Source organism: Herminiimonas arsenitoxidans, from assembly GCF_900130075.1.
Classification (GTDB): Bacteria; Pseudomonadota; Gammaproteobacteria; order Burkholderiales; family Burkholderiaceae_D; genus Oxalicibacterium; species Oxalicibacterium arsenitoxidans.
On the sequence record NZ_LT671418.1, the window covers coordinates 3,396,459 to 3,627,144 of the forward strand.

Consider the following 230,686-nt stretch of genomic DNA (forward strand, 5'->3'; position numbering starts at 1 on the left):
AAGTCGCGACCTTTCTGGCCGACATCATTTTGATGCACTATCCGAAATTGCTGACTGCACGTTACGGCTTTCCTACCGAAGGCATCGATGGTGTCAGCGTGATCGAAGGCGTGGCTCTGCGTCGTGGTTTCCGCATCAAAGGTGGCGAGCTTGATCTGGAAAAAGCAGCACATACCTTTTTGCAGGATTACCGTACTGGCGCTATTGGTCGCATCAGTCTGGAAACACCGGAAAGCCGCATCGCCTTGCTGGCCAGCTTCCAACCGCCGCCATCCTTGAGTGATGTAGAAGACGATAGTGAAGAAGATGCGCCAGAAGAAAATCGTGATGATACGTTTTCACGCCGTCGTTAAATAAGTCTCGGCAAGAAATATAAAAAACCCGCAAGGTTTAAAACTTGCGGGTTTTTTTATGGCTGTTGACTCAAGTTGATAATGCCGCCGACAGCATTGTCTCCTTACGTTGAAGGAGTATTGCGACGTCTGCGTCTCATGAATAGCAAGAGCACAGCGAGGATCACTATGGCGATAGCTGCGATTCCCACTTGTGCCAGAAGCGCCAGATTAGATGCGCCACCACCGGCACGTAAAGTTTTGACCTGGTCGACAGTGACGGTGCTGGCCGGGTTGCCGTATTGCTTGATCAGATATATTCCCAGCGTTGCTATCTGCTGATCCGATAGGGCATTTTTAAAACCCGGCATCAGTATTTCTTCGGTCTCCGTTTGTCGCTGTATGCCGTCGAGCATCACCATCACCAGATTGTTGGAGTTGCTCCTGCCAAGTGCAGTGTTGTGAAACAGCGGCGGCAAGCCGCCATCAAAACTACCCTGTGCGCTGGCTTGGTGGCAGGTCGCGCAATGTGCATCGTAGAGTTGCGGTCCCGTCATCTGATTCAAGTCTTTAGGCAAGGGCATGCCGCGAATAGTATTGAGTTCGTTTTTCGCAGATCCCCACGCATAGACAGGACGACTGTCGGCTGCGTCATGTACGGCAGGCACGCTCTGTATGTAGACGGCAATTGCGCGCAAGTCTTCCGGCGTTAAATGACGCAAGCTGTGATCAACAGCTTCTGCCATTGGTCCCGATGCCTGACCTTTGTCGGTGGCTCGACCAGTTTGCATGTAGTTGACCAACTCTTGTTCGCTCCAGCCGCCTATGCCGCTGTTGGCATCTGATGTGATATTCGGCGCGTGCCATACGCCTACATCACCACCGGCCAATTCCTTCGAGAGATTTTCCGCCATCATCATGTTGCGTGGCGTATGACAAGTGCTGCAATGAGCGAGTCCACGTGACAGATAAGCACCGCGATTCCATTCGACGCTTTTGCTGCTATCGACGACGAAGGGTTTGCTATCGAGGAACAATATATTCCACGCCGCCATTGATAGACGGATGTTGAAGGGGAAGGGCAGTGAAGTGCTTTGCGTCGGTGCAGCATCGACCGCTTGTACACCGTTCATGAAGTAGGCGTACATCGCCTTGGTATCGTCATCCGATACCAGTGCGTAAGAGGTGTAAGGCATCGCCGGATACAGGCGCTGGCCATCTGCACGCACACCTTTGCGTAGTGCATTACTGAATTGCTCCAGTGTGTAGTTGCCTATGCCATGCGTCTTGGATGGCGTAATGTTGGTTGCAATGATGTCGCCGATAGGTGTCGGTAGCGCCAGACCGCCAGCCATGGGTTTGCCATGCGGTGTGCTGTGGCAGGCAATACAGTCACCTGCTGTTGCCAGATATTGACCGCGCTTGACCATATCGGCATCTGCGCCCACTGCAGCGACGTTTTCAGTTGCAGCGTAGACATTCAAGCTGAGTAGCGCCAGTACGCTAGCGCCAAGAAGACCATGCAAACATAGTGGCGATCTCATGTTGGCTGCCTTTCTGACGTTGAGTTGGTAGCGGCAGATGGCGCAGGTGCCTTGTTTTGTTCTGCAAGTATGTGATGCACGGTACGCAAGGCTACTGCCAGCCCGGTTTCGGTTGAATTGCAGGTGGCAGCGGTTGGTAACAGACCGGTGCCAGCGCAGTACAGATTCTCGTGATCATGCGTACGTCCCCATTGATCACACACCGACACATTGAGATCCGTGCCCATGCTGAGAGTGCCGCAGATGTGCTGATTGTTAGCGAACACGCCTTCTTTGCTGAAGCGAAGATTGCTGCCGCCCATCAGTTCTGCAATGCGCTTGAAATCTTCTTGTGAGCGCTCATGTCCCTTGCGGGTGTAGTCGTGGATCGCATAGTGCGCCTGCGGTTTGGGGATGCCCATCGAATCTTTTTCATTGCCGAGCGTGACGCGATTTTCAGGATCGGGTAGCACTTCCAGCACGTTCTTGACGTTGAGCTCGTGCGCAGCGCTGTAGCGCAATCGTTTTTCAAATTCAACACCGTAGACGCCAGCAGCGATCAATGATTGAGTCGTGCTATCGACGCGCGAGATATTGGTGAAGTCGAGGCGATATGCGGCATGTTCGGAACGGAAAGAACCATCGCGCATCGTGTTGATGGAGCTGGGACTTTGCGGGCCGCGACCGAGCCAGAGATCTTCTTCTGCATCGAAGGTCAGTGATGTGCTGGGATGATCCATCAGATGACGTCCCACCATTTCGTGGTTGTTGGCTAAACCTTTTGGAAATTTGTCGCTGGCAGATAGCAACAACAAGCGCGGACTCTCTATGCCGTTGGCGGCGACGATAAAAGTTTTTCCGGTGACGCGATGCGAATTTTTATCAGGGTCGTAATACAAGGCTGCGGTCACACGACCTTTTTCATCGTGCTCCAGTTTGTAGACATTGGCATTCGCTATCAGTTTGGCACCTGCGGCTTCGGCCGAGGCTGCGGCAATACCGCCGTGATATTGCGCATCGATAGGGCAAATTGGTTGGCAGCTGTTGTTGCCGCAGCAAGCAGGTCGGCCATCATAGCTGCGGCTGTTGCGTGCGGTGGTGTTGCTGACGACTGCATAGACTGGGTCCAGACGTTCACGCAGGCGTTGCATCGCATACGGTTCTGTGACTGGTTCCATCGGAAATGGTTTGTTGCGTGGCGAGCCTGTATTCGGCGCGCCGGATACGCCCATGATTTCTTCAGCTTCCTGATAGTAGGGTTCCAGATCGTCGTAGCTAAACGGCCAGTCAACGCCAACGCCATACAGACTATGTATCTTGAAGTCGCTAGGCACGTTGCGCCATGCTTGTGCTGCCCAATGCCAGGTGGTACCACCAACTTGGCGTATGTACTCTGCCTCATACGGATACGGACCGGCTTGCATGAAGTAATTGTTTTTGGTCGGCTGATAAATCGGATGCGGTGCAGAGGGCACGGATGGATAGGGCGACATCCAGTCGCTGCGGCGCGGAGAATTTCTGAAGCGCGCGACAAGCTCACCGCGTGTGACGCGTGGTCCGGCTTCCAGAATAATGACCGATGCACCAGCTTGTGCAAATTTCTGCGCCATCAAGGAGCCGATGATCCCGGAGCCAATAATGACAAAGTCTGCGGATAAATCGTTAGGCATCTGATGCTCCTTATGTTGGTTTTTTTGTCCAGCTACCGTAGGTGCCATAGCAGTAGGTAGGTGGCTTCAAGATGTCCGACACGATTTCTGCATTGAGCGCAGTTTCATAGGCGTAGACACGCGCCTTCTCGCCGCTACCCACTATGCCCAGGAGCCAGGCGCTGGCGATTTTTCTTGGAGTGTCTGCCAGATCAGAGTTTTCTGTATCCAGGGTTTGCTGTAACTGGAGTGGGTCTATCTTTCGTTGTTCGATCAAGGCAAGTAGTGCTTGCGCCTTTTTCGGGAAGTCCGCATCGTTGGCGGTGAGTGCATCATATAAACGCGTGGCCTGTATCGCATCCAGCGTAGTACGGCCGACAAGAATGGCAGATACGGCGACAAATGCGCCTTGCTTGTCATCCGCTACCGGTTGCGCTAATGCCCAAGGGATCAGCGACGCGGTGTAGGCAGATAGCATGCCGACTAATAGACGGCGTCGCGTCGGTGTGAATGAGGAAGTGGTCTCGACGTCTTTACCTAAGGTATCCATGGCAGATGTGATCCTCTTTTAGTAGTACTGCTGAATGCAAGAGTGTTTGCTATATACGTTTGTATGCGCGTTGTTGAATTGCGTTTGTCAGAACGAATGACGTATGCCGACCATGAAGACGGCTTGATTGGCGCCATCCGACGGCGTTCCGTTTTGTGAATCGCCAACAACGGCAACGGCTCTGACAGGCATGCCGATTCCACCCAGGCCCAAGGTTTGACCTTTGGCGATCTGGTAAGCCTCTAGAAAATAAATCGCAGTGCGTGGAGAGAATGAGTAGGTCTGTTCCAGTGATATTTGGTGGTATTTGGCTGGATCGGTGATGCCGTTGGCTGCTTTCTCTTTCGTATAGCTGTAACCGGCGCTGACGAACACGGCAGGTGTCAGTTGATACGTCGAGAGCACGCCCAGAGTATTGAAGGTCGCTTTGTTTATGAATAATGAGCCGCTGTTAGGTCGGTATTCGACGTTCGATGCATTCACACCCAATACCAGTTTGCCTATCGTATAGCGTGCGGCGGCGGCAAGAAATTGTGCTGAATCGGCAGACAGGTAACCATTATTAATAGCAGACGTAGCGAAGCTGGCGGATGCGCTGGAGTTCCAGTTGCCGGGTGTCGTGCCATTGTTCAGACGTTGATAACCCAGTGCAAAATTCCAGGCGTTGTAGTCATACTTGACGGCTGCGCTGAGTGTTCTGCCGGCAGACATATTGCCTGCTGTTTCACCGAAACCTACCAAGCCGCTGAACTGCAAGCCGTTGAAGACCGGTGATGTATAAGTCACAGAATTATTGCTGCGTATGGTTGTATCCAAGCCGTCGATATCACCTGGATGTGCGCCGGTCGCGCCAGTCAATGCAGTAGTAGGGCCGATCGGTGCGACGAACAGATAGTACGGCGTGTATTGGCGACCAGCCGTGAGCGTGCCGTAGTGTTTATTGGATAAACCGACATAGGCTTGTCGATTAAAGAAGGAACTGGTGGAGCTTAATTCGCCGGTATCAACGTTAAAACCGTTTTCAAGAAGAAAGATGGCGCTCGTCCCGCCGCCCAGATCTTCCACTCCCTTGAAACCGATACGACTACCGGCAAGATTGCCGCTACGCATATAAGTATTGGATGCACCACCCTGATTACTGCTATAGACCGTGGCGACGTCGACTATGCCGTAGATGGTGACACTATTTTGTGCGTTGGCATTGTGTAATGCGCCACTGCACAGAGTGATTGCTGCTGCAAACAACAGTCTGTTTCTTGCCGTCATGATGCCCTCGCCTTGGTCGTATTTCTTGGGAAATAACGCTAGTGCTACGGTGCTATCGATCAGTAATTACAATGATTCTTATTAGGGACGCGCGCATGGAGAAACGGACTGCATCAGCAGAATGCTGTGAGCTGATTGTGACTTGATGATTTGTAGACTACACCCGCCGATGCAAACATTGTGCGAAATTTTTCTTAATTTCTTGTTAAATTTTTGTTTGTCGGTTTTGGAGCAAGTTTGCTTGTTCTTAGTTCCCGCAAGAGTCAGGGATGTTCGAAGAATAGATAGGGCTGTGTTTTAAAGAGCATATTGAAGCAGGCTCTTGCGTTACATGCATTTGTTTGTGCCAAACAAAAAGCCTGCAAGGCGCGAACCTTGCAGGCTTTTTGATGTGCGGATAAAGCACATGGGAGCTTCGACACCACTTGCGTGATGTCGAAAGCGGAACAGCAATTACATCATGCCGCCCATACCACCCATGCCGCCCATACCGCCCATGTCGCCCATACCGCCAGCTGGTTTGTCTTCAGTAACTTCAGCAACCATGCAATCGGTAGTCAACAACAGAGCAGCGATCGATGCAGCATTTTGCAATGCCGAACGTGTCACTTTAGCTGGATCCAGCACGCCCATTTCAACCATGTCGCCGTAGGTACCGTTAGCAGCGTTGTAACCGAAGTTACCTTTGCCTTCCAATACTTTAGCTACAACAACCGATGCTTCTTCGCCGGCGTTTTGTACGATCATGCGCAGTGGTTCTTCCATTGCGCGCAGAACGATACGGATACCTGCGTCTTGATCGGAGTTGTCGCCTTTGACATTGATGCTGGCACGTGCGCGCAACAGAGCAACGCCGCCGCCTGGAACGATACCTTCTTCAACAGCTGCGCGGGTTGCGTGCAGTGCATCTTCAACGCGTGCTTTTTTCTCTTTCATTTCAACTTCGGTAGCTGCACCGACTTTGATGACTGCAACGCCGCCTGCCAATTTGGCAACGCGTTCTTGCAGTTTTTCACGGTCGTAGTCCGAAGTTGCTTCTTCGATTTGAGCGCGGATTTGTTTAACACGTGCTTCGATGGTGACAGCTTGGCCGTTACCGTCGATCAGCGTGGTGTTTTCTTTGCCGATTTCGATACGTTTAGCTTGGCCCAATTCTTCCAGCGTGATTTTTTCCAGTGTCAGGCCAACTTCTTCAGCAACGACTTGGCCGCCGCTCAAGATAGCGATGTCTTCCAACATTGCTTTACGACGATCACCGAAGCCTGGCGCTTTAACTGCGCAGGTTTTCAGAATGCCGCGGATGTTGTTCACAACCAGAGTTGCCAGTGCTTCGCCTTCGATGTCTTCTGCGATGATCAACAGTGGACGGCCAGCTTTAGCGACTTGTTCCAATACCGGGAGCAGGTCACGGATGTTGGAGATTTTTTTGTCGCACAACAGGATGAATGGATTTTCCAGAATAGCGGTTTGCTTTTCTGGGTTGTTGATGAAGTATGGCGACAAGTAGCCGCGGTCAAACTGCATACCTTCAACGATGTCGAGTTCGTCGTTCAGGGATTTGCCGTCTTCAACAGTGATGACGCCTTCCTTGCCGACTTTTTCCATCGCTTCAGCGATACGCTCGCCGATCGAGTAGTCCGAGTTCGCCGAGATCGCGCCAACTTGAGCGATTTCTTTGGTTGTTGTGCATGGCTTTGCGATCAGCGCGAGTTGTTCAACAGTCGCTGCAACAGCTTTGTCGATACCGCGTTTCAGATCCATAGGGTTCATGCCGGCCGCAACGTATTTCATGCCTTCGCGAACGATCGCTTGTGCCAATACGGTTGCAGTAGTGGTGCCGTCGCCTGCGTTGTCGCTGGTGCGGGAAGCCACTTCTTTCACGAGCTGCGCGCCCATGTTTTGCAATTTGTCTTTGAGTTCGATTTCTTTAGCAACCGAAACACCATCCTTGGTGACGGTTGGTGCGCCGAACGAGCGTTCCAGAACCACGTTACGGCCTTTAGGGCCCAGGGTTACTTTAACTGCGTTGGCCAGAATGTTGACGCCTTCGACCATCTTGGCACGGGCTGCGTCGCCGAAAATTACTTCTTTAGCTGCCATGTTGATTGCTCCTGATTATTCGTTGAGTGACTGAATCACTGAATCCCGACTAGGGATGACACCATTTCGATCGCTGCGGCGTGGCCGTCGCGCTCGAAAAACGGCATCACTTTTGTACGATTGCCATGATGTCTTCTTCGCGCATCACGAGAACTTCGTTGCCATCAACTTTGACGGTTTGGCCAGCATATTTGCCGAACAGAACGCGGTCGCCGACTTTAACGTCGAGTGGGCGAACTTTGCCGTCTTCGAGGATCTTGCCGTTGCCGATAGCCAGAATTTCACCTTGATCAGGCTTTTCAGCAGCTGCTTCAGGAATGATGAGGCCGGACGCAGTTTTTGTTTCCTGGTCGAGGCGCTTGACGATGACGCGATCGTGCAAAGGACGAAGGTTCATACAAACTCCTTAGTTTTCAATAGGTTATGGTGATTTGCGGCATGGGCTGCAAAGCGTGCTTTACAGTGCATACATGCCGCACTAGAAAGTTGGTCAGTCGGGGAAAGTTGTTAGCACTCTCTTCCGGTGAGTGCTAAGTATAGGGACGGTTGTTTAATAATTCAAGCGGGTGATGGGAAATATAAAAGTCTGTTGTCAAAATTGATTTAAGTCTGAATTCACGTCAGTTATCTCAGAACTCACCTCGATAGGGAAGTTTGCGATTTTGTATAAGTGATGTTTTTGTGACTACAAGGTGGGGCATAGCGCACATTTCAGCGTAACTCTCTATCGCTGTGAGACGCTCTTAGGCTCGGATAACTGCTTCGGCGAAAAAGCTGTAGCCGGCATTGCGGGCAGTATTGACGGGTAAGGCTATGCCAATCGACTCTTCGGCTTTGCGGCGCAGGCGGCGCATTTGCGTGTCGAGCCGACGCTGATCGTAATGCAGGAAGTCTTCCCCTAATGCTTGCACGATAGTTTGACGGCTCACGATTTCACCTTGCGCTGCCATCAATGTATGTAAAACGGTGACATCCTGCTGCGAGAGAGGAATCGCAGATTGCCCAGGCGGCAATAGACGGCGACGGCCGACTTCCAGTACCCAGCAGTCGCTGGCTTCAGGTTGTGCCAGACGGCGCTTGAGTGCTGCCAGCGTAGCGGCCAGTTCATCCAGGTCTGCAGTTTTAGCAAGATAGTAGTCGGCACCTTCATCCAGTCCGGCGATCTTGTCCGGCATGGCACCGCGTGCGGTGAGTACGACGATGCCGATGCGATGGCCTTGCTGGCGCAATTGGCGTATCAACGTCATGCCATCGCCATCAGGTAGCGTCAGATCGAGTACGGCCATTTGATGGTTGGCGGGTGTGTAGATTTTTTGAAACTCGGCGAGCGTGCTTACCGCATCGACTGCATAGCCGAGATCCGTTAAGAACTCGGCCAATTCCTGTCGTAATACGTTTTCGTCTTCGAGCAAAATGAGTTTGTACATCGCGTAAGGATAGCCGATTCCTTGAGCGCTATATCTGAGTGTTTCTGAGCGTTTGCAAAAATCCGGAATTTATCGTGCGCATGTTATTCTCGCCGCCGATGAAACGTCTATTCTCATTCCTTTTTCTGTTCGCGATTCTGCTGCCTTTGTCCGGCCTGGCACAATCTACGCTCGACTTACAAGCCAGCACACGTAAAGTGCTGGGGAGCGGCCATCTATCTATATTGCGTGATCCCGGTGCCCAGCTGACGCCTGATGCCGCACTGGCATCGGATCGCTGGCAAGCGATACCAGCCGCCCTCAGCGCCGGTTACACGAAAGACACTATCTGGTTGCGTGTGACGGTAGAACGACAGGCCGATGCGCCGGAAGATTGGTTTGTGCGCTTCTCGAATGCCTTGCTCGATGATGTGCGTCTGTACCGGCCGAATGGTGCACATGGTTGGGATGAACAGCATGCCGGTGAAGATGTCGGGCGTGCATCGTGGCCGCTGGATACGCGTAATGTGGTGCTGCCGATCAATATGGAGTCGACAGGGCCAGAAGTGTGGCTGATGCGCTTGCAGAGCAAGAATGCGATGTCGACCAATGTGGAAGTCTGGTCGCGCGTGGCCTTCGGTGATTCTTCGCGCCGCGAATATCTTTTCTATGGCTTGTACTTTGGCTGCTTTGCTTTGCTGATAGTGTTGCATGTGTTCTTCTGGCGCATGACACATGAAAAGCAGAGCGGTTTGTATCTGCTGTATGTGATGATGAATATCATGACCGAGCTGATGACGGTCGCACTGCCGCAGCAACTATTTGATCTGCCTGTCACCATCTCGGATCCTTTGCTTGGCTTATCGATGTGTGCCAGCTTGGCGGTGGGCGTGCAGTTCTCCTTGCAGCAGTTGGAGCTGCCTCCGATTTGGCCGCGCTTCAGTCGTTTCGTACTGTATGGCGCACGTGCGGTTGCCTTGGTGAGTGCCTTGCTGATTTTGAGTGGCCGCTTCTCTAGTGGTGTCATCCTGATGCAGCAGGTAGCGATGTCGCTGATTGTTGTATTTGTCAGCATCGCATTGTGGCTGATGGTGCATGGGCATAAGCCGGCGCGTTTCTTCCTGCTGGTTTTTGGAATATTTTATGCCGGTGCCATCGTCAGCTATCTGCGCAATATGGCTGTAGTGCCGACGAATTTTGGGACTGATCATGCGATTGCGATTGGCGCCTTGCTGCATATGATCTTGATGAGCTTGCGTTTGAACTTGCGTTACGACGGATTGCGTCGCGACAAGGAGAACGCACAGGCAGAAACCGTCAGGGTAGTGCGGCAGTTGAATGAAAGTCTTGAAGATCAGGTCGCCAAGCGCACAGCAGCACTGCAGCAGGAAATCGCACAGCGGGTGCAACTGGAGCAGGAATTACGGCAGGCGCTGGAAGTGGAGCGACGCATCAAGAGCGAGCAACAGGACTTTGTCGCGATGGTGTCACATGAGTTCCGCACACCACTGGCCATCATCAATACAACTGCGCAGCAAATCGCGAAGAACCTCGACGCGGCACGTGAGAGAACCCTGACGCGCTGCCAGAACTTGCGTGACGCCGCACGTCGCATGGCAGCACTGGTCGATGAATACTTAACTACTGACCGAATGAACGCGAGTGCGACGGCATTCCGGCCGACTGTCTGCGACTCGCAGCAGTTGCTGGAAGCGACGCTGGCAGAGTGGCCGGAAGAGCGAATCAAGCTTACGGCGCAAGCGCTGCCATCCTCCTTTTTCTGTGATCGCGGTTTGTTGCAAGTGGCGCTACGTAATTTGCTGGCAAATGCAGATAGGCACTCCACGATGGGACGTGCGATTCATGTCAGCGCTGTCGGTGATGAAGGCGGCGCGCTACATATTGCGGTCAGCAACCATGGAGAACCGATACCAGAAGAAGAGGTGGCTCGCCTGTTCCAGAAATACTTCCGCGGACATGCGGCGCAACATCAGCCGGGTGCAGGGCTCGGTTTGTATCTGGTGAAGCGTATCACCGAGATGCATGGCGGCAGTGTGCATCTGGAAAACAACATCGCTGCAAAAATAGTCACCTTCTCTTTACGCTTGCCGAATACCGGCACAGCCTGAACGGACGGGTGTTGCACGGCAATCCCGACTGTTCTTGTCGGGTACTGCTCAGGTTTGCTCGATTCTGTACGGCAATTTTTCGATAACTTCCTAGCTTGGTTTTTTACAAGACAAAGTGCGCGTCAGCTGCACACAGGAAGGAAGCTATCGTGAACAAGGCATATCGCATCGTCTGGAGCAAAGCGCGCTCCGCATTTATCGTCACTCATGAGAAATCAGCTAGTCGTGGCAAATCTTCCACGACATGTGCGGCAGCCACACTGGGAGTCGCTGCGCTCTTGCTGAGTGCGGGGCCAAGCTTGGCAGCCAATGTGTGCACTGCGGTCACTAATTCCATCAGCGGCATTCAAGCGACGGATAGCAATTGCGTGCTGAACAACAACGGCAGCAGCGTGACGATCGAAGAGGGTGCTGTGATTTCCGCCATCGACACTACGATCAAGCCGATTTCTGTGTCCGGTGCGGTTGGCAGTATCACTAACAATGGCACAGTGAGCGCGGCTGGCATCGTCGCTATCGACATTGCGTCAGGTAGCACCTTATCTGGCAATATTACGAATACCGGTACCTTGTCGGCCAGCAACACTGGAGCCGTTATCCGGATGAAAAATACCAGCATCGCTGGCGCGATTATCAATGATGGCAGCAGTGCCCAGATGACCGGTTCTGTGTACTTGGATGGCTCCAGCGTGAAGACTATCCAGAACATCAATGGCGCTCAAATCAACGCGCTTGATGCCAACGCCAATGGCATAGACCTCCGTAACTCTTCCAAGGTCACGAATGGCATCTTGAACGGTGCTAGCAGCAGTATTGTCGCTCACTCAGCTGCGATCAATGTGGATAATTCGACCATCGGCACTGGCGGCATCGTCAACCATGGGACCCTCACTGGCGGTCTGCAGGGCGTGCAGTTGGTCCAATTCACCGTCAATGACAACGTTGTCAACACAGGCAAGATAAATGCGACCGGTCCCGTTAGCAGCTGGGGGTTTTACTCGGTTCTAGGGACAGTGAATGGTAGCCTGCGCAATGAGGGCGTTAATAGTGAGATCAGCGCGAATACTGGCATAACCTTAGCTATGAACAGTAACATTACCGGCGGTCTCTTCAATGAAGGGAAGATACAAGGGAATGACGCTTACGCTATTTACCTGCGTAATAGCAGCAAGCTGGGCGGCATCGTTAATAGTGGGTCAATTATCAGTACCGGCATTGGATCAGGCATCGAAGTGACTACTACTTCTGCGATTACCAACGGTATTCACAATACTGGCACCATCTCGTCAAAATATGCGGCCTTAGCGCTGGGAGGCGGCGCCACCCTGACGGCGGGTACTAATGGTACGGCGCTTTATAACAACAATAAGATACTCACTAACTACGGAAGTGCCATCCTGGTTACGGGGGCGGGTTCAAAAATCACCGGCAATATTGTCAATGATACTAGCGGTATTATCGGCATTGCTGTGAATGGCAATTCTGGAACTGCTATCACTGTTGATAGTCAGGGGCAGATTGATGGTGGCATCTATAACAGCGGTACCATTATCGGCTACAAATATGCTGTACAAGTCAGCGCGAATGCATCCCTGGCTGCCATCTATGCCCAAGGCAGTAACGCTCGTTTTATTGGCGACGTTGATGCGAGCAACACTGATTTTACGGTGTCGGCAGGCGCTAATTTCTCGAACACCAATGCTTACAAGGTCAAGGGTTTCTCAGTTGCCAATGGCGCTCAGTTCACCATGACGGCTGGGAATAGTTTGTCGGGTGGTGCTCTGTCCAACGGCATCACCGTCGGCAGCAATGGTTTCAACAATGCCGGCGCGATGAATCTGGCTGCCGGCACGACGGCGGTGATTAATGGCACATATACACAGGCCGGTACGGGTGTGTTGCAAGTCGGCAGTAATGGTAGCCCTAAGGCAAAGTTGACGATCCAGGGTGTAGCCACCAATACCGGTAGTATCGGTTTGGCGACTAACGCCGAGTTTGTGACTACCAGTCTTAGCAGCAGCGGCACAGTTACCCTGGCCAACGGTGCGCTTCTTAGCACGACGAATGGTTTCAGGAATGATGGCACGCTCAGCCTGAGCGGTGCGAATGCAACGGTACAAGGCAATTACACACAAACCAATACCGGCGTGTTGCGTGTTGGTGTTAGTGGCGATACGACTTATACCAAGCTGAACATCAACGGTGTCGCTGACCTAGGCAGCAATGCGAAGATCGATGTTGATGTTAGCCCACGTGATTACAAGTTCAGCGTGGATCGTCTGCAGAATGTCCTGACTGCGTCGACCTTGAATAGTGATGGCACGTTTGCTGTCACTGACAATTCAATTTTGTTCGATTTCGGCGCAATCAAAGTCGGTAATGCTATCCATCTGACACTGGCCAAGGCACCGGTCACGGTGCTGGGCAGCGTAAAGGAAACCAATAACACGCCAGCCGTCGGTGCTGCGACAGTATTGGATCAAGTCATTACAGCCAATCCTGGTGGTGCAATAGGTAGTCATTTCGTTGGGCTGACCAGCAAGCAGGCTGTATCGGATGCAGTCTCGCAAACGTTGCCATTGCTGAATGGCGGTTCGATGGCAGCAGCCACCGGTTCCATCACCAGCATCAATCGCGTGGTTCAGGCGCGCATTGAAAACAATCGCGGCCTGTCATCTGGCGACGACATGCTGGGTGATAAATATGTCTGGTTCAAACCTTTCGGTTCATGGGCGCGGCAGGATGACCGTGATGGCCAATCCGGCTTCAAGGCAAACAGCACCGGCTTCGTCGCAGGTGCCGATATGGCAGCCAATGAACGCAGCCGCCTCGGTGTCGGTTTTGCGTATGCCAAATCTAAGGTGGACGGTAACTCTGCCATTGCGCCACAGCACATGGATGTCGATGTTTTCCAATTGCTGGGATACGGCAGTTATAGCCTGGATGAAAATACAGAAATCAATTTCCAGGCTGACGTTGGCCAAAACAGTAATAAAGGCAGCCGTCGCATTGCCTTCACTGGTAGTACTGCCAGCGCTAGCTACAAGAGCTTGACTGCACACGTCGGCGTCGGCGTCGGACGCATCTTGCCGTTGAATGCAAATACCAGCTTTACACCATCGGTACGCGCTGACTATACGTGGATCAAGGATCAGTCTTATCAGGAAAACGGCGCTGGTGCGCTGAACCTGAATGTGGCGGGACGCAGTGCGAATGAATTACTGCTCGCAGTCGATGGCAAGTTGGCGCATAAGTTGAATGAGAAAACAACTTTCGTTGCCAATTTGGGTACGGCTTATACCGCGGTGAAAGGCAATACTTCCATCATCGCGGCCTTTGCCGGCGCGCCGCAAGCGGCGTTCGCTACCTATGGTATGGAACAGCGTCCGTGGACTGTTCGCGGCGGTTTGGGTCTGGTACGCAAGACGGGTAACGGTAGCGAGATTGCCTTGCGTTACGATGCTGAAGGTCGCAATGGCTTTGTGAATCAGACTGCTTCAGTGAAGGCACGTTGGATGTTTTAAGTAGCAAAGCAAAAAGTAGAGCTTCAGGAAAAGCGCCTGCAGGTAACAATACCTGCCGGCGTTTTGACGTATGTTTCATCTGCTAGCGATCTCTGCGCTACGGTAGCGTCATCCCAGTATCTTCAGCGAATCCGACCAAGTCTCGATTTTTTCCGAACATCACCATTCTGGTATGAAGATCTTCGCGGATCTGGCCACTGATTTCGTTTCCTAAGTAGCTCAGAGTTTTATCGCGCAGATCAACATAAATCAAATCGTAATGTTTGTTCAGTGAATGCCATAAGGCATGCGCACCAACGGACTGACGTGCGCCACTAATCAAACAATTGCCTGCATCTAGCCACCATCGATAGATCACGCTTGCGATGCCGCGACGTTGATAGGCTGGCGCGTATTTGGAATGTGTTGCGCGCAGATGTTTGTCTTGGCGACGATTCAGTTCGATCAAACGATTAAAGACGGTGTAACCCGCCAGGCAGCGACGCTTCAAATCTTCAACATAAATATAGTGTTCTCCATCTGCTTCGCGATAGCGAAAGGCCAGGTCGGGAAAATTGATGTCTATGCAGGGAAGATCGTAAAGAATATCGCCAGGCTGGTTTAAGCGTCGATTGAGCGCATCAAGTTCTCTTTCCAGTTCTGATAACGGAAGCTGTACGTCGATGCGCAATTCCATGATGCGCGCCAGCCAGAGAAGGGAAGGGAAGGGTAGGGCTACAGGATTCAAAATAATCTCCAAATCAAGATGATGTAAGTTGATTTTTTCAGGGACGACAACATGGCATCAAGCCAAGCAAGCGCCACCCCACCAACCACTCATCAAGCGTTCGGGTTTTGACTTAGCGCGTACCTGAGCACTCGCTTCCCACGCATCAAACTGAACGACCAATCCTGCATAGATGCCGTACCCTGCACCTGCTTGTATTTCCTCCATTGCCTGCAAGCTTTCGCCTGCCTTGATCGTGCCGTGAGCAATGATGGCTTCTTGGGCCTTAATGCCCCAATTTGCCTCTAGATGTTTTTCGCAAATAATGGCTGCGCCGGATTCGATACCATTACCGGCCCAGATGCAGTCCAATCCCGTTATCGCGCCACCGGTCCTGATACTTTTATCGCAGCGGAATACGCCTTTGACCATGAGGTCTTGTCCCACGAATGTGTTACCCGTAACAGACAGGCCACCACCGCACAATAATTCCCACTCGGCACGCAAGTCGCCTCCGCAGCGCAGGGTCTCTTGAACTTCAATTCCCCAGCCCACCTTGATATCTCCGCCAGCATCCAGCGTTCCTTCGCTGCGTATATTGCCGGCAGCACGTATGTCTTCGCCCGCGATTATGGAATGACCTGCACGAATCCCGCCGCCAGCGCGTATCGCACGTCCAGCTCGCACAATCGAAGCGACTTCAATGTTGCCTTGTACCTCTAGCGTCCCGGCAAATACGATTGCTTCAGCATCGATGGCATCGACTCTTAATACCGCATCAGTGGGACCAAATTGCGTGAGCAGCCAGCATGCGTCATCGACTCTGCCGGCGTTGACCAGTGCATCCAGTAACGGTTGGTAATCGCTCCCTTCTTGGTGGTTGCGCAGAAACCAGCGAAAGCCATCGGCACAAGGGCTCTTATGTTTAACGAAGTTTTTGGTCAGCTCCATGGCGACCTCGATATAAGAGAAAAGTACAGCGAGCGATAGGCTGTAGAAACCAGATATGGACGGAGAGAGAACGCGCTGTGCATGTGCACTAGGCGAACGAACGGAAGCTCGGCGAGAGTTAACTCGCCGTAAATAATTGAAGGCATGAAATAAATCCCAATGCGCAGCCCAAACTCAAGAAAGAGTTGGCCGCTATCGCGCTTGGCTTAAGCCCGGCGATAGATGAATTGCGCTAATGAGAAAAAGGAAGTATCGCCGGGCTTAGGAATCTGCTGCCGGCTGGAGGGCGTGTTCTGCGCCCAGAAATCTGAGCACGTGCGAAAACAGAACCGTCATCAAGGACTGTTCTGTTGCCAATGTGCCAAAGGAGTGTACGAGGATTGCCATGGGCGTGAGTATAGGCGATCTCGTGATGTGGGGCAAACCATGGCCATTTTGTAAAGTGCCGTCCTTGCCATGAGATAGGCCGTTGATTAGGTATATGCGACATGTATTGCATGCTCCAATCGGCAGTGACATATATACAAGAAAAATATCATTTGTTAATGAGAATCATTATCTATTACAATAGGCGCGATTCTTATACATTCCGCATCAGCCAGCCTTAGTCAGCCAGTGCATATTCCAAAAGGGGACGCGCTGTGCTGTGCCGTAAAACCATTACTCTCGCCGTTAGTCTGGCGTGGGCTGTTCCATTCTCTGCTGCCTTGGCGCAGCAGGGTGATTCATCAAGCAGAGATGTTGATTTGAATACATCCACCACAACCTTGCCGGCGGTACATGTGACGACGGTGTCTGATGGCAGCAGTGAACATACCGGTTCCTATGCTGCACAAGCCATCACGATAGGTTCGAAAATTCCGCAGACAGTGAGGGAAACACCTTTCTCCATCAGCGTGATTACGCGTCAGCGTCTGGATGATCAGAACATTACAAAGATCGAAGATGTTTTGAAACAAACGACAGGGATGATCGTTACGCGATTTGATGGTGGTGGTAATGCCAATAGCATTACGGCGCGAGGTTTTAGTATCGGGTCGATTCAACTGGATGGATTGCCCATCGGTCAGGCTACCAACTATACGACTGCACTGGATACATCGTTATACGACCGTATTGAGGTGTTACGTGGACCTGCTGGTTTGCTGCAAGGCGCGGGTGAGCCGGGAGGCACTATTAATCTCGTACGTAAACGTGCAAGGGCGGATTTTGCTGGCAACGCTGCCGTCATGCTGGGTTCCTGGGATGCGCGGCGCGCCGAATTTGATGTCACCAGCAAGCTGGTTGAGTCAGGTGCGATACGGGCGCGCGTAGTGGGCGTGGTAGACAATCGTGATTCATATGTGGATATCGTCAAGAACGATAAAACCGTAGGTTACGGCACGATTGAAATGGATTTGAGCCCACAGACCACACTGTCCCTAGGTGCTTCGCAACAGAAACTGGATACCGTGCGTGACCTTGGATTGCCGACCTATGCAAACGGCACTTTGATCAATCTGCCACGTTCAACTTTCGTTGGCCGGAGTGGTAATACACAGAAGCAGGAAACCAGCGAGATGTTTGCCGAGTTGGAGCATAGGCTTAGTGGTGGCGGTTTGATGAAATTCTCTGCTCGTGAGGTAGAGCGTTATACCTATGATTATGGTGTGCGTGGTAATAGTTTCCCCAATCCGCTTACCGGATTGATGAATTTGCAAGGTGCTGCATCTGAGCGTGAAACGACAAGCCGCAATCTTGACGCATACATCACTACGCCGTTTGAGTTGGGTGGACGTACGCATCGTGCTTTGGTTGGTATGAGTTACAGCACAGAGAATGATAAGACTGCATCGACGACGACTGGCCCCGCTGGTGGTGGTACTTTGAATATCTTCCAGCCGAATTACAACGTGGCTTTACCAGTCATGAACATCGGACCTTACACCACAGGGGCTAATCAAACTCAGACTGGCATATACGGTCAAGTGCAACTCAAGCCATTTGATCGCTGGACTTTTCTGCTCGGTGGACGTGTCAGTCGGTGGAATACGGAAGCTGTTGATTTGATTAGTGGTGTAGTCACGTCACCGCAAAAACTCAAGCCGAAGTTTACGCCGCTTACCGCAGCGATATTCGAGTTGAATCAGCAGTCATCTTTATATGCCAGCTATGCAGAAACCTTCGTTGCGCAGACTGCGCTCGATATCAATAACAAACTCTTGGCGCCACGTACTGGTTCGCAGATTGAGTTTGGTATCAAGAGCGAGTTTTACAACAAGCGCTTGAATACGCATTTAGCGCTGTTCCGCATCTTCGACAAGGATAGGGCCATTGCCGATCCAAACAACACTACCAAATCGGTTGCTGGCGGCGAGATACAAAGCCAGGGACTGGAAGCGGAAGTCAGTGGACAGATACGTCCTGGTTGGGAGATGACGGCGGGTTATGCCTATACCGATTTTAAATATCTCAAGGTGCCGGTGAATGCAGTGACGACAGGAACACCCAAACATAATGTCAATGTGTGGTCCAAACATACCTGGCGTGATGGCGCATTCAAGCGTTGGAGCGTGGCAGGCGGTTTGAGGAGCATGAGTAAAACGTATGCAACAAGTGGCACGGCAGCAAATCCTATCCGAATAGATGCAAAAGGCTACACCATCTTCAATGCACAAATCGGCTATCAAATCAGTCCGACGACGACTGCGAGTCTGACCGTCAACAATCTGTTTGATAAAACTTATTACGAGAAGGTCAGCATGCCTAGCCGGCAGAATTTTTATGGCGAACCGCGCAGTGTGATGTTGGCGCTCAGGACGGCTTGGTAGGGAAGAATATTTAGTAAGAAAGAAAAATGTCCACGTGTGCCAGATGTTTTTCTGCAAGCAAGTATGTGCAGCACGAGTAGTCATTATTGTATTCATTTAAAAGGAACGACCTTCATGAAACGACGCCTTGCATTACTTCCATTGATGACGGCATTGATGTTTGCCGGAGCTGCACATGCACATCAAATTTGGCTGGAGCAGACACCAAAAGCAGCGAGCTTGTACTTCGGTGAATTTGATCGCAATCTGCGCGAAACTTCGCCCGGCTTGCTCGATAAAATCACTCAAGCAAGTGCAACCTTATCTAGTGACAAGGGTGAGAAAGTTTTAGCTTTCACCAGAAAAGACAGTGCACTTGTGCTTCCGGGGCATGCAGGTAAAAACGAATCGATCTTTACTGAGGATGTCGATTTCCCTGTATCGGAATACAAGAATGGCGATGTGACGGTTCGTTCCGCCAGAATACTGGGTGCACGTTTAGTCACATCGAATGCTGTGCAAGCACCCAAGCTCACACTTGATCTGGTTACGACCGGCAAGCAAGGTGAGTTCAAGGTGTATTACAAAGGGCAGCCGCAAGCCAAGGTCAAAGTCGGTTTGATCGCGCAATCGGGTTGGACGAGAGAAGCATCAACGAATGAGCAAGGTGTAGTGAAGTTCGATCTGCCTTGGCAAGGTACGTATGTACTGGAAGTGCGTTACGTAGACAAGACGCCGGGCGAACGTGCTGGCAAGCCGTACGACTTCACCAACTTCATGACGACTTTATCACTGTCGCAAACAACGGGCATCAAGGCATTGCCGACAACGCCAGCCGAGACGCCGAATAAATAAGTAATCAAGAAAATGAAATTTAACGAAGGATTGCAGTATCGCCTTGGTGTTGCCTCACGCGCCATAGCCGCCATTCTTGGCGGTTATGCGGTGACGGCGCTTACTACCGCTGTGCTGTCTTTAGTGTTGCCGATGGCGCGCGTCGATGCTGTCATGACGGCGACTTTGCTGTCGTTTACCGTCTATACCTGCGCGGTGCTGTGGGTGTTCGCAGCGCGGAGTGCATTCCATGCCTGGATGGGCATAGGCTTACCTGCCGTAGTCCTGGGTTTGGGATTGCTGGCATATCGGAGCATCGCATGAGAGAGGGATTCCGCCAGTCGATGGCGTGGTTGCATACCTGGTCGGGTTTGCTGGTGTGCTGGATATTGTTTCTGGTTTTTTCTGCAGGTACGGCTTCGTATTTCCGCGATGAGATCAGCTTGTGGATGAAGCCTGAATTGCATGCGGCGGCGGCAACGCCGGTACCAGCCAATCAGGTGGTACAGAACGCGTTACGCATGCTGGAAAAAGAAGCACCTGGTGCGGCGCGCTGGTCCATCGATTTGCCGGATGAGCGCAATCAGGCAGTGGGCGTGCTCTGGATAGGACAGCCGGAGAAAGGCAAAAAAGGACGAGGTAAGCTCGAAAGAGCGCAACTGAATCCTGCTACCGGCGAACGTCTGGAGGAAGTCAGGGAAACACGCGGTGGCGATTTTCTATATCGACTGCACTTTGATCTACATTACATGCCGGCAATTTGGGCGCGCTGGATCGTCGGTTTTTGCGCAATGTTCATGCTGATCGCAATCGTCAGTGGTGTCATTACACACAAGCGCATCTTCAAGGATTTCTTTACCTTCCGACCGAAGAAAGGTCAGCGTTCATGGCTGGATGCGCACAACGCGGTTGCCGTGCTTGCCTTGCCATATCACTTGATGATTACGTATACAGGTTTGGTTACCTTGATGTTCATGTACATGCCTTTCGGTGCACAGGTGGCGTACAAGGGCGATGAAAAGACCTTCCTAGCAGAAGCATTGCCGCAAGGAGAAAACCGAAAATTTGTAGGTCAGCCAGCGTCATTGACCGCACTTGCACCTTTGATGGCGCAAGCAGAGAAACACTGGAACGGCGGGGAGGTTGGCCGCGTCACGATCACTAATCCAGGCGATGCGAGCGCCACCATTCAAATCAGACGCGAACCGGAAAAGAAACTTTCTATTGCGCGTCAGACCATGCAGTTCGATGGTGTAAGCGGCGCGCTTATCACCACGACTGGTGATGAGGTCAGCGGCGCTGCCGAATCCAGAAATGTGTTGTTCGGTTTGCACATGGCGAATTTTGCGAATCCATTATTGCGCGCGCTATTTTTTCTGTGTGGTTTGGCTGGATGCGCGATGGTTGCTACCGGCGCTTTGTTGTGGGGAGTCAAGAAGCGACAGAGTTATGCAAAGGTATTGGCAAAAGGCGGACGTGTGGGATTCGGTTTACGCCTGGTTGATGGCTTGAACATAGGCGCGATTGCTGGTTTGCCGATAGCGTTTGCGAGTTATTTCTGGGCTAACCGTTTATTGCCGGTTGGTTTGGATGGACGTGCAGATGCAGAAATAAATTGGTTCTTTATCGCATGGGGCATCGCGGCAGTACTGGCACACATTCGCCCTGATCGTTGCATGTGGCAATGGCAATTGAGTGTCGGTGGCTTGTTGTTTGCCTTGCTGCCGGTACTGAATATATTTACTACGCACTCGCATCTGGGGGTGACGCTGTTACAGGGCAAAGGGCCGTGGGCGGTTGCAGGCTTCGATTTGTTTGTGCTGGTATTTGGACTTGCTTTACTTTATGCCGCCAAGCGCTTGAAGCGGAAGGCGGGCATTGTCAAAGTAAAGTCGCAGGAAAAGGTAATTGGCGACAGTGATCGCTCCTCGATGCAGGAGGCTGCATGAGTGAGTTTGGTTTTGCGACGGGCTTGGCGCTGGCTTATAGCGGCTGGACTGCACTGAGTCTTGCGATGGATAGACACTATGCCGATATCTATGGTCGCGGCAAAGAGTTGGATCAAGCAACGCGTAAGCGATATCGATGGACAGGAACGCTGGCGCTGATTGCGACCTTTGCTGTGTGTGTCAAGTTGGCTGGATGGACGATAGGTGCCGTCTTGTGTCTTGGCACTATGACGATGGGTGCTTTGCTGTTGGTTTTATTGCTGACCTACGCACCGAAGCGCGCGGTTCCATTCGGTAAATTGGCTGGATTGTTTTCTGCCTTGCTTGCTCTGATGTGGTTGCTGGCTTGAATCATGCCTGCACTGCATCAGGATATATATCTGTTTGCCTAAGTAATTGTCGTTTAGCGTTACTTAGACAGAAGATAGAGCATTTTTCATCGCACAGTTTTTCGATGTTTAATGTCGCTCTAAAGCGAGTTGCCAAGAGATGAATATCTCGATTGGCATACTCCTTGCCTTCTCCTGCCAGACTATTTCTTGGATAACGATATGGAATTTATTTCGTTGTACATGATCTGATTACATATCTAGGGCACCCAAACCGCATCATTTTTAACGTGGGCTACCCAAAGTTCAGCTGCTGCAAATTTATGTATCCTTTTATAGGTGATAAAAATGGCAAATGCATATGTGGGTGCTCTTGATTCGGAAAAAGTGACAGGCTACAAAAACCGTTGGATGCAGTTGGTCATCGGCATTGTGTGCATGGGTTTGGTTGCCAATCTACAGTACGGTTGGACCCTGTTCGTAGAGCCAATGGAGAATAAGCACCATTGGGGAACAGCAGCCATTCAGCTCGCATTTTCCATTTTTATCGTGATCGAAACATGGCTGGTACCGATTGAGGGCTGGCTGGGCGATAAGTTCGGTCCGCGTCCGGTCGTAGCCGGCGGCGCAATCTTTGCCGGTCTTGGCTGGATCATGAATAGTTATGCGACTTCGCTGCCTATGTTGTACGCGGCAGCGGTCGTATCCGGTATCGGCGCTGGTTGCGTCTACGGTACTTGCGTCGGTAATGCACTCAAGTGGTTCCCTGATCGTCGCGGTTTGGCGGCGGGTCTGACTGCTGCCGGTTTTGGTGCAGGCGCTGCTGTTACTGTGATCCCGATCGCCAATATGATAGGGAGTGCAGGCTACGAAAAAACCTTTCTCACATTCGGCATTATTCAGGGTGTAGCCATCTTTGTGCTGGCGCTGCTTTTGGTCAGACCCAAAGCACCGGCGCATGCGATTGCCAGAGTGGGCACCGTGACTAAGGTTGATTACACGACCAAGCAAATGCTCAAAACGCCGGTGTTTTGGCTGATCTATGTGATCTATGTTTTGGTCGCTGCCGGTGGTGTGATGGCGACGGCGCAACTGGGTCCGATTGCACATGACTTTGGTATCAGTTCTACACCTATCTCCATGTTTGGTGCGACCTTGCCCTTGTTGACCTTGGCGCTGTCTATCGACAATGTGGCGAATGGTTTGACGCGTCCTTTGTGTGGTTTTATCTCCGACAAAATCGGCCGTGAGAATACGATGTTCATTGTATTTATCGGCGAGGGTTTGGCTTTGCTCGGCTTGATGAAGTATGGGCACAACCCGTATATGTTCATCACGTTTGCTGCGCTGATCTTCATGTTCTGGGGTGAAATTTTCTCGATCTTTCCAGCAATCTGTGGCGATACCTTTGGCAGCAAATTCGCTACCGCGAATGCCGGTACTTTGTACACAGCCAAAGGTGTAGCCGCACTGATGGTGCCGCTGGCTTCGGTCGTGGCTGCGGGAGGTAACTGGAACCGCGTGTTTATTCTTGCTGCGGTTGTCACGATAGGTGCGGGTATAGCTGCCAAGTTCGTGCTTTTGCCTATGCGGAAGCGCTTCTTGTCTGCTTCGGAAGTAAAGGCGGGAAGCTGAAGGTGATGATTCAGACAGAAGGTTTAATGCATCTGTTTGATGTGAAGATAAATGGCATGAACGTGGCCAAATAAAGAATGGGCTGGCGATAAAAAAGGACAGACATATTTACTATGTCTGCCCTTTTTATTTGTGGCGTGTTTAGCCCCACATTACATACTAGTTCTTGATTTCCAAGGCACGGTTGAGGCTCAATGCAGCGAGTGAACCGACAGCACCAGACAGCAAATATAGGCTGACGTAACCCAGACCGAAATGCGCGGACAGTCCCAGCGCGACCAGCGGTGCGAAACCTGCGCCTACCAACCACGCCAGATCGGACGTGAGTGCTGCGCCGGTATAGCGGTACTTGGCAGGGAAGTTGGCAGAAACCGCACCAGCTGCCTGACCATACGATAAGCCGAGCAAGCCGAAGCCGACGATGATGAAGATATCTTGGCCGAGTTCGCTACCACCCATCAAGAAGGGAACAAAGCCGCTGAATACCGCAATCAGAGCCGCCAAGGCGCCGAGCGTGGTGCGACGGCCAAAGCGATCTGCAATCAAACCGGAAGCAATCACGCCAATCGCTGCCAAACCGGCCCCCCACATTTGCACGTGCAAGAAAGCACTGATAGAACGTTCCGAATACAAGGTAATCCAGGACAGAGGAAATACCGTGACCAGATGGAACAGTGCATAGCTGGCCAGAGCCGCGAGTGCGCCGATGATCAGATTACGTCCTTGCGAGCGGGTGATTTCAACGGCACTGGTCGGTTCCAGTTCCTGTTCATCCAGCAGGCGGCTATATTCAGGTGTCGAGACCAGACGCAAGCGTGCGAACAGCGCGACCACGTTGATGGCGAACGCTACGTAGAACGGATAGCGCCAACCCCAGTCAAGGAAGTCCGCTCTGGAAATTGAAGACAGCAAATAAGCGAACAAGCCGGCCGCAATTACGAAACCTGTCGGTGCACCTAATTGTCCAAGCATCGCATACCAGCCGCGTCGATTTTGCGGTGCGTTGAGCGCCAGCAAGGAAGGCAAGCCATCCCAGGAGCCACCCAATGCAATACCTTGGCCGATACGCAACACTGACAGCAGCACAATCGCGGTCACACCCAAATGCGTATAAGTTGGCAGGAAAGCAATGCCAGCCGTGGATGCGCCGAGCAGGAAGAGGGCGAGCGTGAGCTTGGCTTCTCGGCTAAACCGTCGTTGAATTGCCATAAAGGCAACTGTGCCGAGCGGTCGGGCAATAAATGCGAACGAAAAGACCGTAAAGGCGTAGAGTGTGCCTGTTAGCGGGTCTGCAAACGGAAAGAAAACGGACGGGAATACCAGCACTGAAGCAATGGCATAGACAAAGAAGTCGAAATATTCGGAAGTGCGGCCAATAACCACTCCGATAGCGATTTCCCCCGGGGCAATGTGTCCGCCGCGGGTGTTGATGATTCTAGGGCCATCGCCTGGTGAGGCAAGTTTGGAGTCAGCTGGGAGTCCTGTGTCATACGTGGTGGCCATAATCTTTGTCTCCAATCATGTTAATCAACGCGCTGACGCTGCCCCACACCACAAGTCCCTTACCCGTAGGGTGGGACAAAACGTCCAATCGGCAACGCGCGCTGTTTGCGTTACATTAGCACGATCTCCCAACCTCCGTAATGCATTGAATGACTTCTTTGATAACTCGTCGCGGATTACTTCTATTACCACTCGCATTGCTGGCTGGATGTGACCTGGTTGTACTGAATCCATCTGGTGACATAGCCGCTCAGCAGGGACAACTTATCGTTGTTTCCACGCTACTCATGTTGTTGATCATTGTCCCTGTGATCGCTCTGACGATTTTTTTCGCATGGCGCTATCGTAAGAGCAATACAGCAGCTAAATACGACCCAGACTGGGATCATTCCACCCAATTGGAACTTGTGATCTGGGGCGCACCGCTACTTATCATTATCGCCTTGGGTTTGATCACATGGATCAGTACACACAAGCTGGACCCGTATCGTCCGCTTGATCGTCTGGATGCCAACCGTCCGATTTCGGCTGCTGCCGAACCGTTGACGATTGAAGTCGTGGCGCTCGATTGGAAGTGGTTGTTCATCTATCCTGAACAAGGTATCGCGACCGTCAATGAATTGGCGACGCCGATAGACGTGCCGGTCCGCTTCAAGATCACTGCATCTACTGTGATGAATTCCTTCTATATTCCTGCACTGGCTGGTCAGATCTATGCAATGCCGGGTATGGAAACACAACTCAATGCGGTCATCAACGAGCCTGGCGTATTTGATGGTTTCTCATCGAACTTCAGTGGTGCGGGCTTCTCGCACATGCGCTTCAAGTATCACGGCATGGATGTGGCTGACTTCGACAAGTGGGTGAAGGACGCCAAGCAAAAAGGTCAGACGCTGGATCGCGCGGTCTACACCGAGCTGGAAAAACCAAGCGAACGTGAACCGGTGCGTTACTACGGCAAGGTCGCTCCTGATTTGTATCAAGCGATTTTGAATCGTTGTGTGGTTGAAGGCACTCCTTGCATGAACAAGACTATGCATGACGATGCAAATCGCATGAAGGTTCAGGCCGCAGCCAAGAATTTCCTCAGAGACGAAAAGACTGCCCTTGCTGAAATCGATGCAGCGGTATGTACTCCGTCCACCAATTTATTGAAGAGTAACTAATGCAAGACCATACTGATCTGACGAAGCTTATCTTCGGCCGTCTGAGCTGGGACGCGATTCCGTTCCACGAGCCTATTCTGCTGGTAACGTTTGCAATGGTTGTCCTTGGCGGCATCGCGGTTCTCGGCGGTATCACTTACTTCCGCTTGTGGGGCACTTTGTGGCGCGACTGGATTACCAGTATCGATCACAAGAAAATCGGCATCATGTACATGATCCTCGGTTTGGTCATGTTGATGCGCGGCTTTGCCGATGCATTGATGATGCGTGCGCAACAAGCGATCGCTTTTGGCGATAATCCTGGCTTCCTGCCACCACATCACTACGATCAAGTTTTCACCGCGCATGGCGTGATCATGATTTTCTTCGTGGCGATGCCGTTGATTACAGGTTTGATGAACTATGTAGTGCCGCTGCAAATCGGTGCGCGCGACGTGGCTTTCCCATTCCTGAATAACTTCAGCTTCTGGATGACGACCTTTGGTGCCATGCTGGTTATGGCCTCCTTGTTCGTTGGTGAATTCGCCAAGACCGGCTGGCTGGCTTATCCGCCGTTGTCGGGGATATTGGCGAGTCCGGATGTCGGGGTGGATTACTACATCTGGTCATTACAGATTGCCGGGGTTGGGACACTGCTATCCGGCGTCAACCTGATCGCGACCATCGTCAAGATGCGCGCGCCAGGCATGGACATGATGAAAATGCCAGTATTCACCTGGACGGCTCTGTGTGCCAACGTTTTGATCGTTGCTGCTTTCCCGATCTTGACCGCAGTGCTCGCCATGCTGTCGCTGGATCGCGTGCTCGATACCAACTTCTTCACGAATGATCTTGGCGGCAATCCGATGATGTACGTCAATCTGATCTGGATCTGGGGTCATCCTGAAGTTTATATTCTGATCTTGCCGTTGTTTGGCGTGTTCTCGGAAGTGGTATCGACTTTCTCGGCCAAGCGTTTGTTCGGTTACACCTCGATGGTGTACGCGACGGTCGTTATTACCATCCTGTCGTATCTGGTTTGGCTGCATCACTTCTTCACCATGGGTTCCGGCGCGAGCGTTAACTCGTTCTTCGGTATTACCACGATGATTATCTCGATCCCAACCGGCGCGAAGATTTTCAACTGGTTATTCACGATGTATCGCGGCCGTATTCGTTTCGAACTGCCTATGATGTGGACCATCGGCTTCATGATCACTTTCGTGATCGGCGGTATGACCGGCGTCTTGCTGGCAGTACCACCAGCCGACTTCGTATTACATAACAGCCTGTTCCTGATCGCTCACTTCCATAACGTGATTATTGGTGGCGTAGTGTTCGGTGTGTTCGCGGCGATCAATTACTGGTTCCCGAAAGCATTTGGCTACAAGCTCGACGTGTTCTGGGGTAAATGCTCGTTCTGGTTCTGGATCATCGGTTTCTGGATGGCGTTTATGCCGTTGTACATCCTCGGCTTGATGGGCGTGACCCGTCGTATGAGTCAGTTCCAGGATCCATCGCTGCAAATCTGGTTCCAGATCGCTGCGGTCGGCGCTGTGTTGATTGCACTCGGTATCGGTTCGATGCTGATCCAGTTCTATGTCAGCTACAAACGTCGTGATGAATTGCGTGATGTGACCGGCGATCCTTGGGGTGGCCGTACGCTGGAGTGGTCGACATCGTCGCCACCACCAGACTATAACTTCGCATTCACACCTAAGGTCTACGATAACGATACCTGGGCTGACATGAAGAAGAATGGTTACAAGCGTCCATTGACAGGTTTCACTGCGATCCATATGCCGAAGAACACGGCAGCTGGTTTCATCATCTCGGCTATCAGTGCAGCGGTTGGCTTCTGCCTGATCTGGCAAATGTGGCTGATGGCGGGCGTTACCTTTGTGGTGCTGATCGCAGCCATCATCATCCATACCTTTAATTACAAACGCGATTTTTATATTTCGGAAGAAGAAGTTACTCGTACCGAAAATCTTCGCACTCGCTTGTTGGAAAGCCATGTCTGAAATCACTGCAAATTCTGCCAGCGCGATGAGCGCTGACCCGAGCGCACGTTTTTACGTGCAAGAGCACCATCCGGAAAACGGCACCTTGCTCGGTTTCTGGCTGTATCTGATGAGCGATTGCCTGGTTTTTGCGAGTCTGTTCGCGACTTATGCAGTATTGGGTCGTAACTACGCAGGCGGTCCTACCGGTGCTGAATTGTTTGACTTGCCACTGGTGGCGATGAATACAGCTTTCCTGCTGTTGTCGTCGATTACCTACGGCTTTGCGATGCTGGAAGCACAACGCAAACGTCTGAAGGCCACCATGATTTGGTTGGTTGTGACTGGTTTGCTCGGCGCAGCCTTCCTCGCATTGGAACTGTATGAATTCAGTCATCTGATCCATGAAGGTGCAGGACCACAACGTAGCGCGTTCCTGACATCATTCTTTGCTCTGGTTGCTACCCATGGTTTGCACGTGACTTTCGGTATCGTCTGGTTGGTAACCTTGTTGTTCCAACTTAAACGTCACGGTTTGATTCCTGAAAACAAGCGTCGTCTGATGTGCCTGTCGATGTTCTGGCATTTCCTGGACGTGATCTGGATCGGTGTATTTACCTTTGTTTATCTGATGGGAGTGTTGCCATGAGCGAACATCACGCACACGCGGCACACGGTGCCGACCACGGTCATCACGACCACGACGATCATGCCCATGGCAGCTTGAAGAGCTACACGATAGGCTTCATTCTGTCGGTCATCCTGACGGCAATTCCATTTTGGCTGGTGATGGGCAATGTGTTCGAAAAATCGAGCACGACATCATTTGTCATCCTCGGCTTTGCTGCAGTACAGATCGTTGTGCACATGATTTACTTCCTGCACATGAATACCAAATCCGAAGGCGGTTGGTCGGTTCTGGCTCTGGTCTTTACGATCATGGTGGTGGTAATCATGTTGGCCGGTTCGATCTGGGTCATGTATCACATGAATCACAATATGATGCCGAGCATGATGTCTGATCCTACGGGTGAAATGCATATGCCATCCAGCGAGATGCCTGCAACACATCAGATGAACCATAAGTAATGTCAGATAAGTCTGTACAAACAAGCGGCTCGGTTTCGAAAGAAGCCGAGCCGCTTTTACGTTCGCGCACCACCTTGCTGGTGCTGGCTGTGATCGCGGCCGTCTTGTTCACGGGGCTGGTTGCGTTGGGGACCTGGCAGGTATATCGCCTGCAATGGAAACTTGCGCTGATCGAACGAGTAGATCAACGTGTGCATGCAGCACCTGTACCCGCTCCGGGACCGGATCGCTGGTCGCAAGTCAGTGCAGCTAACGACGAGTATCGTCATGTGAGTGTGACGGGTACCTTCCTTCATTCACTTTCCACCAAGGTTCAGGCCGTGACTGAACTTGGCAGCGGTTATTGGCTGCTGACACCTTTGCGCAGAGCGGATGGCAGCGTAGTGTTGATTAATCGGGGTTATATCCCCGAGCGTGCCAATATCGGGTCTGTTGGTCCGGACGAAGTCGTTACCGTGACTGGCTTGTTGCGCATCAGTGAACCGGGCGGCGGCTTTCTTCGCCATAACGATCCTGTCGGCAATCGCTGGTATTCACGCGATGTGCAGGCAATTGCAGCGATGCATAAGTTGTCGAATGTTGCGCCGTACTTTATTGACGCGGATGCAAGCAAGTATTCCGTTGCCAATCCTGCAGCAGAAGCTACGTCTGCCCAGCCGGTTGGCGGTTTGACGGTCATCTCGTTTCACAATAACCATCTGGTCTATGCACTTACTTGGTATGCTCTTGCCTTGATGGTGGCAGGCGCGGCTTTTTGGCTGATGCGTGAAGAGCGTAGGGCGCGTGCCAACAGTCGACGTGCTGATTGTATAGACCGAGAAACTGAAGATGCTGGGAAAAACCGAGATTCCTGCGAGTAAAGAAAACACACGCTGGACTGCCGTGCGCGGTGAGAACGCCGCCGGTCACAAGAATATGCAGCAGTTGATACAACTGCGCTGGATCGCCGTCGTTGGGCAACTTACAACTATCGCTGTCGTCACGCTTGGTTTTGGCATCGAACTTCCAGTGCGCCACATGCTGGAAGTGCTGGTCTGTCTGGTCGCCTTCAATATCGCTAGTCATCTGCGCTGGCACGAACGGCCTAGCGTCTCAAACAAGGAATTGTTTCTCGCACTGCTGGTCGATGTCGCCATCTTGACGGCGCAGCTATATCTCAGTGGCGGCACTTCCAACCCTTTCGTATTCCTTTATCTGTTACAGATCATACTCAGCGCAGTGCTGCTGGAGGCCTGGACGACCTGGACTATCGTCGCGATCACCAGCGCATGCTTGGTTGCGCTTTCTGTACTATCCACTCCGCTGATCTTGCCCTACGATCATGAGCTGCGTTTTTTCAGCTTGTATGTGCAAGGTACGTTGATTTGCTTTGCATTGAATGCGATCTTGCTGGCCTTCTTTGTGACGCGCATCAACCGTAATCTGCGCGCTGGCGATGCGCAACTCGCCGACTTGCGCAAACGTGCGGCCGAGGAAGAGCACATCGTGCGTATGGGTTTGCTGGCCTCGGGTGCTGCGCATGAACTGGGTACGCCGCTGGCGACGTTATCAGTGATTCTTGGCGACTGGCGACGGATGCCTGAGTTCAGCAAGAATCAGGAATTGCAGGATGAAATTGCCGAGATGGAAACGCAGCTAAAGCGCTGCAAATCCATCGTCAGCAGCATCCTCTTATCAGCCGGTGAAGCGCGTGGTGAATCATCGGTCAAAACGACACTCAATACTTTCTTGAATGATCTGGCGGAAGAGTGGCGCAGCAGTCGGCCTATCGTTTCCTTTGAATATAAAAACCGGATACAGCCGGATATTCCCGTGGTCTTTGACTCAGTCCTCAAGCAAATGATTTGCAATGTGCTCGATAATGCACTTGAAGCTTCACCACTATGGGTACGTCTCGAAGCATCGCGTGAAGAAGATCAGCTGATTCTATTGATTACAGATTCCGGTCCTGGCTTTGTGCCTGCAATGTTGTCGCAGTTAGGCAAACCGTATCAGTCAACCAAAGGGCGGGCGGGTAGTGGTTTGGGATTATTTCTGGTTGTGAATGTGGCGCGTAAATTGGGCGGTACTGTAGCAGCACGCAATCGTGCAGAAGGTGGGGCAGTGGTTGAGCTCACCTTGCCGCTTGCCGCAATTAGTTTAGACGAGGATGAAGAAAATGGCGGGTGATCGTCTATTGTTGATTATTGAAGACGATGCCGCTTTTGCTCGCACGCTAGGTCGCTCATTCGAGCGTCGCGGCTACACGGTGTTGTTGGCGGCGAATCTGGATGCTGCTGCAGTTTTGTTGCGCGAACATTCTCCGCGTTATGCAGTAGTCGATCTGAAACTGGAAGGAAATACTTCCGGCCTCGCTTGCGTACAAATGCTGCACAAGCATGACCCTGAAATGTTGATCGTGGTATTGACCGGCTTCGCCAGTTTGAACACAGCAGTCGAAGCGATCAAGCTGGGCGCGTGCCAATATCTTGCCAAGCCATCCAACACTGACGATATCGAAGCCGCTTTCGGTCATGTTGCCGGTGTGGTCGACATTGAGTTGAGCAATCGTTCGACTTCGATCAAGACGCTGGAGTGGGAGCGCATACATGAAGTGTTGGTGGAAACAGACTTTAATATCTCTGAAGCTGCTCGTCGTCTTGGCATGCATAGACGTACACTGGCGCGTAAGCTGGAAAAGCAGCGCATCAAATAAGCTTGATCGCAGTCTTTGCTGCAAAGGCATAAGACTCGGTTTCTCGCATTGAGTAAGCTTTTTTTCTGGCAGACAAGCTTTACTGATTTCATTTAAGCTTCTGCCATGTCATCCAAAGATTACCCTTCTTCTGAAGCTATGCCTTCAGATAAATATATCCACACCTCCGCATTGTTATTGATGGCGCTGGCGTCGGGTTTGTGCGCGGGTGGTAATTATTTCAATCAACCTTTGTTGCATTCGATAGCGCTCAGCCTCAATGTCAGCGAGACGACTGCTGCGCTGACTGTGACGATGGCACAGGTGTCTTATGCGTTTGGCTTGGTGTTGCTGGTGCCTTTGGGTGACAAGCTTGAGCGTCGCGGTCTGGCAGTGACCTTGATGCTATTGGCTGCGATGGGTCAGTTCATTAGCGGTTTCTCTTCCAATATCAATATGTTGTTTGTTGGCATCATCATGGCCGGATTGTTTTCTGTCGCTGCGCAGATACTGGTTCCGATGGCAGCAATTTTGTCTGATCCAAAACGTAGCGGACAAGCGGTTGGTTTGGTGATGAGTGGTTTGTTGATCGGCATTCTGACAGCACGTAGTGTGGCGGGCTTGTTGTCGGAGTTGGGTGGTTGGACCACGGTGTATCGCGTCGCGGGTGTAACGATGCTGCTGGTGGCGATGTCCTTGTGGTTTTTGCTGCCGCCATCACGTAATCCTGAGCAGGTGAGTTATGCGCAAGTGCTGCGTTCCATGACTGCATTGATCGCTCGTTATCCTCGTTTGCGGAGTCGTTCATTGATGGGGGCGTTGTCGTTCGCTTCAGTCAGCGTATTGTTTTCGACGATGGCTTTGTTATTGTCCGGCCCGGGGCATGGTTTGACTGATGGCAGTATCGGATTGGTTGGCCTGGTTGGTATTGCAGGTGCCTTGATGGCGAACGTTGCTGGTCGTCTGGCCGATCGCGGTTGGGGGCAAGTGACCAGCGTGACATGTGTTTTCTTGTTATTGCTGAGTTGGGCATGCTTTTGGTTCAGTACCAGCAGTTTGATGTGGTTCCTGATCGGGATGCTGATTATTGATCTTGCCTTGCAAGGGCTGCATATCACTAATCAAAACGTAGTCTTGCATTTGGAACCCGAAGCGCGCTCACGGCTGAATGCGGTGTACATGACCAGTTATTTTATTGGCGCGGCATCTGGTTCAGCGCTGGGTTCTCTTGCGTGGGAACTAGGCGGTTGGCATGCGATTTGTGGTGTCGGCGTTGTGTTGACTGTGTTGGCGGGCGTGGTGTTGATGTACGATCAGCGCCTTGCTAAAGAAAATCCATCATTTACATGATGACTACGTATCACTAAATTCTTGACCTACTGACAGGCGCAAGGCCGCTTCTTCAGCGTTGTTAAAGCCTCACTACTCTTTTCAATCATTTCTCATCAGTAATACATTTCTCCTAGTGAGCGAGATTGTTCTACTTCAAGTTTCTGTGTTTACGGCAAAGCTGTACAGACATGGGAATCATGCTCTGCATCCATTTTCTTCTCTCATGCGTATACATCTTCATAAGGCGTTATTGACCGATTGAGTCAGTTTTCGTTGCGATGCAAGCTTCTATGAAGGTTGTGACTTTAAGAATTGTTAATATATAGACAATCATTTTGCATAAGTCATGTGATATATATGTATACATGTTTTTGAAATTCGCCCCGAAAAGTGTCTTGAGGTAACAAAAGTAACGCTTCCTAAAACATGAATGCCGCGGATGGTATGTGGCAATAAATAAGTTGTTGGTCTTGTAAAAGATCGACAATTTTTAGAGAGGATAGTGTTGCGTGTGAAAATACTTTCTATTTTCGGCACACGTCCAGAAGCCATCAAGATGGCGCCTTTGGTGCGCGCACTCGAACAGGCTCCAGGCATCGAATCGGTGGTCTGTATCACCGGCCAGCATCGCACGATGCTGGAACAGGTGATGACACTATTCGAGATCAAGGCAGATCACGATTTAGATGTGATGGTGCCGAATCAATCGCTCAATTCTTTATGCTCCCGTATTTTTTCCAAACTCGATCCTATTCTGGAAAGCGAACAGCCTGACAGAGTACTGGTGCACGGCGACACGACAACCGCAATGGTTGCAGCGACCGCAGCATTTCATCGTCGAATTCCGGTTGGGCATGTGGAGGCTGGTTTGCGTACTGGCGATTTGACGCAGCCGTGGCCGGAAGAAATGAATCGGCGTGTCATTGACGTCATGAGTGATTTTCTTTTCGCGCCAACGGTCAGCTCTCGCGACAATCTTTTGCGTGAAAATTTAGGCGGACGCATCGTCGTTACCGGCAATACCGTGATTGATGCCTTGCAGTTGACGGCACAACGCCTTGAAAAAAATGCAGCCTTGCGTAGCCAACTGGATGCGAAATTCCCCTTCATCTCGCCGCAACGGCGGATCTTGCTGGTCACAGGTCATAGACGCGAAAATTTTGGCGATGGCTTCGCACATATTTGTGAGGCGTTGGCTGAATTGGCAGAGCGTCCCGACATCGATATTGTCTATCCGGTGCATCTCAATCCCAATGTCCGTGGTCCGGTATTGCAAGTGCTATCGAATCTGCCGCGTGTGCATTTGATTGAACCACTGGATTATCTGGAGTTTGTGCGCTTGATGCAGTTGTCGTATGTGGTGCTGACAGACTCAGGTGGCGTGCAGGAAGAAGCGCCATCGCTAGGCAAGCCGGTCTTGGTCATGCGCGATGTGACTGAACGCCCGGAAGCAGTGGCAGCCGGTACTGTCGAGCTGATAGGAACCGGCAAGCAGCGCATCGTCGATGCGGTCACGCTCTTGTTTGATGATCGCCAAAAATATGCCCGGTTTTCCAATGTCACTAATCCCTATGGCGATGGCCATGCCTCGTCACGCATCGTGCGTGCCTTGTTGGGCAAGGCTTATGAAGAATTTAATGCTGATGCATCCCTGAGCGAATTTCTACCTAGAGGAAATTATGCGCGTACTTAATCGCATTCATAACAATACAAAAACTCCCACTTCCATGCTGCTGTCGTTAATGGGTTTGCTGACCCTGTGCATGCTTACACATAACGCATGGTCAGCGGATGGCGTAGGGCGTTATTTTCAGCAAATGGCGGCGGATCAGTCGGTGACGCGCGAGGTGACATTGAAAGAGTTGGGTATGTCTGTGCCACTTATTTTTAACGGTGCCAACAGTCAACGCGACATATTTCTGCCAGTGCCGGCTGGCGTACCGGTTATGAACGCTGCATTGCAATTCGATGCCAGCTATCTGCGCGCCGATGGTGGGCGTACTTCTATGACTTTGTCTGTAGATGGCTATCCGGTAGTGGCACGCAAGCTGGCAGAAGATCAGGGCGACCTTAGTCAAGGTGTTGCGATTTCGGGCCAACCGCGTAGCGATGGCTTTATACATTTTGGCATCCAGTGGTCTTCAGTCATGTCGGAGACGGTGTGTAGCGACCAGCGTGCCCCTGGAAATGCTTTAAGAGTGGAGCCTAGTTCCCGTTTTACTTATAGCTATGATCGTAGCGCGATCAAATCAATAGCGACGGCATGGAGTGCTTTGCCACCGAATCCGGTCGTGCTAGTGTCCAGTCGCACATTGACGGCAGATGCTTACGATACTGCCTGGCGCATGGGTTTGACTTTGAAGCGGGCCGCTAAAAAGCCGCGCTGGATGTCGGTGCCTGCCGTTGGCGATACGGTTAATCTTTCTTCCATCAGCGTACCGCCTGAGCTGCGCGGCATTCCGTCTTTTGCTGCGTTAATGAATGGCGATACGCAGTACAAGATCAAGAACAATGCGGAAATCGCCGCCTTGTTTATTCTCGGTAATCAGGGGCCTTTTCGCGCTGATCTAGTGATTGCCGATGCGGCGTTGAATAAAATTTTGCGTGATGCGATGAATGCATTGGGTGCAGAAATCCAGGCGAGCTCGGCTGATACGGGCACGATTTACCAGACTTGGCTGAAGACTGATGTGGCGATACTGGATCAACCGAATGCTGTTGATCAGGTTCGTCTTACTTCCTTCGTGGGTAGTCCTGTGATCATGGTGTCGGCCAAAGGTGGCGCGAAGGCTGCGGCTCTATTTGATACCTTGTGGCGTCCGATCGCGGCTTCCAAGGATGTGACGGTAGAGACCGCCGAAGCCCTGAGAGGAAAGGCTGCGACTGTATTGCTCAGCCAGTTCGGTGCCATCAACGGCACGATCGAAGTGTCGGAAAAAAGTGAACGTTCCGTCACGTTTGAGATCGGCGAATTAGTCGGTAGCGGTCGCTTGCCCAGCCAGATCGTGTTTGACGTGTCGGCTGCACCCGGCACCAGTGGTGAGGCACCGGTAGTTTCCATTTTCCTTAATGACTATTTGCTGGGTGCCCGCGTGATGACGGTCGATGGACAGCCGCATCGCATTGCAGTGGATATTCCGTATTACACGCTGGCGGCACACAACACCATACGCATTGCCTTTTTACGTCAACCTTCCAAGCTCCATTGCCATGATGTTGCGACTTCATTCCCGGTCGCTATTTTCCCCGGCAGTCATTTGAAATTAAAACAGATGGCGGTTGGTAATAACTTTGTCGGTATCGCGGCACGCTATGCGAAAGAAAGTACGCTCATTGTCAAGGATGAGTGGCTCAAAGATGCGCTGGCTATGCTGCCGATGACGGTACGTATGGCCGATGCCGCCGGCCTGTCATCAATACATACGGATTTTTTAGTATTGAAACAAGGTGAGGTATTCAAGCCGACAACGCCTTTTCTGGCGATGGACGTGCCGCTGGAAAGCAAAGCTTCTGCTGAAGCGCATGACGGTATGCTGGTACTGAATGGTGCCGAGAAGACACCCATCCTGCAATTGAAAGGGTTGGATGGTGTGGGTGTAGCGGAAGTCATGGAGATTAACGGTCATAGTGGTATTCGTTACTACACCGTAGGTAAACACATGCCGCTGCTGAACAATAGCTTCCGTCTGGCGCATGGCAACCTCGCAGTGCTGACTGATGCCGGTCCGGTACTGCAGATAGACAAGGACGATCCGACCGACAGCCGTTTTGCGCTGGAAGATAATCCTCAGTCGCTATGGCAACGCTATATGTGGGTGTGGTTGATTGTAATTGCGGTCATCATCTTCATTTTGATTTCTGCGCGTGTCGCACAGGTACGCCGTAACAGACGCAAGGCTGCCGAATCGATGGGTTTATGACTTGAGCTCTTCATCTATATTCTGGCCAGTATTTTTTGCACAGTATTACAGTGCGCTGGAAAGTATCGCCGTCGTGGTGGCGATCATTATTCTGATTTCCAGTCTGGATGATTTGTTCATTGATACATGGTATTGGGCGCGCGAAATTTATCGCAAATTCACTATCAAGAAGAATAAAAACTATCGTCCCTTAACACCAGAGCAAATCAAGGAGCGTGACGAACAGCATTTGGCAATCATGGTGCCAGCCTGGCTGGAATATGACGTGATCGCACAGATGATAGAAAGCATGGTGGCGACGCTCGACTATCGCAACTACACGGTGTTTGTCGGTACCTACGTCAATGACAGTGCAACGATAGAAGAAGTGGAGCGCATGCGGCGTCGCTACAAGCAATTGCGCCGTGTTGAGGTTCCACATGACGGGCCGACGTGCAAGGCGGATTGTCTGAACTGGGTGATACAGGCGATTTTCCTGCATGAACAACAAGCCGGGATCGAGTTCGCCGGTGTCATCCTGCACGACAGCGAAGACGTGCTGCATCCATTGGAGCTGAAGTTCTTCAATTACCTGTTACCGCGCAAGGACATGATCCAGTTGCCGGTCGCTTCGCTGGAACGCGAGTGGTACGAACTGGTGGCAGGCGTGTATATGGATGAATTCGCTGAGTGGCATGCGAAGGATCTGGTGGTGCGCGAAAGCGTCACCGGTACTGTGCCATCAGCCGGCGTTGGTACTTGTTTTTCACGGCGTGCATTGCTGGCGCTGGCAGCAGCAACCAATAATCAGCCTTTCAATACCGAAAGCCTGACCGAAGATTATGACGTCGGTAATCGTCTGGCGGCGATGGGCATGAAGTCTATCTTTGCGCTGTTCCCGGTGGATTTCGTGACGCGCGGGCGCCGCTGGTTTGGTTTGGGGGTGGACAAGGAACGCATTATCAGGATGCCTTTATGTGTACGCGAATTTTTCCCTGATACCTTCCGTACCTCTTATCGACAAAAGGCGCGCTGGGTACTCGGCATCAGCATGCAAAATTGGGAGCAGATGGGTTGGCGCGGTTCTATCGCACATAGGTATTTATTGTTCCGTGACCGCAAAGGAATATTGACGTCTATCGTCAGTGTTGTGGCGTATATCTTGTTCCTTCAATTCATATTGTTTTACCTGGCACATCTGGCTGGTATCTGGACCATGGAGTTTCCCAGCCTCTTTCTGCAATACAGCTGGTTACAGTGGGTTGCGCAGTTCATTTTATTTGCCCTGGCCTTGCGTATCATTCAGCGCTTTTATTTTGTGACGCGTCTGTATGGCTGGGAGCATGGCTTGATGTCTATCCCGCGCATGGTGGTTGGGAATGTCATCAACTTCATGGCGGTATGTCGGGCGTGGAAATTGTTTTCCGGTTATATGCTGATGGGAAAAAATATGGTGTGGGATAAGACCATGCACGATTTCCCATCGACTTCGCAATTGGTACAGAAACGCCAGCTGTTGGGCGAAGTTTTGACTGCATGGCAAGCCGTTGATGCTAACAAGATGAGTGATGCCTTGGATGAGCGTGAAAGAACGCAGAAGCCTTTGGGGCGTATCCTGATTTCAAATGGCTGGCTGGATGAGGAAACATTGGCTGAGGCAATTGCCTTCCAGGCCGATCTGCCGCGCGCGCATATCGATGCCGAGTTGATTGAAAAGTACGCAGGTTATGTGCCGCAAGAACTATGTGTACGCATGCGCGCGCTGTATATCGGTAATGACGTGCGACAGCGGCCTATTGTTGCAGTATCTGCTCCGCTTTCTAAAGATGCGATGCAGGAGTTGTCGATAGTCTTCGGGCAGGATCCCGCACAGCGTATTGCACGCGATAGCGAGATTGCCGCAGGTTTGCGTGTACTGCGTGGTGAAAGTGATGCTTTCAAAATACTTGAGGACGGTGCGGCAGGCGTACCTCTGTTGGGTGATTTGTTGATAGATCGCGGACTGGTACGGCGCGATGCTTTTGATAAAGCGATGGATGCATATCGTCCTGATGAACACGGACGTATCGGCGATCATCTGGTTGCCAGTGGAGTGATTGAACGTCATGTCATAGAACAAGTGGTGGAAGAGCAACGTCGTCTACAAGCAGCACAAGAGAGCCATTAATGAAAAAAACAAAACTTCTTTTTTTGCTGTTAATGCATGCAGGTATGATTGCGAACGTTAATGCGCAAGAGTCGGAGCTGCCGCTGAGCGGACCTGCTTATGACATTGCAGATGCTGCTTACAAGGCGTATGCCCGTGGCGATTATGCACAGGCAGTGCAACAGGCGCGCGAAGCAGTACGTCTGCGTCCGGATGTACTCAGGTTGAAGCAATTGTTGACGCAAGCGGAAGAGGCGCAAAAAAATCAAGGGAAGGCAACATCTACACCAAAAGCCGCGACAGGAAAACCAGCTAGCGCGGCTAATCCGGCATACACGGCGGCCAACAAGGCTTACAAGGCATACGCAAAGCAAGACTATGAGGCGGCCGTCGGTGATGCGCAAAATGCGGTGCGACTGGACCCTGCGAACGCATCGTACTGGACTCTGCTAATTAATTCTCAGATTGCAGCGCAACGATATGCGGAAGCGGAAAAAACCGTAATTGAGGCAATGCAGCGCTTCGGTGCCACCGCATCCTTGGTGAGTCAACGTGAAGTGGTAAATCAGAATATCGCCGCGCAAGCAGGTAGCGCAATTTATCAAGCCTTGGAGCAGCAGAATTTTTCAAAAGCGGTGTCCTCAGCGCATCGTGCCGTGGCGTATGCACCAGAGAAAAGGATATATCGTTTGTTGCTGGTGCACTCTCTGCTGAGTGCGAATCGGCTGGAAGAAGCCGAGCAAGCTTTGGAACCATTACTGAAAAAAGCTGATGACCCTGTGCCATTAATATGGCGCGGTTATATCAAGCAGCGTTTGGGGCAACGTGCTGCGGCGATTGCCGATTTCGAGAAAGCGCTATCCATGCGCAGTGAATTGACGACGGAAGAACGAGTGAATCTACGTCTGATCGTTGCCGATGCTGGTTTGAGCGCAGGCGAGTCGGATGCAACATTGGAAGTCTTGCAGACGCTGGATGGAAATGCAGCTGTGGCGACACGCAAGCGCAGTGCCGCCGAAATGCGTTTACGTCTGGCACGACCAGGCAGTGTCGCGACAAACAAAATCATGCAGCCACCTGCCTTGCGTTGCCGCAGCGCGACTAACGGTGAAGTCTGCAGTCTGGTGCCTGGCGCTGCGCCTGCCGACCCGGCTTATGCCAGCGCCGATGCTGCTTACAAGGCCTTGGCCAAGCGCGACTATTCATTGGCACTGAGTAAGGTGCGTGAGGCATTGCAATTGTCACCTGATAACCCTGCATATCAATTACTGCTGGTAGATATACTGAGTCGCGATGGTCAATTGGCTGAGGCCGAGCGTGAGGCGACGCTGGCACTGGATAAAGGCAATCGTGATCCGGAATTGCGTGCGCAAAGAGGGCGTGTGCGGCTAGCCTTATATAAAACGCAATTGGCTGATGAAGATTTCAATCAAGTGCTGCTGTCAAACGATGCATCGCTACCCTTGCAAATCGAAATGCTCTCCAAATTAGGTAGGCGCAACGAGGCGCGCCAGCGTTTCAATGCGGCATCGGAGGCAGGTGCTTTCGATGGCATGTCCAAGGTCGAGTTGGCTTATCTGGCAGCATCCGCCGGTGATAGCCTGGGTGCATTCACTTTGTTTGACCTAGCCTATCGGGATGGCAGTCTGCCACCCAATGCAATACCAGATGCCGGCTATGCAGCGTTGAATGCACGTCGTGATCCAGAGGCCACGACTTACTTCCGACGGACCGTGGATGCGGTGGATAAGGGTGATATTGCGATGGCGCCGCAACAGTTGTTTGAAACGCGGCGTGGAATTGCCGACCTTGAACGTAGCTGGGGCGCAGTGGCATCGCTGAATTATCGCGGCTCCAGTCTGCAGCCTGGTTCGGGGATCGCGCCTAGTGGTACGAATAATACGGCGCAGATAGGTGGTGAAGTGTACTGGCGGCCATTCGGTTATCGCAGTGGGCGACCGATAGAAGTGTATGCCAGCGTGTTTGAGACGGTGTACAGCAAGGACAAAGCGCTTACCGGTGCACCTACCGCACAGGGTGGTGTGGGTGTGCGCTGGAAGCCATTCAGCGAGACGAATGTGATTGTGGCCTTGCAACGCCAGATCAAGATAGGATCGGCTTCCGGCGACGGCGACTGGTTGGCACGCCTGGCATATTCGAATTCTTTCGGTACCGATCTGCGTGTCGATAAACCCAGCTGGTGGACCGGACAGATATTTGGTGAGGTCGGGCGCTATATAGACCAGAAGCAAACCTATTCAATCTTTGAAGGCCAGCTCGGACGTAGCTATCGCTTGGACGACATTAACCCGAATCTGACCATCACCCCGCATTTTGTCATCGGTTCGGATTTCAATTCGACATTAAGAGTGCCGGCTGAAAAAACTGCAGTGGGAGCCGGTCCTGGTGTGAACGTTCGTTATTGGTATCGTCAGGATCACTACAAGGCACCACAGTCTTATGTTGATTTCTCGCTCCAGTATCGTTTCAAAATATCGGGTGACGAGCGTGCCCAAGGTGTGGTTTTACGCACGACGTTTTATTACTGATGAGCATGTTGTTTGAAGCATATGAGTATGCGATTTTCTCTGCATATTTCGCCCATCGCACAAAGAGCGCACAATGACCTTCTTTGTTCGGTGGGGAATGAATATGCAATTTGCAGATGCTTCCATACCCGCACGGCGTGGTTCTCGCGCATTCTTGCGCGGCAGCCTGCTGATGTTGTTCATGAGTATTTGCATCGGTCATAGTTCGGCAGCCTCCATTACAGGCATTGTTTGGCAGCCTGAAAACGCGACGATAGCGCCACAAGGCAAGTGGGATCAAATCGGCGCACATCAATTACTGATTCAGTGGACTGCTGTTGATAATCTAGCTTTCGTTGCCGATGCCGGGATTCCTGTCGCGCCACAATTACCGGACTGGAAGCGCATTGCCGGTGAACCATGGGCGCGTGAAGTCATACTCGGTTTAGCTGGATATTTTGATGAAAACAAAGCACGCGCCAATCTGGATGAGCTGGGTGCATTGTCTGCACGACTGGCAAAATTACCGACGCCCTTGAATGTGGTTGGCTGGTATTTCCCGGTAGAGATAGACCCAACCTGGAACAATGCCGCCAAGCTGGCGCCCTTGTTGGCAAGCTTGCCGCGTCCTTTGTGGATCAGCGTATATGACAGTGCGAACGTCGGGCCGGATGATGTGGCGAAATGGCTGGCGTCCTGGTTGCCCAAAGACGTAGGTGTGTTTTTTCAAGACGGCGTCGGTGTACATGCGCGTGAAGCACATATTGCAGTCGACTACCTGAATGCGCTGGAAAAACGTTTGGGGAAACAGCGTGTGCGCGTGATTGCCGAAGCGTTCAGACCGCAGATTGGCGGTGGTTTTCGCTCTGCGACAATTGACGAACTGATGCCGCAACTTAATGCGTATGGCACGCGTAAAGTTTATTTATTCGACGGTCCGCATTATGTGTCGGATACGCTGGTAGATGAAATCAAGAGCAGATTGAAACAAGAGAAGACTAAGCGCTGAAGTGATACTTACGCATCATCAATGATGATCCTCAGTCCAGATGCCGGTACGTTCGGTCGTTGGTGCTATTTCTCTCAGTGTCCAACGCAACGGGATAGTCTTGAATGCCATCCAAGCTTTGCTAATGTGAAAGCGCCACAGACGCTCTGCACCCGCCAGATGTGAAGTTTCATCCGATTGCCACAAAATTTCCGTTGTACCTTGCAGATGCAAGAGATCCCCAGTAGTGAAGTCGATGAACAAGAGCGCAGCGCGCGGCTCGACCAGCATATTTCCCAATGTATTGAAATAACGATTCCCCATAAAATCTGGAACCGTCAGCGTATTGCCGTCGATGCGAATAAAGCCGGGCATGCCACCGCGATGCGAGATATCGATTCCACCTGCATTGACCTCATTCTGCGCTGACGTTGTGGCAACAAAGAAGGTATCTGCCTTGTTGATGATGCTGCGTGCATCATCATTCAGCTCCGTAAAATCTTGCCCGATCAAAGCTGGCTGGACGTTAGCTGCATCACGCACATCACGCGACTGTATGTATTTTGGGCAGTTGCCAAACGATTGATCGACTGCAATGGACAAGCCTGCATGATCGATTGCTTTGATGATACCGTTGGCACGATTGCGACGGCGTGTGCTGAAATCGATACCCAGCATGCCGATTTTCTTATCGGGTACAAATAATGATTGGCTTGCCTTTTGCCAATGCGCGCTCGCAGCTATTTGCAAATGATATTGATCTGGCGTGGACAAGAATCCCTGTTGACCAGTTACGACGGTGGCGATAGGCCAGCCGTCGGCATCGGTTGTGGCGAGAAACATGAAGCGTAGCATTGCAAAAAATTGCCTATGTTGTTCCGGCATGTAGTCGCGTATGGCCGCACCCGGCGTGCCAGTACCGGCCAGTGCGTGCGCTTGCAGCTCTCCCGTATGAAAGAGTACAGAATCGGTATTCATGCTGCGGCAGGTATGACGGAGCGTGGCATTGCTACAAAGCCAGGCAGATTTTCTATGCGCGCCAGCCACGTGCGCACAGCAGGGCAATCGTCCAGCGAGATGCCGCCTTCCGGTGCGTGCGCTATATACGAATAGCAAGCCAGATCGGCGATGGTTGGATGATCTGTCGCAAGGTAGTTGCGATCTGTCAAATGCGTCTCCATAAAGCGCAACAAGTCGTGGCCGATTTCTGTCGCGCGGATCGGATCGTCCTTGCCGATTTTCCACAGGCTATAGATGCGCGCATTAGCTGGTCCGTAGCGCAACTCTCCAGCAGCAATCGACAGCCAGCGTTGTACCTGTGCGGCGCCAACGGCGTCGTCAGGCAACCATGGGCTAGCTGCGGCGTAGCGTTTGACCAGATAGACCAGAATCGCATTGCTGTCGCACAGCACCAGATCACCATCCGTCAGCACAGGGATCTGTCCGAGTGGATTGAGTTTGCGAAAATCGGCTGAGGCGCGCAGTGATGCCGGTGCTTCTACATACTCGTAAGTGATCCCTAGTATGTTCAGCAACAGTGAGACGCGATGACAATGACCGGATAGTGGTGTTCCATAAAGTTTGATAGTGGCTTGATTCATGATGTTGTCCTTTTGCTTGATCGAGACTAGATGTTAGGCATTCCTTGAATTGATGTAAATTAGGTGAAATTGAAATTTACTATTTCATAAAAAGGAATAATCAATATGGATCGTCTGGATGAACTGGAAGTTTTTATTGCCATTTTGGATAGCGGTAGCCTGATCGGTGCCAGTCGCAAGCTGCGCCGTTCGCCGCCAGCGATTACGCGTCTGCTGGGTTCGCTGGAAGAACGTATAGGCACGCGCCTTATCGAACGAACCACGCGGCATCTGGCGGCAACTGAGGCAGGCTTGCGTCTGGCGCAGCATGCGCGGCAGGTATTGCTGGAATATGAGCAGGCGGTGCAGGAAGATCCGTCGGCACCTTTGCGCGGCACCTTGCGTGTGACGGCGCCGGTCGTGTTCGGACGGCGTCATGTCGCGCCTATCGTCAATAGTTATCTCGACATGTATCCGGAGATGCGGGTCGAACTCATCATGAATGATCGCAATCTCGACATGATTGAAGAAGGTATCGATATCGGGCTGCGCATAGGTGCGCTTGCCGATACCAGTCTGGTCGCACGTCGTGTCGGGCAGGTACAGAGTTTGTTGGTAGCGAGTCCCGACTATATTGCGCGTCGTGGCGAGCTGAAGTCATTGGCGGATATTGCAAAGCACGATGTGATTTTTACGTCGGTACGCAGCAGAACACCTGAATGGCGTTTCCGTCATAACGGGCGTGAGCAGATCGTTAGCTTGACGCCGCGCCTGATCGTGAATGAAATCGATGCAGTGTTGTTGGCGGCGAAAGCAGGGCGCGGCTTGGCGCGCGTGTTGTCATATCAAGTTGCTGACGATTTGCTGAGCGGTGCGCTGGTACGCGTGTTGCCGAAAATGGAGCCGGCCAGTCTGTCAGTCCAGTTGATCGTACCCAGCGCGCGTTTGATGGCGCCCAAGTCGCGCGCTTTTCTGGATCATGCATTCAGCCAACTGAGCGAGTTACATGTGCTGCAGTCGGCTTGATATGACTCAGGAATAAATCGACGGGACAGGTACTTCACCGGTTAATACCCATTGACCGACATCCTTCAATTTGTAATCCAGCGAATCGTGTAGCGTGTGTACGCGTACATTGCGCCAGTAACGGTCAAAGCCGTACTTGGCAGCAGTCGCACGTGCGCCCATGACTTCAAAAATCTTGGCTGTGATATCGAGCGCAGCACGCGCAGCGACTATCTTGGTTTCATAAATGTTCACTGCCAGTACGCCGCGTTCTTCCGCCGTCAAGGCATCGCCGCGATCCCATGCGCGCTGCAATTGCGCAGCGGCATCTTCTGCCAATGCAATCGCGCCGCGCAATGCAATCCGCAAATCACCATAATGCTGCTGCGTAAATGGATCGTCGATGGCACGCTCCACGCCCGAGGTAAACCACGGACGGCCTTGTTCATGCGTGTACTTCCATGCGTTCAACAATGCACCTTGTGCATTGCCGATATAGATTTCGATCAGGATCAATTGCGATACCAGCGTGCGCAAGGTGGCACGTGGAGTACCTGAGGTGCCCGGCGGCCCGAGTACTTCATCACGTTCTACACGCACTTTGTCGAAAGTGACGGAACCGCTATCGGTTTGGCGCTGACCTAGATTATCCCAATCATCCAGCACCGTGACGCCGGTGCGATTGGTAGGAATCGACAGGAAGACGCGATCTGATGGATCTGCCGAGCGTGGTGCCGTGATGTTGAGCATGTCGGAACCGGTAGCGCCTGAGCAAAATGATTTGATGCCATTCAGTTCGTAGTAACCATCATCGGCCTTGTCACCTTCACGCCAAACCAAGGTGGCACGCGTATCCAGACCATTGGTAGCATTGCCCCAGAACCAGTTTTCGCTGACGGTTTGTCCCAGATACAAAGCTTTCTGTTCTGGATTACCGAACAGCGCAACGCTGGCAACCTGCAAATGCTGGAAGCCGAATAGATGTGCGAGCGAGCTATCGACTTCGGCAAAGCGTCGGATGATTTGGTAAATAGTCGGCCATGGGGTTTCGGGTCCGCCGAAAGCTGCTGGCACGGCCAGTTTCAGCAAGCCGCTGTCGCGCAAGACTTGCCGTTCTACCCATGCCGTGCCGCCGCTGCGGTCACGTTCGGTGGCGGTGAGCGCCAGCGCCGCTGCTGTTTTTTCAACCACATCTGTTAATGCGCCGAAATCGCGTTGCACCAGATGCGCCGGCGTATAAGTCGGTGCAGCTTGTGTTTGTGGCAGTTCGCCGAGTTTCAGTAATTGACCCATGATCTGAAATTCCAATATATGTGTAGCGTGAAGTAATGCCGTGAATCAGAAAACTGGTACGGCAGTCGCATTGACTTTCTTAGGCAACAAACCTTCGGCTAAAAATGCATCAGCAATTTTTTGTTGTTCGCCCAGACGTTCTGTGAGGACGGAGCGGACTTCATAGCTGCGGCGTGCATTCGCTTGTTCAACCGTGGCGACATCCAGACCCCATACTGGTGCCAGCAGATTGGCTGCTTCGCGCGGCGATTGCTTGACCCATTTGCCGGTTTCCTGCAGCGAGTCGACGATGACTTTGACAACTTCAGGACGCGCTTTGGCGAACGGTGTCGATGCCAGGTAGTAGCGTTGATAATCGGCCAGACCGCGACCATCGGTCAGCACACGGACTTGTGATTGACGTTCCACTGCGGCCAGGAATGGATCCCAGATTACCCATGCATCAATGGCTTCACGCTCAAAAGCAGCGCGGCCATCGGCAGGAGCGAGGTAGGCGAGTTGGATGTCCTTCAAGGACAAACCGGCTTTTTCCAATGCGGCGATCAGCAGATAATGTGCACCTGCTGCCTTGGCAAAGCCGACGCGTTTACCACGCAGATCGGCCAGTGTTTTGATAGGTGAATTCGCCTTGACGACGATCGCTTGTGCGCTTGGTGATGGTGATTCCTGCGCGATGTAAGTCAGTTGTGCACCGGCAGCTTGTGCGAACACTGGCACGGTATCGGCCACATCAGCGGAAACGTCGATTGCACCTACGTTCAGCGCTTCCAGCAAAGGCAGGCCGCTGGCAAATTCATGCCATGTGACCTTGACGCCCAATACACCCAGACGTTGTTCCAGCGTGCCACGTGTTTTGAGGACAGTGATCAAAGTGGATGATTTTTGATAACCGATGCGTACGGTGTCCCCAGCTTTTTGTGCAAGCGCAGGAATGGCGAGCAGTGGTGTCAGTGCGAGCAAGGCGACTAGTTTGCGGCGAAGGTTGAATGTGTTTTTCATTTTATTTTCCCTGTGTGAATGTTGTTGCCGATTAGATGGCGTGTATTTCTTCCAGTACTTTCAAAATGTCGTCGCGCGCTCTGGCCAATGCTTCCGAATGACGATTGCGCGGACGTGCCAGTGCGATGGTGGTGTCGTCGATGATGTCGCCTTGACCCATCGTCAACACGCGATCGCTGAGATACGCCGCTTCATCGATATCGTGCGTGACCAGCAGAACGGCGAAGTTGTGTTCAGCGGCCAGCGTCAGCAAAAGATCTTGCAGACGCATGCGAGTGAAGGCATCGACTGCGGAGAATGGCTCGTCCAGCAGCAACAGGCGCGGTTGGTTGAACAGGCCGCGTGCAATTGCTGCGCGTTGCGCCATGCCGCCGGACAATTGCTTGGGCAGATAATCGATGGCCTCGCTCAGTCCAACTTCACGCAGCAAAGCTTGCACATGCGGATGGGCGTTGGCTTGCGTACGATTCTGATCTGGACGATTGAAACCTACGTTTTCTGCCACGCTGAGCCACGGCAATAGCCGCGGTTCCTGAAAAATGAGGCCGATGTCTTGCGTGACACCATCCAGCTTTTTTCCATCGAGATGGATCTGGCCGTTGTAATGTTTATCCAATCCGGCGATCAGGCGCAGCAAGGTACTTTTGCCGCAACCGGATTTTCCGACCAGACTGACGATTTCACCGGCGCGCAAGCTCAGCGAAACATTCTGCAAAATGGAACGGCCATCGAAGCTTTTGTCACGTACATGGAGGTCGAGTAAAACGCTCATTGCATGAACCTCAAACCGTACGCGTAGCGAGTGAATCGGACCAGGCCAGCTTGCGTGTTTCCAGCCACTTCAACAAACCGTCGGTCAGTTTTCCGAAAACAGCGAGCAGGAAAATCGCAGCCAGCACGACATCGGGACGACTGGTTTCTCTACCATCTGTCAGCAGATAACCTATGCCTTTGGTAGCAGCGATCAGTTCTGCTGCAACCAGGAACATCCACGCCAGCGACAATCCATTGCGCAAGCCGGTGAACAAGCTAGGCAATGCAGCCGGCAATACGATGCGGCGTGCCAGCGATGGTGCAGACAAACCGTAAATTTCACCCAGTTCGATCAACTTGCGATCGACATTGCGTATGCCGGATACTAGACCAAGATAGATAGGAAAGAAGGCGCCGATGGCGATCAATGTGATCTTGGGTGTTTCATCTATACCGAACCACAACAGCAAGAGCGGTACCCAAGCCAGACTGGGAATCGCACGCAAGGCCTGAAAGGTCGGTTCGAAGAATGCTTCTGCATGCTTGCTTAAGCCGACGAACAAGCCAAACAGTATCGCCAGCGCTGCGCCTATTGCATAACCGGAGAACACGCGTGCCACGCTCGCACCTATATGTACGAACAAACCTTGCTCGACCAAAGCGGACAAGGTTTGAGCTATCTCGGACGGTGGCGGCAACAGTCTTGCCTGTATCCAGCCCAGATGCGCAGCCAGTTCGATAAAGCTCAGCACCGCAATCGGCAAGATCCAGCCCAACCAGGCCAAGCTAGGCGATTTCGATGTGGGTTTGGACACAACCGCAGCCTGATGCACTTCCGTTGACGTGACGGCTTTATTCGCCAGCACCTGCGATCTCAAGGTGTGACCACCGTTGATCGTGGCAGGAATGAATGAGGCGCTGCGACTGTTATCCATGACGAGAAATTTCCTTTACGCGATCAGGCTGCTGTTTTCTTCGTGGCGATGGCTTGCACAAAGCTGGGATCGATCAAATCGTTGATGACCTTGTTCAAGTCAGTTCCTTTTTTAACCAGATCTTCCTGCAGCAGAATCGGTGCTGCTGCTTGCAATGCTTCGCGATGCTCACGGCCGATGTATGGGTTGGAGAAGTCAGTACGGTTCAATTGCACCTTGGCGACGGCCAGAGAAATTTTTGCTTCATCAGCCTGGATTTGCGATGCCTCACGTGGGTTGGCCAATATCCACTGGCGTGCGCGTTCATAAGCGATCAGCACTTGCTTCACTTGCTCGGGATATTTCTTCGCAAAGTCTTCCGTCACGTTCAGGAAACCGTAGGTATTGAAGGCCACATTGCGATACAAGAGACGTGAGCCGGCTTGCAATTCGCTGGACGCCATGTGTGGGTCGAGTCCGGCCCATGCATCGATGCGACCGCTTTCCAATGCAGCACGACCATCGGCGTGTTGCAGGTGGACGATTTCCACATCGGATTTTTTAAGGCCGTTTGCTTTCAGTGTGCGCAACAGGAAGAGGTAAGGATCGGTGCCTTTGGTGGCCGCGATTCTCTTGCCTTTGAGGTCAGCTACGGTTTTGATAGGCGAATCTTTAGGCACCAAGAGCGCAGTCCATTCAGGACGCGAATATACATAAATGCTCTTGATCGGATTGCCGTTGGCGCGAGACAAGACTGCAGCCAGACCGGCGGTGCTGCCGAAATCGATACTGTTGGCGCTCAGGTATTCCAGCGCACGGTTACTGCCTTGCGACAGCGTCCATTTGACTTTGATGCCGCTAGCTTTGACTTGTTCTTCCAGCCAGCCGAAGTGCTTCAAGACCAGACTGGTCGGCGAGTAGTACGCATAGTCGAGACGAATTTCTTCAGGTGCGTTTGCTGCATGAGCCGAGAGGGAAACGCCCGATGCCAGACCAGCGAGGGAAAGCAATGCAGTGCTTTTGATAAAAATTCTACGATCCATGTTCTACCTTGAATAGTTAAGCCAGACACTGAATACGGTGTGCCAAGCGGTGGAAAATTCGTGTCGGATTTGAGATTGCGGGAGACGGTTGCTGGATCGTGATGTGCGCTTGTGCGTACATCGATCGCACAAGCCGCGTTGATTCAATCGCTCAAGCCTTATCGTTGTCAGGAATAAGATTAACGACTCACTAGACTTAACGGAACGAATCTCTTCGTCGATGGATCATCGGTTTTCGCATAAGCCGATTTTGGTATAAGCACATGCGAAAAATGTGCTGCGAAGAGGATGGGGGAACTGTTAGTGCACGAGCGCAGCAGTGCGCTCCATGCGTTCATTGAAGAGCAGAGATTCGATTTGATCTGAAGGGAGCGGCTTGCAGAAGTAATAACCCTGCATTTCATTGCAACCTTGTTCGCGCAAGATATCCATCTGACTTTCCGTCTCTACGCCTTCTGCAATCACGTTCAATTTCAGATTGTGTGCAAGGGAGATGATGGAGGAAACGATGGATGCGTCATCTTGATTGATGGCGATGTCACGCACGAAGGAGCGGTCTATCTTCAAGGTATCAATAGGGAAGCGCTTCAGATAAGCAAGGCTGGAATGTCCGGTGCCGAAATCATCTACCGATAATTGTATGCCTAGAGACTTGAGATCGTGCAAGGTCAGGATATTGCGTTCGATATCGGCCATCACTGAACTCTCGGTCAATTCTATTTCCAGGAAGTGCGGCGCCAACCCCGTTTCTTGCAACGTGGTCGTGATCGATTCCAGCAAAATGGCTTGTGTGAATTGTCGGGCCGATAGATTGACTGCGATGCGCAGATTGGTAAATCCCATCTCATGCCATGCCTTGGCTTGTTTGCACGCGGTTTGCAACACCCATGCGCCGATAGGAATGATGAGGCCGGTTTCTTCCGCCAGACTGATGAAGCTGCCGGGTTGCACCATGCCGAGGATAGGATGATTCCAGCGCACCAATGCTTCCAGCCCGACGATAGCACCGCTGTGCAGATCGACTTGTGGTTGGTAGTGCAGAACCAGTTCATTCAGTTCTATCGCGTGGCGCAACTCTCTTTCTATACGCAGGCGTTCCAGCGCCTGATCGTTCATTGCTGGCGTGTAGAACTGGGAGTTGTTGCGTCCCAATTCCTTGGATCTATACATGGCGACATCAGCGTGTGCGATTAGCGTGGTCGGATCGGCGCCATCGTTGGGATACACGGCTATTCCCATGCTGCAACTCAGGAAAAATTCACTGCCTTGTATGGTCAGTGGTTTGACGACTGCTTCCATGATGCGCTGTATGACATCGGACGAGTAACCAGATGGGCCGTCGCCACATTCCGGCAGTACCAATACGAATTCATCGCCACCCAGTCGGGCGACGGTATCGGATTCGCGCACGGATGCTTGCAGACGATCTGAGATGATCTTCAGTAAAACATCACCAGCCTGATGACCCATGGTGTCGTTGACGAACTTGAAGCGATCCAGATCGACCAGCACTACCCAGACGCCATGTCCGTTTCTGGAAGAATAAGCGATGGCATTTTCCAATCTGTCTTGCAGCAGCGCGCGATTCGGCAAGCCAGTCAATACATCGTGGCTGGCCAAACGATGCAGCGTTGTTTCGTACTGCTTCATCGGCGTGATATCGCTCATGGCCGCGACGAAGTGCGTGGTTTTGCCATCGTCATCGGTGACGGGAGCGATGTAGAGATCGTTCCAGAACAGGGAGCCATCTTTGCGGTAGTTGCGTAAGACAGCCTTGCCTTCACGCTTCTCTGTGAGTGCCACGCGTATTGCATGCAGACCGGGTTGTTCGTGGTCGTTGCCCAGCAAAAAATTACTGCTGCGACCTATGGCTTCTTCTGCGGTATAGCCGGTGATGCGTTCGAATGCAGGATTCACATATTCAATGGCGAAGTCAGGCGCACGCGCGCTGGAAATGATGACGGCATTGGCGCTGCATTCAATCGCGCGTTCACGTAGGCGCAAGGCTGCTTCTGCTACTTGCCGACCATTGCGATCGCGATGCGCGCGTATCTCTACTGTGACGCGTTGTGCCAGATTGACCAGCAAAGCGACTTCCTGTGCATCGAAGGCATCAGGTTCGGATGCATAAACGTTGAATACGCCGATGATGGCATCGCCATCACCCATGGGCAGTACAAGTTTGGAATAGAAGCCGCGTTTCATTGCTTCTTCGCGCCAAGGTGTAGGGCTGGTGTCGTTGGCAAAATAATTGGCGACGGCAGGGCGCTTGGTTTGCAGAGCCTTGTTGATGGCGATGGTGCCTTTGCCGCCGGCTTGCAATGGCACTTTCAAAGCATCGAGATAACCTTGATGTTCCTGCGTCAAACCGATAGGAACAATAGCGCCATCCTTGGCCAGGATGCCGGCCCATGCCATGCGATAACCGGTGGCGGTGACTACATCGCAAATCCCTTGCAGCAGTGCGTTTTCATCCGCTGCTTCTGAAATGATGCCTTCGCAATCGTGTATGGCACGTAATGCGCGATTGCTGCGGGCGAGGGCGATTTCCAGATGATGGCGGGTGGTGATGTCTGTACCGATCAACTTGACATGGCCGTTGCGACCATCGGTGTCGGGGATGAAATGTGCGTGGTATTCGATCCAGCGTGGGCTGCCATCTGCGCGGTTGATGCGCAAGCGCAAGGTCTGATGTTGCTCTTGCGCGATTGTTGTCAGGATGGCGCGGGCCTGTTCTCTATCTGACGGTGCCGTATTCTCCAGCCACAAATTTTCGTGAGCATAGAAGCGTTCTGGTGAGTTGCCATAGAGCGGTTCTACGGTTTTGCTGGCGTACACTACTTGACCATCGGGGATGCGCAATACCCAGACTATCTTGTCAGCCGACAGTAGGCTATCCGCAGTCGAATCGCTTAAATAGGCGTTTTTCTTGCCAGCGAGATGCTTGCGTACGCTGTTGGCAATAGGCGCAACGAGCGCATTGATGCCAGCCTGTAGCAGACTGAAGTTGATGCCATGCACTTTGCGGATGATACGTTCCATACGGAGATCGCTTCGATTAATGCGTTAGGTGCAAACAGAGGTGATGCACGGGCTATTGCCGGATGTGTGTGGATACAGCGCAAGCGAGATAGGAAAAAGTTGATGTATTGCAATAAGATTCTAAGATAATTAAAAACGGATTCAGTCTAATTTTTTTGAATATCAATATGCGTTTGTTGCTGTCTGATATCGTATGTACGAGGTAGCCAAGCATGCTTAGTCGGACGCCATGCGCTTCAGGATATTTTGCAGTAGCCTTATTGCAGTAGTTTTACTCCTTCACTCGATAAATCAGGATCACCTCATGACGACACGTATAGAACGCGACACATTCGGCCCTATAGAAGTGGAAAGCCAACGCTTGTGGGGTGCGCAAACACAGCGTTCGCTCGAACATTTCAAAATATCTACTGAAAAGATGCCGCAGGAATTGATCGTGGCGCTGGCTGAAGTTAAACGTGCTGCAGCCGTGGTGAATCTGGCCTTGGGTAAATTGAGCAAAGAGAAAGCGCAGGCGATAGCGAATGCGGCGGAAGAAGTCATCGCCGGCAAGTATCCACATGAATTTCCGCTGGCAGTGTGGCAAACCGGCTCCGGCACGCAGAGCAATATGAATATGAATGAAGTGCTGGCGAATCGCGCATCTGAACTGCTGGGCGGCGAACGTGGCGAGAAGCGCTTGGTTCATCCGAATGATGACGTCAATCTTGGTCAATCATCCAACGATATCTTCCCTACCGCGATGTATGTGGCGTCCAGCCTTGCGGTAGTCAACAAGCTGTTGCCGGCGACGCAAAGTCTGCATCGCACGCTCAATAGCAAGGCCAGCGAGTTTGCCGATGTCGTCAAGATCGGGCGCACACACTTGCAGGATGCGACGCCGCTTACGCTGGGACAGGAGTTCTCCGGTTACGCCGCGCAGCTGGAACATTCTGCATGCAGCATCGCCGTCTTGCTGTCGCCTTTGCAGGAATTGGCTGTAGGTGGCACTGCAGTCGGCACTGGTTTGAATACGCATCCAGAGTTTGGCGAACGGGTAGCGGCTGAATTGACCAAGCGCACCGGTTTGAGTTTCAAAAGCGCAGCGAACAAATTCGCGTCATTAGCGGCACACGATGCCATGGTCAGCGTGCATGGCGGCTTGAAGACACTGGCGGCAACGATGATGAAGATCGCCAACGATGTGCGCTGGCTGGCATCTGGTCCACGTTCCGGTCTGGGTGAATTGAGTATTCCTGAGAATGAACCGGGCAGTTCCATCATGCCGGGCAAGGTCAACCCGACGCAGAGCGAAGCAGTAACGATGTTGTGCTGTCAGGTCTTTGGTAACGATGTGGCGATCAACTTTGGCGGTGCATCCGGCAATTTTGAATTGAATGTCTTCAAGCCTTTAATGGTGCACAATTTTTTACAGAGCGTGCGCCTGTTGACGGATGGCATACACAGCTTCGATGAACATTGCGCGCAAGGCATAGTCGCCAATCGTGATCGCATTGCCGATCTGATGGAGCGCTCCCTGATGCTGGTGACCGCATTGGCACCACATATCGGTTACGACAAGGCCGCGAAGATTGCCAAGCAGGCGCATCACGATGGGACTAATTTGAAGGAAACGGCGATTGCACTTGGATTTGTCACGAGCGAAGAATTCGATCTCTGGGTGAAACCGCAAGACATGATTCACCCTGGCTGATTCAGTTACGCAATAAAAATGCGGCCTCGGCAAGAGTTTTTGCCAAGGCCGCGCGACAATTTTTAGATTAATTGGACATCTTGTGAAGATGTTGCCTGTGTAGGCGTCAGATTATTTGGCAGCTTTTGCTGCTTTCGCATCAGCCACTTCAGCTGTCTGAGCTGCTTTGGCTTCTTTCACGCAAACATCTTTCTTGTTGCCGGCAAGGTCATCGCATTTTTCTTTAGCAACCTTGTAGTTGGCATCAGCGATATCGATACGTGCTTGTTGATGGGCTTGAGGCGTGCCTTTATACGTGGCCTCAGCCTCGGCCGTAGTTTTCACTTGCGTAGCCTTGGCTTCTTCTAGGCATACATCTTTGGCGTTACCTTTCATGCTGTCGCAAGCGGCACGCGCTGCCTTGTAATCGGCTTCTGCACTCGTCTTGGTCGCATCGTAGCTTGCCTTTGCTTCGCTTGAAGCCGCATGCGCAGCGGCAATGAAACCAAAACTGGCGGTGGTCATGACGATCATTGAGATGATTTTTTTCATCGTGTGTCCTTTTTGTTGTGAATAAAAGTATTGATGCTGTCGATGAAGTACGTCATGCAACTGCATGGTGTCCTTCCTGGTCATCGACCTTACATAAAGCGTTTGTCATTGCGATTGCGCTCTTCGAATGACTTGATTTGCTTTTCGGCCTCATCTTTGCTGACGCCATAAGCTTCTTGAATTTTTCCTGCGAGCTGGTCGCGCTTTCCGGCAATCGTATCGAGGTGATCGTCAGTGAGTTTGCCCCACTGTTCTTTCACATTGCCTTTGAGTTGCTTCCAGTTACCTGCGATAACGTCCCAATTCATAGCATTCTCCTTTTGCGAAATTTTCGATTAACGGCGAAAGTGCCTGCCTTACTCTATGCAAGCCAGAGGCCAGGTTTTATTTACTAAAAATCAATGACTTACGAGTGTTTTACAGTTATTTTGTAAATGCTCTAGGGTAGGTTGCAAACGCTACATGTGGGAAAAGAAGAGTTTTATTGCGCAATGGAAATGGAGTTGGGTAATACAAATCTGATGATTTCAGCGATGTGTTGAAAAGCGTAGAGATGTTTTCAACTGGGAGAGATGTCGAGTGGCAATGTGTTCCTTGTCTGGAACCATTTCATTCCATGGGTATCTGACCAGACTATCTTTTTCTGCTGCAGTGCATGCAGTGCGGATACTGCCGAAGGTATGCCTTGGTTTGCAGTCGTGATGGATGCTGCTATGCTGGTTCAAAGCAATAATAAAATATTCGGGCAGGAAAGCGCGACGTGTCCTTATGATAGATGCGTCAGCGAAAAATATTCAGTTTCGCCGGAACGCCCATCAGAACAAAAGCGGAAAAGATAGCTGAGTAGTATGTTCGCAATTCGGTGGAAAGCACCAAGCGGGAACATGCATCGATTTCGATAGCCATCATCTCATTTGCAATGGAGTACTTCATGTTCCGATCTTTGGGATGTCGCACCTTGTCTGCACCTTTCCTGTCTTCATTGCTGATGATGGCAGTAGGGGCACTTGCCATGACGAATGTGCAGCAGGATCTTTGGGTGCTGAATTATCGTCTCTCCGATATTGTGCCGATTCAGGCGAATACAGCCGTCGCTTTTGTGCTGGCAGGATTGGCGCTGTTATTACGTTCATTCCATATATTGGATGGTCGGGCAAAGACAGTTGTTGCAGTGCTGGCATCCGTATTGGCGCTTTGTGTAGCCTTGTTGGGTTTGTCGACGCTGGCACAGTATTCATTCGGTCTGCAGGTCGGTATTGATCATCTGTTCCCTCGTTTGGCAGAGGGCGGATATAAATCTTATTTTGTGAAGATGGCACCGCTGCCAGCACTAGGCTTTACGCTGGCCGGGTTGAGTCTGCTGTTGCTGGACTATCGTACTGCACGCGATCACTATCCATCCGAGTATGGTGCCTTCATCCTGGCCGGTGTGATGGGGATACCCCTGATCGGGCATCTCTATAACGTGATGTCGGTTGATGAGCTGAATGCGGCGCATACGGTCACACCATTCATCTCGATTATTTTCTTTATTCTTGCGCTAGGCATATTGTCGGCGCGTCCTCATCATCGTTTGATGAGTTTGTGGAACAGTACTTCGCCAGGCGGGCCGTTGCTGCGACGCTTGCTACCGAACAGCTTGCTCTTGTTAGTCTTCCTCGATTTCGCAATTAAATGGGGTGTACAGAATCGCTTGTACGATGCGGACAAAGCTTCGCCTTTATTGATCTTGCTGAGTAGTTCGCTCTTGTTCATCATGTTCTGCCGTACAGCAGCCTTGTTGAATCGCGAATATGAGGGCCGGCAACAGGGCGAAGCGGCGCTGGCAGAGAGTAATGCATTGCTGCGCGCGGTGAGCGACAACACGCCGGATGCGATTTTCGTCAAGGATAGTGCTGGACGCATGGTGTTTGCGAATCCGGCCAAATTACGTTTGCTTGCGAAGGACCATGATCAGGTGATTGGTTTTCGTAGCGTCGATCTTTATCCGAAGAAAGCCGATGCCGAATTGATCAATCAGGAAGATCAAAGCGTGATGGAGAGTGGTCAGCCTCGGGTATTTGAAAGCACGATTCGTTTCCCGTACGGGATACGTACGCTGCATTCAACCAAGGCGCCATGGCTGAATGCCAACGGTGAAATCATGGGCTTGGTCGGTATTAGCACGGATATCACCGAACGCAAGCGCATGGAAGATTCCTTGAAGGCGCATGAGACGCAATTGGAAGCACTGGTTGCAGCGCGCACCTTTGAGGTCAGCGAACTGATAGGCCATCTGGAAACAACGCGGGAAGAAGAGAAGCACGCGATTGCACGTGAGTTGCATGATGACCTTGGTTCGGCATTAACTGCACTCAATATGCATTTGTCCATGGTGTTTCAGCAGATGCCACCGGAGCCAAAATTTACTGAGCGTTCGCTCAAGATCAAGGCTTTGCTGAGTTCGATTACCGATGCGACGCGCCGGATTCAGAATGGTTTGCGCCCCGACAAGCTGGATGTGTTCGGCGTCAAGATTGCGATTGCCGAGCAGGCGGCTGAGTTTGAAAAATACTCAGGCGTAATTTGTAATGCGAGCTTGCCTGACGACCAATTGGTGTATGCCCCGCGCGTGGATATTGCCTTGTTCCGCATGGTGCAGGAGGCATTGAATAATATTGCCAAGCACGCGCAGGCGACGCATGTCGATGTGATACTGGATGACACAGACGATGAAATCGTACTCACGGTACGTGATAACGGTATCGGCATTCCGCAAGGACAGCCGACAGATGTGGTCACGCACGGCTTGCGTGGCATGCGTGAGCGGGCAGGTTATCTGGGTGGTTCAGTACGGGTTGGAGGCGGAGCGCAAGGCAGGGGGACGACGATAGTGATCACTATCCCGAAAACAGCTGCGAATATGAAGACGGCTGAAGATATTGCGAGTGAATCGAACGAAGAGTCTGAAAATGCCAAGCAGGCAGATCAGCTGACGCAGAAGGCGGATTGAAGCTCAGGCGCGCGCGTTGTATTCCAGATTGGCGCAGCTCAGGTTTTTCAGCAATTCAAACAATTGGGGAAATTCGGACGTCTTGTCGAAGAAATGATTGACGCCGTATTGCCGCCCGACGCGACGGAAAACTTCGGTGGCATTGTTGCTGCAGATGATCTTCAAGGTATTCGGTACCTTGGTTCTTTCCGATATCTGGCGCAATAGATTGATGCCATTGCCTTTTTTCAGTTGAATATCAACGATCAGTACATCGTAGGGAAGCGCATTCAATTGATTGAGTGCATCGCCTTCTGATTCCGACACGCCAGCTACAACGACACCTGGAATCATCGCCAGATTCTCTATCATCAGTTCGCGCACATCCAGTGAGTCTTCCACTAAAAATACCCGCAGTGGATGACTACCTGTATCTGTCAAAATATTCGTCGCTTGGCTCATTTTTCAACCGCTATTAAAAATTTCTGACTGCTGTCTCGGAAAATCATTGCACGCTTTTTATAAAATTCAGTAGCGATGTCTAGTCGATCAGGTTTTGTTTGATTGCGTAATAAATAATGCCGGCGTTATTTTCCATATTCATCTTTTGCAAAACACGGGCGCGATAAGTACTGACGGTTTTCACACTCAGACAAAGTTCGTCGGCAATCTTGGTTACGCCATGACCCTGGCACAACTTGTAGAAAATTTCGTATTCACGTTTCGATAAAGTTTCATGCAAAGGTTTTTCTGCATTGGTATCGAGTTCTGTCGTCAGTAATTCTGCAACGGTATGGCTGATGTACTTATGACCGCGCAAGATCGTTTGTATCGCATTCACCAATTCTTCCGCCAGCGCTTCTTTCTGTACGTATCCGCTGGCACCGCTGCGCAGTATCTGCACGGCGTAGCGACTTTCCGGATGCATGCTCAAAATCAGTACAGGTAACTCCGGCTTCTCGCGCTTGATCTGCTTCAGTACTTCCACACCGCTTTTGTCCGGCATATTGATATCGAGCAAAACGATATCCCAATCTTGCGCGCGAACCAAACGTATGGCTTCCTGTGCCGTAGCAGCTTCACCCTCGATCGTCATGTCAGGAACCTGGGCAATGAAATATTGCACTCCGGCTCGTACTACTGCATGGTCATCGACTACCAAAATTTTTATCATTGTGAGTACACGCCTAACCGATCACTGATTGCGACTTTGTATGCCATAGGGTCGCGCATGTGGAATGACATCACCCAAGAACAGCTTTGCTTGGTATTCATTCAGTCGATTGTAAAGGGTTTTCAGGCTCACACCTAACACCTCGGCGGTCAAAGTCTTATTGCCGCCACAGTGCCCCAGCGTGGCGTAAATCAGGCGTTGTTCTGCGTCTGCCAGCTTGCTGCCAAGTTGGACCGTGACGCAGTCGCCGACTTGGTCACTGACCATGGTTTTGACAGGGTTAACCGCTGGCAAGATATCGAGTTCTTGCTCGGCCATGATATAGGCGCGATGCACGACATTCTTCAATTCACGCACATTGCCTGGCCATGTGTATTCATTCAACAAACGCCATGAGGCTTTGGAGAAGACCTTGCTGTTGCCATCTTCTTCATTGAGTTGCCCGAGGAAGAGGGTGGCGAGCAAGCCGATGTCTTCGTCGCGTTCACGTAGAGGTGGGAGATTGAGTGGAAAGACTGCCAGGCGATAGAAAAGATCGCTGCGCAAGATGCCGCTATTCATTGCTTCTATCGGATCGCGATTGGTAGCGGCGACTACGCGTACTTTGACTTCGGTTTCTTCTTCGGCACCGATACGGCAAAAGCGATTGCTTTCCAGCACGCGTAAGAGTTTGACTTGCATGTCCAGCGACATTTCCGTCACTTCATCCAGAAACAGTGTGCCGCCATTAGCACGTTCAAAGCAGCCTTTTTGCATGCGCACCGCACCGGTAAAGCTGCCGCGTTCATGACCGAATAATTCTGCTTCTATCAGTTGCGGCGACACGGCACTGCAATTCAAGGCGACAAATGGTTTGTCTGCTTCCTTGCTGAGTTGATGGATGGCTTGTGCGACCAATTCCTTGCCGGTACCGCTTTCACCCGCGATCAAGACATTGGCACTGGTTGGTGCAACCTTGCCTATCATTTGAAATAAATTCTGCATCGGTTCCGATGCAGCATACAGATCGCCACAGCGTGCGAGTTTGCTGAGTGGAATATTCTGTGCGTCACCTTGCGCTTGCAACACGGTCATTCTGTGTGTGTTCGGGGTCGGCAAGCCGACGACGTTGTCACATACATTCAATCCGTCCGTCATTCACTTCTCCTCTGTTAAAACAGTGTGCGGCTTTATACAGAGTCGATTGTGGAGTAATTACTAACATTGCAGAATCGGTGGTTTTCCGATTCTGCTGTGGGAATGCGCTTACAAGGGTGAGAGGAATGTAGAGGGAAATTGAGGCGAGTAGAACAGGTGAATGTTTATTGCGCCATCCACACAGCGCTTTGCTGGCGGACAACATCGCTCAGCGAACCACTTTTCTCATAGCAGGCACGAAGCCAGTCGGCATCGGATGGGGCTGACAATATGCGGTTGCGCAATAATTCGATCGCTTCAGTTGTGCCCAATTCTTCCGCTACGTCCTTGAGCATGTCAAACGTTTGCAGGATGTCTTCCTTGATGGATAACTGCGTACCGCAGATAGGTTTGATCACGGTACCGTTCAAGCCGAAGCGACAAGCCTGGAAACGATTGTACGAATAAGTCAGGTAGGTGTCTTGCGCCGGTTGCAGTTCTTGCTGCGCGAAGAAATATTTGCTCAAGGTTTGTGCGTAACCGGCCAGTGCGACGGCTGTTTCTATTGCCAACGGCGTATCGCAGACGCGAATTTCGACTGTGCCGTATTCTGGTTTAGGACGAATGTCCCAATAGAAATCCTTCATGCTGGCAACAATACCCAGCTTCGACATCTTGTCGAAATAGGCATTGAAGCTATCCCAGTCAGTAACGAAGGGCATGTAACCACTCAATGGAAATGCATTGATGCTGGTCAGGCGTGATGATTGGAATGAGGTATCCACACCTTGATAAAACGGTGACGATGCAGACATCGTGATGAAGTGTGGAATGTAGCGCGCCAGCATGTGCGCCAAACGTATTGCTGAATCGCCACTAGGGCAACCGATATGTATGTGTTGACCATACACGGTGAACTGCTTGGCCAGATAACCGTATAACTCGGAGACGAGCTGATAGCGATCGGAAGGATAAATGCGCTGATCTTCCCAATGCTGGAATGGATGGGCACCGCCACCGGCCAGACCAAGATTGAGTTTTTCTGCAGCGCTGACCAGCAAGGTGCGCATGGCGGTCAGCTCGGTCAACATTTCCTTGTGATCGGTATGCACAGAGGTCGCGATCTCGATCATGCTCTCGGTGATTTCCGGCTTGATGTCGTAACCGTGGTCAATCTTGTTAATGATGACCAGCAGATCGCTGGAACCACGCGTCAAATTGTAATCACGTCGGTTGACGATTTGCAGTTCCAGTTCTACACCCATGGTCAGCGGTGTCGAGTTATTGAATTCCAGCATGTAGATTTCCTTGTTTATTGCTTTGCTTCACCCGATGCAACCAGCGCATAGCGCGTGCAGATGGGGCCTATGAGTTCCAGGATGACGAGTATCGATACCACCAGCGCGGCTAATTGCGAGCCGAACTGCGGATAAAAACCGACTGCATGTTGCACCATGATGATGTTGAAGCCGGAGAGTGGCACCAGACCCAAACCGAGCAAGGCACCTTTGCGTAAAGTGACGCCGTTGATACGCGCCATGGCCGTTGTCATCGTCATCGCGATGAACAGGCGCAAGGCGATGAACGCGAGAACGGCCGGCCATAGCGTCAGCAAGTACGACAGTTCCAATTTGGCACCGGCAAACACGAACAGTGCGACATAAAACAAGCCGCTGAATTGGCTCAAATCAGGTTCGACGATGGCATGCCGCGCATCGTAGCTGCGGCTGGCAATGCCGAATACCAGCAAGGCAATCAAGGCGGACAGATTGAGCATGACGCCGATGCCGACGGTGCCGGCAATCAGTGCCAGAACGAGGATTAACTGTGCCTGACTATCGCGGCCCAGCCATTGACCTATCCAGACCAGCAGGCGACTCATGATCCAGCCGAGCGCGGCTGAACCTAGCAGCAGATACAAGGGATGCAGAATATAACTTTCCCAGCCGGCTTCATATTCCACATGCACGGCCGCCAGGCCCATCGAGAAGATGATGAAGGCGAGCGCGTTGCCGATGACGACAATATTCAACATGCGTTCGGTCAGTTGGCCTTCTGCTTTTACTTCGCGTACTACATTCAGAATCACGGCAGGCGAGGTCGCCATGCCCAGTGCGGCGACCATGCTGGCCACCAGTTTGCTGATACCGAATTGCGTCAACAACAGGAACAGAGCGAAGAAGGTAACCAGACTCAGCAACACGCCGGTGATGAGCAAACCTCTTTCACGCAGCAACCATTTGTAATCAACGCGGCGACCTAGTTCAAATAAAACCAGACCAAGCGCGAGATCAACCAGCACACTGATTTCACTCAGTACCGAGACGTCGATCAGATTCAATGCAGATGGTCCGATTAGCAGACCAGTCAGGACGTAACAGGTAATCGCCGGTATTTGCGGAAATATGCGACGCAGAAAATGTGCACCCAATATACCGGCGATCAGGATCAAACCAGTGGCAGTGAGTACATTCAGTGCATGCGGCATGGACGGAAAAAAACTATGTGATGTCATGTAGTTCCCGACAATTTAAAAAGAGGGCGTTTCAGAAAGATGAAACGACACACATTGTTGAAGCAGGATGCCTTGTTAATACTGGTGACAGTACAGCATGGCGACCGAATGCTTGATCGATCAGTGTTATTCACAGATTGTGCTGGATGCGGTGGCTTGCACAGTGGCAAGCGTCATCCGATTTGCTGTGTCGCGATGTTTGCAAAGCAGCACCCGGCGCAGCAGCGAATAAGACAGTTGTTCTTAACGGAGATACCGTTTTATAAATTTGACTGCCGAAAGTGTAGCAGCAGTTTCAGAAAAAAGTCGCGACCATTTTGCTCTAAGTAATTGCCGCTGCCTAATGTTGGAAGGCAGCGGCGATTATAAAGCATTTCGTTTTTTTGCTACAAGCTTGAGAATTGTGATGTGTTTAGTGCAATTTCACACGAGGTGATGTTTTGCGTCGTAACCAATGAGCTACCGTATCGGCGCAAGTACGTATCACACCGTGTAGCGCGACCAAATGCATGCGGTAGAGCGAGATATAAAGCAAGCGTGCCAGCACACCTTCAATAAACATCGCGCGACCGATCAACGGTCCCATCAGATTGCCGACTGCATCGAAACGTCCCAGCGATACGAGCGAACCCAGATCGCGATATTCAAACAGCGGCAGCTCTTGATTATCCAAACGTTTCTTCAGCGCATTGAACAGGAAGCTGGCTTGCTGATGCGCTGATTGCGCGCGCGGCGGGATCGTACTGTTTTTCTCCGGCCATGGACAGGCAGCACAATCGCCGAAGGCAAAAATGTTCGGATCGATTTCAGTCTGCAAGGTGCGAGATACTACGATCTGACCAAGACGATTAACCGGCAATCCCAATTCGCTGAGTATCTGTGGTGCCCGTATGCCGGCCGCCCATACAGTCAGATCGGCTGGTATTTGTGTACCGTTCGCCAGCAACACCGCATGTTCCTGCACTTCCGATACCTTGGCATCGGTGAGCACATCGACATCCAGTCTGTTCAGCAATTCCGTCGTTTTGACCGATACGCGTTCCGGCAATGCCGACAGTATGCGTGGTGCCGCTTCGATGACAGTGATGCGGATATCGCGATGCGGATCAAGGTTGTGCAAACCGTATGCGCCTAATACTTCGGCGGTATTGCGCAACTCTGCCGAGAGTTCTACGCCGGTTGCACCGCCACCGATGATGGCGATGTTGAGTTGCGATTGCGCCTGATCTGCACGTACGCACAGTCCGATCATGCGGCGGCGGAAATGTTCTGCCTGATGCATGCTATCGATAGAGATCGCATTCTTTTCTGCGCCGGGCACATTAAAGAAATTGGTGATGCTGCCTATCGACAGGATCAATGTGTCGTACTTGATTTCACGTTGCGGCAATAACTCGATGCCATCGTCATCGACCAGATTGCCGACAGTAATTGTTTTTCGCTCGCGATCCAGGCCTTTCAGTTCACCTGGTTGAAAGACGAAGCGATGCCAGCGCGCCTGTGCGGCATATTCGAGTTGATGCGAGTTGGCGTCCATGCTGCCTGCGGCAACTTCATGCAGTAAGGGTTTCCAGATATGGGTCGAGGAACGATCGACCAGCACGACGCTGACGCGTCCACTTTTAACGAGTTTGTTGCCCAGCGTGGTTGCCAGTTCCAAACCGCCAGCGCCGCCACCTACTATGACGATGCGATGCGGAGCTGCCTCGTTGATGATAAAAGGCTCGGGTGTGGTCTCATGCGAACTGTCATCTGCGTTAGCGTTGCTTGACATACGATTTCTCCAGATTATTGGTAAGCGTGAGCGGCAGGATGAAATACTTCCCTGCGTGCATGTCTTTCGGTTTCAACACGAAAACATGCGCAATAGCATTGTTATATCAGTTTCAATGCAGTTCTGCCATGTCTTAGCCGACTTGCCGGATTTACATCAATCGCATCAGTCGAACGCAAAGTTGTAGAACATGGAGAGTGCACTGCGCGTTCCCGCTTCACCTTCAACCGTGATGCGTGGCGTCAAGGTGTAGCGCAACAGCAAGACGCTGCTGGCACTTTGCAGCCCTTGTTGATAGCTGACGTAAAGACGCGCTGATATTTTCTTGCCGAGTGTGATGATGCGTTCTTGCAGGCTGCTATCGCTGGTACCGATGCTGAAATCGTCCAGCCCGAATGCAGTGGCGATTTGTGATTGCAAACCGCTGGCGGCACCTTGCGTAAGGAGCGAGCTGGCTGCCGTTTGCAGCGCGCTGATATCGCTATCGCCAGCGCTGGATAATGCACGGCCCAATACCAGCCACGATAATTTTTCTGCATCCGCTACAGTTGGTTCAGATACCAGCGTAATGCGCGGTGCGAGTACGGTACCGCGTACCGAGACGCCAGCTTCCACTTCCAGCCCACGACGCATGGCGAGAATATCAAGCGCAGGATTGTTCAGCGGGCCGCTGAAGCGCAACAAACCTTGTTCTATTTTCAGCTCACGTCCGTACGCTTTGAACGTGCCGGATGCAATGCGTAAAGTACCTTGTGCACGCAATGTTTCACCGGCATTGGCGAGCAAATTGATTTGTCCGACCAGCAAGCCATCGATGCCGCGACCGCGCAAGCGTATGCCTTCCCCCAGACTGATGCTCAGATCGAGCGCAACTGCAGTCTTGGCTCCTTGCTTGGCATTTTGGCCAACGATGACGACATCGTCCGATAGTTCGGGAACATCGACTGAGCCGACATCGAAGAGGCCGGAGTTGATTTCAAACTTGCCGTTCGCTTTTGCTTTTCCTTCATGCCAGCCGAGCACGCTGTCGCCGCTGATGACGATTTGGCGATCTGATCGGTCTATCAGTTTGTATTTGGATGCCTTGACGGTGAGTTCGAGATTCAGTTGCTCACGGATCAAGCTGAGTGGACCGGCAATCGTCAGGCTGCCACCGTTTTGAAAACTGAGGCTGTGGATGAGAAGTTGATTACCTTGAAATTCGCTACGCAATACGCCTTGCTTCAGATCGACGCCGGTATCGGTAAAGAGCAGGCGCAATCCATCGGCATCGATTTTTCCACCTAGGCGTGGATTACCGAAAGTGCCTTCCAGTGCAATGTCGCCTTTTATGCTGCCTTCTGTAATCAAGGATGGCGAGATCAATGAGCCTAACCATCCCAGTGTCGGCGCATTGATGCGTGCGTTACCGGCGAGCGGCGCATTCGGTGCGATGGAGAAGCGCGTACTGCCGCTACCCATCGTGGTGTTGAGGTTGACAGCGATGTTGCCCGTTTGCTTGCCTTCCGTAAGCAGCGCGACGCTAATGCGGCCGTTATCTGCAGTGGCGTTTGCGTTCAATGTGGTCAGGCCGAGTGCAGCAGAACGGCTGCCACGCATCACGACATCGCCGCTTTCACGACGCATATTGAATTTACCGTTGAGGCGATCAGCTATCTTGAAATCCCAGTCACCACCTAACGTGAGGTCGGCGGTGAGAGGAAGTTCTGGATTGAGATAGCGCAGCAATTCACTGACTTGCACGTGCTCGAATTTGCCGCGGGTAACAATGTTGCGATCATTGCGCATGAATTGTTCGATCGCGATGACGGCATTGTTGACGTTCAGTTTGAACTGATCCAGTTGCACCTGCTTCTGCGAAATGAGCAAGGCAGCAGGTGCGGCCAACTTGGCAGTGAGGTGACCTGTGGCATCGAGACTATTGATGCTGCCTTGCCAGCTTGGATTACGCGCCAAATCTTTCACGCCGCCGCTGGCATTGAATTTCCAATTCTGTTCGCGTTCGACCAGAGCTGCAGTCAAACCATGTTGCGCCGTCGTGCCGCTGACATTGAGGGTGAAATTTTCTGCGCGCAGTTGTGTACCGTCGATACCATCGGCACGCACATTGATAGCAACAGGCGCATTGGCTTGCATGGCGAATTGCGCCTGCATGCTCAGTTTGGCGATTTTTTGCGCAGCCAGATTCAAGCCCTGTGCCGTTGCATTGACAGTGGCGTTGCTGATCAATCCCGTAGTGCGATTGATGCTGATATCAGCCTTGCCTTGCGTCTCGGCGAGACTGACATTGCCCGGCATGCGTAGTTTGCTGCCTTTCCATTCCGCATTGAGGCGCGGTTGTTGCACCTTGCCGCGTACTTCTCCATTGACTTGCATCGCGCCGGAAAAGCCGGAACCGAGTTGTTCCAGTGCTGGCGCATCGACGGCGAAGGTAATACGTGCATCATTACCGGCTAGCTTGCCTTGCGCACTAACCCGGTTACTACCGGCGTTCAATAATAATTTCGGCAGTATTAGCGTCTCAGCACGTAGTTGCGCCTGGCCTTCGCCGCTTAATGGTTGGCCTGCGAGTTGGCTGTCGTGGATGCGGAAAGCGACATCGGCTTCGAGTGTAGGTTGACGCAAGCCTTTGGCGGAGAAATCACCATTCAGACTCAGTGCCGGTAATTGCGGGAAGTTGCCCAGATCACTGAGATTGAATTTACGTATCGTGCCTTTGGCATCGAATTGCTGTTTTCCACTCAATGCAATATGGGCAGAGGCATCGATGGCGCTGGCACCGGCGCGCAATTCGATCCTATCGATATTGGCTTCCTCATCGGCCACGATGGCGTGCATGTTGAGGGTCAGTTTGTTTTTCTTGAGCGGTTCGCTCAATGCAAGGGCGATGGTTTGTTTACCCTCAACGTGTTGCACTTCAAGATTGCCGGTGAGCTTGGTGGCACGTACGCGTTGGTCGATTTTTTGTAGATCAAGTGCATCGGTAGTCAGCGTGAGTGCCAGCGCGCCGTTAGCGTAACGGCCTTTGCCACTGAGGCTGCCAGCCGGTTTGCGCACACTGCCGAGATTGGCAGCGAGATGATCGATATTGAACTGACTATCTTTTTGTGTGAACTCGGCTACCAGATTACTTAAGGGAATGCGGTTTTCGTTATACAAACCAGCGGAGGCATTGTTGATCGTCAGTTTGCCATCGCCGTTTTCTGCTGCATGCAACTGGATGGAGAGATCAGTTTCCGGCAATTCTGTCGCCAGATCGGAGAGGTCCAGCGATTGTGCCGACAAATCCGTAGCACCCAGCATCTGATCAGCGAAAGGGCGCAGCATGGCGTTGCCTTTGATCGATGCCTGATTGATGTGGAAGTTGATGGAGGCTGCGATTTCAGCCAGTGAACCGCGCAAGTCAATACGGCCGTTTGCACTGACGTTGTTGTGGTCGTCGATCATGGCTTCGCTATCGCTGACGATGGAAGCTTGTAGCGCATACGGTTTGATGGCTGAGAGCGTTGCCTCGCCTTTAAATTCACCGCTGAAAGCTGCTGCACCGGCATCGGAGCTTGCAGTGAGTTGGTCCAGACTCAGACTATAGCGCGTGCCATCGAAGCTTAAATTGAAGGCGAATGCACCGAGTTTGATGACATCGACAGGTCCCCAGGCAATGTCACCACCTTGCACTCTGACTCGGTCTATTTTCAAATGTATGGGTAAAGCGATTTTCTCCGGCAGCGTGGAAGGCTCTGGAGTTTGGTCAATTTTGCTGACGATGCCGAGCTTGCCGATTTGCAGCGAGGTGATGTGCAATTTGCCAAACAGCAGTTCCATCAACTTGCTATTGAGTTGAATGTCGTCGAGAACTATCTTTTGATTCTCAAGATGTATGCTGAACTGATCGACGTGCAATGCGCCATTCAACTGCCCGCTGACCCCTTTAGCTTGCAAGGTACCGTTAGACAGATCGCTGGCAGTAGCGAGCGCGAATTGTGCACCGCGTTCGCTATTGAGCATCCATATCAGACCGGCGAATACGATCAGGCAGACACTGAGGACAAGCGGCAGCAATACGCGTAGCAAGCGTTTGCGTTTGAGGCCCTTGGGCGCTTGTTGATCGTTAGAAGCCATAACCGATAGAGAAGTGAAGACGCGGTTCTTTGGTTTCGTGACCGTATGCCAAATCCAGATTGACCGGGCCTATCGGACTGCGCCAGCGTGCACCTATGCCGCTGCCTTGTTTTAAACGGAAGTCGTGCCATGTGTCGGCAGCGTTACCTGCATCGGTAAAGACGGCAGCACCCCATTCTTGCGTAACGCGATAAACCAGTTCTGCGCTGACGACAGCGGTGACAGTACCACCGACTATCGCACCATCCTGCGAGACGCCTAATGTGTTGTAGGCATAGCCGCGTACGGTTTGATCGCCGCCGGTGCGGAACAATAAATCGGATGGCGCAGTGTCGCGGTCAGCGCCGAATACCTGGCCGACCTGGCCACGCAATATGGCTTGAAAACGCCCGTAGTAAGGTGAGAGCCAGGTGGCGCGACCGACCACGCGAGCCAGACTTTTTTTGTTGATGAGGCCGCTGGGGCCGACGCCCAGATCTATCGATGCAAAATAACCGCGCCTCGGCGCAATCATGTTGTCGACGCGCCGCATCGTGTAAGTGAAGGAGCCGATCAATGCTTGACGATTGCTGGTAAATTCATCGCCTATACGCTGTCTATCGGTCAGGACTGAGATGGCCCAGATTTTTTCATCTCTCTTGTTCGGGCTGGTCAGACGCGCGCTGGTCAGGGTTTTGTCATTGATGACACCGGCGCTATCTTCATATTCGTAATGGGTGCCAACACTAGGACGCCAACCGTTCTGGATTTCCGGAAAATAGAGATCGGCACCGAGTACGCGCGTATTACGATCAGCGCGTATTTGTGATTCAAAGCGCCAATCGCGACCAAGAAAATTGCGATCCAGCCATTTCACTTGCACGCGCGGGCCGGAATCGGTCGAGAATCCTAAGCCGAGCGATAAGCGCTTGCGCTCGTTTTCATGTAGATCGAGTCGGATTGGTACATTGTGCGGTTGCTCTGGATTGATATCGACGATGGCAAAGGCAGAGCGGAAGTAGCCGGTATCTTGCACACGCGCCTGCAACTCGTTCAATTTTTCCTGCGAATAGGGATCGCCTGGCTTGATCGGATTGAGTTTCTCTACCATCTCGCGGGAGTAGCGTTGCAAGCCTTCGATCGTCAATTCACCGAATGTGAAGGCAGGGCCGGAATCGATTGCCACGCTGAGCGCAGCGCTATTGGTCGATGGTTCTATGCGCGCTTCGCTTTCTGTAATGGTGGCGGCTGGGTAATCTCTGATTAATAAAGCCTTGAGCAAGCCGTTCTTCGCGTCATTCCACTCGCTTTGTTTAAAGACATCGCCAATCTTCAAGCTCCATTGTCGACGCAGTCTATCCATTCTTTGCTGATTTTTTTGCAGGATGTCGCCGGTAAAAACTATGTTCACCGATTCAATTACAGTCGGTGCGCCAAGGGTGATATTGAAACGCGCGACCCATGGCGTCGATTGTTGATCCAGTTCTTGCGTGATGGTCGGCGAGAAGTAGCCTGCAGTTGCCAGTAATGAACGTATTTGGCTCGGTGCGATATCGACCAGACGCTGTACTTCTTCCAGGCTTAACTCATCGCTTGCCTGACGGCGGCTGAGTTCCAAATTGTCGGTAATCAGCGCGCTCAGCTCACCCGCACCGTTAATCGAAACGGTGTAGCTGGGAGCGGCTTGTGCCTGCATCGGTAGCCAACAGGCCAGCAGCAGAGCGCACAGTGTGAATTGCCATACTTGGCTTGGATAGAATCTGTTCAGCACAATATAGGCAAAGACGGTAATGAATGGAAAAGACGGCATGACAAGACGGGCATGTCGGTTTCTCGCGGTCGGGGCAGCATGATAGAGATAATCTGTCCGGTGTTGCAAGCTTAGCAGCATTTGATATGGCATTTAGACAAACCATCCTTTTATCTGCCTCCAAGCTGTGAATATCGTACTTGTCCGAGGGGCAAGCTATTGCTGGCATGGGCACAGCGCTTGCCGGTTATCGGCAAAATCCCTATAGTGACGACACTGAAGATCACGGAAGTTTGCAAGATGAGCAACACACATGAAATACGGCCCGGCCAATCCATCGAGTTGCTGAAGGAGTTGCATATCCTCACACGCGACGGAAAATTGAATCAGGATAGCCGTCGCAAGCTCAAGCAGGTGTATCACCTCTATCAATTCATTGAGCCGCTATTGCAGGAAATCCAGAACGATCACCCGGACATCACACTGGCCGATCATGGTGCAGGCAAATCGTATCTGGGCTTTATTCTGTACGACTTGTTCTTCAAGGAACGCAAGGATCAATCGCGCATCTACGGCATAGAAACGCGTGACGAGCTGGTACAGAAGTCGGAAGCATTGGCGAAGAAGCTGGATTTCCCCGGTATGTCTTTCCTGAATCTGTCGGTTGCAGAATCAATCACGTCGGATTTGCTGCCGGAGAAAATCGATGTCGTCACCGCACTGCACGCATGTAATACCGCAACTGACGACGCGATTCATTTCGCATTGAAGAAGCAGGCCAAGTTCATCGTGCTGGTGCCATGTTGCCAGGCTGAAGTGGCTTCTGTTCTGAAGAAGAACAAAGGCAAGACGCTGGCGAAAAGTGCCCTGACGGAAATCTGGCGTCATCCGCTGCATACGCGCGAGTTCGGCAGCCAGGTCACCAATGTATTACGCTGCCTGCAACTGGAAGCGCACGGTTATCAAGTCAATGTGACCGAGCTCGTCGGTTGGGAGCATTCGATGAAAAACGAATTAATCATCGCCAGCTACAAGGACTTGCCACGTAAACGTCCAACTGAACGCTTGCAGGAAGTGTTGCAGACTCTGGGCTTGGAAGAGATGCAGCCGCGTTTCTTTACCGATGAACAGGCTACATCCGCCAACTAACTTCTTCCTTCGCAGCAGATTATTTCTGCCGCGCCATCTGGCGTAAATACGCCATCAAGTCATCCAACTGCGTATCAGTCATGACGGTGTCGGAAAATCCCGGCATCGTCAGCTGCGGCCATGTTCGGACTGCTGCTGGATCGCGTATGTATAGACGTAAAAACGCAGACTGAAAATATTCGGTTGGATTGAAGGGTTTATTCAAATCCGGCCCGATAGCCGCATCGCCGCCGCCATTGATTTGATGGCAGCTTGCGCAATGTACGGTGTAGATGTGCATGCCACGGTATTCAGCACTGTCGGTGGATGAGTTCGGCAGGATTTGCGGATAACGGGTTTGTAGTGGTGTGACTTCGCTGATCTGCGCAATTTGATACGGCCATTGCTCTTGCGTGATGCCGCTTTTCTCCGGCTTTAACCAGACCAGATAAAAAGGACCGGCGCTGCGGCCACCCGACTTCAATGTCGGCCACGGTGCGTTGACCGGTTCAATCGCCAGCCATGGTTCTGCTGCACCTGTTAATAGTTGAGTTGGGATGTTGGCGACAAAGCCATCCTCCGCCTTGAATTGCACCGTCTCTACCTTGCTCACATCTCGCAATATCGATAGCAAGGGCAGTGCACGATATTCCATAGGCCGTTTGTAGGAGACATCAGCGGGAATCGTGATGGTGCGTAAAGCGGGATGTTTGAGTAAGTCGGCACGCGCCAGCTTTTGATGTTGATTGCTGAATACCAGTTCCAATACAGGTTCTGCGGCGTGTGCATAACTGCCTGCCATGCAGATCAGCAAAGCTGTCACATATAAGCGCAGTGTATGGCTGATGGTTTTCATATAGCGTACATGGGCAGGATAGTGTCGTTGCAGTATAACGAAACTTTCGCAATGGTTAGATGAAGAGCCCGAGGCGAAAGCTCTTTATACTATCGACCCATGACATGGTTTCTTTATCTACTCGAATGCAAGAACGGCAGCATCTATACCGGTATTGCGGTCGATGTCGCTGCGCGTTATGGCGCACATGCAAAGGGCAAGGGAGCGCGCTACACGCGCTCACATCCACCGCGACGTTTGCTGGCCATCGTTGAGTATCCGGATCGTTCCACTGCATCAAAAGCAGAATATGCAATGAAGCGTTTGAGTGCTGCCGAGAAACGTAGCTTCTGTTTGCAACGCGCAGGCCTGTGGAGCGTATCCTTATCTGTATCGTGACTTCATCGGCATACGATACAGCCTGTCACCCATCTAAGAATTATTCATCATGACTAAGCAATTTTCCAGCGCCAGCGAACGTAATCGCGATCCCATCCTTGTTGTCTTGCAAGAGGAGTTGAGTGATTGCACGCGCGTACTTGAAATCGGTAGCGGCACCGGGCAACACGCGGTTTTTTTCGCTGCGCATCTGCCGCATTTGATATGGCAAACCAGCGATCTGGCGCAGAACCATCCGAGTATCAATGCGTGGATGCAGGAAGCGCAGTTGCCGAATGTGCTGTCGCCTTTGGTCTTGGATATGGAGAAGCCGGAATGGCCGACAGAATTATTTGATGCTGTCTTCACGGCGAATACCTGTCACATCATGGCCTGGCATCAGGTTGAAGCGATGTTCGTCGGTGCGGCGCAGAGATTGAAGTCAGGCGGCAAAATGTGCGTCTACGGTCCGTTCAATTACAACGGGCAATTCACCAGTCAGGGTAATGCGCAATTCGATGCCACGTTGCGTGCGCAGACACCGCACATGGGTATCCGGGATAGCGAAGCGATCATCTCGTTGGCGAAAGAGCAGGGCTTGGAACTACATGCTGATCATGTGATGCCAGCCAATAATCGACTCTTGGTCTGGCAGCGCGTTTGATCGGATAGTTTGCTTACTTGCCTGGAGCGGGTTGTTGCAGTGGATCGGTTTTGCAACCTTTGTAGCTGATGCCGTTCATTTCAAACAAAGCTTCATTACCTTTACCCCAGAACGTAGTGGAACCATCGGAGTAGCGCGCACCGGAGCCGGAGATCACGTGTGGCAGCGCCAGTGTGCGTCCTGCCAGCAGGATTTCTACCTTGTCCGTATTCGGGAATTTGGCAATAAATTCAAGGTCATCACATTTGAATGCGGCAACGGCATTGCTCTTTGGTGTCACCGTCTCAGCTACGCGTTGCAGCATGATGGTGAGTGGTTTTTCCGGTTCATTGAACAAGACGGGATAGGATTCTGTCGATGTCCACATGAGTGCATCCTGATTATCCAGGATGACAGCGCGCACGACATAGCGATGACGTAGGTCGATGGCCGACGGAATATAGCGCAAATCAAAAGGGATAGGCACTTGTCCCGTTGGACGCAGGGTTTGTTGCGCAATAAATGTGCTGCTCTTATCGGCAAAGCTGACATCTTCCAGCGTCACAACGATTTTGGCATCCGGTGGCAAGGCAATACGCTCTTTATAAATAACGCTGCCACTGACGCGGCCGGAAAGCGGCACGGTCTTCTCCGATTTGAATTGTGCGCAGGCAGTTACGAGCATGGATAGCGCGAGCAGGGTGAGCACTGAGCGGAATGATTTCATTTTATTGTCCTGAAAAAAGCATGGGATGAATCGGCTGAAGGTGCGTAGCTACAATATTCAATTACTTTGCTAGACGTTGCGTGTCTTGACGCCGACGATAGCGGCAAGTAGTCTTTGTTTAACTGTTTAGCCGGTACAGATTGACAATACTATTCGATTTGCGTTCCCGCCAGTACGCGGTAAACATTTCTACCTCACTTAATTAATGCATATAGATCGCTTGTCCCGAACCTGTTTTCTTCATCTGGCCGCTATGGCCTTGCTCACCATCTCATCTGGCGCTGCCTTTGCTGATAATGATGTCGACGAAGTGTGTACATCCAAGCCGGGTGTCCGGGCTTTGAAAAAATATCCTGACGTATATAACTTTTATTACGAAAACGATTTGTTCGCAGGGACGGACAACAATTACACCAGCGGCGCGAAATTCTCCTGGGTATCGGCCAATCTGGAAGATTACATCCACGATCCCTGTCTGCCGAAATGGGTGCGGCAGCTGAATCGTATTTCAGAAATGGTGCAGCCGGGTGTATTCGATACGCGCAATATGGTGGTCAGTTTCGGGCAGGAAATTTATACGCCTACCGACAAGTATCGTAGCGATTTGATCGTCAATGACAGGCCGTATGCCGGCTGGCTTTACCTTGGACTTGCCTACAACGCGCGCAATGACAAGGATATGGAAGTTACCGAAATCGATATCGGTATGGTGGGGCCGGCATCACTGGCAAAACAGTCACAGGACTTTATCCATCGCATACGCGGCATCGATCGCTTTCAGGGCTGGAGTAATCAACTCAACAATGAGTTAGGCATTCAGTTCGTGAAGGAAAGAAAAACCAAGATATTCAATTACTCAAGGCCAAATGGGCCGAAGATCGACGCGATTACGCATTACGGCTATAGCCTGGGTAATGTGAAGACATATCTGAATACCGGGATGGAAGTGCGTATAGGTACTTATTTGCCTAACGATTTTGGTACTTCGCCGATACGTCCAGCCAGCGATAGCAATGCGCCATTGCCGATGAATGTGTCGCATCGATTAGCGGATGGCGGCATACATGCTTTTGTCTCAGTGGATGCACGTGCCGTGGCGCGCAATATTTTTCTGGACGGGAATACCTTCTCCGATAGTCATAGCGTGTCGAAGCGCTATTTCGTCGGGGATGTCGCAGCGGGTATTGCGTGGCAGTGGGTAGGTGGAAAAATCACTTACGCACAATATTTGCGCAGCAAGGAATTCCGTGGCCAGGTCAAGCCGCAAAGCTATGGCTCGATCACGCTCAGTCTGGAATATTGATAGACAGCTCGCAGGATGGCATCAGCGATCCTGCGCGTATTGAAGTGTAGCGAACGTCAGAAGCCGGCAGGGATGCCGTCGAAGAATTCCACTTCACCGGTTTCCAGTGAATACTCGGCACCGACCACTAGCAAACCTTCGTTTTGAATCAGGTTTTCCAGCAATTCCGAACCGTGGCGCAAGTGGTTGACCGAAGCGCGGATATTCGCGCGTACCGATTGATGGACCAGCGCATCATGATCGTGTTTCAGGTCGGTTTCCATCAGGGTTTCGACGGAAGGACGGATGCGGTCAACGATGGATTTCAGGTTGCGTGACTGGTTTTCACTTGGACGCTTGAGTTCTTCCAGTGTTGCGAGGATGGCGCCACATTGCGAATGGCCGAGTACGACCACCAGCTTGGTGCGATATCGTTCGGCAGCGAATTCCACACTACCTACCTGCGATGGCGCCACGATGTTGCCGGCGACGCGGATCACGAATAAATCACCCAGCCCCTGATCGAACACCAGTTCTGCCGGTACGCGAGAATCCGAGCAGCCGAGAATGATGGCGAACGGTTCCTGGCCATCGACGACTTCGCTGCGGCGTGCGAGAGACGAGGCATTTTTACGGATATCTGCGACGAAACGGCTGTTGCCATCGCGCAGACGCTTCAGTGCGGCTTTTGCTGTATCCATGAATTTCTTTCTTTCGTTTGCTGTTCTGGTGCCTGCGTGAGGAGTGCATTTGCTTGGGGAGGCACGAAGGCGCGCAGGCGCAGGATCGTGTGCAAAGGCAGGCGTTCGCTACTTTAAAGCATTCCTTGGCAGCTTGCTGCGGAAATTTTTCAAATTTAAGGCGTGTGAGCGGTCATTGCATCCTGATGAGAGCTATGCAAAATAACGATTTTTAGATGTATTTAAGCGGAGTAGTGCTGCGATATGAAGAGGATATTGCGAGGATAAAGAAAGATCGATGGCGAAGTTGCCATCGATCCATACAGACTATTCAGAAATCGAATAATTCGCCGATCAGGTCTTTTTTATTCTTTTGCCCGTAGCCTTCTTTGTTGTAGCCGTGTTGTGTTGTGCGCACTGGAGTGCTGCGTTCGCCACGATAACGCGGCAGCGGCGGTGGTGCTTCTGGCGGCATGGCATTGGCGGATCTATCGATCAGCTTGTCGAGTTCGCCGCGATCCAGCCATACACCGCGGCAGTTCGGGCAGTAATCAATTTCAATTCCGTGGCGATCAGATGTGATCAGGTGCATTTCATTGCAAGCCGGACATTTCATGTTGATATCCTCGTGGTTAGCTCGCTATTTCTAGCGATACCGTGCACTCTAGCCGCTCTTTAACTGCTTGAGAATTCGAATATAATCAACTTTTCATTCGAAAAAACAGAAGAGGGATGTTTCATGAGTGGAATAAATTACAAGCATTTGCATTACTTCTGGGTGGTCGCAAAATCCGGTGGCATAGGCAAGGCCAGTGAGCGTCTGCATTTGACGCCGCAAACCATCAGCGGCCAGATCAGTCTGTTTGAAGACGTGCTGGGTTATAAATTATTCAATCGCATTGGGCGGCGACTGGAGTTGAACGATGCCGGGCGCGTCGTACTGGGTTACGCGGATGAGATTTTTACCCTGGGCGAAGAGTTGCAGGAAGTGCTGCGCTTCCGTCCAGGCGGTTGGCCTTTGCAATTCCGGGTTGGTGTTGCTGACGCCGTGCCGAAGGCGATTGCCTATCTGTTGCTGGAGCCGGCGATGGAGTTGCCGGAATCGCTACGTATCGTGTGCCGCGAAGGCAAGCTGACGAATCTGCTGGCCGATTTGGCCGTACATCGCCTGGATATTGTGATTGCCGATAGTCCTATGCCGGCAAATATCGATGTGCGCGGTTATAACCATTTGCTGGGCGAATCCGGCATGACTTTTTTTGCAACCGATGAGCTGGCAAAAAAATACAAGAAGGATTTCCCGAAAAGTCTGGATGGCGCACCTTTCCTCATGCCGGGCGAGGATGCCGCAGTGCGTCCGCGTTTGATACGCTGGTTTGAAAAAGAAAAAGTACGTCCGCGCATCATTGGCGAATTTGATGACGGTGCTTTATTGCAGGCATTTGGTGAAGCTGGCAAAGGTATTTTTGCCGCGCCATCCGCCGTGGCCGATCAAATTAAAAAACAATATGGCGTGACAGAGATTGGACGCACCAATGCAGTTTCCGAACAGTTCTATGCGATTTCAGTGGAAAGACAATTGACGCATCCTGCCGTCGTGGCCATCAGTTCTGCTGCGCGTGAAAGTTTGATTCGATGATGAAATGCGATGCCATTGGATAAACGGCATCGCAACTTTTACGTGAGCTGAATGCTCTCTATTTAGCTAGAGGAATCGCTGGTGTATGTACATGTTCTGGACGTACGCCAATACCGACTATGTATGCCGGTATGCTGCGTAGTAAAGACCAGCGATTCAGCATACGCAAGGGGAATGGAATGGTCAGTGGTCGATCTGCTGCGCGATTGACTACTGGTACCAGTATGCGGTTTTGTATCGCGACTTGCAGTGCTTGCGTGACACGTGTCGGGAACAGGCGGCGTGCTTCTACTTGTGCCAGCAACGGTGTTAGGGACTGCGCACGGATGCTTTTATCTGCCAAAGAACGTGCCAGAATATTCGCCGTTGCAACCGCATCTTGAATCGCCAGATTGATGCCTATGCCACCTATCGGCGACATCGCGTGTGCAGCATCGCCTATGCACAATAATCCTGGCTTCCACCAGCGTTCCAGCCTATCAACGGTGACACTCAACAACTTGATATCGTCCCAACTTTGCAGCGTATCTACCCGATTGCTAAACATGGGGGCGATCTTGCTCAACTCTGTGCGGAAGGCATCCAGTCCACGTGCATGTACTACCTCAATCCCGCCTTTGGGAATCACATACGCGCATTGCCAGTAAGTCCCGCGATGCAGCATGACGAAGAATTGTCCTATATCCAATCGTCCACCCATGCCGGGCGGATCGCCTGCTTCCATCGGCATGCGTAACCACAAGACATCGATAGGCGCGCCTAGATTGCGCACGGTCAGCTTGGCGATATCGCGTACGACAGAATGTCGACCATCGGCACCGATGATCAGATCTGCATGCACGATCAACGGACCTTCAGATGTGTCGACACGTACGCCCGTTACGCGATCTGCATCTTCCAGCAAGTCGATGACTTCAGCGTTTTGCATCAGATGAAAATTGGGATAGAGCACTGCATGATCACGCAGGAAATCGAGGAATTCCCATTGCGGCATCAAGGCGATGAATTTGCACTGCGTACGCAGTCGTGAAAAATCAGCTATCGCCAATGACTGCCCAGAAACGTTAATACTGAGCTCGCGTGCTTCATCGTGTGGACGTTGCAAGAAGGCTTGCAACAAGCCTAGTTCATGCATGACTTCCAGTGTGGATGGATGCACCGTGTCACCGCGAAAATCACGTAGAAAATCGCCATGCTTTTCCAGCACGATGACATCGATACCTGCACGTGCCAGCAACAAGCCCAACATCATGCCAGCTGGACCGCCTCCGGCTATACAACAACGCGTATGGATCTCGTTCGACATGCTGTCCTCCTTGTAGGTGGATGTGCATCATGCAACGGCCGACGGAACGACAATGTTCTTAGAGGCTTGGTAGATATTAATTCTTAATACTTGGAATGATTATGGTCATTGTTGCTTATGCAAGCAAAGACATTCATGACGTATATGCAATTACGCCTTGCCGATGCGTTGATCGCAGGCAAGGCGTAAAGCGTGAGGGACGGGAGTAATCGGACAATCAGCAAGTTTGAAGAATGGCTGACTTACCGATGATCAGCCCGCGCTAGGCGCAAGGAGCTGATCGAGAGTGGCTTATTGAAACGAGCCGGTTTGCGTTTTGCTGAAAGGAACCACGGTGATGGTGCTGGACGATTCGGATTTATCTTTCAGATCCGAGCATGGTTCGTCTTTGCTGTCTTGTTCGTTGCCAATCTGAGCATGATCCATATCAGGGATGTGTTTGCTGGTTTTGATTGAGAACGTTGGATTGTTGATTGCATCGTGGTGGTTATACATGGTCGATATCCTTATTGATCACAGCAATCAAATTTCGAAAGCTGCTGATGGTTGTGATGACATATCGCACGGCTTGCGCCAGTTAATTCCTTGGGCGCGACCTGAGTTGCGAGAATAAAGGAGCCATCGTTTGATGGCGATCAGCGATCATCCTAAAACTTTGTAGGAAGGCGCTGACTTGATTGTGCAAATGGCATGCTTACTTGCCAAGTTGCCGACTATGGTTGGAAATGAAGGCACACAGATGTGCCGGCGAACGATGCTTGATTGAACATTTTCGCAAAACGAAAATGTTTGCTGCGTATTGGTTTAACTGCAGCGGTGCGTAATGATAGTTGATTTTGAAGCGGGATGGGGATTCACACTGATAGTTGCCTTGTTGCTATTCCTCTGTGTGATCCCGCTTCGTGAGCATTAACCCATGTGGATGTTGTCTGGTTCTGCTTCGCGTCTTTCTTGACGCCATTCCATTGCGGTTTTCAAAATCAATGTGAGCAAGGCCATGCAAGCCAGTAATGCTGCAGCGGTGAATGCGGCTGCTGTCTTGTAATCATTGTTGAGTTGCTCGACCAGTAAAGGCAGCGTCAAGGTTTGATTCATGATCGTGCCGGATACGACGGCGACGGCACCGAACTCACCGACGGCACGTGCATTGGTAATGACTGCGCCGTAGAGCAATGCCCATTTAATATTTGGCAAAGTCACGCGCCAGAAAATCTGCCAGCCGGTCGCACCTAATGACAGTGCTGCAATTTCTTCTTCCGTACCTTGCTTTTGCATCAGCGGCATCAGGATGCGTGCAATGTAAGGTGCGGTAACAAATACCGTGACCATGATGATGCCTGGCCATGCAAACATCAATTGCACATCGTTGGCGTACAACCATTTACCGATGGTGCCTTCCAATCCATATACCACCAGATAACAGAAGCCGGCAACGACAGGCGATGTTGCGTATGGAATTTCGACCAGTGTGATCAACAGGCGGCGACCGAAGAAGTCGTAGTGCGTAACGCACCACGCCAGCAAGATGCCGAACACCAGATTGATCGGTACAGTCAGCACGGCAGCCGTTAAGGTCAGGCCGAGCGCGTGCTTCATGAAGTCTTCATTTAGGTTGGCCCACAAGAGTTCGAGGCCGCCGCTGAAGGCTTGCGTGAAAATCAGGACCAATGGCAGAACCAGCAACAGTATCGTCATGACGATACCGAGGCCGATCAAAATCCATTGATGTGTTTCGTTAGGGTGCTTGATTGCTTTCGCCATGTTTATCCCCTTAAGCTTTCTTGAAGAATCGTCCCTGCACAACTTGCAGCAGGAACAAGAGGATGAGCGAGGCCAGCAGCACGACCGAAGCGATGGCGGCAGCGGCAGGGTAGTTGTACTCCTGCAGGCGCACGAACAGCATCAGCGAAGTCACTTCAGTTTCGAACGGAATATTGCCGGCGATCATGATGACGGCACCGAATTCACCCAAGCTGCGGATGAAGGCTTGTGACGAGCCAGTGATCAACGCAGGGATCAGCGTCGGCAAAATCACACGCCAGAAAATCTGCCACTTGTTCGCACCCAGCATCAGCGCAGCTTCTTCCAGCTCCTTCTCCATATCTTCCAGCACCGGTTGTACCGAGCGGACGATAAAAGGCAGACTGGTAAAAATCATCGCGACAACAATGCCGGGGAATGCGTATGAAATCTTGATACCGAATATTTCAAACCATTGCCCGAGCCAGCCGGTCGGTATGAACAGCGCGGAAAGCGTGATGCCGGCGACAGAAGTCGGCAAGGCAAACGGCAAATCAACCAGCGAGTCGATCAAGCGACGGCCGGGAAAATCGTAACGGGTAATGATCCACGCCAGCAGAAAACCGATAAAGGTCACGACGACGGTGGAATAAAACGCACCTTGTATCGTGATCTTGTAGCTTTGCAGCACGCGTGCATCGGTAATCGCGAACCAGTATTGATCCCAGCTCATGCTGCTGACGTACAGCAACAGCGCCGAAATCGGCAACAGGATCACCAGGCTGATATACAGCGTCGAAAAGCCGAAGCTCATCGAAAAGCCCGGCAGGATAGGCGTACTACGGAAGAAGCGAAGAGACAGGTTCACGGTATGTGCGGGTCAGGGCAGTGCGGCGTCACTGCAAAACGGTACAGGTAAAAACAAACGACCATCCAGTAACGGATGGTCGCGTGGATGGCGGCATTGTAAACCACCATCATCCTGTATGACAAAAGTGATGCTGACGAAGCGGTTTATTCACGTCGTCAGCCCACTATCAACGACGTTGCGACAGCAACTGGTCGAGTACGGCACCACCGGCAAAATGCTTGGCTTGAATGTCATCCCATGAGCCCAGCACTTTGGTTGGATCGATCAAGCGTACTTTTGCGTAACGGTCAGCAACTACTTTAGCGATATCTGGATGATGGACGCGGTAGTTGAAGGTGGTCAGCAACAATTGGATTTCACGCGAGTATTCATAGTTCAGGTAAGCCGTAGCGACTTTACGTGTACCTTTTTCATCGACAACTTTGTCAACGATAGCAACCGGGAATTCAGCCAATACGGAGACTGGTGGTACGACGATTTCGTAAGCACCGGACTTGAATTCATCGCTCTTGGCGATATTGATCACTTCCGATTCAAAGGTCAGCAATGCATCGCCTTGATTGTTCTGTGCAAATGCTACGGTTGCACCACGGCCACCGGTAGGGAAGTTCACAACGTTGTGCAGCAGTTTGCCGACGAATTGCTTGGTTTTAGCTTCGTCACCCTTGAACTTCTCGTTCGCGTACAGCCATGCGCCGAGGTAGGTGTAGCGTGCATTACCGGAAGTTTTCGGGTTAGGGAAAACGACTTTCACGTCATCACGTACCAGGTCATCCCAGGTCTTGATGTTTTTAGGATTGCCCTTGCGCACCAGGAAAGCGATGGTGCTGTAGTAAGGCGAGCTATTGTTAGGGAAGGCTTTTTGCCAATCCTTACGCACCAGGCCGCGTTGCGCCAGGATGTCGATGTCGGTGACTTGGTTAAAGGTCACGGTATCCACTTTTTTGCCCTGGATGATGTCTTGCGCCTGACGCGAGGTGCCGGCAAACGATTGATCGATCTTCAGATCCTGGCCGGTTTCGGCTTTCCATTTAGCCTGGAATTTAGGGTTGATGGCAGCGAACACTTCACGCGCCACGTCATAGGATGCATTCAGCAAAGGCTTTTCTTGCGCGTGGGCTGTACCAGACAGCACGACTGCCGCTGTGGAGAGCAAGATAATTTTTTTAAACATGGATAACTCCGTCTTGATAAGAATTCAGGGCTGCCAACGATCATTTCGATCTACACCAGGCAGTAACAATATGGCTGGTACAACTGACAAGAAATGCCGGGAAGTAAGAAATATAACAAATTTGCTTATGCAGCCAAACGATCCTTTTTGCATGTAGCTATGCGGAAATAGTATATAGAACGCTTTTTCTCACTATAGCTGCGAATTTGAATACTGCTATTTATATAAGCAAAACAGTTCCCCGCATCATCAGCACAGTGGTGAACCGTAGTAGGGACATGCGTGAAGCGTTTGTTTGTAAACGCACTATTTCTGCGCGCGCTCATCTTGATTTTTGCGTCATCGCAATGCAAGCCACGGCTTTTATGACTGCTTTTATACCGTAATAACCCTGGCACCAATGTTGCTATAGAAGGGATAACGAGAGGCGAGTCTAGACGAAAGTCGAAGCGCTTCTTGAGCATGGAAGCTAGGGTTCCGGTCGCGCAAGCGATGACTGGTCCGAGAGCATCCGGTTTCGAACAGGCAGCCCATCGTTCGGAGCTACACGGAGGGATAAAAACCCGGGAGGCCATCACAAGGATGTGATCGCTCGCCTCTCATTTTATCCACTCCGGGGAAGCTGTCATGCGTTCATTATTTGCTTCGCGCGTCCTGCGCACATTGTCTGCAAGTCTACTTCGTCTATTGCCTGCCTGGTTTGTATCGGGAAGAGCAGATGGCGATATCCATATAGATCATTTCACGTTGGAAGAAGAGTCGGCATTTCTGCCGGAAACGCGCTTCTTCATTATCACCGCTGCCTTGAAAAGCTGAGGCGCGCCATGACCAAACTTCCTCCCTTGGAACGCGCCGTGGTGTTACGCAACACGCCGCGCAATCGTCGCTCACCGTGGGCAGTGCGCGGCGCGATACCGCGCAGTGTGATGCTGACGCTCGCAGTGTCCGGTTTTTTGCTGCCCTTCATCGGCTGGCTCATTTTGTCGGCCTCGGCCTGGGTCGATCCCGTCTTCTTGCCGACACCGATGAAAGTCTTGCAGCGCATGACTGACTGGTTGATCAATGACGATTTGATGAGCGACGTCGGCATCAGTATCGGTCGCGTGTTTGGCGGCTTCATCGCGGCGACCGTACTCGCGCTACCAGTCGGCATCATGATCGGCACCTATGCACCAGCCAAAGCCTTGCTGGAGCCGCTGACTGACTTTAGTCGCTATCTACCGGCGGTCGCGTTTATTCCACTCATTCTGTTGTGGGTCGGCATTGACGAGAGCGCTAAGGTAACCGTCATTTTTATCGGCACCTTTTTCCAAATGGTGTTGATGATAGCCGCCGATATCGTACGTGTACCCAACACGGCAGTGGAAGCTGCCAAGACCATGGGTGCCACTGATGGCGAAGTGCTGCAGTACGTACTGATCCCGGCAGCACGTCCGGCCATGCTGGACACCATGCGCTGCAATATGGGTTTGGCCTGGACTTATCTGGTGGTGGCGGAATTGGTGGCGGCCAATTCGGGATTGGGATTCTCGATACTGAAGGCGCAGCGCTTTCTGCAAACCGACAAGATCTTCGCCGGCATTCTGCTGATAGGTTTGGTCGGTCTGTTGACCGATCTGGCCTTCCGCTGGCTGCATCGCCACTGCTTCCGTTGGCACCATCTGCGAGGCTGATCATGGCAAATATCAAAATCAGTATCCGCAGTCTGGATAAATATTACGGCCAGGGCGCACGTCGCACGCATGCATTAAATAACGTCAATCTGGAAGTGCAAAGCGGCGAGTTCATCACGCTGGTAGGCGCATCCGGTTGCGGCAAGTCGACGCTGCTGCGCACGCTGGGTGGGCTGGAAGAATATGCCGACGGCGATATCTTCTGCAACGGAAAAATGGTCGACGGTCCCGGCTCGGATCGCGCGATGGTGTTCCAGAGTTACAGCCTGTATCCGTGGCTGACCGTGACGGAGAACATCAAGTTTTGTCGTCGCCTCAAACACCATAGAGAGAACACGACATCCAGCGATGTGGAATTCGCTGCTGGTCGTGCCGATGCCTTGATCGAACTGATGGGTTTGTCGCATGTCGCCGATTCCTACCCGGCGGAATTGTCCGGTGGTATGCAACAGCGCGTGGCGATTGCGCGAGCCTTCATGGTGCAGCCTGACGTGCTGCTGATGGATGAACCCTTCGGCGCACTCGATGCACAAACGCGCGAAGTGATGCACGACCTGATCCGCTACGTCTACAAACTGGAAAAAACCACCATCGTGTTCGTCACGCATGACGTGGAAGAAGCGATCTATCTCGGTCAGCGCGTCGTCGTGATGGCACCGCGTCCCGGCCGTATCGACAGCATCGTCGAGGTGCCGTTCGGCGCCGAGCGTCATCTGGACATGAAGCTGACGCCAGAATTTGCCGCACTCAAGAAGCAGATCCTGGACCGCATACGCGAAACCTCAGGCATGAAGACCGACCTTGCGCAATTGAGCAAGCTGGTGCGCACTGCCGATCCCGCACTGAATAACTCATCGAACCATGGAGACCTCTGATGACAACTACCATCAATCAGGCAACGTTTGACCTGCCAGAACATGCGCAGGAATTCGCATCCGATCTTCCGCGCGAAAAAATATTGTGGACTGAACTCTTTCCCGGCGGTGGCCACTGGTCGTATCGCGTGCGTCGCGGCACGACTTTGCGCTTTGTCGATCTGGAAGGTGGTGCCAATGTCGCCGTCTTGCTGTACCGCGCCGACGAGCGTCAGGACCGCTTGAATGTGCCCGACACGCTGAAGGCGCAACACACAGCGCATCTGACGACCGGCAATGTGCTGTATTCCGATATGGGTCGCATCCTGGCATCCATCAGCGCCGACACCGTTGGTTGGCACGACCCTTTGTGTGGCTTGTCCGATGCCGCATTGGTACAGAAGAAATACGGCGAGCACCGTTATCAGGAACACCGCAATGCGATGTATCGCAACGGCAAGGACAGCATGCTGGTGGAACTGGGTAAATGGGGATTGGGACTGCGCGATCTGATACCCAACATCAATCTGTTTTCCAAAGTCGCGGTCGATAGCGACGGTCGCTTTCAGTTCGTTCCAGATCACTCGAAAAAAGGTGGTTTCGTCGAATTGCGTTTCGAGATGGATACCTTGATCGCGCTATCGACGGCACCGCATCCGCTCGATCCTCATCCCGAATACGCACCGAAAAAAGTCGCCGTCATCGCATGGGAAAGCGGCACCGCCGGCGCGGACGACATCTGTCGTTTGTCCTGCCCGGAAAACGGTCGCGGCTATAACAACACCGAATTGGTTTATCGCTAGGAGGCTAGAAAAGCATGAACACATTACGCACAAGCACATTGCAAGCATCCACCGCCGTTCTTGATCATTACCAGCCAGCCGGTGAACCATGGCTGCATACAGTCAAGCGCGGACAGATTTTTCGCATCGTTGATCTGGAAGGCAATCAGGCAGTCGATACGATTTTCTACAACGCTGACGATACCGCTGAAAGCTACAGCGTCACCGACACCTTGCAACATCAGGGCGGCATTTATCTGAGTACTGGTTCGGTGCTGATGTCCAATCGCGGCCGGCCGTTGTTGACCATCACTGCCGACACTTGCGGTCGCCACGACACTCTGGGTGGTGCGTGCGCAGCTGAGAGCAACACGGTGCGCTATTCGCCGCAAAAGAAATTCATGCATAGCTGTCGCGACAACTATCTGCTCGCATTGGCGCATGCAGATAACGGCATGGGCAAGCGCGATCTGGTGCCGAACGTGAACTTTTTCATGAACGTGCCGGTGACGGCAGCAGGCGGCCTGACCTTTGAAGACGGTTTGTCTGCACCCGGCAAGTATGTGGAAATGCGCGCCGAGATGGACGTGCTGGTGCTCGTATCGAACTGCCCGCAACTCAACAATCCCTGCAACGCATACAACCCGACGCCAGTGCGCTTTCTCGTCTGGGATCAAACATAAATTCAGGTAGCAATCACATACCAGCCAAAAAACTCAAATCGGCCAAAAACATGTTCACAAAAATTCTAATCGCCAATCGTGGGGAAATCGCCTGCCGTGTCATTCGTACCGCACGCAGCATGGGTATCAAGAGCGTTGCCATCTATTCGGAAGCAGACGTCGAATCATTGCATGTGCGTCTGGCAGATGAAGCCGTGTGCGTCGGCCCGGCCGCCGCCAGTGAAAGTTATCTCTCCGCCGAAAATGTATTGAACGCAGCCAAGCAAACGGGCGCGCAAGCGATCCATCCAGGTTACGGCTTCATGAGCGAGAACGCGGCATTTGCTGAAAGCTGTGCCGCTGCCGGTATCGTCTTTATCGGACCGACACCGCAGCAGATGCGTGCCTTCGGACTTAAACATACCGCGCGTGAATTGGCGCAACTGGCCAAAGTGCCTTTGCTTAGCGGTACCGGTTTGTTGAACGATGCAGATGAAGCATTGCGGGAAGCGCAGCGCATCGGTTACCCAGTCATGTTGAAGAGCACGGCGGGTGGCGGCGGCATCGGCATGCGTCTGTGCAAGGATGCGGAGGAATTACTGAGTGCATACGCATCGGTCAAGCATCTGTCGGAAAACAACTTCAAGAACAGCGGCATCTATCTGGAAAAATTCGTCCAGCATGCGCGTCACGTTGAAGTGCAAATTTTTGGCGATGGACGCGGCAATGTGGTGTCGCTGGGCGAGCGTGATTGCTCGGTGCAGCGTCGCAATCAAAAAGTGATAGAAGAAACACCCGCGCCGGGTTTGCTGGAAACCACACGCCAGGCTCTGGCAGAAACTGCAGTGCGCCTCGCGGAATCGATTTCATATTTATCCGCCGGCACGGTGGAGTATGTGCTCGATGCTGACACCGGCGAGTTTTACTTCCTCGAAGTCAATACACGCTTGCAGGTTGAGCATGGCGTGACGGAAGAAGTGTTCGGTGTCGATCTGGTTGAGTGGATGATACGTGCGGCCGATGGCAACTTCATCTTGCCCAAGCAAACCGATCTGCGCTCGCAAGGGCATGCGATGCAACTGCGTGTGTATGCGGAAGATCCGGCGAAAAATTTCCAGCCATCGTCCGGTGTCTTGACTGCGGTTGAGTTTGCCGCCGGTTTGCGCGTTGATACCTGGGTAGAACGTGGTGTTACCGTCAGCCCTTACTACGATCCGCTGCTGGTCAAATTGATCGTCAAGACTGATGACCGTGCGGCCTCGATCAAGGCGCTGAGCACGGCTTTACAGACCACACGCATAGACGGCATAGAAACCAATCTCGCCTACCTCGCGACGATACTTGGCTACCGCACATTTGTCGAAGGCAAACAGATCACGCAGATGCTGGCCGGCATGCCGTATCAGCCGCGCACTGTTGATGTGATCGATGGCGGCATACAAACCACAGTGCAGGATTATCCCGGTCGTCTGGGTTTGTGGGCAGTTGGTATTCCGCCTTCCGGTCCGATGGATGCTTATGCGCATCGCTACGCCAATCATTTGCTAGGTAACGATCTCAAGGCAGCAACGCTGGAGCTGACCTTGCAAGGCGCGACCTTGAGTTTTAACTGTGCGTGCACGATTGCACTGACTGGTGCCGATCTGGGTGCCAGCGTGAGCGGGCCGGATGGCAAGCGTGCGCTGAAAAATTGGCAGGCACATCAGATCAAGGCTGGCGAGACTTTACGCTGCGGCAATGTCAGCGGCGCTGGTGTACGTGCTTATCTTGCTTTCGCTGGTGGTTTGGATACGCCGGAATATCTGGATAGTCGTGCCACCTTCACGCTCGGTAATTTCGGCGGACATGGTGGACGCGCATTGCGCGCTGGCGATGTCTTGAAACTGAATGCCGTCGATGTAACTCCGCGTGCAGCCGAACCGCAAGCCGTGCCTGAATACACACACGCATGGGAAGTTGCCGTCCATTACGGCCCGCACGGTGCGCCTGATTTCTTCACCGATGAAGATATCGCGATGTTCTTTGGTACGGATTGGCAGGTGCATTTCAACTCCAGTCGCACTGGCGTGCGTCTGATCGGACCCAAGCCGCGCTGGGCGCGTAGCGATGGTGGCGAAGCTGGCTTGCATCCATCGAATATTCACGACAACGCGTATGCGATCGGCTCGATAGATTTTACTGGCGACATGCCGGTGATACTCGGCCCCGACGGTCCGAGTCTGGGCGGCTTTGTGTGTCCAGCGGTGATCGTCTCGGCAGACTTGTGGAAGATAGGCCAGTTGAAACCGGGCGATACCGTGCGCTTCATCCGCGTGTCGGTAGAGCAGGCTGCTGCGATGCGCGAGTTGCAGGAAAGCGTGTTTGAAAATGGTGTATCTGCTGCGCCGACATTTGTGCCGACAGTCAGTGACGCCGGCACGCAATCGACCGCCATCATTAGAGAAACGACACTGGACGATGGCACGCGCATCATCTACCGCCGTGCCGGCGACGATTACCTGCTGGTTGAATTTGGCGAGCTGGTGCTGGATATCAATCTGCGCTTCCGCGTGCATGCCTTGATGCAGGCGATAGCAGATGCGAAGTTGCGCGGCGTGATCGATCTGACGCCGGGCATACGTTCGCTGCAAGTGCATTTTGATCACAGGCAATTGCCAGGTAATCAGTTGATCAGCTTGATCGATGATCGGATCAAGCAATTGCCGGCTGTCGATGACATGGTGGTGCCGTCGCGCATCGTGCATCTGCCGCTGGCGTGGAACGATACGCAAACACGTCTGGCGATACAAAAATATCAAACCACAGTGCGGCCGGATGCGCCCTGGTGCCCAAGCAATATCGAATTCATTCAGCGCATCAACGGACTGGATTCGATCAAGGAAGTCTACGACGTTGTCTTCAACGCCAGTTACATGGTGCTGGGTCTGGGCGACGTTTATCTGGGTGCGCCGGTCGCCACGCCTATCGATCCGCGTCATCGTCTGGTCACCACCAAGTACAACCCGGCACGTACCTGGACGCCGGAAAACGCCGTCGGCATCGGTGGTGCCTATCTGTGCGTGTACGGCATGGAAGGGCCGGGCGGTTATCAATTCGTCGGTCGCACCGTGCAGATGTGGAATCGCTACAGACAGACCGACAGCTTCCGCGACAACAAACCGTGGCTGTTGCGCTTCTTCGATCAAATCCGTTTTTACGAAGTCAGTGAAGAACAGTTGCTGGAACACCGACGCGATTTTCCGCTCGGGCGCTTTGATGTGCGGATAGAAGAGACGACCTTCTCACTAGCCGACTACAACAAGTTCCTGGCACAGGAACAGGTATCCATTTCTTCCTTCAAGGATAAGCAGCAAGCCGCATTCGAGGCCGAGCGCGATCGCTGGCGTCATTCCGGTCAGGCCGAATGGGTCAGCGAAGAAGCCGTTGCCAGCACCGGTACCGAAGTGGAATTGCCGGAAGGCAGTCGCTACCTGTCCGCCATCGTACCGGGCAGCGTGTGGAAGATCGTGGCGCAAGTCGGCGACACGCTGGCCGAGGGCGACACGATCGCCATTCTTGAATCAATGAAGATGGAAATTCAGTTGACCGCTACCGATACCGGCGTACTCGCCGAATGGCTGGTAGGCGAAGGCACGCCGGTTGCCGCTGGTCAGCACATCGCTGTTTTTAATGTAGTACCCCCTGTCGTTGCTGTTCAATAGTCGAGGCGCCTTGCCTTTGTTTACATACTTTTAAAGGAATTGTTATGTCTTTCTATCGCACTCTTGGATTAACGCTGGCGGGCGCCAGTATTTTTGTCACTGGTGGTGCAATGGCGCAGGAAGCGGCTACTGCGCCCATCGCTGATGCATCGTCGTGGACCGGGCACATTGATGTAGTCAATCGCTACATCCTGCGCGGTATCACAGACACTTATGGCCCGAGCAAACCGGGACTCGGCAATGCAGGTGCTGATGCACCTGAATCCGATAAAGCGGCCTTACAATGGGGCGCAGACTGGACGCATCCATCCGGCTTCTATGCAGGTTACTGGGCATCGACAGTCAACTATTCCTACAAGCGTTTGGGACAGTCTTATTACGATCGCAGCATCACTGATTTTCAATCGGACAAATCAATTGAAAATGATTTCTACGGCGGTTACACCGGCAAGATCGGCGACTTTGGCTACACGGTAGGCATGACAGGTTATGTGTACATCAATGGCAAGGATGCGAATGCGCTGGAAACCAAACTCGGTGTCAGCTATGGCGACTTCGCATTGAATGCGCAAACCTTGTTGAATGATGTGGTCTGGGGTAACAAGGGTGATACCTACTGGACGCTGAACTACACCAAGCCATTGCCGTATGACATCACGCTCAATGCATCTCTCGGTTATTACACGTACAAGAAGGAAGGCAAGTTCCTCGGTACCGTTGATACCGCCAGTGGCACAGCTTGCGCGGCTGGAGAAAGCTTCAACGTCAGTGCCTGCGTGGCTGGTAATGCACCTAGCGGCAGTGGCTTCCGTCATCTGATCGTTGGCATCACCCAGCCTATCGGCAAAACCGGTTTGACCTGGGGTCTGCAAGGTTTGATCGGTGGTGAAAACCGTTTTGCAGTTCATCAAAGTAGCAAGGTCACCGCTTCCCTCAGCTACGGTTTTTAATTGATCAGTGCTTAATCAGAGCGGTCGCGTATAGATGTACGTGACCGCTTTTTTATTGCTGATGCTGCAGGCAATGCAGCGTCATTAACACGATGCAAAAACAGCGATGCACTTTGATAGCGCAAGTGTGACGAAGTAGTGCACAAGGAAGTATACAAATCACGAAATGGGTGCCGTTTGCGAGCCAAATCGAGGATAAAAGCCGGTTTTTGATTGGCACCGTTTTTGCTATTAAAAGCATGCAGGAAGAGCGAGTTGCAATTGTGCTTAATTGCAAGTCGTCTAGAACCCGTTTGCGATCTTACTGCGAGGCCATGATCCGGCGTCGGGCGGTGCTCGAAATCCTCACGTACTTATGTACGTTCCGGTTTCTGCGCTCCGGCCGCCACCAGCTGATGACCTCTCGCTACAGATCGTAAACAGGTTCTTACTTAGAAGTACTAGGGTTCCGATCATGTGCCTGCGTGCAGATGATGCCTGGTCCGAGAGTACTTCGGCCTCGATGGTGAGGCTCCACGGAGGGATAAAAGCCCGGGAGAACAATTGCAGCACCGTTCTCCTTGCGCCCACTTATTCGACCAGGAGTTTTGCCATGCCTTTTTCTACCAGTACGCAAGCCCCCATCACATTCAAGAACGATGTCTATCGTGCGCTGTGCCGTGTTGCCGTCGGTGCTGTGCTGCTCATTGCTGCCAGTGCATCTTTCGCCGCGAGCAAGATCAATGTCGGCACAGTGGTATGGATAGGCTACGGCCCTTTCTATGTCGCAGAGTCGCTCAATCTGTACAAAAAATACGGCCTCGACGTCAAGCTGAACGTCTTCAGTGATCCGGCATTGATTCCTGCCGCGCTGGCCAGCGGTTCGGTGCAAGGTGCGATGCTGACGTATGACCAGGTGATCGGCCAGGTCGCGCTGGGCATGCAGCAGCGTGTGGTGATGCCTATCGATTATTCAAACGGCGGCGATGCAATTGTTGCGGCCAACAGCATTACTAAAGTTAGTGATTTCAAAGGCAAGAAAATCGGCTTCAATCCATTGTCACCATCTGATTTTTTGCTGTCGTATGCGTTGAAAAAAAATGGCATGACCGACAAGGACATCACCTCAGTTGCCATGACACCGGAATCGGTGCCGGCAGCCATGGCCTCGGGACAGATGCCGGTCGGCGTCACTTATGAACCTAGCCTGTCGCAGATCGTCAGCCAGGGCGGTGGCAAGAAATTCCACGTCGTGTATTCGTCGAAAGATGCACCTGGCCTGATCGCCGACGTGCTGGTGTTCAACGACAAGTACATCAAGTCCAATCCGAAAGAAATCAAAGGCATTATCCAGTCCTATCTCGATGGGCTCGCTTACATGAAAGCCAAGCCAGATGAAGCTGCCAAGATCATTGGCAAGTTCATGGGTATCTCGGCCAAGGAAGTGAAGGAACAACTGTCCGGCGTCTACAACATTCCATTGGCTGAAATGCCGAAGGCTTATGTGAAGTCAAGCGAGACCACGTCCTACTACGCCAGCGGCGACATCATCAGCAGCATTCTGAAAGCGAAGGGTCAGATCAAGACCATTCCGCCGACCGAATCGACCATCGATGCACAGTTCGTCACCGAATTGCAGAAGAAGTAATGAGAGCGGCCGGGTCGGCCTATGCGTGACATTCCATCGCTTTGCAGATGGATGTCAGACGCGGACCGATCTCGGCCTGTCTTGATATAGAGAGGTAACAATGATTGCGCAATACTATCGATATCCAGATGGCACCTTGCCGAACACGGCAGCGATGGCATTTACATTGCTGGGTTATCCATTGGGTATAGCTTTGCTGGTACAGCCGTTCTGGCTGGCCAAGGCGGCCGGCTTTTTGCTGGTGACGCTGACGCTGATCTGGTCTGCCTACTTCATCCATGAATACGCGCATCAGGCGATTTTCAAGACGCCTGAAGCAAACGCGCGTTGGGGCACGGTCATGACGTGGATCAATGGCAGCTGCTATGCGAAGTTTGCCGATTTGCGCCGCAAGCACATGCGACATCACGTCGAACGCGCCGATGTTATTACCTTCCATGTGCAGGGTTTTCTGAACAACGGACCGGCCTGGCTGCGCAAGTTGGTGCTGGTGCTGGAATGGGCGTATATCCCTGCGGTTGAATTCATCATGCACGCCTATGTGATGGCGCTGCCCTTCATCAAGCCGAGTGCAGATAAATCGCGCACCCGCATCATCGCCATTTTTATCGTACGCACTGTTGCGTTTGCGGCACTGGCCTGGTATTCGTTGTCGGCGCTGGTGCTGTATGCGATTGCGTATGTCGTGTTCATTACCGTGCTGCGTTTTGCCGATTGCTTTCAGCATACATACGATGCGTATCCGATACTCGACGAGTCGCCGATACCGAACGACAAGGTGCGCGATCGTGCTTACGAGCAAGCCAATACCTACAGCAATGTGGTTGGCATCGACAGCAAATGGCTGAACATGCTGTGGCTCAATTTTGGCTTTCACAACGCGCATCACGCACGGCCCACGATCCCGTGGTACCGACTGCCTGCCTTCCATCGCGAACTGTACGATGCAGCTAACAGCCAGGTGATCCCGGTACGCATACTGCTGAAAAGTTTCCACATCAATCGCGTCAAGCGCGTGCTGTCCGCAGATTACGGACAGGTGTTGCCACCGGACGTCAATGGTCGCGCCGATGGTTTTCTTGGTGCAGTTGGCGTGTCGTTTCTAACTGCCATTTGAGCAAGCGCAGCACATGACGATCAACTACGGATTGACCGGCCGCTCAGTGTTGATTACCGGCGCTGCCAGCGGCATTGGTTTGGCGATTGCGCAGGCATTTGCGGCACAAGGTTGCCGCACGCTGCTGCTCGACCGTAATGCTGAAGGTCTGGCGACTGCGTTGCAGACGATGCCGAATGCCGACGTGAGCGTTTTTGCATGCGATCTTTCTTCCGATGAGGAAGTCGCTGCGCTGGCCGAACAAATTCCAAACATCGATGTGCTGGTCAACAATGCCGGCGTTGAATATCCGACGCCGCTGACTGCGGCCGTCGATGTGGCAGCCAGCTTCGCCCGACTGCTGGATAACAATGTGACCAGCATGGCGCGCCTGACCAACGCGCTGCTGCCGCACATTCCCGATGGCGGATGTGTGATCAATCAGGCGTCGATCTGGGGACGCATAGGCGTCGCGGAGTTCTCCGCTTACGTTGCCAGCAAACATGCGGTGATCGGTCTGACGCGCTCGCTCGCGTGGGAACTCGGCGCACGCAACATACGCGTCAACGCAGTGTGTCCGGGCTGGGTATTTACCGATGCGGCAGAGCGTTCGCTGACGGCGATGGCGGCACGCGATGGCTGCGATATTGCAACAGCACGACGTACGGTACTCGCGCAACAGGCGATCCAGCGCGAAATTCTGCCGGCCGAGATCGCGCGCAGTTTTCTTTTCCTTGCATCCGATGATGCAGCTGCCATTACCGGTCAGTCACTGGTCGTGAGTCGGGGCGAGGTGATGGCATGATCAAGCTCGATTTGTCAGGGCAGATTGCCTGTGTCACCGGTAGCGCTACTGGTATCGGACGTGCGTGTGCAATGGCATTGGCGGCAGCGGGAGCCAAAGTGGCATTGAATCATTTCGGCCAGCCTGCATTGTCGCTGCAGTTGGAACAGGCGATACGCGAGCAGGGTGGGTCTGCGTTTTCGTTCGATGCCGATGTCACCGATGCCGCCGCTGTAGAACAGATGTTCGAGCAGATAGAAACCACGATGGGACCATTGAATATCTTGGTCAACAACGCCGGCATCCTGTTGCAAAAACCGTTTCTGCAAACCACCGAAGAAGAATGGGATCGTGTCATCGCTACCGATCTCAAATCGGTATTTCTTTGCAGTCGCGCCGCGCTGTCGCGTATGGTGCCGCGCGCTGCCGGCTGTGTGATCAATGTCGCATCCGAACTGGCCTATCTGGGCCGCGATGAATTCGGCGTGTACTGCGCAGCGAAAGCCGGTGTGATCGGATTGACCAAGTCGCTGGCGCGCGAGTTCGCACCGGCCATCCGCATCAATGCCGTTGCGCCCGGCCCGACCGATACCGCGATGTTGTCACTCGACCAGATCAGTGCGGAATGGCAAGAGAAAGAGTTGGCGATTCCGGCCGCGCGCGCGGCGCATCCGAACGAAATTGCATCAACGGTGGTTTTCCTCGCCAGTGATCACGCACGCTTTTTCTATGGACAGACATTAAGTCCGAATGGTGGCGCGTTGATGCTGTGAACACTGCATGGTCGCAAACGCTGCTTACGTTGCAATAGCTTCTAATGGAGAGATGTATGGATAATTCGAGAATGGATCATTTGACCTGGGTGACGTACGAGCAGCGCATACAGGACCCCAACGTCATCGTGTTGCTACCGGTCGGTGCACTGGAGCAGCACGGTCCGCATTTGCCGCTGGGCACCGATGCTTTGCTGGCGAATGCCGTATCGCAGTCGGTCGCCGCGCAGATAGGTGCTATCGTCGCGCCGCCGATCAACTTCGGCTACAAGTCACAACCTAAATGCGGTGGTGGTCAGCATTTCCCCGGCACCACCAGCCTTGACGGTAGCACGCTGGCCAGCCTGACCTGCGACATCATCGCGGAATTGGCACGGCACGGTGTACGCAATGTGGCAGTGGTATCCGCTCATTATGAAAATCAGTGGTTTCTGACGGAAGGCATAGACCTCGCGCGACGTCGTGTCGGACCGAATTCACCACTGCGCGTAATGCGTCTGGAATACTGGGATTTCATCACCGAAACAACGCTGGAAAAAATTTTCCCTGAAGGCTTCCCCGGCTTTGCACTGGAACATGCGGCCGTGATCGAGACCTCGATGATGTTGCATTACTTCCCTGATCTGGTACGACTTGATCAACTGCCGGAACATCCGGCTGCCGTGTTCCCACCGTACGACATGTATCCGACCTGCACGCACTGGGTGCCGTCGTCCGGTGCCTTGTCGTCAGCCAAGGGAGCGACGGCAGAAAAAGGCGTGCTGATGATAGATGAAGTGACTACGCGCATAGCCGCAGCCTTGCGCAAGGAGTTCATCGATGGCTGAAAGAACGGCACTGATCGTGATCGACATGCAGCGCGATTTTTGCGCAGCGGGTGGTTATGCGGCGCAAGCCGGGCTGGATGTGACGCGTCTGACTTCGGTAGTGAGCAACATCAGCTTGCTGCTGGATGCGGCAAGACAGGCACAGCTTCTGGTCCTGCATACGCGCGAAGGTCATGTGCCTGATCTGTCGGATTGCCCGCCGCAAAAAATGGCCCGCAGCATACATGCAGGTGCCGCTATCGGTAGCGTCGGACCGATGGGACGTTTGCTGGTGCGCGGCGAATACGGCCACGACATCATCGATGAACTGTCGCCCTTGCCGGAAGAAACCGTGATCGATAAACCCGGTTACGGCGCTTTTTACCAAACGGCGCTGCAGGAGATATTGCAAGATCATGAAATCGATACCTTGATTTTGTGCGGCGTCACAACCGAGGTCTGCGTGCATTCGACGCTGCGTGAAGCGGTCGATCGCGGCTACAACTGCATCGTGGTTGGTGATGCCTGTGCGGCCAGCAATCCGGCACTGCAACAGCCTGCGCTGGACATGATAGCGGTGGAGGGTGGCATCTTTGGATCGGTAGCCACGGCGGCTGCGATTGCCGCAACCATCTATCCAGTGACGAACACAACTGAGAAAACGGCATACGCAAATTAAAAAAGATTGCGCACCCAGTAGGCGTTCAAATTTAGTTGAATCACGACTTCGTGTTTTATCGCGGTTTGCATACTTTTCGAAATGGCATGAACGATGAATATGATGAGCAAGATGGAAGCTATGGATGCAGTACAGGATGTAGTACCAGCGCGTTATCGAGGCGTCTGGCGTCGCAGCTTGCTGGAAGCGCCCGGCGTTCACGATACGACGACGACAGTTTTCTGGCTGCAATGCGGACGCTGGCATGCTGATATTCGGATACCGGCAGCGCGCCCCGATTTTTCGCAGACGCGTAGTTTGGATGAGTGCAATGCGGAACAGCTGGCATGGCTGGCGCGGCAGCAGGGATTTGCCGGCATCACGGAAGTTGTCGCTACGCCGCAAGCTGAGATATGTAGCTGGCATAGACTGGTCGATTATCAACCGCCGGCCGCAACGCCGGATGCTGGCGTGATGCGATTCGAGCCTGAGAAATTGGTTGAAACCGGCGTGCATGGCGTGTATCTGGAAGACTGGCATCACTTGCCGGATTCTGCCGCAGCCTTTGCCGTATTGCAAAAAATGGATGCAGCATCGAATTGCACAACGCCCAAAGAATTTGTGATGATCGCCGGTGTATATGTGATGCACGTGCGCGAACGCAGCGTGGCATGGCCTGAAGGAATAGTGATGGCAGACATCGCGCAAATCGATGATGCCCAGCGCCTGCTGGATTTTGAAATCTCATTCGGCAGACGCAACGCCAGCGGCTGGCGCATAGAACATTCGACCTTGCCGTGGTTGGAGAATAAGCAGATGGAAGTCAGTCTGCTTGCTGTAGCGGAAGACGAACTGGAAATGTCATGGAATGGTGTGTCCTCGCAGTGGAAGATACTGGAATGGGAAGCGCCGCGCTAAGAGTGTGTTCGTATAGCTCTTACCAGCGACTGCGTATTCCCACCAACAGCGCCACATTGCTCTGTCTGCTGTTGTACTCGCCCTGAACATCAGCGAAGAGGGACAGGTTGCTGTTGCTGCCTTTGCTGATATTACTGCTGAGTCCCAAACCTGCAATCACACTATTGCGTGGCAACTTCACGCCAGAGACCAGGAAAGACGGTGCGGCCGATCCTGCAAATTGCATCGTCATCGGCGCATTCGCATCGCCAAACTCATGTCCCCATGCCAGACGTGGTTCCAGTTTCACTTGTCCGACTTCAAACTGTGCTTTCGCACCGAACAAGGTTTTAACCGAATTGGTCGTCTGTCCTGCTACCTGCAGATTCAAGGCACCGGCACCTTGTTCAGTAAAGCCATCCGTCTTGCTACGACTTAAAGACAAAGCTGCCAACGGTTGCAACATCCAATCCTGCATCTGAATATCGTAGGTCGCTTCGCCATAGGCAGAAGCGGTATGACCATCAAAGGCAGATGTCGCTGTACGCGTCAACGCACCGACTACGATCTGTCTTGCCATATTGCTGCTGTTAAAAGCAAAGTTCGCCGAACCATTGAAGTTCCACGGTCCCGTCTTGTAACTCGCATAAGCAGCAATCGCCCGATCACGCGAACGACCGGTATCGTTGCTATCGAAACGCAAGCTGGATTTGCCGAAGGTACCTGCCACACCGACGATCAAACCTTCACTGACTTCCGTATCAAAACCCAGACTCAAGCCATTGCTGCGCACCGTACTAGCGACACCATTGCCATCGCTGCTGGTCGATTGATAGTTGCCGTAACCACGTAACCAGAAACCACGACCATAACTATTCAAGGAAGTGTCGGCTGAAGCGCCCAGACCGGTGAGGCTGGAAGAAGCAGAGGAAGACTGCGATGCAGTAGGAGTAGCAGCAGAGAACAAGTCATAGACATGATCCTTGCCTGTCAACTGCACTGGTGTGCCAAAAGCATAGGCTGAAGTGCTGTTACCGCTGACTGCTGCCAGACGTGCTCGCATTTGACTGCCGACGCCAGCAGAGAAGCCAGCGCCAGCACGACTCATCGCGCTCAAGCTGGCACCGCTCATCGCGTCATAACTGGCACGCGCTTGTTCGGCTGACAGACCAGTCAAGGCAGTAATGATAGTGTTCATGTCTCCAGTGGCGGCTATGCCCAGACTCTGCAAAGAATTCGAGATGGCGATCTGATTCTGTGTGTTGGCGACGGAATTAAAACTGATGTCATTACGCGCCAGATTCAGGAAGACATTGTTGGCGTCGTAGCTCAATGTCGGTGTCAGGAAGGCGAGGTTGGACGTCACGCCATCAAAGGTGCCAGCACCGAACAGACCACTCGAAGCATTGAGTATGGTGTAGGTGGTGTTGGCCGCATAGTTGCCCGAACTGGCGCGTACATCGACTGTGCTGCCAGCGAGTATGGCGCTATCGGTGTTGACACGATCTGCATGACCGTCGGCATCGACTTGTACGCGATAGGAGGAGCCCGGCGCGAAGGCCAACACGCCATTAACAGTCAAGGTGCCGCTGGTATTGCCTGGCGCCAGCACGCCACCTGTGTTCACCTCCATACTTGCCACCGTACCGCTACCGCTTAGCGTGCCGCCGTTGTTGACGTTGATGAACGAGTTGTTAATGGAACCGTTGACGATGAGGGTGCCGTTGTTGATGGCAGTGTCACTGACGTACGTGTTGACGCCGGAAAGCGTCAAGGTACCAGCCCCGGTTTTCGTCAGCCAACCGCTGCCGCTGATGCCGCCAGCGTAAGTGCCGGTACCGGCCTGATCAAACACGAGTGCAGCGTTGTTGGTGATGTTGCCTTGCAGGCTGAGACTGTCGCCTTGCAGTGTGCCGGCGTTGATGAAGGTGCCACCTGCGTAATTGTTGCTGCCGGCCAGGATCAATGTTCCTGTGCCGGTCTTGGTCAACCTTCCCGAACCATCCATATTTCCGGCATAGGTGCCGTTGCTGGCCTGGTTAAAAATCACGTTGGCGTTGTTGGTGATGGCGCCTTGCAGACTGTTGCTATTGCCTTGCAGTGCACCTGCACTGACGGTAGTGCCGCCGGTGTAGTCGTTGGCACCAGTGAGAGTCAACGTCGCTGTGCCCACTTTGTTCAAGGACCCGTTGCCAGTAATCGTACCGCTCAGAGCAAGATCGTTGTTACCCTGCACCGTCAGCCCACCTGTGCCCAGGGCGATAGCATTGAGCAGATTGAGACCGCCGTTACTGGCCTGTACCGTCCCTCCGTTGGAAGTGAGTGTGCCTGTACCAAAGGTGCCGTTGTAATTGAACATTGCAGTACCGCCATTCAAGGTGGTGCTGTCACTAACCAATGGACCCTGCAAGTTCCAGATGCCGGCATTGACTGTGAGCTTGTTGAAGTTGGTGTAGACGGCAGACGAGGCGATGCTTGTGCCATTGCCGTCCAGAATCAGCGTATTGTTGCCGCCGGCCCCGCCATCCACAGTGCCGGTGGCGGCGAATGTCAAACCAGCGTTACCCGTCACGGCGAGGCTGGAAGCGGTGCCGCCTGCTGCACTGATGATTGAGGTAGTCATCGCGGTAAAGGTGTTATTACCGCTGGCACCGAGAGAGACGCTGCCCATGATGATCCCGGCATTGAGGAAGCTGTTACCGTTGGTCGAAGACTCGAATGCTACTCGACCAGTGATGATACCCATGCTCGAGTTGGTCATCTCAACGGATGATCCACCTCGAACTGCCACTACAGCGGCATCGGCAAGTTGTACGCCCTGTGCACCTGACAGCGCACTTGAAGAGATGCTGCCATTATTGACTATCCTGGTCGTGCCGTTAGTGCCGTTGTTCACGTTCAGGGCCATGCCGTTCAGATTGGGCAGGGTCGAGCTTATCAAGCCTGTTGTCCCCTTGATGACTCCGTTGCTATCGTTGGTAATATTGACCGTTGAGTTATTGGCATTGCCAATGACTGCGCCGCTACTCAAGATGCTCGAATCTCCTAAAACCGACGGATCAATCGTCCCACTGTTGATCAGCGTGATGTTATTGCCAGTCAAGGACAGCGCCGTGCCCCCAACCCCACTCAAAACACCGAGTTCGGCTGACGAGATAATGTTGACGGACAAATTATTCGCACCGCTTGCATAGTTGGGAGCTACTGGATTCGCACTTCCTGTACAGATCACTGTCAATCCAGTCGCAGTACATCCTGCCATCGCCGAAGGGCTGGCCAGACCGGCAAGCAAGCTGACTATGGCTACGCGTATCGATAAGGATATCCGTCCACACCTGCCACCTCGGCTACGCTTGCCGCGAGTGCGTGTGAGTTCAGAAACGGCGACCCAGGTGCCGAGGACAGGATTCCATAGATTGCGGTAAGACGTGTTCATGGCAGAAAAGAAAGAGAATTGATTTCCTGCGCATGGTTGGGGATTTCTCCGCAAGAGTAAATACTGCAAATGCAGTAGTCGATCTGACGGATAGACAGTTTTGCTAGGCAAGAGATGCCATGCCGAAAACGATGTTTCAGAGGAGAAACAGGCGAGCAAGCGTGTATATTCCACGCTTGCTGCTCACATCGTATGCAAAGAATATTTTTGAAAAAAACAGTGATGGCAGCGTCGTTTTGTGGACGAATGTGTACGTGACGCTAAACGACGGATTGCGGGGAAACGTATTTTGACAGCGGACATGGGTCGGTGCTCAAGCTTCATCCGGCAAGCAGCAATGGGATGTCAACAAAATCGCAGACGTAAAAAAACCTTGCCGATAAGAGCAAGGTTTTTTTGTGATCGATGCAGACCTTGAGGTCTGCATTAGACAGATGGCTTAAGCCAGGTTCTTCGCAACGAAGTCCCAGTTAACCAATGCCCAGAACGATTCAACATACTTAGGACGCGCATTGCGGTAGTCGATGTAGTAAGCGTGTTCCCACACGTCGCAGGTCAACAATGGTTTGTCAGCGCCGGTCAGTGGGCAGCCAGCGTTCGAGGTGTTAGCCAGATCGAGCGAGCCGTCAGCTTTTTTCACCAACCATGTCCAGCCGGAGCCGAAGTTGGTAACGCAGGACTTGGTGAATTCTTCTTTGAACTTGTCGAAGGAACCCCATTTTGCATTGATCGCATCAGCAACTGCACCAGTTGGAGCGCCGCCGCCGTTAGGCTTCAGGCCGTTCCAGTAGAACGTGTGGTTCCATACTTGAGCTGCATTGTTGAAAACGCCGCCGGAGGATTTCTTGATGATTTCTTCGAGGGATGCGTTTTCGAATTCGGTACCTTTGATCAGGTTGTTCAAATTCGTCACATAAGTTTGGTGATGTTTACCGTAGTGGAATTCGAGCGTCTCTTTCGAGATGTGTGGAGCAAGTGCATCCAACGCATAGGGCAGTGCCGGCAGGGTATGTTCCATGGTCGTCCTTCTTTATGGGGGTTGAAAATGAAGATGTCTTTTTGAAAGGCGTTCATTGTAAAGCGGTTACGTCTTGCTTGCACACGACGTAGATCAATTTCCAACAAGGTAGAAAATGAAGTGAAGAGAATAGCTTGAAACGTGCACTTTTGTTGCGCAGACATTCGGCGCCAGGCCAATAAACATCAGGCTTTGTACGATTTACAGGAATTTATTTCCCGTCTTATTTAATGCGAATAATTCTTATTATTATTTGTGGGTGAGTCACTGTCTCAAGCTGCCGCGTATGTGTTGTGCTGTGCAACTATTCCAGCGTCTCTTGCACGCTGGCGATGCCTACTTGCGCGGTACCTTCAGCCAATCGCACCGTCACGCTTTGTCGTGGTTGCAGTTCTTTCGGCGCGCGCACGATCTTTCCTTTTTCATCCGTGATCATGGCGTAACCACGTTCCAATGTGCGTTGCGGGTTCAGCATTTCCAGTTGGGCGGAAAGCGCGGTGAGGGTTTGGCGCTGCGTGGCGATGTTGCTATTCATTTGATTGCTCAAACGGCGCGCATGATTCACGACATTCAGCCGTTGCGCTTGCGTATCCGGTAACTGCGTCAGCCAGCGATTGCGCAGATGCGCCAGTGCAAATTGTGCCTTGCTGAGTGGAATGCGCGTAGCGTGCCCCAGACGTGCTTGCAGGTTTTGCAGCTTCATTCTTTCATGCGCGATGTAAGCCGATGGACTGATCAGACGACGCGAGAGCCAGTCCAGTGTTTGTGCGGTATCGGATAACTGTCGCTTCACTGTCAGACGCATATCGTCAGCTTGCGCTTCCAGTCGCGCCAGCCAATCGGCACGTGGCGTCGCAGCCAATTCAGCGGCTGCAGTCGGTGTCGGTGCACGCAAGTCGGCGGCGAAATCGGCAATGGTGAAGTCGGTTTCATGGCCAACGCCAACGATGACCGGGATGTCGCAACCGACGATGGTGCGCGCGACGATTTCATGATTGAAGGACCACAGATCTTCTATGCTGCCGCCACCGCGACAGACCAGCAGCACATCGCATTCGGCACGTGCAGAAGCAGTGGCTATCGCTTGCGCAATCTTGTTGGCCGAGCCTTCGCCTTGTACAGGCGTCGGATACAGGATGACGTTCACATGCGGCGCACGTCGTTTCAGCGTGGTCAAAATATCGCGCAAAGCGGCTGCTTGCGGGCTGGTGACTATGCCTATCGTGCGGGCGAATGAGGGTATAGGGCGTTTGCGCGCTGGATCGAACAAACCTTCAGCATTCAGCTTTTCCTTCAATTGTAAAAAAGCTTCATACAAATTACCGACGCCGGCGCGCCGTATCGCTTCCACACTCAACTGATAATCGCCGCGCGGCGCGTACAGCGTCACCAGTGCGCGCACCTCGACTTTGTCTCCCTCGCGTGGCATGAAATCTGCATATTGAGCACGACCACGAAACATCACAGCACGTACCTGGGCTGCACTGTCTTTTAACGTGAAATACCAATGTCCGGATGCAGCACAAGTGAAGTTGGATATTTCACCGGATACCCACGATAAAGGAAAGTTGCGTTCCAGCATGCGTGAGACAGCCTGATTCAGCGCAGAGACGCTGAGCACGGCTGGTGCGGAGGGATTGTTCGGTGCTGGACGATCAGAGTTCATAAGTGTTCTTGCTTGGGATGGTTCTTGGTTGCACAGGTATTGGGCGCACGAAATGAGTGAAGTGCCATTTCTTGCTGCCCTAGGAATGTGCATAGCTGCAGACAATAAAAACAGATGGTAATGGAATTTGAGTATTGAAATGCGCTGGCGTCTTTAAATAGATGTCGTCACGACTTGCTTGGGGAAAGAAAAATGAACATCTTGAATGTAAAAATTGGCGCCCGTCTGGGCATGTGCTTCGGTCTGATCTTCGTACTGACAGCGATATTGATCGTTTTTGCATTGGTTCGTTTCTCCGATATTGGGAAAATCAATCGTCAGATGATAGATACCGATTGGGTCAAGGCAGAAGCGGCTGCGACGATAGATGGCACCACGCTCGCCAATGCGCGCCGCAATATGGAGTTGTTCATAGAAACAGATCCCGCCAAGGTCGAGGCCATTTATGCTGCCATCACACAGAACAAGAAGACCATCGATGATGCCGTTGCCGTACTGGATAAATTGGTCACTAGCGAAGAAGAAAAAACGCTGGTGACGCAATTCAAGGCGGTACGCGCGCAGTATGTCGCTTCTTTCACCAAGGTCGGGAAAATGGTCGCCGACCGCCAGCGCGATGAGGCGATGCACACGATGCTGACAGAAACGCTGCCGGCGCTGGATGCGGTACAAAAAGTCATTGTGCAATTGTCAGTACTGCAAAAGAAAATAGTAGAGCAGAGCGGTGACGAAGCAGCCGGCCATATTGAATCGGCAACAACCATGATGACGACGCTCGGCATCGCAGCGGCGATTGCCGGCATCGGCTTTGCCTACTGGATATCGCACTCGATTACCAAGCCTATGAATGAGGCGGTCAAGATCGCGCAAACTGTTGCCGCTGGTGATCTGAGTAGCGTGATCGATGTCAAATACAAGGATGAAACGGGGCAGTTATTGCAGGCATTGAAGGAAATGAATACCAGTCTGGTACGCATCGTCGGGGAAGTGCGTTACAGCACCGAAGCGATTGCGACTGCATCGACACAGATTGCAACCGGCAATCTGGATTTATCTTCTCGCACCGAAGAACAGGCCAGTTCATTGGAAGAAACCGCATCGTCGATGGAAGAGTTGACCAGCACGGTTAAACAGAATGCAGACAACGCACGTCAGGCCAATCAACTGGCCATGACCGCTTCTGCAGTGGCGATCAAGGGCGGCACTGTGGTGTCGCAAGTGGTCGATACGATGGGATCGATCAACGATTCTGCCAAGAAGATTGCAGACATCATAGGTGTGATCGATGGCATCGCTTTCCAAACCAATATCCTGGCCTTGAATGCGGCAGTAGAAGCGGCGCGCGCTGGCGAGCAGGGGCGCGGTTTTGCGGTCGTTGCAGGTGAAGTACGTAATCTGGCGCAACGTTCGGCTGCTGCCGCGAAGGAAATCAAGAATCTGATCGGCGATTCAGTAAGTAAAGTAAATGTGGGCGCACGTCTGGTCGATGATGCAGGAACCACGATGCAGGAAGTGGTGGCTAGTGTGCGGCGCGTAACCGACATCATGGGAGAAATCACCGCGGCCAGCCAGGAGCAAACTGCTGGTATCGAACAAATCAATCAAGCCGTCATGCAGATGGATACAGCCACGCAGCAAAATGCAGCCTTGGTAGAACAAGCCGCAGCGGCTGCCGCTTCCTTGCAGGATCAGGCCGGGAATTTGGTAAAAGTTGTCAGCGTGTTCAAGCTGGACGGCACGCAGGTTTTGCACGTGCTGCCATCAGCGTTGAATACATTGCCGGCCAAACCAAGTGCGCCTGTGTTGTCACGCAATCCGGCACCTGCTCAGCTTGCAAGCAAGGAGGCACCTGCCATCAAGAATGACAAGGTCGCGGCTTTGGCGGGTGCGGGAGATGATTGGGAACAGTTCTGAGCGCTGGCCGGACGTCTCTGTAAAGATGCGTCCGGCTTGATTCAGCAATTTTACGTATCCAGATTGTGCCGCGTATAAACGGTTTTAACGCCTTCAACGATCAGGAGCAATACCGCGATCCAGATCGGAATGTAGGTCAGCCATTCCGCGCCCTTGATGCTTTCTCCCAGCAACAAGGCAACCACCACTAGCAGTACAGGTTCGACATAGCCGAGCAGACCGAACAGGCTCAAGCTCAAGATTTGGCTCGCCAACATGTAGAAGATCAGAGCAAACGTACTGATCACGCCGAGCAATGGAATCAAGAGATACAAGCGTGAATGATCGTGAAGCGTAGCGAAGTCCAGATTGCCGGCATAGACGAACCACAAACCAGCTGGCAGCAGGAATGCCATGTCAAACCACAATCCGCCGATATTGTTGGAACCAAGGCGACGACGCAACACGAAGTAGACCGGATAGCCGAGTGCAACAGTCAGCGTTTCCCATGAAAAGCTGCCCACTTGATACAGCTCGTTCGCCACGCCGAATGCGGCGCATAGTGCGGCCAGATTCTGCAGGCGCGATAGACGTTCCTTATAGACGATGCGGCCGGTCATCAACATCGTGAGCGGCAATAAAAAGTAGCCAAGCGACACGTTGAGCGCACGACCATGTAGCGGTGCCCACATGAACAGCCATAGTTGTACGCCGAGAAATGCGGATGTCGCAATCGCACCGAGCAGCAGGCTGGGATTTTGCAGCATCCGTTGCGCCAGCATTTTCACCATGATTTGGCGGCCGCCAGACCAGATGAATATGGTCAGGAAAGGGAAGGTCAACAATGTGCGCCAGCCGAAAATTTCTTCGCCGCTTAGCGGTACCAGCAAGGTGGAGTAATAATAGAGAACGGCGAACAGCACGGAGCTGGTAACTGAAAACGTAATACCTTTGGACACTGAGACTCCGTGGCGAATTGATCTTGTTTCGTGGCCCGCTAGTATAAGGACTTTCTTTCAGTCTGGATTCTCTGATTGTCCGAAAAGCGTATTTGAAAATATGTGCAAGTGCAGCATGGCCGGATATGCGCGCTATTTGGCTGGATATGCACTATCCCTGTCCGTATAGGTGATGGGCCTTGGCTTCACATGCCCAAGTTATTGCTTTATGATGGACGCGGCAATGCGGTCGGGCGAATACTACGAGAAACACGAAAAAGCATTGATAACGGGAAGACATGCCAGACGTGCGCTGCTGAATCACGATTTCGGCGATAGGCATCAAACAGACAGAAGGCTTCCAGATATGGAAGCCGTTTTCTTTTGTAATATCGCACAATGATGTTTGATTGTTGACGTTTTCTGCTTTGAGTTGTCCGCATTGGCATTGCATTGATGACGCACGGATTTTATCGGGCACCCACCTGTGCCGAACACGAAATTAGCATGGAGTTGTGATGGATTTTGAAATACCGGAATCGATGGTGAATGTGCTGCTGGAGATGATAGAGAAAGAATCTCCACTGGCCAAACGGCTTTCCGAACATGGCATTTGCCATGGCCGCATGATTGTTTCCAGCAAGTTATTCGACGCGAAAGCGATGAATACCTTGTACACCTTGTGCAAAGCGCAAGACGATCGCTCCTTGATGTACCAGATGCTGGCACTGGACAATATTCTTGGTGCACCGCAGGCACGCAAGATTCCCGATCTGGATAAATTGGTACCTGGGCTGGCCGCGTATTTTTCACGTGATGTGATCGACGGCTGGCTGTACAAACGCAATAAAGATGGTGTGCTGCTGCCGTGGCTGATCCATCGTCTGCGCCATGTTGTGCCAGACCAAGGCGCGCCGTATGTCGTGATCGATCTGATCGCTAATACGATGCAAGCTGCAGGCAAGGAAGAGTCATCCGATCTGCGCATGCGCCGCTCCGGGATGACGAATGCGATCGTGATCAATTCACACGACATCGTTAATCGTACGATTCCGGAATTGTTGAGCGAGCTTGGCTATTTCAAGGAATGCGCCGAATTCAAGCAGGAATACGAAAAGCAATCCAAGCGCTTCCTTACATATCAGCGTCAATTTGGTAAGCAGTTCATCGCGCGTAATGCAGCATTCACGATGGATGAAAAACACCGTATAGGCATGCTGACCTTGAAGGACGGCGTCGTCGCGAAATGCGTCAATGACGAAGAAATTCTGGATCGTCGCTTCGAGATGATGGCCGATGCCGAATTCTGGCGTGAGAATGGTTTTGCGCAAGGTTTCGAGAGAATTCCTCTGCATTGCTATGTGCATCTCTTCCATCTGGAGCTGCATCAGAACATCTGGGTGCACGTACAGAATCTGACTTCATACCAATACAAGCCGGAATTACGCGAGAAGCTGATCCTGCCGACACAGCACAGAGAACTGATAGACATCCTCACCGCCGATATGAGCGTGTTGATGGAAGATATCGTCGAAGGTAAATCTGGCGGTACCACTATTCTCTGCAAAGGCGCGCCAGGTCTCGGCAAAACGCTGACGGCAGAAGTGTATTCGGAAGTGGTTGGCAAGCCGTTGTATCGCGTGCACTCAGGCCAGCTAGGTATCACGGCGGCTTCTGTCGAACAGAATCTGTCGCAAATCCTGCGCCGCGCCGCGCGCTGGGATGCGATCCTGTTGCTGGATGAGGCGGACGTGTACATCCGTTGCCGCGACAACGATTTGCAGCACAACGCGATCGTTGCCGAGTTCCTGCGTACGCTGGAATACTTCAAGGGTTTGCTGTTCATGACGACGAATCGTATCGGTGATGTGGATGACGCGATCTTGTCGCGTTGCATTGCGACCATCCAGTACGAGGTGCCACCGAAGGAAGATGCCATGCGTCTGTGGAAATCGCTGGCGACGCAATTCCATGCGGATCTGTCGGACGAGTTGATCGACTCGCTGAGTAATATCTATGCGAAGTGCAGCGGCCGCGATATCAAGGAATTGCTCAAGCTGACTTCGAAATACTGCAAGAGCAAGCAGATTCCATTTTCGGAAGAAGCCTTCAGACAGTGTGCCGTGTTCCGCGGTATTTAATAAATCAGGGCACGCGTATGCGTGTCTGAACATCAAGTTTGTATATGCGCCCGACATCGAGTAATCGATGCCGGGCGTTTTTATATGCGGGGTGTTTGAGGATGAGATGGCATTTGTGAACTTCTCACCACTGCGACAACTCTCTCTGATGCTGGCTGGAATGTGGCGGCCGATGTAGCTCGGAAACATGGCAGTAAGCAAAAAGAGTAGAGATATCATCAAGGATATGCACTGCCTCATTTCTATGCGCGGAAAAAATTTTCTTTGAAATCAATCACTTCGACTGCTTACACACAGTTACGCACAATGTTATCCACAGAAAATGTGCACAAGTCGTTTTGCCGGGAGGTCATGTTGTTAAAAGAATTTTCAGGCGCAGTGCGGATGCCGGTTAACATGGCGTTATCGCTCGTCATGCAAGGCTGTCAAGCCGACACTGGTAGAAACTTGCTCTCCCTGCGCCAAAACGTTACATTCTCCATCCATACTTATTGAATCCCAAAGAAGGAGCTTACTTTGCTCGCCATTATTCACGCAGCAGGCTGGCCTATCTGGCTGTTGCTGATTGCTTCAGTTATTGCTTTGACCCTGATTATTGAACGTAGCCTGTATTTGCGCCGCCGCCGGATTTTGCCGCCGAACTTGTTGGACGAAGTCATTCGGGTTTATCACAACGGCAAGATCGATGCGAACGTCGTGACCACCTTGGAGCAAAACTCACCACTCGGTCGTGTGTTGGCAGCAGGTATGCGTAACGTTGATGCGCCGCGCGATGTGATGAAAGAGTCGATAGAAGAAGCAGGGCGCGGTACTGCGCATGAGTTGGAGCGCTTCCTGACCACGCTGGGTACGATTGCGACCTTGGCACCGTTGATGGGTTTGTTCGGTACCGTGGTTGGCATGATCGAGATTTTCGGTTCGCAGAACGCAACCGGTACAGGCGCGAATCCGGCGCAACTGGCGCATGGGATTTCGATAGCCTTGTACAACACGGGCTTCGGCTTGGCGATTGCGATGCCATCATTGGTGTTCTACCGGCACTTCCGTGCACTGGTCGATAGCTTCATTATCGACATGGAGCAGCAAGCGGTGAAGTTTGTCGATATCGTGCATGGTTCACGCAAGTAAGAGACTGGAAACCTGATGAATTTCCGCAAGGGACAAGGTCGCGAAGATCCAGAAATCAATTTGATCGCTTTCATCGACGTATTGTTGGTGATTCTGATCTTCTTGATGGTATCGACCAGCTATAGCAAGTTCACTGCTTTGCAGATTACATTGCCGACCGCAGATGCGGAGAAGGCGATGGGCAGACCGTTCGAGATTAACGTTGGTGTCGATGCGCAAGGTCGCTATTCGATTAACAATAATCGTGTCGCGGTGCAAAATCCGGAAGGATTGGCGGCGGAACTGACCGCAGCTGCGGCGGCTTCCGGCAAGGCTAATCCTGATCCGGTAGTCATCATCGCTGCTGATGCAACCACCACGCATCAAACCGTGATTAATGTATTGGAAGCGGCGCGTATCGCTGGTTATTCCAAGGTCACGTTCGCGGCGCAGACCAGCGGTAAAAAGTAAATCCTGTCATTTAGTAAGTTCTATAGTTTCGATGCTGTCGCTTCAGGTATGAAGGGCAGCATTTTCATTACGGGATCACGTCTTTGGCTCTCCAACGCTCCAATCTCGAAGCATTTTTGACGCGCACGTGGGCGCAGCGCGGGCTAGCGGCTTGCTTGCTGTTACCGGTATCCGGCTTGTTTGGCGCGCTTTCCGCTGCGCGCAGAATTTCCTATCAATTTGGTATTGCCAAAACCCAGCGCTTGCCGGTGCCGGTCATTGTCGTGGGCAACATCTTTGTTGGTGGAACTGGCAAAACGCCGTTGACGATCTGGTTGGTGCAGGCTTTGCGTCAAGCCGGCTTCAAGCCCGGCGTGATTTCACGCGGTTACGGTGTGCATAACGATGTGCCGCAGGTAGTGACGTCGCAATCCTTGGCGCAGGAAGTTGGTGATGAGCCTTTGCTGATTGCGCACAGAGCAGAGTGTCCGGTCATGGTAGGGCGTGATCGGGTTGCTGTAGCGACCGCTTTGTTGGCTGCGCATCCGGAAGTTGACGTGTTGGTTTCAGACGATGGCTTGCAGCATTACCGTTTGGAGCGAGATATCGAAATCGTGTTGTTCGATGGCCGTGGTGTCGGTAATGGCTGGCTGCTGCCTGCTGGCCCATTGCGCGAAACAGCATCGCGTCGCCGTGATTTTACCGTGGTGAATGGCGTGGTTTTGCCAGACGGCATGCCATCGGATACGGTCAGCATGCAGCTTGTCGGAACAGTTGCAGAAAAACTGAATGATCGTTCGCAAACGAGTGCCTTGAGTTCCTTTGTAAGTGCCGAAGGAAAACACTCTCCTACGATATTGGCGGCTGCCGGAATTGGTAATCCTGGTCGGTTTTTTACGCTATTGCGCAATGCCGGTTTGCAGTTCGAAGAGATGGCCTTGCCTGATCATTATGATTTTGCCGATAACCCGTTTGCTGCGGTCAAAGCGGATGTGATTCTGATGACAGAGAAGGATGCAGTAAAATGTCGGCAAAACGATGGTTTGAGAAACGATCCCCGTTTGTGGGTCGTGCCTGTAACAGCGCAGCTTGATGCTGCGTTTGCTGAAAAAATTGTGGAGAAACTCCGTGGACAATCGATTGCTTGATATTCTGGTCTGCCCGATCTGCAAAGGTCCGCTTGAGCATGACAAAAAAGCGCAAGAACTGATTTGCAAGGCAGATAAGCTTGCGTACCCGATACGCGATGGCATTCCTATCATGTGGGCTGATCAAGCGCGCGATTTGCAAGCTACGCCTTCGGCTTAAGGCGACGTAAGTACCGCTATTCTGGAAGTTCTCGATGTCTTTTACTGTAATCATTCCCGCACGTCTTGCTTCTACTCGATTGCCGAATAAACCGCTGGCTGATCTGGGCGGCAAGCCGATGATCGTGCGTGTGGCTGAACGTGCGATGCAATCTGGCGCGGCGCAAGTGATCGTTGCAACTGATCACGCTGATATTTTTTCCGCTTGTGTGCAGCATAAGGTAGCGGTGCAAATGACGCGTGCCGATCATCCGTCCGGCACTGACCGCATTGCGGAAGTGGCGGCCTTGATCGGTTTGCCGGATGATGCAGTGGTGGTGAATGTGCAGGGCGATGAGCCTTTGATCGATCCATCCTTGATCGCTGCAACTGCCACCTTGATTACGCGTGATGTGCCGATGGCAACGGCGGCGCATGCAATCAGTGATATTGAAGAAGCCTTCAATCCGAACGTGGTGAAGGTTGTGTTGGATAAAGCAGGTCGAGCCTTGTACTTCTCGCGTGCAACGATTCCTTGGCATCGCGATGGTTTTGCCTTGAGCAAGGATGCGATGCCGGCAGCGTATGCGCCTTTGCGCCATATAGGCTTGTACGCATATCGCAATGGCTTCTTGCAGGAATACCCTCAGCTGAGCATTTCTCCGCTTGAACAATTGGAAGCGCTGGAGCAATTACGCGTGTTATGGCACGGTGTTCCGATTGCCGTACACGTGACGCCACATGCGCCGGTAACTGGCGTGGATACGCCGGAAGACTTGGAGCGCGTCAGGCGGTTTTTTGGCCAATAATGCATTGCAATAAAGCCAAAAACATTGATTTGATATGATTTTGTGGTAAGTTTCGTGCAAAGTTCATAGGCTAAATCTATAAATCACGACTATCCTCGGCGCCGCTTTAGCGCCTTTCGGTAATAGAATTCAAAACTCGTTTTAGGAAAAATTTCATGCGCCTCATCCTTTTAGGAGCGCCTGGTGCCGGTAAGGGCACGCAAGCTGGTTTCATCAAAGATAAATTCAATATCCCGCAAATTTCGACCGGCGACATGTTGCGCGCAGCGGTCAAGGCTGGCACGCCACTCGGTATCGCCGCCAAAAAAATCATGGACGAAGGTGGTCTGGTATCGGATGACATCATCATCGGTCTGGTTAAAGATCGTTTGAAAGAAGCGGATTGCGCCAAGGGTTATTTGTTCGACGGTTTCCCACGCACGATTCCACAAGCTGATGCAATGAAAGACGCTGGCGTCGCCATTGATTACGTTTTGGAAATCGATGTGCCGGATGAGGCCATCGTTGAACGCATGAGCGGTCGTCGCGTACACCCGGCATCAGGTCGTACTTACCACGTCAAATTCAATCCGCCTAAAGTGGCAGGCAAGGATGACCTGACTGGTGAAGAGTTGATCCAGCGTGACGACGACAAGGAAGAAACCGTCAAGAAGCGTTTGTCGGTCTATCACGATCAAACCGAAGTGTTGGTTGGTTACTACAATAAATGGGCAGAATCCGGCAAACCGGGCGCGCCTAAATATCGCAAGATCGCGGGCGTCGGCCCAGTCGATCAGATACGCGACGCGGCATTTGCAGCGTTGGAAGGCTAAAAAGAAAAGCGGACTATATGTCCGCTTTTTTCATGCTTGTTCAAACTGTTGTATCGCTATAGCATTAATATCGATAGCATCAAGAGACTCAGCCAGCCCTAGGGCCTGTTAAGCATTAATTTGGGAGATGCGTTCTAGGCAGAAAACGTGGTGGCAAGGCGCGTGGCGTGGCAGGTGGTGACCCACCTGCAAGCCATGCAACGCAGTCAGCGCGCTTTCTGCCTAGAACCCTTCGGGAACGGCTACAGGCGTCGCCTGCCGTTGTTGCAGCTCCTTGCCGTAGTGCCGCTACGTCGCGTCGCTGCGCCTAGGCAGTCAACGCCTGTCGCGCGTTCGCACTCGCAAATTAATGCTTAACAGGCCCTAATCCAATAATAAAAAGGGCGACAGAAAGTTTTGCAGTACGCAGTTAGCACGGGACATTCTTTATGTCTGTTGCATTGTCGTAGTGGTTAACTTAGTCGTGAAAAAACAGGAGGAGTCGATATGGCATCAAGTCTATGGTTCGCCATTGCGTGCGGCATCATTGCCGTCGTCTATGGTCTGATCTCTCGCAGTTGGATACTCAAACAAGACGCTGGCAATGAACGCATGCAGGAAATTGCTGCCGCGATTCAACAAGGTGCTGCGGCCTATCTGGCGCGCCAGTACCGCACGATTGCCATCGTCGGCGTTGTGCTCTTTATCATCATCGCACTTGTGCCTGGCCTTGGTCTGACTACGGCGATGGGCTTCCTGATCGGCGCAGTATTGTCCGGCGCATGCGGTTTCATCGGTATGAATGTATCGGTGCGCGCCAATGTGCGTACTGCGCAAGCGGCGACCAAGGGCATGAACGAAGCATTGGATGTGGCGTTCAAGGGCGGTGCGATTACCGGCATGCTGGTAGTTGGACTGGGCTTGCTTGGTGTCGCGATTTTCTTTTTGATTCTGGTTACTTCTGCACTGCATGGCGTTGGTTACACCGTCACCTTGCATGATGTGATCACGCCGATGATAGGTCTGGCATTTGGCGCCTCGCTGATTTCGATTTTCGCGCGACTGGGTGGGGGTATTTTCACCAAAGGTGCGGACGTTGGTGCTGATTTGGTCGGCAAGGTCGAAGCTGGTATTCCTGAAGATGATCCGCGTAATCCTGCGGTGATTGCCGATAACGTAGGTGACAACGTAGGCGATTGCGCCGGTATGGCAGCTGACTTGTTTGAAACCTATGTGGTGACCTTGATTGCAACCATGTTGCTGGGTACTTTGGTGATGCGCGGCATGGAGTTGCAGGCGGCGATCTATCCTCTGTTGTTGGGCGGCGTATCCATACTCGCTTCCATCGTTGGTTGTTCGATGGTGAAGGCCAAGCCGGGTAAAAAAATCATGTCGGCTTTGTACACGGGCTTATGGTGGGCCGCTGGTTTGTCACTGATCGGTTTTGCGGTCGTGACCTGGTTGGTGATTCCGCCGGAGTTGCAACTGGCGATGATGGGTTCGGCAGTGGTCGGTATCGTGTTGACCGGTTTGATGGTCTACATCACTGAGTACTACACCGGGACTGATTTCAAACCAGTGCAGCATGTGGCGCAAGCCTCGACTACTGGTCACGGTACCAACATCATTGCCGGTCTGGGTGTATCCATGCGTTCGACTGCATGGCCGGTAGTCTCAGTGTGTGCGGCGATTCTTGCATCGTACTGGCTAGGTGGTTTGTACGGCATCGCAATTGCGGCAACAGCGATGTTGTCGATGGCCGGCATTATCGTGGCGCTGGATGCCTATGGTCCGATTACCGATAACGCGGGCGGTATTGCAGAGATGTCAGGCATGCCGGAATCGGTGCGTGCGATTACTGATCCGCTCGATGCTGTGGGTAATACAACCAAGGCGGTGACCAAGGGTTATGCGATTGGTTCTGCTGGTTTGGCAGCGCTCGTTTTGTTTGCCGATTACACGCATGCACTGGATTCTGTCGGCAAGAGCACCTCCTTCGATTTGTCGAATCCTTTGGTCATCGTCGGGCTCTTCATTGGTGGTTTGATCCCGTATCTGTTCGGTGCGATGGCGATGGAAGCGGTGGGACGTGCGGCCGGTGCGGTAGTGATGGAAGTGCGTCGCCAGTTCCGCGACATCAAAGGCATCATGGACGGTACAGGTAAACCGGAGTACGACAAGGCAGTGGATATGCTGACGACAGCAGCAATTAAGGAAATGATTATTCCTTCCTTGTTGCCGGTAGTGATCCCGATTTTGGTCGGCATGATACTAGGACCTGCGGCCTTGGGTGGTTTGCTGATGGGGGCGATTGTGACTGGTATCTTCGTGGCAATATCGATGACCACCGGTGGCGGTGCATGGGATAACGCGAAGAAATATATCGAAGATGGTCATCACGGTGGTAAAGGCTCCGAAGCGCACAAGGCAGCGGTCACTGGCGATACTGTTGGTGATCCGTATAAAGATACGGCTGGTCCAGCGGTGAATCCTCTGATCAAGATCATCAACATTGTTGCATTGCTGATGGTGCCGCTATTGCCTGCATCGGGTTACCAAATGACGCAAAGCAGTGTGACTGCGGTCACGATAGTATCGCCGGTGACAACGATAGTTGTTCCAGTTGAAAGCGCACCAGCGCCGCCGGCATTGGTTAAACCTTAGACATGTGTTGACGGAGAGGAAAAAGGCAGCTTCGGCTGCTTTTTTCTTGCGCGGGATTAGTTGTTGATTCCGTCGAAGTGGCTCATCAAAATGCAATATCGCGGCTTCAACAAACTGACAGTAGGTCGCAAGCGGTTTACACTAGGGCAAACCTTGTGCTTCCATCTTTGCTTCTCCGGGACCTTGCATGATTAAAACGCCTGTTATTGCCGTCGTATTGTCCGCCTTGCTTGCAGCTTGCAGCAGCGCACCTGTACACAAAAACTATATTCCGATTGAGCCAGAGGGCAGCAGTGGCTACACGGAAAAACCCGGCTGGGTCGCAAAGAAATACATGGTGGCCGCAGCCAATCCGCTTGCAGCGGATGCCGGTTATCAAATTTTGAAAGCTGGCGGCTCGGCGGTTGATGCTGCGATTGCAACGCAAATGGTGCTGGGTTTGGTAGAACCGCAATCGTCGGGTATTGGCGGCGGTGCCTTCTTGTTGCATTACGATGGGTCGCGCGTGAAAGCCTTCGATGGTCGTGAAACTGCGCCGGACACTGCAACGGGGAGATTATTTCAAACTGCCAACGATAAGGCGATGCCTTTCCATGAAGCGGTAGTCGGCGGTCGCTCAGTTGGCGTGCCAGGCGTGTTGCGCATGCTGGAACTGGCGCATCAGCAATACGGCAAGTTACCGTGGGCTACATTGTTTGCTCCCGCGATTCAATTAGCGACAGATGGTTTTGCCGTCAGTCCGCGCTTGGCGATTTTGCTGCAGTCTGAAACCTATCTGAAAAACGATCCTGTCGCCGCTGCCTATTTCTACGATCAAGATGGCAAGCCAAGACCAGTCGGTTATCTGTTGAAAAATCCGGCACTGGCTGCGACTCTGACGACTATTGCGAACGAAGGTGCCAATGCTTTCTACCGAGGGAAGATTGCACAGGACATCGCTGACAAGGTAAATAAACATCCGACTAATCCAGGTGGATTGAGCGTACGTGACATGGCTTCTTACAGAGCCAAGGTGCGTGAACCGATTTGTAGCGATTACAAGTCTTGGATCGTGTGTGGCATGCCGCCACCTTCGTCCGGTGGTATTGCGATTGCACAAATACTCGGGATATTGGAAACGAAAGACATGCGCGCACTTGCACCGGTAGACGGCGTGTGGAATGCCGAGGCAGTACATCTCTTTTCGGAAGCGGGACGACTGGCTTATGCAGATCGCGACCGTTACATAGGCGATCCTGAGTTCGTGTCATTTCCCGGTGGCAGCGCACGACCTTTGCTGGATAAAAAATATCTGATGCAGCGCGCCGCCTTGATACGCGAAGAATCGATGAAGAAAGCGCAACCCGGTCGACCTTTTGGTGCGCGTCTGGCATTGGGTAACAATACTTCGCTTGAATTGCCGTCCACTTCGCATATCTCGATTGTCGATGGCAATGGTCATGCAGTCTCGATGACGACCACAATTGAAAACGGCTTCGGCTCGCGTCAGATGGTGGATGGATTTTTGCTGAACAATGAGCTGACCGATTTTTCCTTCAATGCGACGGATGCCAATGGCTTGGTTGCGAATCGCGTGCAGCCTGGTAAACGGCCGCGCAGCTCGATGTCGCCAACGTTCGTCTTTGAAAAAAGAACGCAAAAGCTGGTGTTGTCGATAGGCTCACCGGGCGGCGCTTCCATCATCAATTATGTGGGCAAGGTTCTCATCGGCACGATGGATTGGGGACTCAATGTGCAGCAGGCGATCAACTTGCCGAACGTCGGTAGTCGCAACGGCCCAACCGAACTGGAGCAAGGCCGCGTATCGAATGCCTTGGTCAATGCTTTAGTGGCGAAAGGTCATGAAGTGCAAGTGCTGGAGCAAACTTCCGGTTTGCAAGGCATCATGCGTTTGAATATACACGGTGAAGAAGTCTGGTTTGGCGGCGCTGATCCACGGCGCGAAGGTATCGCCAAGGGAGATTGATACAACAACGGTGTGCTTCGCTTGTCCGACATGTGAAAGGCTCAGTTAATTGGTTGCTATACGAGATCAAAAGAAAATAGGTCTGGTGCTGACAGGTGGCGGCGCACGCGCTGCGTATCAAGTCGGCGTATTGGAAACCGTTTCTAGCATTCTGTGCGAAGCCGGTTGGGCGCCTGAACGTAATCCCTACGATATTATTTGCGGCACTTCCGCTGGCGCGATCAATGCGACAGCACTGGCATGTCATGCAGACGATTTTTGTGCCGGCTTGAAAAAAGTCGTGGATGTCTGGGAGCACTTCACCGCCGAGCAGGTTTATCGCGCCGATTCTCTGGGCGTGTTGCGTTCCGGTGCAAAGTGGTTGTCGCTGCTGTCCTTTGGCTGGTTGCTGCGTAAGTGGCGCGCGAATCCGCCTAACTCTCTACTCGATAACACGCCACTGGTCAGTCTGCTCAATCGGATGTTGAATCTGCCGCGTCTGGATGCGGCTCTGATGGATGGGAAATTGCACGCTTTGGCGGTAACGGCGTCTTCGTATACCGCCGGCAAGCACATGACCTTTTATCAAAGCGAAGCCGACATCGAACCTTGGATACGGACACAACGCGTCGCGATACGTGGCCAGATTGGTGTCGAACATTTGCTGGCATCGGCTTCGATCCCATTGATTTTTCCGGCGACACCTATTTTTTGCGAAGGGCGGCGTGAATTTTTTGGTGATGGCTCCATGCGCCAGTTGGCACCGATTTCACCAGCGATACATCTGGGCGCAGACAAAGTTCTCGTGATTGGTGCCGGACGCTTGCTGGAACCGGCGATAGATCAATCGACCAATGCGCAATATCCGAGTCTGGCGCAAATTCTTGGTCACGCGCTTTCCAGTATTTTCCTCGACAGTATTGCCGGTGATATCGAACGCTTGAATCGTATCAATCAAACCTTGTCGGTTCTCACCGATGAGCAAAAAACCAAAACGCCGTTGCGACCGATAGAGATGCTGACGATTGCACCATCCGAGCGTCTGGACACTATCGCAAGCCGACACATCGGCAGCTTGCCGCGTCCGGTACGGATGTTGCTCTCGGGAATCGGTGCGGCTGAAGTGCGTGGTGCCGCTTTGGCATCGTATTTGCTGTTTGAAAAAAGCTACACCTGCGAATTAATCGAGCTGGGGCGCAAAGACGCGTTGGCGCATAAAACCGAGATTCTTGCCTTTTTCTCAACGCAGGGGACAGGTATTGCAGAAAATGCGACGGTCTAAAGCGCGCGCCTGCGGCGTGTGACGGGCGTGTGAATTACGTGTTGATTCGGACAACACAACACGTTACTCTCAGGTATTGCGTTCGTCAGATCGATAGGATGCGCCAATTATTACTAGAAGGAATTTCGGTGAAAGTTAAATTTCTCACACGTTTTTTCCTGGTTTTCGCTACATTCTTACTTTCTTATAACGCTTTTGCATTCGATTCCGGCGGACTTCAGGTCATTTCGGTCGCCGAATTGCCGCGTGAAGCGCAGCAGACTATCGCGTTGATTCGCCAGGGCGGGCCTTTCCCTTACGAGAAAGATGGCTCCGTATTTGGGAATTATGAGAAGGTTTTGCCGCAGCAAAAGCGTGGGTATTATCGCGAATACACTGTAAAAACGCCGCGCGCCCGTAACCGGGGTGCCAAGCGAATTATTACAGGAGGCGAGCAAGCCAAGCCGCGCGAATATTATTACACCGCCGATCACTATAGAAGCTTCAAAAGAGTCATTGAGTGAGCGGGGTGTGTTTCCTTGATAATAAATTGCTGGAGATGAGGGATAAATGAGTTTGTTTAAAACCGTGCCGCTCAATGTAGTGCAGTCGATCCGGGCCTTCCGTGTCGCCGATTTGCAGGCCGAGGCCGCGCAGCTTGGGCAGCATTTCCTGTACGCACATTGCGCGCATGCGACGACGAAACAACAAGTGCTGGCCGCAATTGCCGAGGCATTCCAGTTTCCCAAGCATTTTGGCAAGAATTTCGATGCTTTGTCGGATTGCCTGACCAGTTTGGCGCATAAAGCAGGGCCTCAGCCTGGATTCCTGGTGGTATTGGAACAATTGCCGAATACACCCAAATTCGATAAAGAAGCGCGCGAAACCTTGCTGGACGTGTTCCGCGATGCTGCCGATTTCTGGGCAGACAAAAAGATCGCCTTCCGGGTGTTTTACTCTTTCCAGTAAGTTGATCCTACGCAGCCGCTATGCGCATGGCGGCTGACTCAATCGCCCGTTTTTCAGGCAAATCTGCTCAAGCTGTATCTGCATCACGCTCCCTGTTGGCATCCCGGCTTTGTGCTCATGGTTGCTGTCCTTACCTGTTCGAATAAGTCTGATTAGGCCGCGGTACGGTACAATGCGCGCCATGAGAAGAATCGTCATTTTGATTTCCGGGCGCGGTAGTAATATGCGGGCCGTCATCCGCGCTGCGCAAAATGAGAAGTGGCCAGCACAGATCGCGGCCGTTATTAGCAACAAAGCGGATGCAACAGGTTTGGCTTATGCCGCCGAACATGGTATTCCCTGTGTTGCGATTTCGCATAAGGACTACCCGACACGGGAAGATTTCGATATTGCCTTACAAAGCAAGATTGACTCTTTTGCGCCGGATTTAGTGGTTTTAGCCGGATTTATGCGGGTGTTAACGACGCCACTCGTTACGCATTACGCCGGTCGCATGCTGAATATCCATCCATCCTTGCTGCCTAGCTTTGTCGGTTTGGCAACGCACAGACAGGCTTTGGCTGCGGGTGTAAAGCTGCATGGTGCAACCGTGCATTTTGTGACGGCTGAATTGGATCATGGTCCTATCGTGGCGCAGGCGGCAGTGCCGGTGCTAGAGGACGATACGGAAGAAACATTGGCCGCACGCGTGCTCGAACAAGAGCACATCATTTATCCACACGCGATACGCTGTTTTGTCGAGGGACGTTTATCCTTGGTCGATGGCGTCGTACGTATAAAACAAGATTAATTAAGTAAGATTAATCAAGACCAAGGCGGGCCGCCGGCTCGCTCATCAACAAGTCGTAGCAGACAAGAATATTTTATGAAGGAATGTGCATGAGATTGCCTCCAGCGATCATTAATAACACCGAAGAAGTATTGCGCGAGATTTTGCGCTTTACCGGCCCGGCTGACGGTACCTTGTCGCGCTATTTTCGCGATCATCCAAAACTGGGTTCGCGTGAACGTGGCGTAGTGGCTGAGGCTGTATACGGTTTGTTGCGTAATAAAGCGGTGTACACCAGCTTTGCCGAATCCGGTAATGGCCCGACGATGCGTCGTATGACTTTGCTCGGTTTGGCTGATGCAGTCGGCGTTGATGCGCTGGCCGGCTTGACCGAAGAAGAAACCGAATGGCTGAACCATGTGATGCAAATCGATCGCACCTTGTTGCCATCGCTGTTGCGTTCAAATATGCCGGAGTGGCTGTTTGAAAAACTGGTGGCACGTGATGGTGAAGCTGCCGCGCTTGAATTGGCGCATGCGGTGAACCAACCTGCGCCGCTGGACTTGCGTGTGAATGCGATCAAGGCCACGCGTGAAGATGTGATCAAGGAATTGGCTGAAGCGCCGATACTGTGTGAGCCAACACCGTTCGCACCTTTGGGCATACGTATCATCAAGAAACCTGCGCTGCAAAATCTGCCGCTGTTCAAGAACGGTTCGATCGAAGTGCAGGACGAAGGCAGTCAGTTGCTGTCGCAAATCGTTGGCGCAAAGCGCGGCGAGATGGTGGTCGATTTCTGCGCGGGTGCAGGCGGCAAGACTTTGTCACTGGGTGCTGCGATGCGTAACACAGGTCGTTTGTACGCGTTTGATATTTCTGAAAAGCGTCTGGCTAAACTGAAGCCACGTCTGGCTCGTAGCGGTTTGTCGAATGTGCATCCAGTGCAGATCGCGCATGAAAACGATGCCAAGGTAAAACGTCTGGCCGGCAAGATTGATCGTGTACTGGTCGATGCACCTTGCAGCGGTTTGGGTACCTTGCGTCGCAATCCTGATGTGAAGTGGCGTCAGACGCCACAATCGCTGGTAGAGTTGAACGAAAAGCAGGCATCGATTCTGGCTGGTGCAGCACGTTTGGTGAAAGCTGGCGGTCGTCTGGTTTATGCCACATGCAGTATTCTGGATGAAGAAAATGAAGGCATCGTTGCGCAGTTCCTGGCTTCACGCGATGACTTCGTGTTGATTCCGATGAGCGAAGTGCTGGCTGAGCAAAAGATCGATCTGAAAATGGATGCGTATCTGAAGCTGTCGCCTGCCTTGCATCACACCGATGGATTTTTCGCGGCGGTACTCGAACGTAAAAAATAAATGAAAGAAAACCTGCTCTCTACTCTTTGGGCTGATTTGTGGACGGATCTGGGTATCCCGGGTTTGCGTTGGCAACTGTTCGCTCTGGTGCTGTGCTTCGTAGCGGGTTGGGGTATCGCACGCATGGTGCGTGGTGTGATTGCCTCAAAAGAGCCGCAAAAAAATGCTTTACGGCGTTTGGGAGTAGAAAGTTTCGCGCGGGTGTTGTGGCCCTTGTTAACGTGGTTGTTGTTGGCGATCGCCAAAGCCATCCTTGAGCGTTGGGATGGGGTGAATGGGGTCGATGTCTTGCGTGTGGTGATGCCGTTGGTGGCATCGTTTGCACTGATACGCATCGCCTTCTATGTCATGCGTCGCGTCTTTGCGCGCGGTGGCAAGGTCAGCGCTTTCGTTTTATTGTTTGAAAGAAGTTTCGCGACCCTGGTCTGGATCGTGGTGGCGCTGCATATCACCGGTGTGCTGCCGGATCTGATCGAATTCCTCGACGACACCTTTGTCCCGCTGGGCAAGCATAAAGTCTCCATGATGACGATGCTGCAAGCTGTCGTCTCTGTCGGGGTCACCCTCCTTATCGCCCTGTGGGCCTCTGCCTTGATCGAAGAGCGCTTGATGCGCCTCGACGGCATGCATTCATCCATGCGTGCTGTGCTGTCGCGCATGAGTCGTGCCGTGCTGGTTCTGATTGCCTTGCTGGTCAGCTTGTCCATGGTTGGTATCGACCTGACCGTGCTGTCGGTGTTTGGTGGTGCCTTGGGCGTCGGTCTGGGCTTGGGTCTGCAAAAGATTGCCAGCAGCTATGTGTCCGGCTTCATCATCCTGCTGGAACGCAGCATGACGATAGGCGATACGGTCACGATGGATAAATTCACCGGACGTGTGGCCGAGATTAATACCCGTTATACCGTGCTGCGCGGTGGCGATGGCAGTGACACCATATTGCCGAATGACCTGTTTGTCTCCAATGCCGTACAGAATTTGTCGCTGAGCGATACCATGGTGCAAATGACAACGCGTATCTCGGTGGATTATCGGACCGATATCGATTTGGCATTGCGTTTGCTGGAAGAGGCCGCACTTAGTGTTGCAGGGGTTCGACAAGGGCCTGATCGTGTACCGAGCGCGACGATGGTGGCATTCGGGGCAGATGGTATTGATTTGCAACTGGGTTTTTGGGTAAATCAACTGGATGGGCGTGGTGGTGTTCTTTCTAATGTCAATCGTGCAATCTGGCGATCATTTCAGGCGAATGAGATCAATGTTCCGTTCCCGCAGCGCGAGATAAGGTTGATTGACGAGCAATATCGCCCGATAAAAGAGCGTTTAAATACACCTGAAAATCCTGCAAAATCGGATATACGTCCCTAAAAAGGGTACAATCCGTTTCGGAAATTTGCCAGATATCCTCGTTTTATTTCAAAGCGACACCATGTAGGGGACACCATATATCTATGGCATTCATAATGGAGCCACAATGATTGACGCAGTACTTGATTTTTTATCGAACGGCCTGACCCGCGCTAGCGGTTGGGAAGTATTCTTTTACGCGCTCGCCGTGACACACATCACGATTGCGGCCGTCACGATCTATTTGCATCGTTCCGCGACACATCGCGGCTTGGATTTACATCCTATCCCTAGTCATTTTTTCCGTTTCTGGTTGTGGATGACCACTGGTATGGTCACCAAGGAATGGGTTGCGATACACCGCAAACATCACGCTAAATGCGAAACCGAAGAAGATCCGCATAGCCCGGTAACCCGCGGCATCAAAAAAGTGTTTTTCGAAGGTGCAGAGTTGTATCGTACCGAATCGAAAAACATGGAAACCATGGAAAAGTACGGTTACGGTACACCGGACGACTGGATGGAGCGCAATGTTTACACGCGCCACAGCGCGCTCGGTATCGTGCTGATGCTGTTCATCAACGTTGCACTGTTCGGTGTGATCGGTATCTCGGTATGGGCATTGCAAATGGCCTGGATTCCTATTACTGCTGCCGGCATCATCAACGGCATTGGTCACTACTGGGGTTACCGCAATTACGAATGCAGCGATGCAGCAACCAATATCTTCCCTATCGGTATCCTGATCGGTGGCGAAGAGCTGCACAATAATCACCACACGTTTGGCACATCGGCCAAGCTGTCGTCGAAGTGGTATGAGTTCGATATCGGCTGGATGTATATCCGCATACTGGAAACAGTCGGTCTGGCCAAGGTGAAGAAGGTTGCGCCTGAGCCAAAATTCGACCATGGCAAATTGCATCTCGATTTCGACACACTGCAATCAGTGATCGCGAATCGTTATGATGTGACGGCGAAATATGCGAAGTCACTGAAAAAGACCTGGCACGATGAAATCGAACATCTGAAAGAAAAAGCGCAACTGGAATCAGGCTTCCTGCGTTCAGTCAAAAAACTCTTGCATCGCGAACCAGCCAAGCTGGAAGCGCCGCATAAAGAGCAATTGACGGAATTGTTTGCACACAGCAAAGCACTGAAAACCATGCATGAAATGCGTGTTGAACTTGGTGCGATCTGGGAGCGTTCACACGCTAGTCGTGATCAGTTGCTGCATCAGTTGCAAGACTGGTGTGCACGTGCAGAAGCGTCTGGCATTACTGCGCTGCGTGATTTCTCATTGCGCCTGCGTAGTTACGCTTAAGCATTCAAGTTTGTAATAAAAAAGCCCGGTTTCCCGGGCTTTTTTATTGTGCTGCGATATTGCGCTCACATATCGCAAACCTGCTTATTCAGCAGTGATACCTTTGTCTTTGACCAACTTGGCCCAACTGCTCAACTCTTTTGTTAGCTTGGCCTGTGCTTGCGCTGGTGTCGATGGTGCAGGGTCAAAACCTTCCTTGATCATGCGATCTTTCAATGCCGGTGTATTCAAAGCCTTGACCAGCGATGCATTTAATTTATCGATCAAAGGCTTGGGTGTTGCTGCCGGTGCAAAGACGATGAACCAGGTTTCAAAGCTGTAATTCGGCAGGCCGGATTCAGCAATGGTCGGAACGTTAGGCATCAACGGAGAACGATTAGGTCCGGTCACGCCGATCGCAATCAATTTACCTGCATTCACATGCGGTGCAGCTGCGGACAATACCGGGAAGCTCATATCGACTTGACCAGCAATGGTGTCGATCAAAGCCGGGCCACCGCCTTTGTACGGTACGTGCATGATGTCGACATCGGCCACCGCTTTGAACAGTTCAGCCGACATGTGGAAAGTGCTACCGGCACCGGCTGAGCCGTAGTTGTATTTGCCTGGATTCGCTTTTGCCTTGGCTAATAGTTCCTTGGTCGTGTGCGCCGGGAATTTGGTATTGACGACCAATACGTGCTGCGAGGTTGCGACCATGCTGATAGGCGCCAAGTCCTTCAGCGTGTCGTACGGCATCTTGGGAAAAATCGAAGGATTGATCGCCAGCGATACCGTTTGCAATCCGATGGTGTAGCCGTCTGGCTCTGCCTTGGCGACCACATCCACGCCGAGGTTGCCACCGGCACCTGCACGGTTTTCTATGTAGAAGCTGCCACCCAGTGCTTTGCCCCATTCGTCGGCAATACGGCGCGCAACGATATCAGCGCTGCCGGCTGGTGCGTAGGGCACAATCAGACGCACAGGACGCGAAGGGTAGCTGTCTGCGATGGCCGACGATACGGCGCACAGGCAGAACGGAAGGAGTGCAGCCGCAAGTATGGATGATCGTCGTTTCATGTTTGTCTCCGATTTTTTATGAAGGCTCATCATATTCGTAATCTACTGCCATATAATTTCCATCCATACAATTCATTCAGTCGTATAAGGAAATAATGGAAGCTATCTCCGATCTGGCTTTTTTCTCCCTGATCATGAAAAGAGGGAGTCTGGTGGCTGCTGCCCAGGAGCTGGGCGTTACGCCGCCTTCAGTCAGCAAGCGTCTGGCAGCACTGGAGGCGCGCCTGCGTGTGCGCCTCTTGAATCGCACCACGCGACGTATCAGCTTGACGCCGGAAGGGGAAACCTATCTGGCAGAAGGTGTGCGCATCATCAGCGATATGGAAGCGCTGGAGCAAAAGATATCGGGTGGCAACATCATTCCTAAAGGTTTGCTGAAGATCAGCGCTACTTTCGGTTTTGGGCGGCGTCACATCACGCCGCAGCTATCCTTGTTCGCGCGTGAATATCCAGAAGTCGAAGTGCAATTGCATCTGACTGACAGGCCCATCAATCTGGTGGAGCAGGGTTTCGATGCAGTCATCCGCTTTGGTGAAATTCCCGATGCGCGGCTCACGGCGCGCAAGATAGCCGATAACCGTCGGCTGGTATGTGCGTCACCCGCTTATCTGAAACAGCACGGCATACCGACGGCACCAAGAGATTTGCAAAGGCATAGCTGCATCTTGCTGCGCGAAAGCGACGAGATCTACGGTAGCTGGCATTTCCGTTCTGGCGCGCGGCAAGAGACGGTCAAGGTGCGTGGACCGCTGAGTGCCAACGATGGCGAGTGCGCCATTGCATGGGCGCTCGATGGACACGGCATCATCTTGCGCTCGGAATGGGACGTCGCGCCGTTCTTGCGCTCAGGTCGTTTGCGCGTGTTGCTGGAAGAGTGGGAGTTGCCACCGGCCGATGTGTATATCGTCTTCCCTACCAAGAATAATTTATCGGCGAAGACGCGAGCCTTGGTTGATTTCATGGTGAGCGCATTTGCATTGCATCGTGCGGAAAAAGGAAAGACGCCAGCGGTTAATTGGTAGCGTGTTATCAGTAGTGCTGGTTGAGGCGACTGTGAATAACTCATAAAGTTATCCCCGGTTTTTGTGCACAGGCTTGTGGATAACATCAGAGCAAGTGACTTATGTCCTTGATCAATAAGGGAATTAAATTTCTGCTCAAACTGAGTCAATGTGCACGTCTGTAGCGCGTAGTTCTTGCGCGCTTTTGGATATTCAGGTGGATGATTTTGGGCTGGGTTGTGGCTTTACCCATTCGATTAACCATCCTGTAGGCGCAATCCATGCTGGCAAGTTTGTATCCTTGCTGCCGATCACGTTTGCCTGCAGCACGATCTTGAACGCATCCATGTCTGCAATTTCTCCAATGGCTGGGTTCTCGCAGGATGTCTGAAACAGTTGAAAAGTTTTTTGGCATTCATCGACCGAACCTATCTTGATCAGATCGCCTATGCCGCCTTTTTGTTTGTCCGCTTCCCATGCAAATAATGCGTACATATCGTGCCTTTATTTCTTCCCAAGCTGCGTTGCCGGATTGTGGATGTCGTCAGTAAAGCTGGTTTGCATGACGATAGCATCTGCATCGTGTGCTGCAATGGCGGCGAAAAAATCCTTCAAGCGAGTTACTTCCGTGTAGCTGCTGTCTTGATAAATCTTGTACGCGCCTGACCATTCTGCGCTGAGTAGCAAAATCGATCCCCTTAGATGTGGCAGGCGTGTTCGCAGCATAGCTATCGATTGTTGAAAGAATCGTTTGCCCAAACCTGAGCCGCGATATTCGGGCGAGACCGTCATCGATGAGATGTAAAGCGACTTGCCATCGGCATGATGCGTATCTTTGATGTCATGTCCGAGCGCGAAGGCGGAGACATCAAGAGCCTCGCTGCTTTCCCATAGTTCGGAACAGAGATAGCCAATCGCATCGTCAGCATCGTTTGCCAGCACCAGAAAACCTGCAGGGAAATGGCGCATGCGCTCCAGCATGACGCTCTTGCTTTCCTGAATATTTTTGTGGAAGCCACAGTCTTCCAGCGCCATGATTCTGTCTATTTCGTCAGGCCGTGCGGAGCGAACGTTCAAATTATGCATATCGTATTGTTAGAGGGCGGAAGGCTCTGATGTGTGTAATGCGCTGGCTTCCAGCATCGCTATCAGATCTTCCGGCCATACTTGTTCTGTGGTCTGTTCCAGTTCTGTGCGCGACCACCAGCGGTGAGCGGTCATGCATTCCACTTCGCTTGCGGTCCAGCCACTTTTAGATAATTGCGTGTCGGCGACGCGGATGCGGAAGTAGCGCTCATCTTCGTTGACGTATTCGCCATTCGGCAATTGCAGTATCAATTGGCGTTGTGCGATTTGCGGGCCGACGTTATTTACCTTGATGCCGGTTTCTTCCCAGAGTTCTCTGACGGCAGCGGCTTCAAATGTTTCATCGCCTTCCACACCACCGCCCGGCGTTGCCCAATAGCTTTTGCCGGCCAGCGCGCCTGTGCGATGTTCGAAGTAGAACAGCAAGAGCTTGTCTTGCGGGTCGGTAATCAATAGGCGTGAGGCTGGTCGTTGGCGCACGGTTTCCCTGGTCGTAAAAATTGAATGTTCAGTCAATTGAGGTGTGGAGCAGCGCAAGTCTGTTCGTGCTGCGAGCTGACGATCAAGGCAGCTTGATCAGCGTGATATCTCATGCTCGATCACGCGTCGCATGATCGTCCAGCATGAGAGTGTAATCCAGTCGAAGTTTTGTTTCAGTATCTGCTGGCCAGTGCCGCCAGCGAGGCAACCAGATCGCTGAAGCGCTGCCCTTGAATCATGATGTGCTGACGCAGCAGTTCGGCGGCACGTTCACCTTTGCCTTCGATGATGGCGTTGACTACGGCATCGTGTTCATCGAACGATACTTTCAGGCGGTCGCGTACGCGTAGTTGCAGGCGGCGATACGGACGCAGACGGCGTTGCAGGATGCGCGCTTGCTCGGCAAGAAAAGTGTTGTGGCTGCTGGTATAGATCTGTTCGTGGAATTCTTCGTTTTTGTAGAAGTAAACATCGGTATCGGTGCTGTCGCGTGCTTCCTTACAGGCCAGATGTTTTGCCATCAGTACGGCGTGTTCTTCCAGACTCATGCGGCGCGCAGCTAGGCGGGCGCACATCGCCTCCAGCTCAGCCATGACTTCAAACATTTCTATTAATTGCTGTGGACCGATTTCGGCCACGATGGCGCTGCGTCTTGGGCGCATCACGATGATGCCCATGGATGCCAACTGGATCAGGGCTTCCCGGATAGGTGTGCGCGATACGCCGAATTTTTCGGCCAGCACCGTTTCATCGAGAGCTTGTCCAGGGCCGAGTTTGCCTACTGCAATCATCTCTTCGATCTGTTCACGCAGGGTTTCAGATCTATTTTGTGAGGTGTCCATATTCTTTACTGTCTATCCAGTGAAATAGTTGTTGTATCAGCAATTGTACTGAATTGCGCTTGACAATGTATGCATACTATAAGACCTTGTATACAAAAATGGCCTATAAAAAGCAAGAAGTAGAAAACATTTCTATTCTAACTAGGAGAGAGACATGACTTCGCAGAAACGTAGAACGATTTTGGGCGCACTGGCAACAACACCTTTGTGGGGCAGCGCTGCATGGGCACAAACCACGACCTTGAAGATTTCCCACCAATTCCCTGGCGGGACTATCAATGAAGGCGATTTTCGTGATCGTCTGGTACGCGTGTTTGCTGAAGAAGTCGGTAAGCGTAGCAAAGGTGGCCTCAAGTTTGAGATTTATCCAGGTTCATCGCTGATGAAGACCAACGCGCAATTCTCCGCGATGCGCAAAGGTGCGCTGGATATGTCGCTGGTACCGCTGAACTATGCCGGCGGTGAAGTACCGGAAACCAATATCGGTTTGATGCCTGGTTTGGTGACGTCTTACCAGCAAGGTTCAGCCTGGAAAAATGCCGAAGTCGGTAAAGAGCTGTCGCGCATACTGGCTGAGAAGGGCATCGTCATCGTCAGCTGGATCTGGCAAGCCGGTGGCGTCGCTTCGCGCGGCAAGCCTATCGTCGAGCCGGGTGATGCCAAAGGCATGAAGGTGCGCGGCGGTTCGCGTGAAATGGATTTGATCCTGAAAGAAGCGGGCGCTGCCGTAGTCACGCTGCCTTCGAATGAAATTTACGCGGCGATGCAAACCGGCGCGATGGATGCTGCGATGACGTCGTCGACTTCGTTCATCTCCTTCCGTCTGGAAGAAGTGGCGAAGAGCCTGACGACTGGTCGCGACAAAGCTTACTGGTACATGTTTGAGCCGCTGATGATGTCCAAGGTTGTGTTTGATCGCCTGAGCAAGGAACAACAAGACATCATCATGGGCGTTGGTGCTGACATGGAGAAATTCGCTCTGAAATCAGCGCAGACGGATGACGTGCTAGTGGCTGCGGTCTATCAGAAAGCTGGCGCCAAGGTAGTCGATTTAAGTGCGGCGACCGTCAAGAAATGGCAAGACATTGCACGCGTGACAGCCTGGAAGGACTACGCTGCGAAGAATGCCAATTGCGCCAATCTGTTGAAACTGGCGGAGAAGCTTTTGTGAGCCATGGGTTTGAAATGAAGCCGGCGGCCAAGCCGCCGGTTCCCGCTAACGCAACGCTCGCTGCCGTCGCCAGATTGCTTGATAAGTACAACAAGCTGGCGGTGTTTCTCGGCATGATCGCCTTGCTCCTGACTTCATGCATTCTGACCTACTCGGTGGTGGTGCGTTATTTCTTCCACCATCCTACTGATTGGCAGGATGAAGCATCGGTTTTCATGCTGGTTGGGGTCATCTTTCTCTGCTCGGCGTATGTGCAGTCGTTGCGCGGTCATATCGGGATTGAAGCGCTGGCCAGCTTGTTGTCGCCAACTGCCAACCGTATTCGCATGTTCATCGTCGATGTCGTGTCATTCGCTTTTTGCGCATTCTTCGCGTGGAAATCCTGGACCCTGTTTCATGAAGCCTGGGTCGATGGGCAAACGACGTCGTCGACTTTTGCACCGCCATTGTGGATACCGTATTCGATGATGGCTGTGGGCATGAGCATGTTGACTCTGCAATTACTGGTACAGGTATTGACCCGTATTACTGGTACCAAGGAAGCTGTATGACACCTCTTACTCTCGGTGCCTTGTACGGCATCATTACCATTGCTGTGATGTGTTCCGGCATGCCTATCGCATTTGCGCTCGGTGTGGTGGCGACTGGTTTCATGTATTTTTTCATGCCGGAATCGTCGCTCGATACGGTGACGCAAAACGTGTATGAAGAAATTGCTTCCATCACTTTGTTATCGATCCCGCTGTTTATTCTAAAAGGCGCAGCGATAGGCAAGTCGCCGGCCGGTAAGGATTTGTACTCGGCCATTCATGCCTGGCTCAATCGTGTACCTGGCGGCCTCGGTATCGCTAACGTGTTTGCTTGCGCATTGTTTGCAGCGATGGCTGGTTCATCTCCTGCGACCTGTTCGGCGATCGGCTCTGCCGGCATTCCGGAAATGCGTAGACGTGGTTATTCGCCTGGTTTCGCTGCCGGTATCATTGCAGCAGGTGGCACGCTCGGCATTTTGCTGCCGCCATCCATCACGATGATCTTGTACGCAGTCGCCGCTGAGCAATCGTTGGGACGCTTGTTCTTGGCCGGCATCGGTCCTGGCGTGTTGCTGGTATTGCTGTTTGCCAGTTATGCGGTTTATCGGGCACGCAAGGAATACAAGATGGCGCATGCAATCTACCAAAGCGGCGGTGAGAAATCTGCGTATTTGGACGATGAGCATTTCACTCTGGCGCAAAAGGTAGAAATGCTGCCGCGCGTGTTGCCATTCCTGATCTTGCTGATCGGTGTGATGGTGGCTTTGTATGGCGGCTTTGCAACGCCGTCTGAAACAGCCGGACTGGGTGCTTTGCTGGCGATTGTTTTGATCGCAATTGTCTACAAGATTTACAAGCCGCGTGATCTGGCCCCGTTCCTGAACTCGACGATTAAAGAGTCGGGCATGTTGCTGCTGATTATCGGCATGTCTCTGCTGTACTCCTATGTGATGAGCTATCTGTACATCAGTCAGTCGGCGGCGCAATGGGTGGTCGACATGCATTTGTCGAAATGGTTGCTGTTGTCGGTGATCTTGCTGATGGTAATCGTGCTCGGATTTTTCCTGCCGCCGGTATCCATCATTTTGATGACTGCACCTATTATCTTGCCTCCACTCAGAGAAGCTGGTTTCGATCTGATCTGGTTCGGCATCGTGATGACGGTGGTCATGGAGATGGGATTGATCCATCCACCGGTGGGACTCAATTTGTTTGTCATCAAGAATATTGCGCCCGATATTGCTTTATCGGATGTGATCAAGGGAACGATACCGTTCCTGGCCTTGATGTTTTTGGCCGTCATATTGCTGTGCCTGTTCCCAGGTATCGCGACGGGTTTGCCTGATATGTTAATGGGAGCAAAGTAAATGCTAGGTAGTGAGCGTGAGTGGAATCATCAGCAGAAAAACCGCGATGCGCGTTTGGCGCGTGCCGCGGCTACGTTGGGGACTGCACTCAGTGGCAAGTTGGTAGCAGCGGAACGCATGACGGATTTGTTTCATAGCGTGATCGAATCGGGAGATCGCGTCTGCCTCGAAGGTAATAATCAGAAGCAGGCCGATTTTCTTGCGGGTGCCTTGTGCCAACTCGATCCGGCACGCGTGCATGATTTGCACATGTTGCTATCGGTACTTGCTTTGCCTGAGCATCTGGATTTGTTCGACAAGGGCATAGCGTCCAAGCTGGATTTTTCCTTCTCTGGTCCACAGGGTGCGCAGCTGGCGCGATTGGTTGCGGCTGGCAAGATCAATATAGGTGCGATACATACTTATCTTGAATTGTTTGGTCGTTACTTCATCGATCTGACGCCGCGCGTGGCCTTGGTTGCTGCGCAGGCTGCAGATAGGCACGGCAATTTGTACACTGGACCGAACACCGAAGACACGCCAGCCATCGTAGAGGCGACAGCCTTCAAGAATGGTATCGTCATCGCGCAGGTCAATGAAATTGTGGACGTGCTGCCACGCGTTGATATTCCAGCAGACTGGGTTGATTTTGTGGTGCAGGCACCGACGCCGCATTACATCGAACCTTTGTTCACGCGCGATCCTGCATTGATTTCTGAGGTGCAGGTATTGATGGCGATGATGGCGATCAAGGGCATCTATGCAGAGTATGGCGTCGAGCGTATCAATCACGGTATTGGTTTTGATACTGCGGCGATTGAATTGATATTGCCGACCTATGCTGAATCACTGGGATTGAAAGGGAAGATAGGCCGTCATTGGGCTTTGAATCCACATCCTGCATTGATACCTGCGATCGAAGCAGGCTTTGTCGAATCGGTGCATTCCTTTGGCTCCGAGCTGGGTATGGAACGTTACATCGAATCGCGTCCGGATGTATTTTTTGTCGGTCGTGATGGCTCTATGCGCAGCAATCGTGCGATGTGTCAGGTAGCTGGGCATTACGCCTGCGATATGTTTATCGGTTCGACCTTGCAGATCGACTTGCAGGGCAATTCATCGACTGCGACCTTGGGACGCATTGCCGGTTTTGGCGGCGCGCCGAATATGGGTTCCGATGCGCGCGGACGACGCCATTCCAGTCCAGCCTGGTTAAAAGCTGGACAGCAGGCACAACAAGGCAAGAAAAAAATGCCGCGTGGTCAGAAGCTGGTGGTGCAAATTGTGGAGACTTTCCGCGAGCACATGCAGCCGGCTTTTGTGGAAGAGCTGGATGCATGGCAATTGGCTGAGCAAGCCAAACTGGATATCCCTCCCGTCATGATCTACGGCGACGATGTAACGCACATCTTGACCGAAGAAGGGATCGCCAATCTGCTTCTGTGCCGTACTGAAGAAGAACGTGAGCAAGCGATACGCGGCGTTGCCGGCTATACGCCAGTCGGTATGGCGCGTGATCGCAAGATGGTGGAGAACCTGCGCGATCGCGGCATCATTCTGCGTGCAGAAGATATGGGCATCGATAAACGCATGGCGACGCGTGATTTATTGGCAGCAAAAAATATGAAAGATCTGGTACGTGCTTCCGGCGGATTGTATGCGCCGCCCAAGCGTTTCAGAAACTGGTAAGGCTGGATTATGGAAACCTTGAATTTTCGTTTTGAAAACGGCAGCAAGCGACTTGCCTTGCCTGCCAATATGGTCGGTGTCGTCAGCTCTGGCAATCTCGAAGTCTTGATCGAGTCCGTCGAGTTGAATGGCGGCTGCGAAGTCGAAGTAAAAACTGCTGCAGTCGGCTTCGGCGCGATCTGGCAAGCAGTCATCTCCGATTTTCATCAGCGCTGGTCGCTGAAAAATGTACGCATCCTGATTAATGATGCGGGCGCAACACCTGCGGTCGTCAGCTTGCGTCTGGATCAGGCGGTGGAGTCAGTGACGGGAGCGACAGCATGAGTAGCAACATAAGCAGCTATCTCGAAGCCAATGCGCGCCAACGTATCCACGCCTTGCTGGATGCTGGATCGTTTGAAGAATTTCTACCGCCCACCTTACGCATCGTCAGTCCGCATCTGGCGCAACTCGACACGCCAGCTTCATTTGATGATGGCGTGGTTATTGGTCGCGGCACATTGCTGGGCAAAAATGTATTGGCCGCCGCGCAAGAAGGCGGCTTCATGGGCGGCGCAGTCGGCGAGGTGCATGGCGCCAAGCTGGTCGGTTTATTGAAGCGCGCCATTGTTGATCGTGTGGATGGCGTGGTGCTGATGCTGGAAACCGGCGGTGTGCGCTTGCATGAAGCGAACGCAGGTTTGATCGCCGTATCAGAAGTGATGCGTGCCGTACTCGATACGCGTGCAGCGAATATCCCTGTCATCGTTCTGGTTGGCGGTGCCAATGGCTGTTTCGGCGGCATGGGCATCGTGGCTTGCTGCGCGAATGAAATATTGATGTCAGAAGAAGGTCGACTCGCCATGTCGGGGCCGGAAGTGATAGAGACGACACACGGCGTAGAGGAATTCGATTCGCGCGATCGTGCATTGGTATGGCGCACGACAGGTGGCAAGCATCGTTATTTACTGCGCGATTGCAATGTCGTTCTACCTGACGATATTAATGCCTTCCGCCAAGCTGCGTCTGATGCCGTGGCACGTTACAAACATGAGTCTGCCGAGCTGACGCTGGATGCGCTGGAATCTGAGCATGCTCTGCTGGATCAGCGTTTGAAAGATTTTGGTGATTACTCCGAGCCTATGGATATCTGGTCGAAGTTGGGTATCGCCGAACCCGATGTGCTGCCTATGCTGGATGCTGATGCTTTTATGCAGCGCGTCGGTTCTTGCCGTGCGGGAGAACAATAATGGAATGGCAGACATTGGCATCACAGTTATTCCCGCAAGGGCATGACATCGTTGAAAAAGATTATTTTTTGCGCGGCACAGCGACGATTGGCGATCAAACTATCGCCGTTATCGGCACGACCGGCCATACGCCTATAGGTGTGGAAATCGCGTTGGCGCAAGCGAATGCGATTCTCGATACGATGCGTAACTTCCCGGGTCGCCCTTTGGTCATTCTGGTCGATACACAAGGTCAACGTTTGCGTTACCGCGACGAGATGTTGGGCATCAATCGCTATATGGCGCATTTAGGTAAATGCATCGATGTGGCGCGTCGTCGTGGCCATGCCGTGATTGGTCTGGTCTACGATCAGGCGCTGTCAGGCGGCTTCATCACCAGCGGTTTGATGGCTGATGCTTGTTATGCGTTGCCCGAGGCAGAAATCCGCGTGATGGGATTGCCAGCTATGGCGCGCATTACCAAAGTGCCGGAAGAGAAGCTGATAGAGCTTGCGAAATCCAATCCGGTCTTTGCTCCGGGGGCAGAGAATTATCTGAATATGGGTGGCGTCGAGGAAATCTGGCGAGGCGATTTGGCATCCTGTCTGTCCCGCGCTTTGCAACAAGCAGACAGTATCGATCACCGCAGTGCACGCGGATTGGAAAGAGGCGGGCGCAAAATGTCCTTGCCGGTTACCCAGGCTGTGTTGGGGACGCGTGATGTTTTACCGTCATAACAGGATTTGGCTAACGGCTAGAGGATGGGAAGGTGTATCTGCAACGGTAGCGTTGGCACATGCGCAAGAATTGGCGCGCTGGGCTGACCACAACTGGCCGCTTATTGTGCGCAGGAGCGAATACAACTTGCTGCCCAATACGATAGGACTCGGCTTGGCGCTGCCGCCGGATCCACACACAGGTGTGAAGACGCGGATTCCCTTGTCGGTAGATCTGGATGACATTGCACGTCATGAAGCGCCTCTCGCCCTTGCTGCTGCAAAATCGGCCTTGCCATTGGTGTGGCAGGCTGCATTTTCTGAGTTGTCCGATGAAGCCTGCAATAGGCAACTGGAGTTCCGTGTCTATGGCTCGCTCGCCTTGCAGGCTGTAACAGGCTTGCCTTATCTCACGGCCGCTTCCGATATCGACGTACTGTTTTATCCGCACACGCATGCGCAACTGCAGCAGGGCTTGGATCTTTTGTGCTCGTATGCCAAACAATTGCCGCTGGATGGCGAAATTGTTTTTCCATCGGGACGGGCAGTGGCATGGAAGGAATGGGTAGATGCCATCGATCATCCGCACAATGTACGCGTACTGGCAAAGAGCATGTCGGTGCTGAATTTGATAGACCTTGCAAGCTTGCTGTCTGAGCTGGAAGAGTTATCGTGAAACAGTTAGCGCGTGCTGTGCACCTTTCATCAAGCGATGCCGAAGACAGCGATCGTGTCGCTGCATCTTTGCGGACTTTCTGTTTGCGCACCGCCATTTTCGCGATTCGAAGTCTGCATGCAGAACTTGTTCTATATCCCAAGCCAGGATTGGTGTCACCGATAGACAATGGTAGCCACACGGATATGGATGTGGATACATTCATGCGCAGCCTCTTTTCTTTGCGCCATTATTTTATTCAAATCACCCATGCAGGCGCACAAGCTGTACCGTTCAACGTATTAAAAGAATTTGGCGTACAAGCGGAAAGACGCATGCTGGTGGCAACCGGTGGCATCAATACACATCGCGGCGCTATTTTTCCGCTGGGTTTGCTCTGCGCTGCGGCAGGTTATTGTCATGCACACGCCTTGCCTTTATCGGCGATTCGTCAGGTACTCATGCAGCAGTGGGGTGAGGACTTGGCAGCACATGCGATGCCATCGGTAGCTGGCTTATCCAATGGAATACGTGTTGCGCATCTGTATGCAGTCGGTGGCGCGCGGGCAGAAGGTGCGCAGGGATTTCCTGCTGTGTTTGAAATCGGTGTGCCGCAATTGCAGCAGTCGTTGGCAAATGGTAGTACGGCATGCGATGCGCAGACCGATGCGCTCTTCAGCTTGATGGCGCAGATGACGGATACAAATATCTATCACCGTGGTGGATCAGATGGCGCCATGCTGGTTCAACAGAGCGCGCAACGATTCATACAGTTAGGCGGAACCACGCATCCGGATTGGCGCAATACGGCACTGGAATACCATCACTTATTCGTGAGAGAAAATTTGTCGCCGGGCGGGGCAGCAGATATGCTGTCAGCCAGCTGGTTCGTGTACCAACTCACGCAAGTAGTCGTATAAGTTTTACAGGATAGTAATGATGAATCGCGTTGCCATTTTATGTTCCGGGCAGGCAGGCCAACATGCCGGCATGTTCGACCTTGTGCGCGAAGATGCCGACGCCAGTCAGTTGCTGGACGCGTGGCCGCTAGAAGAACTATGCGGCCATCCCTTATCGGAAATCTTATCCGACGAACGCTTGCTGTTTTCCAATCCGATTGCACAACCTTTGGTCGTCGCGGCGATATTGGCAACGTGGGTAGCGGTAAGGAAAATCATTCCCAAGCCCGTGGTGGTTGCCGGTTATAGCATAGGCGAGTTGGCATCTTGGTCGGTCGCAGGTGCACTTGCTGCGGAAGAGACGATCAGACTAGCCGCATTGCGAGCGAAGTTGCTGCAAGCATGCATCACGCCGGATCAGCCGCAACAGATGATGGCTATTTCCCTCTCGCAATCCTTGATCCAAATGGCTGACATTCAGCCTGTGCTGAGGGCACACGGTTTTTATATTGCGATTGAAGTCGATGAGGATTCCGTGATTGCAGGCGGATTACTTAATCAGGCTGATGCGTTGGAGGCAGCGATTACTGCCGCTGGTGGCAAGGTCACGCGTCTACCGATAGAGATCGCTTCGCATACACCGTGGATGCAGACTGCGGTCAGTCCGTTCGAGCAGGCAGTCGTCGCTAGCAATATCAAGACACCATCCTTCCCCGTACTGGCTGGCATCTCAGGTGCGCGCCTGCATGACAAGGATGCTGCCGCGCCCATGCTGTCGCGTCAGTTGGCAGAGCCTATACGTTGGCAGGCAGTGATGGATGGTTTGAATGAAGCAGGGGTAACGATGGCGATTGAACTCGGCCCCGGTGCTGCTTTAGCCAAAATGTTGAAGACGCGTCATCCGCATATCCAATGCCGCTCCATCGCAGAATTTAAATCATTGGCTGGCGTGAAGAAATGGGTAGCGCAATATACGGATGTATAAAGTGCGTTGAATTGATGTGCTTTGCTTGATTGCTATCGTTTGCGTCGATGCTGGAGCATGACTCGGATCAAGACTGACCCGAGTATGCACCACAAAATGTAATGAGTTATCACTCAGTAGTACTAGGGCTCCAAAACGCTTGGCTGACCATAACCGAAGCCGAGAGTCTTTGTACCAATGCATCCAGCTCATCGCCATCTACCGACGTGGCGGCCAGTGTTGCTTCTATCTCTACATCTTCTTCACCAAAGGCATGAATATCCAGATCACGCGTTGGATAGTTGCCACGCTCCAGTTCTGCTTCCAGCATGGCCAGCACTTCCTTCTGCCGTTCACGGCTCGCGATGACATAGACAGTGTTGGTCACTTCAGCCGATGAGACATCGAGTGGTTTGCGATTGATCGCATTGACGATAGGGCGTAGCAAGGTGTTTGCAGCCAGTACGAAGATGGTGCCCAATATCGCTTCAAGAATCAGATCAGCACCGGCTGCCGCACCCACTGCGGCTGATCCCCATAACGTTGCAGCAGTGTTGATGCCGCGCACATTGCCTTCTTCTCGCATGATGACGCCGGCACCTAAAAAGCCGATGCCTGAAACTACGTAAGCCACTACATGGACTGCGCCGTCATGCCCGCCGAGCCGATTGGCCATATCGACAAACATGGCCGCACCTATCGCCACTAAAACATTGGTACGCAAGCCGGCGGTGCGTTGCCGGTATTGCCGCTCAAAACCGATGAGTCCACCCAGCACGAAGGCGGTGGTGAGACTCAACAGTGTGTCGAGCAGGGAAATCAGATTGACGTTGTGGATTGCTTCCATATTGTTCTCCAGTACGGTCTGCGCCGATCACCCTGTCGGAGGGAGATTACGCAGACGATAAATATTCGGGGTCGGGCATCGTTTTATTTCGAGTTGTGATCGGGCTTGTGCATTACGGCAAGAAGGGCAGCGATAGCAAACGCAAACCGATGGAAAACCATCGTTGGCTCGTACTGCTGCCGAACTGGTTGCCGTATGTGGTATCGATCTGAATGCGGTTGGGCACGATCCAGTGGCGCAATCCCATTTGGTAAGAAGGCTTGCCTTGGTTTTGGCCAAAGGTTTCGGCTATCAGCCAGGTACGCTCAGTCAATTGTGTTTCGGAACCCAAGCCCCACGTGAGACGATCGCGTTTGCTTTCCTGCTCGCGCAGCCAGCCGGTGTTGGTGTGTAGTACAAACTTGTCGTCATTGAAGGAAAAGCTGAGCGGCACATTGGCATACACATCACTTCCGTTACCTGATTGTGGATGACGATCAATTCCGACGGTGAGAGCCGCGCCCCAACCGTTGGTTTCCAATGGTTTGAGCAGAGTCTTGCCTTGCAATATCTGATCCGAAGTGAAAGTGCCTGCAGCATCATCGTGCGTACGGCTACCACCCATGGTCACTTCAAGATTGCCGCTAAAGTTACAGGCAGGCATGGCCCAATATTCTGTGCTGCCGCGGTTCATCTTGACCCAGCTTTCAAGCTGGCATGACTTGTCATCTACGATGCGTGCATCGTCAGTAATCATGGGTCGTGCCGCATGCGCAGAAGTCGCAAGCGCCCACAAGAGCAAGCTCAGTACTACGCTCAGTGGTGGAAAGGCCGCGCCAAAACGGCCAGGATATTGAAAACGAGTCATACGCATGGTGATCCTCCTCAGTGGTGAAAAGAGGCGGAGTCTTTGCGCAAGCACAGTCTGACCGACGCAGCGTATGGATACGGCGCGTACAGTTTGACCAGCATGCCAAAACGGCATGCGTTGTTCACGATCAAGCGATCCTTACAAGGATGGCAGATCAGTCATAGTCTAAAGAGAAGTAAGACGTTTCCAGAATAGGAACGTATGGGAACGTCGCCTCTCGCATACAGCGAGATAGCGACAGGGAGCCTGCGCGTTATCTCGCCGAGATTTTGCCGGTTTCCTGAACCGGCCAACTACTATCACTCGAACAAGTGCCCACAAGGGTCTCCGCAATGTTTAAAACGGGCAGATTGTACAACGTCAAATTGCGTTGATGGGAAAAGTTTTATTCGCAATTCGCAATCTTTGCTTTTAATTAACGCAATGAAATGTGGCGTCAATTTTGCAAGATGGTGGAGTGCCAGTTTTGATATGGACGATCAATTGATGGTGAGAGTGACGTCATGTATGTGATGCGAGATCGATTAGTCTGGGTGTGGCGATTGCGTGTTCCATGAATTTTCAAAACAGATATCGCTGATCGCCTTTCTCTTATCCCACGCTTCGAGTTCCAGCATAGGTGCTGGATAGAATTCGTTGACATGGCCCAGGCACAAAATAGCGATAGGTTGGCTGCCACTAGGCATTTGGCATAGTTCGCGTAATGTTTCGGGATTGAATAGTGAGACCCAGCCTAGACCGACACCTTCGGCTCTGGCCGCCAGCCACATATTCTGTATCGCGCAGCTGGCAGAGGCCAAGTCCATTTTCGGCATGGTGCGTCGGCCAAAAATATACTTTTCTCTGTGGTCGATTAAGCCGACAACCAGCACTTCCGCGCAGGAGAGTATGCCTTCTACTTTAAGCCGCATGAATTCATTTGAGCGTTGCTCAAGTGCGTCAGCAGTTGCAATACGTTCTTCTTCAACATGCTGTTGTATGGCGATGCGTAATGCGCTATCCGTGATGCGTATGAATCGCCAAGGTTGCATCAGGCCTACGCTGGGGGCCATATGTGCAGCGCGTATGAAGCGCTCTAGCTGGCCTTCTTCAAGTGGCGTCGAGAGAAAGTGACGCATGTCGCGCCGTTCGCGTATCGCCTTATAGACGGATGCGATTTCTTCATCTGAGAACTTGTTTGGATTCATATTTTCTTGAGGACACTTGAGTTGTTGCTTGTACCTAGTCTACAAGGTGGCGCTGCTTCAGTCAGGCTACTCTGTCATTAAAACGCCAGGAATAAAAAAGCCGCTTCAATGAAGCGGCTTTTCTGCGAAACAAAAGATCGATTACTTGATCTTGGTTTCTTTGTATTCAACGTGCTTACGGACTTTAGGATCAAATTTCATGATCGCCATTTTTTCCGGAGTCGTACGCTTGTTTTTTGTAGTCGTGTAGAAGTGACCCGTACCTGCGGTCGATTCCAACTTGATTTTGTCGCGGCCAGATTTCGCCATGATGATTCCTTTATTCTGCTAGTTAGACTTTTTCGCCACGAGCACGCATATCGACTAACACGGCATCAATGCCGATCTTGTCGATGACACGCAGACCGGCGTTGGACAGGCGCAGGGAAACCCAGCGATTTTCCGACTCAACGAAAATGCGGCGATTTTGCAAGTTAGGCAAAAAACGACGTTTCGTTTTGTTGTTTGCATGGGAAACGTTGTTGCCAACCATCGGCCCTTTCCCAGTGACTTGGCAGACACGTGCCATAAATGTGCTCCTAAAAGAATTTCCGAAATTGGAAAAAAAGTGAGTATATCTAAAAAATCGCGATTATTCAATGACTTGCGTAAATTAATTGTGTCTTCGTGTATTTCATTAATTTAACAATTTGAATGCGTAATGTAACAATGCTGAATAAGGACTGTCGCCTAGAGTGAGGGCGAGCGATCAGCGGGTTTGCCCTGATGGTTTGCTTCTACCGGGGCAGGTGACATCTTGAATATCTACAGCTGACCGTGTTCTGCAAATGAATGCACATGTTTGCCGGCGACGACAAAGTGATCAAGCACGCGTACATCAACCAGAGCGAGTGCTTGTTTCAGAGCTAGGGTGAGCGTCTCATCGGCGGGGCTGGGTTCTGGCGTGCCGGAAGGGTGGTTGTGCGCGAGGATGATGCTGGCAGCGTTATGCGCAAGTGCCGCCTTGACAACTTCTCTGGGGTAAACCGAGGTGTGTGTCAGTGTGCCTCGGAATAATTCCTCGCAGGTGATCAGGCGATTCTTTACATCGAGGAACAGGACGGCGAACGATTCGTACGCTCTGCCGCCCAGTAATAGTTGCAGATATTGCCTGACTGCTTGCGGCGAACTGAGTGCAACGCCGTTTTGTAGTTCTTCTGATAGTGAGCGTTTAGCCAACTCAAGCACGGCTTGCAGTTGTGCATATTTGGCAGGGCCGAGGCCATTCATTTCCGAGAAGTCGCTGAGGCTGGCTGAGAACAAGCCGTTGAGTGAACCAAAGTGCGTCACCATGTCGCGCCCCAGATCGACGGCGCTTTTGCCTGCCACGCCTACACGGAGGAAGACGGCCAGTAACTCCGCGTCCGATAGTATCGCTGCGCCGTGTTTGATTAAACGCTCGCGTGGCCGGTGCTCTTCCGGCCAGTCTGTAATCGCCATATTTCCCCTTGATATAAGAAAGAAAATCGAAAGAAGATCGCTTTGTGCTGCTGTTTTAATTATCGGAAGGCTGGAATGCGCTAGGTGGCTTAAAATAGCGGCTGTCGTGCAACCCGGAATTTTAATGTCAAATTTACCACATCCTGTTGTTACCGAAACCGCCTACCTGACGCTGCATTACCGTCTCGCAGCGATGGATGGCGAAGATATCGTCAGCACCTTTGCGGATAATCCCGCCACGCTGCAATTGGGCCAAGGCCAATTGGCACCGTTTCTGGAAGCTTGTTTGATCGGTTTGGAAGAAGGCGTGCACCAGACGTTTGAATTGCCACCAGAGCGCGCATTCGGTCCGCGCAATCCGGAATTGCTGCAGCGCTTGTCGGTTTCTGTGCTGGATCAGAATTCTGTGCCGGGCGACGATTATTCGATTGGTGACTTGGTGAAGTTTGCCGCACCTAGCGGAGGTCAGTTTGCCGGCGTCTTGCGTGAGATCGATGCTGAAACCGCCTTGTTCGATTTCAATCATCCGCTGGCAGGTCAATCACTGAAATTTGAAGTGAAGATTATCGGCATACTGTAATGAGTCAATTGCAGTCAGCTCAGTGAGCCTATAAGGCTCCGATACAGAAACACATTTTTAACCAGACCTTGTATGTGCAAGTTCTGGAGTAGCCAAGGATAAAGATGGATACCGAAATTTTACTTGCCCAGCCGCGTGGTTTTTGTGCCGGCGTTGATCGTGCGATTGAAATCGTTGAGCGTGCCTTGACCGAATTCGGTGCGCCGATTTATGTGCGCCACGAGATTGTGCATAACGCCTATGTCGTGACCGATTTGCGCAATAAAGGCGCGATCTTCATAGAAGAACTGGACGATGTGCCTGCTGGTAATACCGTTGTGTTTTCTGCGCATGGCGTATCGAAGGCGGTGCAGGCAGAAGCTGAAAAGCGTGGCTTGCGCGTGTTCGATGCAACATGCCCGCTCGTCACCAAAGTACATATCGAAGTAGAGAAGATGCGTCGCGATGGCCGTGAAATCGTCATGATCGGTCATGATGGTCATCCGGAAGTTGAAGGCACGATGGGGCAGATCGAAGATGGCATGCACCTGGTCGAAACCGTTGACGATGTCGAGAAGTTGCAAGTACAGAATCCGGATATGGTGTCGTATGTAACGCAGACCACACTGTCCATCGACGATACGGCCGACGTGATCGCGGCATTAAAAGCCAAGTACCCGCATATCTCAGAACCGAAAAAAGCAGACATTTGCTACGCCACCACCAATCGCCAGGAAGCCGTCAAGTTCATGGCACCGCAAGTTGATCTGGTGATCGTGGTCGGTAGCCCGAACAGTTCCAATTCCAACCGCTTGCGCGAAGTCGCAGAGAAAAGAGGCGTGCCAGCCTATATGGTCGACTATGCTGAGCAAATCAATCCGGAGTGGTTAGCGGGCAAGCGTCGTATCGGCGTGACGGCTGGCGCTTCTGCACCGGAAGTATTGGTGCAAGCCGTGATCGATAGACTCAAGGAGTGTGGCGCGAAGAGCGTACGCACACTGGAAGGTGTGGAAGAACATGTGATCTTCCCGTTGCCGAAAGGTTTGAAGCGCTAACAGTGAGGTCTGCATGATGCAAAGCTTATGCAGACAAATTGGATAGCGTTTGTGGTGCATTCGGTATAATCGCCGCCAGCTTCCTCATCGTTGCAGATATTGATAGGCTGCAACGATTTTATTGTGAGACGAACTGGAGACAACAGCATGATTCCATCCTGGATTACACCGATTCTGGCGGTAGGCATTCGTCTTGCTGAATAAATAGAATTACCCCTCGCGGCACTCTTGAGATTAATCAGGGTGCCGTTTTTGTTATCTGGAACGATTATTGCCATACTTGTGCATGACGCTGTCGGCAAGTGTTCCGATTCCTGGCAACAAAATCACTGGATACGATCCTCTAAGAGAGTTGGCAAACTATGGATATTTTCATCCAGCAAATCATTAACGGCTTGGTGCTTGGCAGCATGTATGCGCTGGTCGCACTTGGCTACACGATGGTGTATGGCGTACTGAACCTGATTAACTTTGCACATGGCGATGTATTGATGGTCGGTGCAATGGCAGGCTTGACCATACTCAAAATGGTGAATACCGTTGCGCCCGATTTGCCCGGTATCGTCAAGTTGATCATCGCGATCCTCGGTGCGATTCCAGTGTGCGTGGCCGTGAACGTGTTGATCGAACGCGTCGCCTATCGTCGCTTGCGCAATGCACCGCGTCTGGCGCCGCTGATTACTGCGATCGGTGTTTCCATCCTGCTGCAAACCTTCGCCATGATGATCTGGGGCCGCAGCCCGATTCCATTCCCGCAAGTGATGCCGACGGATCCTTTGCACATCATGGGTGCATTGATTTCGCCTACGCAAGTGATGCTGTTGATACTTGCGACCGTCGCGATGGGACTGCTGGTGTTGCTGATTGAAAAAACCAAGATGGGACGTGCGATGCGCGCCACTTCCGAGAATCCGCGTGTGGCAGGTTTGATGGGTGTCGATTCCAATCGCGTGATTGTGATGACGTTTGTGATCGGTGCGATATTGGCAGCGATAGCCGGCGTGATGTGGGCTGCCAATTATTCATCAGCGCAATTTGCGATGGGCTTTGTGCCTGGACTGAAAGCGTTTTCCGCTGCGGTATTGGGCGGCATCGGCAATATCTACGGTGCGATGCTGGGCGGCATTCTGCTTGGTTTGATTGAAAGCCTGGGTGCGGGTTACATCGGTGATCTGACTGGCGGCTTCCTTGGTAGTCATTATCAAGACATCTTTGCCTTCGTCGTCTTGATCATCGTCCTCACGCTACGACCGTCCGGCATCATGGGCGAACGTGTGCCTGATCGTGCGTAAGGGGAAATCATGTCCAATTATTTCGATACCAAAAACAATCCGCGCAAGGCCTATACCGGCTTGCTGGTCATACTGGCGATTGCGCTGATCTTTCCCTTCATTGCGCAGAACTTCGGTAACTCATGGGTGCGCATCATGGACTTTGCGCTGCTCTACATCATGCTGGCGCTGGGTTTGAACGTGGTGGTTGGTTTTGCCGGTTTGCTTGATCTTGGCTATATCGCTTTCTATGCAATTGGCGCGTATCTGACGGCGCTGTTGGCATCGCCACAATTTGCAGTGGTGCTCGAATCTTTCGTCAATCAATATCCGCCTATAGGCGAAGCATTGCTGTGGGTCTTTGGTCCGGAGATTGCGCAAAATGGTATTCATCTATCACTGTGGGCGATCGTGCCGCTGGCAGCTTTGGTGGCTGGTTTCTTCGGTGCTGTACTGGGCGCGCCTACGCTCAAACTGCGCGGCGATTATCTGGCCATTGTCACATTGGGCTTCGGCGAGATCATCCGCATCTTCATGAACAATCTGAACGGCCCGGTCAATATCACCAATGGTCCGCAAGGGATCAATATGATCGATCCGATACGCATCTTTGGCGTATCGCTCAATGGTGAAGCAGGGTCGCGGGCGACGGTCATGATCGGCGATTACGCAATGCCGTCGGTGAATGCCTATTACTTTCTGTTTTTGTTTCTGTGCATCGCGATTATTTTCATCTCGGTGCGTTTGCAGAATTCGCGCTTGGGGCGCGCTTTCGTTGCGATACGTGAAGATGAAATCGCAGCCAAGGCGATGGGCATCAATACGCGCAACGTCAAATTGCTGGCGTTTGCGATGGGCGCATCGTTCGGCGGTGTAGCCGGTGCGATGTTCGCTTCCTTCCAGGGTTTTGTATCACCGGAATCTTTCTCGTTGACGGAGTCGATAGCCGTGCTGGCGATGGTGGTGTTGGGCGGCATGGGACATATTCCCGGCGTGGTACTCGGCGGTATTATTCTCGCGGCCTTGCCGGAAGTCTTGCGTCATGTGGTGGAACCTTTGCAGCAGAGTCTGTTCGGCGAAGTCCTAATTGATGCGGAAGTCTTGCGTCAGTTGCTGTACGGGCTGGCGATGGTGTTGATCATGCTGAATCGTCCTGCCGGTTTGTGGCCTGCGCCCAAGAGCGAAGACAGGCCGACTGCGGATACGGATACCGCCAAGAAATCGACTGACGTTGTCGCTGTATAAGAGGATGACATGAGCGAACAAATCATTCTCAATATTGCCGATGTCAGCAAGCGCTTTGGCGGCTTGCAGGCTTTGTCCGACGTCAACGTCAAAATCATGAAGGGCCAGATCTACGGTTTGATCGGGCCGAACGGCGCAGGTAAAACGACCTTCTTCAATGTAATCACTGGTTTGTATCAGGCTGACAAAGGAAGTTTCGAGTTAGCCGGCAAACCGTATTCGCCTTCTGCGCCGCACATGGTAGCGAAGGCGGGCATTGCACGCACGTTTCAAAATATTCGTTTATTCGGCGAAATGACGGCGCTGGAAAACGTCATGATCGGGCGCCATGTGCGTACGCATCAAGGTTTGTTCGGGGCTGTGTTTCATCACAAGGCGGCGCGCCGGGAAGAGGCGGAAATACGCGCACGTTCCATGGAGCTGCTCGACTTCGTCGGTATCGCACAGTTTGCGGATCGCACCGCGCGCCACTTATCGTATGGTGATCAACGTCGATTGGAAATTGCGCGCGCATTGGCAACCGATCCGCAGTTACTCGCACTGGATGAACCCGCAGCTGGTATGAACGCGACGGAAAAACTCGGCCTGCGCGAATTGCTGGTCAAGATCAAGGCGGAAGGTAAAACCATTTTGTTGATTGAACATGATGTGAAATTGGTGATGGGTTTGTGTGATCGCATCACGGTGCTGGATTACGGCAAGCCGATAGCTGAGGGCATTCCTGCTGATGTGCAAAAAAATCCGGCAGTGATTGAAGCCTATCTCGGAGGCGGACACTAATGCATACCTTGTTCACCTACTGCGCAGACGCAGACCGACACTGCGATGCTCACCGTACCTTTGTACGGCTGCGCTTCTCCTGCCGACCTGCACCTGCTCGCGACGGCGCTCAAGGCATGCAAGACTCACAGAATAAAAAGTTGAAAGATCTAGTATGAGCACGAATATTCTGAAGATCACCGGCTTGAAGGTCGCTTATGGTGGCATTCAAGCGGTCAAGGGTGTCGATCTTGAAGTCAACAAGGGTGAACTGATTACCTTGATCGGTGCGAATGGTGCGGGCAAAACCACGACGCTGAAGGCGATTACCGGTACCTTGCCGGATTGCCGAGTCGAAGGGCATATCGAATACCTGGCTCAACCGATCAAGGGCTTGCGTTCATTCGAACTGGTGCGCAAACATTTAGCGATGGTGCCGGAAGGACGTGGCGTGTTCACGCGCATGTCGATCCAGGAAAACATGTTGATGGGTGCGTTCACACGTGATGACAAAGCCGGCATCGCGGCGGATATCGACAAATGGTTTGATATCTTCCCGCGCTTGAAAGAGCGTGCAGCACAAATGGCAGGCACCTTGTCTGGCGGCGAGCAGCAGATGCTGGCAATGGCGCGTGCCTTGATGAGTCATCCGAATCTATTGTTGCTGGATGAACCTTCGATGGGCTTGTCACCGATCATGGTTGAGAAGATTTTTGAAGTCATCCGTACCGTATCGGCGCAAGGCATCACCATCCTATTAGTTGAGCAAAATGCGAAGCTGGCATTACAGGCAGCACATCGTGCTTATGTGATGGAGTCTGGCTTGGTCACCATGCAAGGTGATGCGCAGCACATGCTGAACGATCCTAAAGTCAGGGAAGCCTATTTAGGCGAGAGTTGACACTAGGCATCTTTAGCTTATCTTCATTTTTCTTGCTTTTTTGATAAAGCATGCCATCCTGATTCGATTACCCAGTGCACTATTTGCATTTGGGTAAGTCGAGTGCATAGCCATGTGTAGGTCTCGTATCTGCAGCAGCGCTATAAGTTAAAAATCACAATTGCTTGCAAACGACGAAGTGGAAACATGATTAAATTTTTCGCAAATAAATCATTTATCTGACTGTGTCGCAGCCCAGGTGCGCACCGTCTCTTTCCATCTCTTTCAGGGAGTTGTCATGAAACAATACGGTGCGGAGTTCTTCGGGACTTTCTGGCTAGTGCTCGGCGGATGCGGCAGTGCGGTTCTGGCCGCTGGTTTTCCCACTCTTGGTATCGGTTTTCTCGGCGTGGCGGCTGCGTTTGGTTTGACGGTGCTGACGATGGCGTTTGCCATAGGCCATATCTCCGGCTGTCATCTCAATCCGGCCGTTTCTATCGGTCTGTGGGCTGGCGGTCGTTTCCCTGCGAATAAACTCTTGCCTTACATCGTGGCGCAAGTGCTGGGTGGCATCGTCGCCGGTGGTGTGCTGTACATCATTGCCAGCGGCACCGCAGGTTTTGACGTTGCCAAGGGATTTGCGTCCAACGGTTATGGCGAACATTCGCCAGGCGGTTATTCGCTACAGGCTGCCTTGGTTTGTGAAGTGGTGATGACGATGTTTTTCCTCTTGGTCATTCTTGGCGCAACGGACAAACGTGCACCAGCCGGTTTTGCGCCGATTCCAATTGGTTTGGCATTGACCCTGATACATCTCATCTCGATCCCGGTTACGAACACCTCTGTTAATCCTGCGCGTAGTACGGGTGTGGCGGTGTACGTCGGCGGTTGGGCGACAGGTCAGCTTTGGCTCTTCTGGGTCGCACCTATCATCGGTGCTTTGCTGGGTGCTTTGATTTATCGCTGGATAGGTAACGAGAAAAACGCCTAGGCTTGATCTGTGCTGGCATGTGGCGAGTGTTGAAAACTTGCCACATGCCGTATCAGTGTTCTTAATCATCTCGGTTTGAATGCGCCCCTGACTCGCATTAGGAAATAGATGTGTGTGGCTAAGCACAGGCTAAACGCGCTATTTGTGTGCGGGATTGTTCCGGAATATGGCGGAATAGCACTAAAAAGATGCGCTGACACTATGTGGTGTCCAAAATCAGGCGTGAAGGGCATCTACTGCTCTGGTTTTTAAATCCATCAAAAGTGACATGTTACTTGTCGCTCTCTGCTTCTTCCTCCTTATTTTCAGTTACTGGCACCAAGTTTGCTTAACGTAGTGTGATCAGTAAAAACTGCAGGTTTGTTTCAAGCCCGTTCGATCGATATTCTTCAACCCTTGACAAATGTTTTTATGGGGCTTAACTTACGCTTAAATCTGACATGTCAGTAATAGACATGCTTATTTGAAGGGCGCAAAGAGGTTCCATAACTACATCGGAGACATTTATGAATCGCATCAGTACAACCAGCTCGAGTTTGTCGAGCAGCACCAGATGGTGGCAGCTCTTCTTTGGCGTCGTCGCCATGATGGCTATCTCCAGCCCGCAATATGTATGGGCTTTGTTTACAACTGAATTAACAGCGTCGCTGGGCGCATCGCTGACGGAAGTACAGGTCACCTTTGCGATCCTGATCGTGGCGCAAACGTTTTTGTCGCCATTCCAGGGTTTTCTGATCGATAAGTTCGGCCCGCGTATGTTGCTATCTGCCGGTGCGATCTTGACGGCATTGAGCTGGGTGTTGGCATCGACCGCGACCAGCGTGTGGGGCCTGTACTTTAGCTACGGCTTATTGGGTGGTGTTGGTACCGGCATTATCTACGTAGGTGTCGTTGGTCTGATGGTGCAATGGTTTCCGGACAAGCGCGGCTTTGCTGTTGGCATGGTTGCAGCGGGTTATGGCTTCGGCGCGATTCTGACGACGTTCGCCATTTCCAGCAGCATCAAATCGGCTGGTGTCTCAAGCACCTTGATGACTTTCGGTTTGATCATCGGTGTAGTTGGCTTCCTGGCTGCGCAAGGTATGCGCCGTCCACGAGCAGATGAAGTGGCTACGCTGGCTGTGCAACACACATCAACGAGCCCGAATCTGGAGTCGAAGCACGGCTATAAATCGAGTGAGATGCTGAAGAAGCCAGTGTTCTGGTTGATGTTCATCATGATGACGATGATGTCGACTTCAGGCTTGATGGTGATTTCGCAAATGGGTGCATTCGCTAAAGACTTCGGTGTGCACGATGCGATGGTATTCGGTATGGCAGCCTTGCCGCTGGCATTGACGATAGATCGTTTTGCGAATGGTTTGACGCGTCCGTTCTTTGGTTGGGTCTCTGATCGTATTGGTCGTGAAAACACCATGTTCATCGCTTTCGGTATGGAAGGTGTCGCGATGACCTTGTGGTTGATGACGACTGATAACCCTGTGTTGTTCGTCTTGTTATCTGGTGTCGTGTTTTTCGGTTGGGGCGAAATTTTCTCGCTGTTCCCATCGATCTTGACGGATACCTTTGGTACCAAGCATGCAACGACCAACTACGGTTTCTTGTACATGGCACAGGGCGTAGGTTCAGTCCTGGGTGGTCCATTGGCAGCGATGATGCATGAAGCAACGGGTTCGTGGACGCCGGTGTTTATGACGGTGATCGGCATGGATTTTATGACTGCTATTCTGGCTTTGGTTATTCTCAAGCCTATGCGTCGCAAATTCCTTGCTGATACCAAGAAGGAAATGGAAATGAGCAGCGCTGCTGCGCCTGCTTTCAAGTAATACCGATTTTCCGGAGCCGGCGTTGAGTCGGCTTCGGAAAAACGTTTAGGGATTGCCCGGAGTTCGCCGGGCAATACTGTTTTTATTTATCGATCCAAAAGGGTTTTATGCTGAATACTACCAACGCAACACGTGGCATGGCCGTTGCGCCGCATTCATTGGCTGCACAGGCAGCTTTGTCGGTTCTGCAGGATGGCGGCAACGCCATTGAGGCAATGGTCGCCGCCGCGTCGACGATTGCTGTTGTCTATCCCCATATGAACGGCATTGGTGGTGACGGTTTCTGGGTGGTGTCGGAACCGGGCAAACCGGTCGTCGCGATTGAAGCTTGCGGCGTGGTCGGCGCAGGCGTCTCGCTTGATTACTATAAAGAACGCAAGCTGGATACGATCCCGATGCGCGGCCCGGTCGCGGCCAACACGATGGCTGGTACCGTCGGTGGCTGGCAGGAAGCATTGAACATCAGCGCCGGCTGGGGCGGTAAATTGGCATTGAATCGTTTGCTGGGCGATGCGATTCATTATGCGGAAAACGGTATCCCGGTCACACCTTCGCAATACGCGAGCACTTCGGCCAAGTTGAAGGAACTGGTTAATCAGCCAGGCTTTGCCGATACCTTCCTGGTCGATGGCAAGGCGCCAGAAGCAGGTAGCCGCTTCGTGCAAAAACGCATGGGCAAGACTTTGCGTACGCTGGCCGAACAAGGTCTGGATAGTTTTTATCGTGGTGAACTGGCGAAAGAAATCGCCGCAGATTTGGCTGAAGTCGGTTGCCCGATCACCTTGCAGGATTTGAATAACTATCACGCACGCACTGGTGTGCCTATGCATCTGAAGCACAGCCTCGGTGATGTCTACAATACGGCGCCGCCTACACAGGGTGTGATTTCGCTGGCGATTATCGGCATCCTCGATCGCCTGAATATCGGACAGTACAAGGAAGACAGTCTGGAATACATCCATTTGGTAGTGGAAGCGACCAAACAGGCTTTCGCAATTCGCGATCGTTACGTGATCGATCCGGCGTATATGGAGATCGATCCGCAAAGCATATTGACTGATGAATTCCTCGCCCCTTATGTCGCCAAGATCCGTGTCGACAAAGCTTTGCCTTGGGGCCAAGGCAAAGGACCTGGCGACACAATCTGGATGGGCGTGATCGACGGCGAAGGACGTGCGGTTTCCTTCATTCAAAGTATTTATCATGAGTTCGGCAGCGGCGTGGTCTTGCCGCGCACCGGTATTAATTGGCAAAACCGTGGTTGCTCATTCTCGCTGGACCCACAGCATCTGAACGTGCTGGTACCGGGCAAGAAGCCTTTTCATACGCTCAATCCTGCGCTCGCGCGTTTCAAGGATGGTCGCACTATGGTGTATGGCACGATGGGTGGTGACGGTCAGCCGCAAACACAGGCAGCGGTGTTTACCCGTTACGCAGTATTTGGACAAGCAGTGCAGCAGGCGATTACCGCACCGCGCTGGTTGCTGGGTCGCACCTGGGGCCAGAGCTCGGATTCGCTCAAACTTGAAAGTCGTTTTGCACCAGAAATCATTGATGGCTTGCGAGCGCTCGGTCACGAAGTCGATGTGATCGGCGAGTTTGATGAAATGGTTGGTCATGCTGCTGCCATTGTGCGCGATGCCGACGGCATCTTTGCCGGTGGTTTCGATCCGCGCAGCAACGGTATCGCTGCCGGCTTCTAAGTTTTCAAGCAGGATGTAAAAAAGCGCAGGCTGATTGCTCAGTCTGCGCTTTTTTTATGCGTACTTGCTTTACAGACCGCCCATGAACTGCAGCGTCTTGCGCGTATATTCTTCCACGTAGTCGATCAGCTTGTCCGAGGCATCACGCGCACCGGCTTCGTCGTTGGCAGCAATCGCACGGGCGATGCCCGCATGCAGTTGTGAGACGCGGGCCAGATCGCCGAAGCGCTTGAAGTGCAAATACCAGAAGCGTCGGGTTTGCGCTTCGATCGGACCGATCGCATAAGACACGTATTTGTTCTGTGCTGTCTCTATGCAGAGCGTGTTGAATTCTCTATCCGTCTCGATAAAGACATTGCCGTCATTTTGTTGTGCGGCTCTATCAAACTCAGCAGCCAACTTCAAAAATATATGACGTTGATCTTCCATTGCCAAACGGGCTGCGCGGCCGGCGATGATTTTTTCCAGCTCGCGTCGAACTTCAATCATGTTCAACTGATCGGCCAGATCAATGTCGGACACAATCACGCCGGAGCGCGGCAGGATCTTGACGTTGCCTTCGATCGCCAGGCGCTGCAACGCTTCACGCAAAGGCGTGCGGCCAAAACCGAGCGAGCGGTTCAATGCCTTCTCGGAGATCTTGCTGCCGGGCGGCAGCTTCAGTGTCACGATCATTTCTTCCAGGATGCGATAGGCCATCTGCGCCTGATTCTCTCCATTCCCTTCCATTTCCGACTGCAACGCTTTTACTTGTTCTTCTGTGATCATTGAATCAGCCTTTGCTTTGAGGTAGCAACAATATCGAAAGTGAGTAAGTGTTCTTTAAAATGCAATAGCTAGCAATTGTGGTTGCTACTATCGACTTAATTCTATCGGCGCGGTCTGCCAGCAAATGTATGGAAGCATTTTGCATGCCGGGTTGTTTAAATTATACGACTCTCTTTTGATCCACCTATCTTAATCCTATAGAAGCTTGCTGCGGCGGGATTGTGGCAGTGGCATAATCTTGCCCAGAAATTCTTGAATTGAAGAACATATTTTCCCCTGAGGAGTCCGTATGCAATTTGTTATTCCTGCAGTGCCGCCTGCAACTGTCCCAGTGGTGGGTACTGACGCGCTTTTTCCCGTTCATCGCATTTACTGTGTTGGTCGTAATTATGTCGATCATGCGATTGAAATGGGCGCGACGGGGAGGGAACCACCATTCTTTTTCATGAAACCCGCCGACGCGGTTTTCCCGGTTCCTTACGGTACCGTGGGTCAATTGCCTTATCCGGCGATGACAGAAGATTACCAATACGAGTTGGAGTTGGTCGTTGCCATCGGTAAGACAGGTGAAAACATCGCTGCAGCGGATGCGATGCAATATGTGTGGGGTTATGCGATTGGCCTGGATATGACGCGGCGTGATGTGCAGGCGGAGGCCAAGAGTCTGCGTCGCCCATGGGATACGGGCAAAGCATTTGAGCAATCTGCGCCGATAGGCCCTATCCATCCTGCGAGCGATATTGGTGCAGTCGGTAGTCGTGCGATCCAGTTGAATGTGAATGGTCAGACCAAACAAAAAAGTACAGTCGATAAGTTGATCTGGAACATCGAAGAAATGATCGCCTATCTGTCGCAGTATTTCGTACTGCAACCGGGCGACTTGATCATGACGGGTACGCCTGCTGGTGTAGCAGCCGTGAAAAAAGGCGATTTGATGGAAGGTTCTATCGAAGGACTGGGCGAATTACGCTTGAAAGTGGTGTAAGCAGACAGTCCATGCAACCATAAAAGAAGCCCGCTTCATCTACATGAAGCGGGCTTTTTGCTATGCGCAGCATTTAATGCAACATCAAGAATCAATAACGGTAAATCTGATTATTTTCGACACGCACACGTACACCTGGTTGCAGGTCACCTACATTGCCCATGCGGAAGGATTGATGACCGCCGTGATCAAGACGGATATTGACTTGATAATATTGCTGCGGTGGCGTGCTGTTTCTTTCAATCTGATTGCCGAGCAATGCACCACCGATCAAACCGGCCGCTGTCGCTACAGTGCGTCCACCACCTCTGCCGACCTGATTACCCAGTACACCACCGATTACACCGCCAGCGAGTGCGCCGCCACCGCTACCATCACTGGGTACTTGCACGACTTGTATCGATTCAACCACCCCAGTGCCAGCGTAATACGCTTGTTGTTGAGGATAGTTTTGAGCCGGGTAATTATTAACAGGGTAATTAGATTGTTGCGGATAAACGGGATATTGGCGAACGTTATCGTTTGGATAGTAAGTGGTACAGCCGCTCAACAGTGCGGCGGCGAGCAGAGCAACGATAGTGACCGTTTGACTTGTTTTCATGATGACTCCAATGGGTAATTCTGGACTAAGTAACAATATTAGTCGGAAATCTGGTGGTACTCGGCGTAATGCGCCTGATTTTGCAAATCCCGATTGCTTTAGTAGACCTCATAACGGTGGGAAAGTGCTACGGAAAGAATGTAAATGGATGTGCTCTTTTGTAACAAAATGATGTAAAGCCTGTCGGCTGTAGACAGGCTTGCTGCCGTTGGCCGCTTTGGCAAATCGGCAGCCATGATCAAGTGCAACAAATCTTCTTTTAGCTAGCTCCCAGTTATTTTCAATAACGTAAATAGTTTTCTTTACCCGACACATATATGCGCTGGCAATGCATAGACCACGCAAAATCCCTTCAGCAAAATTCTCATAATCAAGCGCGTTTTTATTCGTTTGTCGCTTATTTGCTTTCTTATATTCTGATTGCACGAACTTATACATGCCGACGAATACCGGCTGTAAGCATCCAGACAAAAGGAAACAAAATGAGCGGTTCCCTTCAAAACGTAAGTGCAGCCTATGCACACGATGCAGTGCACGCTACGGCAGCCTCTTCCAGTGTGTTGTCTAAAGACGGTGTCACACCGCAGGTTGCATGGCATCTTTTTTCAAGCGGGCAAGCAGTGCTGGTCGATGTGCGTTCGGCCGAAGAGCGTGCATTCGTCGGTTATGTCCCTGACAGTATTCACGTTGCATGGGCTACTGGTACCAGTCTGACGCGCAATCCACGCTTCGTACGCGAGCTGGAAGCCAAGACCGGCAAAGATAAAGCGATATTGCTGCTGTGCCGTAGCGGCAAGCGTTCTGCGCTGGCAGCAGAGGCCGCGATCAAGGCCGGTTTCAGCAATGTGTTCAATGTGCTGGAGGGATTTGAAGGCGAGCTGAACGAGCATCAGCATCGCGGTCGCACCGATGGCTGGCGTTATCACAAGCTGCCTTGGGTGCAAGCCTGATTGCATAGACGAAAACGCTGATTGCAGAGGCTGTTGATGAGCAAGCTGTGTATCTGTTTAGGTCTTGCTGTGCGTCAGTTGCGCGAAGCGCATGGCTGGTCGCAGGAAGCCCTAGCCGAAAAGGCGCAGCTTAATCGCTCCTATGTAGGCGAGGTTGAGCGGGGCAAGACGATTCCTTCTCTGATTACGCTGGATAAATTGGCAGGTGCTTTGGGTTTGAAAGTTTCTGACCTGCTGATGCATTGCGAACGGATCAGTGGTCAGCAAGCTGTCTACAAACTGAATTTGGCGTCTATAGCATGTTGAGCGGCGACAGCTTCCCGTTGACACTCCTTACTGACTTTATTGTTTCCTCATCCTCTTAATCAACTACTGGAATTCTCATGGCAGACACTTCATCGCAATTAGCCCTTGGCGACAACGCAGCACGCCAGTTAGCCAACGCAACTAAAACCGTTCCACAGTTATCGATCATTTCGCCACGCTGGTTGACGCATCTGTTGCAGTGGGTACCAGTCGAAGCAGGCATCTATCGCGTCAATCAAGTCAAGAATCCGGAGTCCATCAAGGTCACCTGCACGTCGCGTGAAGAAGAGAACCAACTGCCGCGTACTTTCGTTGATTACGAAGAAAATCCACGTGAACATTACCTCAATGCCGTCAGCACCATTCTTGACGTGCACACGCGCATTTCCGATCTGTATAGCAGTCCGCATGATCAGATCAAGGAACAGTTGCGCCTGACGATAGAAACGATCAAAGAGAATCAGGAAAGCGAACTCATCAACAATCCTGACTACGGTCTGTTGGCGCAAGTGGCGGACGAGCAGCGTATCTTCCCGCTGACTGGCGCACCAACACCAGACGACCTTGATGAACTGCTGACTAAAGTATGGAAAGAGCCGGCATTCTTCCTCGCGCATCCGCTGACCATCGCTGCCTTCGGCCGTGAAGCCACACGTCGTGGTACGCCGCCACCGACAGTCAGTTTATTCGGTTCGCAATTCATCACATGGCGTGGTGTGCCATTGATTCCGTCGGACAAAATTCCGGTGGCCGATGGCAAGAGCAAGATCATCCTGCTACGCGTAGGCGATAAACGCCAAGGCATTGTTGGCCTGTTTCAACCTGGTTTGCCGGGTGAACAAAGCCCAGGTTTGTCGGTGCGCTTCATGGGTATCAATAATCAGGCAATTGCTTCGTATCTGATTTCCTTGTACTGCTCGCTCGCGGTGTTGACGCCTGATGCGCTGGCTGTGCTGGACGATGTCGAGGTCAACAAATACCACGATTATCCAGACACCTACCGCTAAGCCGCGATCATGAGTAACTTGACATCCAAGCTCGTGGATATTCCACAATCGGGCGAGGCACCTATCGATCCGGCAGTGCTCGCGCGCATGGCGACTGCGTTTTTTTCGGCATTGCCGAATGCGGCTAGCAGCTCTTTGCCTGGCGTGCAAGCGCCGGTCAATATTGCGCCACCGGGTTCGCCTTTAGCCAGTCCGGCTGGTTTTGGTCCATCGATGCCTGGTACCCCGATCCCGCAAGGGCAAGTGCCAGGCACGAATCTGCTGCCAGCTTCGCCAACACAACTGCCTTCATTGGCAAATCGTGCGCCTGCCTTATTACCGCATGCAACTGCACCCAATGGCGTGCCTGATACTGTGATTAGCGCATTGCCGGCTTATGAGCCACGTTTGGGTGGTGCAGTGCTCGGTGTGCCGCAAGCGCAAGCGACGGGTGGACAACAAGCTGCGGCACATCCTGCTACTTCATTGCCCGCTGCATCTGGTGCTAGTGCGGCTTCGCCGTATTACTTTTTGCAGCATGGGCAACCATCGTTGAATGGGCGTGATGCAGGTAATGCTCCAGCGATAGGTAATATTCTCGATCAGCTTGCGGATCAACCTTTTGGCAATCCAGCTAGTAGTGATGTTCAGAACTTGCTCGCACCAACGAATGCATCTGCTACGCAAACAGCAAGGCAGGGTAGCGCACAGCCATCGACAGAGCCTAAGTATTACTTTGTCGATTCGGTCGTGCTGCCTAGTGGTTACGTCACACCGACGAAGCCGCATCCACATGGCGCTACGATTCCACAATCAGATCAAAGCCGTCATCCGGCATTTGACGTGCATGCGGTGCGACGTGATTTCCCAATACTGCAAGAGCGCGTCAATGGCAAGCAACTGGTCTGGTTCGATAACGCCGCCACCACGCACAAGCCGCAATCGGTGATAGATCGCATCGCGTACTTCTACGAGCATGAGAACTCGAACATCCACCGCGCTGCGCATGAACTGGCCGCACGCGCTACTGATGCTTATGAAGGTGCGCGGCAACGTGTGAAGAACTTCATCAATGCACCTGATGTGAATGAAGTCATCTTCGTACGTGGCACGACGGAAGCAATCAATCTCGTTGCTAAAAGTTGGGGCGGGCAACACGTCGGTGAGGGCGACGAGATCATTGTCAGCAACCTCGAGCATCATGCCAACATCGTGCCTTGGCAACAACTTGCCGCTGCGAAGGGCGCCAAGCTACGCGTGATTCCAGTTGATGATTCGGGGCAGGTATTGCTCGATGAATACAAGAAACTGCTCAATGATCGCACCAAGATTGTGGCCGTCACGCAAGTATCGAACGCGCTAGGCACCGTCGTGCCGGTGAAAGAAATTGTTGAGCTGGCGCATCGCGCAGGAGCCAAGGCTTTGGTCGATGGCGCGCAATCGATTTCACACATGCGAGTTGACGTACAGGATATCGGTGCAGATTTCTTCGTCTTCTCCGGCCACAAGGTGTTCGGTCCGACCGGTATCGGGGTAGTCTGGGGCAAGCGTGAAATACTCGAAGACATGCCGCCATGGCAGGGCGGTGGCAATATGATTGCCGATGTGACTTTCGAGAAAACCGTGTTCCAGCCGATTCCCAACAAGTTCGAAGCCGGCACTGGCAATATCGCCGATGCAGTAGGTTTGGGCGCTGCGATTGATTACATCAACAAGGTCGGCATCGAAAACATCGCACGTTATGAGCATGAGTTACTGATCTACGGGATGCAGACGCTGGGCGCGATTCCTGGTGTGCGTTTGATAGGTACTGCGGACAACAAGGCTAGCGTCATGTCCTTTGTGCTCAAGGGTTACACGACGGAAGAAGTTGGTTATGCCTTGAACGACGAAGGTATCGCTGTTCGTACCGGCCATCACTGCGCACAACCGATCTTGCGTCGCTTCGGTGTGGAAACAACGGTGCGCCCATCACTGGCTTTCTACAATACCTACGATGAAATTGATCGTTTGGTGCAAGTGGTGAGTCAATTGGCAGCGCAGCGCAGACTCGCATCAAAATAAATGTTTTATAGCCAACGGCAAGCAGTATGGAAGCACGAAGCAGATATTGGTAAGACCTATCGTGCTTCGCGTTTCCATGCTGTGTTCTCTACTGATCACGAGTCTTGATCATCGTCCATCACAACATCCCCAAATTTTAGATATCATCTAGAGCTGTTCGCTTGTAAAAAGCATGCAGTCATCAACAACACTTACTCAATCGCCTCGCATCCTCAGGAGTAAATTCTTGGACGGAAAAAATAACGCTCATCAAGTCACTGATATCGAAACGCTGGAGCGCATTTACGGCACACCTGCCGCAGCTTCGCTGCGCAAAGAGATAGACTACATCCATCCCCACTACCAAGCTTTTATCGAAGCTGCACCATTCGCAGTGCTGGCAACCAGCGGACCAGAAGGATTGGATGCATCACCCAGAGGTGATCCAGCCGGTTTCGTGCACGTACAGGACGAAAAGACTTTGCTGCTGCCAGATCGCAGAGGCAATAATCGCATCGACAGCATGCGCAATATCATCAACGATCCACGTGTCGCCATCATCTTCCTGATTCCCGGTATAGGTGAAACGGTGCGGGTAAACGGACTGGCCAGTATTCTGGTCGATCCAGATCTGTTGAATCGTTTTGCTATGGATGGCAAGTTGCCGAACACTGTTTTGAAGATCGATGTAGAAGCCGTCTTCTTTCAATGCTCTCGCGCTATTTTGAGATCAAAGCTATGGGAAGCTAATCAGCAGATCGCACGCAGCGCATTGCCCAGTTTGGGAACTATATTGAGAGAATTGAGTGGTGAGGAGATCGATGGCGAGAAGTACGATGCAGAGTTACCTGCTCGCTTGAAAACGTCAATGTATTAACATCAAAAAATTTTATAAAAAATACTTTTTCGTAAAGGCTTGCATGAATGAAGTTGTCTGCGCTCGTATCAGGTTGAGACCTGGCAGCTTGCCCTTGGTTCGAGAGTGGGCAGCACATATCGCTGAGCATAAAGAAGAGGCTTTGCAGACCTTAAGCAATGAAGATGTACAGATTGAAACGGTCTTCCTCGAATCTATTGAGAACGATGCCGACTACCTCATCTATTACATGCGCTCGCCATCTTTGAAAAAAGCAGAAGAAATCGCAGCGAAATCGTTAGATGCCATCGATCAGTATCACAAGAATTTCAAGCAGATGACGTGGGCGAAAGTTTCCACGCTGGAGTTATTGGTCGATCTGGATAGAACAAATAGTTGATGTGTGCCGATGCTTAATGCGATCCGCTTTTGGAAAACACATTAAGCACGATGACGCCAGCAACAATCAATCCCATTCCAATGACTGCAGCCCAATCCAGTTTTTGTCCGTAGACAATCCACGCGACCACAGCAATCAAAACTGTTCCCAAACCTGACCAGATGGCATACGCAATACCTACTGGCAAAGTACGCAAGGTGAGGGATAAAAGGTAAAACGCAATCAGATAACCGGAAACGGTAATCAGTGATGGTACTAATTTGGTAAAACCATCACTCGCCTTGAGTGCTGACGTCGCAATGACTTCAGCCACGATTGCGCTAGTAAGAAAAACCCATTGGTTCATTTTTTATTCCGTTTAAATTTTTAGGTTAGGAAGTTAGCTATTCCCATGAGTTTGGTATTGCTAACGTTTCATGTCGATGCCAGCATACAGCCACTAAAAATTGGATTGGAAATTTTAATGAAAACTGACTGGAATTTAGTACGCGAAATGATGGCAGTAGCAATTGATAGCTGCGAAGAGTTTGAAAAGAGCGGTTATGCTGAAACTTATCGTGAGTTGACTGTGCCAATAAATGATTTCGAGATCAGTCTTCAAGAAATCATGGTCAGCGCGTGTACTTATCCAGAATTACTTCGTTATCAAATCATTCGTGAACGTCACGATAAGCAGCTCGATATCCCTTACATACCGGAACAAGCCAGAATTTTGATGGGGATGGCAGCTGCGTGTGCAGAATTGATTGGCGCTGCGGATGCTCGAGTAGCTGAGACTCAAATTAAAAACATGATTGATTGGTATAGCGATATTGCTGTACCCAATGTTCAACGTGCAATTAACGCCGCAGCATAACGGTCAGATTCATGCGATACGAAATCACTACAGGGCATGCATTGGAATGGCGTGAGTTGGCGGCATTGTTGACTTCGGTGGGATGGGGCGACGATTATCAAGAGACGATGCTCATGCGTTCAATTCGTGCGTATCCATTCGTTGCACAAGCACGTGATGCTGATGGCCTACTTCTTGGATATGTCTCAGCATTCAGTGATGGCGTGTTCAGCACGATGCTTGGAGAGCTTGTGGTTCATCCAGCTACAAGAGGTCAAGGTATTGGACGAGCACTCCTGTTTGCCGTCGAAGCTGAATTTGCAGGTGTTCCCATTTATGTGAAGGCGCTGGGTGAGGCAAAGCGATTTTTTGAAGCTTGCGGTTATCGCATACCGAATGGTGAGGTAACCGTCATGTTTAAAAAACATGAAATCGCCTAGTTAGATTTCACACGATATGAATGTGAATTCGCTAATTATTTGATTTCCCTTGAAAAATCTGAAATTGTTGGTCCCGCCGACGAGAATCGAACTCATATCTAGCGCTTAGGAGGCACTCGTTCTATCCATTGAACTACGGCGAGACGCTTGAAAGCAGGCAACACTTTGCCACTTCCGCCCGGGATTATAGCTGACGATATGGCAAAGAATAGCGGGAAAGGCGCTGCTATCGGTACAATGCGGACTTCATTCTTTTAATTGGTCGCCCGCAATCGCGCGCGAACCTACCACCTTCAGGTATTTATGGCAGTCATCTCCCTCTCGAACGCGCAGCTCGCGTTCGGCCACGTCCCGTTGCTTGATAAAGCGGAATTCTCTCTGGAAGCCGCTGAGCGCGTCGGTCTGATCGGCCGTAACGGCACTGGTAAATCGTCTTTGCTGAAAATTATTGCTGGCACCTCGAAGCTGGATGATGGTTTGTTTGTCATGCAACAAGGCATCAAGATCGCGTACGTAGAGCAGGAGCCGCATTTTTCGCAGGAAATGTCTGTATACGACGCTGTGGCGTCCGGCATGGGCGATATGCAGGCCTTGCTGACGGAATACGATGCGCTGACTGGTCAGTTCGGTGGCGATGACGACGAAGCCTTGATGGAACGCATGCACGACATTCAAGTCAAGCTAGATGCAGCCGATGCGTGGAATCTGAATCACAAGGTTGAGGCGACGCTGGATCGCTTGAATCTGGTCAAGGATTCGCTGATGGGCACTTTGTCCGGTGGTATGCAGAAGCGCGTTGCGCTGGCGCGCGCGTTGGTGAGTGCACCTGATGTGTTGCTGCTCGATGAGCCGACCAACCATTTAGACTTTACCTCGATTCTTTGGCTCGAAGGTTTGCTGCGTGATTACAAAGGCAGCGTGCTGTTCATTACCCATGATCGTAGTTTTTTGGATAACGTTGCTACGCGCATCATTGAACTGGATCGCGGTCGCTTGCTGTCGTTCCCGGGTAACTTCAGCGCGTATCAAATCCGCAAGGCTGAGCAACTGGAAATCGAAGAAGTCGAAAACGCGAAGTTTGATAAATTCCTCGCGCAGGAAGAAGTCTGGATCCGTAAAGGTGTACAAGCACGCCGTACACGTGATGAAGGCCGTGTGCGCCGTCTGGAAGCATTGCGTTTGTCGCGTAGCGCGCGTCGCGAGCAACAAGGTCAGGTCAAGCTGGATGTATCGTCTGGTGATCGTTCCGGCAAGATCGTGGCCGAGCTGGAAAACATCAACAAGGTCTATGGCGACAAAGTGATCGTCAAGGATTTCACCGCAACGATTCTGCGTGGCGATAAAGTTGGTTTGATCGGTTTGAACGGCGCGGGTAAAACTACCTTGCTGAAAATGATTCTGGGGCAGGAAGAGCCAGATTCGGGCACCGTCAAGCAAGGTACCAAATTGCAGATCGCGTACTTCGATCAGATGCGCGCGCAGCTCGATGAAAACGCCAGTCTGGCCGATACTATCGCGCCGGGTAGCGATTGGGTCGAGATCAACGGTCAGCGCAAGCACGTGATGACTTATTTGAACGACTTCCTGTTCGCTCCGGAACGTGCACGTTCGCCTGTCAAATCATTGTCGGGTGGTGAACGTAATCGTTTGTTGCTGGCGCGTTTGTTTGCCAAACCAGCTAACGTCTTGGTGCTCGATGAACCGACCAATGATTTGGATATCGATACGCTGGAACTGCTGGAAGAATTGCTGGAAGATTACGAAGGCACCGTGTTCCTGGTCAGCCATGATCGCACCTTCCTCGACAACGTCGTTACGCAAGTGATCGTTGCAGAGGGTAATGGCTTGTGGCGCGAATATATCGGCGGCTATACCGATTGGGAGCGTGTGCGTCCTGCTGCGATTCCAGCTGGTTCGCCTAAAGGTACTGGCAAAGTTGAAGCTAAAACTGAAGCCGTATCGTCGCAAGCTGCACCGGCTGCGAAGCAGAAAAAGCTGAGCTATAAAGAGCAGCGCGAGATCGATGCGTTGCCGGCCCTGATTGCGCAACTCGAAGAAGAGCAAAAAGCGATTACGGAGAAACTGGCCGATCCCGCCATTTATACCAAGCAGGCAGATGAAGCAAAACGACTGAATCAGCGTTTCGCAGAAATCGATGGTTTGTTGCTGGAAGCGTTGGAGAAGTGGGAAGCGATAGAAGCACGCGGCTAAACTACGTCGCTTCATAAACGGAGATCGTTGTTATTCGCACGCGGGAATAACAACGATCAACGCAAACTAGTTCAAGCGCCCGATTGCATCGCGCAACTTCGGCAGATGTGCACGTAACTCCGTAGTATCCATCGCATACGGCCTATGTTTGATGTAAGCCTCTAAATCCTGCAAGGCAGCTTGCGGACATTCCAGATTCATATACGCAATGCCACGATCACGTCGTTCGGCGATTTCATGCGGTAATAAAATCAATAGTCTTTCCTGTACTTCCAGCAAACGCTGCCAGCGTTCCTGTTGCATGAAGAGTGTTTTCAGATTGCGTAGCATGCGTACCAGGATGTCGCGCGGGCTGGCGGCATCGAGATAAGCCGTGAGTTGAAAGTCATCAGGGAAGTCTTGTTCCATGATGTAAGGCTCGACGCGTTCTTCCAACTCCTCACGTGACAGGCTGGCACCGTTGAATGGGTCCAGCACGACCTGACCAGATTGCACTGACAACTTCATCAGGAAATGTCCGGGAAATGAAATCCCTTGCACATCCAGATCGATCTGTTGTGCCAGCTCCATGTACAGCACGGCGAGCGAAATCGGGATGCCGCGCCGCGTACTGATCACGTGGTGCAGATAGCTGTTTTCTGGATTGTAGTAATCGTTGACGTTGCCGCTGAAGCCGAGCTCATTATAGAAATAATGATTTAACATCCGCAGTTTCTGCATGGTAGATGCGTCATCGGGAAGGCGTTGTTTTAATCTGGCTGCGAGCGTATCGACTTCCGCTTGCGATGCGGCCAGATCAAGATTCGGTTCGGCATCCTGTGCGATTGCCAATGCAGCTTCAAACAATGGGATGCTGTCGTCCTGCTGCACCAGCGTAGAAAAGTATTCGAGAGATTGGATCGTCATAAGCCTCCATCATAACGATGATGCAGTGAATGTGCAGACCTTCGTTCCAGCTCTTGCAATCAGCGGGCGATACGTTTGAAATCCCGGAAGCGGAATCCCATGGCCAATAATGCGCCAAAATAGCTGGCACCGCACGCCGCCATGACAATTAATAATGCACCGATCCGGTGAAATGGCGTCGCTCGTAATTCAACCCAATCGAAGTGTCCAGCAACCCATAAGGCGATGCCGCCCATTAAAAAGAGTGCGCCAGTCAAGCGGATCAAGAACATGCGCCAGCCGGGAAGGGCTGTGTAGATGCCGCGACGCTTCAAGCCCCAGTATAAGAAGGCTGCATTCAGACAAGCACCCAAGCCGATGGAAAGCGCCAAGCCTGCATGTGCAATCCATGGCACGAAGATCAAATTCATCAACTGTGTGGCGATCAAGACGCCAATCGCGATTTTGACTGGGGTTTTGATGTTCTGTTGAGCGTAAAAGCCTGGTGCCAGAATCTTCACGAGGATCAGGCCGATCAGCCCGACGCCATAAGCAACCAAGGCGCGCGATGTCATATCTACCGACAGCGCATTGAATTTACCGTAGTGAAACAGCGTTGCCGTTAAAGGTTCGGAGATAGTGGCAAGGCCGACGGCGCAAGGCAGTGCGAGCAGGAAAGTCAGGCGTAAGCCCCAATCGAGCAGCGAGGAATATTCTTCCGTATTGCCTTCAAAATTGGCTTTAGACAGGCTAGGCAGCAGGATGGTACCCAGTGCCACGCCCAGCAAGGCGGTCGGGAATTCCATCAGTCGATCAGCATAGGACAGCCACGATACGCTGCCGCTTTCCAAGCGGGAGGCGATATTGGTATTGATCATCAAGCTGATTTGCGCAGCAGACACGGCAAATACTGCCGGTCCCATTTTGCTCAAGACTTTGCGTACGCCGGCATCGCCCAGACTAGCAAAAGGATTTTTGGAAAAGCGCGGCAGCATGCCGATTTTTAGTAAAGCCGGTATCTGGATCGCCATCTGTAAGACGCCACCAATTACAACCGCAATCGCCATCGCATAAATTGGCTGATCCAGATGCGGCGCCAGGAATAGCGTTGCGAGGATAAATGAGAGATTTAATAAAACGGGCGTAAAAGCGGGAATTTTGAATTCGCGCCAGGTATTCAGGATGCCGCCGCTGAGCGCGACGAAGGCCATGAAGCCGATGTAAGGAAACATCACACGTGTCATCCATACCGACGCATCGAATATTTCTGACTTGGCTTTGAGACCAGTTGCGATCAAGTAAACAATAAACGGTGTGGCAATCACGCCGATCAGGCAGGTTAGCAACATCGTCCACATTAGGACCGTTGCCACATGGTCAACCAGGCTTTTGGTCGCTTCCTCGCCTTTTTGGCTCTTGTATTCGGCCAAAATCGGGACGAATGCCTGCGAAAATGCCCCTTCGGCGAATAATCGACGTAGCAGATTGGGGATGCGAAATGCGATATTGAACGCATCGGTATAGGCAGATGCGCCAAATGCACGGGCAAACAGGATCTCGCGGACCAGTCCTGTTACACGAGAAACCATCGTCATACCGGAGACCGCCGCAAGCGTTTTGTGCAAGTTCATGGGGCGGAATTATAGCTGTTCAATACAAAACGATGGGTGCATACGAGGTCCGTTGCTAGAGATAGCGGTTAGTGCTTACTTCCATGGGATAATTCAATCCAGCCGCATATTTATTTAATATGTTGCCGTATATCATGCGCCGGAGAGTGGTGTTATTAAACATGCATTTAATGGCGAAATCCGGTTTGTTGCAATAATCTTGCAAGTACAGCAGCATCTATTTGCCTGATTGAGAAAATACGGCTATAATCTGCAGCTTCACAGAATTCTGTCTCACTAATATGCGTGTTTGCGAATGCGCGTCGACCCTGTTTTAGGAAATAATATTCATGGCAAATACCGCACAAGCACGCAAACGCGCTCGTCAAGCAGTTAAGCAAAACGCTCACAATTCCAGCCAGCGTTCCACGCTGCGTACAGCTGTTAAAGCTGTTCGTAAGGCAATTGAAGCGGGCGACAAAGCTGCTGCAGCGCAAGTTTTCCTGGCTTCCGTGTCGACGATCGATCGTATCGCTGACAAGAAAATCATCCACAAAAACAAAGCAGCACGTCATAAAAGCCGCCTCGCAGCAGCTTTGAAAGCGCTGGCTTAATAGTTTTTGTCGCTGCGGCAGTTGCGCAGCGTTAAGCAAGACATTAAAAACCCCACACGATTTTGGCCGTGTGGGGTTTTTGTTTGCGTACGGCATTAGAGAAATGCCGTATTGAAATCATGTTTACTGGGTCTTCGGCAATCCATCGATAGTGCTGCCTGGCTTGAGATTCTTTTGCTTGAACCAGCCTTCATTCATTTCCAGCGCATAAGGCACAGGCCTTTTTGAGCAATGTGACTCCAGGCTTTGTGGCTTCATATCTTCGATATTCACGATCTTGCCGTCGGCATCAATAAAGGCGACCGAGAGTGGAATCAAAGTGTTCTTCATCCACATACACACGCCGGCCGGTGCGCCAAACAGAAAAACCATGCCTTCGTTTGGCCCCATGCTTTTGCGGAACATCAGGCCTTGCTGACGCTCGGCTTCATTGGCAACAACCTCTGCCTTGATGACATTCATCCCTGCAGTTAATGGGATGACAGGGAATTTCTTATCTTGCGCGTACGCAGAGCTGACTGCCAAGGTAGACGTCAGTGTGATGGCCATGGCGCAAGTGCTAAAGAATTTATTCATGTGCTTGTTTGGGTAAGTGGGGGTGAGGGCAAGGTGAGTGTAATTGAAAACAATAGCGCGCGTTTCTTCTCATCTGGTGCTGTAATTGACTCGCAATAAGTCTTCTAGTTCGTCAGTCCTAGCTCTGCGACCGAAATTTCACGCCATTCACCCGGCCACAAAGGATGGGTTTGTAGCGAAATCGCACCGATGGCGATGCGTACCAGTCGCAAAGTGGGGTGGCCAACCGCCCCTGTCATACGGCGCACCTGTCGATTTTTCCCTTCCGCTAGAGTAATTGCCAGCCAGCTGGTGGGGGCATTGGCACGTTCGCGTATCGGTGGGTTGCGTGGCCACAACCAATCTGGTTCTGCTACACGTTTGACTTCGCATTCTTGCGTGATGAAATCGCCCAGATCAAGCGGTGCGTGTAATCGTGCCAGTGTTTGAGCGTCCGGCACGCCTTCTACCTGAACCAGATAGGTTTTGGTGTGCTTGCGATCAGGATGGCTGATCGCATGCTGCAGCTTGCCGTCATCGGTGAGCAGCAATAAGCCCTCACTATCGGCATCCAGTCGTCCCGCTGGGTAGATATTCGGTATGTCTATGTGGTCGGCCAGAGATTTGCGCGTGGGATGCGGCGAAAACTGGCACATCGTTTGGAAGGGCTTGTTAAACAGAATCAGGGGCATGGTTAAAACGTGCGGTGTGGTGGTTGCCGACTGTGGGTGCTGAACTGCGATAGTAAAGAGATTTTGCTGAATGCGATATCAAAACTAGTTGGTAAATCGATTGCTGTGAGGAAAATACATGATGACTTTTCTCGCTTGATGGAAGGTTGGGCTTGGGCGTTAGCTTTGGGTTTTTGAAAGATGATGATTGCAAATTGTGAATGACATGCCAGTGATCATCCTTTATCGAACTGGTTCATAGTCGTGACAGGAGAGGCTGAATTTTTGTATTTAGCCCTCAATGGTTTCAGTTCAGCCATAAAAAAACCCCGCCGAAGCGGGGTTTTTCGCAAGTGCCTTAAGAATTAAGGAGCTTGAATGTTGGAAGCTTGCTTGCCTTTAGGGCCTTGCGTGACTTCGAACTGTACTTTCTGACCTTCTTTGAGGGTCTTGAAGCCGTTCATCTGGATTGCGGAAAAGTGTGCAAACAAATCTTCACCGCCGTCATCCGGAGTGATAAAGCCGAAGCCCTTAGAATCGTTGAACCATTTGACGGTACCTGTTGCCATAAAAAGCGTCTTTCTAATATAGACTTAATCACACGAGCCGCAAAAGAAAGAAGCCTCGCTTAACGTTGCCCCTCCTAAAACCTGCTCACTTCGTATTGACAAGCCATTGTTGTCAAGCATGTCAATAAGATTCATTCTTTACGCAATAAATATAAAAGTCAAGATGTTTTGGTAGCGTTGTTGCAAGTTTATTTTGTGTGGGAAATAAGGGGAGTGCTCTTGATTTCTTGTATTTGATCGTCATCTGCGTCTTCAAGAGAAAACGCGTAAGATTAAATTAATTTGTATCTCTGTTCTTCTGAGCATTGTGCACACGGTTGAACGTATTAGAATAAGACTTATGGCAATTAAGCATGATGATGGTACGGTCCTTATGCGGCAAGAGCAAAAACTCAAGCCGCCGTCTATGTATCAGGTGTTATTGCTGAATGACGATTACACGCCAATGGAATTTGTCGTGATGGTCCTTCAGGAATACTTTAGTAAAGATCGTGAGACAGCAACGCAAATCATGCTCATGGTTCACCGCGACGGAAAAGGTATTTGTGGCGTGTATCCGAAGGATATTGCGTCTACGAAAGTTGAGCTGGTTTTGAACCACGCCCGGAAAGCAGGGCACCCCCTGCAGTGCGTGATGGAGGAAGTATGATTGCGCAGGAATTGGAAGTCAGTTTACACATGGCGTTTGTCGAAGCAAGACAGGCGCGTCATGAGTTCATCACTGTTGAGCACCTGCTCTTGGCGCTGCTGGATAATCCTTCGGCGGCCGAGGTTTTGCGTGCTTGCGCAGTCAATATCGAGGACCTGCGAAAAACGTTGACCAATTTTATTGGTGACAACACGCCTACGGTGCCTGGTGCCGCTGAAGTCGATACTCAACCTACACTCGGTTTTCAACGTGTGATCCAACGCGCGATCATGCATGTTCAGTCTGCTTCCAACGGTAAGAAGGAAGTCACAGGCGCGAATGTGCTCGTTGCTATCTTTGGTGAAAAAGATTCGCACGCCGTCTATTACCTGCATCAGCAAGGTGTGACGCGTCTGGACGTTGTGAACTTCATTTCGCACGGTGTGCGCAAGGATCAGCAAACTGATGCGCAAAAAGCGCCTGAAGGTGCTGAAGATGCGCCATCTGCTGACGGCCAGCAAAAAGAAAGTGCGCTGGACCAATTCACACAGAATTTGAACAAACTCGCGACCGAAGGCAAGATCGATCCCTTGATCGGCCGCGAAGGCGAAGTCGAGCGTGTCATTCAAACGCTCTGCCGTCGTCGCAAAAACAATCCATTACTGGTTGGTGAAGCCGGCGTGGGTAAAACCGCGATTGCGGAAGGTCTTGCATGGCGTATTACGCAAGGTGATGTACCTGAAGTCTTGCAGAATGCAGTGGTTTATTCGCTGGACATGGGCGCTTTGCTGGCCGGTACCAAATATCGCGGTGACTTCGAGCAGCGCCTGAAAGCGGTGCTCAAGCAACTAAAAGATAATCCAAACGGCATCCTGTTCATAGACGAAATCCACACCATCATCGGTGCGGGTTCGGCTTCGGGCGGCACCTTGGATGCGTCCAACCTGCTGAAACCTGCACTGTCCAATGGCCAGTTGAAATGTATCGGTGCCACCACCTTTACCGAATTCCGCGGCGTCTTTGAAAAAGACCATGCATTGTCACGTCGTTTCCAGAAGATTGACGTGAACGAGCCTACCGTTGAGCAAACCATACAGATTCTGCGTGGCTTGAAATCGCGCTTTGAAGAACATCATGGCGTGAAATACTCGGCATCGGCGTTGACTTCAGCAGCTGAGTTGGCTGCGCGCTTTATCAATGATCGTCATTTGCCGGACAAGGCAATCGACGTGATCGATGAAGCGGGCGCTGCACAACGTATCTTGCCGAAATCGAAGCAGAAGAAAACAATTGGTAAGGCTGAGATCGAAGACATCATTTCGAAGATCGCACGTATTCCGCCACAAACGGTCAATCAAGATGATCGTTCCAAGTTGCAGACTATTGATCGTGATTTGAAAAATGTCGTGTTCGGTCAGGATCCTGCGCTGGAAGCGCTTGGTTCTGCGATCAAGGTGGCACGTGCTGGTTTGGGTAAAACAGACAAGCCTATCGGTTCCTTCCTGTTTTCAGGTCCGACGGGTGTTGGTAAAACCGAAGCCGCGAAGCAGCTCGCATTCATCATGGGTATCGATCTGATTCGCTTCGATATGTCCGAATACATGGAGCGTCATGCGGTAAGTCGTTTGATTGGTGCGCCTCCAGGCTACGTTGGTTTCGACCAAGGTGGTTTGCTGACGGAAGCGATTACCAAGAAACCGCATGCAGTGCTGTTGCTGGATGAAATCGAAAAAGCGCATCCGGATATTTTCAATATCCTGTTGCAGGTGATGGATCACGGTACGTTGACGGATAACAATGGTCGCAAGGCTGACTTCCGTAATGTGATCATCATCATGACGACGAATGCAGGTGCAGAGAGCTTGCAGAAACGTACGATCGGCTTTACCGAGAAGAAAGAAGCCGGCGACGAGATGGCTGATATCAAGCGTATGTTTACGCCTGAGTTCCGTAATCGTCTGGATGCAATCATCAGCTTCCGTGCCTTGGATGAAGAAATCATTCTGCGCGTAGTGGATAAATTCCTGATGCAATTGGAAGAACAATTGCACGAGAAAAAAGTGGAAGCGATCTTCTCCGAGAAGCTACGTACTTTCCTCGCCAAGAAAGGATTTGATCCATTGATGGGTGCACGTCCTATGTCGCGTCTGATTCAAGACATGATCCGTAAGGCGCTGGCAGATGAATTGCTGTTTGGTCGTCTGGTAAGCGGCGGCAAAGTTACCGTTGATCTGGATGAGAAAGATCAGATCAAACTGGACTTTAGCGAAGGCGATACGGCTCCTCCGGCAGCAGCTCCGGAAACGATCGAAGTCGAATAAGAGAAGTTACTTAGTCGATAGAATCAAAAAAGCCCGAACCATGTATGTGGTTCGGGCTTTTTAATTTGCTTGATGTATCGCTTATTGCCAGATCAAATCAATACAGCGTGATTTGTAGCAATCCAAGAAAATTATGCTGAGCGTAGTGCCGCAGCACATTCTTTCACTAATGCTGGTCCGCGATAAATCAAGCCGGTATAGAGCTGTACCAACGATGCGCCGGCATCGATTTTTGCTTGCGCATTTTCGCCAGACAAAATTCCGCCAACACCGATGATAGGCAAGGTGTCGCCGAGTTCTTTTTTCAATGCGCGAATCACGATGTTGGAGGACTCGAAAACGGGTGCACCTGAGAGGCCACCTGTTTCTTCTGCATGTTTCATATCCTTGACCGCATCGCGACTGATGGTGGTGTTGGTGGCGATCACGCCATCCATTTTGTGGCGCAACAATGCCTGTGCAATGGTCTGAATTTGTTCTTGCTCCATATCCGGTGCAATTTTCAATGCAATCGGAACATAGCGTTTGTGTTGATCGGACAATCGCTGTTGTGCTTCTTTGAGTTGTGACAGCAGAGCGTCGAGTTCGGATGCACCTTGTAGCTGACGCAGATTTTTGGTGTTAGGCGACGAGATGTTGACGGTGACGTAGCTGGCGTATGGATACACTTTTTCCAGGCAGATCAGATAGTCGTCCACTGCGCGCTCTATAGGCGTGTCGGCGTTCTTGCCGATATTCAAACCAAGTATGCCTTCCTTGTTTTGATAGAACTTCGACGCTTGCACATTGGAGACGAATGCATCAACGCCGCCATTATTGAAGCCCATGCGATTGATGATCGCATTTGCTTTCGGCAGACGGAACATGCGCGGCATAGGATTGCCTGGTTGTGCTCGTGGTGTCACGGTGCCGACTTCGATAGAGCCGAAGCCTAGTGTTGCCAAGCCATCGATATAAGCACCATCTTTATCCAGACCAGCAGCAAGACCAACCGGATTCGGGAAGGTGATGCCCATGACTGTACGTGGATCGTGTGCAGGTTTGACGATAGAAGAAGTCAGTCCCATTGCCGCTGCACGACGTAATGCAGGAAGTGTCAGATTGTGCGCAGCTTCCGGATCAATGGCGAATAAAAAAGGGCGCGCAAGCGCGTAGAGGAATTTGTCGGACACGATAGGGATCAGGTTGGTAGATCAAAAGACGGCCACGCCGACCATAACAATAATGGTCGGCTGGTTTTCATGTCCGGTATTTTAACGTGAGGAAGCGGGATCGACGAAAGGAAGTGCTGTCCACTCGCCTTGTTGCAAGGCTTCCAGCGGTTGAAAATTCGTCTTGTACGACATCTTCGGACTTTCCTTGATCCAGTAGCCTAGGTAGATGTATGGCATATCCAGCAATTTTGCTTGCTTTATTTGCCACAAAATATTGTAGGTGCCGTAAGAGGCATTTGCCGGTTCAGGATCATAGAAGGTATAGACCGAGGACAAGCCATCATCGAGTACATCAATGATGCTGACCATGCGCAAGGTGCCATCGTCTTCGCGGAATTCCACTAGGCGTGTATTGACCTTGCTTTGCAAAAGAAACTGCGCGTACTGCTCACGACTGTCTTGATCCATACCGCCGCCAGCGTGGCGTGCAGTTTGGTAGCGCAAATAGAGTTCGTAATGTTCCGCTAGATAAACCAGCTTGGTAACGGAAGTATGCAAGTCCTTGTGCTTGGCTTCCGCACGGCGCTGGCTACGATTCGGTATGAATTCGTCGACTTTGATGCGCACTGGCGTACATGCCTGGCAGCCATCACAATAAGGGCGGTAGGTAAAAATCCCACTGCGACGAAAACCGCTCTTGACCAGTTCGGAATAAACGTCGGCATTGATTAAATGGGAAGGAGTGGCAACTTGTGAGCGTGCCTGGCGACCATCTAGATAGCTGCAAGGATAGGGTGCAGTTGCGTAAAACTGCAGCGTGGAAAACGGTAGCTCTTTAGGGTGCGTCATGATTGCTTGCTTAATTGAGTTCCGAGTTTGCGAATTCGGCGACTAAATCCATATCAGGCAACTGCTGTAACAAGAATACATTCTCAAGCGACAGGAAACAATGCTTTTGGTACCCAATCCTTGATCTGAGGTCCACTAACTGCTTGCCGCAATCTGGATATAAATTCAGATCTTGAAATTGGTGCAGCACCAAGTGATGCCAAATGCGATGTCTCTTGCTGGCAGTCTATCATTGAAACTCCGTGGCCTCTGAGGAAGTGCACGAGATATGCCAGCGCAATTTTGGATGCATCGGGCACGCGAGCAAACATCGATTCTCCATAGAACATTTGGCCTATACATACACCGTATGCGCCACCTACCAGTTCACCATCCAGCCATAGTTCAGATGAATGTGCATAGCCTTGTTGGTGCAAGCCTGCATAACCGGCGATGATTTCATCGGATATCCAGGTACCACTTTCGCCATGACGTGGTGCAGCGCAGGCGCGCATGACGTCTTCAAACGCATGATCAAAGCGAATTTGCCAGCGTCCATCCGAGTGCATGCTGTGATGAATTTTCTTTAAATTCTTTTTCAGGCTGGCGGAAATCTTGAAGTTGTCGACGAATAGCACCATGCGTGGGTCGGTGCTCCACCACAGTATGGGTTGACCTTCCGAGAACCACGGAAAAATGCCATTGCGATAAGCCTGTAACAAACGTTCCGTTGAGAGGTCTGCACCAGCAGCCAACAAGCCTGCGGCCCCATCGGCTTCTGTGAGCGCGCTGGAAACATGGGGGAAGGGATCATCTGCTTCTAACCATGGAATCATGGTTTATCCCTGTTTTGGCTCGTTTTATCGTTCATTTTTGGTGCGGAATATGGGTTTTATTATGTCGATGAAAATTTATCTTTAAAAATCAATGGCTTGAAAATATCACCAAAATGGAACGATTTTTGCTTTTATGGTGCATTCATTTATTCGACTTGCACACTAATTGGGAGATTTTGCATGGATGCACTCAAAAACGGTACCGACGCATTATTTATCATGCTCGGTGCGGTCATGGTTTTGGCCATGCACGCTGGTTTTGCCTTTCTTGAGCTTGGAACAGTACGTAAGAAAAACCAGGTTAATGCACTGGTCAAAATATTAGTCGATTTTGCAGTATCGACAATTGCCTATTTTTTTGTTGGCTACAGCGTAGCGTATGGCGTGAGTTTTTTCGGTAGTGCGGAAGTGCTGACGCAGCGTAATGGATTCGAGTTGGTCAAGTTCTTCTTCTTGTTGACCTTTGCTGCTGCAATTCCGGCAATCATTTCTGGCGGGATCGCTGAGCGCGCGCGTTTTCATCCGCAATTGCTGGCGACTGCGCTGATCGTCGGCTTGGTTTATCCATTTTTTGAAGGCATCGCCTGGAACCAGCATTTTGGTATTCAAGCCTGGTTGAAGGAAAGCTTTGGCGCGAACTTCCATGATTTTGCCGGTTCCATCGTGGTGCATGCGGTTGGCGGTTGGATTGCCTTGCCAGCAGTGCTATTGCTTGGCGCACGTCGCGGGCGTTATACAAAAGAGGGCACGATTGCGGCGCATCCACCTTCCAGCATTCCATTTCTGGCATTGGGCGCCTGGATACTGACGATAGGTTGGTTTGGCTTTAATGTGATGAGTGCGCAAACCATGGAACAAATGAATGGCTTGGTTGCCGTCAATTCATTGATGGCGATGGTGGGCGGTACTTTGGCAGCATTTTTGGCAGGCAAGAACGATCCTGGCTATGTTCACAATGGACCGCTGGCCGGTTTGGTTGCGATCTGTGCAGGTTCCAACATCATGCATCCATTGGGAGCGTTGATAACAGGCGCGATTGCTGGTTTTATTTTTGTCTGGGCTTTTGCGTTGACGCAAAACAAATGGAAAATCGATGACGTGCTGGGTGTGTGGCCTTTGCATGGTTTGTGCGGCGCATGGGGTGGTTTGGCGGCAGGGATTTTTGGCTTGCAGTCTTTGGGTGGTTTGGGTGGCGTGTCTATCATGTCGCAATTAATAGGTACTGGCTTGGGGATTGCGATTGCGTTGATTGGTGGTGTGTTGATTTATGGTGTGTTGAAACTGACGGTAGGTATACGGCTCGATGCTGAGCAGGAATTCAACGGGGCGGATCTATCGATTCATAATGTCAGCGCGACGCCAGAACGCGAGACTTATTGGTGATTGTTGATAATTAAAAATAAACTCTATCGGGACATTAATACTGTACTGAAATCGTAGTCATCAAAATAACTACCGCCAATGCAAAAGGCCATCTTTAGAGGTGGCCTTTTCTTTGAGTGCGATTCTAGCCGAAGTCTGCAATCAGCCAGTTGCGTACCTGCAAATTCAAAGCACTAGTGTTTGGATTAATAGCGGCGTCGTTTCTATTTAAATTGCCGCACGGTTATCAGCATTAAGAAGATGGACAACCGATGGACGACAATCGGCTAACACCTGACGTCGAAGATGGCGATGTCTGACAAAACACTAAAAAGCCGCGACCTGCCCAAGCGGTCGCGGTACGGTTCGTAAAAGTAGTAACTTCCGCTACCCGCCAGAACGATTGAGTCTCTGAGCAGCCTCCGCTACCATCGATTCTCGCAGAGCCCGGCGTTTGGTGGAGTCCTTGAGCACAGCGGCGACAATCTCAGGCGGTGAGGTATAGGGATTGCCGCCGGCAAACGGCGGTGCCGGATCGTATTCCATCGCCAGTTGGACTTTTTGCGCGGTTTCGAGGCCAGCAATATCAGCGACGACGCGCAGCGCCATATCGATGCCGGATGTCACGCCGCCGGAGGTGTAGATATTTCCATCGCGGGTCATCCGGTCATTTGAGACAGTTGCGCCGAACTGCGACAACATGTCGCGTGATTGCCAGTGGCCGCCGGCGCGTTTTCCTTTCAAGATTCCCGCCGCGCCGAGTAATAGCGAGCCGGTGCAGACGCCAAATACATAGTCGCATTTTGCGCTTTCCTTGCGCACATACTCTAGCCATTCGGGATCCAGCATCGCGGTATCGATGCCGGTGCCGCCGGGTACGACCAGGATGTTCGATGGCCTCGCTGTGGCTCGTGTGACGTCGGGCAACAATCGCAATCCACGATCAGTACGTACCGCCTCCGGCGTAGCGGCGACCAGGTCGACCGTCCATCCCGGTGTTCGCGCCAGTACCTCATAAGGACCGGTGATGTCGAGCTGGACCATGTCAGGAACCGTGATGATATTCACGTGGATGGGTCTGCTTTTTGAAACGCCTTGGGCCAATGATCTGGCCGTAACGGATGTCAGCAGCACACTGGCCACACCGCTCGCTTGCAAGATTTTTCTGCGCGTTTCATCCATGTTGACCTCCCTAAAATTTGTCGTATACCCTGAGACTGATTATGCGCAACAGAGTCGGGGAATTTATGCCAAATAGCAGTCTAAAAATGCCAGCGCGACAAGTTGTCATCCTTGTGTTCGATGGTGTGCAACCTATTGATTTTTCTGGCCCGGCGCAGGCGTTGATCACGGCCAATGAAGAAGGAGCATCCCCTCCATACATGGTCAGTGTGCGGACATTCACAGGAGAAAAGATACAGACTGCATCGGGGTTTTCGATCAATGCGGAACCGATGGACCACGTTCTCGATATTGATACCCTGATCATCCCGGGAGGACCAGGTGTGCATGATGCAGTTCAGAAGAGTCCTGAGTTCAAGAATTCACTGCGTCAATTGTGCGAACGCTCGAGACGAATATGTTCCATCTGCACTGGGGCTTTCTTGCTAGCTCAGACAGGCATGTTGGCGGATCGTCGCGCCGTGACGCATTGGCGTTCTTGTGATCGTCTGTCCCGTGAATTTCCCGAAGTGCAAGTTGAGTCCGATTCACTTTTTTTGAAGGATGGAAAGGTCTGGACTTCGGCCGGTGTGACGGCGGGAATCGATCTGACTCTGGCGCTTATCCAGGAGGATCATGACACTGGTCTTGCTGCAAAAGTTGCAAGGCGGCTGGTGGTATATCTACGCAGGCCGGGTGGTCAGAATCAATACAGTGAGCCTTTGTCACTGCAGGAGGCATCAGGGACGCACTATGCCGACTTGCTTCAGCGGATGATCAACAAACCAGAATTCGCATGGACGGTTGAATACATGGCATCGATCGCAGGTCAGTCACTGCGTTCCTTTCATCGACAATTCAAGGAAGAGCTGGGAACGACCCCTTCCAAGGCATTGGAAAAAATCCGTGCCGAGTTGGCGCGAACGTATCTGCATACCACCGACATGCGGATGAAACAGATTGCTACTAAAGCGGGTTTCGACTCGGAAGATTCAATGCGCGACGCAATTGTTCGTCAGTTCGGGCTGTCGCCCAAAGAAATGCGCGAACGCTTTTAAGTGACCACTAGTACTAGTGGTAGAGCCCGCAGCAGGAAACTGCCATCTGTTGCGCAATTAGTTGATAGCAACAGATTTTGGCTGAATCATGGGTTTGGTAATGTCGGCTGTATGGAAGTGATAAGTACCGCCGTCTTTCAATGCCGCATGATCTTCTAGAAAAAACTTCAAGGTCTGGCTGACGGTTGGGAATGCGATATCGTCCCAAGGAATTTCATCCGCCGAGAATAGTTTTACTTCCAGGCTTTCAACGCCAGCTTCATAGTTCAAGTCCAACAAGGTTGCACGGTAGAACATATGAACCTGATGGACATGCGGCACATTCAATAATGAGAACAGTTCGTGCAGTTGGATGTTTGCGCCAGCTTCTTCTATGGTTTCGCGTATCGCCGCGTTGCTAGTCGTTTCATTGTTTTCCATGAAGCCGGCAGGCAATGTCCAGTAGCCGAGGCGAGGTTCTATTGCACGTTTGCATAGAAGAATGCGCATATCGCCGCCTTCATCCCACACCGGAATCGAGCCCAATACCATCTTTGGATTTTGATAATGAATGGCGCCGCAATTGCTGCATACATAACGCGGACGATTGTCGCCATCTGGGATGGATAGTGAAACGGGGTGCGCGCACTCAGAGCAAAATTTCATAGAAAAATAGAATCTAAAATCGTTTGAAAATGAACAGCAATTGAATAGATGCGGACTTGCTTGAAGTGAAGAAGTGTATCACCGCACAAAGAAAGTGCGATTAAGTTTGCGTTGTGTGCAGATACTCTATATACTTCATATCTTCAGACGCGGGGTGGAGCAGTCTGGCAGCTCGTCGGGCTCATAACCCGAAGGTCGTAGGTTCAAATCCTGCCCCCGCAACCAAAGTCTTACAAGTCTTATATAAATCCCGCCTATCAATAATCTCCTCTAAACGGGCGTCGGATTGCAGTATCAACTGGTTCTCTAACCGGGCATCATCCAAAGATGATTGTCGTTGAGTATAATTTCTGCACATTGCAACTAAACAGTCCTAAATATCGTAAATGAATATTGCTGAGGCGAAGAAGGTCCTCGAAACAGCGCTACTTTGCGCTCACGAGCCCCTGTCCATGAACGACATGAAGAAACTTTATGTCGAGACCGGTGAGACGGACGGCCAGATCGATGCAGATGCAATCAAGCAGATGCTTGAGGAGTTGCGCGACGATTGGGCTGATAAAGGAATTGAAGTTGTCAGCCTATCGACCGGCTGGCGCTTTCAAAGTCGTCCGGAGATGAAGATTTATCTGGAGCGCCTGAATCCGGAAAAGCCGCCGAAATATTCGCGCGCAACTTTAGAGACGCTTGCCATCATTACTTATCGCCAGCCAGTAACGCGCGGCGATATCGAAGAAATTCGTGGTGTCACGGTTAATTCGCAAACTATTAAAATGCTGGAAGATCGGGGCTGGATCGAATCCATAGGGCATCGCGATGTTCCTGGACGGCCAGCCTTGTTTGCAACGACCAAACATTTTCTTGATGATCTCGGCTTAACTTCTTTGGATCAATTGCCACCTTTACAGCAAGTAGAGAAGGGCGATATGCAAGGTAGTGCATTGCTTGAGATGCAAGGACTGGAAGTCGAGTTGCAGGCACACCTAGATCAAACGGCGATTGATTTTGCCGATACCACCGTTGTAGCAGAGGTGGCTGATGTTGAAACAACAGAGCTTGCTGTAGTCGCCGATGATGTGAATGGTGCGGACGAGACGGCAATGAATACAATTGAAATCACGGCTTCGGAATCTGAAGTCATTCCCACCGATGCAGTAGCGCCTGACTTGACGGTTGTTGACGTTCCAAGTTCGGACAACCAAGAATTGAATAATGAATCACCCAACGAAAAATAATCAGTCTGACGCGCCTGACAATGATGCAGCTCCATCGGAGCATGCAGGTCGAGGCGACACTGAGCAACATGCGACATCTTCAGCTGAAGGTGCAGGTGCCAAGCCGGCAAAGCGCGGTCTGCGTGGTCCGCGCACTTTGCGTCGTGCTCGCAATGCCCCGCGTGATGCTGATACACAGGTCGCAAAAGCAGATGGTGTAGAGCCGCAGCAAGATGTTGCGCAAGCTGAGCCACGTACGGCATCTGTTTCCGATGCGCCGCGTAAAGAACACAATAATAATCGTCGAGGCGATCGTCAGCCTGGCGCAAAAGGACCACAAAAATCGCGTGGCAACGGTAAGCCGAATGGCGCTGGTCCGCATCGAGGTGGCAAACCACATTCGAAGGCGAATGATGCAGACGATGTATTTTCTTTCGTCACATCCGATGATTTTGATGTACTGGCAGTAGAAGATAATGCTGGCGGCAAACGTCGACAAGAACAAAAAACTGTCCGTCGTGATTTGACCGCAGATGATGACGCGCCGAAATTGCACAAAGTATTGGCTGAAGCTGGCCTTGGTTCGCGTCGCGACATGGAAGAATTGATTATTGCTGGTCGTGTGTCGGTCAATGGTGAGCCTGCTCATATCGGTCAACGTATTTTGCCTACAGATCAAGTGCGTATTAATGGCAAGTTGATTCAGCGCAAGGTCAGCAAGAAGCCGCCACGCGTTCTGGTGTACCACAAGCCAGCTGGTGAAATTGTCAGCACCAACGATCCGGAAGGCCGTCCATCGGTATTCGATCGTTTGCCGACTATGAAGGCTGCGAAATGGCTGGCCGTTGGTCGCCTCGATTTCAATACAGAAGGTCTGTTGTTGTTTACAACGTCCGGTGATCTGGCGAATCGTCTGATGCATCCACGCTACGGCATTGATCGTGAATACGCGGTGCGTACTCTCGGTGAGCTGGAAGAAGGCATGCGTCAGAAGTTGTTGGCTGGCGTTGAGCTGGAAGACGGCATTGCACAATTTTCTAAAATCGCTGACGGTGGCGGTGAAGGCGTTAACAAATGGTATCGCGTGACGATCGGCGAAGGCCGTAACCGCGAAGTGCGCCGGATGTTTGAAGCGATAGGTTTGACTGTTTCGCGTCTGATTCGTACCCGCTATGGTGCGCTGGCTTTACCAAAAAACCTGAAGCGCGGACGCTGGGAAGAAATGGAAGAGCACGCTGTACGCGATTTGCTAGCAGTGAGTGGTCTGGAAAAAATCGGTAGTGAAAGCGTGAAGCCTAAAGGACGCAGTGGTCCTGGTGATCGCCCGAATGGCAATCGTGCACCTTATGATAATGGCATGGGTCTACCGCGTAGCCCAAGCCAGTGGCAAGGTGTTGGTGCAGGGCAAGGTCGTTCGCAAGGTCAAGGTCAAAATCCGGGGAAGCCAGCCGGACGCCAAGGTCAGCAACGCAGCCGCCAACCTGACCCATTGCAAACTTCTTTAGGATTTCCTGGCATGGGCCAGCCGCGTCGCAGCAATGGGCCAAATCGTGGTCCGGGCGGCAACGGTCCAGGTCGCGGCGGAAATGGTCCTCAAGGTGGGCAAGGCGGCCCGCGCCGTCGCTCAAAAGTTTGATTTTTGTCTAGTTCCATTACCCGTCGTTTGACGAGTCGTCTTTAAAAAGACTTATTTGTTAATTGTCCGAATGGGCGCCGCAGGGATTTCAACATTGCGGTGCACAAGGTAATCAACTATAATTCGGCAGTTAACGAAGGTCGCCTGCCAAATACTTATGTTTTTGGCATTGAATTTGACGGCCAGAATGATAAGAAAGATGGGCAGATGCCCATTTTTTTTTTGTTGAACAGTTTGCATTGTTGTATTCAATTTCGGCTGTGCCGTGATTGACGTTATTCGGAGAATTCCTTTGCAGTTGTCGGCGCTAATTGAAAAAACCGTGGTTGGCATGGGCTATGAACTGGTCAATTTTGAACAGGCAGCCCGTGGTTTAGTGCGTGTGTATATCGACTTTACGCCAGAAGATGCGGATAAAGGTTCGATTACCGTTGAAGACTGCGAAAAAGTTACTCATCAGTTGTTGCATGTATTGACGGTTGAAAACGCCAATTATGAGCGACTGGAAGTGTCGTCGCCAGGCTTGGATAGACCGCTGAAGAAGTTGTCGGATTACGTACGTTTTACCGGTGCCGAGGCACTTGTGAAATTGCGTTTGCCTATGCCGAACGCGGCAAATCGCAAATCGTTCCAAGGCATTTTGCTGGAACCGGTAGGCGAGACACTGGCGCTGGAATTTGAAGGAAACGAGGGGCCGGCGAAGCTTGAATTTACGCTCGCTGATGTAGACAAGGCACATTTGGTGCCGCAAGTGAATTTTAGGAGTCGCAAAGCATGAGTCGCGAAATTTTACAGTTGGTTGATGCGCTTGCGCGCGAAAAAAACGTCGAAACAGATATCGTATTCGGCGCCTTGGAACATGCGCTCGCGCAAGCGACCAAAAAACGCTATGAAGGCGATGTCGATATCCGTGTATCCATAGATCGCGAAACTGGCGCGTTTGAGTCATTCCGTCGCTGGCACGTTGTGCCCGACGATGCAGGCTTGCAGTTGCCAGATCAAGAAATTTTGCACTTTGAAGCCGTAGAACAAATCGGCGACATCGAAGTGGATGACTATATTGAAGAGCCGATTGAATCGGTTGAATTCGGTCGTCGCTTTGCACAAGACACCAAACAAGTTGTGTTGCAACGCATCCGTGATGCGGAGCGCGAGCAGATTCTTGCTGACTTCCTGGATCGTGGTGATTCGCTGGTTACTGGCACCATCAAACGTATGGAGCGCGGCGATGCAATCGTCGAATCCGGCCGTATTGAAGCGCGCTTGCCACGTGATCAAACGATTCCAAAAGAAAACCTGCGTATCGGTGATCGCGTCCGTGCCTATATCTTGCGCATCGATCGCAATGCACGTGGCCCGCAAGTGATTCTGTCGCGTACAGCACCAGAATTCATCATGAAATTGTTCGAGCTGGAAGTGCCGGAAATCGAACAAGGCTCGTTGGAAATTAAATCAGCTGCACGTGATGCAGGTGTGCGCGCCAAGATCGCTGTGTATACGGCAGACAAACGTATCGATCCTATCGGTACTTGCGTTGGTATGCGCGGTTCGCGCGTACAAGCTGTTACTGGTGAACTCGGCGGCGAACGTGTTGATATCGTGTTGTGGTCGGAAGATCCAGCGCAATTCGTTATCGGTGCATTGGCACCGGCTAACGTTTCTTCCATCGTTGTTGATGAAGAAAAACATGCGATGGACGTCGTTGTTGATGAAGAAAACCTGGCGATTGCAATCGGTCGCGGCGGTCAAAACGTACGTCTGGCTTCGGAATTGACCGGCTGGCAAATCAACATCATGACAGCGGAAGAATCTGCTGATAAATCGCAATTGGAAACAGCTGCGATTCGTATCCTGTTTATGGAAAAACTGGATGTCGACCAGGAAGTAGCTGACATTCTGGTTGATGAAGGCTTTGCGAGCCTGGAAGAAATTGCATACGTACCAATTAGCGAGATGCTGGATATCGAATCGTTTGACGAAGATACCGTCAACGAATTGCGTAACCGTGCACGCGATGCATTGGTAACAGAAGCAATTGCATCCGAAGAAGGTCTGGAAGGAATGGACGATGCGTTAGCGAATCTGGAAGGTATGGATCGCGTGATGGCTGGCAAACTTGGTTTGGCAGGTATTAAAACGCTGGCGGCATTCTCTGCTCTGGCCTATGACGAGTTTGGCGCGATCCTGGCATTGCCTGCAGATCGTGCACGTCACCTGATTGACAATGAATTTAAAGATGTGACAGACGAAGAGATGAAACTCATCGATGCTAAATACGATGACCATGCCAAGGCGCTGCAAGCCAAGGTGTGGAGCCTCGCGGAAGCCAAATAATCCACGAAGGTTGATTTTCATCTAACGTGTTACATAGAAAAGAGGACTGAATGGCGAGTAACAATGTAGCCCAATTTGCCACCGAGCTGAAGATGCCAGCAGACGTATTGCTCACGCAACTGCGGGATGCTGGCGTCGAAAAAAGTTCCACGTCCGACGAGTTATCCAAGAGTGACAAGGACAAGCTCCTTGATCATCTGCGCCGCGCGCATGGTGTCGCGCCTGATGGCGAGAAAAAGAAAATTACGTTGACGCGCAAGGAAACAACTGAAATCAAGCAAGCGGATGCCACCGGCAAATCGCGCACGATTCAAGTTGAAGTACGTAAAAAACGCACTTTCGTAAAACGCGATGAAGCGGCTCCTGAAGAAGCACCAGTCAAAGTTGCAGCACCTGTTATTGATGAAGCAGAAGTAGAGCGCCGTGCTGAAGAAGCGCGTCGCCAGGCTGAATTGATCGCACGTCAGGAAGCTGATCTGCGTGAAAAGCAAGAGCGTCTCGCCAAGCTGGAAGCTGAGAAAGAAGCACAAGCTAAAGCTTTGCAAAAAGCTGAAGTAGAAGCGAAGAAAGCTGATGCCGAGAAACCGGTAGAAGTCAAAGCTGACGAATCGGCAATCGAAGAGAAAAAACGCGTAGCAGCGGAAGAAAGCAAGAAAAAAGCAGCCTTGGTAGCGAAAGAAGTTGCGAAAGAAGCGACTGAAAAAGCGGCTGCAACCGAGATCGCTCGTAAAGCGGTTGCGGATGAAGTTGCACAAATCAAAGCAATGATGAATGCGCCACGTCGCGCCATCAAAGCACCGGAACCTGCGCCAGTTGTAGCAAAACCAAAAGCGCCTGAAGGTACTTTGCATAAGCCTGCTGATAAAAAGCCGGGCGAGAAAAAAGACGAGAAAAAACCTGCTGTTGCTGCAGACAAGAAGTCGATCAAATCGGCGAATGTCTCATCGACTTGGCAAGATGATGCGAAAAAACGCGGTGCCGGCATCAAAACGCGCGGCAATACCGGCGGTGGCCGTGATGGCTGGCGCGCAGGTCCTAAGGGCCGTCGCCCTTCGCACCATGATGATCGCGAAAGCAATTTCCAGGCACCAACTGAAGCTGTCGTAAAAGACGTGCAAGTACCAGAAACGATTACCGTCGCAGAATTGGCGCACAAGATGTCGGTCAAGGCATCAGAAGTCATCAAGCATTTGATGAAGCTGGGCCAAATGTGCACGATCAATCAGGTGCTCGATCAAGAAACAGCAATGATTCTGGTCGAAGAAATGGGCCACACTGCACATGCAGCGAAACTGGATGATCCAGAAGCGTTGCTGGAAATCGGTGCAGAACATGCTGATATCGAAGCCTTGCCACGTGCACCGGTCGTTACCGTCATGGGTCACGTCGATCACGGTAAAACATCGTTGCTGGATTACATCCGTCGCGCCAAGGTTGCATCCGGCGAAGCTGGTGGTATTACACAGCACATCGGCGCATACCACGTAGAAACACCACGCGGCATGATCACCTTCCTCGATACACCAGGCCATGAAGCATTTACGGCTATGCGTGCACGCGGTGCGAAAGCAACCGATATCGTGATTCTGGTGGTGGCAGCTGACGACGGTGTGATGCCGCAAACCAAAGAAGCAATTGCGCATGCGAAAGCAGCAGGCGTGCCTTTGGTTGTTGCAATCAACAAGATCGATAAACCGGGCGCGAACATGGATCGCGTCAAGCAGGAACTGGTTGCTGAACAAGTCGTGCCGGAAGAATACGGCGGCGATTCACCATTCATCCCAGTGTCCGCTAAAACGGGTGAAGGCATTGATGCCTTGCTCGAACAAGTATTGTTGCAAGCTGAAGTGTTGGAATTGAAAGCACCGGTTGATGCGCCTGCACGTGGTTTGGTGGTTGAAGCCAAGCTCGATAAAGGTCGCGGTCCGGTTGCAACGATTCTGGTGCAATCCGGTACTCTGAAACGCGGCGATGTCGTGTTAGCAGGTTCGGCTTATGGTCGTGTTCGTGCGATGCTGGATGAAAACGGTAAGAGCATTACCGAAGCCGGCCCATCGATTCCGGTCGAAATCCAAGGTCTGACAGAAGTGCCGAATGCCGGCGAAGAAGTCATGGTCATGGCTGACGAACGCAAAGCGCGTGAAATCGGTTTGTTCCGTCAAGGTAAATTCCGCGACGTGAAACTGGCGAAACAGCAAGCGGCGAAACTGGAAAACATGTTCGAGAACATGGGCGAAGGCGAAGTCAAAAACCTGCCGATGATCATCAAGACCGACGTGCAAGGTTCGCAAGAAGCGCTGGTTGGCTCCTTGCAAAAACTGTCGACCAGCGAAGTGCGCGTACAAGTCGTGCATGCAGCGGTGGGTGGCATTACCGAGTCCGACGTCAACTTGGCGGTTGCATCGAAAGCGGTCATCATCGGCTTTAATACACGTGCAGATGCACAGGCGCGCAAACTGGCAGAAGCCAACGGCGTTGATATCCGTTACTACAACATCATTTATGATGCAGTAGACGAGATCAAAGCTGCGATGTCCGGCATGTTGTCACCTGAGAAACGTGAACAGGCCTTGGGTCTGGTCGAGATTCGCCAAGTTATTCTGGTCAGCAAAGTCGGCGCGATTGCCGGTTGCTACGTACTCGAAGGTGTTGCCAAACGTGGTTCGTCGGTACGCTTGTTGCGTGACAACGTAGTCGTCTGGACTGGCGAGCTTGATTCCTTGAAACGCTTCAAGGATGACGTGAAGGAAGTCAAAGCTGGTTTCGAATGCGGTTTGACACTGAAAAACTTCAACGACATCAAAGAAGGCGATCAACTCGAAGTCTTCGAAGTGCAGGAAATCGCGCGTACGCTGTAAGGCGATGCGCAGGGGATGCATCACAGCATCCTCGTTTTACATGATCGCATCGGCCGGCTTAGCTGCTTGCCGATGCGAAGTTACTTTTGCTTCACCGTTGTATCGATAAAATAGTTTATGGCCAAACATAGTAAATCCATCCCAGGACGCGGTCTGCGCGTCGCAGATCAGATCCAGCGCGATCTGTCTGAAATTGTCGCGTTCGAGTTGAAAGACCCGCGCGTCGGGATGATCACGATTACCGAAGTTCAGGTCACACCGGATTATGCGCACGCCAAAGTGTTCTTCACGATGCTGAGCGACAACAAGGACGAGATCAAGAATACGGTAGCGGGCCTGAGCGCAGCTTCGGGTTACATACGCGGTCAACTGGGTCGTCGTTTGTCGATTCATACTTTGCCGGAACTGCATTTTGTGCATGACACATCGACTGCGCGTGGCATAGAAATGTCCAAGCTGATCGATGAAGCCAATGCCAGTCGTGCCAAGGATGCGGAAGACTAATCTTCTTGCATGCTCGCTTGCCTGTATGCGGGCAAGCGATACGTTTTCATTTTCTCTCGCGTCGTATTCGGCTGATTCCCTAGTCCGATAGACCAACACCGCATTTCTCCTGCATTCATCATGGCGACAAATAAAATCAAAAAAAAGCGTGTGCCTGTGCATGGCGTATTGCTGCTCGATAAGCAAGTCGGCGTATCCAGCAACGATGCCTTGATCAAAGCAAAATGGTTGTTGAGTGCACTGAAGGCAGGACATACGGGCACGCTGGATCCTTTTGCTACCGGTTTGTTGCCACTATGTTTTGGTGAGGCAACCAAGTTCGCGCAGGATTTGCTTGATGCGGACAAGACGTATGAAACCGTAGTCCATCTCGGTATCACGACCAATACGGGCGATACCGAAGGCGAGACAATTGCTACGGCTGATGTGGCTGTTACGCGCGAGCAAATTGATGCGGTACTGGCGCAGTTCCGTGGCGATATCATGCAGGTGCCGCCTATGTACTCCGCGCTCAAGCGCGACGGCAAGCCCTTGTACGAATATGCGCGTGAAGGCATCACGCTTGAACGTGAAGCACGTCCCGTGACGATTCATTTGCTGGAATTTATAGACTATCAGGCACCTTTCCTCACCCTACGTGTTCGTTGCAGCAAGGGGACTTACATTCGCGTTCTGGGTGAAGACATTGGTGCGGCATTGGGTTGTGGCGCGCATTTGAATGCCTTGCGACGTGTGCAAGTTGGTGACTTATTAATTGATGCAGCCGTCACCATAGAACAACTTGCGGCCACGGATGAGGACGCACGTACTTCATTATTGGCGCCGGTCGATGCATTGTTGACATCTTTCCCTGCACTTTATTTATCGGAAGAGTTGGCAAAACGCTTCTTGCATGGTCAGCGCTTGGCGTTGGGCAAGGAAAATGTAGCTATCCCGCCGGAAGAAGGTCGTGTACGCATCTATCGCGAGGCCGATGGCGTGTTGCTGGGCACTGGCTTGATGCAGTCGTTTGGCGTGCTGGCACCGGAGCGTTTGATTTCCACCAGCGCAAGTAATCCGATATAAGGGGTTTTCGGCCAAGCTGCGTGCTTGATAGCCGCAGACTTCAACAGATTCATTTCTATTTAGTTATCGTAATTGCGTCACCATTCCGTCACAAAAAACGCAGCAACTCATTGAAATACCAAGGGTTTCCCAAGGGGCAGTGAGGCTTGCTGTGCTATAATCGGCGGTTTTCCAAATTCAGCACCACCCAACCGTAAAAAACGACTATGTCAAACTCAAAACGCGCTATTCGTAACATTGCCATCATCGCTCACGTTGATCACGGCAAAACCACGCTTGTTGACCAATTATTGCGTCAGTCAGGCACTTTCCGTGACAACCAGCAGGTCGATGCCCGTGTAATGGACTCGAACGATATCGAAAAAGAACGTGGTATCACGATTCTGTCGAAGAACTGCGCGGTTGAGTACAAAGGCACACACATCAACATCGTTGATACCCCAGGCCATGCCGACTTCGGTGGCGAAGTGGAACGTGTTCTGTCGATGGTAGACAGCGTGTTGCTGCTGGTTGATGCACAAGAAGGCCCGATGCCACAAACGCGTTTCGTTACGCGTAAAGCACTGGCACTCGGCTTGAAACCTATCGTTGTCGTCAACAAGATCGATCGTGAAAACGCCGATCCACAGAAAGCCGTGAACGCGACTTTTGAATTGTTCGACAAACTCGGCGCAACTGACGAGCAACTGGATTTTCCTATCGTTTATGCATCAGGCTTTAAAGGCTATGCAGGTCTGGAAGATACAGTTCGCGAAGGCAATATGGAACCATTGTTCGACGCTATTCTCGAACACGTTCCTGCGCGTGAAGATGACCCAGATGGTCCATTGCAATTGCAAATCACTTCGCTGGAATACTCGTCTTACGTTGGTAAGATCGGCGTAGGTCGTATTCTGCGCGGCCGTATCAAGGCATTGCAAGATGTAGTTTGGATGAATGGTCCGGACGACAAGCCAACCAAGGCACGTATCAACCAAGTGCTGACTTTCCGCGGTTTGGATCGCGTGATTGTTGATGAAGCACTGGCTGGCGACATCGTGTTGATCAACGGTATTGAAGACATCAGCATTGGTTCGACCATCTGTGCGCCAGACGCGCCAGAAGGCTTGCCTATGCTCAAAATCGACGAACCTACACTGACCATGAACTTCATGGTTAACAGCTCGCCATTGGCAGGCCGTGAAGGTAAGTTCGTTACGACACGTCAAATCCGTGATCGCCTGGAAAAAGAATTGAAAGCCAACATGGCTTTGCGCGTTGTGCAATCGGAAGAAGATGATTCGACCTACGAAGTATCAGGTCGCGGCGAATTACATCTGACCATTCTGATTGAAAACATGCGTCGCGAAGGCTTTGAAATGGCTGTGTCGCGTCCACGCGTCGTGTTCAAAATGGTGGATGGCGTACGCCACGAGCCGTATGAAAACTTGACCGTTGACGTTGAAGAAACCAACCAAGGCGGCGTGATGGAAGAACTCGGTCGTCGTCGTGGCGATCTGCAAAACATGGAACCGGACGGCAAAGGTCGTGTGCGTTTGGAATACCGTATTCCTGCACGTGGTCTGATCGGCTTCCAAGGCGAATTCATGACATTGACACGCGGTACCGGCTTGATGAGCCACGTGTTCGACGAATACGCACCAGTGGACAACACTAAGGGTGAACTCGGTGGCCGTCGTAACGGCGTGCTGATTTCGCAAGACGACGGCGCTGCTGTTGCCTACGCAATCTGGAAACTGCAAGATCGCGGCCGTATGTTCGTCAGCCACAACGATCCAGTGTACGAAGGCATGATCATCGGTATTCACTCACGTGATAACGATCTGGTCGTCAACCCAATCAAAGGTAAGCAACTGACCAACGTTCGTTCGTCGGGCACCGATGAAGCGGTACGTTTGGTACCACCTATCGAAATGTCGCTGGAATACGCAGTTGAATTCATCGATGATGACGAATTGGTTGAAGTGACACCTAAGAGTATCCGTCTGCGTAAACGCTATTTGAAAGAACATGAGCGTAAAAAAGCAGGTCGCGAATCTTAATAAGATGAAGTAAGCCGGAGCAGGTGATTCGATGCAGTATCGAATCGCACTCCAGAAAAAAGCCCGTTGATTCCTGAAATCAGCGGGCTTTTTGTTTATCAGTAGCTATCACTCATCACAGTGAGCTTGTGACAAGAAGCAACACTGAAGTGAGCAAATGCAGGGCGATCTTGCGTCAAGTTCCGGCGATCAAATATAATTGAGAATAATTCGCATTTATATTTAGAGTAACTCTAGCCAGAACCGTCACTATGTCAGCGGCCGACACACCAATACAGAGCGTAGAAGTCCTTTACAGCGATCATCATGGATGGCTGCAGGCTTGGTTGCGTCGCAAGCTGGGTGATTCTTTCGTTGCCGCAGATCTGGCGCAGGACACTTTCGTCAACGTGATCACGGCAGGCTGCACGGCCGAAATTCGTGAACCGCGTCCTTTTCTGGCCACCATCGCGCGTCGCTTGATGGCGCATCGTCATCGACGTCAGATTCTTGAAGATAGTTATCTGGACGCGCTGGCCTCATTGCCAGAAGAGTTGGCACCTTCACCAGAAATACAGTTGTTGGCGCTGGAGGCGTTGCAACAGATCGACGATGCACTGGATGGTTTGGCCAATCTGGTCAAAGAAGCTTTCTTGCTGGCCCATCTGGAAGGTCTGACATACGCGCAGATAGCTGAGTGTTTGAAGATATCTACCAGTTCGGTCAAACAGTATTTATCGCTCGCCAATCGGCAGTGTCTATTTGCCTTGGCGGCTTGACGCGATGGGCTCGATGAACGGTGCGACCAATGCGAGAAAAACACCGCCACTTGCGAATGGTCGCGTTATCAGCGATGACACTGCCAATGTCGCAGCCGATTGGTTGACCTTGATGATGTCCGGCGAAGCGACTGATGATGATCGTCAGCGCTGGCAACAGTGGCGCAAGGCCAAGCCCGATAATGAATTAGCTTGGCAGCACATCGAAGCTGTGACGGGGCGTTTCAAGATGCTGCCTTCTCAAGCTGTCTATAAGAGTCTGTCACCGATTGCCAATCCGGCGCTGGCTGCGCCCAAGCGGCGCAAGGCCATCAGTACTTTGTTGTGGCTAGGTGCGGCTGGCATGACGGGTGTGCTTACATCGCGTACGCAAACCTGGCAGCAAACGGTTGCCGACTATCGCACTGGTATCGGGGAACAGCGCCATGTGACTTTGAATGATGGCACGCGTATCACGCTCAATACTGCGAGTGCCATCAACGTGCGCTTCGATAACAAGCGTCGTCTGGTGCGTCTGGTTGCTGGCGAGATGATGATAGTTACCGCTCATGCTGCAGAGGAACAGCGTCCCTTCATCATAGAAACTGCCGAAGGCAGCACACGTGCACTCGGCACTCGTTTCACCGTGCGTCAGCGTGATGGTAGTACCACGGTCAATGTTCTGGAGAGCATGGTGGAAATCACACCTGTTGACGCCTTCAATCAGCAGCGATTATTGCGTGCGGGCGAAGGTATGACATTCACGCGTGATGCATTGGGTGAGGTGGTCTCCATTGATCAGCAAGTTGCAGCGTGGACACGTCAGCAAATCATCGCCGATAACGTACGTCTGGCCGACTTCGTGGTTGAGCTCAGTCGTTATCGTATGGGCGTGATGCGTTGCGATCCTAGCGTGGCTAACTTGCGTTTCTCTGGTGTATTTCCATTGGGTGATACCGATCGCATCCTTGCGATGTTGCCTAATACTTTGCCGATACAGATACGTTTGCGTACGCGCTATTGGGTGACGCTGGAAGCGGCTTCCTGACTGGTGTGAGGCTGGCACTCTTTCTTATTTTCCAAACTGACAGAACACGCCGTCCAATGTGCGTCGGAAAAATCGCCGTCAACTCCGTTGAGGTGAGTTGTTACAAATATTTTTAATTTTTTCATCTTTGTTCTGCCCGATTTTGATTTTCACGGCACCTACCAAGTAAGGGCTTCATTTTTAGCAAACCAACTTGAGGGAACAACATGCCTGCCAATGAAAATCAAAAAAGTCAGTGCAATATTCAATTAGCTGGCCGACCGGCCAACCTTGTTTATCAGCCATTCATGTTGCGGCCTGTTGCACATGCCGTTGCGATGGCGCTGTGCAGCCTCGCCTTGTATGTCGCTTTACCACAGCAAGTCATGGCGCAGGCAAGTAGCACGCAGAATGCAAATGAACGTCAGACCTACAATATTCCGGCTGGTCCGTTGGCTGCGGCATTGCGCAGCCTCGCCAGTACGGCCAATGTTCCGCTGACGTTTACGGCTGATCAAACGAATGGCAAGACGAGTAATGCGGTGCGTGGACAATTCACGCCGCAGGGAGCTTTTACTGTTTTACTGGCAAATAGCGGCTTGCAGGCAGTGCAATTGGATAATGGTGGTTATGTGTTGCGGGCGGCACTCACGACGAGTGGCGACGCGGTGTTGCCGGCGGTGACGGTACGTGACAGCGCGGAGACTGCCACCAGTGAAGTGCATGGCTACATAGCCAAACGCGCTGCGACCGGCACCAAGACCGATACGCCCATCATAGAAACTCCGCAGTCTATTTCAGTAGTGACATCCGATTTCATCGAAGCGACTGGCGCAACACGTCTGAGAGATGCGCTGGCTTATACGCCGGGTATTAATGTCTCGCCCTGGGGTTCCGATTCGCGTTTCGATTGGACGGTTATTCGCGGCTTCGATGCGCAAACACCGGGCTACTATCTGGATGGTTTGCAGCTACGAAATAACAATGGCTGGGCCATCTGGCAAACCGAAAATTACGGCACCGAACGGATAGAAGTTTTACGCGGTCCTTCATCGGTGCTGTATGGACAAACCGGCCCGGGCGGCATGATCAATGTGGTCAGCAAGCGCCCGACGGAAGAGCCTCTGCGTGAATTGCAGGTTCAGCTTGGTGACAATTCACGCCGTCAGGTCGCTGGCGATTTCTCGGGTGTGCTGGATGAACAAGGCAAGGTGCTGTATCGCGTCACCGGACTGGTACGCGATGCGAAATTGGAAGCTAGCGGTTTGCCGAATGATCGTGCTTACATCGCGCCGTCACTGACCTGGCGTCCATCGAGTGACACGACACTCACGGTGCTGTCGCATTATCTGCGTATTCGTGATGGGAGTTCTTATGGCAGTTTCCCGGAAGTAGGGACGTTGTTGCCGAATCCGAATGGAAAGTTTTCCCCGAAGACTTATGTGGGGGAGCCCGGCTTTGATCATTTCAATCAGAATCAATGGATGCTTGGTTATCTACTCGAGCACAAGCTGAACGATACCTGGACTGTGCGTCAGAATGCACGCTATGGTGAGAACGATGTCGATTATCAGCAGGTATATAACAAAAGCAGTTTTGTTGTCGTGAATCCAGGTGTGCCAGACGATCCTGCCAATTTCCGTCTGCTTGATCGTTTCGCTTTCGGGAGTAAGGAAAAAGTGAAGCTTTTCACCATCGATAATCAGGCGCAAGCGAAAGTCAAACTGGGCGACTGGCAGCACACCTTCTTGTTCGGTATCGACTATCAGAGTTCAAGCAACTACCAAACTACCTACAATAATGGCACTGCTTCTCCGATAGATGGTTATTCGCCTGTTTATACGAATGATGCGGTTGCAGGCACACCGTGGTTCAATGCAAAGACCAGTCTGAAGCAAACGGGTTTATACGTGCAGGATCAGATCAAGTGGGGCAATTGGGCGGCGACTCTTGGTGGCCGCTTTGACAGTGCTTCGGCAACTGTCTATAGCTATGACGATGGATCGAGTACATCCATTTCGGACCACAAGTTCACCAGCCGTGCCGGTCTGGTCTATCTCCATCCAAGTGGATGGGCACCTTACTTCAGCTATTCCGAATCATTTTCACCAACGGTGACGATAGATCCAGAAACAAATACGCCTTTGAAGCCGGAAACGGGCCGCCAGTATGAAGTTGGTATGCGCTATCAGCCGGTAGGCAGCAAGAGCAAGTACAGTGCCGCTATCTTTGATCTGCGCCGCCAGAACTACATCACTTACACGACAAGTTTCTTGCCTAAGCAGACGGGTGAAATCCTGACGCGCGGACTGGAGCTAGAAGCAGCCTTCCAACCGATTTCACACATGAACATTGTGGCTGCTTATACCTATACGCCGAAAGCGATTGTCACAGCGAGCAGTACACCTAGCGAAATCGGAAAGCAGATGCAGGCAGTCTCCAGGAATCAATTTTCGGTGTGGTCGGATTACCGATTTACTTCCGGGATCAAGGTGGGGCTGGGTGCGCGCTTCATAGGTTCCAACTACGGTTATCAGGAGTCTGCAGCAGCCAAGTTGCCGTCTTATACGATACTTGACGGTCTGGTTGCTTACGATTTTCAGCGTTGGAGTCTGGCACTCAATATGCGCAATTTGACCAACAAGACTTACATCAGCAATTGTAGTGATGGCAGTTGCCGTTATGGCGATTTGCGCAAGGTACTGGCGACGGCAACCTATCGTTGGTAAACCGTCGAGGATAAGGATGTGCTGTGAGAGCCAATACTTGTTATCAGGTTCTGGTTCTCACAACTTATTTCAGCGTTCGTAAAATATCGGCAATGCTGCCAAACATTTCATCGACTTGTGCTTTGTTGATGATCAGCGGTGGTGATAGTGCAAGAATGTCGCCGGTGACGCGTGTCAGCAAACCTTTTTCCCAGAATGCTTTGGTAAATAATTCGTAAGCACGTACACCGGGTTTGCCTACTATGCCTTCCAGTTCTATGCCGGCGACCAGACCGAGGTTGCGCACATCTTTGACGAAGGGTAAGCCCTTCAGACTGTGTGCGGCTTCTTCAAAGTACGGTGCCATTTCGGCGGCACGCTGGAACAGTTGTTCTTCCTTGTACACGGCTAGCGTAGCGATGGCGGCTGCGGCTGCCAATGGGTGGCCGGAGTAGGTATAGCCGTGGAACAGTTCTATGCTGTCGGCTAGTGCCATGTGCATGAAGGTATCGTAAATTTCCTGACGAACAACAACCGCACCCATGGGAACGGCTGCATTGGTCAGTGCTTTGGCACACACGATCATGTCTGGTTTAACGCCAAAGAAGTCTGCGCCGAAGGCAGTACCCAATCTGCCGAAGCCGGTAATGACTTCATCAAAGATCAGCAAGATGCCGTGCTTGTCACAGATCGCACGGATTTTTTCCAGATAGCCTTTGGGTGGCAGGATTACGCCGGTCGAACCTTGTAGTGGTTCGACGATGACAGCGGCGACGGTGGATGGATCGTGCAAGGCTAGCAGGCGTTGCTCCAATTCATCGGCCATTTCTGCGCCGTGTATAGGCAAGCCGTGCGAGTAGGCATTCTTTTCAATATTGAGTGGATGGCGTAAATGATCAGCCGCCAAACCGGGACCGAACTGCTTGCGATTGCCGGCGATACCACCGACTGCGATACCGCCGAAGCCAACACCATGGTAAGCACGTTCGCGACCTATCAGGCGCGTGCGGCCGGCTTCGCCACGGATGCGATGGTAGGCCAGCGCAATTTTCAGTGCAGTATCGACACCTTCGGAACCGTCGTTACAGAAGAAGACACGGTTCAATCCTTGTGGCGTAATTTCAGCCAGCGCACTGGCTGCTTCAAATGCTAGCGGATGTCCCATCTGGAACAGCGGCGCAAAATCCATGGTCGCTGCTTGTTTCTGTATCGCCTCAACTATCTTAGGATGACCATGCCCAGCATTGACGCACCACAGGCCTGCAGTTCCATCCAGAATTTTTCGTCCGTCGTCGCTGGTGTAATACATGCCGGAAGCGGAGACCATCATCCGTGGTTGCGCCTTGAATTGGCGATTAGCGGTAAACGGCATCCAGAGGTGACTTGTATCGAGAGATGAGCTCATTGCGCGCGGTGCTTTCGAGATGGGATTACAGCAATATTAGTACGTTTAACGGCAGCGCGAAAGGCGAGGGGAATCGTTCTCGATAATCAGATGAAGGGGTCTTGAATTAAAGGTTTAACGTCGTATGCTGGCTTATTTGCGTGCGATGCGTTTTAGAAAACGCATGAAGCTGCCGACCACGGGAAGCTTTTCGTACAACTCTTCTGCTGCATCCCAATAATCGCGATGAAAGTTGACGCGGCCATCAGGTGCGAAACGGAAGTGCGTAGCGCCACGTATGCATTGCTCTTCGTTCGCATAGCGCCGCATGTGGAATAGAAAATCCCAGCTCATGAATGCGCTATCGCCTTGCAATACCGTTGTTGTCACGACAAAGCGTGGATTTTCAACCTGCGTAAACATGTGAACGAAAAGCGGCATGATCGCGGGCAGGCCACGTACTTCATTGAACGGATCTTTGAAATAGGCATCAGCTGTGTATATCTGAGCTAGTTGCTCTTGCGCAGAGGCGACAGTCAAGGTCTGGAAAAAAAGCACGACGCGTCGCATGTCGGCTTCATAACTCAGATCCTTATGTACGGCATCATTCATAATCCCGTCCCTTTATGAATCGCCCAGAAGTAAAAGCGATACGGCAATAAGCGCAACAAACGCAGCCAATTGGTAAAGCGTCGCGGAAAGTGTATATGAAACTCACCACGCTCTATCCCTCCAACGAGTTGCTGCGCAGCCTCGCTTGCAGGAATCATTGCCGGCATAGGGAAATCGTTACCGGCTGTGAGCGGTGTATCTACAAAGCCGGGATTGATCATATACACGCCTATGCCACGCGGACGTAGATCCAGATATAGCGACTCACACAGATTGATCAGCGCTGCTTTGGTCGAGCCGTAGATCAATGCTTTAGGCAAACCACTATAACCGGCAACTGAGGCCACGATCGCTATACCGCCGCGACCTTGTATGAGCAAATCGGGCAGCACGACATCAAGGCAGTTAAGCGCGCCGCGCAGATTCAGATCAATCATGCGATTTGCCACGGCCAGATCGAAGGTGTCAGCGCGCATTTCGTTGTAAGCACCGGCAACGATGAGCACCAGATCCAGACCTTGCCATTGATTGTGTATCTGATCGTATGCAGCTTGGACTGTTGTGTGATCGACGATATCGAGTTCTGCAATCAGTGCATGTGGATGATGATTGGCAACAGTGCTGAGCAGATCGATGCGTCGTGCGGACAGTGCAACGCGTGCGCCTTTGGCTAATAGCAGTTTTGCTGTCTCCGCACCTATGCCGGTTGATGCACCTATGACCCACACACGCATGGCGGACCAGTTTGAAATTTCAGGATTCATGTGTGGCCTCCGATATTGCACAAGAATGCGTCAGCATGATCAAGGACGTTTGTTAAAAGAGAGTGTTATCTGGCCCAGAGCGATACCGAACTTGCTCATTGCAGCCCGATTCAACATGACGTGATCATCCATCAGATACATCCAGTCGTCGAAATGAACATCATAGACTTTGTCGTCTACCGGTAGCGCCAATACATATTTCCAGTGCAAGGCATTACCGGCAGTGATACCGATTGCTTCACCGACGACGTCTGGTGCCGTGCCGATGTAGCGATTTGGTGCCACCTTGCGCAAGGTCCATACGCGCTTTTGCTTGGTACCGTCCGAGTAAGTGAAGTCCTCATCCAGCGTGCCGACATCGCCTTCCCATTTGCAACGCATGACAACGGTGAAGCGTTTGACGACTTTGCCGGATCTATCTTGAAACATGCCCCACGCATCCAGCGTACCGTTGAAATATTGCTGCAGATCGAGCGTCGGTTTTTCATTTGCATAATCGGCTATGTCAGCACGAGTTGCGCACGAAGAGAGCAGGGCGATGGCAAGTAGCACGCCAAGAGTTTTTAAAAGTTTCATGTCATCTCCATGGAATTATTAGTTTTATGATGGCTGTTCAGATGTCGCGTAAGGGAGCGCGCCACAGAATGGCGGCGGCGGTTAATTTCAATATGCAGGGCAGCAATGCATAAGCGACAGACAAAGCATGTGCGCCGCTGTTATTGACGACACCGGGTACATATCCCAGTTGTTGCAGCAGTGGCAGCGAGATGCCAGCTGCCAGCGCAAGATTCATTTTTGTCGCCCAACTCCATGCGCCGAAGTAAGCCCCTTCGCGTTGCCCGCTATGTCCGGCTTTTGCGATGACAGCGGCGAGCAATGCAGGCGGCAATGCCAGATCGGCACCCAAGGTCAAACCGGACAAGACGCAGATGATGCCGAATGGCAGTGCAGCACCTGCGGATAAACCATACGCCCAGATGAATGCAGAAGCCGATAGCAGCATGGCGAGCAGCCATATTCTTGCTTCGCCATGCCGTTTTGCCAGTGCGACCCATAAAGGCATGGAGCAAGCCGCAGCGGCGAAATACAACATCAGAAACAAGCCGGCATAGTGCGGTAGCTGCAATTGGTCTTTTGCGAAGAATAGAAAGAGTGTGGCTGGAATCGACGCGGCGATGCCGTTGACGATCAGTACTGCAAACAGCCAGCGAAATCTAAGCGTATGAAAAGGTATCAGCATCATTTTCCAGCTACTTTTCAGTGCCGGCATGCGTAGCGGTTCCGGTGCCATCTTCAACAACACAATGCTGCAGATGAGTAGTGTCACGATAAACGTGCCGGATAACCAATCAAGTCCCAGCAGTCCAGTTAGCGATGCTGCCAATATCACGCCGACCAAACCACATCCTTCGCGCGTCGCGGTCAGACGCGAACGTTCATTTAATTTTTGTGTGAGTGCAGCGCCCCAGCTTTGATGGGCTATCGTTGCCAGGCTGAAGCCGACATACACCAGTAACAAGGTTGCCATGAACCATGCAAGGGCGGCGTTGCGTGCGAGTTGTGGCGGATGGAAGAGGGCAAGAAAACCGAACGCCAGAAATGGCAGTGCAATTAAAATGAAACGGCGATAACCATGATTGCTCTTGCTGTGATCTATCCACATGCCGATCAGCGGATCGATGAATGCATCGAACACGCGTGCGATGAGCAAGGTGGCACCTATCAGTGTCAGCGACAAGCCGAAGCGTTCAGAATAGAACTGCGGTACATAGACGTAAATCGGTAGTGCAACAAGCGCCAGCGGTAGGCCGAACAAGCCGTAAGAGAAATAGGACGAGAGCGAGAGCTTGTCCATCAACGTGGTGCAGCATCGGCCAGCAGCGCAGTGCGGAGTTGCGGTGCTGTTGTATTCGGATCCAGCCAGATGGCAAAAAATGCCTGTGCGAAGGCTGGGTCCATGATGTCGCCTATGCGCTTTCCATCCAGATAAAAACGCACGCCTTCGTTCGGAAGATAGATGCCGGTGAGATGCGTACCGTCGCTGACATCAGGAAAAATTTTCTCCATCTGGCTTAGCCATTCTGTGCGTTGCTGTGCGGAACCCAGACCCAGTTTTTGCATTTCGTCACGGCTGGCTTCGGCAATCTTGCTGCCTTGCAGTTTGCGGGCGTAGCGCAGGTCGAGTGCATATCGGTTAGCGGTAGGCGCGTTGCTGTTATATCCCTTTTCGCTTACCCAAAACTGCGCATCGTAAACTTTTAGACCAAACCAGCGAAAGCTGCCTTGTCCGCTCAGATACGCCTGAGTTAGTTCTTTCTGTATATGTGCAGGAGCAACGATGCTGGCGGCGAATGCCGTCAACATGCAGGCACAAGCCAGCCACGCAAGTACATACTTGTAACCATGCGCTGCCGGTTTTGTGGTGTTCATGATTTTTCAAGCGTGAACTGGGCTACATCTATACTTTTTGCACGGAATCCTGCTTCGCAATACGCCAAATAGAATTCCCACGTCCGCATAAAACGATCATCGAAACCTTGTGCGTGTACTTGCTGATTCTGTTCTTTGAATGCGTGCCGCCATGCTTGTAGCGTGCGTGCATAGTCGAGGCCGAATTTGAATTCATTCACTACACGCAGGCCGTATTTTTCAGCCTGCTGACGGAACACTTCTGGTGAAGGCAACATGCCGCCGGGGAAGATGTATTGTTGTATGAAGTCTGTGCCTTTGCGATAGCGTGCAAACAAGGCGTCGTCGATCACGATGGTCTGAATACAGGCTCGCCCTTTAGCTTTTAGATTGCGTGCGATGCATTCAAAGTAGCTAGGCCAGTAAGCTTCGCCTACGGCTTCGAACATTTCTATCGATGCGATGGCATCGAACTGGCCATGTGCATCGCGATAATCCTGCAAGCGCAAGTCGGCCTTGTCTTGCAATCCAGCAGCGGCCAGACGTTGTTGTGCAAACTCTAGTTGCTCGGTCGAGAGCGTGAGTCCAGTAACATGCGCTGATTTCTCGCACGTGGCTAATTCTGCAAAGCCGCCCCAGCCGCAACCGATTTCCAATACGCGTGCCTGTGGTGCCAATGCCAACTCGTCCAGAATACGGCGATACTTGGCCGTTTGCGCATCCTGCAAGTTGTCGTTTTCCTTATCCGCGAATAGCGCGCTGGAATACGTCATCGATGGGTCCAGCCATAACTTATAAAAATCATTGCCGATGTCGTAGTGCGCGTGGATATTTTTGCGGCTGCCGTTGCGCGAATTACGGTTGAAGACATGTTTGATGCGATAGAACAGATTGCCCAGCCATGTGCCGTAAATGACGGATTCCACCGCCTCGCGGTTACGGACGAATAGTTCGATCAGACCGGGCAGATTATCGGTGGTCCAATTTCCGTCTATGAAGGTTTCGGCAAAACCGATATCGCCTGATTTCAGCGCAGCATTGAAAATATCCAGATTCTTCAGCGTGATGGTCACGGGATGCGTGTGGTCGCCGAAGTGCATGGACTGGCCATTTGGGAACTCCATGCGTAAGGCACCGTACTCAAGCTTGTGCAATAGCTGAATAATGAATTTGACCTGCGATGGCAGGCCATCCGTGGCGGAAGGTTCCGCTGCTGCTGGGAATCGGATCGATTCTGGATTGAATGATTTGCTGGTCATTTGCTCAACTCGCTGGAAGGTGGGATGGGTTTGGCAAAAAATGGCAAGCGTTTGCGCCAAAGCTTGAACGCTTGCCAATGAATTTTTACGATCACGCCTATGGTCATCAATGGGTAAAAGAAAAATGCGCGCAGGATGAGTGCATTCGACAAGGCATGTGAGGTGCCGGAAATGCTGGTCAGAATTAACGGGCCATGTGCATCGTCATGATCGATACGCGCAACGGTGCGCTCGACGGATTTGCCATCTTGCTGCTGTGATGTACGCATGAAGCGGAAACGGTAGCTGCCATCGACTGAACAGAATGGCGAGACGTGGAATATCTTGCGTGCAGTGAGTTCTATGCCATAAGGCATGGCTTCGCCGGTATCGAGTAAATAGCAATGACGTTCGCCAAAGGTATTGCGTACCTCGGCCAGCACCGCGCGCAAGCTGCCATCCTGTCGATGACAAAACCAGAACGACACTGGATTAAATACATAGCCCAGTACACGCGGAAAGGCTTGCAACCAGACTTCTCCATCTGCATCTGTGATGCCTTCACGTTGCAGCAGCGCATCTATCCAACTGATTAAAGATTGCTGCCCGTCGCCGTGATCCTTGTCCCAGAACGACAGTAAATTAAAACGGTTCTGTGAGAAGAGCACAGGATTTGATGGCGCTTGCTGTGCCATAGCACGTAAAGGCAGGCGCATGAAGTACACGCCATAGTTAAACGCGTGCTGCACCGGCCGCAGACGCGTGTGCTGCACTTTGCCGAAGCAGAGTTGAGCGGAGTGTAGGGTGCTGTCCATGAAGTACTCAGGCGGCGCAGTGCTGCATTGAAGGGCTGGCGCTTATGCGCATGATGTCGTGCGCGACCGCCAAGCCGGATTTCAATCCATCTTCATGAAAACCGTATCCAGTCCAGGCACCGGCAAACCATGTATTTTGCTGACCTTGAATGGAAGCGAGTTTGTGCTGCGCAGCGACCGCTGCTGAATCGAACACCGGATGCGCATAATCAAAGCTGCCAAGGACGCTGTCTGCTCGTGGCGCATGAATAGGATTCAGTGACACGATGACCGGCTGTTTGAATGGCAATGGTTGAAGCTGGTTGAGCAAGTAATGCACGCATACGCGTGGCTCTTTACCTGATTCGCTTTGGTAATTCCATGCAGACCAGGTTTTACGATTCTCTGGCAGGCAACTTGTATCGAGATGCAATACCGCGCGATTGGGCTGATATTTGATGGCGGATAGCAGATCACGTTCTGCGATCGTTGCATCCTGCAGCAATTGCAGAGATTGATCGCTATGACCAGCCAGTACGACGTGATCGAACATGTGCGTGCCGTTACGCGCCTCGATTTTGATCATGCTGATATTGTCTAGCGTGGCACGATGTACCGAGATGACAGGGGTGCGCAGATACTTGCGAGGAATGTCTGCCAGCATCTTTTCAACATAGTGGCGTGCACCACCTTTTACCGTTTGCCATTGCGGTCTATCGTTGACTTGCAACAAGCCGTGGTTATGGCAAAAGCGGATGAACGATGTAATCGGGAAGGCCAGCATTTGTTCCGTCGGGCAAGACCAAATGCAACCAGCCATCGGTAGCAGATACCAATCGCGGAATTCCTCGCTGTAATGATGTTGCTTCAGATAAGCGCCGAGCGAACCTACGTCAACGGTTTGGTCACTGACCGCTAATGCGGTGGCTTGCTGATTGAAGCGGAGAATGTCGCGCAGCATACGGATAAAGCGGGGGTTCAAAAGATTGCGACGCTGCGCAAATACCGCATCCAGATTGCCGCCAGCCCATTCCAACGTACGTTTGCCTAGCGGCAGCTTTACGGAAAAGGACATATCGGTCGCGGCCGTTTCCACATCCAGTTCGGCAAACAGCTTGGTCAGTTGCGGATAGGTTTTGTGATTAAAGACGAGAAAGCCGGTATCTACACCATGCTTTACGCCATCGAGCGTGATGTCAACCGTATGCGTATGGCCGCCAAAATAGTCGTTTTCCTCAAACAAGGTGACGTCATAACCGGAACGTGACAAGCGCCAGGCACAAGACAGGCCGGAGATTCCAGATCCTATGACGGCGATTTTCATGTGAGCTCCTTGTGTTTTGCTGATGAATCAATGCCTGAACTAAGGTGTTCAAGGCTGCACTTTTGAGTGCCTCATCAGTAATACGTAGGGCAAGGGCTAACGGATTCAGAATTATGTAAAAACTACAAATATCTCCATATCTGCTGTCTATAAAGAAAAGAAGCCATTCGATCGGGGCCAACTAACTGCTGGGAGGTAGTGATCACAACGCCTTGCGGGATGAATAGCGGCGCACCGTGTAAAATCTCGGAATACAGAAAATGGTGGAAATGCATTAATGAATTACAAGAAACACAACATGGCAGACGGCACTAGCGTCAATGGACGACGCATTAGCGTCGCCCCGATGATGGACTGGACAGATAGGCATTGCCGCATGTTCCATCGGCAAATCACGCGCCATACCTGGCTCTATACCGAAATGGTCACGACCGGTGCCTTGTTGCACGGTGACGTGCCACGTCATCTGGACTTCAATGATGAAGAGCATCCAGTTGCACTGCAGCTAGGTGGTAGCGAGCCGGCAGATTTGGCCAAGAGCGCCAAGCTGGGCGAGCAGTGGGGCTATGACGAAGTTAATCTGAATTGTGGTTGTCCATCCGAGCGTGTGCAAAAAGGCGCATTTGGTGCTTGCCTGATGAGCGAGGCATCGTTGGTAGCGGATTGCGTCAAGGCGATGCGTGATGTGGTGTCTATCGATGTGACGGTCAAGCATCGCATCGGCATTGATGACATTACTTCGTATGATTTCGTGCGTGACTTTGTCGGTACGGTTTCGGAAGCTGGATGCAATACCTTCATCGTGCATGCGCGCAACGCGATTCTCAAAGGACTCAGCCCGAAAGAAAATCGCGAGATTCCTCCTCTGCGTTATGAATACGCATATCAGCTCAAGAAAGATTTCCCTGAGCTGGAAATCATCATCAACGGCGGTGCCAAGACAGTGGCAGAAATTGACATGCATCTTGCGCATGTCGATGGCGTGATGATAGGTCGCGAGGCGTATCACAATCCCTACTTGATGAGCTCATTCGATGCACGTTACTACGGTGACGATGCCATGCCGAAAACGCGTGCCGAAGTGCTGCAGGCGATGATGCCGTATATACGCGAGCAATTGGAAAAGCACGGCAAGAGTGAGAAGGGCGGCGGCTTGAAATTGAACAGCATCACACGTCACATGCTGGGCTTGATGGCCGGTTTGCCGAATGCGCGTGGGTTCCGTCAATCTTTATCAGACTCCAAAAAACTGGCCTTGGGTGATCCTGATTTATTGCTGCAAGCACTGGCACGTATGCAGCCATTGGCAGCTTGATTGCTGCATCTTCTCAGTTGCTCTATTCAGAGTAGCGGCCAATAAAAAATGCCTGATGATTTCAGGCATTTTTTCTAATATTTACCTCTGTAAATTCTACAAAACGTGTAAATGTTGCCGATGTTTTTTATCGTTTGAAATCATTCGATTTCTTTCCGAACCTTCTTAAAAACGAGTGGTCAAGAAGATAACGTATTTGTTTTCGAGCAGATTGCATTGAGGCAAATCGGATCATCAATTCACACGCTATATGAATTCTTTGCTTCTGATCAAATAAGTGATCGAGCAGGTGAATTTGTTATTCCCTGAAAGGAAAAACACGATGAATACATTATCAAATCGTTCAAAAGTAGCGATTGCAGGTTCACTCTTGGCAGTACTGTTTGCCAGCGGATGCGAACGTCGTACGCCAGAAACAACAGGATCAGCTGCACCTAGTGAGTCGCCAGCGACGACAGGTGTAACGCCGCCAACAGCAGTTCCAGATACAGCGCCAGCCTCGCCAGCGCCGATCACATCAGGCGATATGTCTGGTGACCATAAAACAGTCGGAACAGTTGTGGATGACACCGTCATCACCACCAAGGTGAAATCGGCATTACTGGCTGATTCAGACGTAAAAGGTCTGGACGTCAATGTTGAGACATCGCAAGGGATAGTCAGCTTAAATGGTGCGGTGAATAACCAGACGCAAATCGATCGGGCAGCGAAAATTGCGAGCGGTGTCGAAGGCGTAGCCTCGGTGCTGAATAATCTGACGATTAAAAAGCAGTAAGCGATTCACTCTGCAAGCAAATGTGTGCAGAGTATTGATGCAATAAAAAAGAGCGTGAATTAATTCACGCTCTTTTTTTTCAGCCCATGGTCGAGTGGCTTATTTGCCTGTTGCTGCATCCTGTATTTTTTCGCCGCCGCGTTGTACGTCTTCGCCCATACCTTTAAACGTATTGCAGGCACTCAAACCAACGCTCATAGCGAGAAGACATACGATGGAAATAATTTTTTTCATGATGATTTTCCTTTCAGGTTTAAGAGATGAGCGTAGGAACGCCTCCTCGACTTCCTCGGACTCAGTGTATCCGGGAACGTTCTAGCCGCTTTTCCAGATGGTTAAGTGGCTTACTGATTGGACATGTAATTGCTATAAAGTTCACTAAATAAATGCTGTCCAGAAAGGGAAGCATAGCAATCAATTGATGAAAGACAAGCAATTAATATTGCTTTGTGGCTATCTAGTTACTAGGCAAGCCTACATTCAATCATTTTCAAATGGGAAATGATTGTTTATTAGCAATCTTTTCTATGTCAGCGTGTTTGTCATGTTTGCATGGCAATGCTGGGATGCGCACAACAATTTCCGCGTTTATATATGCAGTTTTATTCGTGTTCAATGCCTGAAGGCGACTCCTATAATCAAAACCTGTTCGAGGCGTAGCCCCATCATTGAGTAGGCTCAAATGGGTGCGACGTTTATTCCCGGGCTGAACTCACTGATTATTGCGCCATGACTAAACAACGTCCTTCATTAGAACTGGTTATTCCTGCTCCCGTCGGGACGTGGGGCCTGGATAACGTCGTCAAATCCTTACGCCAATCGCGTGAAGAAACACACAATATTCGTTACCGTGGTCAGATACGCGAACTACCCTCGCGCGAGGCCCTGGAGAAAATTCTTGATGGCTTGTCGGCTGCGCTATTTCCAACGCATTACGGGCAACCAGTATTGACGGATGAGAGCATCGATTACTTCGTCGGCGACAAACTCAATATTGCCTTGAACGATCTGGCCGAACAGGTCAGACGCGGTTTGTTGTTCGTTTCCCGTCAGGGCGACGATGCAGATCAGCTCGTCGTCAAGGTTGCTAGTGACGCGCGCGATCTGGATCTCGAAGCGATCGAAATCACGCGTAATTTCGCTGCTCAACTGCGGCATATTCGCGATCTGCTTGTGACCGATTTGCAAGCCGCTTATCACGGTGATCCGGCAGCGCACAGCGTATCGGAGATACTGGTTTGTTATCCCGGCATGACGGCGATCATTTATCACCGCTTTGCCCACGCGCTACATAATTTAGGCGCACCTTTCCTCGCGCGCTTGATCTCGCGTATCGCACATTCCAGTACTGGTATCGATATACATCCAGGTGCAGAAATTGGTGGAAGCTTCTTTGTCGATCACGGTACCGGCGTGGTAATCGGCGAGACGGCGGTGATCGGCCAGCGCGTACGACTTTATCAAGCAGTCACATTAGGTGCAAAACGTTTCCCCGCAGATGAAAACGGCACACTGATCAAAGGTAATCCACGTCATCCTCTCGTGGAGGACGATGTTGTTGTGTACGCAGGTGCCACAGTGCTGGGTCGCATCACGATAGGTTCAGGGTCAACCATAGGCGGTGGCGTCTGGCTCACGCATAGCGTACCGCCCGGCAGCAATATCACGCAGGCACAAACGCGTAATCACTAAAGCATTTCCTGCTAGTTGCAATTTGATATGAAGAGACCGATGCCATCAGCGATGGCATTTTTTGAGAAAATTATTCTCATCGCAATGGATGCGTAGAAAATGAAAAACGTAAATTAAAAACCGAATATGGTTACGCGGAATGATTCGTTTGCGGCGCTAACCATGGCAGATAAACTTATTTCATTATCTGCTAAGCACATGGTTTTTAATAATGTCTGCTCTTTCTGTTACCGAAGCTGTCACTGATTTCAACATCCTTCCTTTTGAAGCGCCGCTGGGTGCTGAGTTGATCGGACTGGATCTTGCGCGCGAGATCGATGCTCCCGATTTTTCGCGCATACATCAAGCGCATCTGAATCATTATTTGTTGGTGTTCCGTGATCAGCGCATTACACCTGCACAGCAAATTGAATTCAGCCGTCGTTTTGGCGCATTGCAGATTCATGTGCTGCATCAATTCCAATTGCCGGGCCATCCAGAAATATTGATCATTTCCAATATCAAGGAAAACGGCGAGCCAATTGGCCTCGGTGATGCCGGTCATTTTTGGCATTCTGATTTGTCGTATGTCGATGTACCTAGCTTGGGTTCGATGTTGCATGCGCAAGAGTTGCCAGCAGAAGGCGGCGATACCTTATTCGCCAATATGCATCTCGCGTGGGACACCCTGGACGCGCATCTGAAGGACAAGATTATTGGTTTGAAAGCCGAGCATAGTTATCTGGCGCAGTACGCTGAATTGCAACGTCGCAATCCGTGGCGTCCTAATCTGACTGCAGAACAAATCGCAAAGGTAAAACCGGTACTGCAACCCGTAGTGCGTACGCATCCAGAAACAGGTCGCAAGGCTTTGTTCGTCAGCGAGCATTTCACTACACGCATAGATGGTCTGCCAGAAGATGAAAGCCGTGATCTGCTCAATCAGCTATTCACACATAGCGTCAAACCTGAACACGTCTATCGCCATCGCTGGCAGCCGCACGATCTGATTTTTTGGGACAACCGCTCGCTAATGCATTTGGCTGCAGGTTGTCCGGAAGATCAGCGTCGCAAGCTGTACCGCACCACGATAGAAGGCGATGTGCCGTTCTAAGTTTTATTCCATTATCTTTAATACCGGAGTTTCCATGCCTCATTTGAATCGCACTTATCGTGCACCAAGTCGTCGTTGGTTAGGCGCTGCTTTTAGCGTAATCGCTGTAGCCACTGCTCTGTTGTCAGCTTTGCCGGCGCGTGCCGAAGGCAAGATCAGCATCGCGCAACAATTCGGTATCGGCTACCTGATTCTTGACGTAGTACGCGATCAGCAATTGATCGAGAAATACGGCAAGCAGCAGGGCATCGATATTCAAGTAGATTGGGCCAGCATCTCCGGCGCGACGGCGATGAATGAAGCTTTGCTGGCTGGTGCGCTCGATGTAGTGTCGGCCGGTGTGCCGCCTATGTTGACGATGTGGGATCGCACGCGTGGCAAGCAAAACGTCAAGGCAGTTGCTGCGCTCGGCTCCTTGCCTAACTATCTGTTGTCGAACAATCCTACTGTGAAAACACTGAAGGATTTGAGCGACAAGGATCGCATCGCTGTACCTGCCGCTGGTGTTGGTTTCCAATCACGTACTTTGCAGATCGAAACGGCGCGTCAGTTCGGTAAAGACAACTTCAAGAAATTCGACAATATCTCGGTGAGCTTGCCGCATCCAGATGCGACTGCTGCATTGATCGCTGGTGGTTCCGAGATCAATACGCATTTCTCCAGCGCACCGTTCTACTACCAGGCATTGGCAGCGAATAGCAATGTGCATAAAGTGATCAGTTCTTACGATATTCTCGGCGGCCCTGCGACCTTCAACGTGCTGTACACCACGCAGAAGTTCCACGATGAAAATCCTAAGACCTACAAGGCTTTCTATAGCGCGTTGGTGGAAGCTGCACGCTTGATCAAGGCTGATAAGCCTAAGGCAGCAGATACCTTCATCCGCATCCAGAAATCCAAGCTGTCGCCTGACCTAGTACGCAAGATTGTTGAGGATCCGGAAAACGACTTCACCGTGTCGCCGCATCGCACCTTCGTCTATGCCGAAGAGTTGCGCAAGCTGGGTGTCATCAAAAACAAGGCAGCATCGTGGAAGGATTACTTCTTCGAAGAAGCCTACGCGCAACCAGGTAGCTGATTTCATGCGCATCCATTTCTCATTACCTGTCGTGATAGCAGCTCGGGCGGAGATTGCCAGATGAACAGTACAGTCGCCTTGCGCAATATCCCCGGATTTATTCCGGCTACGTCCACGCGCGAAATCGATAGCGGGAAACGCGATGCAGAAGCGGTAAAGGCTGGTGTGCCTTTGCTGCAAGTGGATGATGTCAGTTTGGAATATAGAACACGCGAACGCGTGGTACGCGCCACGCATCGTGTCAGCTTCGATGTGCATGAGGCGGATCGCTTTGTCTTGCTGGGCCCATCGGGCTGCGGCAAGTCAACCTTGCTCAAGGCCGTAGCCGGCTTTATTCCGCCAGTTGAAGGCGAGATTCGTCTCGATGGACGTACGGTGACTGCACCGGGACCGGACCGCATCGTCGTGTTCCAGGAATTCGATCAGTTATCGCCATGGAAGACGGTTAAACAAAACGTCATGTTCCCGCTGCAGGCTTCGCGTACCTTGGGCAAAAAAGAAGCCGAAGAACGCGCCTTGCATTATCTGGACAAGGTTGGCCTGACGAAGTTTGCCGATGTTCATCCACATCAACTCTCAGGCGGTATGAAGCAGCGTGTCGCGATTGCACGTGCGCTGGCCATGCAACCGCGCGTATTGCTGATGGATGAGCCGTTCGCAGCGCTGGATGCACTCACACGCCGCAAGATGCAGGAAGAATTGCTGCAACTGTGGGATGAAGTGCGCTTCACCTTGCTCTTCGTCACGCACTCGATTGAAGAAGCCTTGATAGTCGGTAATCGTATTGCATTGCTGTCGCCACATCCTGGTCGTATGCGTGCTGAAATCAATAGCCACGATTTTTCCCTAGCCAGCTCAGGTAGCGAAGAATTTCAGAACACGGCACAGCGCATACATCGCATGTTGTTTGATGAAGAGCAGGAAGGCAGCACTACATCATGAGTAATATATTGAATCCGCCGATTCGTCCTGAATACGAACTTAGGTTGGAACCTTTTACTGAACTGCCGGTTGAACGCCAATTGCCGTTTGCAGCACGTCTCTGGACGCAGGGTTGGCTGCGCAAGAGCTTGATTCTAGTGGTGCTGGCTGTGTTGTGGGAAGTCGTAGCGCGTTGGCAAGATAACGAGTTGCTGCTGCCAACTTTCATGGCAACGGCGCATGCACTGGTAGAAGGAATCAGTAGCGGTGAATTGATCGATAAGGTAGGGATATCTTTATCGGTTTTGTTGCAGGGATATGCGATCGGTGTACTGGCTGCTTTCCTGTTGACAACCTTGGCTGTCTCTACGCAGCTTGGGCGCGACTTGCTGGATACACTGACCTCGATGCTGAATCCGTTGCCTGCGATCGCATTGCTGCCGCTGGCCTTGCTATGGTTTGGGATAGGGCGCGGTAGTTTGGTCTTTGTGCTCGTGCACTCTGTACTGTGGCCTATGGCGCTGAATACGTATGCAGGCTTCCAAGGCGTGCCGGAAACGCTGCGCATGGCGGGCCGTAACTATGGTTTGCGAGGTATTCCTTATGTATTACAGATATTGGTGCCAGCGGCGCTGCCTGCGATTCTGTCAGGTTTGAAAATCGGCTGGGCATTTGCATGGCGCACCTTGATTGCGGCGGAACTAGTGTTTGGTGCATCGTCAGGCAAGGGTGGCCTCGGCTGGTATATCTTCCAGAATCGCAATGAGTTGTACACCGATAAAGTATTTGCCGGATTGGCGACTGTGATTTTGATCGGCTTGCTAGTTGAGAATATCGTGTTCCGTAGTCTGGAAAAAGTCACAGTGCAACGCTGGGGCATGCAGCGTTAAACAATGTGATCAAAATAAAAAACCGCTTTTCAGCGGTTTTTTATTTTGTCGCGACTTCTTTGCCAAAGCCTGCATCACTCGATATTTGCAAGGCGCGTGCCTTGAGCGTCTTGGCTGTGGTGCCCTGCAAATCGTCATCCAATATACCCATAGGCCCCATCACCGTGATAGCGGCAATCATCTCACCCAAGTGATCGAACACTGGTGCCGACAGCGAAGTGAAGTGCGGCAACAAGGCATCGCGGCAGCGGCTCAGACCGTTTTCTTTCACGCTGGCCAGCATCTTCTCTATATCGGCTGCCGATTGCGGCAAATCGGAATGGCTAGGTGGATGCTTGTCATCCAGATTGATCTTCAATTCCTGTTTCAGCAACTCACCGGTAATCGTGCGAGGTAGATGCGCGAGGAAGTTGCGGCCCAATGCTGAATTCAGCAAAGGCAGTACGCTGCCTACTCGCAATTCCAGAATAGGACGGCTGGCACCGCCTTCGATACGATAAACGATAGTTGGGCCGCGATTGCCCCAGACGCCGAGGAATACCGTGTGGCCGACAGTAGCCGCTAGTTCTGCCATCACAGGACGCGCAGAGGTAAAGACATCGAATTGTTCCAGCGCAGCCATCCCCAACTTCAGCGCATAAGGGCCGAGACCGTAATGACCGCTATCGGCTTCTTGGCGGATCACGCCCACTGCCTGGAAGCTGACCAGATAGTAATGCACATTTGCCACAGCCATTCCTGCACCTTCGGCAATTTGGCGCAAGGGCATCGGACGTCCTGCAGTACGCAGTACATCCAGTATGCGAAATCCTATTTCTATAGATTGAATGCCACGTCGCTTGGAGTGTGCAACTGCTTCTTTGTGGGGCGCAGTTGCGCGCGCTTTTGGTGCTTTTGCGGCGGCAGTTTTTTTCGCGGGCTTGGCGGCTGGTAGCGCAGCGGCGGATTTTACTTTTGGCATTTTTCCAACATAAGAATGAAATAAGGGCTCGCGCAAGCATAGCAAATTACGGGCGCTTCCCTCTGAAAAAGGGACATTACTGCTTGCGCATGATACAGAAAATAAATTGGCACTTTAATTTGATAATGTTATATTCATTAAACAATATCAAATATTGGCATGCATTTTGCTGAATCTCTCAAGCCAATTTAACTAGGAGGAGTCATGACTGCAGCATCTGTAACCCACGCCGAGGCGGATGTATTTACCGCCAAGGAAGAGCGTCAAGTTGTTCTAGCCTCAACCTTGGGGACCATCTTCGAGTGGTACGATTTTTTCATCTATGGCGCGCTCGCGATCTTCATGAGCTCGGTCCTGTTCCCGCCGGATAATCCGACTGCCGCATTGCTAGCATCGTTGGGAGCCTTGGCTGCTGGCTTTGTGGTTCGCCCTATCGGTGCTGTTCTCTTCGGTTATCTGGGCGATCGGCTCGGTCGAAAACATACCTTCCTGCTGACCATCATCATGATGGGCGGTAGTACTGCGTTGATCGGTTTTCTGCCGAGCTACGCTTCGGTTGGTCATGCAGCGTGGATTTCGCTGGTGGTGTTGCGTCTGGTTCAGGGGCTGGCAGTTGGCGGTGAATATGGCGGTGCGGTGATTTATGTCGCTGAACATTCGCGTCCGTCACGCCGTGGTTTGCTGACGGGTTGGATTCAGATTACGTCGTCGATGGGCCTGATCCTTTCCATTGCCGTGATCCTCGGTACGCAGGCGACGATGGATATGGCTTCCTTCAAGGAGTGGGGCTGGCGCGTTCCTTTCATCATCTCGATAGCGATGCTGATTTTCTCGGTTTATGTACGTGCCAAATTGCATGAATCGCCGGTGTTCACACGTCTGAAAGCACAAGGACGTTTGTCGAAGAATCCAGTACGCGACACCTTCTTCAAATGGCCGAGCCTGAAGATGATTCTGCTGGCTTTGTTCGGTGTGACTGCAGGTCAGGGCGCTACTTACTTTACCGGCCAGTTCTACGTGATGATCTTCTTGCAGCAAGCGGTGATGATCGATCAACGCACTGTGTACACATTGATTTGTATAGGCTTCTTGATTGGCGCTCCTGCCTTTGTGTTCTTCGGATGGTTGTCTGATCGCTTGGGACGCAAATGGATCATGATGGCAGGCTTGTTCATCGCTGCGCTGTGCTATCGCCCTATGTTTGCCTCCTTGATGGAAGCTGGCAATCCAGCACTGGCTGCTGCAACCTTGTCGACGCCGGTGACTGTACATGCGAATGCCAAGGACGGTGCCTGCAACTTCAGTATCAGTGCTTCGCTGATCAGCGCGCATCCTGATCACGCCAAACCTTGCGTACAAGCTAAGAAAATGTTGGTCGGTAACGGTATCAATTTTGAATATGCAGATCCGATTGCCGGGCAGGCAGTGGCGATGACAGTAAAAGGCCAAACCATCAACGGCTTTGATGCAAAAGCTTATCGTGCTGCGCTGACTGAGGCTGGTTATCCAACCAAGGCAGATCCTGAGCAAATCAATAAAGGTCGCATCGTTTTGTTGCTGGTCTTGATGACGATTGTGGTCGCGATGGTGTACGGTCCGGTTGCTGCATATCTGGTTGAGTTGTTCCCGGCGAACATTCGCTACACGGCACTGTCGTTTCCGTATCACATCGGTGCGGGTATCTTTGGTGGCTTCCTACCGTTCTTTGCGACTTATCTGGCACTGGCGGGCGGCAACGTGTTTGCCGGGCTGTGGTATCCGGTCGTGATCACTGCGGTGACTGGCATCGTAGGTAGTCTCTTGCTGCCGAATACGAAAACTGCGGCCAAAGATCTTTAATCAGACAGGATTTGATATGACTATCTTTAAGGTAGCGGTTGCGCAAGCCGCATCTCATCCAACTAATGCGCAGGCATCCACGGCGAAAGCCGTGGATTTGATCAAGCAGGCACATCAGGCAGGCGCAAGCCTGCTGGTGTTCCCTGAGGCTTTTCTCGGTGGTTATCCGAAAGGTGCTTCTTTCGGCGCGCCAGTCGGTATGCGTAAACCAGAGGGGCGTCAGGCGTATCTGGATTACTTCAATAGCGCGATAGACTTGAACGGCCCAGAAGTAGACGCGATTGCTGACGCAACGCGTGCCAGTGGCATGTTTGCTGTGATCGGTTGCATAGAACGTGATCTGGGTACTCTGTATTGCACGGTCTTGTTCTTCAATGGAGAGAAAGGTTTGGTCGGCAGGCATCGCAAGCTGATGCCGACTGCTGGCGAGCGCTTGATCTGGGGTTTTGGTGATGGTTCGACGATGCCGGTATTTGATACACCATTGGGCAAAATCGGTGCTGTCATTTGCTGGGAAAACTATATGCCCATGCTGCGTATGTATATGTACAGCCAAGGCATAGGCATCTACTGTGCACCGACGGCCGATGATCGCGATACCTGGGTACCGAGCATGCAGCATATTGCGCTGGAAGGGCGTTGCTTTGTACTGACGGCTTGCCAGTACATCAAACGTTCCGCTTATCCTGCGACGCATGAGTGTGCCTTGGGCGACGATCCTGACACTGTATTGATGCGTGGCGGTAGTGCGATTATCGATCCGTTGGGCAAGGTGTTGGCAGGGCCGAATTTCGAAGGTGAAGCTTTGCTTTACGCCGAGATCGATACTGACCAGATAGTGCGTGGTAAATTTGATTTTGATGTGGCCGGACACTATGCACGTCCTGATGTGTTCCAGCTCGCCGTTGATACTCGTGCCAAATCTGCCGTGACTATTCAGCAAGACAATATGGAGTAGACCAAACAATGCAATTCGATATGGAGCAATTGTCTGCCGATAACCGCTACAAGTTGTTGACTGCGACGGTGACGCCACGCCCCATTGCCTGGGTAACCAGTAGATCAGTAGACGGTGTCGTGAATGCCGCACCTTTCAGTTTCTTTAATGTGATGGGACATGAGCCGCCTACCGTCACGCTGGGCTTGTTACGCAAGGCTGGTGGCGGCTACAAGGATACGGCAGCGAACATTATGGCAACCGGTGAGTTCGTGATTAACCTGGTATCGGAAGCGATGGCAGAGAGCATGAATGAAACCTGCACAAATGCTCCTCCAGAGATTGATGAACTCGAACTGGCTGGCTTGACTGCAGTGCCATCCATTGTGGTGGCTCCACCTCGCATCGCAGGATGTCCTGTCTCGTTTGAATGCCGTAGCTTGTCATCCATCGTGACTGGGCCGTGTCAGGTCATTGTTGTGGCTACTGTTTTGCATGTGCATATCGAAGATGAATTTTTGATCGATGCAGAACGCTGTCACGTCGATACGCCGGCGCTGAAGCTGGTCAGCCGTATGCACGGTAGCGGTTGGTATGCACGTTCGACGGATCTTTTTCAACTCGCCAGACCAAGCTACAAGGAAAAGTGAGTAGGGGAAGTGCAGCATCTTGCTTAGCTACAGTTTTTAATAAGAGCCACGATAGAGAAATTTATCGTGGCTTATTTTTAATGTGAAAAAAATGAGAGCGTACATGCGATGTAGATGATTTTCGTCATATTGATATCGCAAAACATTCGTTTGTTTTTTCGCTGAAATTCGTAAGATGAATTATCTGCTCCAAGACGAAGCATTGCTTGGCAACGGAGAGTTATCTCACATCGAACAAACAAAGGATAGAAAATGGCGACGCATGATCTGACTCTTCTTCCGCACACACCGCGTTACGCAGACAGAAAGATTTTCCGCAGGCGTGCGATCCTTGATATGGGGCGAAATCGATACTCTCACGCGAGGACGATTGATATCTCGCCGCATGCCTTGAGCATCATGGTTGAGTCACCGCTTTCTATAGGTCATACCGGCAGTATCGCCTTCAACATTACTGTCGATCAAAAAACGATGCCGTTAGAATTCAAGGGTAAGGTCAGTTATTGCGTGCTGGTTGGCACAGAGGGATTCAGAGTCGGCTTTGAATTGGCCTCACGTGGCGATGCCGGGCACAAGAAGCGCATTGAACAAATCATGGAGACATTGGCGTTTTAATGTTTGTGCTCTTGTGGTTGTGAGTAGCTCCAGCTTGATGCGATACAAAATAGATGCAAGTGGCACTGCTTGTTTATACTAAGACGTCTCCGTAAGGAACATTTATGAGAAACGCACGGTAGCAAGCACTGCTGCGATTGCCAAATTTTGCATGGGAGAGTTCATGAAATCACATTACGAAACGTATAAGGGCTGGAGTGTTGCTGTCCAGGTATCTGCGCACATGTCGCGTATTGATACTGAGAGAAAAGAGGGCGCATATATTCCACGTATCATCGTGACTGAGCATATCGGCACCGACTTCAAGGACAAGGAAGTCCCGGATGGCCATTCGTATCCAACGCCGGAAGAATGCATTGCACAGGGCATCCTGACAGCACATGAATACATCGACCGGAAGACAGAGAAAATTGCTGCTTGAGTTTGCTTGATGTCGGTAATCGACAGCCTGCGCGAAGAAATATCGATGATGAAGACGTGATGTAAAAATCACAAATAATCTGGCGTTGTAAAAACTCCAAAATTATTGCTTGCGGAGCAGAGTAATCACTACGAAGTGAGCGGACAAAACAAAAAGGGTTGCAATTTCTTGCAACCCTTTTTATCTACTGCTTATTCGTGGTAGGCCGTGCGGGATTCGAACCTGCGACCAACGGATTAAAAGTCCGCTGCTCTACCAGCTGAGCTAACGACCCGAAAGAAAGCTATTATAGAGAACCTTTATGGCCTCTGTCAATCACATCGCGACTTTTTATTAATGTTTCTTGCTTCAGTCGCGTTGCTCTTTTAATTGCCTTGTTTTTGCAACAAGGCGCTAGTCTAATCGCAATCCCTAGCGTGTAGCAACTGCTTCTTTAAATAAAAAATCGCCCGACTGGCGGGCGATAGATGATCTGGTGAAAATATCAGCTGCTGGCTTGATGCATACATGCCGTGGTGCTGATTCTTTTCCTGATTATTTGAAGTTGGCTAGACGCTCTTTTGCTGTTTGTGCTGCGGGCGCGTTTGGATATTTTGCTACCAGTGACTCCAAGGATTTCTTGGCGGCTGGTCTATCTTTCAATTCCGTATATGAGCTGGCGATATTCAATAAAGCATCGGCAGCTTTTGGATTGTCAGGATATTTTTTCAACAGCGTTTGCTGTGCTGCGATCGCATTTTTGTAATCGCGTTGTGCATAGTATGCATTGCCGATCCAGTATTGCGCCGAAGGTGCGTACGCAGATTCTGGATAGCGTTGTATGAAATCGGAAAAAGCTGCACCAGATTTTTTGTAGTCGCCAGCTTTGAAGAGGGCGAGTGCATTATCGTATGAGCTTTGTTCTGATTGCCCAACCATCGCATCCTTGCCGTCAACGGCAACGACTTGCGGTTCCAGCTTGCGCAAACGATTATCGAGATCGACGTAGAAATCTTTCTGCCGTTGCTGCAGGTTGGAGACTTCATTTGATAAAACTTCGATCTGACCATTCAGGCGAGAAATCTCTTGCTTCAATTGCTCGTTCTGATTGGATAGATTAAGTACGGCTGACGATTCAGCTTTGCTTTGCTGGATCGCATCAACTTTGCCGCGCAAGTCTATGATCGCCTTGCGTGCCTCATCGTCGCCAAACAGCGCAGCATGCGCTGATAGCGACGCACAAGAAAATGCGGCCATCAAGGCCGCAATAAGGGTTTTTTTAATCATTGGCTGCTAGATTAATAAACGATATCTGCACGGCGGTTTTCTGCCCATGCTGCTTCATCGTTACCCAGTGCTTTTGGTTTTTCTTTACCCAGCGACACTGCTTCCATTTGTGATTCAGGCACGCCTAACAGGGACAGGGATTTACGCACAGCTTCTGCACGTTTCTGACCGAGAGCCAAGTTGTATTCAGCGCCGCCGCGATCATCGGTGTTGCCTTGGATGATGATCTTACGACCTTGGTTACTTTTCAGGTATTTTGCGTGGTTTTCTACGACTTGCTGAAATTCTGGTTTGACGATGTAGCTGTCGAAGTCAAAGTACACACTGCGTTTAGCCAACACGCCTTGCGGATCGTTTAATGGATCGCTGGATGCATTGACGGTACCAACCGAACGCGGATCAGCCATGCTTGAACCTGCACGGTCTTCAACCGGTGCTTTGTCGTTCAATTTGGTTGATGAGCAGGCTGCCATCAGCAAAGCACTGGATAAGATAAAAACGGATGTTAAGGTACGCATGTTATTTCCCCTGATTATGTAAGCGTGCAGATGTTAAAAAAAAATAAATATGGAGCGCATTATTTCATAAACGGACCCCACGTGGGCTCACGTATATCGCCTGCTTGGGTGGTCAGACGCTGTTTTACCTGACCATCAACCGAAACGACGGCTAAAGTGCCACGACGACCGGATTCGGTTGCGTACATCAAATATTTGCCATTCGGCGAAAAACTCGGTGATTCGTCTTTGACGGTGTCGGAGAGGCGTTGTTCCTGACCATTGGTCAAATCAAGCAGAAATAGCTGAAATTTCCCTTCGCGGCGCGAAATATAGGCCAAAAATTTGCCATCTGGGGAGATTCGCGGGCTGATGTTGTAGTTTCCGCTGAAGGTGACACGTTTGGCGTCGCCGCCATTTGCACCCATTTTGTAGATTTGCGGGCCGCCACTACGGTCGCTGGTGAAGTAAATGCTTTGGCCATCGGCAGAGAACTGTGGTTCGGTATCGATGCCGTTGGAATTACTCAGGCGACGTGGGCTGGTGCCATCCGCATTGACGACATACACCTGGGTCAAGCCATCGCGTGACAGTGCCACGGCCAGCTTGTTGCCGTCAGGTGCCCAAGATGGTGCAGAATTGCTGCCCTTGAAGTTGGCGGCAATGGTGCGCTGGCGAGTGACGAGGTTCTGGATATAGACGACTGGTTTTTTGTTTTCAAACGAAACGTAGGCGACCTTGGTGCCGTCTGGCGACCATGATGGCGAGATGATAGGTTCGTTCGAGCGCAATGCGACTTGCGTGCCTTCGCCATCGGAGTCGGCAATCTCCAGACGGAATTCCTTGCCGGCTTTGGTGACATAGGCGATGCGTGTGGCAAAAGCGCCGCGTATGCCAGTCAGCTTCTCATAGATATCGTCGGCGATCTTGTGGCCAGATACGCGGATGAACTGCGGTTGTGCTGCCAGGGCCAACGACGACAATTGTGCGGCTTTGACGGTATCGAACAAACGATATCTGACCTCGAAGCGGCCATCCGCCAGGCGCGACACGCTGCCAACGACGAGTGCATCGGCACCGCGTGATTTCCAGTCAGCAAGGTTGACCTGGGAGTTTTCCGTCAGGACGGAGCCGGTATCGATAATTTTGAAGATACCGCTGCGGTTCAAATCGGCCTTGATGATGGCACTGACTTGCTGTGGTGCAACCGACTCATCGCCGAAAGTAGCAATCGCAATTGGTATCTGGTTAGCGCCGACACCGGCGATTTCTACCCGCAATTGTGCGTGCGCGAGACTGGTAACGAACACGGCGAGGATCGCGAATGAGCGTAAAAAAGAAGTCTTAGTCATCATGGGTCACTGATCTTTCGGTTTGTGAATGACGGTCAAGCGACTAGGGACGCTGCCGGATTGATCGGGTGGAAATGGTTGCGAACGTTCGATCGCACGTTTAACAGCTTCATCGAAACCGGGTAGGCCTGAGGATTTGCGCAGACGTAATCCGCGCAGCGATCCGTCAGGCAGCAGTTCGACATCGTATTCGACCTGAGGATTCCCGTTTAAGTCTGGCGGTACGTTAAATACTGTATTTGAGCGGATTTTCGCACGGATTTTATCGGCATACGCACCGTCTGCACGACCGCTGCTTTGCGATTTTGCTGCCTGGCCAGAGCCGCCGCTGCCAATGGCACCGGTCATGCGGCTTAGTTCTTCAGCGCGTCGCTTGTCACTTAATTCTTGATCACGCTTGTCCTGGAGGCGTTTTTTGTCAGCATCAGCTTTTTTCTGCTGCTCGGCTTTCTTGTCCGCTGCCTGCTTGTCGAGTTTTTCCTGTTTGTCTTGCTCAGCCTTTTGTTTCAGCTTCTTTTCTTTTTCTTCTTCGGCCAGCTTGTCTTTACGCTCTTGTTCTTTGCGTTTTTTTTCTTTTTCCAGCGCGATATCGACTTTAGGCTGCTCAGGCTTGATGGGCTCTGCCTTAGGCGTTTCTTTAACGATAGGCTTGGGTTCAGGTTTGGGCTGAGGCGTTGGTTCTGGTTCTGGCGGCAGGGGTGCGGCTTCTTTCGCCTGCATATCCCAGATTTCTGCTTTCACCGCGACCGGCGTCTCGCTTTGCCAATCGATGCCTATCCAGAAAAATACCAGTAATGCGACGTGCACTGCCGCCGCCAGCATGATGGCACGCCAGCGACCAGGTTCCTTCGGGACGGTGTACGGTGAGTGATCAGTCATAAAACGATGTTCACTTGGTCGCCAGACCTACGCGGCTGATACCAAGTTTTTTGGCTTCCGAGATGGCTTGTATCACCTCGTCATATTTAATGTTTTTGTCGGCTGCGATCATGACGGCAATATCAGGATTGTCGTCATACAGAGCTTGCAATTTTCTGCCCAACTCGCCACGACCGACGGTTTCGCTAGATGCTGCTGCGCCTTTTTTACCTTTTACGGAGACGGTAGCCGAAGCGTCAGCTTTCAGTTCTATGCTGATGTATTCGGTTGGTGGCTGCGTCGATTTGGCCGCATTTGGCAACTGGATCTCGTTGGGATTGACCATAGGTGCGGTCACCATGAAGATCACCAGCAGCACCATCATGACGTCGATATATGGGACGACGTTGATCTCTGATTTGAATTTCCTGCTGCGTCCGCCGCGCATGCTTCCGGATGAGAATGACATTGCTACCGTCCTTAACGCGTTTGACGTTGCAGAATATTCGAGAATTCTTCAACGAAGCTTTCAAAGCGCATCGCCAGTCTATCGATATCGTGCGAATAGCGGTTGTAGGCAACCACAGCTGGAATCGCCGCAAACAAGCCAATCGCGGTAGCGATCAGCGCTTCTGCAATCCCCGGTGCGACTGCAGCCAGCGTGGCTTGCTGCACGTTCGCCAAACCGCGGAAGGAATTCATAATGCCCCATACGGTGCCGAACAAACCGACATACGGTGAGACTGAGCCGACTGAGGCGAGGAAGGCGAGGTGCGATTCCAGGCCATCCATTTCACGCTGATAGGCAGCGCGCATGGCGCGACGTGCACCGTCCAGGCGCACGCTGGATGGATCTTGGGAGGAGCGGGATTTGTTGAATTCGCTCATGCCAGCTTCGAAAATACGTTCCAGCGCGCCAGTCGAGCGATTGCCTTTGCGGCGATTGGACGTGGCATCTTGGTACAGCGCGTTCAAATCGCCGCCGGACCAGAAGGCGCGTTCGAATTCCTCAGTCTGCATGCGTGCATTTTTGATTGCGAACATCTTGCGGAAGATATAGGTCCAGCTCATGACGGATACGCCGACTAAAAGTGCCATGACGAGCTGCACAAGAACCGAAGCGTTGGTGATCAGATGGAGAAAGGAGAGGTCTTGAGTGACGGTCATGGAAGTGTGGTCTAGTCGAATTTGGTCAATTGTATGCGCAACTTGCTTGAGGCGGTGCGATTTGGCGAGGCATTTGCCTCATGTACTCACACTCAGGTATTCACAATCTACGGTCTGGTTTTTTCTACTAACAATATTGGTGCGCGAGAAGAAGGTGGAACGGATACATTCCACCGACCATCACGCTTACTTTGCTTCGATATTTTTAATGCTGCTCAACACTTCTTGCGGGATTTCGCTCGGTCTGAAGCGCTGTGTATCGACGCAGCCGACCTTGATGCGTCCAGTGGCAAGCAACTCTTCGCTATCGCCATTGATGCGCCATGCTTGTTGCACAAACTGTACCGAGGCGCGCCCCATTCTTTCGACTACGACGGTCAACTTCAGTTCATTATCCAGTTTGGCTGGTGCGTGGTAGTCGACCGCGGTGCTTTTGACGACGAACATGACGCCGTGCGTTTCGGTCATGATTTGTTGGTTGATGCCGGCACTGCGCAGCCATTCGGTGCGCGCGCGTTCAAAGAATTTCAGATAATTCGCATAGAAGACGACGCCACCGGCATCGGTATCTTCATAGTAGACGCGGACGGTCCACGTAAAATTTGACAGCATCTTGGACATTTACCTTGAGTCGGCAGCGCTGCAGCGTTGCCCTGAGTTACTGCGGATGAATGCGCAATTATCGATGATATTGATTCCGCATGACAAGGTTGTTACCTGAACTTACAGTTCTGGCCACCGTTGGCAGCCAGAACTGCCTGTTTCTTATGTGTTGCGCTTGATGAATAAAGGGCCAAAACCTTGGCATGTCGGCATCAATTCGATGTGATTGATGTTGACGTGTGCGGGCAGGGTGGCGATCCAGTAGGCGGTTTCTGCAATGTCAGCAGGGCTGAGTGGTACGGTGCCTTCGTAGACCTTGGCAGCGGCCGCATCGTCCTGCAGACGTACATTCGAGAACTCGGTGCCGCCAGCCAGGCCGGGAGCGATATTCGATGCGCGTACACCGGTACCGACCAGATCGGCACGCAGGTTGCGCGTGAATTGATCGACAAAAGCCTTGGTCGCACCATAGACATTGGCGCCAGGGTAGGCGTAAGCACCTGCACTGGAGCTGATGTTGATGATGGTGCCGCGATTGCGTTTGAGCATTTCCGGTAGCAGCAGGCGGGTGACGGTGACCAAGCCTTTGCAGTTAGTCTCTATCATGGTTTCCCACTGTTCCAACGAGGCTGATTGTGCCGGTGCAACGCCCAGTGCGAGGCCTGCGTTATTGATCAGGACATCGATCTCCTGCCATTCTGGAGGCAAGCTTGCCAGAGCGGCGGTGATTGAGTTCTTATCAGTGACGTCCATTTGCACTGTTAATACAGATGAACCGATTTCTGCTGCGAGTGCATCCAGGCGATCCTGGCGGCGGCCAGTAGCAATCACTTTGTGACCATGTTGCGCAAATTTTCGTGCCATTTCAGCGCCGAAGCCTGAACTTGCACCTGTGATCAAGACGATCATAGGATTTCCTTTATGGAAAGAATGAAGGGCGTAAGCAGTGATGTTGGAGCAATGCAGTCGGTGCGATCTTCCGCAGTCCAACTTGTTGAAAGCGACATGCGGGCGTCGATTCTTTGCCCGCATGTCGCTTTAAGCTTGTTTCATACTTACTTGGCGGCTTGTGCACGCTTGATCAGGAACGTGGTCAGCAAAGGAACCGGACGGCCAGTCGAGCCTTTGGCTGCACCGCTTTTCCATGCTGTGCCTGCGATATCTAGATGCGCCCAGGTGTATTTCTTTGTGTAGCGTTCGAGGAAACAGGCGGCGGTGACTGCGCCACCAGCTGGGCCACCGATATTTGCCATGTCGGCAAAATTCGATTTCAACTGTTCCTGATAGCTGTCTTCGATAGGCATACGCCACGCGGTATCACCAGCAACTTTGCCGGCGCTGAGCAATTCGTTCGCCAATGCGTCATGCGCATCGTCGTTACGAGTGAACAAGCCGGAGTTGTGATGGCCGAGTGCTGTAATGCAAGCACCAGTCAGAGTTGCGACGTCGACGACGGCAGCCGGCTTGAAGCGCTCTACATAAGTCAGTGCATCGCACAGAACCAGGCGGCCTTCAGCATCCGTGTTCAGGACTTCGATAGTCTGCCCCGACATTGAGGTGACGATATCGCCTGGTTTGGTCGCGCTGCCGGATGGCATGTTTTCGCAGGTTGGGATGACGACGATGACGTTGAGCTTCAGTTTCAGCTCCGCAATCGCGCGCATGGTGCCGAGTACGGAGGCTGCACCGCCCATGTCGTATTTCATTTCATCCATGGCTGCACCCGGTTTGAGCGAGATGCCGCCGGAATCAAAAGTGATGCCTTTGCCGACTAATACGGTAGGTGCATCCTTGGCTTTGCCGCCGAAATGCTTGAGTACGATGAATTTAGGTGGTTCGACGCTGCCATTGGTGACCGACAGGAAGCTGCCCATTTTCAATGCCTGCAATTGCTTGCGATCCAGTACCTCGACCTGCAGCTTGAATTCTTTTGCCATTTTCTTGGCAGTGTTGGCCAGATAGGTTGGCGTACAGACATTGGCCGGGAAATTACCGAGATCCTTGGTCAAGTCGATGCCGTTGGCGACCGCGACGGCTTGCGTGACAGCTTCCTTGGCACTATTCGTTGCGGCTGCACTGACAGCAAATGCCACTTTTTTCACGCCGCTAGGTGCAGTTTCTTTTTTGCTTTTCAGGCCATCGAAGCGATAAGCGGCTTCGCGTGCATTCAAAATGGTGCTGCGGATGGCCCAGGCGGTATCGCGGGCGGCAACGGCATCAAACGGCAGGGCGACGACGGCTTCAGCTGCGCCTAATGATGAAAAGGCACGTACGACGGCTTGCGCGGCGGAGCTGAAATCTTTTTCGCTGACAGCTGCTTCCTTGCCCAAGCCGACCAGCAGGACGCGTTCGGCTGCGGAGCCGTTAATACCGCGCAACAGCAAGGTGGAGCCAGCTTTGCCGGTAATATCGCCAGACTTGAGCGCGGCGCTGATTTCGCCTTTGCGATCCAGCGCTTGTGCTGCGTATGACAGTTTTTTGTCTTCGAATACGGCGACTGCGATGCAGCCCGTCTTGATACCGGCGATAGTGCTTTTTGCGTCTAACGGTTTTATGCTAAAGTCCATGCGTTACTCTCCTTGTCGATTCACGATTATAGCCTCCCAATGATTTTTCAGCGCGCGCTCCGACGCGATTTGCTAAGTACCGCTGGCGCCGTCTTTACTACCCTTTTCACTATTACGGTCACTGTGATGTTGATCCGTATATTAGGGCAGGCTGCGGGCGGCAAAATTGCGTCCGCTGATGTGGTCGCCATGCTCGGTTTTGCAGCACTTAATTACCTCCCCATTCTGTTGAATCTGACCGGCTTCGTATCAGTGTTGCTGGTGGTCACGCGTAGCTATCAGGACTCTGAAATGGTGGTGTGGTTTGCTTCCGGCTTGAGTTTGTCGCGCTGGATTACGCCGGTCTTGATGTTTGCCTTGCCGATTATTGTGATGACGGCCTTACTGAGTTTCTTCCTCACACCGTGGTCGAATCAGCAAAGTGCGGTGTACAAGGAGCGCTACGCTAACCGCGAAGATATCGCCAAGGTCTCTCCCGGGAAATTTCAGGAATCATCTTCTTCTGATCGCGTCTTTTTCGTTGAAGGTGTCTCCGGCGATACGACCAAGGTCAAAAACATATTTGTCAGCACCGTACGCAATGGTAAAACCAGCGTGGTAGTAGCGCAGGAAGGCACCGTTGAAATTGATGCTGCCGGCGATAAATTCCTGGTGATGCATCAAGGGCGACGCTATGACGGCATACCGACACAGCCGGATTTCAAGTTAATGGAATTTGATCGCTACGGCGTATTGGTGGCAGCGCAATCAAAAGCCATAGTAGGCGATACCTCCGCACGTGCCTTGAGTACGCTGGACCTTTTAAAGGATAGAAACAACTTCAATGATGCTGAATTGCTGTGGCGTTTTTCTCTGCCATTGATGGGCATACTGCTGATGTTGCTGGCGATTCCGCTGGGTTTTGTTAATCCGCGTGGCGGTCGTTCGGCCAATCTATTGATCGCGCTCTTCCTGTTTGTTTTCTATAGCAATATGCTCAGTTTCGCGCAATCGACAGTGGTGCAAAATCGCTCCACGCTAATGCTTGCGTGGTGGCCGGTGCATCTGGTTGCCCTGATTATTATTACGGTCTTCTTTTTATGGCGACTGAAAGTGAATAGCCGCTACCATCCGTTGGTGATGTGGTCCTTAATCAAGCGCACCTGCCTTGGGAAAAGGATGACAGCATGAAGATCCTGCAAAAATATTTCTCGGTTGAAATCGGGCGCTCAGTTGTATTCGTACTGATTGCCTTCCTGGCCTTGTTTGCCTTCTTCGATATGGTGGGTGAATTGAAGGCGGTCGGGCACGGCGGGTACAAGATACAAAACGCATTCCTGTTTGTGCTGATGGGCATGCCTGCCTATATCTATGAATTGATGCCGATTGCGGCTTTGATCGGCACGATCTGGGCGCTGTCGCAATTCGCCGCGCGTTCCGAGTTCACCATCATGCGTGCATCCAGTATGTCAACTGGCATGGTTGGCATGATCCTGCTCAAGATCGGCGTCGTATTTGCCATCATTACCTTTGTATTCGGTGAGTTTATCGTGCCGGTTACATCGACGATGGCTGAGCGTGTGAAGTTAAGCAGCCTGGGTGGATCGCTGTCACAGGAATTTCGTTCGGGTTTGTGGACCAAGGATGTGATCAAGGCGAATGGGCAGGATGGCGAAGCGATCGGTTCGCGTTTCTTGAACGTGAGAGAGGTCAAGCCGGACGGCCAATTGCTCAACTTGAAGATCTATGAATTCAATCGCAACTTCCATCTGACTGCGCTGATTACCGCGGCCAAGGCGAGTTACGCTGGTGGCAATACCTGGAATTTGCAGGATGGGACGGAAGCTGATTTTGGTGACGTCAAGTTGAGCGGCATCGTGAATGCGTCGGATATAACCACTGCGATTTCTACCAAAAAGTTTGCCAATAAACTGTTGGTATCTGAAATGACGCCGGAGATTCTGTCTGTCGGCTTCTCCGATCCAGAAGAAATGTCGGCCTACGATCTGATTAATTACACGCAATATCTGTCGGAAAACAAGCGTGAAACCGCACGTTACGAAATCGCCTTCTGGAAGAAAGTGGTATATCCATTCGCGGTGTTCGTGATGATGGCGCTGGCCTTGCCGTTTGCTTATCTGCACTTCCGCTCAGGTGGTGTCAGTCTGAAAATCTTTACCGGCATCATGATTGGTGTCAGCTTCCAGTTGATCAATAGCTTGTTCTCTCACCTCGGTTTGCTGAATACCTGGCCACCGCTTATCACGGCAATTTTGCCGAGTACGCTGTTCTTGGTAGCGGCAATTGCGGCATTGCTATGGGTGGAAAGGCACTGACGATGGGCAAGCGCGCTTTGGTCTTGTTTGCACATGGTGCGCGCGATCCACGTTGGGCAGAGCCGTTTCAACGCTTGCAGGCACTCGTGCAGACACAATCGCCAGATTTGACAGTAGCGTTGGCCTTCCTTGAATTGATGTCTCCGCGTTTGCCGGCACTGGCGGCAGAATTGATTGCGGCTGGTTCTACTGATGTGACTGTGGTGCCAGTGTTTCTCGGGCAGGGCGGTCATGTGATGCGCGACTTGCCTGTGATCGTGGATGAGTTGAAGCTCAACTATCCCGACGTCTCTTTCAAGATTGCTGGTGCGGTAGGGGAAGATGCTGAGGTATTGAATGCAATGGCACAGTATTGCCTGAGCGCCCTAGGCTAAGCCACTCAGTTTTTCTATCGTATAGCAGCGTATGTGCTCGCTGTGTTTAAACAGCTTTTGGTATGACGCGTGTTGCCAGTGCGGCGCCTATCATTACCAGCACCGGTCCTTGCGTATCTTGCAAACCTTGTTCCAGCTCGCGCAACGTGATGCGCAAAATCCTCTGATTTTCCAAACTGCAGTTTTCCACTACGACCACTGGCAAGTCTGGTGAGCGACCTTGTTCCAGCAATTTTTGTGCAGTGACTACGGCTTCACGACCACCCATGTACTGGATCAGTGTGTCGCAGTCGGGCAGTGTCAATTGGTCAGGCTGATTAGGTGCGGTCGCTGAGGTGAAGAAGGCGATGCTACGCGCGATGCCACGCTTAGTCAGCGGTTGTAGAGTTGCAGCTGCAGCGGCAAAGGCAGTGGTAATGCCGGGGACGACTTCAACTGCGATGCCGTGTGCTTCCAGCGCACTTAGCTCTTCATCGGCGCGCCCGAATAGCATGGGATCGCCGCCTTTCAGGCGTACGATCAATTTGTATTTGGCAGCGCAATCGACCAGCAATTGATTGATGGCGAGTTGTGCGGTGGAGCGCTGGCCGCTGCGCTTGCCAACAGAAATTTTCTCTGCCTGCGGACACAGCTCCAGCATCTCGGGTGTGACTAGTGCGTCATGCAGCACGACATCAGCTTGCGCCAAAATGCGCGCACCGCGTACGGTGATCAGATCGACGGCACCGGGGCCGGCACCGATTAGATAGACTTTGCCATACGCTTTTTTCTCTTGCATCATGCTGCGTGTAATACCTTTTATGCCAGACGTATCATGCCGGCTGCCACGGTTTGATGCGTGACTTCATCGATCAGAATGAAGGAACCGGTGGAACGGATTTCGTCGTAGGCATCCGCTGCCAATGGTTGTGCCACATTCAGAGTGACGCTGGCGATGCCGTTGAGTTTGACTTCATCGGCAGGACGTTTTTCTTGCGTGTTGATGTCGAGCAGCGTATCGATTTTGGTAATACGTGCAGCCACCTGACGTGTCGTGTGCTTCAACCAATATTTACGACGTACATCCAGCGGTTCTTCCGACAGCCAGCACAAGTCTGCATTCACGGTCTTTAGCAATTCAGCCGGACGACTTGCTGCAGACAGCATATCGCCACGAGAAATGTCGACGTATTCTTCCAACAGCAAAGTGATCGATTGACCAAC

Annotated in this window: 212 protein-coding genes, 3 tRNA genes, 1 other RNA gene and 2 riboswitches (2 of these 218 only partly in view); of the genes, 124 read left to right on the forward strand and 92 right to left on the reverse strand. The window is 51.7% G+C overall.

Annotated features, from left to right (window positions below):
* Positions 1 to 353, forward strand: partial view of a ribosome biogenesis GTPase YlqF gene (ylqF, locus tag BQ6873_RS16080; protein WP_076593567.1) — the 3' end only. Its footprint begins 598 nt before the window's first position; 353 of the gene's 951 nt are visible here — the last part of the coding sequence; the start codon falls outside the window, past its left edge; its stop codon occupies positions 351 to 353.
* 104 nt (positions 354 to 457) lie between these two features.
* On the opposite strand, the gene BQ6873_RS16085 is transcribed toward ylqF, so the two are convergent.
* The 7 genes from BQ6873_RS16085 to BQ6873_RS16115 form a co-directional block, all read right to left on the reverse strand.
* On the reverse strand, positions 458 to 1,876 hold the full coding sequence (locus BQ6873_RS16085; RefSeq protein ID WP_076593568.1) for a c-type cytochrome: 1,419 nt from the start codon (positions 1,874 to 1,876) through the stop codon (positions 458 to 460).
* Positions 1,873 to 3,525 carry a GMC family oxidoreductase gene (locus BQ6873_RS16090; protein WP_076593569.1) on the reverse strand — a complete coding sequence of 551 codons (1,653 nt, stop codon included), beginning with the start codon at positions 3,523 to 3,525 and terminating at the stop codon, positions 1,873 to 1,875. Before BQ6873_RS16090 ends, BQ6873_RS16085 begins: the two co-directional genes overlap by 4 nt.
* A gap of 10 nt (positions 3,526 to 3,535) precedes the next feature.
* Entirely contained in the window at positions 3,536 to 4,054 is a 519-nt protein-coding gene (locus BQ6873_RS16095; protein WP_076593570.1) for a sorbitol dehydrogenase family protein, read from the reverse strand.
* 87 nt (positions 4,055 to 4,141) lie between these two features.
* Entirely contained in the window at positions 4,142 to 5,320 is a 1,179-nt protein-coding gene (locus BQ6873_RS16100) for a porin (RefSeq protein WP_076593571.1), read from the reverse strand.
* 453 nt (positions 5,321 to 5,773) lie between these two features.
* Positions 5,774 to 7,420, reverse strand: a complete 1,647-nt coding sequence (gene groL / locus BQ6873_RS16105; protein WP_076593572.1) for a chaperonin GroEL — start codon at positions 7,418 to 7,420, stop codon at positions 5,774 to 5,776.
* Between the two features lie 106 nt (positions 7,421 to 7,526).
* Positions 7,527 to 7,817, reverse strand: a complete 291-nt coding sequence (groES, locus tag BQ6873_RS16110) for a co-chaperone GroES (RefSeq protein ID WP_012080503.1) — start codon at positions 7,815 to 7,817, stop codon at positions 7,527 to 7,529.
* A 346-nt stretch (positions 7,818 to 8,163) separates the two neighbouring features.
* Positions 8,164 to 8,847 (reverse strand): response regulator transcription factor, encoded by a 684-nt coding sequence (locus tag BQ6873_RS16115; RefSeq protein ID WP_076593573.1) that lies wholly within the window; start codon positions 8,845 to 8,847, stop codon positions 8,164 to 8,166.
* 80 nt (positions 8,848 to 8,927) lie between these two features.
* On the opposite strand from BQ6873_RS16115, the gene BQ6873_RS16120 reads away from it, so the two are divergent.
* The gene (locus BQ6873_RS16120) at positions 8,928 to 10,955 is read left to right on the forward strand and encodes a sensor histidine kinase (RefSeq protein ID WP_231949454.1); all 2,028 of its coding nucleotides are present in this window, start codon (positions 8,928 to 8,930) and stop codon (positions 10,953 to 10,955) included.
* A 149-nt stretch (positions 10,956 to 11,104) separates the two neighbouring features.
* Positions 11,105 to 14,479 (forward strand): autotransporter domain-containing protein, encoded by a 3,375-nt coding sequence (locus BQ6873_RS16125; RefSeq protein WP_076593574.1) that lies wholly within the window; start codon positions 11,105 to 11,107, stop codon positions 14,477 to 14,479.
* A 97-nt stretch (positions 14,480 to 14,576) separates the two neighbouring features.
* On the opposite strand, the gene BQ6873_RS16130 is transcribed toward BQ6873_RS16125, so the two are convergent.
* From BQ6873_RS16130 to BQ6873_RS18385, 3 genes are all read right to left on the reverse strand, one after another.
* On the reverse strand, positions 14,577 to 15,155 hold the full coding sequence (locus BQ6873_RS16130; protein ID WP_076593575.1) for an N-acetyltransferase: 579 nt from the start codon (positions 15,153 to 15,155) through the stop codon (positions 14,577 to 14,579).
* Between the two features lie 108 nt (positions 15,156 to 15,263).
* Positions 15,264 to 16,136, reverse strand: coding sequence for a hypothetical protein (locus BQ6873_RS16135; RefSeq protein ID WP_076593576.1), 873 nt, complete (start codon positions 16,134 to 16,136; stop codon positions 15,264 to 15,266).
* A gap of 261 nt (positions 16,137 to 16,397) precedes the next feature.
* Positions 16,398 to 16,523 carry a hypothetical protein gene (locus BQ6873_RS18385; RefSeq protein ID WP_269457248.1) on the reverse strand — a complete coding sequence of 42 codons (126 nt, stop codon included), beginning with the start codon at positions 16,521 to 16,523 and terminating at the stop codon, positions 16,398 to 16,400.
* Positions 16,524 to 16,777: 254 nt separating this feature from the next.
* On the opposite strand from BQ6873_RS18385, the gene BQ6873_RS16140 reads away from it, so the two are divergent.
* From BQ6873_RS16140 to oxlT (BQ6873_RS16165), 6 genes are all read left to right on the forward strand, one after another.
* Positions 16,778 to 18,946, forward strand: coding sequence for a TonB-dependent siderophore receptor (locus BQ6873_RS16140; protein WP_076593577.1), 2,169 nt, complete (start codon positions 16,778 to 16,780; stop codon positions 18,944 to 18,946).
* 114 nt (positions 18,947 to 19,060) lie between these two features.
* Entirely contained in the window at positions 19,061 to 19,780 is a 720-nt protein-coding gene (locus BQ6873_RS16145) for a DUF4198 domain-containing protein (protein ID WP_076593578.1), read from the forward strand.
* A gap of 12 nt (positions 19,781 to 19,792) precedes the next feature.
* Positions 19,793 to 20,083, forward strand: coding sequence for a DUF3649 domain-containing protein (locus tag BQ6873_RS16150; protein WP_076593579.1), 291 nt, complete (start codon positions 19,793 to 19,795; stop codon positions 20,081 to 20,083).
* On the forward strand, positions 20,080 to 21,708 hold the full coding sequence (locus BQ6873_RS16155; RefSeq protein ID WP_076593580.1) for a PepSY-associated TM helix domain-containing protein: 1,629 nt from the start codon (positions 20,080 to 20,082) through the stop codon (positions 21,706 to 21,708). Before BQ6873_RS16150 ends, BQ6873_RS16155 begins: the two co-directional genes overlap by 4 nt.
* Positions 21,705 to 22,058: a DUF3325 domain-containing protein gene (locus tag BQ6873_RS16160; protein WP_076593581.1), complete on the forward strand. Its 354-nt coding sequence runs from the start codon at positions 21,705 to 21,707 to the stop codon at positions 22,056 to 22,058. Before BQ6873_RS16155 ends, BQ6873_RS16160 begins: the two co-directional genes overlap by 4 nt.
* Positions 22,059 to 22,385: 327 nt before the next feature.
* Positions 22,386 to 23,672, forward strand: coding sequence for an oxalate/formate MFS antiporter (gene oxlT, locus BQ6873_RS16165; RefSeq protein WP_076593582.1), 1,287 nt, complete (start codon positions 22,386 to 22,388; stop codon positions 23,670 to 23,672).
* 159 nt (positions 23,673 to 23,831) lie between these two features.
* Here the strand turns inward: oxlT (BQ6873_RS16165) and BQ6873_RS16170 are convergent, their stop codons facing one another.
* A complete protein-coding gene (locus BQ6873_RS16170) occupies positions 23,832 to 25,175 on the reverse strand; it encodes an MFS transporter (protein ID WP_076593583.1) in 1,344 nt (447 codons plus the stop codon).
* A gap of 149 nt (positions 25,176 to 25,324) precedes the next feature.
* Between BQ6873_RS16170 and cyoA the strand changes: the two genes are divergently transcribed.
* The 13 genes from cyoA (at position 25,325) to BQ6873_RS16235 (ending at position 43,000) form a co-directional block, all read left to right on the forward strand.
* Positions 25,325 to 26,341 (forward strand): ubiquinol oxidase subunit II, encoded by a 1,017-nt coding sequence (cyoA, locus tag BQ6873_RS16175; protein WP_076593584.1) that lies wholly within the window; start codon positions 25,325 to 25,327, stop codon positions 26,339 to 26,341.
* Positions 26,341 to 28,344 (forward strand): cytochrome o ubiquinol oxidase subunit I, encoded by a 2,004-nt coding sequence (gene cyoB, locus BQ6873_RS16180; RefSeq protein ID WP_076593585.1) that lies wholly within the window; start codon positions 26,341 to 26,343, stop codon positions 28,342 to 28,344. Before cyoA ends, cyoB begins: the two co-directional genes overlap by 1 nt.
* Positions 28,337 to 28,972 carry a cytochrome o ubiquinol oxidase subunit III gene (cyoC, locus tag BQ6873_RS16185; protein WP_076593586.1) on the forward strand — a complete coding sequence of 212 codons (636 nt, stop codon included), beginning with the start codon at positions 28,337 to 28,339 and terminating at the stop codon, positions 28,970 to 28,972. The genes cyoB and cyoC overlap by 8 nt, the downstream gene beginning before the upstream one ends.
* A complete protein-coding gene (cyoD, locus tag BQ6873_RS16190) occupies positions 28,969 to 29,412 on the forward strand; it encodes a cytochrome o ubiquinol oxidase subunit IV (RefSeq protein WP_076593587.1) in 444 nt (147 codons plus the stop codon). Before cyoC ends, cyoD begins: the two co-directional genes overlap by 4 nt.
* Entirely contained in the window at positions 29,412 to 30,272 is an 861-nt protein-coding gene (locus tag BQ6873_RS16195; protein WP_076593588.1) for an SURF1 family protein, read from the forward strand. The genes cyoD and BQ6873_RS16195 overlap by 1 nt, the downstream gene beginning before the upstream one ends.
* Entirely contained in the window at positions 30,241 to 31,581 is a 1,341-nt protein-coding gene (locus tag BQ6873_RS16200) for an ATP-binding protein (RefSeq protein ID WP_157889181.1), read from the forward strand. Before BQ6873_RS16195 ends, BQ6873_RS16200 begins: the two co-directional genes overlap by 32 nt.
* The gene (locus BQ6873_RS16205; RefSeq protein ID WP_076593589.1) at positions 31,571 to 32,107 is read left to right on the forward strand and encodes a response regulator transcription factor; all 537 of its coding nucleotides are present in this window, start codon (positions 31,571 to 31,573) and stop codon (positions 32,105 to 32,107) included. The genes BQ6873_RS16200 and BQ6873_RS16205 overlap by 11 nt, the downstream gene beginning before the upstream one ends.
* A gap of 138 nt (positions 32,108 to 32,245) precedes the next feature.
* The gene (locus tag BQ6873_RS16210) at positions 32,246 to 33,436 is read left to right on the forward strand and encodes an MFS transporter (RefSeq protein WP_157889182.1); all 1,191 of its coding nucleotides are present in this window, start codon (positions 32,246 to 32,248) and stop codon (positions 33,434 to 33,436) included.
* 493 nt (positions 33,437 to 33,929) lie between these two features.
* Positions 33,930 to 35,111, forward strand: coding sequence for a non-hydrolyzing UDP-N-acetylglucosamine 2-epimerase (gene wecB / locus BQ6873_RS16215; protein WP_076594177.1), 1,182 nt, complete (start codon positions 33,930 to 33,932; stop codon positions 35,109 to 35,111).
* On the forward strand, positions 35,098 to 37,338 hold the full coding sequence (locus tag BQ6873_RS16220; RefSeq protein WP_076593591.1) for a hypothetical protein: 2,241 nt from the start codon (positions 35,098 to 35,100) through the stop codon (positions 37,336 to 37,338). Before wecB ends, BQ6873_RS16220 begins: the two co-directional genes overlap by 14 nt.
* 1 nt (position 37,339) lies before the next feature.
* Entirely contained in the window at positions 37,340 to 39,484 is a 2,145-nt protein-coding gene (locus tag BQ6873_RS16225; RefSeq protein WP_076593592.1) for a glycosyl transferase family protein, read from the forward strand.
* Entirely contained in the window at positions 39,484 to 42,012 is a 2,529-nt protein-coding gene (locus tag BQ6873_RS16230; RefSeq protein WP_076593593.1) for a bacteriophage N4 adsorption protein A, read from the forward strand. The genes BQ6873_RS16225 and BQ6873_RS16230 overlap by 1 nt, the downstream gene beginning before the upstream one ends.
* Before the next feature lie 103 nt (positions 42,013 to 42,115).
* The gene (locus BQ6873_RS16235) at positions 42,116 to 43,000 is read left to right on the forward strand and encodes a DUF4434 domain-containing protein (RefSeq protein WP_231949375.1); all 885 of its coding nucleotides are present in this window, start codon (positions 42,116 to 42,118) and stop codon (positions 42,998 to 43,000) included.
* An 18-nt stretch (positions 43,001 to 43,018) separates the two neighbouring features.
* Here BQ6873_RS16235 and BQ6873_RS16240 read toward each other — a convergent pair whose 3' ends face one another.
* Complete coding sequence (locus tag BQ6873_RS16240) at positions 43,019 to 43,957, reverse strand: pyridoxamine 5'-phosphate oxidase family protein (protein WP_076593594.1); 939 nt, start codon at positions 43,955 to 43,957, stop codon at positions 43,019 to 43,021.
* Positions 43,954 to 44,580 (reverse strand): glutathione S-transferase family protein, encoded by a 627-nt coding sequence (locus BQ6873_RS16245; protein ID WP_076593595.1) that lies wholly within the window; start codon positions 44,578 to 44,580, stop codon positions 43,954 to 43,956. Before BQ6873_RS16245 ends, BQ6873_RS16240 begins: the two co-directional genes overlap by 4 nt.
* A 105-nt stretch (positions 44,581 to 44,685) precedes the next feature.
* Here BQ6873_RS16245 and BQ6873_RS16250 point away from each other — a divergent pair, with 105 nt between their 5' ends.
* Positions 44,686 to 45,585 (forward strand): LysR family transcriptional regulator, encoded by a 900-nt coding sequence (locus tag BQ6873_RS16250; RefSeq protein ID WP_076593596.1) that lies wholly within the window; start codon positions 44,686 to 44,688, stop codon positions 45,583 to 45,585.
* A gap of 6 nt (positions 45,586 to 45,591) precedes the next feature.
* Here the strand turns inward: BQ6873_RS16250 and BQ6873_RS16255 are convergent, their stop codons facing one another.
* The 6 genes from BQ6873_RS16255 to BQ6873_RS16280 all read right to left on the reverse strand — a co-directional run bounded on the left by BQ6873_RS16255 (position 45,592) and on the right by BQ6873_RS16280 (position 53,608).
* Complete coding sequence (locus tag BQ6873_RS16255; RefSeq protein ID WP_231949377.1) at positions 45,592 to 46,857, reverse strand: acyl-CoA dehydrogenase family protein; 1,266 nt, start codon at positions 46,855 to 46,857, stop codon at positions 45,592 to 45,594.
* 45 nt (positions 46,858 to 46,902) lie between these two features.
* Complete coding sequence (locus BQ6873_RS16260; RefSeq protein WP_076593597.1) at positions 46,903 to 47,856, reverse strand: aliphatic sulfonate ABC transporter substrate-binding protein; 954 nt, start codon at positions 47,854 to 47,856, stop codon at positions 46,903 to 46,905.
* 31 nt (positions 47,857 to 47,887) lie between these two features.
* Positions 47,888 to 48,628, reverse strand: coding sequence for an ABC transporter ATP-binding protein (locus BQ6873_RS16265; protein WP_076593598.1), 741 nt, complete (start codon positions 48,626 to 48,628; stop codon positions 47,888 to 47,890).
* A 10-nt stretch (positions 48,629 to 48,638) separates the two neighbouring features.
* Positions 48,639 to 49,544, reverse strand: a complete 906-nt coding sequence (locus BQ6873_RS16270; protein ID WP_083664491.1) for an ABC transporter permease — start codon at positions 49,542 to 49,544, stop codon at positions 48,639 to 48,641.
* A 23-nt stretch (positions 49,545 to 49,567) separates the two neighbouring features.
* Entirely contained in the window at positions 49,568 to 50,566 is a 999-nt protein-coding gene (locus BQ6873_RS16275) for an aliphatic sulfonate ABC transporter substrate-binding protein (protein ID WP_076593599.1), read from the reverse strand.
* Between the two features lie 300 nt (positions 50,567 to 50,866).
* Positions 50,867 to 53,608 (reverse strand): EAL domain-containing protein, encoded by a 2,742-nt coding sequence (locus BQ6873_RS16280; RefSeq protein ID WP_076593600.1) that lies wholly within the window; start codon positions 53,606 to 53,608, stop codon positions 50,867 to 50,869.
* Between the two features lie 304 nt (positions 53,609 to 53,912).
* Here BQ6873_RS16280 and fumC point away from each other — a divergent pair, with 304 nt between their 5' ends.
* Positions 53,913 to 55,301, forward strand: a complete 1,389-nt coding sequence (fumC, locus tag BQ6873_RS16285) for a class II fumarate hydratase (RefSeq protein ID WP_076593601.1) — start codon at positions 53,913 to 53,915, stop codon at positions 55,299 to 55,301.
* A 111-nt stretch (positions 55,302 to 55,412) separates the two neighbouring features.
* On the opposite strand, the gene BQ6873_RS16290 is transcribed toward fumC, so the two are convergent.
* The 3 genes from BQ6873_RS16290 to BQ6873_RS18105 form a co-directional block, all read right to left on the reverse strand.
* On the reverse strand, positions 55,413 to 55,832 hold the full coding sequence (locus tag BQ6873_RS16290; RefSeq protein ID WP_231949378.1) for a hypothetical protein: 420 nt from the start codon (positions 55,830 to 55,832) through the stop codon (positions 55,413 to 55,415).
* Between the two features lie 89 nt (positions 55,833 to 55,921).
* A complete protein-coding gene (locus BQ6873_RS16295) occupies positions 55,922 to 56,140 on the reverse strand; it encodes a CsbD family protein (protein WP_076593602.1) in 219 nt (72 codons plus the stop codon).
* A gap of 472 nt (positions 56,141 to 56,612) precedes the next feature.
* Positions 56,613 to 56,765 carry a hypothetical protein gene (locus tag BQ6873_RS18105; protein WP_162274193.1) on the reverse strand — a complete coding sequence of 51 codons (153 nt, stop codon included), beginning with the start codon at positions 56,763 to 56,765 and terminating at the stop codon, positions 56,613 to 56,615.
* On the opposite strand from BQ6873_RS18105, the gene BQ6873_RS16300 reads away from it, so the two are divergent.
* Entirely contained in the window at positions 56,764 to 58,824 is a 2,061-nt protein-coding gene (locus BQ6873_RS16300; RefSeq protein ID WP_076593603.1) for a PAS domain-containing sensor histidine kinase, read from the forward strand. The genes BQ6873_RS18105 and BQ6873_RS16300 overlap by 2 nt on opposite strands.
* A gap of 3 nt (positions 58,825 to 58,827) precedes the next feature.
* Here the strand turns inward: BQ6873_RS16300 and BQ6873_RS16305 are convergent, their stop codons facing one another.
* From BQ6873_RS16305 to BQ6873_RS16340, 8 genes are all read right to left on the reverse strand, one after another.
* Positions 58,828 to 59,265 carry a response regulator gene (locus tag BQ6873_RS16305; RefSeq protein ID WP_076593604.1) on the reverse strand — a complete coding sequence of 146 codons (438 nt, stop codon included), beginning with the start codon at positions 59,263 to 59,265 and terminating at the stop codon, positions 58,828 to 58,830.
* Positions 59,266 to 59,344: 79 nt separating this feature from the next.
* Positions 59,345 to 59,977, reverse strand: a complete 633-nt coding sequence (locus BQ6873_RS16310) for a response regulator (protein WP_076593605.1) — start codon at positions 59,975 to 59,977, stop codon at positions 59,345 to 59,347.
* A 21-nt stretch (positions 59,978 to 59,998) separates the two neighbouring features.
* Positions 59,999 to 61,114: a sigma-54 interaction domain-containing protein gene (locus tag BQ6873_RS16315; RefSeq protein WP_076593606.1), complete on the reverse strand. Its 1,116-nt coding sequence runs from the start codon at positions 61,112 to 61,114 to the stop codon at positions 59,999 to 60,001.
* A 164-nt stretch (positions 61,115 to 61,278) separates the two neighbouring features.
* Positions 61,279 to 62,391: a YbdK family carboxylate-amine ligase gene (locus BQ6873_RS16320; protein ID WP_083664492.1), complete on the reverse strand. Its 1,113-nt coding sequence runs from the start codon at positions 62,389 to 62,391 to the stop codon at positions 61,279 to 61,281.
* Between the two features lie 14 nt (positions 62,392 to 62,405).
* Complete coding sequence (locus BQ6873_RS16325) at positions 62,406 to 63,608, reverse strand: cation:proton antiporter (RefSeq protein ID WP_076593608.1); 1,203 nt, start codon at positions 63,606 to 63,608, stop codon at positions 62,406 to 62,408.
* 412 nt (positions 63,609 to 64,020) lie between these two features.
* Positions 64,021 to 65,382, reverse strand: coding sequence for an NAD(P)/FAD-dependent oxidoreductase (locus BQ6873_RS16330; protein WP_083664493.1), 1,362 nt, complete (start codon positions 65,380 to 65,382; stop codon positions 64,021 to 64,023).
* A gap of 165 nt (positions 65,383 to 65,547) precedes the next feature.
* Positions 65,548 to 69,501: a translocation/assembly module TamB domain-containing protein gene (locus tag BQ6873_RS16335; protein WP_083664494.1), complete on the reverse strand. Its 3,954-nt coding sequence runs from the start codon at positions 69,499 to 69,501 to the stop codon at positions 65,548 to 65,550.
* Positions 69,491 to 71,290 carry an autotransporter assembly complex protein TamA gene (locus tag BQ6873_RS16340; protein WP_231949380.1) on the reverse strand — a complete coding sequence of 600 codons (1,800 nt, stop codon included), beginning with the start codon at positions 71,288 to 71,290 and terminating at the stop codon, positions 69,491 to 69,493. Before BQ6873_RS16340 ends, BQ6873_RS16335 begins: the two co-directional genes overlap by 11 nt.
* A gap of 240 nt (positions 71,291 to 71,530) precedes the next feature.
* On the opposite strand from BQ6873_RS16340, the gene BQ6873_RS16345 reads away from it, so the two are divergent.
* The gene (locus tag BQ6873_RS16345) at positions 71,531 to 72,379 is read left to right on the forward strand and encodes a class I SAM-dependent methyltransferase (RefSeq protein WP_076594184.1); all 849 of its coding nucleotides are present in this window, start codon (positions 71,531 to 71,533) and stop codon (positions 72,377 to 72,379) included.
* Between the two features lie 19 nt (positions 72,380 to 72,398).
* Here the strand turns inward: BQ6873_RS16345 and BQ6873_RS16350 are convergent, their stop codons facing one another.
* Positions 72,399 to 73,214, reverse strand: a complete 816-nt coding sequence (locus BQ6873_RS16350; protein ID WP_083664495.1) for a cytochrome c — start codon at positions 73,212 to 73,214, stop codon at positions 72,399 to 72,401.
* Positions 73,215 to 73,313: 99 nt separating this feature from the next.
* Between BQ6873_RS16350 and BQ6873_RS16355 the strand changes: the two genes are divergently transcribed.
* Positions 73,314 to 73,592, forward strand: a complete 279-nt coding sequence (locus BQ6873_RS16355) for a GIY-YIG nuclease family protein (RefSeq protein ID WP_076593609.1) — start codon at positions 73,314 to 73,316, stop codon at positions 73,590 to 73,592.
* A gap of 49 nt (positions 73,593 to 73,641) precedes the next feature.
* Complete coding sequence (locus tag BQ6873_RS16360) at positions 73,642 to 74,235, forward strand: DUF938 domain-containing protein (RefSeq protein WP_076593610.1); 594 nt, start codon at positions 73,642 to 73,644, stop codon at positions 74,233 to 74,235.
* A 13-nt stretch (positions 74,236 to 74,248) separates the two neighbouring features.
* Here the strand turns inward: BQ6873_RS16360 and BQ6873_RS16365 are convergent, their stop codons facing one another.
* On the reverse strand, positions 74,249 to 74,941 hold the full coding sequence (locus BQ6873_RS16365; RefSeq protein ID WP_076593611.1) for a YbaY family lipoprotein: 693 nt from the start codon (positions 74,939 to 74,941) through the stop codon (positions 74,249 to 74,251).
* Between the two features lie 253 nt (positions 74,942 to 75,194).
* Between BQ6873_RS16365 and BQ6873_RS16370 the strand changes: the two genes are divergently transcribed.
* On the forward strand, positions 75,195 to 76,244 hold the full coding sequence (locus BQ6873_RS16370; RefSeq protein ID WP_231949382.1) for a lipid A deacylase LpxR family protein: 1,050 nt from the start codon (positions 75,195 to 75,197) through the stop codon (positions 76,242 to 76,244).
* Positions 76,245 to 76,300: 56 nt separating this feature from the next.
* Here the strand turns inward: BQ6873_RS16370 and BQ6873_RS16375 are convergent, their stop codons facing one another.
* On the reverse strand, positions 76,301 to 76,924 hold the full coding sequence (locus tag BQ6873_RS16375) for a carbonic anhydrase (protein WP_076593613.1): 624 nt from the start codon (positions 76,922 to 76,924) through the stop codon (positions 76,301 to 76,303).
* A gap of 310 nt (positions 76,925 to 77,234) precedes the next feature.
* Positions 77,235 to 77,519, reverse strand: coding sequence for a TFIIB-type zinc ribbon-containing protein (locus BQ6873_RS16380; protein WP_076593614.1), 285 nt, complete (start codon positions 77,517 to 77,519; stop codon positions 77,235 to 77,237).
* A gap of 123 nt (positions 77,520 to 77,642) precedes the next feature.
* On the opposite strand from BQ6873_RS16380, the gene nhaR reads away from it, so the two are divergent.
* Entirely contained in the window at positions 77,643 to 78,542 is a 900-nt protein-coding gene (gene nhaR / locus BQ6873_RS16385) for a transcriptional activator NhaR (RefSeq protein ID WP_076593615.1), read from the forward strand.
* Between the two features lie 58 nt (positions 78,543 to 78,600).
* Here the strand turns inward: nhaR and BQ6873_RS16390 are convergent, their stop codons facing one another.
* The 5 genes from BQ6873_RS16390 to cysP form a co-directional block, all read right to left on the reverse strand.
* Complete coding sequence (locus BQ6873_RS16390) at positions 78,601 to 79,848, reverse strand: FAD-dependent oxidoreductase (RefSeq protein ID WP_076593616.1); 1,248 nt, start codon at positions 79,846 to 79,848, stop codon at positions 78,601 to 78,603.
* A 291-nt stretch (positions 79,849 to 80,139) separates the two neighbouring features.
* A complete protein-coding gene (locus BQ6873_RS16395; protein WP_076593617.1) occupies positions 80,140 to 80,343 on the reverse strand; it encodes a hypothetical protein in 204 nt (67 codons plus the stop codon).
* Positions 80,344 to 80,757: 414 nt separating this feature from the next.
* Complete coding sequence (gene cysW / locus BQ6873_RS16400; RefSeq protein WP_076593618.1) at positions 80,758 to 81,609, reverse strand: sulfate ABC transporter permease subunit CysW; 852 nt, start codon at positions 81,607 to 81,609, stop codon at positions 80,758 to 80,760.
* Between the two features lie 10 nt (positions 81,610 to 81,619).
* Entirely contained in the window at positions 81,620 to 82,456 is an 837-nt protein-coding gene (gene cysT, locus BQ6873_RS16405) for a sulfate ABC transporter permease subunit CysT (RefSeq protein WP_076593619.1), read from the reverse strand.
* A gap of 169 nt (positions 82,457 to 82,625) precedes the next feature.
* Positions 82,626 to 83,633, reverse strand: coding sequence for a thiosulfate ABC transporter substrate-binding protein CysP (cysP, locus tag BQ6873_RS16410; RefSeq protein WP_076593620.1), 1,008 nt, complete (start codon positions 83,631 to 83,633; stop codon positions 82,626 to 82,628).
* Between the two features lie 458 nt (positions 83,634 to 84,091).
* Positions 84,092 to 84,205, forward strand: a riboswitch (guanidine-I (ykkC/yxkD leader).
* Between the two features lie 55 nt (positions 84,206 to 84,260).
* On the opposite strand from cysP, the gene BQ6873_RS16415 reads away from it, so the two are divergent.
* From BQ6873_RS16415 to BQ6873_RS16485, 15 genes are all read left to right on the forward strand, one after another.
* Complete coding sequence (locus BQ6873_RS16415; protein WP_076593621.1) at positions 84,261 to 84,449, forward strand: hypothetical protein; 189 nt, start codon at positions 84,261 to 84,263, stop codon at positions 84,447 to 84,449.
* Between the two features lie 8 nt (positions 84,450 to 84,457).
* Positions 84,458 to 85,306, forward strand: a complete 849-nt coding sequence (locus BQ6873_RS16420) for an ABC transporter permease (protein WP_076593622.1) — start codon at positions 84,458 to 84,460, stop codon at positions 85,304 to 85,306.
* A gap of 2 nt (positions 85,307 to 85,308) precedes the next feature.
* Positions 85,309 to 86,181, forward strand: a complete 873-nt coding sequence (locus BQ6873_RS16425; protein ID WP_076593623.1) for an ABC transporter ATP-binding protein — start codon at positions 85,309 to 85,311, stop codon at positions 86,179 to 86,181.
* On the forward strand, positions 86,181 to 86,963 hold the full coding sequence (locus BQ6873_RS16430) for an urea amidolyase associated protein UAAP1 (protein WP_083664496.1): 783 nt from the start codon (positions 86,181 to 86,183) through the stop codon (positions 86,961 to 86,963). Before BQ6873_RS16425 ends, BQ6873_RS16430 begins: the two co-directional genes overlap by 1 nt.
* Before the next feature lie 14 nt (positions 86,964 to 86,977).
* On the forward strand, positions 86,978 to 87,625 hold the full coding sequence (locus BQ6873_RS16435; protein ID WP_076593624.1) for an urea amidolyase associated protein UAAP2: 648 nt from the start codon (positions 86,978 to 86,980) through the stop codon (positions 87,623 to 87,625).
* A 50-nt stretch (positions 87,626 to 87,675) separates the two neighbouring features.
* Positions 87,676 to 91,305, forward strand: coding sequence for an urea carboxylase (uca, locus tag BQ6873_RS16440; protein WP_076593625.1), 3,630 nt, complete (start codon positions 87,676 to 87,678; stop codon positions 91,303 to 91,305).
* Between the two features lie 44 nt (positions 91,306 to 91,349).
* Positions 91,350 to 92,255 (forward strand): TorF family putative porin, encoded by a 906-nt coding sequence (locus BQ6873_RS16445; protein ID WP_076593626.1) that lies wholly within the window; start codon positions 91,350 to 91,352, stop codon positions 92,253 to 92,255.
* A 347-nt stretch (positions 92,256 to 92,602) separates the two neighbouring features.
* A non-coding RNA gene (locus BQ6873_RS16450) (sX9 sRNA) lies at positions 92,603 to 92,677 on the forward strand.
* Positions 92,678 to 92,684: 7 nt separating this feature from the next.
* Positions 92,685 to 92,795: riboswitch (guanidine-I (ykkC/yxkD leader) on the forward strand.
* A 52-nt stretch (positions 92,796 to 92,847) separates the two neighbouring features.
* A complete protein-coding gene (locus BQ6873_RS16455) occupies positions 92,848 to 93,882 on the forward strand; it encodes an ABC transporter substrate-binding protein (RefSeq protein WP_083664497.1) in 1,035 nt (344 codons plus the stop codon).
* 100 nt (positions 93,883 to 93,982) lie between these two features.
* Positions 93,983 to 94,999 (forward strand): fatty acid desaturase family protein, encoded by a 1,017-nt coding sequence (locus BQ6873_RS16460; protein ID WP_076593627.1) that lies wholly within the window; start codon positions 93,983 to 93,985, stop codon positions 94,997 to 94,999.
* A gap of 13 nt (positions 95,000 to 95,012) precedes the next feature.
* Positions 95,013 to 95,783, forward strand: a complete 771-nt coding sequence (locus BQ6873_RS16465; RefSeq protein WP_076593628.1) for an SDR family NAD(P)-dependent oxidoreductase — start codon at positions 95,013 to 95,015, stop codon at positions 95,781 to 95,783.
* The gene (locus BQ6873_RS16470; RefSeq protein ID WP_076593629.1) at positions 95,780 to 96,535 is read left to right on the forward strand and encodes an SDR family NAD(P)-dependent oxidoreductase; all 756 of its coding nucleotides are present in this window, start codon (positions 95,780 to 95,782) and stop codon (positions 96,533 to 96,535) included. The genes BQ6873_RS16465 and BQ6873_RS16470 overlap by 4 nt, the downstream gene beginning before the upstream one ends.
* Positions 96,536 to 96,591: 56 nt before the next feature.
* A complete protein-coding gene (locus BQ6873_RS16475; RefSeq protein ID WP_076593630.1) occupies positions 96,592 to 97,362 on the forward strand; it encodes a creatininase in 771 nt (256 codons plus the stop codon).
* The gene (locus BQ6873_RS16480; protein WP_076593631.1) at positions 97,355 to 98,020 is read left to right on the forward strand and encodes a cysteine hydrolase family protein; all 666 of its coding nucleotides are present in this window, start codon (positions 97,355 to 97,357) and stop codon (positions 98,018 to 98,020) included. Before BQ6873_RS16475 ends, BQ6873_RS16480 begins: the two co-directional genes overlap by 8 nt.
* A 93-nt stretch (positions 98,021 to 98,113) precedes the next feature.
* Positions 98,114 to 98,917, forward strand: a complete 804-nt coding sequence (locus tag BQ6873_RS16485; RefSeq protein WP_076593632.1) for a hypothetical protein — start codon at positions 98,114 to 98,116, stop codon at positions 98,915 to 98,917.
* A 19-nt stretch (positions 98,918 to 98,936) separates the two neighbouring features.
* Here the strand turns inward: BQ6873_RS16485 and BQ6873_RS16490 are convergent, their stop codons facing one another.
* The 3 genes from BQ6873_RS16490 to xseA all read right to left on the reverse strand — a co-directional run bounded on the left by BQ6873_RS16490 (position 98,937) and on the right by xseA (position 105,016).
* Entirely contained in the window at positions 98,937 to 102,332 is a 3,396-nt protein-coding gene (locus BQ6873_RS16490; RefSeq protein ID WP_076593633.1) for an autotransporter domain-containing protein, read from the reverse strand.
* A gap of 439 nt (positions 102,333 to 102,771) precedes the next feature.
* Positions 102,772 to 103,350 (reverse strand): superoxide dismutase [Fe], encoded by a 579-nt coding sequence (gene sodB, locus BQ6873_RS16495; protein ID WP_012080441.1) that lies wholly within the window; start codon positions 103,348 to 103,350, stop codon positions 102,772 to 102,774.
* Between the two features lie 304 nt (positions 103,351 to 103,654).
* Positions 103,655 to 105,016 carry an exodeoxyribonuclease VII large subunit gene (xseA, locus tag BQ6873_RS16500; RefSeq protein ID WP_076593634.1) on the reverse strand — a complete coding sequence of 454 codons (1,362 nt, stop codon included), beginning with the start codon at positions 105,014 to 105,016 and terminating at the stop codon, positions 103,655 to 103,657.
* Positions 105,017 to 105,208: 192 nt separating this feature from the next.
* Here xseA and BQ6873_RS16505 point away from each other — a divergent pair, with 192 nt between their 5' ends.
* Positions 105,209 to 106,930, forward strand: coding sequence for a methyl-accepting chemotaxis protein (locus tag BQ6873_RS16505; protein ID WP_076593635.1), 1,722 nt, complete (start codon positions 105,209 to 105,211; stop codon positions 106,928 to 106,930).
* Positions 106,931 to 106,980: 50 nt separating this feature from the next.
* On the opposite strand, the gene rarD is transcribed toward BQ6873_RS16505, so the two are convergent.
* The gene (gene rarD, locus BQ6873_RS16510; RefSeq protein ID WP_076593636.1) at positions 106,981 to 107,868 is read right to left on the reverse strand and encodes an EamA family transporter RarD; all 888 of its coding nucleotides are present in this window, start codon (positions 107,866 to 107,868) and stop codon (positions 106,981 to 106,983) included.
* A 497-nt stretch (positions 107,869 to 108,365) separates the two neighbouring features.
* On the opposite strand from rarD, the gene BQ6873_RS16515 reads away from it, so the two are divergent.
* The 16 genes from BQ6873_RS16515 to BQ6873_RS16590 all read left to right on the forward strand — a co-directional run bounded on the left by BQ6873_RS16515 (position 108,366) and on the right by BQ6873_RS16590 (position 126,071).
* Positions 108,366 to 109,988 carry an AAA family ATPase gene (locus tag BQ6873_RS16515; protein ID WP_076593637.1) on the forward strand — a complete coding sequence of 541 codons (1,623 nt, stop codon included), beginning with the start codon at positions 108,366 to 108,368 and terminating at the stop codon, positions 109,986 to 109,988.
* A gap of 516 nt (positions 109,989 to 110,504) precedes the next feature.
* The gene (locus BQ6873_RS16520; RefSeq protein ID WP_076593638.1) at positions 110,505 to 111,116 is read left to right on the forward strand and encodes a MotA/TolQ/ExbB proton channel family protein; all 612 of its coding nucleotides are present in this window, start codon (positions 110,505 to 110,507) and stop codon (positions 111,114 to 111,116) included.
* Positions 111,117 to 111,131: 15 nt separating this feature from the next.
* On the forward strand, positions 111,132 to 111,566 hold the full coding sequence (locus tag BQ6873_RS16525) for an ExbD/TolR family protein (RefSeq protein ID WP_076593639.1): 435 nt from the start codon (positions 111,132 to 111,134) through the stop codon (positions 111,564 to 111,566).
* Positions 111,567 to 111,649: 83 nt separating this feature from the next.
* Positions 111,650 to 112,693 carry a tetraacyldisaccharide 4'-kinase gene (gene lpxK, locus BQ6873_RS16530; protein WP_076593640.1) on the forward strand — a complete coding sequence of 348 codons (1,044 nt, stop codon included), beginning with the start codon at positions 111,650 to 111,652 and terminating at the stop codon, positions 112,691 to 112,693.
* The gene (locus BQ6873_RS16535; RefSeq protein WP_076593641.1) at positions 112,674 to 112,853 is read left to right on the forward strand and encodes a Trm112 family protein; all 180 of its coding nucleotides are present in this window, start codon (positions 112,674 to 112,676) and stop codon (positions 112,851 to 112,853) included. Before lpxK ends, BQ6873_RS16535 begins: the two co-directional genes overlap by 20 nt.
* 34 nt (positions 112,854 to 112,887) lie before the next feature.
* On the forward strand, positions 112,888 to 113,640 hold the full coding sequence (kdsB, locus tag BQ6873_RS16540) for a 3-deoxy-manno-octulosonate cytidylyltransferase (RefSeq protein ID WP_076593642.1): 753 nt from the start codon (positions 112,888 to 112,890) through the stop codon (positions 113,638 to 113,640).
* A 155-nt stretch (positions 113,641 to 113,795) separates the two neighbouring features.
* Positions 113,796 to 114,452: an adenylate kinase gene (adk, locus tag BQ6873_RS16545; RefSeq protein WP_076593643.1), complete on the forward strand. Its 657-nt coding sequence runs from the start codon at positions 113,796 to 113,798 to the stop codon at positions 114,450 to 114,452.
* Positions 114,453 to 114,938: 486 nt separating this feature from the next.
* The gene (locus BQ6873_RS16550) at positions 114,939 to 117,095 is read left to right on the forward strand and encodes a sodium-translocating pyrophosphatase (RefSeq protein ID WP_076593644.1); all 2,157 of its coding nucleotides are present in this window, start codon (positions 114,939 to 114,941) and stop codon (positions 117,093 to 117,095) included.
* 187 nt (positions 117,096 to 117,282) lie between these two features.
* Positions 117,283 to 119,061, forward strand: coding sequence for a gamma-glutamyltransferase (gene ggt, locus BQ6873_RS16555; protein ID WP_076593645.1), 1,779 nt, complete (start codon positions 117,283 to 117,285; stop codon positions 119,059 to 119,061).
* Between the two features lie 58 nt (positions 119,062 to 119,119).
* A complete protein-coding gene (locus BQ6873_RS16560; RefSeq protein ID WP_076594188.1) occupies positions 119,120 to 120,322 on the forward strand; it encodes a patatin-like phospholipase family protein in 1,203 nt (400 codons plus the stop codon).
* A 128-nt stretch (positions 120,323 to 120,450) separates the two neighbouring features.
* Positions 120,451 to 120,825: a ribonuclease domain-containing protein gene (locus tag BQ6873_RS16565; protein ID WP_076594189.1), complete on the forward strand. Its 375-nt coding sequence runs from the start codon at positions 120,451 to 120,453 to the stop codon at positions 120,823 to 120,825.
* Between the two features lie 46 nt (positions 120,826 to 120,871).
* Positions 120,872 to 121,270, forward strand: coding sequence for a barstar family protein (locus BQ6873_RS16570; protein WP_076593646.1), 399 nt, complete (start codon positions 120,872 to 120,874; stop codon positions 121,268 to 121,270).
* A gap of 181 nt (positions 121,271 to 121,451) precedes the next feature.
* Complete coding sequence (purN, locus tag BQ6873_RS16575; protein WP_076594190.1) at positions 121,452 to 122,060, forward strand: phosphoribosylglycinamide formyltransferase; 609 nt, start codon at positions 121,452 to 121,454, stop codon at positions 122,058 to 122,060.
* An 89-nt stretch (positions 122,061 to 122,149) separates the two neighbouring features.
* Positions 122,150 to 123,406 carry an RsmB/NOP family class I SAM-dependent RNA methyltransferase gene (locus BQ6873_RS16580; RefSeq protein ID WP_076593647.1) on the forward strand — a complete coding sequence of 419 codons (1,257 nt, stop codon included), beginning with the start codon at positions 122,150 to 122,152 and terminating at the stop codon, positions 123,404 to 123,406.
* Positions 123,407 to 124,771 (forward strand): mechanosensitive ion channel family protein, encoded by a 1,365-nt coding sequence (locus BQ6873_RS16585; RefSeq protein WP_076593648.1) that lies wholly within the window; start codon positions 123,407 to 123,409, stop codon positions 124,769 to 124,771. It begins immediately after the preceding gene.
* 106 nt (positions 124,772 to 124,877) lie between these two features.
* Positions 124,878 to 126,071: a DesA family fatty acid desaturase gene (locus BQ6873_RS16590; RefSeq protein ID WP_076593649.1), complete on the forward strand. Its 1,194-nt coding sequence runs from the start codon at positions 124,878 to 124,880 to the stop codon at positions 126,069 to 126,071.
* Between the two features lie 84 nt (positions 126,072 to 126,155).
* Here the strand turns inward: BQ6873_RS16590 and BQ6873_RS16595 are convergent, their stop codons facing one another.
* On the reverse strand, positions 126,156 to 127,130 hold the full coding sequence (locus BQ6873_RS16595) for a tripartite tricarboxylate transporter substrate binding protein (RefSeq protein ID WP_076593650.1): 975 nt from the start codon (positions 127,128 to 127,130) through the stop codon (positions 126,156 to 126,158).
* 95 nt (positions 127,131 to 127,225) lie between these two features.
* Between BQ6873_RS16595 and BQ6873_RS16600 the strand changes: the two genes are divergently transcribed.
* Positions 127,226 to 128,152: a LysR family transcriptional regulator gene (locus tag BQ6873_RS16600; protein ID WP_076593651.1), complete on the forward strand. Its 927-nt coding sequence runs from the start codon at positions 127,226 to 127,228 to the stop codon at positions 128,150 to 128,152.
* A gap of 192 nt (positions 128,153 to 128,344) precedes the next feature.
* On the opposite strand, the gene BQ6873_RS16605 is transcribed toward BQ6873_RS16600, so the two are convergent.
* From BQ6873_RS16605 to BQ6873_RS16620, 4 genes are all read right to left on the reverse strand, one after another.
* Complete coding sequence (locus BQ6873_RS16605) at positions 128,345 to 128,626, reverse strand: hypothetical protein (protein WP_076593652.1); 282 nt, start codon at positions 128,624 to 128,626, stop codon at positions 128,345 to 128,347.
* A gap of 9 nt (positions 128,627 to 128,635) precedes the next feature.
* Positions 128,636 to 129,217: a GNAT family N-acetyltransferase gene (locus tag BQ6873_RS16610; protein ID WP_076593653.1), complete on the reverse strand. Its 582-nt coding sequence runs from the start codon at positions 129,215 to 129,217 to the stop codon at positions 128,636 to 128,638.
* A gap of 9 nt (positions 129,218 to 129,226) precedes the next feature.
* Entirely contained in the window at positions 129,227 to 129,697 is a 471-nt protein-coding gene (locus BQ6873_RS16615) for an NUDIX hydrolase (RefSeq protein WP_076593654.1), read from the reverse strand.
* Between the two features lie 173 nt (positions 129,698 to 129,870).
* On the reverse strand, positions 129,871 to 130,539 hold the full coding sequence (locus BQ6873_RS16620; protein ID WP_076593655.1) for a GntR family transcriptional regulator: 669 nt from the start codon (positions 130,537 to 130,539) through the stop codon (positions 129,871 to 129,873).
* A gap of 154 nt (positions 130,540 to 130,693) precedes the next feature.
* Here BQ6873_RS16620 and BQ6873_RS16625 point away from each other — a divergent pair, with 154 nt between their 5' ends.
* The 10 genes from BQ6873_RS16625 to BQ6873_RS16670 are packed head-to-tail and all read left to right on the forward strand — an operon-like array spanning position 130,694 to position 139,738.
* A complete protein-coding gene (locus BQ6873_RS16625) occupies positions 130,694 to 131,710 on the forward strand; it encodes a TRAP transporter substrate-binding protein (RefSeq protein ID WP_076593656.1) in 1,017 nt (338 codons plus the stop codon).
* A complete protein-coding gene (locus tag BQ6873_RS16630) occupies positions 131,707 to 132,261 on the forward strand; it encodes a TRAP transporter small permease (RefSeq protein ID WP_076593657.1) in 555 nt (184 codons plus the stop codon). Before BQ6873_RS16625 ends, BQ6873_RS16630 begins: the two co-directional genes overlap by 4 nt.
* The gene (locus BQ6873_RS16635; protein ID WP_076593658.1) at positions 132,258 to 133,607 is read left to right on the forward strand and encodes a TRAP transporter large permease; all 1,350 of its coding nucleotides are present in this window, start codon (positions 132,258 to 132,260) and stop codon (positions 133,605 to 133,607) included. Before BQ6873_RS16630 ends, BQ6873_RS16635 begins: the two co-directional genes overlap by 4 nt.
* The gene (gene mdcA / locus BQ6873_RS16640) at positions 133,608 to 135,275 is read left to right on the forward strand and encodes a malonate decarboxylase subunit alpha (protein ID WP_076593659.1); all 1,668 of its coding nucleotides are present in this window, start codon (positions 133,608 to 133,610) and stop codon (positions 135,273 to 135,275) included. It abuts the gene before it with no gap.
* A gap of 9 nt (positions 135,276 to 135,284) precedes the next feature.
* A complete protein-coding gene (mdcC, locus tag BQ6873_RS16645) occupies positions 135,285 to 135,599 on the forward strand; it encodes a malonate decarboxylase acyl carrier protein (protein ID WP_076593660.1) in 315 nt (104 codons plus the stop codon).
* A complete protein-coding gene (locus BQ6873_RS16650; protein ID WP_407928068.1) occupies positions 135,596 to 136,504 on the forward strand; it encodes a biotin-independent malonate decarboxylase subunit beta in 909 nt (302 codons plus the stop codon). Before mdcC ends, BQ6873_RS16650 begins: the two co-directional genes overlap by 4 nt.
* Complete coding sequence (locus BQ6873_RS16655; protein ID WP_076593661.1) at positions 136,504 to 137,220, forward strand: biotin-independent malonate decarboxylase subunit gamma; 717 nt, start codon at positions 136,504 to 136,506, stop codon at positions 137,218 to 137,220. The genes BQ6873_RS16650 and BQ6873_RS16655 overlap by 1 nt, the downstream gene beginning before the upstream one ends.
* Complete coding sequence (gene mdcG, locus BQ6873_RS16660; protein ID WP_076593662.1) at positions 137,204 to 137,875, forward strand: malonate decarboxylase holo-[acyl-carrier-protein] synthase; 672 nt, start codon at positions 137,204 to 137,206, stop codon at positions 137,873 to 137,875. The genes BQ6873_RS16655 and mdcG overlap by 17 nt, the downstream gene beginning before the upstream one ends.
* Positions 137,872 to 138,774 (forward strand): triphosphoribosyl-dephospho-CoA synthase MdcB, encoded by a 903-nt coding sequence (gene mdcB / locus BQ6873_RS16665; protein ID WP_076593663.1) that lies wholly within the window; start codon positions 137,872 to 137,874, stop codon positions 138,772 to 138,774. Before mdcG ends, mdcB begins: the two co-directional genes overlap by 4 nt.
* Before the next feature lie 16 nt (positions 138,775 to 138,790).
* Complete coding sequence (locus BQ6873_RS16670; RefSeq protein WP_076593664.1) at positions 138,791 to 139,738, forward strand: ACP S-malonyltransferase; 948 nt, start codon at positions 138,791 to 138,793, stop codon at positions 139,736 to 139,738.
* A gap of 109 nt (positions 139,739 to 139,847) precedes the next feature.
* Here the strand turns inward: BQ6873_RS16670 and BQ6873_RS16675 are convergent, their stop codons facing one another.
* The 6 genes from BQ6873_RS16675 to radC all read right to left on the reverse strand — a co-directional run bounded on the left by BQ6873_RS16675 (position 139,848) and on the right by radC (position 144,080).
* Positions 139,848 to 140,564: an MgtC/SapB family protein gene (locus BQ6873_RS16675; protein WP_076593665.1), complete on the reverse strand. Its 717-nt coding sequence runs from the start codon at positions 140,562 to 140,564 to the stop codon at positions 139,848 to 139,850.
* Positions 140,565 to 140,676: 112 nt separating this feature from the next.
* Entirely contained in the window at positions 140,677 to 141,417 is a 741-nt protein-coding gene (locus BQ6873_RS16680; RefSeq protein ID WP_197685181.1) for a hypothetical protein, read from the reverse strand.
* A 521-nt stretch (positions 141,418 to 141,938) separates the two neighbouring features.
* Positions 141,939 to 142,601, reverse strand: coding sequence for a 5,6-dimethylbenzimidazole synthase (bluB, locus tag BQ6873_RS16685; protein WP_076593666.1), 663 nt, complete (start codon positions 142,599 to 142,601; stop codon positions 141,939 to 141,941).
* Between the two features lie 141 nt (positions 142,602 to 142,742).
* On the reverse strand, positions 142,743 to 142,910 hold the full coding sequence (rpmG, locus tag BQ6873_RS16690; RefSeq protein WP_012080405.1) for a 50S ribosomal protein L33: 168 nt from the start codon (positions 142,908 to 142,910) through the stop codon (positions 142,743 to 142,745).
* Between the two features lie 22 nt (positions 142,911 to 142,932).
* Positions 142,933 to 143,169 (reverse strand): 50S ribosomal protein L28, encoded by a 237-nt coding sequence (gene rpmB, locus BQ6873_RS16695; RefSeq protein ID WP_011871857.1) that lies wholly within the window; start codon positions 143,167 to 143,169, stop codon positions 142,933 to 142,935.
* A gap of 236 nt (positions 143,170 to 143,405) precedes the next feature.
* Positions 143,406 to 144,080 carry a RadC family protein gene (gene radC, locus BQ6873_RS16700; protein ID WP_076593667.1) on the reverse strand — a complete coding sequence of 225 codons (675 nt, stop codon included), beginning with the start codon at positions 144,078 to 144,080 and terminating at the stop codon, positions 143,406 to 143,408.
* A 124-nt stretch (positions 144,081 to 144,204) separates the two neighbouring features.
* Between radC and BQ6873_RS16705 the strand changes: the two genes are divergently transcribed.
* The 9 genes from BQ6873_RS16705 (at position 144,205) to BQ6873_RS16750 (ending at position 154,369) form a co-directional block, all read left to right on the forward strand.
* A complete protein-coding gene (locus BQ6873_RS16705; protein ID WP_076593668.1) occupies positions 144,205 to 144,660 on the forward strand; it encodes an FKBP-type peptidyl-prolyl cis-trans isomerase in 456 nt (151 codons plus the stop codon).
* 104 nt (positions 144,661 to 144,764) lie between these two features.
* Positions 144,765 to 145,694 carry a 4-hydroxy-3-methylbut-2-enyl diphosphate reductase gene (gene ispH / locus BQ6873_RS16710; RefSeq protein WP_076593669.1) on the forward strand — a complete coding sequence of 310 codons (930 nt, stop codon included), beginning with the start codon at positions 144,765 to 144,767 and terminating at the stop codon, positions 145,692 to 145,694.
* A gap of 362 nt (positions 145,695 to 146,056) precedes the next feature.
* Complete coding sequence (locus BQ6873_RS16720) at positions 146,057 to 146,986, forward strand: branched-chain amino acid ABC transporter permease (protein ID WP_076593671.1); 930 nt, start codon at positions 146,057 to 146,059, stop codon at positions 146,984 to 146,986.
* A gap of 9 nt (positions 146,987 to 146,995) precedes the next feature.
* Positions 146,996 to 148,210 (forward strand): ABC transporter permease subunit, encoded by a 1,215-nt coding sequence (locus BQ6873_RS16725; protein WP_076593672.1) that lies wholly within the window; start codon positions 146,996 to 146,998, stop codon positions 148,208 to 148,210.
* Between the two features lie 9 nt (positions 148,211 to 148,219).
* The gene (locus BQ6873_RS16730; protein WP_076593673.1) at positions 148,220 to 148,990 is read left to right on the forward strand and encodes an ABC transporter ATP-binding protein; all 771 of its coding nucleotides are present in this window, start codon (positions 148,220 to 148,222) and stop codon (positions 148,988 to 148,990) included.
* 154 nt (positions 148,991 to 149,144) lie between these two features.
* Positions 149,145 to 149,870, forward strand: a complete 726-nt coding sequence (locus BQ6873_RS16735; RefSeq protein WP_076593674.1) for an ABC transporter ATP-binding protein — start codon at positions 149,145 to 149,147, stop codon at positions 149,868 to 149,870.
* 277 nt (positions 149,871 to 150,147) lie between these two features.
* A complete protein-coding gene (gene aqpZ, locus BQ6873_RS16740) occupies positions 150,148 to 150,840 on the forward strand; it encodes an aquaporin Z (protein WP_076593675.1) in 693 nt (230 codons plus the stop codon).
* Between the two features lie 506 nt (positions 150,841 to 151,346).
* Positions 151,347 to 152,666: an oxalate/formate MFS antiporter gene (gene oxlT / locus BQ6873_RS16745; protein WP_076593676.1), complete on the forward strand. Its 1,320-nt coding sequence runs from the start codon at positions 151,347 to 151,349 to the stop codon at positions 152,664 to 152,666.
* Between the two features lie 107 nt (positions 152,667 to 152,773).
* Entirely contained in the window at positions 152,774 to 154,369 is a 1,596-nt protein-coding gene (locus tag BQ6873_RS16750) for a gamma-glutamyltransferase family protein (RefSeq protein WP_076593677.1), read from the forward strand.
* A gap of 69 nt (positions 154,370 to 154,438) precedes the next feature.
* Here BQ6873_RS16750 and BQ6873_RS16755 read toward each other — a convergent pair whose 3' ends face one another.
* A complete protein-coding gene (locus tag BQ6873_RS16755; protein WP_083664498.1) occupies positions 154,439 to 155,137 on the reverse strand; it encodes a GntR family transcriptional regulator in 699 nt (232 codons plus the stop codon).
* Between the two features lie 289 nt (positions 155,138 to 155,426).
* On the opposite strand from BQ6873_RS16755, the gene BQ6873_RS16760 reads away from it, so the two are divergent.
* The gene (locus BQ6873_RS16760) at positions 155,427 to 156,122 is read left to right on the forward strand and encodes a fumarylacetoacetate hydrolase family protein (protein WP_076593678.1); all 696 of its coding nucleotides are present in this window, start codon (positions 155,427 to 155,429) and stop codon (positions 156,120 to 156,122) included.
* Positions 156,123 to 156,213: 91 nt separating this feature from the next.
* Here the strand turns inward: BQ6873_RS16760 and BQ6873_RS16765 are convergent, their stop codons facing one another.
* Positions 156,214 to 156,723 carry an outer membrane lipoprotein gene (locus BQ6873_RS16765; protein ID WP_076593679.1) on the reverse strand — a complete coding sequence of 170 codons (510 nt, stop codon included), beginning with the start codon at positions 156,721 to 156,723 and terminating at the stop codon, positions 156,214 to 156,216.
* A 108-nt stretch (positions 156,724 to 156,831) separates the two neighbouring features.
* Entirely contained in the window at positions 156,832 to 157,149 is a 318-nt protein-coding gene (locus BQ6873_RS16770) for a hypothetical protein (RefSeq protein WP_157889184.1), read from the reverse strand.
* A gap of 56 nt (positions 157,150 to 157,205) precedes the next feature.
* Between BQ6873_RS16770 and BQ6873_RS16775 the strand changes: the two genes are divergently transcribed.
* The 6 genes from BQ6873_RS16775 to BQ6873_RS16800 all read left to right on the forward strand — a co-directional run bounded on the left by BQ6873_RS16775 (position 157,206) and on the right by BQ6873_RS16800 (position 162,264).
* Complete coding sequence (locus BQ6873_RS16775) at positions 157,206 to 157,673, forward strand: rhodanese-like domain-containing protein (RefSeq protein WP_076593681.1); 468 nt, start codon at positions 157,206 to 157,208, stop codon at positions 157,671 to 157,673.
* Positions 157,674 to 157,709: 36 nt separating this feature from the next.
* Complete coding sequence (locus BQ6873_RS16780; RefSeq protein ID WP_076593682.1) at positions 157,710 to 157,979, forward strand: helix-turn-helix domain-containing protein; 270 nt, start codon at positions 157,710 to 157,712, stop codon at positions 157,977 to 157,979.
* Between the two features lie 77 nt (positions 157,980 to 158,056).
* The gene (locus BQ6873_RS16785) at positions 158,057 to 158,986 is read left to right on the forward strand and encodes a family 2A encapsulin nanocompartment shell protein (protein ID WP_076593683.1); all 930 of its coding nucleotides are present in this window, start codon (positions 158,057 to 158,059) and stop codon (positions 158,984 to 158,986) included.
* Between the two features lie 9 nt (positions 158,987 to 158,995).
* A complete protein-coding gene (locus BQ6873_RS16790) occupies positions 158,996 to 161,029 on the forward strand; it encodes a family 2A encapsulin nanocompartment cargo protein cysteine desulfurase (protein WP_173830608.1) in 2,034 nt (677 codons plus the stop codon).
* Between the two features lie 226 nt (positions 161,030 to 161,255).
* Positions 161,256 to 161,885, forward strand: a complete 630-nt coding sequence (locus tag BQ6873_RS16795; protein WP_076593684.1) for a pyridoxamine 5'-phosphate oxidase family protein — start codon at positions 161,256 to 161,258, stop codon at positions 161,883 to 161,885.
* A 43-nt stretch (positions 161,886 to 161,928) separates the two neighbouring features.
* A complete protein-coding gene (locus tag BQ6873_RS16800; RefSeq protein ID WP_076593685.1) occupies positions 161,929 to 162,264 on the forward strand; it encodes a DUF6176 family protein in 336 nt (111 codons plus the stop codon).
* Positions 162,265 to 162,277: 13 nt separating this feature from the next.
* On the opposite strand, the gene BQ6873_RS16805 is transcribed toward BQ6873_RS16800, so the two are convergent.
* Positions 162,278 to 162,610, reverse strand: a complete 333-nt coding sequence (locus BQ6873_RS16805; RefSeq protein WP_076593686.1) for a DMT family transporter — start codon at positions 162,608 to 162,610, stop codon at positions 162,278 to 162,280.
* A 45-nt stretch (positions 162,611 to 162,655) separates the two neighbouring features.
* Here BQ6873_RS16805 and BQ6873_RS16810 point away from each other — a divergent pair, with 45 nt between their 5' ends.
* Positions 162,656 to 163,120: a hypothetical protein gene (locus BQ6873_RS16810; protein ID WP_231949383.1), complete on the forward strand. Its 465-nt coding sequence runs from the start codon at positions 162,656 to 162,658 to the stop codon at positions 163,118 to 163,120.
* 11 nt (positions 163,121 to 163,131) lie between these two features.
* Positions 163,132 to 163,539 carry a GNAT family N-acetyltransferase gene (locus tag BQ6873_RS16815; protein ID WP_076593688.1) on the forward strand — a complete coding sequence of 136 codons (408 nt, stop codon included), beginning with the start codon at positions 163,132 to 163,134 and terminating at the stop codon, positions 163,537 to 163,539.
* A 68-nt stretch (positions 163,540 to 163,607) separates the two neighbouring features.
* On the opposite strand, the gene BQ6873_RS16820 is transcribed toward BQ6873_RS16815, so the two are convergent.
* Positions 163,608 to 163,682: transfer RNA gene (locus BQ6873_RS16820), tRNA-Arg, on the reverse strand.
* Between the two features lie 160 nt (positions 163,683 to 163,842).
* Here BQ6873_RS16820 and BQ6873_RS16825 point away from each other — a divergent pair.
* Positions 163,843 to 165,750, forward strand: a complete 1,908-nt coding sequence (locus BQ6873_RS16825; RefSeq protein ID WP_076593689.1) for an ATP-binding cassette domain-containing protein — start codon at positions 163,843 to 163,845, stop codon at positions 165,748 to 165,750.
* Positions 165,751 to 165,816: 66 nt separating this feature from the next.
* On the opposite strand, the gene BQ6873_RS16830 is transcribed toward BQ6873_RS16825, so the two are convergent.
* Both BQ6873_RS16830 and murJ read right to left on the reverse strand, forming a co-directional pair.
* Positions 165,817 to 166,656 carry a SirB1 family protein gene (locus BQ6873_RS16830; protein WP_076593690.1) on the reverse strand — a complete coding sequence of 280 codons (840 nt, stop codon included), beginning with the start codon at positions 166,654 to 166,656 and terminating at the stop codon, positions 165,817 to 165,819.
* Between the two features lie 59 nt (positions 166,657 to 166,715).
* Positions 166,716 to 168,266, reverse strand: a complete 1,551-nt coding sequence (gene murJ / locus BQ6873_RS16835; protein WP_076593691.1) for a murein biosynthesis integral membrane protein MurJ — start codon at positions 168,264 to 168,266, stop codon at positions 166,716 to 166,718.
* A 329-nt stretch (positions 168,267 to 168,595) separates the two neighbouring features.
* On the opposite strand from murJ, the gene rpsT reads away from it, so the two are divergent.
* Positions 168,596 to 168,859 carry a 30S ribosomal protein S20 gene (gene rpsT / locus BQ6873_RS16840; protein ID WP_012080371.1) on the forward strand — a complete coding sequence of 88 codons (264 nt, stop codon included), beginning with the start codon at positions 168,596 to 168,598 and terminating at the stop codon, positions 168,857 to 168,859.
* 123 nt (positions 168,860 to 168,982) lie between these two features.
* On the opposite strand, the gene BQ6873_RS16845 is transcribed toward rpsT, so the two are convergent.
* The 3 genes from BQ6873_RS16845 to cspE form a co-directional block, all read right to left on the reverse strand.
* Positions 168,983 to 169,408, reverse strand: a complete 426-nt coding sequence (locus BQ6873_RS16845; protein WP_331712982.1) for a DUF192 domain-containing protein — start codon at positions 169,406 to 169,408, stop codon at positions 168,983 to 168,985.
* Between the two features lie 131 nt (positions 169,409 to 169,539).
* Positions 169,540 to 170,106 (reverse strand): pseudouridine synthase, encoded by a 567-nt coding sequence (locus BQ6873_RS16850; RefSeq protein ID WP_076593693.1) that lies wholly within the window; start codon positions 170,104 to 170,106, stop codon positions 169,540 to 169,542.
* 344 nt (positions 170,107 to 170,450) lie between these two features.
* Complete coding sequence (gene cspE / locus BQ6873_RS16855) at positions 170,451 to 170,654, reverse strand: transcription antiterminator/RNA stability regulator CspE (protein WP_009665919.1); 204 nt, start codon at positions 170,652 to 170,654, stop codon at positions 170,451 to 170,453.
* 340 nt (positions 170,655 to 170,994) lie between these two features.
* On the opposite strand from cspE, the gene clpS reads away from it, so the two are divergent.
* Entirely contained in the window at positions 170,995 to 171,303 is a 309-nt protein-coding gene (gene clpS, locus BQ6873_RS16860; RefSeq protein ID WP_076593694.1) for an ATP-dependent Clp protease adapter ClpS, read from the forward strand.
* A complete protein-coding gene (clpA, locus tag BQ6873_RS16865) occupies positions 171,300 to 173,603 on the forward strand; it encodes an ATP-dependent Clp protease ATP-binding subunit ClpA (protein WP_076593695.1) in 2,304 nt (767 codons plus the stop codon). The genes clpS and clpA overlap by 4 nt, the downstream gene beginning before the upstream one ends.
* A 131-nt stretch (positions 173,604 to 173,734) precedes the next feature.
* Here clpA and BQ6873_RS16870 read toward each other — a convergent pair whose 3' ends face one another.
* From BQ6873_RS16870 to aat, 3 genes are all read right to left on the reverse strand, one after another.
* Complete coding sequence (locus BQ6873_RS16870) at positions 173,735 to 174,775, reverse strand: quinone-dependent dihydroorotate dehydrogenase (RefSeq protein WP_076593696.1); 1,041 nt, start codon at positions 174,773 to 174,775, stop codon at positions 173,735 to 173,737.
* Between the two features lie 81 nt (positions 174,776 to 174,856).
* Complete coding sequence (locus BQ6873_RS16875; protein WP_076593697.1) at positions 174,857 to 175,606, reverse strand: arginyltransferase; 750 nt, start codon at positions 175,604 to 175,606, stop codon at positions 174,857 to 174,859.
* An 83-nt stretch (positions 175,607 to 175,689) separates the two neighbouring features.
* A complete protein-coding gene (aat, locus tag BQ6873_RS16880; RefSeq protein ID WP_076593698.1) occupies positions 175,690 to 176,421 on the reverse strand; it encodes a leucyl/phenylalanyl-tRNA--protein transferase in 732 nt (243 codons plus the stop codon).
* A gap of 180 nt (positions 176,422 to 176,601) precedes the next feature.
* Here aat and BQ6873_RS16885 point away from each other — a divergent pair, with 180 nt between their 5' ends.
* Positions 176,602 to 177,804 carry an ammonium transporter gene (locus BQ6873_RS16885; protein ID WP_076593699.1) on the forward strand — a complete coding sequence of 401 codons (1,203 nt, stop codon included), beginning with the start codon at positions 176,602 to 176,604 and terminating at the stop codon, positions 177,802 to 177,804.
* 366 nt (positions 177,805 to 178,170) lie between these two features.
* On the opposite strand, the gene BQ6873_RS16890 is transcribed toward BQ6873_RS16885, so the two are convergent.
* Complete coding sequence (locus tag BQ6873_RS16890; protein WP_231949387.1) at positions 178,171 to 178,965, reverse strand: DJ-1/PfpI family protein; 795 nt, start codon at positions 178,963 to 178,965, stop codon at positions 178,171 to 178,173.
* A 65-nt stretch (positions 178,966 to 179,030) separates the two neighbouring features.
* On the opposite strand from BQ6873_RS16890, the gene BQ6873_RS16895 reads away from it, so the two are divergent.
* Entirely contained in the window at positions 179,031 to 180,002 is a 972-nt protein-coding gene (locus BQ6873_RS16895) for a GlxA family transcriptional regulator (protein WP_076594196.1), read from the forward strand.
* Positions 180,003 to 180,059: 57 nt separating this feature from the next.
* On the opposite strand, the gene BQ6873_RS16900 is transcribed toward BQ6873_RS16895, so the two are convergent.
* Entirely contained in the window at positions 180,060 to 180,647 is a 588-nt protein-coding gene (locus BQ6873_RS16900; protein WP_076593700.1) for an NUDIX hydrolase, read from the reverse strand.
* A gap of 148 nt (positions 180,648 to 180,795) precedes the next feature.
* Here BQ6873_RS16900 and BQ6873_RS16905 point away from each other — a divergent pair.
* The 12 genes from BQ6873_RS16905 to BQ6873_RS16965 all read left to right on the forward strand — a co-directional run bounded on the left by BQ6873_RS16905 (position 180,796) and on the right by BQ6873_RS16965 (position 196,793).
* Positions 180,796 to 180,872 (forward strand) — tRNA-Met (locus tag BQ6873_RS16905).
* 161 nt (positions 180,873 to 181,033) lie between these two features.
* The gene (gene scpB / locus BQ6873_RS16910) at positions 181,034 to 181,882 is read left to right on the forward strand and encodes an SMC-Scp complex subunit ScpB (protein ID WP_076593701.1); all 849 of its coding nucleotides are present in this window, start codon (positions 181,034 to 181,036) and stop codon (positions 181,880 to 181,882) included.
* On the forward strand, positions 181,860 to 183,497 hold the full coding sequence (rluB, locus tag BQ6873_RS16915; protein ID WP_076593702.1) for a 23S rRNA pseudouridine(2605) synthase RluB: 1,638 nt from the start codon (positions 181,860 to 181,862) through the stop codon (positions 183,495 to 183,497). Before scpB ends, rluB begins: the two co-directional genes overlap by 23 nt.
* 292 nt (positions 183,498 to 183,789) lie before the next feature.
* Positions 183,790 to 184,275, forward strand: coding sequence for a ribosome maturation factor RimP (rimP, locus tag BQ6873_RS16925; protein ID WP_076593704.1), 486 nt, complete (start codon positions 183,790 to 183,792; stop codon positions 184,273 to 184,275).
* The gene (nusA, locus tag BQ6873_RS16930; RefSeq protein WP_076593705.1) at positions 184,272 to 185,831 is read left to right on the forward strand and encodes a transcription termination factor NusA; all 1,560 of its coding nucleotides are present in this window, start codon (positions 184,272 to 184,274) and stop codon (positions 185,829 to 185,831) included. Before rimP ends, nusA begins: the two co-directional genes overlap by 4 nt.
* A 50-nt stretch (positions 185,832 to 185,881) precedes the next feature.
* Positions 185,882 to 188,689 carry a translation initiation factor IF-2 gene (infB, locus tag BQ6873_RS16935; RefSeq protein ID WP_076593706.1) on the forward strand — a complete coding sequence of 936 codons (2,808 nt, stop codon included), beginning with the start codon at positions 185,882 to 185,884 and terminating at the stop codon, positions 188,687 to 188,689.
* A 117-nt stretch (positions 188,690 to 188,806) separates the two neighbouring features.
* Positions 188,807 to 189,193 carry a 30S ribosome-binding factor RbfA gene (gene rbfA, locus BQ6873_RS16940; RefSeq protein ID WP_076593707.1) on the forward strand — a complete coding sequence of 129 codons (387 nt, stop codon included), beginning with the start codon at positions 188,807 to 188,809 and terminating at the stop codon, positions 189,191 to 189,193.
* Positions 189,194 to 189,313: 120 nt separating this feature from the next.
* Positions 189,314 to 190,258 (forward strand): tRNA pseudouridine(55) synthase TruB, encoded by a 945-nt coding sequence (truB, locus tag BQ6873_RS16945; RefSeq protein ID WP_157889185.1) that lies wholly within the window; start codon positions 189,314 to 189,316, stop codon positions 190,256 to 190,258.
* A 206-nt stretch (positions 190,259 to 190,464) separates the two neighbouring features.
* Positions 190,465 to 192,300: a translational GTPase TypA gene (gene typA, locus BQ6873_RS16950; RefSeq protein ID WP_076593709.1), complete on the forward strand. Its 1,836-nt coding sequence runs from the start codon at positions 190,465 to 190,467 to the stop codon at positions 192,298 to 192,300.
* A gap of 251 nt (positions 192,301 to 192,551) precedes the next feature.
* The gene (locus BQ6873_RS16955; protein WP_076593710.1) at positions 192,552 to 193,058 is read left to right on the forward strand and encodes a sigma-70 family RNA polymerase sigma factor; all 507 of its coding nucleotides are present in this window, start codon (positions 192,552 to 192,554) and stop codon (positions 193,056 to 193,058) included.
* Positions 193,042 to 194,085 carry a FecR domain-containing protein gene (locus BQ6873_RS16960; RefSeq protein WP_231949388.1) on the forward strand — a complete coding sequence of 348 codons (1,044 nt, stop codon included), beginning with the start codon at positions 193,042 to 193,044 and terminating at the stop codon, positions 194,083 to 194,085. The genes BQ6873_RS16955 and BQ6873_RS16960 overlap by 17 nt, the downstream gene beginning before the upstream one ends.
* Before the next feature lie 206 nt (positions 194,086 to 194,291).
* Positions 194,292 to 196,793 (forward strand): TonB-dependent siderophore receptor, encoded by a 2,502-nt coding sequence (locus BQ6873_RS16965; RefSeq protein WP_231949390.1) that lies wholly within the window; start codon positions 194,292 to 194,294, stop codon positions 196,791 to 196,793.
* A 64-nt stretch (positions 196,794 to 196,857) separates the two neighbouring features.
* On the opposite strand, the gene BQ6873_RS16970 is transcribed toward BQ6873_RS16965, so the two are convergent.
* The 9 genes from BQ6873_RS16970 to BQ6873_RS17010 all read right to left on the reverse strand — a co-directional run bounded on the left by BQ6873_RS16970 (position 196,858) and on the right by BQ6873_RS17010 (position 205,297).
* Positions 196,858 to 198,177, reverse strand: coding sequence for an aspartate aminotransferase family protein (locus tag BQ6873_RS16970; RefSeq protein WP_076593711.1), 1,320 nt, complete (start codon positions 198,175 to 198,177; stop codon positions 196,858 to 196,860).
* 132 nt (positions 198,178 to 198,309) lie between these two features.
* Positions 198,310 to 198,768 (reverse strand): nuclear transport factor 2 family protein, encoded by a 459-nt coding sequence (locus tag BQ6873_RS16975; protein ID WP_076593712.1) that lies wholly within the window; start codon positions 198,766 to 198,768, stop codon positions 198,310 to 198,312.
* On the reverse strand, positions 198,765 to 199,532 hold the full coding sequence (locus tag BQ6873_RS16980; RefSeq protein WP_076593713.1) for an SDR family NAD(P)-dependent oxidoreductase: 768 nt from the start codon (positions 199,530 to 199,532) through the stop codon (positions 198,765 to 198,767). Before BQ6873_RS16980 ends, BQ6873_RS16975 begins: the two co-directional genes overlap by 4 nt.
* A 39-nt stretch (positions 199,533 to 199,571) precedes the next feature.
* Entirely contained in the window at positions 199,572 to 200,108 is a 537-nt protein-coding gene (locus BQ6873_RS16985) for a DUF3833 domain-containing protein (RefSeq protein WP_076593714.1), read from the reverse strand.
* A 37-nt stretch (positions 200,109 to 200,145) separates the two neighbouring features.
* The gene (locus BQ6873_RS16990; protein ID WP_076593715.1) at positions 200,146 to 201,387 is read right to left on the reverse strand and encodes an MFS transporter; all 1,242 of its coding nucleotides are present in this window, start codon (positions 201,385 to 201,387) and stop codon (positions 200,146 to 200,148) included.
* Positions 201,387 to 201,962: a chalcone isomerase family protein gene (locus BQ6873_RS16995; protein WP_076593716.1), complete on the reverse strand. Its 576-nt coding sequence runs from the start codon at positions 201,960 to 201,962 to the stop codon at positions 201,387 to 201,389. Before BQ6873_RS16995 ends, BQ6873_RS16990 begins: the two co-directional genes overlap by 1 nt.
* The gene (locus tag BQ6873_RS17000; RefSeq protein WP_076593717.1) at positions 201,959 to 203,200 is read right to left on the reverse strand and encodes an SAM-dependent methyltransferase; all 1,242 of its coding nucleotides are present in this window, start codon (positions 203,198 to 203,200) and stop codon (positions 201,959 to 201,961) included. The genes BQ6873_RS16995 and BQ6873_RS17000 overlap by 4 nt, the downstream gene beginning before the upstream one ends.
* Positions 203,197 to 203,994 (reverse strand): DUF1365 domain-containing protein, encoded by a 798-nt coding sequence (locus BQ6873_RS17005; RefSeq protein ID WP_076593718.1) that lies wholly within the window; start codon positions 203,992 to 203,994, stop codon positions 203,197 to 203,199. The genes BQ6873_RS17000 and BQ6873_RS17005 overlap by 4 nt, the downstream gene beginning before the upstream one ends.
* 7 nt (positions 203,995 to 204,001) lie before the next feature.
* The gene (locus BQ6873_RS17010) at positions 204,002 to 205,297 is read right to left on the reverse strand and encodes an NAD(P)/FAD-dependent oxidoreductase (RefSeq protein WP_076593719.1); all 1,296 of its coding nucleotides are present in this window, start codon (positions 205,295 to 205,297) and stop codon (positions 204,002 to 204,004) included.
* Between the two features lie 298 nt (positions 205,298 to 205,595).
* Between BQ6873_RS17010 and dusA the strand changes: the two genes are divergently transcribed.
* Complete coding sequence (gene dusA, locus BQ6873_RS17015; RefSeq protein WP_157889238.1) at positions 205,596 to 206,612, forward strand: tRNA dihydrouridine(20/20a) synthase DusA; 1,017 nt, start codon at positions 205,596 to 205,598, stop codon at positions 206,610 to 206,612.
* Between the two features lie 322 nt (positions 206,613 to 206,934).
* Positions 206,935 to 207,387 carry a BON domain-containing protein gene (locus tag BQ6873_RS17020; protein WP_076593721.1) on the forward strand — a complete coding sequence of 151 codons (453 nt, stop codon included), beginning with the start codon at positions 206,935 to 206,937 and terminating at the stop codon, positions 207,385 to 207,387.
* Positions 207,388 to 207,486: 99 nt separating this feature from the next.
* Here the strand turns inward: BQ6873_RS17020 and BQ6873_RS17025 are convergent, their stop codons facing one another.
* The gene (locus BQ6873_RS17025; RefSeq protein ID WP_076593722.1) at positions 207,487 to 207,621 is read right to left on the reverse strand and encodes an entericidin A/B family lipoprotein; all 135 of its coding nucleotides are present in this window, start codon (positions 207,619 to 207,621) and stop codon (positions 207,487 to 207,489) included.
* A gap of 495 nt (positions 207,622 to 208,116) precedes the next feature.
* Between BQ6873_RS17025 and epsC the strand changes: the two genes are divergently transcribed.
* From epsC to BQ6873_RS17050, 5 genes are all read left to right on the forward strand, one after another.
* On the forward strand, positions 208,117 to 209,079 hold the full coding sequence (epsC, locus tag BQ6873_RS17030) for a serine O-acetyltransferase EpsC (protein WP_076593723.1): 963 nt from the start codon (positions 208,117 to 208,119) through the stop codon (positions 209,077 to 209,079).
* Between the two features lie 211 nt (positions 209,080 to 209,290).
* Positions 209,291 to 210,172, forward strand: a complete 882-nt coding sequence (locus BQ6873_RS17035; protein WP_076593724.1) for a TauD/TfdA dioxygenase family protein — start codon at positions 209,291 to 209,293, stop codon at positions 210,170 to 210,172.
* Positions 210,173 to 210,206: 34 nt separating this feature from the next.
* Positions 210,207 to 211,250 (forward strand): ABC transporter substrate-binding protein, encoded by a 1,044-nt coding sequence (locus BQ6873_RS17040; RefSeq protein ID WP_076593725.1) that lies wholly within the window; start codon positions 210,207 to 210,209, stop codon positions 211,248 to 211,250.
* Between the two features lie 60 nt (positions 211,251 to 211,310).
* Positions 211,311 to 212,192, forward strand: coding sequence for an ABC transporter ATP-binding protein (locus tag BQ6873_RS17045; protein WP_083664501.1), 882 nt, complete (start codon positions 211,311 to 211,313; stop codon positions 212,190 to 212,192).
* Complete coding sequence (locus BQ6873_RS17050) at positions 212,189 to 213,061, forward strand: ABC transporter permease (RefSeq protein WP_173830609.1); 873 nt, start codon at positions 212,189 to 212,191, stop codon at positions 213,059 to 213,061. The genes BQ6873_RS17045 and BQ6873_RS17050 overlap by 4 nt, the downstream gene beginning before the upstream one ends.
* A 40-nt stretch (positions 213,062 to 213,101) precedes the next feature.
* Here BQ6873_RS17050 and BQ6873_RS17055 read toward each other — a convergent pair whose 3' ends face one another.
* Positions 213,102 to 214,022: an IclR family transcriptional regulator gene (locus tag BQ6873_RS17055; RefSeq protein WP_083664502.1), complete on the reverse strand. Its 921-nt coding sequence runs from the start codon at positions 214,020 to 214,022 to the stop codon at positions 213,102 to 213,104.
* A gap of 204 nt (positions 214,023 to 214,226) precedes the next feature.
* Between BQ6873_RS17055 and BQ6873_RS17060 the strand changes: the two genes are divergently transcribed.
* From BQ6873_RS17060 to BQ6873_RS17080, 5 genes are all read left to right on the forward strand, one after another.
* Complete coding sequence (locus BQ6873_RS17060) at positions 214,227 to 215,861, forward strand: MFS transporter (protein WP_076593727.1); 1,635 nt, start codon at positions 214,227 to 214,229, stop codon at positions 215,859 to 215,861.
* Positions 215,862 to 215,877: 16 nt separating this feature from the next.
* The gene (locus BQ6873_RS17065; RefSeq protein WP_076593728.1) at positions 215,878 to 216,819 is read left to right on the forward strand and encodes a carbon-nitrogen hydrolase family protein; all 942 of its coding nucleotides are present in this window, start codon (positions 215,878 to 215,880) and stop codon (positions 216,817 to 216,819) included.
* 8 nt (positions 216,820 to 216,827) lie between these two features.
* Entirely contained in the window at positions 216,828 to 217,448 is a 621-nt protein-coding gene (locus BQ6873_RS17070; protein ID WP_076593729.1) for a flavin reductase family protein, read from the forward strand.
* Positions 217,449 to 217,700: 252 nt separating this feature from the next.
* Positions 217,701 to 218,063, forward strand: a complete 363-nt coding sequence (locus tag BQ6873_RS18080) for a PilZ domain-containing protein (RefSeq protein WP_157889186.1) — start codon at positions 217,701 to 217,703, stop codon at positions 218,061 to 218,063.
* Between the two features lie 163 nt (positions 218,064 to 218,226).
* Complete coding sequence (locus tag BQ6873_RS17080) at positions 218,227 to 218,484, forward strand: hypothetical protein (protein WP_076593731.1); 258 nt, start codon at positions 218,227 to 218,229, stop codon at positions 218,482 to 218,484.
* 198 nt (positions 218,485 to 218,682) lie between these two features.
* On the opposite strand, the gene BQ6873_RS17085 is transcribed toward BQ6873_RS17080, so the two are convergent.
* The 10 genes from BQ6873_RS17085 to BQ6873_RS17130 all read right to left on the reverse strand — a co-directional run bounded on the left by BQ6873_RS17085 (position 218,683) and on the right by BQ6873_RS17130 (position 226,794).
* A tRNA-Lys gene (locus BQ6873_RS17085) sits at positions 218,683 to 218,758 on the reverse strand.
* Positions 218,759 to 219,018: 260 nt separating this feature from the next.
* On the reverse strand, positions 219,019 to 219,750 hold the full coding sequence (ybgF, locus tag BQ6873_RS17090; protein ID WP_076593732.1) for a tol-pal system protein YbgF: 732 nt from the start codon (positions 219,748 to 219,750) through the stop codon (positions 219,019 to 219,021).
* A gap of 11 nt (positions 219,751 to 219,761) precedes the next feature.
* Positions 219,762 to 220,268, reverse strand: coding sequence for a peptidoglycan-associated lipoprotein Pal (pal, locus tag BQ6873_RS17095; protein WP_076593733.1), 507 nt, complete (start codon positions 220,266 to 220,268; stop codon positions 219,762 to 219,764).
* A 59-nt stretch (positions 220,269 to 220,327) separates the two neighbouring features.
* Positions 220,328 to 221,599: a Tol-Pal system beta propeller repeat protein TolB gene (tolB, locus tag BQ6873_RS17100; protein WP_076594201.1), complete on the reverse strand. Its 1,272-nt coding sequence runs from the start codon at positions 221,597 to 221,599 to the stop codon at positions 220,328 to 220,330.
* A gap of 6 nt (positions 221,600 to 221,605) precedes the next feature.
* Positions 221,606 to 222,478, reverse strand: a complete 873-nt coding sequence (gene tolA / locus BQ6873_RS17105; protein ID WP_076593734.1) for a cell envelope integrity protein TolA — start codon at positions 222,476 to 222,478, stop codon at positions 221,606 to 221,608.
* A gap of 10 nt (positions 222,479 to 222,488) precedes the next feature.
* Positions 222,489 to 222,926 (reverse strand): ExbD/TolR family protein, encoded by a 438-nt coding sequence (locus BQ6873_RS17110; RefSeq protein ID WP_076593735.1) that lies wholly within the window; start codon positions 222,924 to 222,926, stop codon positions 222,489 to 222,491.
* An 11-nt stretch (positions 222,927 to 222,937) separates the two neighbouring features.
* Complete coding sequence (gene tolQ / locus BQ6873_RS17115; RefSeq protein WP_076593736.1) at positions 222,938 to 223,624, reverse strand: protein TolQ; 687 nt, start codon at positions 223,622 to 223,624, stop codon at positions 222,938 to 222,940.
* 186 nt (positions 223,625 to 223,810) lie between these two features.
* Positions 223,811 to 224,236 carry a tol-pal system-associated acyl-CoA thioesterase gene (gene ybgC / locus BQ6873_RS17120; protein WP_083664547.1) on the reverse strand — a complete coding sequence of 142 codons (426 nt, stop codon included), beginning with the start codon at positions 224,234 to 224,236 and terminating at the stop codon, positions 223,811 to 223,813.
* A gap of 153 nt (positions 224,237 to 224,389) precedes the next feature.
* Complete coding sequence (locus BQ6873_RS17125; RefSeq protein ID WP_076593737.1) at positions 224,390 to 225,136, reverse strand: SDR family NAD(P)-dependent oxidoreductase; 747 nt, start codon at positions 225,134 to 225,136, stop codon at positions 224,390 to 224,392.
* A 146-nt stretch (positions 225,137 to 225,282) separates the two neighbouring features.
* Complete coding sequence (locus BQ6873_RS17130) at positions 225,283 to 226,794, reverse strand: leucyl aminopeptidase (protein WP_076593738.1); 1,512 nt, start codon at positions 226,792 to 226,794, stop codon at positions 225,283 to 225,285.
* Between the two features lie 39 nt (positions 226,795 to 226,833).
* Between BQ6873_RS17130 and lptF the strand changes: the two genes are divergently transcribed.
* From lptF to BQ6873_RS17145, 3 genes are read left to right on the forward strand one after another with little or no spacing between them, the layout of a single operon-like run.
* Complete coding sequence (lptF, locus tag BQ6873_RS17135) at positions 226,834 to 227,964, forward strand: LPS export ABC transporter permease LptF (RefSeq protein WP_076593739.1); 1,131 nt, start codon at positions 226,834 to 226,836, stop codon at positions 227,962 to 227,964.
* A complete protein-coding gene (gene lptG / locus BQ6873_RS17140) occupies positions 227,961 to 229,109 on the forward strand; it encodes an LPS export ABC transporter permease LptG (protein ID WP_076593740.1) in 1,149 nt (382 codons plus the stop codon). The genes lptF and lptG overlap by 4 nt, the downstream gene beginning before the upstream one ends.
* Positions 229,091 to 229,483 (forward strand): sirohydrochlorin chelatase, encoded by a 393-nt coding sequence (locus tag BQ6873_RS17145; protein WP_231949392.1) that lies wholly within the window; start codon positions 229,091 to 229,093, stop codon positions 229,481 to 229,483. Before lptG ends, BQ6873_RS17145 begins: the two co-directional genes overlap by 19 nt.
* A gap of 46 nt (positions 229,484 to 229,529) precedes the next feature.
* Here the strand turns inward: BQ6873_RS17145 and cobA are convergent, their stop codons facing one another.
* Both cobA and BQ6873_RS17155 read right to left on the reverse strand, forming a co-directional pair.
* Positions 229,530 to 230,264, reverse strand: a complete 735-nt coding sequence (gene cobA / locus BQ6873_RS17150) for a uroporphyrinogen-III C-methyltransferase (RefSeq protein WP_076593742.1) — start codon at positions 230,262 to 230,264, stop codon at positions 229,530 to 229,532.
* Positions 230,265 to 230,281: 17 nt separating this feature from the next.
* Positions 230,282 to 230,686, reverse strand: the end of a protein-coding gene (locus BQ6873_RS17155; protein WP_076593743.1) for a sulfate adenylyltransferase subunit 1. Its footprint extends 927 nt past the window's final position; the window shows 405 of its 1,332 coding nt (coding positions 928-1,332); its start codon lies off the right edge, out of view; the stop codon is at positions 230,282 to 230,284.

Bases quoted from the DNA above. Each gene is read 5' to 3' on its own strand.
- rbfA (WP_076593707.1), top strand. From the start codon at position 188,807: ATGGCCAAACATAGTAAATCCATCCCAGGACGCGGTCTGCGCGTCGCA.
- BQ6873_RS16460 (WP_076593627.1), top strand. From the start codon at position 93,983: ATGATTGCGCAATACTATCGATATCCAGATGGCACCTTGCCGAACACG.
- pal (WP_076593733.1), bottom strand. From the start codon at position 220,268: ATGCGTACCTTAACATCCGTTTTTATCTTATCCAGTGCTTTGCTGATG.
- BQ6873_RS16830 (WP_076593690.1), bottom strand. From the start codon at position 166,656: ATGACGATCCAATCTCTCGAATACTTTTCTACGCTGGTGCAGCAGGAC.
- BQ6873_RS16310 (WP_076593605.1), bottom strand. From the start codon at position 59,977: ATGATAAAAATTTTGGTAGTCGATGACCATGCAGTAGTACGAGCCGGA.
- rpsT (WP_012080371.1), top strand. From the start codon at position 168,596: ATGGCAAATACCGCACAAGCACGCAAACGCGCTCGTCAAGCAGTTAAG.
- cobA (WP_076593742.1), bottom strand. From the start codon at position 230,264: ATGATGCAAGAGAAAAAAGCGTATGGCAAAGTCTATCTAATCGGTGCC.
- rluB (WP_076593702.1), top strand. From the start codon at position 181,860: ATGAATCACCCAACGAAAAATAATCAGTCTGACGCGCCTGACAATGAT.
- BQ6873_RS16130 (WP_076593575.1), bottom strand. From the start codon at position 15,155: ATGGAATTGCGCATCGACGTACAGCTTCCGTTATCAGAACTGGAAAGA.
- BQ6873_RS16525 (WP_076593639.1), top strand. From the start codon at position 111,132: ATGAATTTCCGCAAGGGACAAGGTCGCGAAGATCCAGAAATCAATTTG.
- BQ6873_RS16455 (WP_083664497.1), top strand. From the start codon at position 92,848: ATGCCTTTTTCTACCAGTACGCAAGCCCCCATCACATTCAAGAACGAT.
- BQ6873_RS16150 (WP_076593579.1), top strand. From the start codon at position 19,793: ATGAAATTTAACGAAGGATTGCAGTATCGCCTTGGTGTTGCCTCACGC.
- bluB (WP_076593666.1), bottom strand. From the start codon at position 142,601: ATGAATCCAAACAAGTTCTCAGATGAAGAAATCGCATCCGTCTATAAG.
- BQ6873_RS16240 (WP_076593594.1), bottom strand. From the start codon at position 43,957: ATGAATACCGATTCTGTACTCTTTCATACGGGAGAGCTGCAAGCGCAC.
- BQ6873_RS16750 (WP_076593677.1), top strand. From the start codon at position 152,774: ATGCTGAATACTACCAACGCAACACGTGGCATGGCCGTTGCGCCGCAT.
- BQ6873_RS16155 (WP_076593580.1), top strand. From the start codon at position 20,080: ATGAGAGAGGGATTCCGCCAGTCGATGGCGTGGTTGCATACCTGGTCG.
- BQ6873_RS16680 (WP_197685181.1), bottom strand. From the start codon at position 141,417: ATGCGTATGACTCGTTTTCAATATCCTGGCCGTTTTGGCGCGGCCTTT.
- BQ6873_RS16955 (WP_076593710.1), top strand. From the start codon at position 192,552: ATGTCAGCGGCCGACACACCAATACAGAGCGTAGAAGTCCTTTACAGC.
- oxlT (WP_076593676.1), top strand. From the start codon at position 151,347: ATGAATCGCATCAGTACAACCAGCTCGAGTTTGTCGAGCAGCACCAGA.
- scpB (WP_076593701.1), top strand. From the start codon at position 181,034: ATGAATATTGCTGAGGCGAAGAAGGTCCTCGAAACAGCGCTACTTTGC.
- BQ6873_RS16320 (WP_083664492.1), bottom strand. From the start codon at position 62,391: ATGCTGGAATTCAATAACTCGACACCGCTGACCATGGGTGTAGAACTG.
- murJ (WP_076593691.1), bottom strand. From the start codon at position 168,266: ATGAACTTGCACAAAACGCTTGCGGCGGTCTCCGGTATGACGATGGTT.
- tolA (WP_076593734.1), bottom strand. From the start codon at position 222,478: ATGACTGATCACTCACCGTACACCGTCCCGAAGGAACCTGGTCGCTGG.
- BQ6873_RS16335 (WP_083664494.1), bottom strand. From the start codon at position 69,501: ATGGCTTCTAACGATCAACAAGCGCCCAAGGGCCTCAAACGCAAACGC.
- BQ6873_RS16885 (WP_076593699.1), top strand. From the start codon at position 176,602: ATGGATGCACTCAAAAACGGTACCGACGCATTATTTATCATGCTCGGT.
- BQ6873_RS18385 (WP_269457248.1), bottom strand. From the start codon at position 16,523: ATGGCAATCCTCGTACACTCCTTTGGCACATTGGCAACAGAACAGTCC.
- tolB (WP_076594201.1), bottom strand. From the start codon at position 221,599: ATGACTAAGACTTCTTTTTTACGCTCATTCGCGATCCTCGCCGTGTTC.
- BQ6873_RS16650 (WP_407928068.1), top strand. From the start codon at position 135,596: ATGAGTAGCAACATAAGCAGCTATCTCGAAGCCAATGCGCGCCAACGT.
- tolQ (WP_076593736.1), bottom strand. From the start codon at position 223,624: ATGACCGTCACTCAAGACCTCTCCTTTCTCCATCTGATCACCAACGCT.
- BQ6873_RS16145 (WP_076593578.1), top strand. From the start codon at position 19,061: ATGAAACGACGCCTTGCATTACTTCCATTGATGACGGCATTGATGTTT.
- ggt (WP_076593645.1), top strand. From the start codon at position 117,283: ATGATTAAAACGCCTGTTATTGCCGTCGTATTGTCCGCCTTGCTTGCA.
- BQ6873_RS16585 (WP_076593648.1), top strand. From the start codon at position 123,407: ATGAAAGAAAACCTGCTCTCTACTCTTTGGGCTGATTTGTGGACGGAT.
- BQ6873_RS16345 (WP_076594184.1), top strand. From the start codon at position 71,531: ATGAGCAACACACATGAAATACGGCCCGGCCAATCCATCGAGTTGCTG.
- BQ6873_RS16360 (WP_076593610.1), top strand. From the start codon at position 73,642: ATGACTAAGCAATTTTCCAGCGCCAGCGAACGTAATCGCGATCCCATC.
- BQ6873_RS16135 (WP_076593576.1), bottom strand. From the start codon at position 16,136: ATGGAGCTGACCAAAAACTTCGTTAAACATAAGAGCCCTTGTGCCGAT.
- BQ6873_RS17020 (WP_076593721.1), top strand. From the start codon at position 206,935: ATGAATACATTATCAAATCGTTCAAAAGTAGCGATTGCAGGTTCACTC.
- cyoC (WP_076593586.1), top strand. From the start codon at position 28,337: ATGTCTGAAATCACTGCAAATTCTGCCAGCGCGATGAGCGCTGACCCG.
- BQ6873_RS16235 (WP_231949375.1), top strand. From the start codon at position 42,116: ATGCAATTTGCAGATGCTTCCATACCCGCACGGCGTGGTTCTCGCGCA.
- BQ6873_RS17065 (WP_076593728.1), top strand. From the start codon at position 215,878: ATGACTATCTTTAAGGTAGCGGTTGCGCAAGCCGCATCTCATCCAACT.
- BQ6873_RS16295 (WP_076593602.1), bottom strand. From the start codon at position 56,140: ATGAATTGGGACGTTATCGCAGGTAACTGGAAGCAACTCAAAGGCAAT.
- BQ6873_RS16725 (WP_076593672.1), top strand. From the start codon at position 146,996: ATGTCCAATTATTTCGATACCAAAAACAATCCGCGCAAGGCCTATACC.
- epsC (WP_076593723.1), top strand. From the start codon at position 208,117: ATGACTAAACAACGTCCTTCATTAGAACTGGTTATTCCTGCTCCCGTC.
- BQ6873_RS16705 (WP_076593668.1), top strand. From the start codon at position 144,205: ATGTCAAATTTACCACATCCTGTTGTTACCGAAACCGCCTACCTGACG.
- BQ6873_RS17045 (WP_083664501.1), top strand. From the start codon at position 211,311: ATGAACAGTACAGTCGCCTTGCGCAATATCCCCGGATTTATTCCGGCT.
- BQ6873_RS17035 (WP_076593724.1), top strand. From the start codon at position 209,291: ATGTCTGCTCTTTCTGTTACCGAAGCTGTCACTGATTTCAACATCCTT.
- xseA (WP_076593634.1), bottom strand. From the start codon at position 105,016: ATGAACTCTGATCGTCCAGCACCGAACAATCCCTCCGCACCAGCCGTG.
- BQ6873_RS16480 (WP_076593631.1), top strand. From the start codon at position 97,355: ATGGCTGAAAGAACGGCACTGATCGTGATCGACATGCAGCGCGATTTT.
- BQ6873_RS16610 (WP_076593653.1), bottom strand. From the start codon at position 129,217: ATGCATAATTTGAACGTTCGCTCCGCACGGCCTGACGAAATAGACAGA.
- BQ6873_RS16895 (WP_076594196.1), top strand. From the start codon at position 179,031: ATGCCAAATAGCAGTCTAAAAATGCCAGCGCGACAAGTTGTCATCCTT.
- oxlT (WP_076593582.1), top strand. From the start codon at position 22,386: ATGGCAAATGCATATGTGGGTGCTCTTGATTCGGAAAAAGTGACAGGC.
- lptG (WP_076593740.1), top strand. From the start codon at position 227,961: ATGAAGATCCTGCAAAAATATTTCTCGGTTGAAATCGGGCGCTCAGTT.
- BQ6873_RS16205 (WP_076593589.1), top strand. From the start codon at position 31,571: ATGGCGGGTGATCGTCTATTGTTGATTATTGAAGACGATGCCGCTTTT.
- BQ6873_RS16465 (WP_076593628.1), top strand. From the start codon at position 95,013: ATGACGATCAACTACGGATTGACCGGCCGCTCAGTGTTGATTACCGGC.
- BQ6873_RS16160 (WP_076593581.1), top strand. From the start codon at position 21,705: ATGAGTGAGTTTGGTTTTGCGACGGGCTTGGCGCTGGCTTATAGCGGC.
- BQ6873_RS16420 (WP_076593622.1), top strand. From the start codon at position 84,458: ATGACCAAACTTCCTCCCTTGGAACGCGCCGTGGTGTTACGCAACACG.
- adk (WP_076593643.1), top strand. From the start codon at position 113,796: ATGCGCCTCATCCTTTTAGGAGCGCCTGGTGCCGGTAAGGGCACGCAA.
- BQ6873_RS16090 (WP_076593569.1), bottom strand. From the start codon at position 3,525: ATGCCTAACGATTTATCCGCAGACTTTGTCATTATTGGCTCCGGGATC.
- BQ6873_RS17080 (WP_076593731.1), top strand. From the start codon at position 218,227: ATGAAATCACATTACGAAACGTATAAGGGCTGGAGTGTTGCTGTCCAG.
- BQ6873_RS16290 (WP_231949378.1), bottom strand. From the start codon at position 55,832: ATGAAAAAAATCATCTCAATGATCGTCATGACCACCGCCAGTTTTGGT.
- BQ6873_RS16890 (WP_231949387.1), bottom strand. From the start codon at position 178,965: ATGGATGAAACGCGCAGAAAAATCTTGCAAGCGAGCGGTGTGGCCAGT.
- BQ6873_RS16625 (WP_076593656.1), top strand. From the start codon at position 130,694: ATGACTTCGCAGAAACGTAGAACGATTTTGGGCGCACTGGCAACAACA.
- BQ6873_RS16380 (WP_076593614.1), bottom strand. From the start codon at position 77,519: ATGAAATGTCCGGCTTGCAATGAAATGCACCTGATCACATCTGATCGC.
- BQ6873_RS17130 (WP_076593738.1), bottom strand. From the start codon at position 226,794: ATGGACTTTAGCATAAAACCGTTAGACGCAAAAAGCACTATCGCCGGT.
- BQ6873_RS16470 (WP_076593629.1), top strand. From the start codon at position 95,780: ATGATCAAGCTCGATTTGTCAGGGCAGATTGCCTGTGTCACCGGTAGC.
- BQ6873_RS16395 (WP_076593617.1), bottom strand. From the start codon at position 80,343: ATGTATAACCACCACGATGCAATCAACAATCCAACGTTCTCAATCAAA.
- BQ6873_RS16980 (WP_076593713.1), bottom strand. From the start codon at position 199,532: ATGAATCCTGAAATTTCAAACTGGTCCGCCATGCGTGTGTGGGTCATA.
- nhaR (WP_076593615.1), top strand. From the start codon at position 77,643: ATGAGTGGAATAAATTACAAGCATTTGCATTACTTCTGGGTGGTCGCA.
- uca (WP_076593625.1), top strand. From the start codon at position 87,676: ATGTTCACAAAAATTCTAATCGCCAATCGTGGGGAAATCGCCTGCCGT.
- BQ6873_RS16675 (WP_076593665.1), bottom strand. From the start codon at position 140,564: ATGGAAGCAATCCACAACGTCAATCTGATTTCCCTGCTCGACACACTG.
- BQ6873_RS16260 (WP_076593597.1), bottom strand. From the start codon at position 47,856: ATGAAAAACACATTCAACCTTCGCCGCAAACTAGTCGCCTTGCTCGCA.
- BQ6873_RS16250 (WP_076593596.1), top strand. From the start codon at position 44,686: ATGGATCGTCTGGATGAACTGGAAGTTTTTATTGCCATTTTGGATAGC.
- ybgF (WP_076593732.1), bottom strand. From the start codon at position 219,750: ATGATTAAAAAAACCCTTATTGCGGCCTTGATGGCCGCATTTTCTTGT.
- truB (WP_157889185.1), top strand. From the start codon at position 189,314: ATGGCGACAAATAAAATCAAAAAAAAGCGTGTGCCTGTGCATGGCGTA.
- BQ6873_RS17040 (WP_076593725.1), top strand. From the start codon at position 210,207: ATGCCTCATTTGAATCGCACTTATCGTGCACCAAGTCGTCGTTGGTTA.
- BQ6873_RS16425 (WP_076593623.1), top strand. From the start codon at position 85,309: ATGGCAAATATCAAAATCAGTATCCGCAGTCTGGATAAATATTACGGC.
- infB (WP_076593706.1), top strand. From the start codon at position 185,882: ATGGCGAGTAACAATGTAGCCCAATTTGCCACCGAGCTGAAGATGCCA.
- BQ6873_RS16975 (WP_076593712.1), bottom strand. From the start codon at position 198,768: ATGAATGATGCCGTACATAAGGATCTGAGTTATGAAGCCGACATGCGA.
- BQ6873_RS16220 (WP_076593591.1), top strand. From the start codon at position 35,098: ATGCGCGTACTTAATCGCATTCATAACAATACAAAAACTCCCACTTCC.
- ybgC (WP_083664547.1), bottom strand. From the start codon at position 224,236: ATGCTGTCAAATTTTACGTGGACCGTCCGCGTCTACTATGAAGATACC.
- BQ6873_RS17005 (WP_076593718.1), bottom strand. From the start codon at position 203,994: ATGGACAGCACCCTACACTCCGCTCAACTCTGCTTCGGCAAAGTGCAG.
- groL (WP_076593572.1), bottom strand. From the start codon at position 7,420: ATGGCAGCTAAAGAAGTAATTTTCGGCGACGCAGCCCGTGCCAAGATG.
- lptF (WP_076593739.1), top strand. From the start codon at position 226,834: ATGATTTTTCAGCGCGCGCTCCGACGCGATTTGCTAAGTACCGCTGGC.
- BQ6873_RS17070 (WP_076593729.1), top strand. From the start codon at position 216,828: ATGCAATTCGATATGGAGCAATTGTCTGCCGATAACCGCTACAAGTTG.
- nusA (WP_076593705.1), top strand. From the start codon at position 184,272: ATGAGTCGCGAAATTTTACAGTTGGTTGATGCGCTTGCGCGCGAAAAA.
- BQ6873_RS18105 (WP_162274193.1), bottom strand. From the start codon at position 56,765: ATGAAGTACTCCATTGCAAATGAGATGATGGCTATCGAAATCGATGCA.
- BQ6873_RS16115 (WP_076593573.1), bottom strand. From the start codon at position 8,847: ATGTACAAACTCATTTTGCTCGAAGACGAAAACGTATTACGACAGGAA.
- sodB (WP_012080441.1), bottom strand. From the start codon at position 103,350: ATGGAACATACCCTGCCGGCACTGCCCTATGCGTTGGATGCACTTGCT.
- BQ6873_RS16365 (WP_076593611.1), bottom strand. From the start codon at position 74,941: ATGAAATCATTCCGCTCAGTGCTCACCCTGCTCGCGCTATCCATGCTC.
- cyoD (WP_076593587.1), top strand. From the start codon at position 28,969: ATGAGCGAACATCACGCACACGCGGCACACGGTGCCGACCACGGTCAT.
- BQ6873_RS16995 (WP_076593716.1), bottom strand. From the start codon at position 201,962: ATGAACACCACAAAACCGGCAGCGCATGGTTACAAGTATGTACTTGCG.
- BQ6873_RS16390 (WP_076593616.1), bottom strand. From the start codon at position 79,848: ATGTCGAACGAGATCCATACGCGTTGTTGTATAGCCGGAGGCGGTCCA.
- mdcG (WP_076593662.1), top strand. From the start codon at position 137,204: ATGTTTTACCGTCATAACAGGATTTGGCTAACGGCTAGAGGATGGGAA.
- BQ6873_RS16755 (WP_083664498.1), bottom strand. From the start codon at position 155,137: ATGATCACAGAAGAACAAGTAAAAGCGTTGCAGTCGGAAATGGAAGGG.
- BQ6873_RS16845 (WP_331712982.1), bottom strand. From the start codon at position 169,408: ATGGCCATCACACTGACGTCTACCTTGGCAGTCAGCTCTGCGTACGCG.
- BQ6873_RS16330 (WP_083664493.1), bottom strand. From the start codon at position 65,382: ATGTCAAGCAACGCTAACGCAGATGACAGTTCGCATGAGACCACACCC.
- BQ6873_RS16900 (WP_076593700.1), bottom strand. From the start codon at position 180,647: ATGAAATTTTGCTCTGAGTGCGCGCACCCCGTTTCACTATCCATCCCA.
- BQ6873_RS16670 (WP_076593664.1), top strand. From the start codon at position 138,791: ATGATGAATCGCGTTGCCATTTTATGTTCCGGGCAGGCAGGCCAACAT.
- BQ6873_RS16590 (WP_076593649.1), top strand. From the start codon at position 124,878: ATGATTGACGCAGTACTTGATTTTTTATCGAACGGCCTGACCCGCGCT.
- BQ6873_RS16200 (WP_157889181.1), top strand. From the start codon at position 30,241: ATGCTGGGAAAAACCGAGATTCCTGCGAGTAAAGAAAACACACGCTGG.
- BQ6873_RS17125 (WP_076593737.1), bottom strand. From the start codon at position 225,136: ATGATCGTCTTGATCACAGGTGCAAGTTCAGGCTTCGGCGCTGAAATG.
- BQ6873_RS16635 (WP_076593658.1), top strand. From the start codon at position 132,258: ATGACACCTCTTACTCTCGGTGCCTTGTACGGCATCATTACCATTGCT.
- BQ6873_RS16375 (WP_076593613.1), bottom strand. From the start codon at position 76,924: ATGGATACAGCAAAAGCCGCACTGAAGCGTCTGCGCGATGGCAACAGC.
- BQ6873_RS16170 (WP_076593583.1), bottom strand. From the start codon at position 25,175: ATGGCCACCACGTATGACACAGGACTCCCAGCTGACTCCAAACTTGCC.
- BQ6873_RS16435 (WP_076593624.1), top strand. From the start codon at position 86,978: ATGAACACATTACGCACAAGCACATTGCAAGCATCCACCGCCGTTCTT.
- typA (WP_076593709.1), top strand. From the start codon at position 190,465: ATGTCAAACTCAAAACGCGCTATTCGTAACATTGCCATCATCGCTCAC.
- aat (WP_076593698.1), bottom strand. From the start codon at position 176,421: ATGATTCCATGGTTAGAAGCAGATGATCCCTTCCCCCATGTTTCCAGC.
- BQ6873_RS17025 (WP_076593722.1), bottom strand. From the start codon at position 207,621: ATGAAAAAAATTATTTCCATCGTATGTCTTCTCGCTATGAGCGTTGGT.
- BQ6873_RS16595 (WP_076593650.1), bottom strand. From the start codon at position 127,130: ATGAAACGACGATCATCCATACTTGCGGCTGCACTCCTTCCGTTCTGC.
- BQ6873_RS17060 (WP_076593727.1), top strand. From the start codon at position 214,227: ATGACTGCAGCATCTGTAACCCACGCCGAGGCGGATGTATTTACCGCC.
- BQ6873_RS16505 (WP_076593635.1), top strand. From the start codon at position 105,209: ATGAACATCTTGAATGTAAAAATTGGCGCCCGTCTGGGCATGTGCTTC.
- groES (WP_012080503.1), bottom strand. From the start codon at position 7,817: ATGAACCTTCGTCCTTTGCACGATCGCGTCATCGTCAAGCGCCTCGAC.
- BQ6873_RS16620 (WP_076593655.1), bottom strand. From the start codon at position 130,539: ATGGACACCTCACAAAATAGATCTGAAACCCTGCGTGAACAGATCGAA.
- BQ6873_RS16325 (WP_076593608.1), bottom strand. From the start codon at position 63,608: ATGACATCACATAGTTTTTTTCCGTCCATGCCGCATGCACTGAATGTA.
- BQ6873_RS16825 (WP_076593689.1), top strand. From the start codon at position 163,843: ATGGCAGTCATCTCCCTCTCGAACGCGCAGCTCGCGTTCGGCCACGTC.
- BQ6873_RS16430 (WP_083664496.1), top strand. From the start codon at position 86,181: ATGACAACTACCATCAATCAGGCAACGTTTGACCTGCCAGAACATGCG.
- BQ6873_RS16210 (WP_157889182.1), top strand. From the start codon at position 32,246: ATGCCTTCAGATAAATATATCCACACCTCCGCATTGTTATTGATGGCG.
- cysP (WP_076593620.1), bottom strand. From the start codon at position 83,633: ATGTTTAAAAAAATTATCTTGCTCTCCACAGCGGCAGTCGTGCTGTCT.
- rpmB (WP_011871857.1), bottom strand. From the start codon at position 143,169: ATGGCACGTGTCTGCCAAGTCACTGGGAAAGGGCCGATGGTTGGCAAC.
- cspE (WP_009665919.1), bottom strand. From the start codon at position 170,654: ATGGCAACAGGTACCGTCAAATGGTTCAACGATTCTAAGGGCTTCGGC.
- BQ6873_RS16485 (WP_076593632.1), top strand. From the start codon at position 98,114: ATGAATATGATGAGCAAGATGGAAGCTATGGATGCAGTACAGGATGTA.
- BQ6873_RS16810 (WP_231949383.1), top strand. From the start codon at position 162,656: ATGAGTTTGGTATTGCTAACGTTTCATGTCGATGCCAGCATACAGCCA.
- rpmG (WP_012080405.1), bottom strand. From the start codon at position 142,910: ATGGCGAAATCTGGCCGCGACAAAATCAAGTTGGAATCGACCGCAGGT.
- fumC (WP_076593601.1), top strand. From the start codon at position 53,913: ATGACGACACGTATAGAACGCGACACATTCGGCCCTATAGAAGTGGAA.
- BQ6873_RS16985 (WP_076593714.1), bottom strand. From the start codon at position 200,108: ATGAAACTTTTAAAAACTCTTGGCGTGCTACTTGCCATCGCCCTGCTC.
- BQ6873_RS17050 (WP_173830609.1), top strand. From the start codon at position 212,189: ATGAGTAATATATTGAATCCGCCGATTCGTCCTGAATACGAACTTAGG.
- radC (WP_076593667.1), bottom strand. From the start codon at position 144,080: ATGGCGATTACAGACTGGCCGGAAGAGCACCGGCCACGCGAGCGTTTA.
- BQ6873_RS16600 (WP_076593651.1), top strand. From the start codon at position 127,226: ATGGAAGCTATCTCCGATCTGGCTTTTTTCTCCCTGATCATGAAAAGA.
- BQ6873_RS16990 (WP_076593715.1), bottom strand. From the start codon at position 201,387: ATGGACAAGCTCTCGCTCTCGTCCTATTTCTCTTACGGCTTGTTCGGC.
- BQ6873_RS16095 (WP_076593570.1), bottom strand. From the start codon at position 4,054: ATGGATACCTTAGGTAAAGACGTCGAGACCACTTCCTCATTCACACCG.
- BQ6873_RS16800 (WP_076593685.1), top strand. From the start codon at position 161,929: ATGAATGAAGTTGTCTGCGCTCGTATCAGGTTGAGACCTGGCAGCTTG.
- BQ6873_RS16735 (WP_076593674.1), top strand. From the start codon at position 149,145: ATGAGCACGAATATTCTGAAGATCACCGGCTTGAAGGTCGCTTATGGT.
- BQ6873_RS16265 (WP_076593598.1), bottom strand. From the start codon at position 48,628: ATGAGCGTTTTACTCGACCTCCATGTACGTGACAAAAGCTTCGATGGC.
- BQ6873_RS16120 (WP_231949454.1), top strand. From the start codon at position 8,928: ATGTTATTCTCGCCGCCGATGAAACGTCTATTCTCATTCCTTTTTCTG.
- mdcA (WP_076593659.1), top strand. From the start codon at position 133,608: ATGCTAGGTAGTGAGCGTGAGTGGAATCATCAGCAGAAAAACCGCGAT.
- mdcC (WP_076593660.1), top strand. From the start codon at position 135,285: ATGGAAACCTTGAATTTTCGTTTTGAAAACGGCAGCAAGCGACTTGCC.
- BQ6873_RS16815 (WP_076593688.1), top strand. From the start codon at position 163,132: ATGCGATACGAAATCACTACAGGGCATGCATTGGAATGGCGTGAGTTG.
- BQ6873_RS16780 (WP_076593682.1), top strand. From the start codon at position 157,710: ATGAGCAAGCTGTGTATCTGTTTAGGTCTTGCTGTGCGTCAGTTGCGC.
- BQ6873_RS16280 (WP_076593600.1), bottom strand. From the start codon at position 53,608: ATGGAACGTATCATCCGCAAAGTGCATGGCATCAACTTCAGTCTGCTA.
- BQ6873_RS16230 (WP_076593593.1), top strand. From the start codon at position 39,484: ATGAAAAAAACAAAACTTCTTTTTTTGCTGTTAATGCATGCAGGTATG.
- BQ6873_RS16515 (WP_076593637.1), top strand. From the start codon at position 108,366: ATGGATTTTGAAATACCGGAATCGATGGTGAATGTGCTGCTGGAGATG.
- BQ6873_RS16085 (WP_076593568.1), bottom strand. From the start codon at position 1,876: ATGAGATCGCCACTATGTTTGCATGGTCTTCTTGGCGCTAGCGTACTG.
- BQ6873_RS16490 (WP_076593633.1), bottom strand. From the start codon at position 102,332: ATGAACACGTCTTACCGCAATCTATGGAATCCTGTCCTCGGCACCTGG.
- dusA (WP_157889238.1), top strand. From the start codon at position 205,596: ATGGCAGACGGCACTAGCGTCAATGGACGACGCATTAGCGTCGCCCCG.
- BQ6873_RS16730 (WP_076593673.1), top strand. From the start codon at position 148,220: ATGAGCGAACAAATCATTCTCAATATTGCCGATGTCAGCAAGCGCTTT.
- BQ6873_RS16580 (WP_076593647.1), top strand. From the start codon at position 122,150: ATGAGATTGCCTCCAGCGATCATTAATAACACCGAAGAAGTATTGCGC.
- clpA (WP_076593695.1), top strand. From the start codon at position 171,300: ATGATTGCGCAGGAATTGGAAGTCAGTTTACACATGGCGTTTGTCGAA.
- BQ6873_RS16445 (WP_076593626.1), top strand. From the start codon at position 91,350: ATGTCTTTCTATCGCACTCTTGGATTAACGCTGGCGGGCGCCAGTATT.
- BQ6873_RS16275 (WP_076593599.1), bottom strand. From the start codon at position 50,566: ATGGATCGTAGAATTTTTATCAAAAGCACTGCATTGCTTTCCCTCGCT.
- BQ6873_RS16370 (WP_231949382.1), top strand. From the start codon at position 75,195: ATGGCCTTGCTCACCATCTCATCTGGCGCTGCCTTTGCTGATAATGAT.
- BQ6873_RS16570 (WP_076593646.1), top strand. From the start codon at position 120,872: ATGAGTTTGTTTAAAACCGTGCCGCTCAATGTAGTGCAGTCGATCCGG.
- BQ6873_RS16245 (WP_076593595.1), bottom strand. From the start codon at position 44,580: ATGAATCAAGCCACTATCAAACTTTATGGAACACCACTATCCGGTCAT.
- aqpZ (WP_076593675.1), top strand. From the start codon at position 150,148: ATGAAACAATACGGTGCGGAGTTCTTCGGGACTTTCTGGCTAGTGCTC.
- BQ6873_RS18080 (WP_157889186.1), top strand. From the start codon at position 217,701: ATGGCGACGCATGATCTGACTCTTCTTCCGCACACACCGCGTTACGCA.
- cysW (WP_076593618.1), bottom strand. From the start codon at position 81,609: ATGGCGAAAGCAATCAAGCACCCTAACGAAACACATCAATGGATTTTG.
- BQ6873_RS16655 (WP_076593661.1), top strand. From the start codon at position 136,504: ATGGAATGGCAGACATTGGCATCACAGTTATTCCCGCAAGGGCATGAC.
- BQ6873_RS16305 (WP_076593604.1), bottom strand. From the start codon at position 59,265: ATGAGCCAAGCGACGAATATTTTGACAGATACAGGTAGTCATCCACTG.
- BQ6873_RS16550 (WP_076593644.1), top strand. From the start codon at position 114,939: ATGGCATCAAGTCTATGGTTCGCCATTGCGTGCGGCATCATTGCCGTC.
- BQ6873_RS16790 (WP_173830608.1), top strand. From the start codon at position 158,996: ATGAGTAACTTGACATCCAAGCTCGTGGATATTCCACAATCGGGCGAG.
- BQ6873_RS16970 (WP_076593711.1), bottom strand. From the start codon at position 198,177: ATGAGCTCATCTCTCGATACAAGTCACCTCTGGATGCCGTTTACCGCT.
- BQ6873_RS16255 (WP_231949377.1), bottom strand. From the start codon at position 46,857: ATGGGTCAATTACTGAAACTCGGCGAACTGCCACAAACACAAGCTGCA.
- BQ6873_RS16315 (WP_076593606.1), bottom strand. From the start codon at position 61,114: ATGACGGACGGATTGAATGTATGTGACAACGTCGTCGGCTTGCCGACC.
- BQ6873_RS16785 (WP_076593683.1), top strand. From the start codon at position 158,057: ATGGCAGACACTTCATCGCAATTAGCCCTTGGCGACAACGCAGCACGC.
- BQ6873_RS17145 (WP_231949392.1), top strand. From the start codon at position 229,091: ATGGGTGGAAAGGCACTGACGATGGGCAAGCGCGCTTTGGTCTTGTTT.
- BQ6873_RS16355 (WP_076593609.1), top strand. From the start codon at position 73,314: ATGACATGGTTTCTTTATCTACTCGAATGCAAGAACGGCAGCATCTAT.
- kdsB (WP_076593642.1), top strand. From the start codon at position 112,888: ATGTCTTTTACTGTAATCATTCCCGCACGTCTTGCTTCTACTCGATTG.
- BQ6873_RS16720 (WP_076593671.1), top strand. From the start codon at position 146,057: ATGGATATTTTCATCCAGCAAATCATTAACGGCTTGGTGCTTGGCAGC.
- cyoB (WP_076593585.1), top strand. From the start codon at position 26,341: ATGCAAGACCATACTGATCTGACGAAGCTTATCTTCGGCCGTCTGAGC.
- BQ6873_RS16965 (WP_231949390.1), top strand. From the start codon at position 194,292: ATGCCTGCCAATGAAAATCAAAAAAGTCAGTGCAATATTCAATTAGCT.
- purN (WP_076594190.1), top strand. From the start codon at position 121,452: ATGAGAAGAATCGTCATTTTGATTTCCGGGCGCGGTAGTAATATGCGG.
- BQ6873_RS17010 (WP_076593719.1), bottom strand. From the start codon at position 205,297: ATGAAAATCGCCGTCATAGGATCTGGAATCTCCGGCCTGTCTTGTGCC.
- BQ6873_RS16475 (WP_076593630.1), top strand. From the start codon at position 96,592: ATGGATAATTCGAGAATGGATCATTTGACCTGGGTGACGTACGAGCAG.
- cyoA (WP_076593584.1), top strand. From the start codon at position 25,325: ATGACTTCTTTGATAACTCGTCGCGGATTACTTCTATTACCACTCGCA.
- BQ6873_RS17000 (WP_076593717.1), bottom strand. From the start codon at position 203,200: ATGACCAGCAAATCATTCAATCCAGAATCGATCCGATTCCCAGCAGCA.
- BQ6873_RS17110 (WP_076593735.1), bottom strand. From the start codon at position 222,926: ATGTCATTCTCATCCGGAAGCATGCGCGGCGGACGCAGCAGGAAATTC.
- BQ6873_RS16195 (WP_076593588.1), top strand. From the start codon at position 29,412: ATGTCAGATAAGTCTGTACAAACAAGCGGCTCGGTTTCGAAAGAAGCC.
- BQ6873_RS16765 (WP_076593679.1), bottom strand. From the start codon at position 156,723: ATGAAAACAAGTCAAACGGTCACTATCGTTGCTCTGCTCGCCGCCGCA.
- BQ6873_RS16760 (WP_076593678.1), top strand. From the start codon at position 155,427: ATGCAATTTGTTATTCCTGCAGTGCCGCCTGCAACTGTCCCAGTGGTG.
- BQ6873_RS16850 (WP_076593693.1), bottom strand. From the start codon at position 170,106: ATGCCCCTGATTCTGTTTAACAAGCCCTTCCAAACGATGTGCCAGTTT.
- BQ6873_RS16415 (WP_076593621.1), top strand. From the start codon at position 84,261: ATGCGTTCATTATTTGCTTCGCGCGTCCTGCGCACATTGTCTGCAAGT.
- BQ6873_RS16270 (WP_083664491.1), bottom strand. From the start codon at position 49,544: ATGGATAACAGTCGCAGCGCCTCATTCATTCCTGCCACGATCAACGGT.
- BQ6873_RS16350 (WP_083664495.1), bottom strand. From the start codon at position 73,214: ATGAAAACCATCAGCCATACACTGCGCTTATATGTGACAGCTTTGCTG.
- BQ6873_RS16300 (WP_076593603.1), top strand. From the start codon at position 56,764: ATGTTCCGATCTTTGGGATGTCGCACCTTGTCTGCACCTTTCCTGTCT.
- ispH (WP_076593669.1), top strand. From the start codon at position 144,765: ATGGATACCGAAATTTTACTTGCCCAGCCGCGTGGTTTTTGTGCCGGC.
- BQ6873_RS16775 (WP_076593681.1), top strand. From the start codon at position 157,206: ATGAGCGGTTCCCTTCAAAACGTAAGTGCAGCCTATGCACACGATGCA.
- BQ6873_RS16605 (WP_076593652.1), bottom strand. From the start codon at position 128,626: ATGTACGCATTATTTGCATGGGAAGCGGACAAACAAAAAGGCGGCATA.
- clpS (WP_076593694.1), top strand. From the start codon at position 170,995: ATGGCAATTAAGCATGATGATGGTACGGTCCTTATGCGGCAAGAGCAA.
- BQ6873_RS17055 (WP_083664502.1), bottom strand. From the start codon at position 214,022: ATGCCAAAAGTAAAATCCGCCGCTGCGCTACCAGCCGCCAAGCCCGCG.
- BQ6873_RS16100 (WP_076593571.1), bottom strand. From the start codon at position 5,320: ATGACGGCAAGAAACAGACTGTTGTTTGCAGCAGCAATCACTCTGTGC.
- BQ6873_RS16805 (WP_076593686.1), bottom strand. From the start codon at position 162,610: ATGAACCAATGGGTTTTTCTTACTAGCGCAATCGTGGCTGAAGTCATT.
- BQ6873_RS16875 (WP_076593697.1), bottom strand. From the start codon at position 175,606: ATGACGCACCCTAAAGAGCTACCGTTTTCCACGCTGCAGTTTTACGCA.
- BQ6873_RS16340 (WP_231949380.1), bottom strand. From the start codon at position 71,290: ATGCCGTCTTTTCCATTCATTACCGTCTTTGCCTATATTGTGCTGAAC.